The following is a 226,839-nucleotide window of genomic DNA, read 5'->3' as shown; positions in this document are numbered from 1 at the left end:
TTCGTGGCCCTCGACCTCGTCCCGGACACCGGCCGTGACGCCCGGCAGACGCTGATGGCGGTGCTGAGATTGTGGTCGGCCGATGCGGGCCGGCTCACCCAGGGCCGCCCAGCACTGGCCGACACCGAACCCGAACTGGCACAACGCCCGTCGCGGCTCACCGTGAGCGTCGGGCTCGGCCCCGGGCTGTTCGACCGGATCGGCCTGGCGCACCGGCGACCGCCGACCGCGATCGACATGCCGGCGTTCAAGACGGACCGGCTCGATCCCCGGTTCTGCGGAGGCGAGGTGCTGCTACAGATCTGCGCGGACGATCCGATGGTCGTCGCGCACACCAGCCGGGTGCTGCTGAAGAACGTGCGCACCATGACCCGGCAGCGGTGGCAGCAGCGTGGGTTCCGTAATGCGCACGGCGCCGACGGGTCCGGGCGCACCATGCGCAACCTGATGGGCCAGGTCGACGGCACCGCGAATCTGCGGGACGACACCGAGTTCGACCGGTACATCTGGGACACCGGCGCCGGGCAGCCATGGTTCGCCGGTGGCACCGTCCTGGTGCTGCGGCGGATCCGCTCCGAGATGGACACCTGGGACGAACTCGACCGCGCCAGTAAGGAATTCGCGGTGGGCCGCCGGCTGGACACCGGTGCACCGCTGACCGGGTCGCGGGAGGACGACGTGCCCGACCTGGATGCGCACGTCAACGGCATCCCGGTCATCCCGCCGAACTCGCACATCGCGTTGGCGCGCCACCACAACGACGGCGAGCGGTTCCTGCGGCGGCCCTACAACTACGACGATCCGCCACCGGCCGGGACGACCACCGACAGCGGCCTGATCTTCGCGAGTTATCTGCGGGACCCGGCGAGCCAGTTCATCCCGGTGCAACAACGCCTCGCCGACGCCGACGCGATGAACCAGTGGATCACCACCGTGGGGTCGGCGACGTTCGCGATGCTGCCCGGAGTGGCCGAGGGTGGGTGGCTGGGGCAGACGCTGCTGTCCTGACCACCCTTCAACACCTGGAAGTCAGGCAGGCCAGTGCGCGCGCCATTCGTCGGCGCCGATGGCCTCGGGGGGAGTGTCGCCGATCGGCGCGCCACCGCGGGCGGCCGCGACCGCCTTCTCCGCCGCGCGGATGGTGTCCATGAACTCCAACGTCGCCGTCCGCAGCGCATTCTCGGCATCGGAGTCCACCGCGATGCGTACCTCGCGCACGCTGTCCGGAACCAGATCGTCGGGTAGTCCGGCGGCGGCTGCACGTTCGAGCACCTTCTGGGCCAGCGCGAGCGCGGGCTGGCCGGTCGCCACATCGTCCATGCAGGACGCGCGCACCTTCTCCAGCGATTTGCGCTCCTCCCACTGGGCGAGCTGCTCCTCCAGCGAGATCGACTGGCCGGCAAGCACACCGGCCGCCCGGTTACCCAGTTTGCGTACCAGCGCGTCGGCGACATCGTCGATGTCGAACGGGTGCGCAGGCGCATCCTCGGCGATGCGGGCATGAAACAGCACCTGCAGCAGTACATCTCCGAGTTCCTCACGCAGCTCCGCGGCGTCACCGCCACGCACCGCGTCGAACAGCTCGTAGGTCTCCTCCAGCAGATACCGCCGCAGCGAGTCGTGGGTCTGCTCGCTCTCCCACGGGCCGTCGGTGCGCAGCTTATCCATGATCGCGACCGCGTCGACGAGTCGTTCACCGGGCTGCGGACCGGGTGCGGCGATCAGGGTCGCGCCGGCGGCCAGCCGGGCCCGGACCGCGGGGTGGTCGGCGTCCGAGGACAGCAGGACGGTGTCGTGGTCGTCGTCACCGGGCAAATACGGCCGGGCCGACGGCAGCGACCAGGGCACCTTGATCGGCATCTCCTCGGTGTACTGCACGTCGCCGGCGAGCAGGCCGATGGCCTCCACCGGGACCAGCGAGGGCCGGCGCGGGTCGACGAGAACGACTGTCATTGCGCGCCACCTCCGACTCCCAGGTCGGTTATATCAACGTCGTCGGCCGGACGACCGTCCAATGCCAGCAACAGACCCGCAACCGCTTGCAGGAGTTCGAGATCACGGATGCGTGGGGCGCCCACCCCGCTGCCGGCCCGCGGGATCGGGATCTGCACCGTGGACGTGGTGGCCCGGTACGCCGAACCCGGGTACACGCGCTTGAGCCGCAGCTGACCGGAGTCCAGCAGGGTCAGCGGCGCGATCTTCAGGGTGGCGTCGGAGACGGTGGACACCTCGGTGACCCCGTACTCACGGCACAGCAGACGCAGGCGCGCGACCGCGATCAGGCGTTGCGCCGGCTCGGGCAGCGGACCGTACCGGTCGACGAGTTCCTCGATGACGCGGTCCACACCGGCGCCGTCGGAAGCCGCGGCCAGCCGGCGGTAGGCCTCCAACCGCAGCCGGTCACTGCCGATGTAGTCCGGCGGGAGGTGCGCGTCCACCGGAAGGTCGATCCGCACATCCTTGGGTTCCTCCACGGCGGCAACGGTTTTGCCGTCGACGGCGGCGCGGTAGGCCTCCACGGCCTCGCCGACCAGCCGCACGTACAGGTCGAAGCCGACACCGGCGACGTGCCCGGACTGCTCGACGCCCAGCACGTTGCCCGCACCGCGGATCTCCAGGTCCTTCATGGCCACGGCCATACCCGCACCGAGTTCGTTGTTCTGCGCGATGGTGGCCAGCCGGTCGTGTGCCGTCTCGGTGAGCGGGTTCTCCGGCGGATACAGGAAGTAGGCGTACCCGCGCTCGCGGCTGCGCCCGACCCGGCCGCGCAGCTGATGCAGCTGCGACAGGCCGAAGGTGTCCGCGCGTTCCACGATCAGGGTGTTGGCGTTGGAGATGTCCAGCCCGGTCTCGACGATGGTGGTGCACACCAGGATGTCGAACTCGCGGTTCCAGAAGCCCTCGACGGTCTTCTCCAGGGTCTCCTCGTTCATCTGGCCGTGCGCCACCACGACCCGGGCCTCGGGCACCATGGCCTGCACCCGCGCGGCGGCCTGATCGATGGACTTGACCCGATTGTGGATGTAGAACGCCTGCCCGTCGCGCAGCAGCTCGCGGCGCAACGCCGCCGCGACCTGCTTGTCGTCGTGCGGGCCGACGTAGGTCAGCACCGGGAAGCGTTCCTCCGGCGGGGTGAGGATGGTCGACATCTCGCGGATGCCGGCCAGGCTCATCTCCAGGGTGCGCGGGATCGGCGTGGCGCTCATGGTCAGCACGTCGACGTGGGTGCGCAGGCTCTTGATGTGTTCCTTGTGCTCGACACCGAAGCGCTGCTCCTCGTCGACGATCACCAGGCCGAGGTCCTTCCAGCGGACCGCGGTCTGCAGCAACCGGTGGGTGCCGATGACGATGTCGACCGAGCCGTCGGCCATGCCGTCCAGGGTGGTCTTGGACTCGGCCGGATCGGTGAACCGGGACAGCCCCTTGACGGTGACCGGGAAGCCGGCGGTGCGCGCGGTGAAGGTCTGCAGATGCTGATCGGCCAGCAGCGTGGTGGGCACCAGCACCGCCACCTGCTTTCCGTCCTGCACCGCCTTGAACGCTGCGCGGACCGCGATCTCGGTCTTGCCGTAGCCGACGTCGCCGCAGATCACCCGGTCCATCGGGACCGGCTTCTCCATATCGGCCTTGACCTCGGCGATCGCGGTCATCTGGTCCATCGTTTCGGTGAAGCCGAAGGCGTCCTCCATCTCGGCCTGCCACGGGGTGTCCGGGCCGAACGCGTGCCCGGGCGCGGCCTGACGCTTGGCGTACAGCGACACCAGCTCGCCGGCGATCTCACGAACCGCCTTGCGTGCCTTGGTTTTCGTGTTCGTCCAGTCGCTGCCGCCGAGCCTGCTCAGGGTGGGCGCCTGGCCACCGACATAGCGGGACAGCTGGTCCAGGGAGTCCATCGGGACGTACAGCTTGTCGGTGCCGCCGCCACGTTTGGCCGATGCGTATTCCAGCACCAGATACTCGCGCCGGGCCCCGCCGATGACGCGTTCGGTCATCTCGACGAACTTGCCGATGCCATGCTGGTCGTGCACCACCAGGTCGCCGGCGGTCAGCGCCAGCGGGTCGACGACGTTACGACGTTTGGCGGCAAGACGTTTGCCGTCGGTGGCAGCCACCCGGTTACCGGTGAGATCGGTCTCGGTGATGATCACCAGGTTGGCGCCGGGGACCACCAGACCGTCGTGCAGCGGGCCTTTGACGACCCCGACCACACCCGCGGCCGGCTGCGCCCCGGGCTCCAGAATGGTTGCCGGGGTGTCGGATTCGCCGAGCTGCTCGACGACGCGGTGCGCGGTGCCGGTGCCCGGGGTGACCACCGCGGCGAACCCGCCGGTCAACACGTGGGCCCGCAGCATCGCGAAGATCTCCTCGACGGCGTGCTGGGTGCGTGCCGACGGGGCGGGACGGACGTCGAGTTCCACGGCGGACTCGTCGGTCAACTGGCTCAGCGTCCACCAGTGCTCGGCTGCGGCCCGGACCTCGTCGAGTTCGCGGAAACCCGAGCCGCCGAGCGCTTCGATGTCGACCGGGGCGGCACCGCCGATCGCGGCCACCGACCAGGACGCCTCCAGGAACTCCCGGCCGGTGCGGATCAGGTCGGCCGCCCGGGAGCGCACCTTCTCCGGGTCACAAACCAGCACCGGGGTGCCGGCGGGCAGATGGCTGGTCAGCAGCGTCAGCTCGTCGGGCTGCAGCACCGGCAGCAGCGCCTCCATACCGTCGGCCGGGATGCCCTCGGACAACTTGGCCAGCATGTCGCCGATGGACCCGGCGACGGTGTTGTCGGTCTGGGGCTGGGCGTCGACGAGTTGACGGGCGCGTTCCTGGACCGCCTCGGTGAGCAGGATTTCCCGGCACGGCACCGCGACGAGGTGGCTGACCTCGATCTCGGTGATGGACCGCTGGTCGGCGACGGAGAACATCCGCATCTCCGAGACCTCGTCGCCCCAGAACTCGACGCGCACCGGATGCTCGGCGGTCGGCGCGAAGACGTCCAGGATGCCGCCGCGGACGGCGAACTCACCACGTTTGGCCACCATGTCGACCCGGGTGTAGGCCAGCTCGACCAGCCGGGCGATGGCTTGGTCAAATGTCGCGCCCGGAGCCGCTCCGGCGGCGACATCAGGTTCCGCGCCCACGCTCAGCGTGACGGGTTCGAGGTCGCCGAGCGCCGGCGCCATCGGCTGCAGCAGCGAGCGGGTGGTGGTGACCACCACCTGCAGCGGCGGGCCGAGGTGTTCGTCTCCCGGGTGTGCGAGCCTGCGCAGCACCATCATCCGGGCGCCGACGGTCTCCACGCCGGGTGAGAGCCGCTCGTGCGGCAGCGTCTCCCAGGACGGGAACAACGCGACGGCCTCCCCGAAGACGGCCTTCAGCTCGGCGGTGAGGTCGTCGGCCTCCCGGCCGGTCGCCGTCACCACCAGCAGCGGGCCGGTACGTGCCAGCGCGGCCGCGGCGAACAGCCGGGCACTGGCCGGGCCGACCATCGAGAGCGTCTTCGGACGGGCCTGCGCGCGGTCGATCAGATCGGTGAACGTGGGCGAGCTCAGCGCCAGTTCGACGAGTCCCGCGATCGAATTTTGGACATGAGTGTGCCCGGGTGCGGTCATGATGTCCCCCATCTTAGGCGGCGGCCCGCGGTGACCCCGCTCGCGCCGGAACCGGCCGGAAAACCGGCGCACGAAACGGGGCTGCACCGGTGTTGGCGTGCCGGCAGGTCCGGGCCGCGCGCCCTGGATCAGTCCTCGAGTTCGGGGTTGGCTTCCAGGTGTGTCAGCCCGTTCCAGACCACGTTGACCACGTGGGCGGCCACCACTTCCTTGGGTGGTTCGCGCACGTCCAGCCACCACTGGGCCGTCATCGACACCGACCCGACCAGCGCCTGGGCGTACAGCGGGGCCAGCTCCGGGTCCAGTCCGCGCCGGGAGAAATCCCCGGCCAGGATGGAGGCCACCTGGTTGACGGCATCGTTGAGCAGCGACGCGTAGGTGCCCGAGGTGGTCCCGGCCGGTGAGTCGCGGATGAGAATGCGGAACCCGTCGGTGCGTTCCTCGACGTAGGTCAGCAGCGCCATCGCCACCCGCTCGATGCGCACCCGGGACCGGTTCTCGGTCAGCGAGGCGGTGATCCGGTCCAGCAGCATCGACATCTCCCGGTCGACGACGACCGCGTAGAGCCCCTCCTTGCCGCCGAAATGCTCATAGACCACCGGCTTGGAGACGTTCGCGCGTTGCGCGATCTCCTCGATGGAGGTGGCATCGAACCCGCGCTCGGCGAAAAGCGACTTGGCCACCTCGATGAGCTGCTGGCGGCGTTCACTGCCGGTCATACGGGCGCGCGGCGCACGAGTCTCTCTGTCGGGTGCTGCCACGGAGCCAGGATACGGGGGACGTCGACTAGAGTCTCGGATTGTTCGATCCGTCGTGGTGTAATCGGCAGCACCTCTGATTTTGGTTCAGATAGTTCAGGTTCGAGTCCTGGCGACGGAGCTCAACAGCTGCTCAACCGCGCGAGTGACCCCAAACTGACAGCGTCGACGGCGTGTCCTCGTACCGGCACTCCTCGCTCGCGGAGGAGGAGAATCGTGTCCACCACCGACATCGCCGTGATCGTGCTGGCCGCCGGGGCCGGCACCCGGATGCGATCGGCCACCCCCAAGGTGCTGCACGCCCTCGGCGGGCGCAGCATGCTGGCCCACGCCCTGCACACCGCCACCGCGCTGCAACCGAAGCATGTCGTGGTGGTTGTCGGGCACGGCCGCGACCTGGTCGGCGCCGAGGTGGCCCGGGTCGCCGAACGCGCCGGCGCCGCGATCGAGACCGTCGTCCAGGAGGAACAGCTCGGCACCGGGCATGCCGTGGGTGTCGGGCTGGCCGGCCTGCCGGACGACTTCGACGGCACCGTGCTGGTCACCTCCGGCGACGTCCCGCTACTGCGCACCGAGACGCTGACCGCCCTGGTGCGCACCCACGACCGGGCCGGCGCCACCATCCTGACCACCACGCTGGCCGACCCGACCGGGTACGGGCGCATCGTCCGGGACGCGGACGGGGCGGTGGCGGCCATCGTCGAACACGCCGACGCCGACGATGCGCAGCGCGCCATCGGCGAGATCAACTCCGGTGTCTACGCTTTCGACGCCGTGGCGCTGCGGTCCGCGCTGACCCGGCTGACCGACGACAACGCCCAGGGCGAGCTGTACCTCACCGACGCGGTGGCCATCCTGCGCGCCGACGGGCAGGCCGTGCGGGCCGCGCACGTCGAGGACACCGTCCAGGTCTCCGGCATCAACGACCGCGTCCAGCTCGCCGCGCTCGGTGCCGAGCTGAACCGGCGCACCATCGTCGCCCACCAGCGTGCCGGGGTGACGATCACCGACCCGGGCACCACCTGGATCGACGTCGACGTCGAGATCGGGCCGGACACCGTCATCGCGCCGGGCACCCAACTGCTCGGCGCGACGTCGATCGGCGCCGGCGCCACCATCGGACCGGACACCACGCTCACCGACGTCGAGGTCGGCGACGGTGCATCCGTGATCCGCACGCACGGGGAGTTGGCGGTCATCGGCGCGGGCGCCACCGTCGGACCGTTCACCTATCTGCGGCCGGGCACCGAGCTGGGGCCGGACGGCAAGCTGGGCGCCTTCGTGGAGACCAAGAACTCGGTGATCGGCGCGGGCACCAAGGTGCCGCATCTGACCTATGTCGGGGACGCCGACATCGGCGAGCACAGCAACATCGGCGCCTCCAGCGTGTTCGTCAACTACGACGGCGAAACCAAGCGGCGCACCACGATCGGTTCCCACGTCAGGACCGGTTCGGACACCATGTTCGTGGCGCCGGTCACCGTCGGGGACGGGGCCTACACCGGCGCCGGGACCGTGCTGCGCGAAGACGTTCCGCCCGGCGCGCTGGCGGTTTCGGACAACACCCAACGCACCATCGAGGGGTGGGTGCTACGCAAGCGCCCAGCAAGTTCGTCCGCGGATGCCGCCCGCAAGGCCGGCGCCCCCGAACCCGACGCCTGATGTTGGCAATCTGGTAACCCAGGGACGCGGACCGGTTACTGGCCCGTACGATTGCCCCGTATCGATCCCCGAACGGCGAAGGCACAAGAGATGGCCCACGACTGGACCGACAACCGCAAAAATCTGATGCTCTTCTCCGGCCGGGCGCACCCCGAGCTGGCCGAGCAGGTGGCCAAAGAACTCGATGTGCCGGTGACCGCGCAGACCGCGCGTGACTTCGCCAACGGCGAGATCTTCGTCCGCTTCGACGAGTCGGTTCGCGGTTGCGACGCGTTCGTGCTGCAGAGCCATCCCGCGCCGCTGAACCAGTGGCTGGTGGAGCAACTCATCATGATCGACGCGCTCAAGCGCGGCAGCGCCAAACGCATCACCGCGATCCTGCCGTTCTACCCGTATGCCCGGCAGGACAAGAAGCACCGCGGTCGCGAGCCCATCTCCGCGCGCCTGGTCGCCGACCTGTACAAGACCGCCGGCGCCGACCGCATCGTCACCGTGGATCTGCACACCGACCAGATCCAGGGCTTCTTCGACGGGCCGGTCGACCACATGCGCGCGCAGTCGCTGCTGTGCGGGTACATCGGCGACAAGTACCGCGATTCGGACATGGTCGTCGTCTCCCCTGACTCGGGCCGTGTCCGGGTCGCGGAGAAATGGGCCGACTCTCTCGGTGGCGTCCCACTGGCCTTCATCCACAAGACCCGCGACCCGCTGGTACCCAACCAGGTGGTGTCCAACCGCGTGGTCGGCGATGTGAAGGGCAAGACCTGCATCCTCACCGACGACATGATCGACACCGGCGGCACCATCGCCGGCGCGGTCAAGCTGCTCAAGCAGGACGGTGCCGGTGACGTCATCATCGCCGCCACCCACGGAGTGCTCTCCGACCCCGCCGCCCAGCGTCTCGCCGACTCGGGTGCACGCGAGGTGATCGTCACCAACACCCTGCCGATCACCGAGGACAAGAAGTTCCCGCAGCTGACGGTACTGTCCATCGCCCCGCTGCTGGCCAGCACGATCCGCGCGGTCTTCGACAACGGCTCTGTCACCGGACTGTTCGACGGATCCGCCTAGCGACGAGCGCCGGCGCGAGGAGTAATCAGACATGGCCGCCCGCATTTTCCACAACCCGAAGTGCTCGACCTCCCGCAAGACAGTGGATCTGTTGCGCGAGAACGGCGTCGAGCCAGAGATCGTGCTGTACCTGAAGACCCCGCCCACCCGGGATGAGTTGGTCACGATGATCGCCGACGCCGGCATCGATGTGCGCACCGCGGTGCGCAAACGCGAATCCCTGTACGGGGAACTGGGTTTGGCGGATGCTTCCGATGACGAACTGCTCGACGCGATGGCGGCGCACCCGATTCTGATCGAGCGGCCGTTCGTGGTCACCGACAAGGGCACCCGACTGGCCCGCCCGATCGAGAACGTCCGCGAAATCTTGTGAGCAGGGCGCTGCTGGCGGTCCCGCTGTTGACCGCGGCGCTCCTGTCCGGCTGCGGCGAGGCCACCCCGGACTATCAGTCGCTGCTGGCGACCACCCCGACCCACCCGACGGCGGCCTCGACGCAGGATTCCGTGCCGCTGTCGGCATATCTGGAGAGCGTAGGGGTGCAGGGCCGACCGGTGGCCCCCGAGAAACTCACCGATCTGGCGGTCACGGTGCCCCGGCCCAAGGGCTGGCGCGACTACACGAACCCCAACCTGGCGCCCGGCACCCGGGTGATCGCCGACGGCGAGACCTACCCGACGGCCATGCTCATGGTGTTCACCCTCGACGGTGACTTCGATGTCGCCGAGGCACTCAAGCACGCCGACGTCGACGCCGAGATGTCCCAGAACTTCAAGAAGCTCAACGGTTCTCGTGAGGACTTCAAGGGTTTCCCGTCCTCGATGATCGAGGGCACCTACGACCTGAACGGGCAGCGGATGCAGGCCTACAATCGCATCGTGTTCGCCACCGGCTCGAAGCCCGAGACGCCGGGCGGCACACCGCAGCGCTACCTGGTGCAGCTGACCGTGACCAGCTTCGCCGACGACGCCGAGTCCAAGGGCCCGGCCATCGAGGAGATCATCTCCGGGTTCGGCGTCGCCGCCAAGTAGCGCCCCGCGCAGCTACCCTGGCTGCCATGAGCTCATGGACCGCCGCGGATCTGCCCTCGTTCGACGGCCGTCGCGTCGTGGTCACCGGCGCCAACAGCGGCCTGGGCCTCTACACCGCCCGCGAGCTGGCCCGGGTCGGCGCCTCGGTGGTGCTCGCCGTCCGCAACCTCGACAAGGGGCACGACGCGGCCGCCACCATGACCGGCGATGTCGGGGTCCGCCGTCTCGACCTGCAGGACCTGGCCTCGGTACGCGCCTTCGCCGAGGACACCGACGCGGTGGACGTCCTGATCAACAATGCCGGCATCATGGCGGTGCCCTACGCCCAGACCGTCGACGGGTTCGAGAGCCAGATCGGCACCAACCACCTCGGACATTTCGCGCTGACCAACCTGCTGCTGCCCAAGATCACCGACCGGGTGGTGACGGTGTCCTCGATGATGCACCTGCTCGGCAAGATCAGCCTCAAGGACCTGAACTGGAAGGCCCGGCCCTACTCGGCGTGGCTGGCCTATGGCCAGTCCAAGCTGGCCAACCTGCTGTTCACCAGCGAACTGCAGCGCCGGCTCACCGCGGCCGGGTCGCCGGTGCTCGCGGTGGCCGCCCATCCCGGCTACTCGGCGACCAATCTGCAGGGGCAGACCGGCAACGCCACCGGCGACGTGTTCTGGAAGGCCGCGAACCGGGTCGCCACCGACGCCGCGTTCGGGGCGCGGCAGACCCTGTACGCGGCGGCCGCGGATCTGCCCGGGGACAGTTTCATCGGTCCCCGGTTCGGTCAGCTCGGCCCCACCGGCCCGAGTCCGCGCAGCCCACTGGCCCGCAATACCAAGACCGCGTCCCGGTTGTGGGAGCTGTCCGCCCAGCTCACCGGCACCGAATTTCGGATCTGACGCCGCCCTGGGTTAGCCTGTTGGGCATCACGGCGAGGGTGGCCCGACCACCGTTATCGACGGGAACCGCTTTGTTCTTCCCTGGCCGTGCGTTGTTCCCACACCGGCACAGGAGTAAAGACACATGGCCAAGAACCCGGCCCCCAACAAGCTGACCGCCACCGCGCGCACCCGCACCGGCAAGGGCGCCTCGCGCCAGGCCCGCCGTGACGGCAAGGTGCCCGCCGTGCTGTACGGCCACGGCACCGATCCCCAGCACCTGGAGCTCAACGCCCGCGACTTCGCCGCCGTGCTGCGCCACTCCGGCACCAACGCCATCCTGACCCTGGACATCGAGGGCAACGAGCAGCTCGCCCTGACCAAGGCCCTGGACATCCACCCGGTGCGCCGCACCATCCAGCACGTCGATCTGCTCGTCGTGCAGCGTGGCGAGAAGGTTCAGGTCGACGTCGCCGTCGTCGTCGAGGGTGAGGCCGCACCCGGCACCCTGGTCACCCAGGACGCCAACACCATCGCCATCGAGGCCGAGGCGCTGTCCATCCCCGAGCAGCTGACCGTGTCGGTCGAGGGGCTGACGGCCGGCACCCAGATCACCGCCGGCCAGATCGAGCTGCCCAAGGGCTCCAGCCTGGTCGTCGACGCCGAGACCCTGGTGGTCAACGTCGTCGCCGCGCCGACCGCCGAAGACCTGGAGAGCGAAGGCGCCGGCGAAGAGGCCGCCGCACCGGCCGAGGAAGCCACCGAGGCCGCGGCCGAGGGCGAAGCCGAAGCCGCCGAGTAACAGTTCACCGTGGCCGAACCGTTGTTGGTGGTCGGCCTGGGCAATCCCGGGCCGAACTACGCCAAGACCAGGCACAACCTCGGTTTCATGGTCGCCGACATCCTGGCCGAGCGCATCGGTTCGGGATTCAAGGTGCACAAGAAGTCCGGAGCAGAAGTCACCACGGGCCGACTGGGAGGTCGGTCCGTGGTGCTCGCCAAGCCCCGGGTCTACATGAACGAGTCGGGCCGCCAGGTCGGCCCGCTGGCGAAGTTCTATTCGGTGGCCCCCGCCGACGTCGTGATCCTGCACGACGAGCTCGACATCGAATTCGGCCGCATCCGGCTCAAGCTCGGCGGCGGCGAGGGCGGCCACAACGGGCTGCGTTCGGTGGCAGCCGCGTTGGGCACCAAGGATTTTCAGCGGGTCCGCATCGGTGTCGGGCGCCCGCCCGGGCGTAAGGACCCGGCCGCCTACGTGCTGGAGAACTTCTCGGCCGTCGAACGGCCGGAGGTGCCGACCATCTGCGAGCAGGCCGCCGATGCGACGGAGTTGCTCCTGCAACTCGGCGTCGAGGCCGCGCAGAACACCGTGCACGCCTGGTAGCACTCCCCCCTCTTCTCGCGAGCGTGCGTGTCCGTTGCCCGACACGCCGCCGCCGGACGGAGTCGACGCACGCTCGTCACCAGGTGAACGGCACACCCAGGTCCAGGGTTCGCCGCGCTTTGTCGTAGAAACCCTGCGGGGCGTACTGGTCGGTGTGCAGATAGCACCGCACATCGACCTCGGAGCTGCCCGGGGTGAACGTCAGCAACCGGCTGATCGGCAGTGTGGTGATCGGCATGTGATGCCGGCTCAGTGCCGCGACATTCATAAAAAATGTGCCACCCCAACGTCTCTCGATGTGCGACTTGCCTCCGTGGTGGTCATCGGGATGAGTGTGGGTGTGGCCGCCGATCCACAGCTTGACCGCCCCGGGATGCTCGGCGAGATAGCGTTCGAAGGCCCCGGAATCCGGCCGGCCGCCGACCCAGTACAGGTAGGACGCGCCCTGCGGCGTGCCCCGGAGAAAGGGGCGGTGGTAGTGCTCGTGCAGGGTGCCGTCGGCGTCGCGGCGCACGCCCTCCCACTCACCCGAGGCCACCGTGGTGTCCTTGAGGACGTAGTGGTGCACCGTGACGATGATCGAATCACGGTTGTTCTCAACCATGTTCACCCACCAGTCGAAGGTCGCCGCGCTGACCACACCACCCGGGTTGCCGCCGAGGGTGCCGCGCCCGACAGGCTGGGACGGCTCGTTGACATCGCTCATCATCAGGAACAGCAGGTTGCCCACCCGGAACGAATACCGCTGCCAACTGCCCGCCACCGGGTACCGCCGCGCGGCCGGGTCCACCCCGGAGTGCGCGGTGTGCTCCCCGAGCGGGTCGATCCATTTGCGCCACCACCAGGCCGGCGGCTCGTCGAGACCGTTGCGGTCGTGGTTGCCGCAGACCGAGTAGATGTCCTCGCGGCGATGCGTGCGCAGCGCCCCGAACTGCCGGCGGACCTCCCGACCCTCGACGTCGTCGGGCAGGCTGTGGTGCGCCCCGGACATGTCGCCGGCGTCGACGGCGATGTCCCAGGCAAAGTCCGATTCCGACTGTCGGATCGCCTCGGCGAGGCTTTCCCGCCCGAACTGTTTGTCGGTGCCGACATGTGCGTCACCGAAGGCCCACAGCCGGAAGTCGCCGTCCACAGCCCGATTCTCCGGCGCGGACGGCCCGGCGGCGGACCGTTGCGCTCAGCCCGATTCCAACCGGCGGCCGGTGAACTCCCCCCGGATCAACCACACCCCGAGCGCGATCACCGCGCCGACCTCGAAGGCGACGATGCCCCGCTCGACCAGGCCCAGCGGGATGATGCGCCACCAGGACAGGTCGGTCACCATGCTGACCGCGATGGCGCCGAACAACAACCCCAGCCAGCCCACCGAGCCGTAGGCCAACCAGACCGCGGGCCGGGCGGCGCGGTGCCTGCGCGCGATCGTCAGCACCGCCGCCGGCAGCGATACGAAGGCCAGCAGGGTGGCGATGCGGTGCACGGATCCGCTTGTGCTGGGCCCGATTTCCCAGTTGTGTTTGGGGAAGGCCGCCACCCCCACCAGGCCGATGACCCACAGCACCATCAGGACCGAGCCGACCGACAGCGGCTGCACCAGGCCGGCGCTGATCAGGCCGAGCAACAGCAGCATCGATCCCAGCGCGAGCGCCAGCACCCCGGTCAGGAAGGCCCACCCGCCGGCGGTGTAGATGTACTCGGAAATGGTGGCGCGGCGCAGAGTTCGGCCGGGCCGGTGTGATTCCCCGCCCAGGATCGCGTCCAAGGACAGGATGGCGACCACGGAGACGGCGGCACCGAGCACGCCGAGCCAGCCGAGCAGCACGTGAGAGGCGCGGTCCATCAAACCAGGGTACGGACCGCCGCGCCGCGGCGAGCGTGCGCGATCTCGGCCTCGCCCCGGCGTGTCCACCCGCAGACCCGCACGGTCGCGGGGAGTTAGCCGGTGACGAGCGCGACCGAATTGGCGCGGCGCAGCTTGCCCGACGGGGTCTTGGGGATGGTGCCCGGACCCAGCACGACCACGTTGCGCGGACGCACGTCCACCTCGGTCACCACCTCGTGCGCGACCTGATGCTCGATGCGGCGCACCGCGGCGGGATCCTGGTACTGATTGGATTCCACTGCGACGGCGAAGGTTTCGCGAGAATGTCCGGCATCCAGGCGCACCGCGACGGCGCAGCCGGGACGCACACCCTCGACGCGGCCGGCGGCCCGCTCGATGTCGGTCGGGTAGATGTTGCGGCCGGCCATGATGATGACGTCCTTGACGCGACCGCAGACGACGATGTTGCCCTCGTCGGTGATGTAGCCCAGATCGCCGGTGTCGTACCAGCCGTTCTCGTCCTGGGTCGGCAGGAAACCGGCCATCGTGATGTAGCCCGGGGTGACCGATTCACCGCGCAGCTGGATGACACCGACGCCGCGGGTCGGCAGCACCGCGCCGTCCTCGTCGACGATGCGCGCCTCCAGGTCGTTGAGCAGCGGGCCCAGCGAGGCCAGCCGGCGGGTGTTGCCCTTGCTGGACGGCACGGCCCGACGCAGCGCGGCGAGCAGGTCGGCGTCGACCTCGTCGACCACCAGACCGGCGTTACACGGAGAGAACGACACCGCCAGGCAGGTCTCGGCCATACCGTAGGCGGGCAGGATCGCCGAGGACGGCAGCCCGAACGGCTTACCGGCGTCGAGCAGGTCCTCCACGTCGGCCGGTTCGACCGGCTCGGCGCCCGACAGCGCGAAGCGCAGCGTGGACAGGTCGAACTCGCCCGGCTTGGCCTGGCGGCGCAGGCGCTTGGCGAACAGCGCGTAGGCGAAGTTCGGGGCCGCGGTCATGGTGCCCTTGTACTTGTCGATCAGACGGGCCCACAGCAGGGTGTCGCGCAGGAAGTCCATCGGCGTGACCTTGACCAGTTCGGCGCCGAAGTACATCGGGATGGTGAGGAACCCGACCATGCCCATGTCGTGGAAACAGGGCAGCCAGCTGACCATGACGTCCTTGTCGACGTCGTACTGGGCGCCGATGAACATGGCCTCGGCGTTCGAGTAGATGTTGCGGTGGGTGATCTGCACCGCCTTCGGAGATCCCGTCGAACCCGACGTCAGCTGCATGAGCGCCAGATCGTCCTCGCCGGTCTCCACCGGATCGATCGGCTCGGAGGCCAGCAGGTCGGCCACCGTGAGGACCTTGATGCCCTTTTCCTCCAGCACCGGGATGGCCACGATGAAGGGCTCGGAGACGATGACGGCCTTGAGTTCGATCATGCCGATGACGGTCATGGTGTCCTCGGCCCACACCGCGAGGTCGGTGCGCGGGGTCGGCTGGTGCAGCATCGTCAGGCTGCCGCCGCGCATCCACACGCCCTGCGCGGTCGGGGCGATCTCGACCGGGAAGCCGGCCAGCACGCCGACCGAGTCGCCGGGACCGATGCCGGCCGCGGCGAGTCCGCCGGCCACCCGACGGGCCCGCTCGTGCACCTCGAGCCAGGTGTGCCGGACAGGCTCGTAGGGTTCGCCGGTGACCATGCCCCGCGCGCTCTCATGGGCGCTGCGGTACATCTTGTCGGTGAATCGGCTCACGGCAACCTCCTGGGTGTCTGGGGCCGGGTCGGCTGCGACGCCGACCCCAGTTTCATTGCGCGTTTCCCTATATTCCGCCTGCTGGTGCACTCTTCAGGAGAGGCGCGCACACACAATTGGGAAGCAGTTGTGTCTCAAAACGGTGGTCATAGACCGGTTGGTCGGCCAGTTTCCACCGTCGACCATCTTAAGAGACCCTTAAGTAACTGCCAAACGCTTGGGCCGATTGAGGCATGTGTCACAACGCGGCGCCGGCCGGTTCAGCGCATCGGGCCGGGCACCACGCGGGCCCCCTGCACCGGGCCGCTGGCCACCCGCACCGTGCGGCATACACCGGCGCCGGTCAGCGCCGTCGCGACCTCGACGGCGTCGGCCGCCGACGCGCAGAGGAACGCGCAGGTGGGGCCCGACCCGGACACGATCCCGGCCAGCGCACCGGCCTCCTGCCCGGCGCGCAGGGTGCGGCGCAGATCGGACCGCAGGCTCAGGGCGGCGGGCTGCAGATCATTACCGAGCAGCGGCGCGAGTTCCTGCGGGTCGCCCGAGGCCAGCGCGGCCAGCACCGGTTCGACGTCCGACAGTCGCGGCGGTAGCCCGCGGTCCGGGCTGTCCCGCAGCCGGTCGATCTCACCGAACACCGCGGGCGTGGACAGGCCCTGATGGGCGAAGGCGAGCACCCAGTGGAAGGTACTGCGGGCGAGCACGGTCGCCAGCTCCTCACCGCGCCCGCTGCCGAGCGCGGTGCCGCCGTGCAACCCGAACGGCACGTCGCTGCCGAGCTTGGCCGCCAGGGCATGCAGATCACGACGCGGTACGCCCAACTCCCAGAGGTGGTTCATCGCGACCAGCACCGCCGCGGCGTCCCCGCTGCCGCCGGCCATGCCCCCGGCCACCGGGATGGACTTCGAGATCGAGATGGCCACGTCGGGCGCCCGGCCGACGTGATCGGCCAACAGTTCGGCGGCCCGCCAGGCCAGATTGCGCTCGTCGGTGGGCAGCGACTCGGACCCCTCGCCGGACATCTCCAGCGAGAGCACGTCGGCGGTGCGCACGGTGACGTCGTCGAACAGCGAGACGGCATGGAAGACGGTGCTCAGCTCGTGATAGCCGTCGGCGCGCAGGTCCCCTACCGCCAGGTACAGATTGACCTTGCCAGGGACGCGCACCGTCACCGAACCGGTGGGCTCCCACTCGGTCGCGGTATCACCGTCGGATGCAGACACCGGACGACACTACCGCCACGCCGTAGCCGTCGACCAGTTGAGCATCGACAAGTTGAGCGTTGAGATACCCCTCGTCAAATCCCGCCGCCGAGGATCACGCTAATGTTTGCCATGGCGATGTGTCAAGAATCACACCGATGTCAAACGGGCGGTTTTTCCAGCGGCGACATGCTCCGCCGTCGTATAGGGCCGGATGGCCCCGTTTGCCTGGTTCAGCTCAGCGCGGGGTTGCCGGCGCGCTCGGCCGGCGCCTCGACGACCTCGGGTTCCGGCTTGGGCGGCTGCGACGCGGTCAGCTCACCGGAACGCTGCAGCAGCCGGACGAAGTCGGCGATCCCGAGAGTCTCGCCACGGCGTGCGGGGTCGATGCTCGCCGACAGCAGACGTTCGGCCGACTCGTTACCGGAACCGGCCCACTCGGCGAAGGCGTTGCGCGACGTCTTACGGCGCTGCGCGAAACCGATGTCGATGAGCTCGAAGACCTGCTCGCGGAACTCCGCGTCGGTCGGCCACGGCGACGAGTCGTAGCGGTCGATCCGGACCAGACCGGAGTAGACCCGCGGAATCGGCCAGAACACCGTCGGCGACACCATGCCGTACCGGCGGACCTCGCCGTAGAAGCGCACCTTGGCGCTGGGGACGCCGTAATCCTTGCCACCGGGTTCGGCGGCCAGCCGCTCGGCGACCTCGGCCTGCACCATGACCATCACGGTCTTGATGGACGGGAACTCGGCCAGCAGGTGCAGCAGCGCGGGCACCGCGATGTTGTACGGGAGGTTCGCGACCAGCGCGGTCGGCATCTCGTCGAGATCCTCGGACTTCAAGGTGAGGATGTCGCGGTTCAGGACCGTCAGCCGGCCGATCTCGCTGTGCGAGTGGTTGGCGATCGTCTTGGGGAGCTGGCGGGCCAACACCGGGTCGATCTCCACGGCTGTCACGCGAGCGCCGCGGTCGAGGAGGCCCAGGGTCAACGAGCCGAGGCCGGGACCGACCTCGATCACCGAATCTTGTCGGTGGATACCCGATGCGGAAACGATGCGGCGCACGGTGTTGGCGTCGTGGACGAAGTTCTGTCCAAACGCCTTCCGCGGCCGGAAGTCGATCTCCCGGGCAAGATGCCGAATCTCGGTCCGCCCGAGCAGTCGGATCGTCACGATGACCCCAATCTCGCGCTACATGTTGGCCAGGCACCCCAGCCCTGGCGTGCCCTCGTCACTTCAGCAATCGCGATTTGTTCTTCGCGGGTCGCCAAATCTGCCCGCTGAGCATACCTCAGACCGCCCTGCCGCTCCCAGGTGTTTTGATCAAATTGAACACCACCGAAATATCCGTTGCCGGTATTGATGGCCCAATTACCACCCGATTCGCACCGGGCAAGGGCATCCCAGACGTGTCCTTGCGATACCGGCGGTACCTCGGTGCCCGGTTTCGTGCCCACTCTCAGCACAGCTTCGCGGGCCGGATTCAGAACGACATTGGCTACTGGCAATCTTCCGGTCTCGACGCCGTTCACCTCGGCGACAGCAAACGTCACATTCTGCAGTCCCGGTGTGCCGGGGTCCTCGACCACCTGGCGGCTCATGTTCAGTGCCGGATCCTCGATGCGGGTACTGGCCGGAGGCAGCGGCAGCTGCTCGGTGACCTTCTGGATCCGCACCCGGGTCACGGCGATGCGCATACCCTCGATGACCGGCGAGGATGCCGCCGGCACCACGGTGTCGCGCTGCTGCAGCGGCGCTCCGGCCGCCTCCAGCAGTGCGCCCACGTTCGGCGCGGCCAGCCGCACGGTGCTCACCTTGCCGCCGTCGTCGAGCTGCACGGTTTTGGCGCTGACCACGGGTAATGACATCCCGGCCAGCGGCACGCGACTACCCCGGGAGGCCGCCGCGGGGGCGGTGTCGGTCATCGCGAGCTGGGCCAGGGCCTCCTGCACCGTGCTCGCGGTCGTCCACACCTCGGTGCTGTTCTGGCCGTCCTTAGAGATCTGCAGCGGGCGGCTGCGCCGCAGCACGATGGAGTCCGCGTCGGCCACCGACGCGTCGGCAGCCGGGTAGAGATCGTCCCGTTCCCCGACGGTGAAACCGTTCTCTTCGATGACGTCGATGACCCGCGATTTCATGGTCGCTACCTGCACCTCGGTGCCGTCGACGGTCAGGCTGACGGTCTTGTGGGACGCCACCGCGACGCCACCGGCAAACACCAGCGTCAATAACAGCGCGCCCACAACCAGCCGCAGGGCCGGCGAGCGCGTCTCATGGATCTTGTTCAAAACATTCAAAGCTGTGGTTCCCAGAATTGTGAACGCGGCACCCCGTGCGGTCGGGTGACCGCCTCCAGTAATCCAGGTTCGATAACAGGACGGTAACGAATATCCGTTACGCGCGCCAATCGGACACGGTACCCAATCCGTAGGCGCGAACCGCATTCGTCCAGGTCAGCTCCGCGACCTCGGTGGCATCCCGGTTCAGGACGTCGGCCAGTGCGCGCACGGTGTACGGCAGGCAGTACGACTCGTTGACGGCGCCGCGGAACGGATGCGGGGTGAGGAAGGGCGCATCCGTCTCCACCAGCAGCAGCTCGTCGGGCACCACGGCGGCCGCCTCGCGCAGATCGTGCGCGTTCCGGAAACTGACCGTGCCGGACAGGCTGATCAGCCAACCGTTCCCTGCGCAAGTACGCGCCATCTCGGCGCCGGAGGAGAAACAGTGGAAGATCACCGTCTCCGGTGCCCCCTCGGCGGCCAGCACGTCGAGCACCTCGGCGTCGGCGTCCCGGTTGTGGATCATCAGCGGTTTCCCGGTGCGCTTGGCCAGGTCGATGTGCCAGGCGAAGGCCTCGCGCTGCTCGGCCGGATCGGCGCAGCCGTCCAGCTTGCCGGGCCAGTACATGTCCATCCCGGTCTCGCCGACCGCCACCACCCGCGGCTGCCCGGCCAGCTGCTCGAGCTCGGCCTTCGCGGCGTCATCCAAGGCGTTGGCCCGGGTGGGGTGCAGTGCGACGGCCGCGTACACCCGCCGATCCCAGCCGGCGGCCGCCGCGGCCCAACGGGCCGCGTCCAGATCGTCGGCGATGGTCACGACGGCCTGCACCCCGACGGCACCGGCCCGGTCCAGGATGGCCGCGACGTCCTCGGCGGTTTCGGCGCCGCAGGCGTCCAGATGGGTGTGCGCATCGATCAGCGGGGCCAGTGGCTCCGGGGCGGGCGGGGACTCCCGACGTTTTTTCGAGCTCACGGCAACACCATAAGGTGAGACCAAATGACTGAGTCTTCTGTGTCCGCCGCAGCGCGCACGTTCTACGTCACGACGGCCATCGCCTACCCCAACGGCGACCCGCACATCGGGCACGCCTACGAGTACATCGCCACCGACGCGATCGCCCGGTTCAAGCGGCTCGACGGCTACGACGTCCGCTACCTGACCGGCACCGACGTGCACGGCCTGAAGATGGCCGAGACGGCCGCCAAGCTCGGGATCACCGCCGCGGAGCTGGCCAAGCGCAACTCCGATGTGTTCGAGCGGATGCAGGAACGCCTCGGCGCCTCCTACGACCGGTTCATCCGCACCTCGGACGCCGACCACTTCGAGGCGTCCAAGGAGATCTGGCGGCGGATGAACGAGGCCGGTGACATCTACCTGGGCAGCTATCAGGGCTGGTACTCGGTGCGCGACGAGCGGTTCTTCACCGAGGACGAGACCGAAGTGGCGCCCGACGGGACGCGCACCGCGATCGAGACCGGCACCGAGGTGACCTGGACCGAGGAGCAGACCTACTTCTTCAAGTTGTCGGAGTACGCCGACCGGCTGCTGGCCCACTACGCGGCACACCCGGAGTTCATCGGCCCGGATGTGCGGCGCAACGAGGTGGTCAGCTTCGTCTCCGGCGGGCTGCGCGATCTGTCCATCTCGCGCACCACCTTCGACTGGGGCGTGCCGGTACCGGATCACCCCGACCACGTGATGTACGTGTGGGTCGACGCGCTGACGAATTACCTGACCGGCGTGGGTTTCCCGGACACCGCCTCGGAGTCGTTCGGCAAGTACTGGCCGGCCGATCTGCACATGATCGGCAAGGACATCATCCGATTCCACACGGTGTACTGGCCGGCGTTCCTGATGTCGGCCGGAATCCCTTTGCCCAAGCGGGTTTTCGCGCACGGGTTCATCAACGTCAAGGGCGAGAAGATGAGCAAGTCGCTGGGCAACGTGGTGGATCCACTGGTGCTCGTCGACACCTTCGGCGTGGACGCGGTGCGGTATTTCTTCCTGCGCGAAGTGCCCTTCGGCCAGGACGGCAGTTACAGCGAGGAAGCCATCATCGGGCGCGTCAACGCCGATCTGGCCAACGAGTTGGGAAATCTCGCGCAGCGGTCACTGTCGATGGTGGCCAAGAACCTCGACGGCGTGGTGCCGGAACCGGGACCCTTCACCGCCGAGGACGAGGCGCTGCTCGCCGCCGCCGACGCGCTGCCCGAACGGGTCCGCGCGTGCTTCGACGAGCAGGCCATGCATCTTGCGCTGGATGCCATCTGGTCGGTGCTGTCCGCCGCCAACAAGTACTTCTCCGCCCAGGAGCCGTGGGTGCTGCGCAAGACCGACCCGGCCCGGATGGCCACCGTGCTCTACACGACGCTGGAGACCGTCCGCATCGCCACGCTGCTGAGCCAGCCGGTGATGCCCACCTCCACCGCCAAACTGCTCGACCTGCTGGGCCAACCGGCGGATCGGCGAGACTTCACCGCCCTCGGCGCCCGCCTGGCCGCCGGAGCCGCTTTACCCACCCCGGAAGGGGTGTTCCCGCGGTATCAGGCCCCTGAGAAGAACACGGAGTGAGATGAGCGGCATGCACCAGAAATTGCACGACCTCTATGACGAAGTAGCCCAGCGCAATCCGGGCGAAACGGAGTTCCACCAGGCGGTCTACGAGGTCCTAACCAGCCTCGGCCCGGTCGTCATCAAGCATCCGGAGTACGCCGACAACGCGGTGATCCGCCGGCTGTGCGAACCCGAGCGGCAGATCATCTTCCGGGTGCCCTGGATCGACGATTCCGGCGCCGTGCAGATCAACCGGGGCTTCCGCGTCGAGTTCAACTCCGCGCTCGGACCGTTCAAGGGCGGCTTGCGTTTCCACCCCTCGGTGTACCTGGGCATCGTGAAGTTCCTGGGCTTCGAGCAGATCTTCAAGAACTCGCTGACCGGCCTGCCCATCGGCGGCGGCAAGGGCGGCTCGGACTTCGACCCGAAGGGCCGCTCGGACAACGAGATCATGCGGTTCTGCCAGTCCTTCATGACCGAGCTCTACCGCCACATCGGCGAGTACACCGACGTTCCGGCCGGCGACATCGGTGTCGGTTCCCGCGAGATCGGTTACCTGTTCGGCCAGTACAAGCGGATCACCAATCGCTGGGAGGCCGGCGTGCTGACCGGCAAGGGACTCACCTGGGGCGGCTCCCAGGTCCGCACCGAGGCCACCGGATACGGAACGGTGTTCTTCGTCGACGAGATCCTGCGGGCCAACTCCGATTCCTTCGACGGCAAGCGCGTCGTGGTCTCCGGCTCCGGCAACGTGGCCATCTACGCGATCGAGAAGGTGCAGGCGCTCGGCGGCACCGTGGTCGCCTGCTCGGACTCCAGCGGGTACATCGTGGACGACAAGGGCATCGACCTGCATCTGCTCAAGGAGATCAAGGAGGTGCGCCGCGGCCGGATCACCGAGTACTCCGACGCCCGCAGCCACGCGCACTTCGTGACCGGCCGCAGCGTGTGGCAGGTGCCCTGTGACATCGCGTTGCCGTGCGCCACCCAGAACGAGCTGTCCGGGACGGACGCGACCGCCCTGATCGAATCCGGATGCCGGATCGTGGCCGAGGGCGCCAACATGCCGTGTACCCCCGAGGCGGTGAAGTACTTCGGCGAGGCCGGGGTGACGTTCGCCCCCGGTAAGGCGGCCAATGCCGGCGGGGTGGCGACCAGCGCACTGGAGATGCAGCAGAACGCTTCCCGTGATTCCTGGACGTTCGCCGAGACCGAGGAGCGACTGGCCGAGATCATGGGCCGCATCCATGCCAACTGCCTGACCACCGCCGATGACTACGGCCAGCCCGGCAACTACGCGGCCGGCGCCAACATCGCCGGATTCATCCGGGTGGCCGACGCGATGGGGGCGCTGGGTCTGATCTAGTGATGTAGGCCACAATTGCCGCTGCGGTGTCACACCCCGGTCGGCGCCGGTGTCTTGAGGGCGTAACGATCTCAGACAGGAGAGCACCATGACCGACAAGACCCGCGTCATCGTCATCGGCGGCGGATACGCCGGCGTGCTGGCCGCCAACCACCTGCTGCAGCGGGCGGACATCGACGTCATCCTGGTCAACGCCCGACCAAAGTTCGTCGAACGCATCCGGCTGCACCAGCTCGCGGTCGGCAACGACGACGCCGTCGCCGACTACGGCGAACTGCTCGGTGAGCGGGTGCGGCTGGTGGTGGACACGGTGACCCGCATCGACTCCGCCGACCGCCGCCTCGAGCTGGCCTCCGGAACCGTCCTGGGCTACGACTACCTGATCTATGCGGTCGGCAGCAAAAGCGGTGCCGCACCCGAATTCGCTTACCGGCTCAGCGAATTGGAGGATGCTCAGCGGCTCGCCGCACGCCTGCAGGACGTCCCGGCGTCGGCACCGTTGGTGGTCGTCGGCGGCGGGCTGACCGGTATCGAAGCGGCTTCGGAGTTCGCCGGGTCCGGCGCCGTACGTCCGGTGACGCTGGTCGCCGGACCGGTCCTCGGACCGTCGCTGAGCGGGCCGGGCCGCAAGTCGGTCGCCAAGCAACTCGCCAAACTGGGCGTGACCGTCATCGAAGGTCCGACCGTGACCGAGGTCGACGCCCACCAGGTCACCCTGTCCGACGGACGCACGCTGGCCAGTGCGGCCACCGTGTGGACAGCCGGGTTCGGGGTGCCCGAACTGGCCGCCGAGAGCGGTTTGCGCACCGACGAGCTGGGCCGGCTGCTCACCGACGAGACACTGACCAGCATCGACGACGACCGGATGGTCGCCGCGGGCGATGCCGCCGCACCGTCGGGTCTGCCGCTGCGGATGAGCTGCCAGGCGGCCCTGCCGCTGGGCGCCCAGGCCGCCAATACGGTGCTGGCGCGTCTGGCCGGAACCGAGCCGGCCCCGGTCAACCAGGCCTTCACCGGGCAGTGCATCAGCATCGGCCGCGACGGCGGCACCATCCAGCTGGCCCGCACCGATGACACCGTGATCCGGCTCTACATCGGCGGCCGCACCGCGGCGCTGATCAAGGAACAGGTGTGCCGCGGCACGCTGTCGTTCCTGCGCAAGGAAGCCCGCAAGCCCGGCGCCTACTTCTGGCTCAAGGGCGGCAAGCGGGCACAGCGGCTGGCCGAAACCCAGGCCGTCCAGGCATGACCGAACACGCCGAGCGGTTCACCGCCCTGCGGCCGCTGCTGTTCACCATCGCCTACGAAATCCTGGGCTCGGCAACCGAATCCGATGACGTGCTGCAGGAGAGCTATTTGCGCTGGGCGGAGGTGGATCTGGATACGGTGCGCGACACCAAGTCGTATCTGGCCCAGCTGGTGACCAGGCAGGCCCTCAACGCGTTGCGCGCGGCGGCGCGGCGGCGTGAGGAGTACGTCGGCCCGTGGTTGCCCGAACCGCTGCTGGTGGACGCGCAGGATGCCGGCTCGGATGTGATTCTGGCCGAGTCGGTGTCGATGGCGATGATGGTCGTGCTGGAGACGCTGACCCCCGACGAACGCGCAGTGTTCGTGCTGCGGGAGGTGTTCGGGTTCGGACACGACGAAATCGCCGCTGCGGTCGGCAAGTCCACGGCCGCGGTGCGTCAGCTGGCGCACCGCGCCCGCGAGCACGTGCACGCCCGGCGCAAGCGATTCGAACCGGCGGACGCCACCGTCACCGAACAGCTCACCGCCCAGTTCTTCATGACCGCGGCCACCGGAGACGTCAACGCACTCATCGCGATGCTGGCCCCGGATGTGGTGTGGACGGCCGACAGCGACGGGCGGGTCAGTGCCGCGCGGCGCCCGGTGCACGGCGCGGACCGGGTGGCCCGGCTCATCCTCGGGCTGTTCCGGACTGCGGGCGACGAGGGACGCGTCGAACTGGCCAGCTACAACAATGCGCCGGCGCTCAAGCTCTACCTCGGCGAAAGTTTCGAGGGCATCATCACCGTCGAGATCACCGACGGCCGGATCTCGCACTTCTACGCGATGCGCAACCCGGAGAAACTGGTCACCGCGACCATCCCCCGCGCGATCAGCCGCTAGCTTCTGACACGCTAGGTCGGTGCGAATCGACCGACTCGGCCCACTCGGGGATGCCCCCGGGGTCCTGCGCTGGGTCGCCGACGCCGCCCGCCGTCGCGGTCTGCCCGGCCCGGCGGCGTTGATCGGTGAGTGGTTCGGGTCCAAGGCCGTCATCGCCCCGTCACTGGACGCGGTGCCGGCCACCGGCGTGTTCGACGCCCCACCCGGGGAGTCGACCGCTGTCGGCGGCGGCTGGTTCGGCTACCTGTCCTACCCGGACGGCCACGGCATTCCCCGCATCCCGGCGGCCGCGGGCGGTTGGTCCGACGCGGTGCTGCGCCAGGACGTCGACGGCCTGTGGTGGCATGAAAGCCTCTCCGGCGCAGCGCTTCCCGACTGGCTGTCCGGGATCGGCGAGTCCAGGCCCGGGCGCTACTCGATGGCGTGGACCGCGCCCGACCGCGACACCCACCTGGCCGGGGTGACGACCTGCCTGGAGGCCATCGCCGCCGGCGAGGTGTACCAGGCCTGCGTGTGCACGCAGTTCCGCGGCCGGATCACCGGCGACCCACTGGACTTCTTCGTCGACGCGGTGGCCCGGACCGCGCCGTCCCGGGCCGCCTACGTCGCCGGTGACTGGGGCGCGGTGGCCTCGCTGTCGCCGGAGCTGTACCTGCGCAGGCGCGGCGAGTCGGTCGCCTCCAGCCCGATCAAAGGCACACTGCCGCTGCATGAATCGCCGGCGCGGTTGCGCGCCTCGGTCAAGGACGTCGCCGAGAACATCATGATCGTGGACCTGGTGCGCAACGATCTGGGTCGCCTCGCGGTCACCGGGTCGGTCACCGTCCCGGAACTGCTGCGGGTGCACCCGGCGCCGGGCGTCTGGCACCTGGTGTCCACGGTCGCCGCGCGTATCCCGGCGCAGATATCGATGGCCGAGGTGCTCGACGCCACCTTCCCGCCGGCCTCGGTGACCGGCACCCCGAAGGGCCGGGCCCGGCAGCTGCTGCTGGACTGGGAGCCGGAACGGCGCGGAATCTACTGCGGTACAGTCGGTTTGGCGTCGCCCAGCGCCGGTACCGAACTGAACGTGGCGATCCGGACCGTCGAATTCGACGCGCACGGGACGGCAGTGCTGGGGGTGGGCGGCGGGATCACCGCCGACTCCGATCCGCTCGCCGAGTGGCAGGAATGCCTGCACAAGGCGGCGGCGATCGTCAATACCGCCGACAACGCTCGACCAGCAGCTCCGCCAGCCGCTCCGGTTCGCTGATCATCAGGTTGTGGCAGGTGTCGATCTCGATCAGGGTCTGCACCCCGCCCAGCGCCGCGATGCTCTTGCGCTGACACCTGGGCGACAACGCGCGATCGCGGGAGGTAAGGATCCAGGTGCGCGGGACCTCGCCCGGCATATCGGCGCGCGACACCGCCTCGTGGATGACTCCGGACGACTCGTCCACCAGCCGGTCCAGACTGAATGTTCGCTGGGAGCGCGTCATCCCGTTCGTATAGGCGTAGGTCGCCCACCACCGCGGAGTCGGACCGGGCGGCACATTCCGGCCGCGGCGCCGGACCAGCATCCCGCCCAGGCCGGAGAGGGTGTCGACCACCGCGCGCCCCTCCGGCGGGACGTGGGAGGCGGCGAACACCATCTCGCGCACTCGCTCCGCACCGAGGCGGGCCGCCACTCCCGGCGCCGTCAGCCCACCCAACGAGTGCGCCACCAGCACGACCTCGCCGAGGCCCGCGGTATCGATATCGCGCACCACAGATTCGGCCCAGTTCGCGATCGTCACCGTGTGCAGATCACCCGGCCGGGTGCGGCGGCCCGGCAGGTCGACGGCAAGCACTTCGATTTCGGGGGCCAGCAGGCCGATGGCGTCGACGGTGAGGTCCCAGCAATCCGCAGCGTGCCCGCCCCCGTGGATCAGAACGAGCCCGGGCGTCGTCGTCCGCATCAGCGCCCCCCGGCAGATTCATTCGCGTGACTTCAACACCGCATCGTAAAGCTCACGCCGTGACGGCGCCCCGGGATTGGCGGCGATCACCTGCGCGCAGGCGTCCTTGACCCGGGCGCCGTCGGAAGCCAGTTCCAGCACCTGCGCCACCAGGGTCGCCAGGTCCGCCTCCGGCACCGCACCGGCCAGCACCACGGTGATCTCGCCGAGCACCCCGTCGGCCGCCCAGTCGGCCAGCTCCCCGAGGGTGCCGCGTTTGATCTCCTCGTGGGTCTTGGTCAGCTCACGGCACACCACCACCGCGCGCTGCGGCCCGAGCGTCTCGACGGCGTCGCGCAGCGTGTCGGCCAGCCGGCGCGGGGACTCGAAGAAGACACAGGTGCGTTGTTCGCCGGCCAGCGCCGTCAGCCAGGTGCGCCGGGCGGACTGCTTGCGTGGCGCGAAGCCTTCGAAGCAGAACCGGTCGGTGGCCAGCCCGGACACGGCCAGCGCCGTCGTCACCGCCGACGGGCCGGGCAGGCAGCTCACCGTCAGACCCGCCTCCACGCACGCGGTCACCAGCCGGTAGCCCGGATCGTTGATCAGCGGCATGCCCGCATCGCTGATCAACAACGCGGTGGCGCCGGCGCGGATCTCGTCGAGCAGATACGGCACCCGGGTCGCCTCGTTCTGGTCGAACAGGCTCAGCACCCGGCCGGCGGGCGTGACATCGAGCGCGGCGGCCAGGCTGCGGGCCCGCCGGGTGTCCTCGGCGGCGACGATGTCCGCGGACGCCAACGCCTCGACCAACCGCTTCGAGGCGTCCCCGGGCTGGCCCAGCGGCGTGGCACCCAGGAGCAGTCGGCCTTCAGTCACCCCCGCAGCCTACGATCGTCGGTGATGACCGCTCCCGACACCGTGCTTCCGGAGCGCGCCGCACCCGTGATCAGCCCGGGCCCGCTCGTGCCGGTGCCGGATTTCGGGCCCGTCGACCGGCTGCAGGGCTGGATCATGACGGCCATCATCGGCGCGCTGGCCGCGCTGACCCGATTCCTGAACCTGGGATCGCCGACCGATGCCGGCACCCCGATCTTCGACGAGAAGCACTACGCGCCGCAGGCCTGGCAGATGCTGGGCAACAACGGGCTGGAGGACAACCCCGGATACGGGCTGGTGGTGCACCCGCCGCTGGCCAAGGGATTGATGGCCGTCGGCGAGGCGATCTTCGGCTACAACGGGCTGGGCTGGCGGTTCTCCGGTGCGGTGTGCGGGGTCGTCATCGTCATCCTCGTGGCCCGGATCGTGCGGCGGATCTCCCGTTCCACGCTGGTCGGGGCGATCGCCGGACTGCTCATCATCGCCGACGGGGTGAGCTTCGTCTCGGCGCGGACCGCGCTGCTGGACGTGTATCTGGTGGTGTTCGCCGTCGCCGCGTTCGGCGCGCTGATCGTGGACCGCGATCAGGTACGGGAACGGATGCACGTCGCGCTCATGGAGGGGCGCATCACCGAGACCCCGTGGGGTCCGCGGCTCGGGGTGCGCTGGTGGCGGTTCGGCGCGGGCGTGCTGCTGGGCCTGGCTTGCGCGACCAAATGGTCCGGCCTGTACTTCATCGCGTTCTTCGGCGTGATGACGCTGGCCTTCGACATCGCCGCGCGGCGCCAGTACCGGGTGCCGCGGCCGTGGCTGGGCGCGCTGCGCCGCGACGCCGGGCCGTCGGTGTACGCCCTGGTGCTCATCCCGTTCGGTGTGTACCTGGCCTCGTATGCGCGTTGGTTCGCCTCCGAGACCGGGGTGTACCGGCACGAGGTCGGCCGCAGTATCGGTGAGGGCGGATTGTTGCCCGACGCCATCCGGTCGCTCTGGTACTACACGTCTTCGGTGTACAAGTTCCATTCCGGGCTGACCAATGCCGCGGGCAACCACCACCCGTGGGAGTCCAAGCCGTGGACCTGGCCGATGTCGTTGCGGCCGGTGCTCTACGCCATCGATCAGCAGAACGTGCCGGGCTGCGGCGCGGAATCGTGCGTGAAGGCGGTGATGCTGGTCGGCACCCCGACCATGTGGTTCATCGCGGTGCCGGTGCTGGCGTGGGCGTGCTGGCGGACGTTCGTGCGCCGCGACTGGCGGTATGCCGCCGTGCTGGTGGGCTATTCGGCCGGATTCCTGCCGTGGTTCATCGACATCGACCGGCAGATGTACTTCTTCTACGCCACCGCGATGGCGCCGTTCCTGGTGATGCTGATCGCGCTGATCCTCGGTGACATCCTGTACCAGCCGAGGCAGAACGCCGAGCGACGGATGCTGGGCCTGATCGCGGTGAGCTGCTATGTGGCGCTGGTGATCACCAACTTCGCCTGGCTGTATCCGATCCTGACCGGGCTGCCGATCTCGCAGAGCACCTGGCAGATGCAGATCTGGCTGCCGTCCTGGCGGTAGTTGTTCCGCCGTTTTCTACGCCAGGGCTGCGATCGAGGGGGATTCGCGACCCTCCCGTAGAAAAACAGTGCGCGTGTTATCCACAGGCGGACGTGAACTCCCACGCTGAGGCTGCAGTCGTGTCGGAGGGGTGCGTGAGCGTTCGCCCATGGACATACCCTTCGTCGGCCCCGAGGCGCTCGGCGCCGGGCAACTCACCCGCGGTCAGTTGCGTTGGCGCTACAACCGGTCTCAGCCGCGGGTGTACCTCCGCACCGGCCAGGCGCGCACCCTGTCGTCCGATACCGTCGCCGCGTGGCTGTGGACGAGTCGGCGGGCGGTGATTGCCGGACGGGCGGCCGCAGCGCTGCACGGCGCGGTGTGGGTCGACGCCGCCACGCCGATCGAGTTGATCACCGCGCATGGCCGCAAACGGCCGGGCATCGTGGTGCGCGAGGAGAAGCTCGGCGAGGACGAGGTCTGCCGGATCGGGGATCTGCCGGTCACCACACCGGCCCGCACCGCGCTGGATCTGGCGCGGTTCCTGCCGCGCAACCAGGCCGTCGCGCATCTGGACGATCTGGCCGCGGCGACCGGTATCGACGCGGCCACCGTACTGGCGCTGGCCGCCAGATATCCCGGGCTGCGCGGCATCCGGAAGGCCCGCATCGCGCTGGACCTGATGGACGCGGGCGCGCAATCGCCGAAGGAGACCTGGCTTCGGTTGGTGCTCATCGACGCGGGCTTCGGCCGGCCGCGCACGCAGATCCCGGTGACCGACGGGTACAGCGAAGCATTCCTGGACATGGGATACGAGGACGGGCGGATCGGATTCGACTACGACGGCGCGATCCATCAGACCGACCGGCGACGATTCGTCCACGACATCGGCCGAGCGGAACTGATCGAGCGGCAGGGCTGGCTCGACATCCACGTGGTCGCCGAGCATTCGACCGGGTTCATCCTGCACCGGGCGCGGGAGGCTTTTGCCCGGCGCGGCCTTCCTGTCCCGCCGTTTTCTACGCGAGGGTCGTGAATCGCCCGCGCGCACGACCCTGGGGTAGAAAACAGCGCAGCAACGCTACACCGGGTCCCGGGCCGCCGGGCAGGTCATGCACCGCGGCCCGCCCCGGCCGGTGCCCGACCCCGCGACGGTCAGCACCTCGATCCCCGAGTCGGCCAGCCGCGCAGTGGTTTGCACGTTGCGCTCGTCGGCGACGACCACACCCGGCGACAAGGCCAGGATGTTGGTCCCGCCGTGCCCGGCCTCGATGACGCGCAGCCGGTCGACGCCCGTCGCCTCGGCGGCGGCCAGCACGAACGGCGCCTCGTCCTCGATCCGCACCCCGTCCGCGGACCGGCGGATGGTGAACGCCGACAACGCATCGACGAAGTCGGGCCGCATCACCACGGCGTCCACGTCGACCATGGTGCAGAGGGTGTCCAGATGCATCCGGCCGACCGGCACCGCCAGCACGGTCTGGGCCAGATCGTCGTCGAACAGGCTGCGCGCCAACGCCTCCGCGGCGGCCGGTGTGGTGCGCTCCCCCACCCCGATCGCGACCACCCCCGGCGCCGGCAGCAGCACATCGCCACCCTCCACCGGCGCCGACCGCGACTCGTAGGCCCGCCGCACCCCGAGGAACCGCGGATGGTGCGCGTAGATCAGATCCGTCAGCGAGGTCTCGCGCGCCCGGGACGGCAGGGACAGCGACGGGATCACCACCCGCGGGCCGACCCAGAACGAGGAGTCGCGGGTGTACATCAGCTGCGGCAGCGGATCGATGACGAAGTCGCCACCATGGTGCATCCGCCGCACCAGCGAGAGCTCATCGGCCGCGAGCGGCACCTCGGCGAACGTCATCCCCGCCATCAGCACATGGGCCAGATCGGCCGGCGTCAGCGTGCGTAGGTAGGCCGAAAGCTCCTGCGCCAGCGGCACTCCCAGCCGACGTGAATCGACGGCCGCGGAGATGCCGTGCATCCGCGCAGCCCCGGAGGCCAGGGCCTGCGCCAGCAGGTCCGCGAGCAGCAGCACCTCGACCCCACGCGAACGCAGGAGCGCGGCCAACCCATCGTGCTCCTGCTGTGCCGTGGCCGCCCGAACCTCATCGAGACCGTGCAGCTCGACCCCCGGCCGGTGCAGGATCACCACGCGCAGCGTGCCGACCTCGGAATCGGAGCCCAAAGCCACCATCCTCGAAACGGTAGCTCAACTATGGTTGAGGTGAATGGAGACGCACGAGCTGACACCGGGTGAGATGTCACTCCGTAGTGGGGTGGCGGTATCCGCGCTGCATTTTTACGAACGCGAAGGCCTGATCAGCTGCCGGCGGACTTCCGGGAACCAGCGCCGCTACCCGCGCGAGACGCTGCGCCGGGTGGCGTTCATCCGGATGTCGCAGCGCCTCGGCATCCCGCTGGCCCGGATCCGCGACGCGCTGGCGACGCTGCCGGAGGACCGGGTTCCCACCAGCAAGGACTGGGCCAGGCTGTCGGCGGGCTGGCGCCAGGATCTCGACGACCGGATCCTGCATCTGCAGCGACTCCGGGACAATCTCGCCGGCTGCATCGGCTGCGGCTGCCTCAGCCTGAAGGCCTGCCAGCTGGCCAATCCCAGTGACGTGCTCGCCGATCACGGACCCGGCGCGGCCAACCTGTAGAAATCGAACGCCTGTGCGATACCCTGGGATGGTGTCTCTGGCCGTTCAAGGGTCGCTCTTCGACCACGAAGAACGTCGTGACCTGGGCGCAGGCGCCTGGATCGACGTGCGCGCCGGCTGGCTCAACGGCTGGCTGGACGGGCAGGCGACGCTGTTCGACGAGCTCATGACCGCCATCCCGTGGCGCGCCGAGCGCCGACAGATGTACGAGCGGGTGCTCGACGTCCCCCGCCTGGTCAGCCATCACGACCTCACCGCGGGCCCGGCACCGCACCCGGCGATCGCCCGGCTGCGCCGGCGACTCAACGATATCTACGCCGGCGAACTCGGGGAACCGTTCACCAGCGCCGGACTGTGCCTGTACCGCGACGGCGCCGACAGCGTGGCCTGGCACGGTGACACCATCGGGCGCAGCAGCACCGAGGACACCATGGTCGCGATCGTCAGCCTCGGCGCGCGACGCACGTTCGCCATGCGCCCGCGCACCGGTGGACGTTCCCTGCGGCTACCGCAGGGGCACGGGGACCTGCTGGTGATGGGCGGATCCTGTCAGCGCACCTGGGAGCACGCCGTCCCGAAGACGGCACGCCCGACCGGTCCGCGGATCAGCATCCAGTTCCGGGTGCGCGACGTCCGTTAACCGCGCACGGCGGCGACCGCCGCGGTGAGCAGATCGCGTGCCTTCTGGGTGTCCACCGGGGCCACCGGGGTGTTCGGCACCACCAGCGGGTTGGCCGTCACGATCACCAGGTAGGAGTCGAAACTCGCGACGTAGTTGAACAATTCACCGCTGTGCGGCTTCCCGTCGACCATGGTCTGCACCACCCGATGGGTCCCCAGCGTGCGGACACCTTCGATCTGCGGAGATTCCACCACTTCGACCAGGCCGCGCACCCCGGGACCGCCGAAGCCGACCTTCTGGCAGTCCGGTCCGGGATCGTTGGGTGGGACCGGTTCCGAGGTCTCCACCGCGATCGCGATGAACCTGTTGCCCTTGCCCTCGGCGGTGGTGGCCGCCATGTTGCCCTGCGCTCCCTGCGGGATGGCAAGTCCGGCGGCGAATTTCGCGCAGGCCGCGGGCTCGACCTTGACCCCGGGCGGCACCGACTGCGGGGCAAGCAGTTTCGGGTCGATTCCGGTGGGTCCGGTGGTGGTCACCTGGAACTCGTCGCCGAAGGTCGACTTCACCTCGAAGACACCGGCAATCCCGGCGTCGGCGTCCGGTTCGGCTGCCGCGCATGCGGTCAGCGCGGCAGCGCAGGCGGTGAGGGCGAGCACCCGTGGGACAGACATCGCCGCCAATCTACCGGCCGGCCCCGCGAATCGCGGTGACCGTCTGCGTGAGAAGGCGCGCGGCGACCTCGGGACCCAGCGCCGGCAGCGCCGAGCCGGGATCGGTGACCACCGTCACCGACGCGACGTATCCCGACTCCAGATAGGCGCTCACGGTGTCGGCATGCGAACGGGTCTCGGTCCCGCCCTCCACGACGGTGGTGGCCACGGCGCTCATCGCGACCGTCGGCGTGTCGTGGATCTGCGGCGGCGCCACCGCGGTCACCGTGGCGGTGGTGCGCCCACCCGTCAGCGTCCACGCCGCGCAGCCGTCGGGCAGCGCGGCGGGTGTCCCGGGCCCGGACACCATGGCGTAGACGATGCCGCCCGGCCCCGAGGCCGACCAGCCGTGTACCGGGGTCCCGGGGGCCGGATCGGCCAGCACGCCGCACTGCGCCGGTGTCGCGGTCCAATCCGGTTTCATCCCCCAGAACGACGCCGGGGCAGCATGATCCGCGAGGTCTCCCACCTCGTAGCCGGGCGGCAGCTCGCTGCGTACCCGCGCCACGGCGGCCGGGTCGACGACGGCCGAGCCCGTCGCGACCGCGGTGCCGGACGTGACCGGCGGTGCGTCCGGTTCCCCGGCACATCCGGCGACGGTCAGGACCGCGCCCAGGACGATCACGTAGCCGCGCATAGCCTGTGGTACCACACGCGGGCCCGCAGAACCCCCGACAACCCGCCGGGCCCCGCGCCGACCGGTAACGTCGCGCACAAGATCGCCCACGACAGGAGACGTGATGAACAAGCAGACGACGGCGCGCGGTGTGGCCGCGGCGGCCGCGGCGCTCAGCCTCGCCCTGGCCGGTTGCGGCTCGGACACCAAGACCGAGACCGACGGCAGTGCCGAAGAGACCACCACCACGTCCGAGACTTCCGCAGCTGCCGAGGCAACCACCAGCGCCGCCGCCGCGCCGGCCGGTGAGAGCTACACGATCGCCGAGTACGTCAAGGACAACAAGATCACCGAGTCTCAGGTGAAGCGCGGCGACCCAGATGCCCCGACGGTGAATCTGCCGATGCCGCCGGGATGGGTCGACGCCGGCCCGGGGACCCCGGCATGGGCGTTCAGTCAGATCGTGTTCGCCGACCCGTCGATGCCGCCCCCGCCGCCGACCATCACCGCGATCATGTCCAAGCTCACCGGTGACGTCGACGGCGCCAAGATCCTGGAGTTCGCGCCCGGCGAGCTGAAGAACCTGCCGGAGTACAACGGCGGCAACGAGGGCCAGCCCGGCAAGCTCGGCGGCTTCGACGCCGTCCAGGTCGGCGGCACCTACGTCAAGGACGGCAAGAACCTGCTCGTCGCCCAGAAGACGACGGTCATCCCCACCGACGGCGGCGTGTTCGTGCTGCAGATCAACGCCGAGGGCACCGAGGAACAGATGGGCCCGCTGATGGACGCCACCGCCGCCATCGACGATCAGACGACGATCCTGCCGTAGGCGTCAGGCCCGCGATATCGCCGACGCGGCCGCGATCTGCTCGGCGGTCGGCCGGACACCGGTGTAGCGCTCGAACTGTTCGGCCGCCTGCAGGGCGATGACCTCGGCGCCGGTGATGACCTTGACCCCCGCCGCGCGGGCGGCGGTGATCACCGGGGTTTCCGAGGGCATCGCCACCACGTCGAACATCGCGTTCGCGGCACCGACCGCGTCGTCGTCGAAGGACTGCTCGCTCTCCTGCGGGGCACCGGCCATCCCGATCGGGGTGACGTTGACCAGGATCGGGGCGCGGCGTGCCCCGACCTCGGGGGCGTAGTCCCAGCCCACCCGGTCGGCCAGCGCGCGGCCGGTGCTGCCGTTGCGGGCCACGATGGTGCCGCCGCCGAAACCGGCGCCGGCGAAGGCCGCGGCCACCGCGTTGGCCATCCCGCCGCTGCCCCGGATGATGACGTGGTCGGCCGGGTCCAGCCCGTGCTGGGCGATGAGGGCTTGCACGGCAGAGTAATCGGTGTTCGACGCGGTCAGCCGGCCGTCGGCGTTGACGATGGTGTTGACCGATTCGATGACCCGCGCCGAGGGCTCGATCTCGTCGACGAGCGCCATCACGTCGGACTTGAACGGCATCGACACCGAGCACCCGCGGATGCCGAGCGCCCGCACCCCGCCGATGGCCGCGGCGATGTCGGTGGTGGTGAACGCCTTGTAGATGAAGTCGAGGCCGAGTTCGTCGTACAGGTAGTTGTGGAACCGGGTACCGATGTTGCTCGGCCGCGCCGCCAGCGAGATGCACAGCCGGGTGTCCTTGTTGATCGGCGGCCTGGCACCCGGCATCAACTCACCGTCCGCATCACGTGCCGCGCCATGTCGGCGATCTGTTGGTAGACGTCGGCACTCATCGTCAACGCGTCCCGCGCGGGCACGTCGACCTCGGTGATCACCACGTTGAGATCATCGCGCACCCAGTGCGCGCCGGCGCGGTCCATGATCGCGCGCATGCTGTAGTTGTCGCTGAGCACCCGCGCGGTGAAACGGGTGACGCCGCCGACGTGCGCGGCCACCGCGAGCGCCTCCATGAGGAAGGTGCCGATGCCCTTGCCCTGGTAGATGTCGGCGACGATGAACGCCACCTCCGCGGTGGTGACCCCGTGGCCCTCCCGCACGAAGCGCGCGTCGGCCACCACCGGCCCGTCCGCACCGGCGGTCATCACCCACACGAAGTGATCCACGTAGTCGACCTCGAACAGGTAGGCCATCAGCGCGGGCGCCGGTGCCCGGGTGCTCTGGAATCGGCGGTACAGGGTCTCGGCGGAGAATTCGATCGGCCCGCCCACGGTGCGCACGTTGTCCCCCGGCAGCACCGGCCGCAGATGCAGGACCAGATGGTCGCGCAGGGCGATCTCGATGGGCGTGATGTAGGTGGCCAGCCGCTGGCGCGCAGTGCGGACCAGCCGTTCCATCACCTTGGGCAGGTGCAGCATCTCGGTGAACGCATCCCGGTTGCCGACCCACCCGGTCAGCTCGCTGCCCGCCACCACGGTGGCGCTGCGCTCGGTGTGGCGCAGCAGGGCGATCTCCCCGACCACGTCACCGTCCCCGAGGTGCGCGACGGTCGCCTCACCGTCGTCGCCGAGGTGGGTGACCGTCACCTCACCGGAGTCGATGAGCAGGAAGGTCAGCGCCGCATCTCCCTGCCGCATCAGCACCTGTCCGGGCGACGCAGCCAACGGTTCGACCTGCGCGGCGAGCGGCAGCAGGGTGTCCGCGGGGCAACCGGCGAAGAACTCCAGAGCGGCCAGTTCGTCGGCACGGACAGCGGTCACACCGGACACCCCACGAGGCTACGGCGGCCAGGTCGGGGTCGGCAACAACCCCGTATCCGGCATTTGCTATGTATTCGCAAAAACAAGCACTTCGGGGGGTTTTCTACGCACGAGTCAGATAGGTGTGGCAAACTCCGCGTATGACACATTCGCTGCGCCGAACTCGCGGGCGCCCTCGAGCAGCTAACGGTGCTGAAACCCGTGAACGGATAATCTCTGCTGCCCGGCAGGTTTTCAGCGAACTTGGCTACGATGCGTCGACGTTTCAGGCGATCGCCGAACGCGCGAATCTCACCCGCCCGGCAATCAATCATTACTTCGCCAACAAGCGAGATCTCTACAGTCATGTGCTGGCAAGCACCAGCACCGTGATGTTCGAGGCCGGTGTAGCCGCCGCGGCGAACGAGACGACTCTGCTCGGCAAACTGTCTTCCTTCATGAACGGGATGCTCGCCGCGCACCGCGAATCCGATTCGGCGGCCGCCTTCCTGGTCACCTCCATGCTTGAGTCGTTCCGCCACCCCGAGCTGAAGAACGACGATTACGCGCCGCGCGAAGATGTGCGCCAGTTCCTGAGCACCGCCGTCAGCGACGCCGTCGAAAACGGCGAGCTCTCCGACGAAGCCGACGCCTCAGCACTGGTCGAGATGTTGCTGGTACTGATGTTCGGGATGGGTTTCTACGCCGGATTCGTGGGCACCGACACCGAGGTGGCCGCGGTACTGGATAAGTTGCAGAGGTTGTTGTCCAACGAACTGTGGCAACTGCAGGAGCCCGCCGCGAGCTGACGCCGCCGGGCCCGCCGACGCGAAGGGTGGACCCGGAATGGACCAGCAGACCTACGACAAGGGTCGCGAGATCCGCAGCGCGGTGCTCGGCGCCGAGTACGTCGAGCGCGCCGCGCAGACCGCCGACGAGTTCTCCCGCCCGTTGCAGGATCTGGTCACCGAGTACTGCTGGGGCGCGGTGTGGGGCCGCGACGGGCTGGAGCTCAAGACCCGCAGCATGCTCAATCTGGCGATGATCGCCACGCTGAACCGGCCGCAGGAGTTGCGCACCCACATCCGCGGCGCCCTGAACAACGGGGTCAGCCGCGAGGAGATGCGCGAGGTGTTCCTCCAGGTGGCCGTCTACGCCGGAGTCCCCGCCGCGGTGGACAGCTTCCGGATCGCCCGGGAGGTCCTCGCCGAGCTGGACGCGGCCGGCGCATGACCGTCGGCTTCATCGGCCTCGGCAACATGGGCTTCCCGATGGCGCGTCGGCTGCTGGACGCCGGCCACCATCTGACGGTGTTCGACACCCGGGCCGAGGTGCTCGACATCGCCGCCGGGCTGGGCGCGACGCCCGCCGCTTCCCCGACCGAGGTCGCCGACCGCGCCGATACCGTGCTGGCCAGTCTGCCCTCGGTGCAGGCCTCCGCCGACGTGGCCGCCGCGGTCGCCGACGGGTCCCGCGTCTCGCACTACATCGACCTGTCGACCGTGGGCGCCCAGCAGGCCGCCCACACCCATACCCGACTGGCCGGCGCCGGGATCGCCGCGCTGGACTGCCCGGTCAGCGGCGGAGTGCGCGGAGCCGAGAACGGCACGCTGGCGGTGATGGTGTCCGGCTCCCGGGAGGCGTTCGAGACGGTGCGCGCCCTGCTGGAGACGCTCGGCCGGCCCATCTTCATCGCCGAGTTGCCCGGGGCCGCGCAGACCATGAAGTTGGCCAACAACCTGCTGGCCGCCACCACCCTGGCCGCCACCGCCGAAGCGGTGGTGCTCGGTGTGAAGGCCGGGCTGGACCCGAGCGTGATGATCGAGGTGTTCAACGCCGGCTCGGGCGCCACCCACGCCAGCCGCGACAAGTTCCCCCGCGCCATCCTGCCGCGCACATTCGACTTCGGCTTCGCGACCGGTCTGATGGTCAAGGACCTCCGGTTGTGCCTGCGGGAGGCCGCCGAGCTTGGTCTGGACCTGCAGGTGTCCGAGGCCGTCGGGCAGCCTTGGGAGGCCGCCCTGGCCGACCAGGGCGCCGACTCGGATTTCACCACCATCATCCGGCCGATCGAGGACGCCGCAGGTGTCATCGTCGACGGCCGCCACGACGAGAGGAACGGCCGTTCATGACCCGCGTTGACCCGCTGCACACCAAGGACTGGCCACCGCAGATGCGCGACGCCCTGGCGGCGATGAACCCGCCGGTGCGCCGTCATCCCCGGCTGCCGACCGAGGGACGCCCCAAGGGCCTCAACGTGCTGGGCGCGATGGCCTATCACCCGGAACTCGCGCGGGCATTCTTCACCTTCAACGGGCACCTGCTGGGGGCCAGCACCCTGACTCCGCGCCAGCGCGAGCTGCTGGTGCTGCGCACCGCGACGCTGCGGCAATCCGAGTACGAGTGGGCTCAGCATGTGGTGATCGCCGGCGACGTCGGCATCTCGGGCGAGGAGGTCGCCGCGATCGAGGCCGGCCCCCAGTCACCGATCTGGTCGGAAATCGACGCCGCGCTGCTGCGCACCGCCGACGAACTCGTCGCCGACGGGGTCATCGGCGACGCCACCTGGGCCACGCTCACCGCGCATCTGGACACCCAGCAGATCCTGGACGCGATCTTCACCGTCGGCGCCTACGAGACGCTGGGGTGGATGCTGCGGTCGTTCGGCGTCGAACTCGACGAGGACGTGCGGACGTATCTGGCCGAGAACGGTCCGGGTCAGGCGATCAGCCCGAGCTGACGGAAGATCGCCTTGCGCACCTTGGGTGCCTGCGAATTGATCGGCAGGCCGCCGATCGGCCAGTCGTGGTACTGCCCGACGCCGACGACGGTGGAGACCGACGCGCCGGCCGCATTCGCCCGCTCGTGGAAGAGCAACGTGTCCGGTAGCACGAATTCCAGCGATCCGACATAGACGGTGGTGGGCGGAAGAGCTTGCAGCACTTCGTCTTCCAGGAACAGCGGACTGATCATCGGGTCCCGCGGATCCAGGCCGTCACCCCAGTGGTTCTCGTCGGCGTAGAACTCCAGATTGTCCAGGTCGAGGATCGGGTCGTCGATGGCGAAGGCATCGGGATTGGACAGCGACAGGTCCGGGGTGAACGACACGAGCACCATCGCCGACGGCAGCTCGTCACCGCGCAGCACCAGGTCGCGGATGGCGCCCAGGGCCAGGTTGGGCCCGGCCGAATCGGCGTAGATGCTCACGTTCTCGGCACCGTCGGTGGCGATCCGGGCGGCGATGAAGTCCGCCATGGCGGGCACGATGTTGACCGCGGCACCGCGCTCGGTGGTGGCCAGCGGATAGATGGGCACCACCACCGTGGCGCCGGTGCGCCGCGCCATATCCGCATAGTCGAGCCAGTGCAGGGCAATGGGTTCCAGGATGAACCCACCGCCGTGCACCGCGATGACGGTCTTGCCCGACGGCTCCGGCGGGACGAACTCCCAGACCTTCCACGACTCGCCGGGAGCAACCTCGAATTCGGTGCGCTTGACCTCGAGGCCGAACTTGGCGAAGAACGGCGGGTTGGAACTGGCCATCGCCTTGCCGAGTTGGCCGTACAGATTCACCCCGATGAACCGCGACACCTCCCGGATCACCCGCAGCGCGGCGACCGCGATCCGATCGAACAGCGTCGGGCCTGCGGTGTAGGTGACGGTGCCGGGCGCCACCGCGGGAACCGCCGATGACGTCTGCACCTGCGAGACCTCCGCGGTGGTCGAGGATCTCGGCTCCAGGTCGCGGCGGGCGAAGGCCGCCAGCGTCCACAGCTGCGGCCCCGCGCCCGGGAGGTGTTTGGACGGTCCCGCGTCGGGACCCAACGATGAACCGGCCGAGGCCTTCTCGACCCGAGCGGACGGTCCGGCGGTGGCGTCGACCTCGGGTTCGGCCGACCGAGGCTGGGGCGCCGCCGTGCCCGGGACGGGCACCGGATCCGGTTCGGGTTCCGCTGCCGCGGGGGTCTGCCCGGGCTTCGGTTGTGCGGGTTCGGGGTCCGTGGACTCCGCCTTCTCAGTGGGTACGGTGACCCGTTCATCGTCGGTGGCGCGCTGGTGGCCGCGGCGCGGCCGGTCCGCGCGCTTGACGGTGCGCCCCTTCGGCGGTTTTGCGGCCGGCTCATCTTCGGCGGCGTCCGGTTCGGAGGCGTCCGGGTTGGCGGTCTCGGCCGGCTTCTGCGGCGCCGGGGAGGTGTCGTCGGGCGCCGACGACTCCGCAGATTCCGCGGAACTCGGCGCCGAATCGGTGGCTGCGGGGCCACCCTCGTCGGCGTGGGCGACCCCCGCGCCCCATCCCGCGACCGCCGCGCCCACCCCCAGCGCGACCGCAAGTGCACCGACCCGACCCACGTATTTCTCGACCCCCATACCGATATCCCTACCGAAATCCCGCGGCATCCGTGACGGTTTCGACCGGTTTTCCTCCGTTTGCCGACAGAATCGTTTCCGCAGGCAACAACCTTTGCGTCAATTAGCGGGTTTCGTTCGATATGCGCACGCGCCGGGGCTGTGTGACGCGGCTCTCATGCCCAGGATGGGGCCGTCTCCTACCACGGTCGCAATTCAAGATCGCCCCCGGGCACGATGCTCCGGCCCCGCCGGGTTCGTAGCGTCGAATCATGACACAGGCACAACCCTTACGAGGGTCTCCGATCAGTTCGATACCGTTGCCACGCATCAATTCTCGGCGCTGGGTGGCACGGCTGGCGGCGTCCGTGCGCCAGTGGCAACGCAACGCCGATTACCGCGCCGTGAAGCGGGAGGCGTTCATGGAGGACGCCGCCATGGCCCGCGAGATGTACCGGCTCTAACCGCTGGCCGATTCAAGTATCCCGACGAACTCCCGCAGCGGATCCGGTGAGGTCGCCGCGTCACCGATGAACGGGTGCGCCAACTGCAGGATCAGGAACAGGTTGGTGGCCACCAGGACCCCGACTATCGCCACCATCGGATAGTGCAGCGACGGCCTCTCCACGCCGTAGACAATGGCGGTGCCCAGCACCAGCGCGCTGGTCAGGAAGATGACCGCCCACAGGGGCCAGGGCGCGCCGTCGTCGTCACGAGCCTGCAGCAACCGCACCGTCCGGGCCTGGCTGACCTTGTCGAGGTTGGTCAAAGACGTTGCCAGACGCGTCTTCTGCGTGTCCGTCGCCGGGACGACCTGTTCGTAGGCCCGGTAGAGGCCGGCCAGCGCGCGGTCCGCCTCCGCACTACGGTCGCCCGTACCGGGCCATTCCGCCAGCGCCGCCTTCCCGTAGGTCAGCAGCGCGGCGCGCAGATGCCCGGCCTCCTGGTCACCGAAAATGACGGTGTCTCTTGCCAGCTGCACCGCCGCTGCCCCCTCGGCGCGGACGTTGGCGTCAGCGGTGTTGATGTGGCCCCACATCGCCGAGACGACGAACCCGATGAAGAACGCGTAGACGAAGCCGATCACCCCGTAGGTGAACCGGGTGACGTCGTTGTGGTCCTCGCCCGTCAGGTGCGGGAACCGGCGGCGCACGACGCGCTGCAGCAGCACCGACCCGCCGGCCACCACGACGATCAGGATGACGAGCAGCCAGCCGGCCGGGATGTGGCTGACCAGCCATGCACTCATGGGCTGACTGTACGGCTACATCCGCGATATCACCGCGAGCAACGCCAACACATCATCTGGCTTCACCCGTCCGAACCGCGCGTCCGAGGACCGATAGCAACTGCAGTTTCTGATAGGAATCGCCGCCCGGAGCGGCGGTGTACACCAGCAGCGTATGGGATTCCTCGGGGTCCAACAGAATTTGGCAGTTCAGTTCCAGCGCACCGACTTCCGGATGGCAGTACCGCTTGACAGCACGCGGTTTGATACCGATTTCATGCCGGTCCCACAGTGTCCGGAACTCCTCGCTCTGCCCGCTCAGTAGCTCGGCCAACTGAGCACCCTTGGAGTCGGGACCGCGCAATCCAAGGATGCCGCGTAACCCGGAAACGTACATCCGCGAATAAAATTCGTGATCCTCAGGCGGGTAGATCGCGCGAGCTGCGGGATCGGTGAACCAGCGGTAGCCGATACTGCGCGCCGGACCGGTGTACCGGGTCAGATCGCCCATCAGCGCGATACCCAGCGGGGTCTGGCGCAGCGTCTCTCCCAGTTCGGTGACGATCTCGGCCGGGGTGTCGGTGAGCCGGTCGAAGATCCGCAACATGCCGGGACCGATGTGGTCGGTGCCGGCGCCCCGCGCCGGGGGTCGATGCCCGGCCAGCCGGAACAGATGGTCGCGTTCATCGCGGGACAGGTGCAGTCCCTGGGCGATCGAGGCGATCATCTGTTCCGAGGGCTGCGGTCCGCGTTCCTGCTCCAGCCGCGCGTAGTAGTCCGTCGACATGTGGCACAGCGCGGCGACCTCCTCACGGCGCAGTCCGCTGATGCGCCGACGCCGGCCACGCGGCAATCCGACATCCTCCGGTTGCAGGGCCCCGCGCCGATGCACCAGGAATGCGGCCAGTCCGGATCGATCGATCATGTCCGTCATTGTCGCTGGGCACCGCACGGTCAACCACGGATCATCAGTCCGTGGATACCGCGCCGTCATGCGGGCAGGGTCGTGACCATGGCACCTGAACTCCACGAACTGACCATTCCGGACCTGAGCGGCAAGCGCGCCGTGGTCACCGGAGCCAGCGACGGTATCGGTCTCGGCATCGCCACCCGGCTGGCCGCGGCCGGCGCGGAGGTCGTGATGCCGGTCCGCAACCCGCGCAAGGGTGCCGCCGCCATCGACGCCATCCGTGCCGAGCACCCCCAGGCGCGGTTGAGGCTGATGAACCTCGACCTGTCGGCGCTGGCCTCGGTGGCCGACCTCGGAGCCGAACTGCGCGCCGAGGGCTCCCCGATCCACCTGCTGATCAACAACGCCGGTGTGATGACCCCGCCCGGGCGGCAGACCACCGCCGACGGGTTCGAATTGCAGTTCGGAACCAACCATCTGGGGCATTTCGCGCTGACCGCACAGCTGCTACCGCTGTTGAGGGCCGGCGGCGCCCGGGTCACCACGCAGACAAGCGTCGCCGCCCGCAGCGGGAGGATCAACTGGGCCGATCTGAACTGGGAACGGTCCTATGACGGGATGGCCGCCTACCGTCAGTCCAAGATCGCGTGTGCGCTGTTCGGGCTGGAGCTCGCCCGACGCAGTGCCTCTGCGGGCTGGGGTATCACCAGCAACATTTCACATCCGGGCGTGGCACCGACCAACCTGCTTGCGGCCCGGCCGGAGGTCGGGCGCGCCGAGGACACCCTGGGCGTGCGGATGATCCGATTGCTCTCGGCGCGCGGCCTGCTGGTGGGCACCGTGCGCAGCGCCAAACTGCCGGCGCTGCTGGCCGCGACGGCCGCCGAGCCGGGCGTGTTCTTCGGGCCACAATGGCCGGGAAACGCCGGCGGCCCGCCGGGGGAACAGAAGCTATGGAAGCCGTTGCGCGCGAACGAGAGCGCCGTCCGGCTGTGGGACGAATCGGTGAAACTCAGTGGCGCGTTGTGGGCCTGATCAAACCCCGTCGCCAACTCATACCGACAGGTCGGCCGCTGAATCGTCGGTGGAAAACCAATTCGGCCATCGAGGGTTCGATGGCCGAATCTTTGGTGGAGCTAAGGGGAATCGAACCCCTGACCTTCTCGATGCGAACGAGACGCGCTACCAACTGCGCTATAGCCCCTTGACCGATAAGCAGGCTACCAGTACCACCCGCCCCGGCAGAAACCGGCCGCTACTGGCCCGCCGCGCGCGGCAGATCGTAGTCACGGGAGAAGCGCGCGTACGCCAGGTGCTCGAACGCCGGGTCCTCGTCGTCGATCTCCAGGACGGCCGCACCCGGGCGGCGCAGCCGTGAGGGCACCACGTCGAACTCGCCGTCACCGGTGTTCTCCACGCCGAGCCGGGACCGCATCACCCGCTGGGCACGGCGGCGCCGCAGCTGCTCCTCGATGCGGGTCTGGCGGCGCAGGTAGGCCAGGTACAGCACGGTCACCGCAACCACCGAACCGACCAGCCACCACAGGGTCGGCGACACCACGGCGGCCAGCACCGCGGAGATCACCATCACCACGGCCATCGACAGCAGCACCCGCTTGCGGAAGGTGTACTTGCGCGCGCTGACCGCCTGCGCGGTCTTGGACTCGTAGCGGTTCCGTCGGGCCGAGGCCATCGACTCGGCCAACGCCGGCTCGTCGTCGTCCTCCAGGCCGTCCTCGGCTTCCAGGCCGGACGTGTCGTCGACGTACTCGTAGTCGTCGGCCTCGTCCACCTCGTCAGCGGCGTCCTCGGTGACCACCTCTTCGGTGACCTCCTCGGCATCCTCGAGGCTCTCCTCGGTGGCCTCGGCCACCGGCTGCGGGGCGGTCTCCGGCTCCGCCGCGTCGAAGTCGAGGGTCAGTTCCTCGGGCTCTTCTTCGGCCTCGGCCTGCTTTTGGAAGGACTCCCCGATCGGCAGCGCGCCGGAGTCCTCGTCGACCACGTCCACGTCGAGGTAGGGCGATTCCTCCACCTCGGGCGCGGCGGCGGCCAGCACCACCGACCGCGGGCGGTCGTCGTCGTCGAAGTCGGCCTCGTACTCGTCCTCGGCAGGCCGCCAGTCCGGGTCGCTGTGATGACCGGCCGCGGCACGGGGTCGCCGGAGCCTGGCGTTGCGCCCGGAATTGAGCACCCGGGTCGCCAAGGCGACATCGCTGGTGCGCCGGACATTGTCGCGTTTGCTCACCAGCATCGGCACCAGCACGAAGAGCCACAGCACGACGAGGGAGATCCACAACAGAGATTGGGGGATGCTTGGCATGGCGCCTTTCCTTTCCCCTTCAGGCTAGGTCTGTGACCAGCGCATCCGTCCGCGGCGCGCCGAGGTCAATTACACACCTGTAATTCACCGGATACAAGCACCATCAGCCACATAAGTCACACGTGTAACAAAATCTCGTGCCGAATGCCGCCGTTTTCTACTCGAGGGTCGCGAATCATCCCCGAATACGACCCTGGTGCAGAAAACGGCGCGCGGAACTCAGGTCCAGCTGGCCCGGCCCGAGCGGACCAGCGCGGCGGCCACCGAACCCTGGACCTCCTCGACGGTGATCGCCACCAACAAGTGATCCCGCCACGCACCGTCCACATCGAGATATCGCTTGAGCAGGCCCTCTTCCCGGAAACCCGCCCTGGCCAGCACCGCGCGGCTCGGCGCGTTCTCCGGGCGGACCGTGGCCTCGACCCGGTGCAGCATCACCGGCCCGAAGGCGTGGTCGAGCCCGAGTGCCAGCGCCCCGGTGGCCACCCCACCCCCGGTGAACTGACGGGCCACCCAGTAGCCGATCCACGCCGAGCGCAGCGCGCCGTGCGTGATGTTGCCGATGGTGATCTGCCCGGCGAACTGCCCGTCCACCTCGATGACCAACGGCAGCATCCGCCCGCGGCGCGCTTCGCCGCGCAGCCCCGAACACACCGTCGGCCACGAGGAGAGCGCGTGCCGCATCTCCCAGGTCGCCTCCGAGCTGGGCTCCCACGGTTCCAGGTGGTCACGGTCGGCGAGGCGGAGCCGGCTCCATTGCGCCCCGTCGCGCAGCCGTACCGGCCGCAGCCCCACCATGCCGCCGGGCACCCGAATGGGCCCCACCGGGACCGGCCACCCGGGGTGCGCCGGACTGGTCCGCCAGCGGTTCACGCGGTTCAGCCGCGTTGAGCCAGGAAGGCGACGTCGACGACCTCGCCGGTGCGGATCTGTTCGGCCTCACTGGGCACGATGACCAGGCAGTTGGCCTCGGCCAGGGTGGCCAGCAGGTGCGACGAGGCTCCGGGTGCGCCGCCGAGCGCCTGCACCAGATACTCGCCGGAGTCCTGGTCGCGCATCAGCTGACCACGCAGGAAACCCTTGCGGCCGGCCACCGAGGTGATCGGGGCCAGCGTGCGGGCCTCGATGACCCGGCGCATCGGCTGACGCTTGCCCAGCGACATCCGGATCAGCGGCCGCACCATCACCTCGAACACCACGAGGGCGCTCACCGGGTTGGCGGGCAGCAGGAACACCGGCACCCCGTCCCGACCGAGCTGGCCGAAACCCTGCACCGACCCGGGGTGCATGGCGATGCGCACCACCTCCATCTCACCGAGCTCGGCGAGCACCCCACGCACCGCCTCGGCGGCGGCACCGCCGACCGCCCCGGCGATCACCACGACCTCCGAACGGCTGATCTGTCCCTCGACGACCTCGCGCAGCTTCGCCGGGTCGGTGTCGACGATGCCGACCCGGTTCACCTCCGCTCCGGCATCGCGGCCGGCCGCGGCCAGCGCATAGGAGTTGACGTCGTAGACCTGCCCGTTGCCGGGTGTGCGGGTGACGTCGACGAGCTCACCACCCACCGAGATGACCGTCATCCGCGGCCGCGGGTGGACCATCACCTTGTCCCGGCCCACCGCCGCCAGCAGGCCCACCTGGGCGGCGCCGATGATGGTGCCGGCGCGCACCGCGACGTCACCGGGCTGAACATCGTCACCGGTGCGCCGGACATACGCGCCCGAGCGCACCCCACGCAGCACCCGGACCCGGGACTGCCCGCCGTCGGTCCAGCGCAGCGGCAGCACCGCATCGGCCAGGGTCGGCATCGGCGCCCCGGTCTGCACACGTGCCGCCTGCCGCGGCTGCAGCCGACTGGGCGTGCGCGCACCGGCCTCGATCTCGCCCACGACCGGCAGGCTCACCTCACGATGCAGCCCGTCGTCATCGGTTCCGCCCACCGCGAGCACGTCGACACTGCGCACCGCGTAGCCGTCGATCGCCGCCTGGTCGAAGCCGGGCAGGGGACGCTCGGTGACCACCTCTTCGGCGCACATCAAGCCCTGGGATTCGGCGATCGCCACCCGTACCGGACGGGGAGCCACCGCAGCGGCCGCTACTCGAGCCTGCTGCTCCTCAACCGAACGCACCGCATGCCTTTCTCCTGTCCAAGACCCGCCGTGCTGTCGTTAATTCTCGGCCAGGCCCAATCGCTCGACCAACCATCGCCGCAATTCGGGCCCGTAGTCGTCGCGTTCCAGAGCAAAGTCAACCGCAGCCTTGAGGTAGCCGCCGGGATTTCCCAAGTCGTGTCGGGAGCCGCGGTGCACGACCACATGCACCGGGTGGCCCTCCTCGATCAGCAGCGCGATGGCATCGGTGAGCTGGATCTCGCCGCCGACACCCCGGTCGACCCGGCGCAACGCATCGAAAATGGCCCGGTCGAGCACGTACCGGCCGGCGGCCGCATACGGCGACGGGGCGTCCTCGGCCTTGGGCTTCTCCACCATGCCCTTGACCTTCAGAACATTGGGATTGGCCGCGTCGGGAACCACCTCGACGTCGAAGACGCCGTAGGCGCTGATCTCGTCGCCGGGCACCTCGATGGCGCACAACACCGACCCGCCGCGTTTGGCGCGCACCTTCGACATGGTCTCCAGGACGCCGGTCGGCAGCACCAGATCGTCGGGCAGCAGCACCGCGATGGCGTCCTCGTCGGGCAGGAGCTTCTCCTCGACGCAACCGACGGCGTGCCCCAGACCCAACGGCTCGGCCTGGACCACGGCCTCGACCTTGATCAGGGCGGGCGCGCGGCGCACCTTCTCCAGCATCACGTGCTTGCCGCGAGCCTCCAGGGTGCCTTCGAGAATGAGGTCCTCGACGAAGTGCGCGACGACGCCGTCCTTGCCTTCGGAGGTGACGATGATCAACCGCTCGCCGCCCGCCTCGGCGGCCTCGGCGGCCACCAACTCGATTCCGGGGGTGTCCACCACGGGCAGAAGTTCCTTCGGAACCGTCTTGGTCGCCGGAAGGAAACGGGTCCCCAGACCGGCCGCGGGGACCACGGCGGTCCTCGGAATCGGTACCTGTGCCTGTGTCATCGTTGACACACTAATGCCCATTCATGGTTGAGGCGAAGGGTGTCGGCGCAAAGGTGGTAATCCTGACGAAACCCGCGCTCAGAAAGAGGATTCTCGCGGCTCGGCGGGCGGTCCCGGCCGCCGAGCGGGCAGCCGAAACCCAGTCTCTGCAAACGCAAATAATCGAACTTACCGCCGATGTGGGCACCGTGTGCGGCTACATCCCGGTGGGGTCCGAACCGGGTGCCGCGCCGGGTGATTCGGTGCCGTTGTTGGAGGCTTTGACCGGGGTTCGGGTGCTCGTGCCGATCGCGCGTACCGGGTTGCCGATGCAGTGGGCCGAATACCGGTCCGGCGCGCTGGTGGTCGCACCGTTCGGACTGCGCGAACCCCCGCCGCCCTGGCTGCCGCCGGAATCCATCGCCGAGGCGTCGGTGATCCTGGTGCCCGCGCTGGCGGTGGACCACCGAGGCGCGCGGCTGGGCCGCGGCGCCGGTTTCTACGACCGGGCGCTACCGCTGGCCGCCCCGTCCGCTCGTCTGATCGCGGTCGTGCGGGACGAGGAACTGGTCGACGAACTCCCGGCCGAACCGCACGACGTACCGATGACCCATGCCCTCACCCCCGGACGTGGTCTGGTGGCGCTCGGATCGCGGGAATGATCTGACCCACGTAGCGGTTCTGGCACTTGAGCCGCTAGAGTGCTAGAAGGTTTGACAGTCTCGGAGGTTTTCGTGCCTACCTATTCCTACGCGTGTACCGAATGTGACAATCGGTTCGACGAGGTCCAGGCGTTCAGCGACGATGCGCTGACCACTTGCCCCAAGTGCAGTGGACGGCTGCGCAAGTTGTTCGGCTCGGTGGGAGTGGTGTTCAAGGGCAGCGGCTTCTACCGCAACGACAGCCGCGACTCCTCGTCGTCGAGCAGCCTGGCCGGCTCCTCGAAGACCAGTGAGAGCTCGTCCTCGGGCTCCTCGGACTCCTCGAGCAGCACCTCGACCGCATCGTCGTCGAACTCCTCGAGCTCCGCGTCGAGTTCCGCTCCGGCCGCCGCCGCGTCCAGCTAGCGGACTTATCCACAGGTGACCGATCGGCATCTGCCCTTGGCGCGCCGATCGGCCTAGGGTTGCCCCGGTGGGGGAATCGCTGAATCCGTCGCTGCTGTCGCGGTTGCGCCGCGCCGCGCGTCCGGACTGGTCACGCACGGTTGCTGCACGCCGCACCGCGGCCGGGCTGCTCGTCGTCCTGGCTGCCGTCGCGGCCCTGCGCCCCGACCCGGCCGGGCAACGCCACGACGTGGTCGTCGCGCTGCGTGACCTCTCCCCCGGCACCGCGCTCACCGAATCCGACGTCGGTCTCGAATCACGTTTGGCGGCAACGATTCCCGACGGCGCATCGCGCGACATCGAGGACACCCTCGGAGCCACCCTGGCCGGCCCGACGCGGCGCGGCGAGGTGATCACCGATGTGCGCCTGCTCGGGTCACGGCTGACGGTGGCCAGCGCGGGTCCGGACGCGCGCATCGTGCCGCTGCACCTGGCCGACGACGCGCTGGTCGACCTGGTCCGTCCCGGTGATGTCGTCGACGTCCTCGCCGCCGGCAGCACCCAGGCGGGCCTGGACTCCCCACCCGAGGTGATCGCGACCGAAGCGATCGTCGCGCTGGTCTCGGCCGCGTCCACCGGCCCGGCGGGAGCCTCCGAGCGGGTGGTGCTCGTGGCGCTGCCCCGCCATGCCGCGAACGCGGTGGCCGGCGCGGCACTGACCAGGCAGATCACAGTCACATTTCACTGACCGACCGCATCCGAGCACTCAGCTAGGGTATTTGCGTTTAATGGCTACCGAATGGTGGCCACCTGACTTGCTGGAAGGGTCCCCGCATGATCAAAGGTTTCAAAGAGTTCCTGTTGCGCGGCAACATCGTCGACCTGTCGGTCGCGGTGGTCATCGGTACCGCGTTCACCGCGCTCGTCACCAACTTCACCGACAGCATCATCCAACCGCTGATCGACCGCATCGGCGCCGGCGGCGAGTCCGACTACGGCATCCTGCGCATTCCGATCGGCGGGGATCAGACCATCGATCTGAACGTCCTGCTGTCGGCGACCATCAACTTCGTGCTCGTCGCCGCCGTCGTGTACTTCCTGGTCGTGCTCCCGTACAGCAAGTTCCGGAAGAAGGAAGAGGAGACCGTCGAGGCGGAGGTGGTGCTGCTCACCGAGATCCGCGACCTGCTGGCCTCGCGCCCGGGTCCGTCGGCCGAACAGCGCGTCGATCCGGACGCCTGAGCGGCATACTCACGAAGAACGCCCGGCTGGTGATCCAGCCGGGCGTTTTTCGTGAGATCTCAGATCACCAGTCGCCGATGGGCGGGCTGAAGACGAAGGCACCGTTGGAATCCAAGTTGAACGGCGCAGCCTTGGTGCCCGGCACGGCCTTGATCGTGTCGACATGCACACCCTCGCCCTGGGCGTGCACCACACCGGACTCCGCGTTGCGGGTGTCCAGGAATCCGCGCGCCTCGCCGTAGTCGGCGACCCGCAGCGCGTTGTCGTCGATCAGGATGGCCTGACGGCTGGTGACGTACGGCGTCGGGGCCGATTCTTCGACCTCGGCAGCAGCGGTGGCGCTACCCAGTCCGGCCAGCACGGTCGCTGCCGCGAAGGAGCCGAGGCCGAGAACTGCGAGCTTCGCGGTTGAAGCCATGTGCACCACCTTCACAAGTGACGTCCAGCGTGGACGTCTGGTGTCCCGATAGTAACGCGAGTATTGCCGCCGGGAAGCGATACCTCGTCGGAACAGCAAAACGCCCGGCCGGATCTCTCCGGCCGGGCGTTCGCGTGGAACGTCTACAGAACCTGGGTCACCAGTCGCCGATGGGCGGGCTGAAGACGAAGGCACCGTTGGATTCCAGGTTGAACGGCGCAGCCTTGGTACCCGGCACGGCCTTGATGGTGTCGACGTGCACACCCTCACCCTGGGCGTGCACCACACCGGCGTCCGCGCTGCGAGTGTCCAGGAATCCGCGAGCCTGGCCATAATCGGCGACGCGCAGCGCATTGTCATCGATCAGGATGGCCTGACGGCTGGTGACGTAGGGCGCCGGGGCCGATTCTTCGACCTCGGCAGCAGCGGTGGCGCTACCCAGACCAGCCAGCAGCGTGGCACCTGCGAACGATCCGAACCCGAGAACTGCGAGCTTCTTCGTTAGGGCCATTGCCCATTCCTTCCCTGCTAGTGGAGTCCCACCCGTCACCGTGCGGTCCGCCTGCCGGAGCGCGGACCACACGGTCACGTCGGGTTAGGAGCGAACGATCAGTTCATGTTCCAGGGCTCGCCGTAGGTGGTGACGCTGTCACCCTCTGCGGCGATCAGGCGGGCGTAGGGGCGCAGCAGCACGCCACCGGCCGCACCGGTCACGGTGCCGTGAGCGTTGGAGACCGCGACTGCACCTTCGGCGCCGGCCACGTCGGCCGAGAAGGTGGCGACTTCCTGGATGCCGGGGCCGTTGCCCAGGTCAGCGCTGATCGAGGCGCCGGGGAACAGCGGCGGGGTCACGATGGCGGGGATGACGTCGAAGTCGATGCCGCCGGGGCCCACGTAGCCGTAGTCCTGGCCGTCGAAGGCGATGTTGGGGGTCGTGTAGCTGAAGTTGATGCCGACACCCAGCGACCACGGGAAACCAACCTGGTAACCCAGCTCCAGCACACCTTCGAAGTCCTCAGCGCCCGGACCCGACACGATGTACTTGGCCTTGCCGGAGTGGAACCACTCGCGGGTCAGGCGGTTGCGGTCCAGCGGGAACACACCATTGAGGAAGGTGTCCCACTGCTGAATGGTCAGAGTCCGGTCCTTGCCGTCCACGAGGCTCAGCTCGTTGTCCAGACCCGCGTTCGAGGTGCCCGTGCTCACGAACAGCGACGCGATGGCCGCGATCATCGCGATTAGCACCCGACTGATTACCTTCATGATCTCCCTAGCTGTGCCGACGGTTGGTGTGCTGTCAACCGTGTTGTTGGTGATGCGGATCCCGGCCCTACCGAGACTTCACACCTCGCAAGATCCCCATGTGATGCGAATTAGAAACTCCACATGTTGCTCTTACGATTTGCTCATCGTTGACAGGAGGAACATAACGGTGGGGCACCAACCCGGCAACGCGAAGGGCCCGTCGCCCAGACATCCGTCGGGGCCCGCCAACCGTTTGCTGGACCGGCCATACGCAGGTATCGCAGCCGCCGTGAGCAGCGCGACAACTTAGCGGCACGTTCTTTGCCTCGCACGGCGGAGCAAACAAGAAGATCGGCTGGAATCACCGAGATTCCAGCCGATCAACGTGAAACTACTGCTCAGCCGTGGTGCGGCGGAACGTTCTCCCGAAGCCACTCCTCACGATCGAAACGTTCCCCGGGGGACTCCGGGTGGCGTTCGTCACGCGTGGTGCGGGGCAATTCCTCCCCGAAGATGGCGTTAACTGCATCCTTGGAGGCCCGCTCCGACCCCGTCACCCGACACCCCCTCGTGTGACCAAGGTCACAACAAACGTGGGATTACCGTTCACCTGCGCGTAACCTTCAGCGGCCGAAAAGGGTGCGTAGACCTGCATGATTGCCGTTCGAACGCGCATTTTTAAGAGCCTCAGATATCCAGGCTGGACAGCTGCCCGATCACCTGGGCGGCCAGCGGGTTGAGCGTGGCCATCCCGTCCCGGACCGCGGCGCGGGAGCCGGCGATGTTCACCACGAGTGTGCTGCCGGAGATGCCGGCCAGCCCGCGCGAGACCCCGGCGTCGACGATGCCGGCCGACAGCCCCGAGGCGCGCAGGGCCTCCGAGATGCCCAGCAGCTCACGGTCGAGCAGTTCGACGGTGGCCTCCGGCGTGACGTCGCGAGGGCTGACCCCCGTGCCGCCGACCGAGATCACCAGGTCGACGCCGCCGATCACGGCGGTGTTCAGCGCATTGCGGATCTCCACCTCGTCCGCGGCGACCACCACCACGCCGTCCACCACGAATCCGCTCTCCGTGAGCAGCTCGGTGACCAGCGGTCCGCTGTGGTCCTCTTCTCCGTGTGCCGTCCGGTCGTCCACGACCACCACGAGCGCCCGCCCGACCAGCTCCCCAGGTTGTTCCATGCCTGCCACCGTATATCCGGCCGATACCAACGACCCAGGCAAGGTCAGATCCAGTCCGCGGGTCATTGCTGGGCCTTGCCCAGGGTGACGTCCAGCGTCTCGGCGCCGCGGGATCCCTCGAAGGTCAGCGTCACCTTGGTGCCGGGCGCCTTGGAGCGCACCGCGGCCACCAGGGCGTCCGCACTGTTGATGACCCGGCCGTCGACCTTGGTCACCACCACACCGCTGGGCAGGCCGGCCGCGGCGGCCGCACCACCCTCGGTGACCTCGACGATCTTCGCGCCGTCCACCGAGGCGTCGTTGCCCACCTGCACCCCCAGCGAGGCGTGCGAGGCGCTGCCGTTCTGCACCAGTTCATCGGCGATCCGCTTGGCCTGGTCGACCGGGATGGCGAAGCCCAGGCCGATCGAGCCACTCTGGGAAGCCCCGGATTCCCCACCGAGGGTGGCGATGGCGGAGTTGATCCCGACCAGCTCACCGTTCATGTTCACCAGCGCGCCACCGGAGTTGCCGGGGTTGATCGCGGCATCGGTCTGGATGGCGTCCAGCACGGTGTTCTGGTTGCGGCTGTCGCCGCCCGCGGCGACCGGACGGTTCAGCGCGCTGACGATGCCGACGGTGACGGTGCCCTCCAACCCCAGCGGCGACCCGATGGCGACGACGTCCTGTCCGACGCGCAGGTCGGCCGACGAGCCGAGCGCGATGGGCGTCAGGTCCGACACTCCCTCGGCCTTGACGACCGCGATGTCGCTGCTGGGGTCGGTGCCGACCACCTTGAACGGCGCGGTCCGGCCGTCGGCGAAGGTCACCTTGGTCTGCGGGCGGCCGCCCGGGGCGCCTTCGGTGGCGATCACATGGTTGTTGGTGAGGATCAGGCCATCGCTGGACAGGATGACACCGGAGCCCTCCTCCGAGGCCCGGCCGAGGTTGGTTTCCAGCTTGACGACACTGGGCACCACCTTCGCCGCGACCTGCTCCACCGAACCGACCGGCAGGCTGGCGGCCGGCATGCCGGGGGTGGCGCCGCTGCTGCTGGAGAAGCTGGTGGACGGTTCATCGGGCTGCGCCAACACCGCGACCCCGCCGCCGATACCGGCCGACACGACCGCGATCGCCACCGCGCCGGCCACCAAAGCGCCTGTCCGCGAACGCTTCTGCGGCCTCGGCGAGGCCGTACCGGTCGGCCGGTACGGATCGTACTGGGGACGCGGCTGCTGGCCCTGCGGTTGCTGGGCGTAGCGCCAGTCGTAGGACTGCTGCTGGTAGGACTGCTGATAGGCGTCGCGAGGGGATGTGTAGCCCGTCCCCGAGTCGTAGGCCGTCCCATAGGTCGGCTCACTGCTGCGGTAGCCGGGCTGGGCCGGAGGCTGGGTGTACCTCGGGTCGTTGGTCATGTTGCTCGGCGCTCTTTCTTTCAGCGGTTTCAGTTATCTGTTCAACGCATCGGACAGTCATACAGTGCCGAGTCGGGCTGAGAATCCACTTAGAGAATAGGTGTATGGCCGCCCAGGATCTCCTGAGCTTTCCGCACGCCGTTCCCCCGGTGAGACGTTATCTATTGTCTGCGCCGGCCGACGTACCGTCCATCGATTTGTCGGCGCGTGTCGGGTAAACACCGGTGGACCCGGCGAACGGCGCCGTCACCGCGGCGCTCTCCGGCAGCATCCGCCGGCCCGGCAACACGATGCGCACCGAGGTGCCCGCCGGGTCACCGCCGGGCACGGCATCCTCGATCTGAAGCGTCCCACCGTGTTTGAGGACGACCTGTTTCACGATCGCCAGGCCCAACCCCGAACCGGGCATCGCCCGCGCCGACGTCGAACGGTAGAAACGCTCGAAGACGAGCTCGCGCTCATGCGGCGGGATGCCCGGGCCGTGATCGGAGATCACCAGTTCGGCGTGCAGCGCATCGCGTTGCCGCAGTCGCACCAGCACACTCGCCCCGGGCGGGCTCCACTTCGCGGCGTTGTCGAGCACGTTGAGCACCGCGCGCGAGAGTCCGGCCATATCGCCGTCGACCTGCCAGTCGATCAGCTCGGCATCGAAGTCGATATCGTTGCGGCGGCGGCGAACTCGCTCCAGTGCCCGATCCACCACGTCGGACAGGTCGACCTTCTCCCGGATCACCACTCCGGCGTCGTCGCGGGTCAGGTCCACCAGATCGCCCACCAACGTGGACAATTCCTCGATTTGAGCAATCACGTCGGCCTGCAACTCCGCCATCTCACCCTCGGGCAGCCGCTTGGCACCGGGAGCCATCGCGGCCATCAACAGCTCGACATTGGTGCGCAGCGAGGTGAGCGGGGTGCGCAGTTCGTGCCCGGCGTCGGTGACCAGCCGGGCCTGGCGTTCCCGGGACTCGGCCAGAGCGCGCAGCATCATGTTGAAGGCATCTGTGAGCCGCGCGAGCTCGTCGGTTCCTACCACCGGGATGGGGTGCAGATCGTCGGTGCGGGCCACGCGTTCGGCGGCCTGGGTCAGCCGGGCCACCGGACGCAACCCGGCGCGGGCGACCATACCGCCGGAGATCGCGGCCACCGCCATCCCGGAGGCGCCGACGATGGCCAGCACGGTGCCCAGCCGGTTCAACAGCGCCAGGGTGGGCGCCAGGCTCTTGGAGATGAGCAACGAGTTGCCGTCGGCCAGGTGCACGGCCAGCACCCGCTGGTTGTTGACGGTACGCAGCGACATCAGCAGTTCACCCTGCACGACGGCCTTCTCGGGCGTGCCTAGCGGCAGCGTCTGGCCCTGCTGGTTGGCGGTGTAGACGAAGCGGCCCGGGCTGACCAGCATCGCGTTGACATCGGAGTAGGCGGTGCCCTCGATGGCCTTGCCCGGGTCCGCGGACAGCGACCCGCTCTCGATGAGCAGCTGTGCCCGGCTGTGTAACTGGGTGTCGATGTCGTCGTACACCGATCGGGAGACGACGGCGTAGACGGCGACGGCCATCAGCACCACGACCATCGCGACCATCGACATCGCCAGCAGCATCACCCGCCAGCGCAGCGAGACCGCACTGACATTGCGGGTGTAGCGCCGGTGGCTATCGGACCGCAGCGACAGCTTCGCCGGACTCTTGAACAACTTCGCGAACAACGGCATCAGGGCGGTGTTTCACGCAGCACATACCCCACCCCGCGCACGGTGTGGATGAGCCGCGGCTCGCCCTCGGCCTCGGTCTTGCGGCGCAGGTAGCCGACGTAGACCTCCAGCGCATTACCCGAGGTCGGGAAGTCGAACCCCCATACCTCTTCCAGGATGCGACTCCGGGTGAGCACCCGGCGGGGGTTGGCGATGAGCATTTCCAGCAGCGAGAACTCGGTGCGGGTCAGGCTGATCTGCCGGTCCCCGCGCGACACCTCGCGCGTCACCGGGTCCAGGCTCAGGTCCGAGAACGTCAACGCCCGCGACTCGGCCGGCTCGTCGGGCGTGGCGCGCCGCCGCAGCAGCGCCCGCATCCGGGCCAACAGTTCTTCCAGCGCGAACGGCTTGGGCAGATAGTCATCGGCGCCCGCGTCCAGGCCGGCCACCCGCTCGGACACCGAGTCCCGTGCGGTGAGCACCAGGATCGGCAAATCGTCGCCGGTGCTGCGGAGGTGACGACACACTTCGAGGCCGTCGAGCCTCGGCATCATCACGTCCAGGACAAGCGCGTCCGGTCGATCAGCGGAGATGGCCTCGAGGGCCTCGACACCGTCTTGAGCGAGCTCGACGGAGTATCCATTGAATGAAAGCGACCGGCGCAGGGATTCGCGCACCGCGCGATCGTCGTCAACGACAAGAATGCGCACAGCCACAGTGTCATACCTCTATCTGAGACAGACCTGAGAGTCGGGCCGCACGGCCGACGGGGCGGCTACTTGCGGTCGAGGTCGACCAGGCCGAGGCGAGCGGCCTTGAGGAGGCGACGCGGCACCTTGCGCTGAGCACCTGCAACAGTGACGTTGACCAGGCCGGTGGCCTCGGCCTTCCACTGCGCGCGGCGGCTACGGGTGTTCGAGCGCGACATCCGGCGCTTGGGCACAGCCATGTTCGAGGTCTCCTCTTGAGTACTGCTGGTGGCATAGATGCGCACACCCGATTCGCGATGGGCGGCGGCAATTACCCAACAGAATAGCCCGACAGCTGCGTAGCCTCCAAAATGCGCCGTCGACCCTTGACTCGATACCGTCGGTACCGGCTAATCTACCTACCGGTTGGTCGCGGTGTGAGGGGAGTTCGGGTGACGGCGGTGGCAGTGCGGATCGGCAACTGCTCGGGGTTCTACGGTGACCGCATCAGCGCCATGCGCGAGATGCTCGACGGCGGCGAGCTCGACTACCTCACCGGCGACTACCTGGCCGAACTCACCATGCTCATCCTGGCACGCGACCGGGCCCGCAACCCCGACCTCGGCTACGCCAAGACCTTCCTGCGCCAGCTGGAGGATTGCCTGGGTACCGCCCTGGACAAGGGTGTGCGGATCGTCGCCAACGCCGGGGGCCTCAACCCCGCCGCGCTGGCGGCCGCCGTCCGCGCGCTCGCCGAACGGCTCGGGCTGGCGGTGAACGTCGCCCATGTCGAGGGCGACGATCTCATCGCACGGGCCGACGAACTCGGGCTCCCAACCGCTCTGCTCGCGGCCAATGCCTACCTGGGCGCCTGGGGCATCGTCGACTGCCTGGCCTCCGGCGCCGACGTCGTCGTCACCGGCCGGGTCACCGACGCCTCGGTGACCGTCGGGCCGGCCGCCGCGCACTTCGGCTGGACGCCGACCGACTTCGATGCGCTGGCCGGTGCCGTCGCGGCGGGCCACATCATCGAGTGCGGTGCCCAGGCCACCGGCGGCAACTTCTCGTTCTTCACCGAGATTCCCGACCTCGACCACGCCGGCTTCCCGATCGCCGAGATCGCGGCCGACGGGTCCTCGGTGATCACCAAGCACGCCGGCACCGGTGGATTGGTCAGCACCGACACCGTCACCGCCCAGTTGCTCTACGAGATCGCCGGCGTCCGCTACCCCAATCCAGATGTCACCCTGCGACTGGACTCGGTCTCGGTGTCCGCGGAGGGACCGGACCGGGTCGCGGTCCGCGGCGTCCGCGGTGAGGCGCCCCCGCCGACGCTGAAGGTCTCGCTCAACAGCATCGGCGGCTTCCGCAACGCAACGTCGTTCGTGCTGACCGGGTTGGACATCGAGGCCAAGGCCGCGTTGGTGCGCAGTCAGCTGGAATCACATCTGCCGGTGCGCCCGGCCGAACTGGTGTGGACGCTGGCGCGCACCGATCACGCCGACGCCGCTACCGAGGAGACCGCCAGCGCCCTGTTGCACTGCGTGGTCCGCGACCCGGACCCGGCCGTGGTCGGCCGGCAGTTCTCCTCGGCCGCGGTCGAGCTCGCGCTGGCCAGCTATCCCGGCTTCACCTCCACCGCACCGCCCGGTGAGGGACAGGTCTACGGGGTGTTCACGCCGGGATACGTCGACGCCGGCGACGTCGGCCACGTGGCGGTACACGCCGACGGCACCCGCGTGGACATCGCCTCGTGCCCCGAGACACTGGTCGTCGAGCCGGTCGAAGCAACACCGCCGGCCGCACCGGCTCAGGCCGGCGCAACCGTGCGGGTTCCGCTGGGCCGTATCGCCGGTGCCCGCAGCGGGGACAAGGGCGGATCGGCGAACGTCGGGGTGTGGGTCCGACGCGATGACCAGTACGCCTGGCTCGCACACACTTTGACGGTCGACAAGCTGCGCGAACTGCTGCCCGAGACCGCCGGGCTGCCGGTGACCCGTCATCTGCTGCCGAACCTGCGGGCCGTCAACTTCGTCATCGACGACATCCTCGGGCAGGGCGTGGCCTATCAGGCCCGGTTCGACCCGCAGGCCAAGGGGCTCGGCGAATGGCTGCGGTCCCGACAAATCGATATTCCGGAAAGGCTGTTGTGATGCGAAGGCGAACCCACATGAGGATCGCAGCGAGGCACGAGCGGGGGAGAGCCGAGCGATGAGGACGAGCCTCTGGCATGCCCCCGAACGTGACGACCTGCGAAAGACGGTGCGGGCGTTCGCCGAACGCGAGATCCTGCCCTACGCACAGGACTGGGAGCGGGCCGGCGAGATCCCGCGGGAGTTGCACGCCAAGGCCGGGGCCGCGGGTTTGCTGGGCGCCGCATACCCGGAGCCGGTCGGCGGGGGCGGCGGTGACGCCGCCGACGCGGTGATCATCTGCGAGGAACTGCATCAGGCCGGGGTGCCGGGCGGGACCTTCGCCTCGCTGTTCACCTGTGGCATCTCCGTCCCGCACATGATCGCCTCGGGTGACGAGCAACTGATCGAGCGCTATGTGCGGCCGACACTGCGCGGTGAACTGATCGGCGCGCTGGCCATCACCGAACCCGGCGGCGGCTCGGACGTCGGGCACCTCACCACCAGGGCGGTCCCCGACGGGGACGAGTTCATCGTCAACGGCGCGAAGACCTACATCACTTCCGGGGTGCGCGCCGATTACGTGGTGACCGCGGTACGCACCGGCGGGCCGGGGGCGGCCGGGGTCTCACTGCTGGTGGTGGACAAGAACTCCGCCGGCTTCCAGGTGAGCCGCAAACTGGACAAGATGGGTTGGCGCTCAAGCGATACCGCCGAACTGTCCTATACCGATGTCCGCGTCCCGGCCGCCAACCTGGTCGGCGCGCAGAACAGCGGCTTCGCCCAGATCGCCGGTGCGTTCGTCGCCGAACGGGTGGGCTTGGCGGCGCAGGCCTATGCCAGCGCCCAACGCTGCCTGGACCTCACCGTGCAGTGGTGCCGGGACCGGGAGACCTTCGGCCGCCCGTTGATCTCCCGGCAGGCCGTGCAGAACACCCTGGCCGAAATGGCCCGCCGCATCGATGTGGCCCGGGTGTACACGCACCGACTGGTGGAGCGCGAGATGGCCGGTGAGACGAACCTGATCGCCGAGGTCTGCTTCGCCAAGAACACCGCCGTCGAGGCCGGCGAATGGGTGGCCAACCAGGCCGTCCAATTGTTCGGCGGGATGGGCTATATGGCCGAATCCGAAGTGGAACGGCAGTACCGGGACATGCGCATCCTCGGCATCGGCGGTGGCACCACCGAGATCCTCACCTCGCTGGCCGCCAAGACGATGGGGTTCCAATGACCCACTTCTCACCGAGCGTGAATCCTGTGCGGGAATTCGGACGGAAGGTCGCAGAGGATTCACGCTCGCGAACGGAGACGGCCCGATGACACGCCTGCGTTCCACCCTGGACCCGGCCTCCGCAGGTTTCACCGAGGCCGCGGCGGCGATGGCCACCAAGCTCGACGAACTCGCCGCCGAGCACGCCAAGGCGCTGGCCGGCGGCGGCACCAAATACGTCCAGCGCCATCACGCCCGGGGCAAGCTGACGGCGCGGGAGCGCGTCGAGCTGTTGCTGGACCCGGACTCCCCGTTCCTGGAGCTGAGTCCGCTGGCCGCCTGGGGCAGCGATTTCACCGTGGGTGCCAGCGTGGTCACCGGCATCGGCGCGGTCGAGGGTGTCGAGTGCGTCATCGTCGCCAACGATCCCACCGTCAAGGGCGGCACCAGTAACCCGTGGACGCTGAAGAAGATCCTGCGGGCCAACCAGATCGCCTTCGAGAACCGCCTGCCGGTACTGTCGCTGGTCGAATCCGGTGGTGCCGACCTGCCCACCCAGAAGGAGATCTTCATCCCGGGCGGGCAGATGTTCCGCGACCTGACCCGGCTGTCGGCGGCCGGGATCCCCACCGTCGCACTGGTCTTCGGCAACTCCACCGCCGGCGGCGCCTATGTGCCCGGCATGTCCGATCACGTCGTGATGATCCGGGACCGCTCCAAGGTGTTCCTCGCCGGGCCTCCGCTGGTCAAGATGGCCACCGGCGAGGAGTCCGATGACGAATCCCTCGGTGGTGCCGAGATGCACGCCCGGACATCGGGATTGGGTGACTACCTGGCCGACGACGAACTCGACGCCATCCGGATCGGGCGGCGCATCGTCGCGCGGCTGAACTGGCGCAAGCAGGGGCCGGTCCCGGCGCCCGTCGACGAGCCTGCCTACGACGCGGAGGAACTGCTCGGCATCGTCGGCGCCGATCTGCGCATCCCGTTCGACCCGCGCGACGTCATCGCCCGGGTGGTGGACGGCTCGGACTTCGACGAGTTCAAACCGCTCTATGGTTCCTCCCTGGTCACCGGGTGGGCCACCCTGTACGGCTATCCGGTCGGCATCCTGGCCAATGCCCGGGGGGTGCTGTTCTCCGAGGAGGCCCAGAAGGCCACCCAGTTCATCCAGCTGGCCAACCGCGCGAACACCCCGTTGCTGTTCCTGCACAACACCACCGGTTACATGGTGGGCAAGGCGTACGAGGAGGGCGGCATGATCAAACACGGGTCGATGATGATCAACGCCGTCTCCAATTCGACGGTGCCGCACATCTCGCTGCTGATCGGCGCCTCCTACGGGGCCGGGCACTACGGGATGTGCGGGCGCGCCTATGATCCCCGGTTCCTGTTCGCCTGGCCCAGTTCGAAATCGGCGGTGATGGGCGGTACCCAACTCGCCGGCGTGCTCTCGATCGTCAGCCGGGCCGCCGCACAGGCGCGCGGCCAGCAGGTCGACGAGGCCGCGGATGCCGCGCTGCGCGCCGCGGTCGAGGCGCAGATCGAGGCCGAGTCGCTGCCGATGTTCCTGTCCGGCCGGCTCTACGACGACGGGGTCATCGACCCGCGGGACACCCGCACCGTGCTGGGAATGTGCCTGTCCGCCATCGCCAGTGGACCGATCGAGGGGACGTCGAACTTCGGCGTCTTCCGGATGTAGGGGTTGCGATGAGCGCCCGTGCGAAGAGCAGAGAGCACAGCGATGATTCATAAGATTCTGGTCGCCAACCGCGGCGAGATCGCCCGCCGGGTATTCGCCACCTGCCGGCGCCTCGGCATCGGCACCGTCGCGGTGTACACCGACCCCGACGCCGGGTCCCCGCATGTCGCCGAGGCCGATATCCGGGTCCGGCTGCGCGACCGGGGCGGCTACCTCGACGCGGGTCAACTCATCGACGCGGCCCGCAGCGCCGGTGCCGACGCCATCCACCCGGGATACGGATTCCTGTCCGAAAACGCCGATTTCGCGGCGGCGGTGGCCGAGGCGGGGCTGGTCTGGATCGGCCCACCGGTGCCCGCCGTGCAGTCGATGGGCTCCAAGATCGAGGCCAAGAAGCTGATGGCCGCCGCCGGTGTCCCGGTGCTGGCCGAACTGGACCCGGACGCGGTGACCGCCGAGGACCTGCCGGTGCTGATCAAGGCATCCGCCGGTGGGGGCGGACGCGGTATGCGGGTGGTGCGCGACCTGGCGGCACTGCCCGCCGAAGTGGCGGCGGCGCAACGGGAAGCACAGTCCGCCTTCGGCGACCCGACAGTGTTCTGCGAGCGCTATCTGGCCGGCGGCCACCACATCGAGGTACAGGTGATGGCCGATCGGCACGGCACGGTGTGGGCGGTCGGTGAACGCGAATGCTCCATCCAGCGCCGACATCAGAAGGTCATCGAGGAGGCCCCGTCCCCACTGGTGCAGCGCATCCCGGGGATGCGCGACAAGCTGTTCGAGGCGGCCCGGTTGGCCACCTCGGCGATCGGCTACACCGGCGCGGGCACGGTCGAGTTCATGGCCGACGCCGCACCGGACCGGGAAGGCGAGTTCTTCTTCCTAGAGATGAACACCAGACTGCAGGTCGAGCACCCGGTCACGGAGGAGACCACCGGACTCGACCTCGTCGCGCTGCAGATCGACATCGCCGAGGGCCTCCCGCTCGGGCCGCAACCACCTGCGGCCACCGGGCATTCCATCGAGGCCCGCCTCTACGCCGAGGACCCGGCCAGGGACTGGCAGCCGCAGGCCGGTGCCGTGCACCGGTTCCGCGTGCCGGGCGTGCGCGCCGAGTTCGGCACGCTCGGGCAGACCGGCATCCGGCTGGATTCGGGCATCGTCGACGGGTCGCAGATCTCGGTGTTCTACGACCCGATGCTGGCCAAGGTCATCTCCTTCGCGCCAACCCGGGAGCGGGCGGCGGCGGTGCTGGCCGACGCGCTGGCCCGCGCCCACATCCACGGTGTCGGCACCAACCGGCACCTGCTGGTCAACGTGCTGCGACACCCGGCGTTCCTGGCCGGGGACACCGACACCGCGTTCTTCGACACCCACGGGCTCGCCGAACTCGCTGCGGGCCCGCCGGACGCCACGGAGTTGTCGGCGCTGGCCGCCACCCTCGCCGACGCCGCGCACAACCACAGCACCGCAACCGCTTTCGGCCCCGCACCCAGCGGATGGCGCAACCTCCCCGCCGGATACCAGTCCCGCGGCTACCTGGACGCCTCCGGCGCCGAACTGACGGTTCGCTACCGGTTCGACCGGACCGGGGTGGAACTTCCCGATACCGGCAACGTCACCGTCCGGTCGGCCACCGCCACCCGGGTGGTGCTGTCAATCGACGGTACCGAGCAGACGTTCGAGGTGGCCCGCTACGCAGACGAGGTGTTCGTGGACTCCCCGCTCGGGCCGGTCCGGCTGACCTGCCGGCCGCGTTTCCCCGCCCCGGATTCGGCTCTGGCGCACGGTTCCCTGCTCGCCCCGATGCCGGGTGCGGTGGTGCGGGTCGGCGCCGCCGCCGGCGACACCGTCACCGCCGGGCAGCCGCTGATCTGGTTGGAGGCGATGAAGATGGAGCACACCATCTCCGCGCCGGGCGACGGTGTGCTCGCCGAACTCAACGTGCAGGCCGGCCAACAGGTCGAGGTCGGCACCATCCTGGCCCGAATCGACAGTACGCAAGGAGATCAATCATGACCGGCTTCATCGAGACCGAAGAGCAGCAGGCGCTGCGCAAGGCCGTCGCGGCCATGGCGGCCAATTACGGCCAAGACTACTACCTGGAGAAGGCCCGGGCCGGTGCCCACACCGACGAACTGTGGTCGGAGGCAGGAAAACTCGGCTTCATCGGGGTCAATCTTCCCGAGGAGTACGGCGGCGGCGGGGCGGGCATGTATGAGCTGTCGCTGGTCATGGAGGAGATGTCGGCGGGCGGTTGTCCGCTGCTGATGATGGTGGTCTCCCCCGCCATCAACGGCACCATCATCAGCAAGTTCGGCACCGACGAACAGAAGAAGCGTTGGGTCACCGGGATCGCCGACGGGTCGATCACCATGGCCTTCGCCATCACCGAACCCGACGCCGGCTCCAACTCCCACCGCATCACCACCACCGCGCGCCGGGACGGCAGCGACTGGATCATCAAGGGCCAGAAGACTTTCATCTCGGGCGTCGACCAGGCCCAGGCCGTGCTGGTGGTCGGCCGCACCGAGGACCACAAGACCGGCAACCTGAAGCCGGCGCTGTTCGTGCTGCCGACCGACACACCGGGTCTGAGCTGGACCAAGATCGACATGGAGATCCTCAGCCCGGAATCCCAGTTCCAGGTGTTCCTCGACGACGTCCGGGTACCCGCCGACGCCCTGGTCGGGTCCGAGGATGCGGCGATCGCGCAGCTGTTCGCCGGGCTCAACCCGGAGCGGATCATGGGCGCGGCCAGCGCGGTCGGCATGGGCCGGTTCGCCATCGACAAGGCGGTCGAGTACGTCAAGACCCGCCAGGTCTGGAAGGTCCCGATCGGGTCGCACCAAGGTCTGGCACATCCGTTGGCGCAGAACCACATCGAGATCGAGCTCGCAAAGCTGATGATGCAGAAGGCCGCCGCCCTCTACGACAGCGGGGACGACTTCGGGGCCGCCGAGGCGGCGAACATGGCCAAGTACGCCGCCGGGGAAGCCTCGGTGCGCGCGGTCGACCAGGCCGTCCAGTCCCTGGGCGGCAACGGCCTGACCTCCGAGTACGGCATCGCCGCCGCGGTGACGGCGTCCCGGTTGGCCCGCATCGCCCCGGTCAGCCGGGAGATGATCCTGAACTTCGTCGCGCAGACCTCGCTGGGCCTGCCCCGGTCGTACTGATGACCGCACTCGTCGGCTACCGGGTCGAGGGCCGGGTCGCCCGGCTGACACTGGATTCCCCGCACAACCACAATGCGCTGTCCACCGCCCTGGTCGAACAGCTGCACCGCGGTCTCGACGAGGCCGTCGCGGCCGGGGCGCGGGTCGTGGTGCTCGGGCACACCGGCCCGACGTTCTGCGCGGGAGCGGATCTGAGTGAGGCGGCCGGCCGGGAGCCCGGCGACATCGCGGTCGACCGGGCCCGGGAGATGACCCGGCTGTTGCGGGCGATCCTCACCGCGCCGATCCCCGTCATCGCCGCGGTCGACGGACACGTCCGGGCCGGCGGCATGGGGTTGATCGGGGCGTGCGATATCGCGGTGGCGGGGCGGGCGAGCACGTTCGCGCTCACCGAGGCCCGCATCGGCGTCGCCCCGTCGATCATCTCGCTGACGTTGTTGCCCAAGATGACGGCTCGCGCCGCGGGGCGCTACTTCCTCACCGGGGAGAAGTTCGGCGCCGAGCGGGCCGCCGAGATCGGGCTGGTGAGCATCGCCACCGAGGACGTCGAGGCCGCGGTGGAAGGGCTCACCGCCGATATCGCCAAGGCCTCCCCGCAGGGGCTGGCCGCGTCCAAGGCGCTGACCACCGCGTCGATCCTGGCCGGTTTCGATGCCCGCGCCGAGCAGCTGACCGCGCAGTCCGCCGAGCTGTTCGGGTCCGCCGAAGCCCGCGAGGGCATGCTGGCCTTCCTGCAGAAACGCCGTCCGGATTGGGCGTGAGTCCGCGCTGCGGGTTTGCCAGTTCGTGAGGCGAGCTTGCATATACCGGTGTGCGACGTAGGCTCGTCCCTGATGAGCGCCTGTTCGAAGAACCGAGGACGAAGATGAGCACTTCGTCCTCGCAGAACGACTCGACGCGTGCCGGCGACGCCGAGCGCATCCAGGTGGCCCAGCTGCTGACCGACGCTGCCGCCCAAGGCCGGCTCACCACCGACGAGTACGAGCAGCGCCTGGCCAAGGCCTACGCCGCCACCACCCACGGTGACCTGGCACGGCTGTCGGTCGATCTGCCGGATTTCGCCGCCACCACGAGTTCGGGGCCGCGCACACCGGCGCCGTCGACGGTGCTGCTGGCCATACTCAGCGGTTTCGAACGGCGCGGACGCTGGAACGTCCCGAAGCGGCTGACGGCCTTCGCGCTGTTCGGCGGCGGCGTGATCGATCTGCGGTACGCCGATTTCACCTCCCCGGAGGTGGACATCCGGTCCATCTCGATCTTCGGCGGCCAGACCATCCTGGTCCCGCCGGAGGTCAACGTGGCGATCCGGGGACACGGCGTGATGGGTTCGTTCGACCATGTCAGCGAGCAGGGCACGCCGGGGGCACCGTGCGTGACCGTCCGCGGGTTCTCGCTGTGGGGCAGCGTGGGCGTCAAGCGCAAGAAACGCAAGTCCAACTAATTATTTGCTGAAACCGGCTACCGGCGACGCGCTCGCAGGTAGTCGCCGACGACGGCCGCGCCCAGCCCGTCCAGATCCGGCACGACCACCCGGCCCCCCTCGCGGCGAGCGACCTGATCGATGAACCGGGCCAGTCCCGGGTCGCTGCCCAGCCGGAAGATGGTGAGCTGCGCGCCGAGCGCGGCCAGATCGTCGAACCCCTTCACCGTCAGCGCGATGGTGCGCGGATGCGGCGGATAGTAGAAGAACGCCTCGGCCCCGTCCCCGAAGTCCTCCAGGTGCGCGGTCGGTTCGCCGTCGGTGACGATCAACACGACCGGCTGCGCGTTGGGATGGCGGCGCAGATGCCGGGCCGCCAGTGCCAGCGCGTGGTGCAGGTTGGTCCCCTGATCGCGCACCCCCTCCAGCGCGGTCAGTTCGGCCGCGGTGACGGTCCGGGCGTGCCGGCCGAAGGCGATGATCTCCAGGTCGTCGGAACGGAAACGGGTGCTCACCAGATGGTTGAGCGCCAGCGCGGTCCGCTTCATCGGCAGCCAGCGGTTCTCCATCACCATGGAGAAGCTGGTGTCCACCAGGAGCGCGACGGCCGACTGGGTGCGGGTCTCGGTCTCGGAGATCTCCACATCCTCGACGCTGATGCGCAGCGGGCAATCGGACGGGGCACCGGCTTGCCGCAGCACAGCGTTCGTCAGCGTTCTGGTGACGTTCCACGGTTCGGTGTCGCCGAATGCCCAGGGCCGGGTGGCGCCGGTGAGTTCCCCGGCCGCGCCGGCCCGCCGCGTCTCCCGTTCACCGTGCCGCCCCGACAGTTGGCGCGCCACATCGCGCAGCGCGGTCTGGCCGAGCTGACGCATCGCCTTGGGTGAGAGTCGCCATTTGCCGTCCGAGCCACGGTCCAGGAAGCCCTGACTGGTCAGTGCGCGTTCCAGTTCGGCGAGGGTGCGGGCATTGACCGCGGCCTCCTCGCCGAGCTGGCGGGCCAGCATGTCCAGGTCGACGTCGTCCATGCTGGCGCCCGAATAGCTTTGCGAGAGCTGCTCGGCCAGCTGCTCCAGCTCGCTGATGTCGGCCAGTGCCTGGGTGCCCTGTCCCATTCCCAGCGGATCGTCACCGCTGAATTCCTCGGAGCCACCCCAGTCCTCACCGGGCCGAGCCGCCTGCAGGTTGGCGTCCAGCCGGTTCAGGGCGTTCATCAACGACGGGGACCCGAAGGCCTGTTGGGCCAACGAATCCAGCTCCGCGCGTTGCGATTCGGACAGGCTGTTGCGGAACCGCTGGGCCGCGGCGGCGCGTTTGGCCAGCGAGTCCATCAACTCGTCGACGTTGCGCGGGTTCTCCGGGAAGTACTGGCCGTGTTCGGCCATGAACTTTTCGAAGTCCTCGTCGGTGTCGGTCCCGTTGTTGTGCTTCTCCAACAGGTCGTTGAGGTCGTCGAGCATCTTGTTGATGGCTTGCCGGTCCTCGTCGGTGGCGTTCTGCAGCGCCTCCTTCATCCCGGCGAAGCGTTGGTCGAGCATTTCCCGGCCGAGCAGATCCTTGATCTGCTCGTACTTCTGCCGGGCTTCCGGTGAGCGCCAGTCATATTCGGCGAGTTCCTGTACCGCCTTGGCCGGGGAAGGCGAGAGCGCCTCCATCTGCATCTCGCCGAAGCGGGCGTCGTCGTCGAGCGCACGGGCCAGTTCCTTGCGCTCGGCCAGCACGGCCTCGTCGAGCAGCTTCTTCACCTCGGCCAAGGTGCCGTCGAGGTTGTTGCGCTGCAACAGTTCCCGGCGGCGGCGGTTGGCCTCGGCGGCGAGCCGGTCGGCGCCCGGCATGTTCTCGGTGCCGCGGCGCATCAACTCCTGCAGGGCCCGGCGCGGGGAGGCACCGGACATGACGTCCTCGCCGATCGCGTCCAGCGCCTCGCGCAGATCCACCGGCGGGGCCAGTGGGTCCGGCCCGCCGGTGTAGCGCGAGTACCTGGAGAGGTGTTTAGCCATAGACGGTTTCGCCCTCGTCGGATTGCTTGTCGATGCGTTTGGCCAGATACAGGCCCTCCAGGGCCAGCTCGACGGCCGCGGCCCGCTGCCCCTCGGTCTGTGCGCCGAGGCGTTCGGCGATCTCGTCGAGCACCGGCAGATCGGGCAGTGCGGCCAGCACGTCCTTGGCCGACACCCGCTCCCCCGTGGTGACCGGGGATCCGGATTCCACGGCGGCCACCAGCGGGCCGACGTCGACACCACCCAGCGCCCGGGACGCGGTCTCGGCGGTGGCCCGACGCAGCAGATGCTCCATGACGGCCTGTTCGCGACCTTCCTCACCGGATTCGAACTCCAGCTTGCCGCGCAGCACGTCGATCACGGTGCCGAGGTCGACCACCCGGGCCACCGGATCCTGCTCGCCGAGAACGGCACCGCGGTGCCGGGCCGAGGCGGCCACGGTCTCGGCGGCGGCGATGGCGAAGCGGGCCGAGACACCGGACCGCTGATCCACCGCGGTGGATTCGCGTAGACCGCGGGCGAACCGGGCGATGACGGCCAGCAGGTACTCGGGCACCTCGGCGGACAGGTGCGCCTCCTGCGCGATGACGCCGACCTCGGCATCGAGTTCGAGCGGGTAGTGGGTACGGATCTCGGCGCCGAACCGGTCCTTGAGCGGGGTGATGATGCGGCCGCGGTTGGTGTAGTCCTCGGGGTTGGCACTGGCCACCACGAGCACGTCCAGCGGCAGTCGCAGCGTGTAGCCACGCACCTGGATGTCGCGTTCCTCCATCACGTTGAGCATCGCGACCTGGATGCGCTCGGCGAGGTCGGGCAGTTCGTTGACGGCCACGATGCCGCGGTGCGAGCGCGGGATCAGTCCGTACGCGATGGTCTCCGGGTCCCCGAGGCTGCGCCCTTCGGCGACCTTGATGGGGTCGATGTCGCCGACCAGGTCGGCCACGCTGGTGTCCGGGGTGGCGAGCTTCTCGTTGTAGCGCTCGCTGCGGTGTATCCAGCCGATGGGCAGGTCGTCACCCGAGGTGGCGGCCCGGCGGATCGACTCCGGGGTGATCGGGCTGTAGGGGTGCTCGTGCAGTTCGGAGCCCTCGATGACCGGGGTCCACTCGTCGAGCAGCCCGATCAGCGACCGCAGCAGTCGGGTCTTGCCCTGGCCGCGCTCGCCGAGCAGCACGAAGTCGTGGCCCGCGATCAATGCGCGCTCCACCTGGGGCAGCACGGTGTCCTCGAAGCCGAACAGACCGGGCCAGATCTCGGTACCGTCCGCCTCCCCCGAAGCGAGCTTGTCGAGCAGGTTCTCCCGGATTTCCTGCTTGATGCTGCGCTCCTGATGGCCCGAGGAACGGAGCTCGCCGAGGGTGCGGGGCAGATCGTTGGGTGACGTCACGAGGTCCACGCTACGACGGCTGTCGAGTATGAGCTTGCCCACCTGACCGATGGGCCCGCGGATACCCGACCAATTACCCAGTACCCTGGGTATCGTGAATTTGCTCGAATGGCGAGATCGGCCCACAACGGTGCAGTTCGGCCCGGCGGCGTGGCAGACCCGGTTGCTGAACGTGTTCTCGGCGCTCTTCATCCGACCGGTGCTCGGCGTGCTCACCGTGCTCGGTCTGGTGATCAACCGGATCACGCCCGCGACGCTGCAGCGCGCCCGCCTGGATGTCATCGATGCGCCGATGCGGATACTGCGTCCGCTGCGTGGCACGGTCGTCACACCCACCCGGTTACCGGACTGCCCGGCCGAATGGGTCGTCGCCCCCGGTTGTCAGGACGCGGACCGGGTGATCATCTACTTCCACGGCTCGGCGCTGGTGACGCTCGGCCTGAACACCTACCGGCGGTTCGCCTCCAAGTTGTCCGCGGCGTCGGGTTCCCGGGTCTTCAACGTGGGCTATCGACTCGCCCCGCACGCCACCATCGAGGAGGCGGTGGCCGACGGCCTGGAGGCCTACCGGTTCGTGATGGCCAGCGGGGTGCCGCCCGAGCAGATCGTGTTCGCCGGGGATTCGGCGGGCGGACTGATCGCCGCCGACACCGCGATCGCCGCCCGCGACGCCGGGCTGCCGGTGCCGGCCGGCCAGGTGTTGTTGTCCGCGTTGACCTCTGCCGATATGGAGATCAAGTATCAGGCCATCAAGGAACATTTCGACGTGCTGTTCCCGGCCTCGACGGTGAAGTTCATCTACGACGTGTTCGCGACCGTGAACGGCACCCGGCCGGTGCCGGTGATGCCCGCCGAGACGAACATGACCGGACTGGGCCCGTTCCTGCTGCAGGTCGGTACCCACGAGATGCTGCGTAACGACACCTTCGTGCTGGCCGATCAGCTCTCAGCCGACGGCGTGCCGGTATGGGTTCAGGTGTGGGACAAGACGATGCACATGTTCCAGCTGTATTTCGACCTGAGCCCGGACGCGGCGCGGGCCGTCGCCGAGATCGGTTCGTTCGTCGAATACGTCACCGCGGCGGGCCGCACCGAGGCCAGCGCCTGACTGCCCTGTTGGCCGAACGGCCACTTGTGGCACGCTTTTTCACGAAACACGTGTCGCAAATGGCCACTCGACCAGGTGGATTTGTCCACAACGGCCGATCGATCCCCAAATAGGCGTGCCACTGAGGGCGGGAGGCCAGTTCCTCGTCCGAGCATGCGCACACCGTGTCGTCATGACTACACACCCCTTTCTCGGCACCGAGGCACTCGCAGCCGGCCGGGTCAGCCGCCGCGCACTTCGTCGATACCGGTCGATCCACCGGGATGTGTACCTGGCCCCGGATGGAGTCGTCACGCCGACAGTCCGCGCCCAGGCCGCGTGGCTCTGGTCGGGACGCGGCGCCATTGCGGGCGGCCTGTCCGCGTCAGCGCTGTACGGAACGAAGTGGATCGATCCGGTCGCACCCGCCGAACTGTTCCGCGTCAACGGCAAACCCGTCAACGGGATCCTGATCCATCGCGATGTACTCCAAGATGGCGAATACCAGCTCTTCCGTGGAATTCCTGTCACGACTCCGGCTCGAACAGCATTTGATCTCGGCCGTCGGAAAGGGCCGACCCTGGCCGTCGAGCGCATCGACGCACTGGCGAATCAAACCGGGGTGACCGCATCCGAGGTCTTCACCCTGATCGATAGGCACCCCGGTGTCCGCGGCCTCGTTCAGCTTCGCACGGTGATCTCGCAGATGGACGGCGGTGCCGAGTCCCCCCAGGAGTCCAGGACTCGTCTGGTGCTCGTCAATTCCGGATTACCCAGACCACGCACCCAGATAAGGGTCCACCCTTACCGCGTGGATATGGGTTATGACGAGTTCAAGGTGGGCGTCGAGTACGACGGCGAACAGCATTGGAAAGACCCGAGCCAGCATGCCCGGGATATCGACCGATTGGCTGATCTGGCATCCCTGGGGTGGCGGATCATTCGCGTCAGCGCCCAGATCCTGCGCTACCGGCCGCAGGTGATCGTGTCCCGAACATGCGAAGCCCTGCGCGACGGCGGCGCCGAGTGGCCAGTTATTTCACGCATTCTCGACGGTCGCGTGTCATAACTGGCCACTCGACGGCGGTGTTCAGTGGGCGAAATGCCTTGCGCCGGTGAGGTAGAGCGTGATGCCGGCGGCCGTGGCCGCCGCGGTCACCTCGTCGTCGCGGACCGATCCACCCGGGTGCACGATGGCCTTCACCCCGGCATCGGTCAGCGTCTGCAAGCCGTCGGGGAACGGGAAGAACGCGTCCGAGGCGGCGACCGCACCCAGTACCCGGTCCCCGCCGCGCTCGACGGCCAGCCGGGCCGCATCCACACGATTGACCTGTCCCATCCCGACGCCGACGGTGGCTCCGTTGGCCGCCACCACGATGGCATTGGATTTCACTGCGCGGCAGGCGCGCCAGGCGAAGACCAGATCAGCCAGTGTCCCCGGGTCGGCGGGTTCGCCGGTCGCCAGCGTCCAGTTATTCGGGTCATCCCCGTCGGCGTCGAGCGCATCGCGCTGCTGCACCAGTAGCCCGCCACTGATCTGGCGGTAATCGACTGCGGCACCTTCCGGTTCAGCGGCCACCAGGATGCGGATGTTCTTCTTCTTCGACAGCGCCTCCACCGCACCGGGCTCGTACGCGGGCGCCACGATCACCTCGGTGAAGATGTCGGCCACCGTCTCGGCCATCTCCACGCTGACCGTGCTGTTGGTGGCGATCACCCCGCCGAAGGCCGACAACGGATCACAGGCGTGCGCCTTGGCATGGGCATCGGCGACCGACACCGAGGACACCGCGATACCGCACGGGTTGGCGTGCTTGATGATCGCCACACACGTCTGCTCATGGTCGAACGCGGCCCGCCAGGCCGCGTCGGCGTCGGTGTAGTTGTTGTAGGACATCTCCTTGCCGTGCAGTTGCTCGGCGTGGGCCAGGCCCGGCCAGCCGGTGTCGTCGCGGTACAGCGCGGCCTTCTGGTGCGGGTTCTCGCCGTAGCGCAGCACGGCGGTCCGCCGGGACGCCGAGCCGACCCAGCGCGGCAGGCCGGTGTCCTGCTCCTCGGGTGAGAGCACCGAGACCATCCAGCCGGCGACCGCCACGTCGTACTCGGCGGTGTGCTGGAAGGCCAACGCGGCCAGCTTCTTGCGCTCGGCCAAGGTGAAGCCGCCGGCGCGCACCGCGGCCAGCACACCGTCGTAGCCGAGCGGGTCGACGACGACGGCCACGCTGGGATGGTTCTTCGCGGCCGCGCGCACCATGGACGGGCCGCCGATGTCGATCTGCTCGACGCACTCGTCGGGTCCGGCGCCGGAGGACACCGTCTCGCTGAACGGGTAGAGGTTCACCACCACCAACCCGAACGGCTCGATGCCGAGATCGGTCAGCGCGGCCTCGTGCTCGGGCTTGCGCAGATCGGCGAGCACGCCGGCGTGCACCTTGGGGTGCAGCGTCTTGACCCTGCCGTCGAGGACCTCCGGGAATCCGGTGACGTCCTCCACCGGGGTCACCGGGACACCGGCGGCAGCAATGGTTTTCGCGGTCGAGCCGGTCGAGACGATGCTCACGCCCGCCTCGTGCAGGCCGCGGGCGAGGTCCTCGAGCCCGGTCTTGTCGTACACACTGATCAACGCGCGCTTGATCGGCCGCTGGTCACTCATTGCTGTCTCTCCTCAACATCCGAACATCGCTTTTCGTCCGGTCCAGGTCACACCGCGCGTGGCCAGCGCGGCCAGCACGTCCACCAGCAGCCGTCGTTCGACGACCTTGATGCGTTCGTGCAATGTCTCTGCGGTGTCATCCTCGTGCACCGGCACCGCCTCCTGCGCCAGGATCGGCCCGGTGTCCACCCCGGCGTCGACTAGGTGCACGGTGCATCCGGTGACGCGCACGCCGTAGTCCAGGGCGTCGGGGACGGCCCGCGCGCCGGGGAATGCCGGCAGCAGCGCCGGGTGGGTGTTCACCACGCGGCCGTGGAACCGGCCCAGGAATTCCGGTCCGAGCAGTTTCATGAAGCCCGCGCTGACGATGAGGTCCGGCTCATGGGCGGCGACCGCCTCGGTGAGCGCGGTATCCCAGGCCGCGCGGTCCGGGTGGTCGGCCAGCCGCACCTGGAACGACGGGAGGCCCGCCGACGCGGCGATGTCCAGGGCCGGGCAGGCGCGGTCCGCGCCGACGGCCACGACCCGGGCCGGGTAGTCACCGGCAGCGGATTCCAGCACCGACGCCAGCAGCGATCCGGTGCCCGACGCCAGTACCACCAGTCGAGCCGGCACGGTCGCCGGCACTCGGACTGGTTGCTGCTGCACTCGCAGCAGCCTAGTCGCCCTGCTCGGGCCGCTTTTCGGCGGTCATGTCCCCGCCGTCGCCGTCGACCATGAAGTGGTCCTCCGGATCGAACTCGGGATCGAACGCGGCATCGTCGGGAAGGCTCACGGGTGCGGGCGGTTCGGGGCGGGCCCGGTCGTCGAAGGCGGGCTCGTCGAAGGCCGCGTCGTCGAATGCGGCGTCGTCGAATGCGCTGGGATCGCCCAGCACGATGGTGTCCGCGGGCGGTTCCAGGTCGACGACATCGGTGATGGCGTCCTCGTCGGCGTCGTCCGCGGGTACCGGCGCCGGCGCCGGCTTGGCCGGCTTCGGCCTGTGCGCCAGCCCGCCCGCCATGGCCACCGTCAGGCCGCCGACGGACAGGAACCACAGGAACACCGCCGGCCCGAAGGTGGTCTGGTCGACGCCCACGTCACCGAAGTTGCCCAGCCGCCCGCCTCCGGCATAACCCAGCAGCGCCATGGTCACCGCGGACACCGCCGCCGCGACGGTCAGCTTCGCCGCGGCGATCGGCAGCGGCTCGGCGCGGCGCGCACATTGCTGGCCCAATCCCACCGCGGAGACCGCGGCGACGATCAACAGCGCCACCCAGATCGGGCCCAGGGGCGGGGTGGGTGCCGCGGCGAGCACCGGTACGGCCGGGATGTCCCCGCCCAGCACGGTGAAGGAACTGAAGTTGGCCAGCCCGATGTGTGCGCTGGACCCGACCGCCACGGCGGCCGTCCCGACCAGGACGTTCGGGATGTAGAGCACCGACAGCAGAGCGAGGCTGAACTGGCCGAACATCGAGTCGGTGATGCCGAAGAGATCGTGCATGGTGCCCCAGTGCACGATGATCGAGCCGACGGCGACCACGCCGGACAGTCCGAGCAGCGCTAGCACCCCGGTCGCCGCCGCGCGCAGTGCTTCGGGCAACCAGCGTGGCATCCAGGGCAACGTCTGCAAGCGACCCGTCATCGCCACCCCGACCAGCGCGCCGATGGCGTGCACCGCCAGCACCCCGGCGAACGCCCGGGAAGCGTCCGGGGTCTGCAACTCGGTGATCACCGAGGACGCGTCGTGGATGACCGCCAGCGCGACGGCCGCTATCAGCAGCGGGCCGCCGAGCGCCGACGCCACCACCCAGCGGATGACGAACCAGGAGGAGCGGGCCGCGGCGGCCGCGGTGGTGCGCGCGGTCCCCCACACCATCAGCAGCACCGGCAGCAGCGGCATGACGCCGAGCTCGCGGCCCCCGATGGAGACCGGCACCTGGTGCACGCCCAGCCACATGCTGGCGATCGCCCCGAAGGCGCCGGTCATGTCGCTGTTGGCGATGAGCAACTGGATCAGCGTCACCGCCGCGATCACGCCCAGTGCGACAACCGACGGCCCGAATGCGACCCTGAGCAGGTCTCGGGCCTGACGGCTGCCGACTGACCGGTTGTCCACCACTAGCTGGGTCGCTCCTCGCGCGCGTCTGCGCATCCGACGTCCGGATGCGCGACGCCCAGACTACGACGAGGAAGTGCCGGACTGCGGCGAGGACTCAGGCGGTGTCGCCGAGGACGGCGGCTGGGCCGGAAGCCCGGTGGTCGGCGCCCCGGCACCCTGTGAAGAACCCTGGCCGTAGCCCGTCGCTTCGCCCGTCCTGGACGGCTGGCCGAAGGCCGGGAAGCCGGTGGGCGGGGTCGGCGGCCCACTGTGGCCCTCGTGGCCACTGTGGCCCTCGTGGCCACCATGGGCACTGTGGCCCTCGTGAGCGCCCTGGCCGCTCTGGGCTCCGTACCCGCCCTGGCCGGCGGACGGGAAGCCGCCGGTGTTCTGGCCGCCCTGGTAACCGCCGTACTGCGACGGGTACCCGGGACGCTGCTGCGACTGGTGCGTGGGCGCGCCGTACTGCTGGCCCGGCTGACCGTAGTACGGGGCCCCGTACTGCCCGTAGGGCTGTTCGTAGCGCGGCTTGGGTGCCGGCGCGGTGAGCACACCGGCATCGAACAGCAGCGCGGCGATGGCAACGCCGGCCTGCAGCACCGTGGTCGCGATGATCAGGTACAGCCCCCAGCCGATGGACAGCCCGGCCGGGGCGTTGATGACCTCGGCCAGCACCAGCAGGAAGGACAGTGTCGAGATGACGGCCACCACGGCGGTGGCCACCTTCTGCTTGGGCAGCAGGCCGACGACGGCCAGCAGTCCGGCAAGCACCGAGGCCGCGACCGCCAGGCCCAGGCCGGGGGTGCTGCCGCTGGCGCTGCCGAACTGCGGGAAGTCGGAATTGCTGATGGTCAGCATCGGGCCGAAGTTGAAGGCGTAGGTGGCCAGACCGAGTGCCGCGACGGTGCCGGTCAGGTACAGCGGGAGCTTGCTGGGTCCCGCCGACGAACCTGCCGAACCTTCGTGCGTGTCGCCGACCTTGCCGAACTGCTGCGTCGGCGCGTACTGGCTGCCCTGCTGGGCAGGCGGATATCCGGGGTTACCGGGCGGGTAAGTCATGACTCTCCTGTGTGAGCGATTTCAAAACCACGCTAGCGCAACCCGGACCCCCGTGGCTCAGGCCGATACCAGCACCGGAGCGTCGGCCGCGCTCTGGTCGGAGGCCTCGATTTCGCGGACCAACGGCTGGACCTTTTGCCCGAAGTACTCGATTTCTTCCTGGAAGTGGAGGAAGCCGCCCAGTATGAGGTCGACTCCGCGTTTGCGGTACGCCGCGATCCGCTCGGCGATCTGCTCGGGCGTCCCGATCAGCTGGGTACGGAATCCGTCGTTGTACTGGACGAGATCCTCGAAGGACGAATCCGCCCACATGCCCTTCTTCTCGCCGGTCGAGTTCCCGGCCTGCTGCACGGCGTCCCGGAACCCCTCGACGGCGGGCTTGTTGGCCTTGGCGACGATCTCGCGCAGCGTCTCTTTCGCCTCTTTCTCGGTGTCCCGGGCGATGATGAACCCGTTCAGCCCGACCTTGACCTCCCGGTTCACCGTGCGGGCGTGGTCACGCACCTCCACCAGCTGTTCGGTGATCCCATCGAAGTCCTTCCCGTTGGAGAAGTACCAGTCGGCGTACAGGCCGCCGTTGCGGCGCGCTGCGGTGGAGTTCCCGCCCTGGAACAGCTCCGGATTGGGGCGTTCGGGCGTGTTGACCGGTTTGGGCTTGAGGGTGAAGTCGTGGATGCGGTAGAAGTCGCCGCGGAAGTCCACGTCGTCCTCGGTCCAGATCTTGCGCAGCACCTGCAGGAACTCCGCGCTGCGCCGGTAGCGTTCGTCGTGCTCCAGCCACGGTTCGCCCAGATGGGTGAACTCGTCCTTGAACCAGCCCGAGACCACGTTGACCGCGAACCGTCCGCCTGACAGGTGATCGGCCGTGGCGCCCAGTTTCGCCAGCACGGCGGGCTGCCAGAGCCCGGGGTGCACGGCGGCGATCACCTTGAGGCGCTCGGTGGCCAGCAGCAGCGCCAGGCTGAAGCTCGTCGACTCGTGCTGGAACTCCGCACCGTAGCTGGCCTCGTACCGCACCTGGGACAGTGCGTACTCGAACCCGTTGTTCTCGGCGGTCTGGGCCAGCTTCTTGTTGTACTCGTAGTTCCAGTCGGTGCGCTGCTCGATATCGCTGGTGACCAGGCCACCGCTGACGTTCGGCACCCAGTAGGCGAACTTGATCTGGTCGGCGATGCGTTCGGTCGTCATGGCTGCCATCGCAACAAGTCGGGCGGTCGAAGTCACCAATAACGATCCGGCTGAACCGAACCGCTCGAGGGCGCGCCCTTGTGCGACGGACTAGAACACGTTCTAATTCTGATCATGGACTACGGGCTCGTACTTTTCACCAGTGACCGCGGTATCGCTCCGGCCCCGGCGGCCAAGCTGGCCGACGACCACGGCTTCACCACCTTCTATGTGCCCGAGCACACCCACATCCCGATCAAGCGGGAGGCCGCGCATCCGACCACCGGTGACGAGTCGCTGCCGGATGACCGCTACATGCGCACCCTGGATCCCTGGGTCAGCCTGGGCACCGCCTGTGCGGTCACCAGCCGGGTGCGGTTGTCGACCGCGGTGGCCCTGCCGGTGGAGCACGACCCGATCACCCTGGCCAAGTCCATCGCGACGCTGGACCATCTGTCCGGCGGGCGGGTCAGCCTCGGCGTCGGATTCGGCTGGAACACCGACGAATTGGCCGACCACAAGGTTCCGCCGGGCCGGCGGCGCACCATGCTGCGCGAGTACCTGGAGGCCATGCGCGCGCTGTGGACCGAGGAAGAGGCTGAGTACGACGGCGAATTCGTGAACTTCGGGCCGTCCTGGGCCTGGCCCAAGCCGGTGCAGGCGCACATCCCGGTGCTCGTCGGTGCGGCGGGCACCGAGAAGAACTTCAAGTGGATCGCGAAGTCCGCCGACGGCTGGATCACCACCCCGCGGGATTTCGACATCGACGAGCCGGTGAAGCTGCTGCAGGACACCTGGGCCGCGGCCGGGCGCGACGGGGCCCCGCAGATCGTGGCGCTGGACTTCAAGCCCGATCCCGAAAAGCTGGCCCGCTGGCGCGATCTCGGCGTCACCGAGGTGTTGTTCGGCCTGCCGGACAAGCCCGAGGCCGAGGTCGCCGCCTACGTGGAGCGACTGGCGGGCAAGCTGGCCCAGCTGGTCTGAATCTCATAGCTGGTTCTCATCCGCCCCCGGGGCGTGCAGGCCGTCGGCGAGGACGGTGCGGTCACCTTCGGCACCAGTTTCCCGACCACCTGTCCCGGCCGGTGGCCGCACTTTCATTTCGAGGTGTTCGGTGACGGCTGGACCGCGCAGCTGGTCTCGGCCGGTGGCACACCGGAGACGGGTATCGATCTCGCGATCAACGTCGGCGTCGAATCAGAGAACGTCGACAACAACCCGCCCCCGCCCGGCCTCAGGCCCGTCGGGCCCGGTTCTCCTTCTCCCCCGCCGTCACCGTGATCGCCGCACCGAGCGGGTCACCGTCGGTCATCAGGGCGAGCAGGTCCTCGTCGGTGGTCATCGCCATGAAGCGACTGCCGTCCGCGTCGAGACGTCCGATGATGACGCCGGTGACCTCCGGCCAGTCGTAGCGCACCGAGTACGTCTCGATGGTGCCCGGCCCGTGCGGGTGACGGGTGACCGCAATTCTCGGCCGCTCGTTGATCTGCGCCTGCACTTCACGGCTGTTGTCGGCCGCCCACTCGACGGGCCGCGTCGAGTACACGCCCACCGAATACTTGCTCATCACACCGCCATTGGCGCCGACGAGGCCGAACCCGCCCGGGTTGTCCCGCATGCTCAGGGCCGTCTCGGCGATGCCGTGCAGCGAGTAGCTGTTCCCGGGCCCGCCGAAGAACGGCAGCCCACCGGTCAACGTGAGACCGCGGGGATCATCGGTGGCCAGTCCGGTCGTGTCGCAGACGGTGAACACCGGGAACGGGAAACAGCTGTACAGGTCGAAGGTGGACACCTCGTCCAGCCCGATCCCGGCCACCCGAAGCGCCTCGGCCACAGCCAATTCCGCGGACAGACTGGTACCGAGCTCCTCGCGGTCGAGCAGCGGTTGCTCGACCAGGTCGGCGTGGCCGTGCAGGTACACCCATTTCTCCTCGGGCACCGACAGTCGGCGGGCCGCGGCCACCGACATGATCAGCACCGCCGCGCCCTGATTGACCTGATCACGGGCCACCATCAACCGCGGATACGGGTCGCAGATCATCCGGTTCTCCGCGGTGACGGTGACCAGCTCGTCGACCGAGCGTTCCACCGGCGAGGACGAGAACGGGTTCTTGGCAGCAACTTTGGAGAACGGCGCGAACAACTCCGCCATGGCGGTGCGGTAGTCGGCAACTGTGGCGCCCAACCGGGCGCGCCGGGCGTTGTCCAGCAGACCGTACTGCACCGGCGCTCCGGTCAGCCCGTGCGTGGCGGTGTACTCGTCCATGTACTGCTCGAACCCGAACCCGCGATCCTCGAGCTGCCCGCCGACCTGTTCGGAGTGATCGGGCTTGTCCTCCTGGCGAGCGAAATGGCGCAGCGTCGACCCGTTCTCGGAGCCGAACACCAGCACCACTTCGGCGTCCCCGGCGGCAATGGCCGCCGAGAACTCGGTCACCACCTTCTGAGACCCGTGCCCCCCGAGTGGTTCGAGCACCGCGCGCGCCGGGTCGGCGCCGATACGGGCCGCGACCGAACGCGGGTAGTTGTCCGAGCGTCCCAGGGGCGCCGGCGAGAACGGCGTGCTGATCTCGAACTGCCGGAGCGCGGCGAAGACCTCGATCGACTCGGCGACCGCGGCGACGTCGGCGCCGGTGTCGGCGAGCGCGGCCCGGGCCGCCTCGGTGGCCAGTTCCACCGACGACATACCGCGGTAACCCGGTAAGTCGATGCGCTCGGTGAACTGTCCGACCCCGACGATGACCGGCGTGCGCGGATCGACCATTACAGACCTCCTGACGGGCGTTAGTTCGCCAGGCTAACCGACGCTCCGGGCGGTCGCCCACCGCCCCATTACACACCACCTCCGGTGTACAACTAGCAATTTGTACAACTTGCTAGTCGTACAACAATGTAGGCGTATTATTTCCGCATGAGCTGGCCGATCCGCCCGATGTCCCTGGTCGTCGGCGGCATCGTGCAACCCGACGACGTCGTCGGGCGGATCCGGGACGCTCAGGCGGTCCTCGATTCACTGCCCGGCAGCGGGGCCGTCCTGGTGGGTGACCGCAGACACGGCAAGACCTCGTTGTCGCGGGTCGTCCAGCGCGACGCGCGCCGGCTCGGCGCCGTGGTGATCGCCGCGAGCGCCGAGCGCGAGACATATGCGGAGTTCGTCGCCGCGCTGGCCGCCGAACTGGCCGGTGCCGAACCCGCCTGGGCGCAGGAGCTGTCGAGACTGCGCGTCAGCCTGACGGCCGGACCGATCAGGGTGGAGCGGGACGGGCGCGCCGCCGCGGCGCTCGACCAGCTCCTGGAACGCACCGTCGATCGCGCGGGCAACCGACAGGTGGTGCTGTTCATCGACGAGGTGACCGTGCTCGCCCGCAATCTGGAGCGTCAGGAACGCGGCTCCGGCGACAGTTTCCTGCATACGCTGCGCCGGTTCCGCCAGGAGTACGGCGGCCGGGTGGCGACGGTGCTGTCCGGGTCGATCGGGTTCCACCACGTCTCGGCCGATGCGCCGAGCACCGTCAACGACATCCGCAAGATCACCGTCGGCCCCATCCGCGCCGACCACGCGACCTACCTTGCCGAATGTCTGCTCTTCGGTGGTGGGCTGGACGCCGAGACCGCTCACGAGCTGGCGCCCGCGGTGGCCGAGTCAGCGGAGAACGTGCCCTACTACATCCAGCATCTGGTGGCGGCCTCGCTGACGATGCAGCGCGGCGGTCGCGGGATACCCACGCCCGCACAGGTTCCCGACCTGGTGACCGCGGCCATCGAGGATCCCACCGACCCGTGGGACCTGCGGCACTACCGGGATCGGCTGGTGCACTATTACGGCGAGGATGCCCCCGTCATCGCCAAGCTGCTCGATATCTACGCCTACGCCTCCGCTCCGCTCGACATCGACGCGGCCTTCGCCCAGGCCCGCAGCACCGGGTTGGCGATCAGCGACCGGGATCAACTGGTGTCGTTCGTCGAGCGACTCGAACTCGACCACTATCTGATCCGAAATGCGGACCGGGATCGCTTCGCCTCGGCACTGGTTCAGCGCGCCTGGCGCACGATCCGGCGGTGACGACGTGACCCACCCGGTGTACTCCCCCGCCGCAGCCGATCCCGCCGAGCTCGAAGCATGCACCGTGGGCCGGGCGGATCTGCTCGAAACGCTGACCGGCCGGTTCCGCGGCGCGGCCCGCGACGGCGCCCGTCCGCACACCATGTTGATCGGACCGCGGGGCTCGGGCAAGACACACACGCTGCGGCTCGCCGTCCACCGCACCCTTGCCGATCCCGGCACCGCGAAACGCGTTCTCCCGGTTATCATCCCGGAGGACTCGCTGGCCATCGGGAGTTATCTGGATCTGTTGGTGGAGATCGCCCGGGCCATCGGCGGCGACACCGCCGACGCCGCCCGGACGATCCGACGTGATCGCGATGCCATCGGCATCGAGCAGGCGATCATGTCCGCCGCGGCCGGCCGCATGCTGCTGCTGGCAGTCGAGAATCTCGATCGCGTCTTCAACCGGTTGGGCCGCGACGGGCAGGGCAACCTGCGCGCCTGGGTCGAGACCTCCACCGCCATAACCATCTTCGCCACCGCACCCGCGCTCTTCGCGGGTGTGACCTCGCGCGAATATCCCTGGTACGGATCGTTCATGGTCGAGTCGCTGCCGGATCTGACCGTGCCGGAGGTCGCCCAGATCCTCGCCCACGAGAACACCGCCCTGGCCGCCTTCGCCGAGACGGCCGAAGGGGCAGCGCGAATCGCCGATATCCACGCGATCATCGGTGGATCACCGCGGGTGTGGCAGACGCTGGCCGACATCGCACAGGTCCCGATGCTGCAGGCCGTCACCCCCGCGGTCGAGGCGGTACTCGACCGGCTCGCCCCGCTGCATCAGCAGCGCCTGTGGGAGTTGCCGCCCAGCGAGCAACGGCTGATCGTCGAGTTGGCCCGTGCCGGCGAACCGCGCACGGTGACCGATCTGGCTGCTGCAGTGGGAGTTTCGAACCAGGCCGCAGCGGCCGTGCTCGGTCGCCTGAGCGAGTCGCACTGGGTCACGTCCAGCAAGGACCGCGCCGATCGACGGTCGTCCTGGTACGACCTGACCGATCCGCTGCTGCGTCAGGCGCTGCGCTTCCGGGACCGCTGATCGCGAAACGCCCCGCTTGACGACTTTGTCACTTAGTGACACGGTGGAGCTGTCACTAAGTGACACCGCCGACCGGAAGGACCTCGTGACCGTCACCTCGCAACGCCCGCCGATCATCTCCGTCGAAGACTTCTTCAATCCGCCGGAACGGGCCGGGGCCAGGATTTCCCCGGACGGCACCCGGATCGCCTATCTGGCGCCGTGGCGCGATCGCCTGAACATCTGGGTCCAGGACGTGGCCGGGGACACCGAACCCCGGTGCGTCACCGCCGACGAGACCCGCAGCGTCCACATCTTCAGCTGGACCCACGATTCACGCTGGCTGCTCTACATGCAGGACAACGGCGGCGACGAACACTGGCACGTGTACCGGGTGGATCCCGACGACCCGGACGGGTCCGCGGTGGACCTCACCCCGTTTCCCCGGGCCCGCGCCTCCTTCGAACTGCTCAAGAACCGGCCGGGCAAGGCCGTCGTGCAACACAATGCGCGCAACCCGGAACTGGTCGACGCCTATGAACTCGACATCGCCAGCGGGGAACTGACCCTGCTCGCCGAGAACCCCGGCACCGTCATCACCTGGATCAGCGGACCGGGCGGGGACCTGTTCACCAACACCCTGACCGCAGATGGTGATATCGAAATAGCGCAATGGGTTTCGGCCAACGGGGCCCTGCGCACCATCCGGGTGTACGAGGGCAGGGACTACCCGCTGGGCATCTACCCGCTCGCGGTGTCCCCAGACGGCGCCGGCATCTGGCTGGGCTCCTATCAGGGCAGCGACCGCCTGCGTCTGGCCCGCCTGGACGTGCGCACCGGCGCGGAGACCATCGTCGACAGCCACCCGGAGTACGACCTGGGCGCGCAGATCATGCTGCCGTCACCGTTCATCCTCAGCGAGCAGACCGGAGACCTGATCGGCGCCCGCTATTACGGTGAGCGCCAGGTGATTCACGCCCTCGACGAGGACTTCGCCTCGGTACTGACGGCGCTGGACGGGCTCTCCGACGGCGATCTGGCCGGTATCTCCTGCGATGACAGCGGGCGACGCTGGGTGGTCAGCTTCACCCATGACCGCGACCCGCACGCCACCTATCTCTACGACCGGGTGACCGGCGAGAGCCGGTTGCTGTTCCGGCCCTACCCGCACCTGGACCCCGCCGCGCTCGCTCCGATGACACCGATCACCGTCACCGCCCGCGACGGCCTGGACCTGCACGGGTACCTGACCGTGCCGGTCGGCCTCCCGCCGGAAAATCTGCCCTTGGTGCTGCTGGTGCACGGCGGCCCGTGGGCCCGCGACACCTGGACCTATCAACCGGACGTACAGCTGCTGGCCAACCGCGGATATGCGGTGCTGCAGATCAACTTTCGGGGTTCCACCGGCTACGGCAAGGCCTTCACCCAGGCCGCCATCGGTGAACTCGCCGGCAAGATGCACGACGATCTGATCGACTCGGTGGACTGGGCGGTCGCACAGGGCTACGCCGACCGGGACCGGGTGGCGATCTTCGGCGGCTCCTACGGCGGGTACGCCGCCCTGGTCGGGGTGACGTTCACCCCGGACGTGTTCGCCGCGGCCATCGACTACGTCGGGATCTCCAGCCTGCCCAACTTCATGCGCACGCTGCCCGACGTCGGCCGCCGGTTCCTGGCCAACAACTGGCACCTCTACGCCGGAGACCCGTCCGACCCCGAGCAGGAGGCCGACCTGTTGGCCCGCTCCCCGATCACCCGGGTCGACCAGATCCGCACCCCGCTGCTGGTGGTGCAGGGCGCCAACGACTCTCGCGTGGTGCAGGCCGAATCCGACAACATGGTCGCGGCGCTGCGCGCCCGCGGTATCGAGGTGGAGTACATGGTCAAGCAGGACGAGGGGCACGGATTCGTCAATCCGGAAAACAGCATCGACATGTACCGCGCCGTGGTGCGGTTCCTGGCGACCCACCTCTGATCTCGACCCGCCCAACGGAAAAGGCCCCCGCACACGGCGGGGGCCTTTCCTGTTGCAGCTGTTACAGACCTGCGAGCAGCTCGCGTGCCTTGGCGGCGGTCTCCGACGGGGTCTTGCCGACCTTCACGCCGGCGGCCTCCAGAGCCTCCTGCTTACCGGCCGCGGTACCCGCACCGTCGGACACGATGGCGCCGGCGTGGCCCATCGTCTTGCCTTCGGGAGCGGTGAAGCCCGCGACGTAGCCGACGACCGGCTTGGTGACGTTGGCCTGGATGTAGGCGGCAGCCTTCTCCTCGGCGTCGCCGCCGATCTCACCGATCATGACGATCAGCTTGGTCTCGGGATCCTTCTCGAACGCCTCGATGGCGTCGATGTGGGTGGTGCCGATGACCGGGTCGCCGCCGATGCCGATGGCGGTGGAGAAGCCGAGATCGCGCAGCTCGTACATCATCTGGTAGGTCAGGGTGCCGGACTTGGAGACCAGTCCGATCGGGCCCTTGCCGGTGATGTTGTTCGGCGTGATGCCGACCAGCGACTCACCGGGGGTGATGATTCCGGGGCAGTTGGGCCCGATGATGCGGGTCTTGTTGCCCTTCTCGACGTTGTAGGCCCACGCGTAGGCGCTGTCCTGCACCGGGATGCCCTCGGTGATGACGACCAGCAGCGGGATCTCGGCGTCGATGGCCTCGATGATGGCGTCCTTGGAGAACGCCGGCGGCACGAACGCGATCGACACGTCGGCGCCGGTCTCCTTGATGGCCTCGGCCACGCTGCCGAAGACGGGCAGCTCGATGGCGTTGCCGTCCTTGTCCTCATGGGACACGGTCGTGCCGGCCTTGCGGGCGTTGACGCCGCCGACGATCTGGGTGCCGGCCTTGAGCATCAGCTTGGTGTGCTTGGTGCCCTCGCCACCGGTGATGCCCTGGACGATGACCTTGGAGTCCTTGTTCAAGAAAATCGACATATCAAGTTCTCCTTTACTTGTTGGCCAGCTCGGCGGCCTTGTCGGCGCCGGAGTCCATGGTTTCGGCCTGGATCACCAGGGGATGGTTGGCCTCGGCCAGGATGCGGCGGCCCTCTTCGACGTTGTTGCCGTCCAGGCGCACGACGAGCGGCTTGTTGGCCTCGTCGCCCAGGATCTCCAGCGCCTTGACGATGCCGTTGGCAACCGCGTCACAGGCGGTGATGCCACCGAAGACGTTGACGAACACGCTCTTGACCTGGCTGTCGCCCAGGATGACGTCCAGACCGTTGGCCATCACCTCGGCCGAAGCGCCACCACCGATGTCCAGGAAGTTGGCGGGCTTGACGTTGCCGTGCCGCTCACCGGCGTAGGCGACGACGTCCAGCGTCGACATGACCAGGCCGGCACCGTTACCGATGATGCCCACCTCGCCGTCGAGCTTGACGTAGTTGAGGTCGTTCTCCTTGGCCTTGAGCTCCAGCGGATCCGTGGCGTCGCGATCCTCGAACTCGGCGTGGCCGGGCTGCCGGAAGTCGGCGTTGGCGTCCAGGGTGACCTTGCCGTCCAGGGCCAGGATCTGGTCGTCGGGGGTACGCACCAGCGGGTTGACCTCCACCAGGGTGGCGTCCTCGCCGATGAACACCTCCCACAGCTTCTGGATGGTCACGGCCGCGGCGTCGAGCACCTCGGCGGGCAGGTGGCCCTTCTCGGCGATCTCGCGGGCGAACGCCAGATCGACACCCTTGACGGCGTCGACCGGCACCTTGGCCAGGCGCTCCGGCTTGGTCGCGGCGACCTCTTCGATCTCCATGCCGCCTTCCACCGAGCACATGGCCAGGTAGGTGCGGTTGGAGCGGTCGAGCAGGAAGGAGATGTAGTACTCCTCGGCGATGTCACTGGCCTCGGCGACCAGCAGCTTCTTCACCACGTGGCCCTTGATGTCGAGGCCGAGGATGTTCTGCGAATGGGTGAACGCATCCTCGGGGGTCGCGGCGTACTTCACGCCACCGGCCTTACCGCGGCCGCCGACCTTGACCTGTGCCTTCACCATCACCGGCTTGCCGATTTCCTCGGCGATCGCCTTGGCATCCTCGGCGGAGTCGGTGACCCGGCCCGGGGTGGTGGGGACGTTGTGCTTGGCGAACAGCTCTTTCGCCTGATATTCGAACAGATCCATGAGTTTCCTAAATGGCGTGTCTGTCTACTGACTTCTGATGACGTTCCGAATTGACTTCAGAGTGTGCGCCGGACGGGCTCGGTGGGCCGCAACTGGCTCGGGTGGCACTGTATCCACCCCGGTGGCAGGCGCCCGCATCGCCCACCTCTCATGTGGTACATCTCACCGGGACCGCCGGGTGATACAAGTCACAATACGAGTGGGAATGGCCACTTAAGTTGCCACGCTCATTCGGATTTGGTTAACGTGCCTACTGGTCTTGATAACGGTCAGGTCACGGCACGAAGGATATTCCAGGTTGGCTGAGCACAGTTCGTCCCGATCCCGCAGGGGAGCAGCGACGACCGGGCACTCCGACCCGTCCCCAGCCGAAGTCACCGACATCATCCCGTTCAACGAGTTCGGCGATCTGCATGAGCTGGACTTCCGGGACAGCTCCGCATTCGACAAGGAGCAGCGCGTCATCGCCGCCCCCGAACTCGACGACCTGCACGACACCGACGATCTGGTGCCGCTGCGGCTGGTCATTCCGACCGAGTTCCAGGCCGGTGCCGAGTCCGAGGCGCACCGCGACTCCTCGCACGCCTACCGGGACAGCCACACCGACCTCAGTGACGGCACCGCCCTCACCGATGTGATCGACATGCGCGCGCACCGCACCGGCGGCGCGCACCGCAAGCAGACCGTCGGCGCGGTGAAGAGCCGGCTGATGATCGCGGCCATGGCCGCCGGCGCGACCGCCTCCGGCGCGTACTCCCTGACCCAGTCCGACACCACCCCGGCTGCGGACACCGTGCTGGCCGCCGATAACGCGCTCGTCAACGGCGCCGCGATCAGCGGTTCGGCCGAGGGCATGCAGATCGTCGCGGTGCAGCCGGTCGCCTCCTCGGCCGTGCACGCCGAAGAGATCACCAAGGCCGCCGCGTTCGCCCAGGAGCGGGCCGAGCGTGAGGCGCGTCTGGCGCGCCCGCTGTTCGCGATGCCGACCAAGGGTGTCTGGACCTCGGGGTTCGGTTACCGGTGGGGCGTGCTGCACGGTGGCATCGACATCGCCGGCCCGATCGGCACCCCGATCCTGGCCGCCAGCGACGGCGTCGTCGTCGAGGTGGGCCCGACCGCCGGTTACGGCGCACTGGTGAAGCTGCGGCACTCGGACGGCACCGTCACGCTCTACGGCCATATCAACACCTGGCTGGTCAGCAAGGGCCAGCGGGTGATGGCCGGCGACCAGATCGCCACCATGGGCAACCGCGGCAACTCGACCGGCCCGCACCTGCACTTCGAGGTGCTGATGAACGGCTCCAACCGGATCGACCCGGTGCCGTGGCTGGCTCAGCGCGGGCTGTCCCCGGGCAGCTACGTCGGTTAGCCCGACAGCGTCGGTCCGAGCACCGGCGTCGGTTCACTACCGTGGGTGATGTGCACCCGGATCCGTCACCCGATGCAACCCGCATCATCCGTCGGCACCCGACGGGTTCGTTCCCCGCGCTCGAGAGCGCTCCCCCCGACACGGCCGAACCCACCGCCTACATCCCGCGACCCACACCGGTCGCCGTGCCCGCACGACGGGCCGCCGGGCCGGGCACCGCGATCGCCGCCGCCACCCTGAGCATCCTGTCCGGCTGGGCCACCGCCGTCATCGCCACCGATCTGATCGCCGGCTGGTGGCGCACCGACCGACTGTTCTGTGTCGCCATCGGTTTCCTCACCGCCATCGCCGCAGCAGCCGGGATAGGCGGCCTGATCGCCCTGCTGCTGCAGCGGCAGTTCGGCCGCCTGCTCATCTGCGTGGGCGCCACCATCGGGTTGCTGATCTTCGGCAGCCTGTTCCTGGCCGGGGCGAAGCTACATCCGGTGGTCTACGCCATGCCGGCGCTGCCGGTCGCCGCGATAGTGCTGACGCTGCTGCCGCAGACCCGGGACTGGTCGCGGCGCTCGTGAACTGGCTAGAGCTTCTGTACCGGCGCGTGGTTGTGCATCAACTTGACCCGTCCCGCGCTGCCGAAGTCGATCAGCGACATCGCCGACTCGCCGACCCCGGACACTTCCTCGACGCGGCCGAGACCGTACTTGTCGTGGCTGACCCGGTCGCCGGGCTCCAGCGTGATGATCGCGCGGTTGCGGGCCTTCGTCGGCGCCGGCCGCACATTGTCGCTGAACCGCCCGGTGCTGACCGGGGCGCTCAGCGCCGACGACGGCGCCTCCACCCGACGCCAGTTGATCAGGTCCTCCGGGATCTCCCGCAGGAACCGTGATTCGGGGTTGAGCATCGGCTGACCCCAGGACGAGCGCACCTTGGCGCGGCTGAGGTACAGCCGTTGCCGGGCCCGGGTGATGCCCACGTAGGCCAGCCGCCGTTCCTCGGACAGTTCGGTCGGATCGCCCAGCGCCCGCATGTGCGGGAACATCCCGTCTTCCCAGCCGGTCACGAAGACCACGGGGAATTCCAGGCCCTTGGCGGTGTGCAGGGTCATCATGGTGACCACCCCCGACTCGTGCTCGGGGATCCCGTCGGCGTCGGCGACCAGCGACACCCGCTCCAGGAACTGAGCCAGCACCCCGGTGTCCGGGATGTCCTCGTCCTCGGGCGCGCCCTCCTCCTCCCGCAGCGCCTGGGCATTGGCCAGGTCGATGCTGAATTCGTGTGCGACGCTGACCAATTCGTTCAGGTTGTCCAGTCGGGCCAGGTCCTGGGGGTCGGTGGACGATTCCAGCTCCCGCCGGTATCCGCTGCGGTCCAGCACTGCTTCGACCAGGTCGCCGAGTTCTCCGTCGAGACCGCCGCGCAGGCCGTCGAGCAGCTGCATGAACGAGGCGATCGCCTTCTCCGAGCGGCTGTTCAGCATCGGCACCCGGCCCTCGGCGGCCGCCTGCAGGGCGTCGTTGAAACTGCCGCCGGTGTTCTCGGCGTACACCGCCACGCAGGCCTCGGCCCGGTCCCCGATGCCCCGGCGCGGGGTGTTCAGGATCCGCCGCATGCTCACCGCGTCCCCCGGATTGTCCAGCACCCGCAGGTAGGCGACGATGTCGCGAATCTCCTTGCGCTCGTAGAAGCGCACGCCGCCGACGACCTTGTAGGGGATGCCGGCGCGGATGAACACCTCTTCCAGCGCTCGGGACGAGTTGTTGGTGCGGTAGAAGACCGCCACGTCGGAGTAGTTGATCTCTCCCTTGTCGGCCAGGGAGTCGATCTCCTCGGCCACGAAGCGGGCCTCGTCGTGCTCGTTGTCGGCGACGTAGCCGACGATCAGCTCCCCTTCGCCGGAGTCGGTCCACAGCCGCTTCTCACGCCGGCCGGTGTTGCGGGAGATGACCGCGTTGGCGGCGTTCAGGATGGTTTGCGTGGAACGGTAATTCTGTTCCAGCAGAATGGTTGTGGCATCCGGGTAATCGCGCTCGAAGTCCTCGATGTTGCGGATGGTCGCGCCGCGGAACGCGTAGATCGACTGGTCGGCGTCGCCCACCACGCACAGCTCCGACGGCGGCACTGCGGCCGGATCTCCCGCATCGGCGTGTCCCACCAGCTCACGCACCAGCATGTACTGGGCGTGGTTGGTGTCCTGGTACTCGTCGACCAGGATGTGCCGGAAGCGCCGGCGGTAGTACTGGGCGATCTGCGGAAATGCTTGCAGCACAGCAACTGTCTCGCCGATGAGGTCGTCGAAGTCCAGCGCGTTGGCCGCCCGCAACCGGCGCTGGTACTCGCCGTACACCGCGGCCACCGTCTTGGACATGTCATCGGAGCTCTCGGTCAGATCCGACAATGCGCGGTCCGGGTCGATGAGCTCGTTCTTCAGGTTGGAGATGCCGTTGGCCAGCAACCGCGGCGAGTACCGCTTGGTGTCCAGCCCCATGTCCTTGCCGATCATCATCAGCAACCGCCGCGAATCGTCGGCGTCGTAGATGGAGAAGTTGGAGTTCAGTCCCGGCAGCAGCGAGGCCTGGTTGCGCAGGATCCGCACACAGGTGGAGTGGAACGTCGACACCCACATGTTGCGGGCCTTGGGGCCCACGATCTGGACCACCCTCTCCCGCATCTCGGCGGCGGCCTTGTTGGTGAAGGTGATGGCCAGCACCTGGCCGACGCCGACATCCCGGGCGGCCAGCAGGTAGGCGATCCGCCGGGTCAGCACCGCGGTCTTGCCGGACCCGGCGCCGGCCACGATGAGCAGCGGGGATCCTTCGTGCAGGACGGCCTGACGCTGCTGCGGGTTGAGCCCTTCCAGCAGGTCGTCGACGTCGGTGGTGCCCAGGTTCTGCTGAGCGGGCTGCGCGGGCTGGAAAAGAGATGTCATTTCGGTGTCGAATCTACCGCCGAACGGTGACATGCCCGTGACCCGGCTTTGCACCCGATCTGCGTCGGGTGGCACACTCGGATCGTGCTTGACGAGCCCGCCGCCAACATCGACGACCTCCGCCTGGAGATCGACGAGTTGGACGCTGCGATCCTGGCCGCCGTGAAGCGCCGCACCGAGGTGTCCCGGGTGATCGGCAAGGCCCGGATGGCCTCCGGCGGCACGAAACTGGTGCACAGCCGGGAGATGAAGGTCATCGAGCGCTACAGCGAACTCGGCCCGGAAGGCAAAGACCTGGCCATGCTGTTGTTGCGCCTGGGCCGGGGCCGGCTGGGCCACTAAGGCGTGAAGGCGATGTACTTGGTCTCCAGGTACTCCTCGATGCCTTCGGTGCCGCCCTCGCGACCGAACCCGGACTCCTTGATCCCGCCGAACGGCGCGGCCGCATCGGAGATCACCCCGCGGTTCACCCCGACCATTCCGGCCTCCACCGCCTCGGCGACCCGCAGCGCCCGGTCCAGCGACTGGGTGTAGATGTAGGAGGCCAGGCCGTAGGCGGTGTCGTTGGCCGCGGCGATGCCCTCCTCCTCGGTGTCGAAACCGGTGATCGGCGCAACCGGGCCGAACACCTCCTCCTTGAGGATGCGGGCATCGGCGGGCACATCGGCCAGCACGGTGGCCGGGTAGAAATGCCCGGGGCCACCGGGAGCCACCCCGCCGACGGCCACCTCAGCTCCCCGGGACACCGCGTCGGAGACCAGGTCGGCGACGATGCCGAGCTGCTTGGCCGAGATCAACGGACCCAGCGTCGAGGACTCCTCCAGCCCGTTGCCCAGCGTGTACTCGCTCATCCGCTTCACCAGCTTGTCGGTGAACTCCGCACGCACCGCGTTGGCGACGTGGAACCGGTTGGCCGCGGTGCACGCCTCGCCGCCGTTGCGCATCTTGGCCAGCAGCGCGCCCTCGACCGCAGCGTCGATGTCGGCGTCGTCGAACACCACGAAGGGGGCGTTGCCGCCGAGTTCCATCGAGGTGCGCAGCAGCTTGTCGCTGGACTGCTTGACCAGTGCCTTGCCCACCCCGGTGGACCCGGTGAAGGTCAGCTTGCGCAGCCGGCCGTCGTCGATCAACGCACCGGTCAGGTCGCCGGGCTTGGTGGTCGGTAGTACCGAGAGCACCCCCTTGGGCAGTCCGGCCTCGTCGATCAGCTTGGCCAGCAGCAGCATGGTCAGCGGGGTTTCCTGCGCCGGTTTGACCAGCATCGTGCAGCCGGCGGCCAGCGCCGGGCCGATCTTGCGGGTGCCCATCGCCAGCGGGAAGTTCCACGGGGTGATGGCGTAGCAGGGACCGACCGGCATCTTGGTCACCAGGATGCGGCCGGTGCCGGCCGGGCTGTGCGTGTAGCGGCCGTCGATGCGGGCGGCCTCCTCGGAGAACCAGCGGAAGAATTCCGCGCCGTACTTGACCTCGCCGCGGCTCTCGGCCAGCACCTTGCCCATCTCCAGGGTCATCAGGGTCGCGAGATCTTCGCTTCGGGCGGTGAGGGTTTCGAAGACCGACCGCAGGATCTCCCCGCGTTCCCGGGCCGGCGTGGCGGCCCAGTCGGCCTGGACGGCCTGCGCCGCGTCCAGGGCGGCGATGCCGTCCTCGGGGGTCGCGTCGGCCACCGAGGTGATCACCTCGTCGGTCGCGGGGTTGAGCACGTCGAACGTGGATGAACCGGCCCGTTCCGTACCGCCGATCCACAGGCCGGTGGGGACGGACGCAATCAAGTCTTTGTTGCTCATACATCCATCATGTACACCCTCGAAACGATGGCCGCACTAAGGTCAGCAGAATGAGTGCTGACATCACCGCGTCCCCCGCATGGCAGGCCTTGTCACGGCACCACGATGTGATCGCCGGGAGGACTCTGCGTGAGTTGTTCGCGCAGGATCCGGGTCGCGGGACCGAGCTGACGGTGACCGTGGGTGACCTCTACATCGATTACAGCAAGCACCGGGTGACGCGTGAAACCCTGGATCTGCTGGCCGATCTGGCGATCGCGGCGGATCTGGAGGGCCACCGTGCCGCGATGTTCGCCGGTGAGCACATCAACACCAGCGAGGACCGCGCGGTGCTGCACACCGCGCTGCGGCTGCCGCGGGATTCGGTGCTGACCGTGGATGGTCAGGACGTGGTCGCCGACGTGCACGAGGTGCTCGACGCGATGGGCGACTTCTGCGACCGGTTGCGCTCCGGGCAGTGGACCGGGGCCACCGGCCAGCGCATCACCTGCGTGGTCAACATCGGGATCGGCGGCTCGGATCTGGGCCCGGTGATGGTGTACGACGCGCTGCGCCATTACGCCGACGCCGGCATAACCGCCCGGTTCGTCTCCAACGTCGACCCGGCCGATCTGGTCGCGAAACTGCACGGACTGGATCCGGCGACAACGCTTTTCCTCATCGCATCCAAGACGTTCACCACGCTGGAGACACTGACCAACGCCACCGCGGCGCGACGCTGGCTGGTCGAGGCCCTCGGCGATGACGCGGTGTCCAAGCACTTCGTCGCGGTATCCACCAACAAGGAGCTGGTCACCGAGTTCGGTATCGACACCGACAACATGTTCGGGTTCTGGGACTGGGTGGGCGGGCGCTACTCGGTGGACAGTGCCATCGGTCTCTCGGTGATGGCGGTGATCGGACGGGAGCGCTTCGCCGAGTTCCTGGCAGGCTTCCACCTGGTCGATGAGCACTTCCGCACCGCCCCGCTGACGCAGAACGCGCCGGTGATGCTGGGGCTGATCGGGCTCTGGTACAACAACTTCTTCGGCGCGCAGTCCCGCGCGGTGCTGCCCTATGCCAACGATCTGTCCCGGTTCGCGGCGTATCTGCAGCAGCTGACCATGGAGTCCAACGGCAAATCGGTCAAATCCGACGGTACCCCGGTCAGCACCGACACCGGCGAAATCTATTGGGGCGAACCGGGAACCAACGGCCAGCACGCGTTCTACCAGTTGCTGCACCAGGGCACCCGGCTGATCCCGGCCGACTTCATCGGGTTCTCCCAGCCGACCGATGACCTGCCGACTGCCGACGGCACGGGCAGCATGCACGACCTGCTGATGAGCAATTTCTTCGCCCAGACCCAGGTGCTGGCCTTCGGCAAGACCGCCGAGGAGATCGCGGCCGAAGGCACCTCGTCCGAGGTGGTGGCGCACAAGGTGATGCCCGGCAACCGGCCGACGACCTCGATCCTGGCCACCAAACTGACCCCGTCGGTGGTCGGCCAGTTGATCGCGCTCTACGAGCACCAGGTGTTCACCGAGGGCGTCATCTGGGGCATCGACTCCTTCGACCAATGGGGAGTGGAACTGGGCAAGACCCAGGCCAAGGCGCTGCTGCCGGTGCTCACCGACGATGCGTCACCGGCCGCGCAGACCGACACCTCCACCGACGCCCTGGTGCGCCGCTACCGCACCGAGCGCGGCCGCCCCGCCTGAGGCGAAACGGCGAAACACGCGTACCCGCTGCGCCCTCGACGGGCCATGCAGCGGGTACGCGTGTTTCGCGGGGTTATCGGTTACGGGGCGGGAATCGTGGCGCACCCGACACCGGGGATACAACCACTGGCTCCGCCGGGGCCTGCGCTACCGCTCGGGCCACCCGGGATCGCGCCGCTGGCGCCGCCCGGGCCGGCAGTTCCGGCAGGCCCACCCGGAATTGCGCCGGTGGCGCCGCCCGGACCGGCCGAGCCACCCGGACCGCCCGGGATCACACCACTGGCACCGCCCGGACCGGCTTCACCGGCAGGCCCACCCGGGATGGCACCGCTGGCACCACCGGGACCCGCGGTTCCGGCAGGCCCACCCGGAATCGCGCCGGTGGCGCCGCCCGGGCCCGCGGTACCGGGGTACACGCACGGGGTGCCGTCGGCGTTGAAGCACGGCGGGGGCGGCGGCGGGGCGGGCAGGGTGCTGGTCGCGCCGGCGAGGGGCGAGAAGGCGATCGCCGCTCCCGCGGCACCGGCGAACAGTGCGGGCATCATCTTCGTCAGTTTCACCATCATGCGGTGAGAGTTACCACCGGCCCAACGGGGCTAAACATGCCCAGTTCGAGAAAATCAGGCGAATCGCTTGGTGTATTTGGGCGGCAGAAGGCGCATGATCTGCGTCAACGGCGCCCATGGCCAGTTCGGGACGACGGCGCGGCCTTTCTCCTTTTCGATGGCCGCGACCATGGCGCGCACGCCGGTCTCGTTGTCGACCATCAGCATCGTGGTCGCCGACTTCGCGGTCATCTCGGACTCGATGTAGCCGGGCTCGATGACGGTGATCCGGATGGGGCCCTTGTCGTACTCGGCGCGCAGCGACTCACCGAGCGAGGTCATGCCCGCCTTGCTGGCGCAGTAGGCGGCCTTGCCCCCGGGCACCCCGGTGTTGCCCAGCACCGACGAGATGAGCACCAGGTGCCCGCCGCCGGCCTTGTGGAACATCTCCAGCGCGGTCTCGATCTGCACCATGCCGGAGATCAGGTTGGTGTTGATGGTGGCCTTGTTCGCCCACGGCTTGCCCTGACCGAGCGGCCAGCCCTTGCCGATGCCGGCGTTCACGATCACCCGGTCGATGCCGCCCAGTTCCTCGGACAGTTCGTTGAAAACCCGCGGGATGGCCTCGTGGTCGTCGACGTCGAGCGCGGCGATGGCGATCTTGGCGTAGGGGTGCTTGTCCAGGATCTCGGCCTTGAGCTCTTCGAGACGCTCGACTCGGCGGGCACACAGGGCCAGGTCCCGGCCCTGAGCGGCGAAGGCGCGGGCCATGCCGGCACCCAGTCCCGAGCTCGCACCGGTGATGAGGATCTTCTGGCGGGTCATGCGCAGAAGAATAACCGAGTTAGACAGCTGGCAGAAACGCCGACGGCCGCGACCTACGTGAGCTACTTGAGCAACCGAGACATTCTGCGGTCGGCGAGCACTTTGCCGCCGGTCTGGCAGGTCGGGCAGTACTGGAACGACTTGTCCGCAAAGGAGACCTCGGCCACCGTGTCCCCGCAGACCGGGCACGGCAGTCCGGTGCGTGCATGCACCCGCAGCCCGGATCGCTTCTCCCCCTTCAGCGTCGCGGCCTGCTGCCCCACCGATCGGGACACCGCGTCGGTGAGCACCGAGGACATCGCGTCGTGCAGGTCGGCGAGCTGGGCGTCGGAGAGTTTGTTGGCGGTCGCGAACGGCGACAACCTGGCAACGTGCAGGATCTCGTCGCTGTAGGCGTTGCCGATACCGGCGATCACCTTCTGATCGGTGATCACCGTCTTGATCCGCCCGCCGTGTGCCTTGAGCACGTCCGCCAGCCCGGCCGGATCCAGCGCCAGCGCATCGGGTCCGAGCCCGGCGATCTGCGGTACGTCGAGCGGATCGCCGACCACCCAGACCGCCAGCCGTTTCTGGGTACCGGCCTCGGTCAGGTCGAAGCCCACCGTCTGCCCCGGCTCCGCGCCGGACAGGTGGACCCGCAGCGCGATCGGCCCCTTACCGGGTTTGAGCGGGGCCGGGGCCAGCTTGTCCGACCAGCGCAGCCACCCGGCCCGGGACAGATGGGTGATGAGGAAGGCGTCCTCCACCTGAAGACCCAGATACTTGCCCCACCGCGCGGCCCCGGTCACCTGACGCCCGTGCAGGGCGGTCACGGGCGGATCGAACGTTTTCAGCACGGACAACGCGGCGACGTCGACCCGTACGACGCTGCGGCCGACGGCATGCCGGCGCAGGTGGTCGGCGAGCGCCTCGACCTCGGGCAGTTCTGGCATACCCCAGTGTGACTCACCCGCCGCCCGCCCGGGCACCGATATCGTCACTGTGTGCCCTCGATCATCCGGCGCCACCTGGTGTTCAACCCCGCGCCCGGGCGGTGGAAGTTCGCGTTGCGGGCCGGGATCTGCATGTCGGTGCCGGTGCTGGTGGGCTGGTTGGCCGGCGATACCGGCGCCGGCCTGATCGCCGTCATCGGCGGGTTCACCTCGCTGTACGGCAGCGGCCGCCCCTACCGCAACCGGGCCGGGTACCTGGCCGGTGTCGCGGTGCTCCTGGCCGCCGGGGTGGCGTTGGGCGATTGGGCCGCGGCGATCCCGTGGCTGGGGCTGGTGACCATCACGGGGATCGCCATGCTGGCCGCCCTGGTGTGTGATGCGCTCACCGTGGGGCCGCCCGGCGCCTACATGTTCGTGCTGGGGTGTGCGGCCGGCACCGCGACGGCGAGTGCGCATCTGTCGCCGTGGCACACCGGGGCCCTGGTCCTGGCCGGTGCCGCGTTCTCCTGGCTGGTGCACATGGTCGGCGCGCTGTGGGGGCTGCGCCGACCGGAGAGCACGGCGGTCCAGGCGGCCCGCACCGCGGTGGACCGGTTCCTGCAGACCCGGGCCGACGCGGACCGGCATCAGGCGGCCCGGGCGCTGCACCAGGCATGGACGACGCTGGTCCTCTTCCAGCCGGCGCGGGTGCGACCGGACGGAGAGGTGGCCCGGTTGCGGATGGAGAATCTGCGCCTGCACCGGGCGTTCGCCGCGGCCGTACATTCGCCGGACAGTCCGGGCCTCACCGATTTCGCCGAACCGGCGGGTGATGTCCGGTTGCCGCTGGGCCGCCCCGGGACGGTCGCCCTGCTGCGCCGTGCGTTCACACCGGGGTCGCAGTCATGGCGGCTGGCCGGGCTGGTCGGGATCGCGGTGGCCCTGTCCGGGCTGGCGGCGCTGCTACTGGTGTCCGATCACACCTACTGGGCGATGGCCGCCGCGGTGCTGATGCTGCACCAGGGCCTGAACTGGACGCGCACCGTGGTACGCGGCACCGAACGTCTGGTGGGCACTCTGATCGGGCTCGGGCTGGCCGCGGTCATCCTGTCCTGGCAGCCGCAGGGGTGGTGGCTGGTCGCGTTGATCGCGGTGCTGCAGTTCACCATCGAGATGATGGTGGTACGCAATTACGCCGTCGCGGTCGTCTTCATCACCCCGCTGGCGCTCACCATCGCCGCGGGCGGGCGGCCGGTGCCTGATCTGGGCCACTATCTGCTGGCACGCGGCCTGGACACGCTGATCGGTTGTGCGGTGGCACTTCTGGTGTACTGGGTGGCGCTGCGCGGACGTAATCCCCGGTCCCTGGACGCGATGATCACGGCCACCGGCACCGCCATCGAGGCCACCGAGGTTCACCTGCGGGCGCGGGCGGTCACCAGCGCCCCGGCCCGGGCCGCCCGGCGGGATCTACAGGTGCAGGCCCTGGCGATGCTCGATACCTACCAGGCGGCGATCGGCGGGTCGCGCAATCAGCGCGCACAGGCCGAACAGCTGTGGCCCACAGTGGCCGCGACCGAGCAGCACGCCTTTGCCACGCTGGCGGCCTGCTGGCAGCTGGAGCACTCCTGATCCGCGGCGTGGCGACGGGATACCGGTGTTACCGCACAACCTTTTTCGCATCGCCGGCGACCAGCGACAGCAACCAGCTGACGATGGACAGCACGATCGCCGCCCAGATGGCGGTCCACCAGAAGTCGTCGATCTGCAGACCCCAGTGGGTGGTGTTCTCGGTGATCCAGGACGTGATCCAGAGCATCCACGCATTGATGACGATGTGGATCAATCCCAGAGTCAGGATGTACAGCGGGATCGAGATCAACTGCACGATGGGCTTGATCACCGCGTTGACGACCCCGAACACCAGCGCGACGATGAAGATGATGCCCACCCGCGCCACCGTTGAATCCCCTCCCACGATGCTGATGCCGGGCACGATGAGGGTCACCACCCACAACGCGACTCCGGTCAGTGCGGCCCGCAACAGAAAGTTCATGCGGTTGCCTCGCAGGCTCGGCCACCGCATGTCGTCCGTCGATTCGCTCCGCAAGCTGCGCTCATGCGGTCAGTCTGCCGTGCGCAGCAGGTAGATGTCCATGATCCAGCCATGCCGTTCCCTTGCCGCGGCGCGCATTTCGGCGATCTGCTCGCCCACGTCCGCCACGGTGCCGTGCACCAACAACTCGTCGGGCGTGCCGAGGTAGGCGCCCCACCAGATGCGGGTGTCCGGCGGGGTTGTGCGGAACGAACATTCGCCGTCGAGCATCACCACCGCGGCCCCGGACAGGCCCTCGTCGCGCAACCGGCGGCCGGTGGTGATGAGCACCGGCTCACCGATGTCGTTGAGCGGTATCCGGTGCCGCGCGGTGAGCGCCTGGATCGCGGTGATGCCCGGGATGACGTCGAACTCGAAGTCCACGTGTCCGGCGACCCGGTCCAGGATGCGCAGCGTGCTGTCGTACAGCGACGGATCCCCCCAGGCGAGAAAGGCACCGACCCCGTCGGGGCCGAGTTCGGTCTCGATGGCGTGCGCCCACAGTCGGGCGCGGGCGGCATGCCAGTCGGCCACCGCCTGCTCGTAGGGGACGTCGGTGGCGCGTTTGGGGTCGGGCAGTTCGACGAAGCGGTATCCGGGCCGCTCGATGAACCGCTCACAGATGTGCCTGCGCAGCGCGACCAGATCGTCCTTGGCGTCGCCCTTGTCCATCGCGAAGAAGACCTCGGTGTCGTTGAGCGCCGAGATGGCCTGCGCCGTTACGTAGTCCGGATCGCCCGCGCCGATACCGATGACGTGAATTGTGCGCATCCGCGAAAGGCTAGCGGTGCGCCCACCCCGCCCCATTATCCAGTACCGCCGGTATTGACTACCGTCGGTATCGGACGTAGCGTGCGGTCATGACAGCTTCGGTAAAGGGCCAGACCACCCGCGCGGAGTTCGCCGAGCGCCTGCTCAAGGGTTCGGTACGCAAGTCTTATGCGCCCGTGGTCGACATCGACTGGGATGCACCCCTGGAGCCGGACAAGTTCTTCCTGCCGCCGCAAATGGTGTCGCTGTACGGCACCCCGATGTGGAAGGCGATGAGCCGGGCCGAGCAGATCGAGCTGTCCCGCCAGGAGCTGGCCAACATCCTGTCCGCCGGTGTCTGGTTCGAGAACATCCTGAACCAGGCCCTCCTGCGCAAGATGATGCACGCCGATCCCACCGCCAGCACCACCCACTACGAACTCACCGAACTGGGTGACGAGACGCGGCACATGGTGATGTTCGGCAAGGCCATCACCAAGATCGGCGCGACGCCGGTGCGACCGCGGCTGTTCCAGCGCATCGCGATCAACGCGTTGCCGTTCCTGTTCCGGGGATCGGTGCTGTGGGGTGCTGCGCTGGTGGGCGAGGAGATCTTCGACGCCATGCAGCGGCAGATCCTCGACGATGCCGACATCCAGCCGGTGGTTCTGCGGCTCATGCGGATTCACGTCACCGAGGAGGCGCGGCACATCCAGTACGCGCGCGATGGGTTGCGCAAGCGCGTACCCGCGATGCCCTGGTGGAAACGGGCCTGGGTGGGCAACCTGCACGGTCTCGGCGGGCCGTTCTACCGCTATCTGTTCACCGTCGCTACGCCGTACAACCGGGTCGGCCTGGACGGTCGAGCGGCCCGCAAGATGGCGCGCCGCAATCCCTATCACCACGCCGCCAAGGTCCAGGGGTTCTCCTCGCTGGCGGCGTTCTTCGAAGACGTGGGCCTCATGGGCCGCGTCGGTCGACGGCTCTGGCGGCGCAGCGGATTCCTGCCCGGCGGGCCCGTCCAGCCGCTGCCCGCAGTTGCCGAGGAAGGCGAGTTCGTCGAGGACGTCTACGACGGTCCGGCGACCGTCGACGGGAAGGCCGTACGCGTCCGGCTGACCGGGCACCTCGATCCGATCGACGGCAAGTACCACTGGCAGGGAACGGTTTTCGACAAGCTGCCCGATGACGCCCGTAATCCGTTGTCGGTGACGATCGACAAGCAGAGCACCAGCGCCCGCTTCACCGAGCGCACCCAGCAGGGCGCCTACCTGGTCGCCGGCGTCGGTGCGCCGCCCTTCCCCCGGTAGCCCACCACCAGCATCGCGACCGCGAAGCCGGCGCCCAGCACACCCGAGACGAGCAGCGGCACCGTACCGTCGGCGCCCCAGGCGAGCCCGGCCCAGATGCCGGCGAACAGGATGGCGAAACCACTGGCGCCGCCGTAGATGCCCTGGGCGCTGGCCTGGAGATCGGGGCCGACCAGCGAGGAGATCCAGGCCTTGCTGACGCCGTCGGTGCAGGCGGTGAACAGTCCGTACACGCCGATCAGCAGCCACGCCGTGCCCCGATCGGTGGTCAGGCCGAGTCCGGTGTAACCGATCGCGAAGAACACCAACCCGATGCCGAACACCGGGATCCGGCCGATCCGGTCGGCCAGCAGTCCGGCCGGGAAGCTCGCCACCGCGTACACCAGGTTGTAGCCGACGTAGGCCAGGATCACGTCGACGACGGAGAAGCCGATCTCGGAGAGACGCAACAGCAGCAGCGCGTCGGGAAAGTTGATCAGGCCGAAGGCGACCAGCGCGCCACAGGTACGCCAGTACCGCCGGGGCAGATCCTTGACGCGGGCGAAGATGGGCTCACGGCTCGCGGTCGCCCGCTCCCGTCTGGGTTCGCGCACCAGGAACACCAGCGCCACACTGAGCACCGCAGGCACGGCCGCCACCCACAGCAGCGGTGCGATCTGGTGGTCGAGCAGTTCGTAGCCGGCCAGCCCGATCAAGGGGCCGACCACCGCGCCGGCGGTATCCATCGCCCGGTGGAACCCGAACACCCGGCCGCGGGCGGCATCGTCGATCCCGGCCACCAGCAACGCGTCTCGCGGTGCCCCGCGCAGCCCCTTGCCGAGCCGGTCCACCACCCGGCCGGCCAGCACTCCGTGCCAGGACGCGAAGGCCGCGACCATCACCTTGCCGAGCGCGGCCATGCCGTAGCCGGTGGCGATCAGTGGACGACGGGCGAACCGGTCGCCGAGCGGCCCGGAGGCCAGCTTGGTCATCGACGCCGCGCCCTCGGCGGCACCTTCGATCGCCCCGACGACGGCCGGCGGCGCGCCCAGCACGGTGGTCAGATAGATCGGCAGCAGCGGATAGAGCAGTTCGCTCGCGGCATCCTGCAGGAAGGACACGGCCGAGAGCAGCCGTACGTTTCGGGTCAGCCAGGCTCTTGGCACAGGGCACATCCTGCCTCGCCGTTCCGCACCGGGAAACTAGAACGTGTTCTAGTATCGGGTCCATGCGGTTCACCTATGCGGAAGCCATGACCGATCCGAAGTACTACATCCCGTTGGCGAAAGCCGCTGACGAGGCCGGATATCACGCGATGACGATCCCCGACAGCATCGCCTACCCCGAGGTGTCGGATTCGAAGTATCCCTACACCGAGGACGGGAACCGGGAGTTTCTCGACGGCAAGTCGTTCATCGAGTCGTTCGCCTTGATCGGCGCGCTGTCCGCGGTCACCACCAGGCTGCACTTCAACATCTTCGTGCTGAAGCTGCCGATCCGCCCGCCGGCACTGGTGGCCAAGCAGGCCGGCTCGCTGGCGGCCATGTTCGACAACCGCCTGGGCCTCGGGGTGGGCACCAGCCCGTGGCCGGAGGACTACGAGGTGATGGGCGTCCCGTTCGCCCGGCGCGGCAAGCGGATGGACGAGTGCATCGACGTCATCCGCGGACTGACCTCCGGGGACTACTTCGAGTACCACGGCGAGTTCTACGACATCCCCAGCACGAAGATGACACCCGCGCCGACGAAGCCGGTGCCGATCCTGGTTGGCGGGCACGCCGACGCCGCGCTGCGCCGGGCCGCCCGCAACGACGGCTGGATGCACGGCGGCGGCGACCCGGCCGAACTCGATCCGCTGCTGGCGAAGTTGGCGAAGTTCCGCGAGGAAGAGGACCGGATCGGGCAGGCCGGCGAGTTCCAGATCCACGTCATCTCGGTCGACGGGTTCAGTCTCGACGGCATCAAACGCCTGGAGGACAAGGGCGTCACCGACGTCATCGTCGGCTTCCGGATCCCCTACATCAAGGGTGAGGACACCGAGCCGCTGGATGCCAAGATCCGCAACCTGGAGTGGTTCGCCGAGAACGTCATCGCCAAGGCGAACGGATAGCCCGCTTCTGGGTACCCCGGTACCCATGACGGACGAAGTGACCGACACACTGCTGGCATTGGAACGCGGGGGCTGGGATTCGCTGTGTGACTCCACCGGCTCGCAGTTCTACGGGCGCATCATGCTGCCCACCGCGGTCATGGTTCTGGCCAACGGGATGGTGATGGACCGCGACACCGTCGTGGACGCGCTGTCCCAGTCGCCGCCATGGCACAGCTACCAGATCAGCGACGTCCGGTGTATCCGGATGGACGCGGACAACGCGGCGCTGGTGTACACCGGCACCGGGTTCCGGGACGGACCCGAACCCGCGTTCACCGGCGCCATGTCGAGCGTCTATCACCGCGACGACGGCCAGTGGCGGCTGGCGCTCTACCAGCAGACCGAACTCGGCTGACCGTCAGTTCAGCAGGGTGTCCACGGCCGCGGGGCTGAGCACCTGATCCAGCACCATCAGCGCCGTCCCGACCGTGGCCGAGCGGTCACCATGTGCCGCCGGGCGCACCCGGAGTTCGCCGGTGGCCTGCGCGGTCGCGTTGCCGTACAACGTCTCTCGCAGACCCGCCACGAAGATGTCGTGCACACCGGCCATGTCGCCGGCGATCACGATCAGCGCGGGGTTGAGCAGGTTCACCGCCGGCGCGATGCCCTCCCCCACATGACGACCGCTGTCGCGCACCATCCGGCGTGCCTCGGGGTCACCGTCGTGGGCCAGTTCGGCGACGTCGCGCAGATGCCGCACGGAGCGGCCCTGCTGTTGCAGTGCGCGCACCACGGCCCAGCCACCGGCCACCGCCTCCAGACAACCGGTATCCCCGCACCGGCACGGGATTCCTTGCGCCGCAAGGACCTTGTTGTGCCCGAACTCCCCCGCGGCCTGGTTGGCACCGCGCAGCAGTACACCGCCGGCGATGACGCCTGCCCCCAACCCACTGGAGGCCTTGAGCACCAGCACATCCGCGGTATCGCCGCGCTCGGCGAGCGCGATCGCATTGGCGTCGTTGCCGAGCACCACCGTCGACCCCGCCCGCGGCAGCCCGTCGAAGTACGGCCGCAGGTCCACACCGTCCCAGCCGCGCAGGATCGCCGAACCGAAACTGCAACCCCGGTCGGCATCCACCGCGCCCGGCAGACTCAGTCCCACTCCGTAGACGGTGACGTCGGGGAACTGTTCCAACAGCACGTCGAGACCCTTGATCACGTCGGGCATCAGATCGTCGGGGCCCAGCGCGACCTCTTGGTCGATGTCGGTCAGCGCCAGGACGGTGCCGGCCAGGTTGCACACCGCGAGCCGGGTGCGGCTGATCCCGACCGCCGCCGACAGCACCACCCCGGCGTCCGCGTTGAAGCTCAGTTGGGTCGCCGGCCGGCCGCCGGTCGAGGGTGCCGGTTCGCACTCGACGACCAGGCCGGAGTCCAGCAGCGCCGCCAGCCGGGCGCCCACCGCGGTGCGGGACAACCCGGTGTGGGACGCGATCTCGGCGCGGGTGATCTCCCCGCGCTCCCTGATCAGGGCGAATACCTCGCCGACGCCGGTCATACCTCCGATTGGACCATGCCAGGCGTAAGTTTCGCCACTTTCGCCAGAAAAAGGCAAAACCAATTTGATGGCGCGACGTAAGTCGCTCTACGCTTGACCGGTGACCTCGCGCCTCGACCGCCCCACCCGCCCGCAATCCGTCGTGGCACCCGACCCGACGGTGCGCTGGCTTGCGGTGTTCGCGCTGGCCATCGGCGGATTCGGGATCGGCACCACCGAGTTCGTCGCGATGGGGCTGCTGCCCGATATCGCCGCCGGCCTGCGCGTCACCGAGCCGGTCGCCGGCCACGTCATCTCGGCCTACGCGATGGGTGTCGTCATCGGTGCCCCGCTGATCGCCGCGCTGACGGCCCGGATGCCGCGCCGGACGCTGCTGCTGGCCCTGATGGTGGTGTTCACGGTGGCCAACCTGGCCAGCGTGTTCGCCCCGACCTACGGCACCCTGATGGCCGCACGCTTCCTCGCCGGCCTCCCGCACGGCGCGTACTTCGGGATCGCCGCCCTGGCGGCCGCGCATCTGATGGGCCCGAAGAACCGAGCCAAGGCCGTCTCGCACGTGCTGACCGGGCTGACGGTCGCCACCGTGCTCGGTGTGCCGGTGGCCTCCTGGCTCGGACAGCACTTCGGCTGGCGCAGCGCCTTCGGCCTCGTCGTGGCGATCGGCCTGGTGACCCTGGCTGCCCTGTGGTTCTGGTTGCCCGGCATGGACTCCATGCACGTGACGAGTCCGCTGACCGAACTCGGCGCGCTCAAGCGCCCGCAGGTCCTGCTGGCGCTGCTGGTCGGGATGATCGGCTTCGGCGGCATGTTCGCCGTGTACACCTACATCGCCACCACACTGACCGATGTCGCGGGCGTGTCACGCGGCATGATTCCGTTGGCGCTCATGATCTTCGGCGTCGGAATGGTGGTCGGGAATCTGGTCGGCGGGAAGATGGCCGACATCTCGGTCATCGGCTGGCTGTACGCCTCGATGATCGCGCTCGCCGTTGTTCTCGCGGCGTTCGTCGCCGCCGCCCACAATCCGTGGACCGCGCTGGTGGGCCTGTTCTGCATCGGCGCGGTGGGCTCCTCCATCGCCCCCGCACTGCAGTCGCGGCTGATGGACGTCGCCCACGATGCGCAGTCGCTGGCCGCCGCCCTGATGCACTCCGCGTTCAATTTCGCCAACGCCACCGGCGCCTGGGTCGGCGGGCTGGTGATCGCCGCCGGGTACGGCTACACCGCCCCGGCGGCGGCCGGGGCGATGCTGGCCGTGGGCGGGCTGCTGGTGCTCACGGTGTCGGTGCTGCTCGGGCGCCGGGCAGCTACTCCTCGATGACGTGCACGGCTGCCTCTTCGGCGGAGGCCGCCCCGCCGTCGATCCCGACGTCGCGGCCCAGCAGCGCGGGTTCGACATCCTCACCGAATCCGGCGTCGGGTGCGACCAGCCGGCCCGACCGGGTGGCACCGACCTCGTCCTCACCGAACTGCTCGTCGGGTTCGTCGCCGTCGTCGAGCCCCTGATCCGGCTGTTCGTCGGCCAACCGCTCGTCCAGGGTCTCGTGCTCACGCGGGTCCTGCCAGCGCTCGGGCGGCGAGTACCCCTCGTCCAGCAGATCGTCGACCCCGCGGTCCAGCAGGGTGTCTTCTTGTGACAGCTGGTCCTCTTCCTCGGGGCTGTACGCCCCTCCGGTCTCTTCCGGGAGTTCTGCAGTCATGGCTTCACGCTACTCACCACAGCGCTTGAGGACATTGGCAATTGAGTCCACCGGGTCACCACCGACGCCGTCGAGGTCCCGCCGGCGATCAGCACGACCACCACGACCAGCAGCAGGGCCGCGCCAACGGCGAGGAGGGGCCACCGAATACCGTTGCGGGCAAGGACTTCTGGGGGATCGTCACGGGACGCCCAGGTGCGTAGCGCGGATGGTGGGCGGGTACGGCAAACAACCACCCGACCACCGGCCGGACGCACACCGGCGATGATGCTTAGAACCCGCGAAAGCGGGTAACTACTGGCCCGATGGCATCCCGATCCGAGGTCGCGACCGAGCCCCCCGTCGTCGCCGGCCCCACGGCAGCAAGGTGGCTGGCCCCGCTGCGCCGGTCGGTGCTGGACGCGGTCACCGAATTCCTCGACGCGCACTGCCGTGAGGCGCTCTACGGAGCCCATGTCGACATCGCCGAACTGGTGCTGCGCGGCATGCTCGCGGAGGGCAAGTGTGTGCGGTCGACCTATCTGTACCTCGGCTGGCAGTGCGGTGCCCGTCCGGAAACCGCCGCACTGCGGGCCGCGGCCAGCCTCGAGTTGCTGCACGCCTTCGCGCTGCTGCAGGACGATGTGATGGACGAATCCTCGATGCGGCGGGGCCGGCCGAGTGCACACCGGGCCTTCGAACAGTGGCACCGGGAACGGGGTCTGCCCGGATCCTCGGCGCGGTTCGGGGAGTCCGCGGCCGTGCTGCTCGGCGACCTGTGCCTGGTGTGGGCCGAGCAGATGCTGCGCGAAAGCGGACTGGAGGAGGCCGCCCTGACTCGGGCCTGGCCGCGCTACGACGCGATGCGTACCGAACTGGCGATCGGACAGTTCGCCGACCTGGTCAACGACAGCGCGGGCTTCCCCGACTTCGACGATGTGCTGGACGTGGCGCGCCGCAAGTCCGGGAACTACACGGTGCGCCGGCCCCTCGAGATCGGCGCCGCGCTGGCCGGGTGCGACGAAGAGGTGATGGCGGTGCTGGGCCGCTACGGCGAGGCCATCGGCGAGGCCTTCCAGCTCCGCGACGACCTGCTCGGAGTGTTCGGCGCGCCCCAGACGACAGGCAAGCCGACCGGCACCGATCTGGTCGCGCGCAAGGCCACCACCGTGGTGGTGGCCGGGTACCAGCTGGCCGGCGGCGTGCAGCAGCGCCAGTTCAAAGAATTCATGACGGCGCAGCAGCTCAGCTCCGACGACGTCGCCAGGTGGCAATCCCTGATCTCGGAGGTGGGAACCGTGCAACGGATAGAGGACATGATCCACCGCCGATTCGCCACCGCCGTGCAGGCGTTGGACAGTCTGGACGCGGCCCGGCTCGACGCCGATGCCCGTTCGGCCCTGGTCGCCATGGCCTCGGCCTGCACCGAACGGGTCGCCTGATGCGCACCGTCGGTGGCCGCACCGACCATGTCGTGGTGGTGGGTGCGGGGCTGTCCGGGCTGTCCGCAGCATTGCATCTGGCCGGCCGCGGCCGCCGGGTCACCGTCCTCGAGCGCGGATCTCATCCCGGTGGGCGGGTCGGTCGCGCCGATCTGTCGGGCTACCGCATCGACACCGGCCCCACCGTGCTGACGATGCCCGACATCATCGACGAAACCTTCGCCGCCGTCGGTGAATCCACCGCCGACCGGCTGGACCTGCACCCGGTCGACCCCGCCTACCGGGCGTCGTTCGCCGACGGCAGCAGCCTGCACGTACACAGCGACGCGGCCGCGATGGCGGCCGAGATCGAACGATTCGCCGGCCGTGCCGAGGCCGACGGTTACCTGCGGCTGCGGAACTGGCTGGCCCGTCTCTACCAGCTGGAGTTCGACGGTTTCATCGCCGCGAACTTCGATTCGCCGCTGTCGCTGCTGACCCCGCAGCTGGCCAAGCTGGCCGCGATCGGCGGGTTCCGCCGCTGGGAACCGATGGTGCGGCGCTTCATCACCGACGAACGGTTGCTGCGGGTCTTCACGTTCCAGGCCCTCTACGTCGGGGTGCCGCCGAATCGGGCGCTGGCCGCCTATGCCGTGATCGCCTACATGGACACGGTGTCCGGCGTGTACTTCCCGCGCGGCGGGATGCGCGCACTGCCCGATGCACTGGCCGCCGCCGCAGCCGATGCCGGCGTCGAATTCCGTTACGACGCAACGGTCACCGAGCTCGAGCGCTCCGGTAGTCGGGTGACCGCGGTGCGCACCGGCACCGGTGAGCGTTTCCCGGCCGACGCGGTGGTGCTCACCACCGAGCTGCCGGACACCTACCGGCTACTGGGCCGCACCCCGCGCCGGCCCACCCGGTTGCGGCCGGCGCCGTCCGCCGTCGTCGCCCATATCGGTTGCCGCGCCGCCGATCCCGCAACGGATGCGACCCACCACACCATCCTTTTCGGCAACGAGTGGGACCGCACATTCGACCAGATCATCGACGAGGGTCGACCCATGGTGGACCCGTCGCTACTGGTCACCCGGCCGACCGTCGGCGATCCGACCCTCGCCCCGGACGGCCGCGACCTGCTGTACGTCCTGGCCCCGGCTCCCAATACGGCGGTGGGTGACAAGGATTGGGACACCGACCGGGATGCGTACACCGCACAGATGTTGGACACCGTGACCGTCCGGTTGCCGCATCTCGGCGCGGACCCCGAGGTACTGCACGTGGTGACGCCACGGGACTGGGCACGCCAGGGCATGATCGCGGGCACCCCGTTCGCCCTCTCGCACACCTTCGGCCAGACCGGACCGTTCCGGCCCGGTAATACGGTGCGCGGTATCGACAACGCGGTGCTGGCAGGGTCGTCCACCGTGCCCGGGGTCGGGATCCCGACCGCCATCGTGTCCGGTCGACTGGCCGCCGACCGGATCGCCAGCAACTCGATGATGGGGGCCCGCACATGATCCACTCCGAACTGGATGCGGCCGGCGTACAGGGTGAACAGCTGCGCGAGGCCTACCAACGCTGCCGCGCGCTCAACGCCGCGCACGGCAAGACCTTCTTCCTGGCCACCCGGTTGCTCTCGCCCCGGCAACGTCCCGCGGTGCACGCGCTGTACGGTTTCGCCCGGCGGGCCGATGACATGCTGGACAGCTTCGACGACCACACCACCGAGCAGCGGGCCGCCGAACTGCAGGGGCTGGCCGATGCGTTGTACGCCCGGCTCGTGCAGGACCGGTTGGCCGGTGACGATCCGGTGCTCGACGCCGTGGTCGACACCGCCCGCCACTATCAGTTGGACTGGCAGTTGTTCGACGACTTCCTGGCCTCCATGCGGATGGACCTGACGATCACCGACTATCCGGACCGGGCCGCGCTGGACCGCTACATGCACGGCTCGGCGGAGGTGATCGGCCTGCAGCTGCTGCCGGTGCTGGGCACCGTGGTTCCCCGCGAGGAGGCCGCGCCGCACGCCGCGGCGTTGGGGAAAGCGTTCCAGCTCACCAACTTCCTGCGCGATATCGACGAGGACCTCACTCGCGGCCGGGTATACCTGCCCGCCGACGAGCTGGCCGCCCACGGCGTGGACCGCGAGGTGCTGTCGTGGTGCCAGCGTCACCGGCGCACCGACCCGCGGCTGCGGGCGGCGCTGGTCGAGCAGCACGCACTGACCCGGCGCATCTACGCACACGCCGAACTCGGAATCCCGATGCTGCACCCGCATTCGCGGCCATGCATCCACGCCGCACTCACCCTGTACTCGGAGATCCTCGACTGCATCGAGGAGATGAACTACGAGGTGTTCAGCCGGCGCGCCACGGTGTCGAACGTCCGCCGGTTGCAGGTCGCCGGCCGTGGACTGGTCAATGCCTGGCGCGTACGCGCCCGCCGCGGGGAGGTTTGAGATCGACGCCTATCACTACCTGATCCTGATGGGCGCCTGCCTGGCACTCACCGCACCGCTGGAGGTGTTCGGGGACGGCGTCTACCGTCAGTTGCGCCGCACGGCCGCGGCGATCCTGCCGGTGGCGGCGGTGTTCGTGCTGTGGGACATGCTGGCGATCCTCGGCGATGTGTGGTCCTACAACCCGCAGTACGTCACGGGCTTTCACATCGGCGTGTTCCCGGTGGAGGAACTGCTGTTCTTCATCGTCATCCCGTTGTGCGGGCTGCTCACCTACTCGGCGGTGAGCAACATCCTGGCCTGGGTGGCCGGGCGCCGCTCCGGCCAGGAGGTGAAGCGGTGACCGGTCTCGGGTACACCCTGCCCGCGGTGGTCGCGGTGTTGGTGGTCATCGTCTGGGAATTGCGGGTGCTGCGCACGGGATTGTTCCGTCGGCCGGCGTACTGGCTGTCGATGGTGATCGTGCTCGGCTTCCAGATACTCGTCGACGGCTGGCTGACGAAGCTGAGCGCACCGATCGTGTTGTACAACGAACAACACTCCACCGGCATCCGGTTCCCGTGGGACATTCCCATCGAGGATTTCCTGTTCGGGTGGGCGATGATCACCGCGGTGCTGCTGCTGTGGGTCCGGTCGGGCAGCAGGCGGGACACCGCATGAGCACGACGCCGTACAACGTTCCCGAGGCCTTCGACGCGGGTGCCCATTCCTACGACGAACTGGTCGGCGCGAACCCCGGCTACCATGACCACCTCCGGTTGTCGGCTCGGCGGATGGAACTGCCCGACGGCGGCCGCGGTCTGCGACTGCTGGACATCGGCTGCGGCACAGGCGCTTCCACCGCCGCCCTGCTGACCGCTGCGCCGCATGCCGAGATCGTCGCCGTCGACGGGTCGGCAGGCATGCTGGCCCGGGCCCGGACCAAGGACTGGCCCGCAGGGGTGTCCTTCGTGCAGAGCCGGGCCGAGGATCTCCGCGAGTCCGGGGTGCACGGCCCGTTCGACGGCATCCTGGCCGCCTATCTGGTGCGCAACCTGCCCGAGCCGGACCCGGTGCTGCGCGAGCTGTGTGGCCTGCTCGCACCGGGCGGGGTCTTCGCCGCACACGAGTACTCGGTGCGCGACTCCCGGCGGGCCACCGCGATCTGGAATGCGGTCTGTTGGGCCGTCATCATCCCGGCCGGCCGGATCCGCACCGGCGACGCCGCGCTCTACCGCTACCTGCGTCGCAGCGTGAACGGGTTCGACGGCGCACGCCAGTTCCGGGACCGGCTGCAGCGCACCGGATTCAGCGATGTGAGCAGCGTCAGCATGCCTGGGTGGCAGAGCGGCATCGTGCACACCTTCCTCGGCAGGGCCGCCGCATGACAGATCCCCGTCGCGTGTTGCATCCCGCCACACCGGGGCTGCCGCACGCCGCATACCTTTCGGCCCGGCCGACGGTGGCTGTCGTCGGTGCCGGCATCGCCGGCCTGACCGCCGCGACCACGCTGGCCGAACGGGGCGTGCAGGTGCATCTTTACGAACGTGAACCGTATCTGGGTGGGCGCGTCGCCGGATGGACCGAGACGCTGCCCGACGGCACCCCCACCGCCATGAACCGCGGGTTCCACGCCTTCTTCCGCCAGTACTACAACCTGCGGAACATATTGCGCCGTATCGACTCCGATCTGGGCATGTTCACCCCGCTGAACGACTACCCACTGATCGACGCGGATGGGCACCGTGACACCTTCCGCGGGTTGCCCCGGACGCCGCCGTTCAACGCGATGGCGTTCGCGTTGCGCAGCCCGACCTTCCGGATGCGCGACATGATGCAGCTGGACGCGAAGGCCGCCGCGCCACTGGCGAAGGTGTCGGTGCCCCAGACCTACTGGCAGCTCGACGATCAGGACGCCGAGTCATTCCTGCAGGCCATCAATTTCCCGGTGGCCGCCCGGCACCTGGCGTTCGAAGTCTTCTCCCGCAGCTTCTTCACCCGCCCGGAAGCGTTGTCTGCCGCCGAGCTGGCCACCATGTTCCACATCTACTTCCTGGGTTCCAACGAGGGCCTCGTGTTCGATGTGGCGGCCTCGAATTTCGATGTGGCTCTGTGGCGTCCGCTGGAGCAGTACCTGCGCCGGTACGACGTACGGGTGCGGACCGGCACACCGGTGCGCAGGGTGACCCCGGACGGCGCCGGCTTCGTGGTCGCCGACGGGTCCGGCGGAACCCTGCGCGCGGACGGCGTGGTGATCGCGTCCGAGGTGGGCGCCCTGCAGCGCATCGTCGCGGACTCACCCGGACTCGGGGACACCGAATGGCGGTACCGGGTCGGCGAACTCGGTTCGGCGGCACCGTTCGTGGTGCGCCGGTTGTGGCTGGACCGCCCGGTGCTGGCCGACCGGCCGGCCTTCCTGGGCACCGGCGGGCTGCCGCCGCTGGACAACATCAGCGTGCTGAACCGCTACGAGTCCGAGGCGACAAATTGGGCGCAGCACACCGGCGGCGCGGTGGTGGAGTTACATGCGTACTCGGTCACCGAGGACAGCGCCCAGCTGCGGGCACAGCTCGATGCCCGGCTGCACGAGCTCTACCCCGAGACCGCCGGGGCCGGGGTGGTCCACGAAGTCACGCTGTGCCGCAGCGATTGTCCGCGGCTCGGCCCCGGTGATTTCGCCCGTCGACCGACCGTGCGGACGGTACAGCCGGGCTTGGTACTGGCCGGCGACGGCATCCGCATCGATCTTCCGGTGGCGCTGATGGAGCGCGCCGCCACCACCGGGTTGGCCGCGGCCAATGCGCTGCTCGACCGGTTCGGGGTACGCGGCCACGATATGTACACGGTGCCGGTGCGGGGCCGCTCGGCGGTATTGCGCCGGTTGGCCGGCCGGGCCGACCGTAGCGCCGGGCGGGTGCCGGCATGAAGGCCTGGCCGTTCCAGCTACTCCCCCGCATCCAGTGGAGCAGGCAGACTCCGACGCACCGCCAGGCCGCACCCTCGTTGATCGCCGCCGCGCTGGCCCGGTCCCAGCGCCGGCCGAGCGGGAATTGGTTTGTGCTGGGCGCGAGTTCGGATGTCGGCGGCAAGCCCTTCGGGGCGCGGGTGGCAGGGGCCGAGGTGGTGTGCTGGCGGGACGGCGACGGATCCCTGCACGCCGGTCCGGCACGGTGTCCGCACCTGGGCGCCGACCTGTGCACCGGGGTCGTGGACCGCGGGCAGCTGGTCTGCCCCTGGCACGGGTTGCGGTTCACCGGCCGGTCCCGCCCCGACTGGCCGGCATTGCCGACGTTCGACGACGGGGTGCTGGTGTGGGTTCGGCTGGATCGCATCGGGGGCGAGCCGCCCACCGCTACCCCGGTGCTGTCGGCCCGGCCCGGTAAGCCGTGGATCGCGGCGGTCGCCAGTCTCTCCGGCGTGTGCGAGCCGGCCGACATCGTGGCCAATCGGATGGATCCGTGGCACGGCGGGTGGTTTCACCCTTATTCGTTCACCCGGCTGGAGGTGTTGAGCGCGCCCGCCGAGGACCCCGACCTCCCCGAACAGGAGGACCGCTTCCTGGTGGCGGTGACGTTCCGGATGGGGCGTTTCGGCGTGCCGGTGATTGCCGAATTCACCAGCCCGGAGCCGCGAACCCTGACCATGCGGATCATCGACGGCGAGGGCAGCGGCAGCGTGGTGGAGACCCACGCCACCCCCAACGGCACCGGGCCCGACGGGCGGCCGCGCAGCACGGTGATCGAGGCGGTCATCGCCCACTCCGACCGGCCGGGTTTCGCCCGCGCCATGCCGGCGCAGTCGCTGATCAAACCGTTCATGCGGCACGCGGCGCACCGATTGTGGCGCGACGACCTGAGGTATGCGGAGCGGTTGCAGGAGGTGAGCCGTCAGGATGCCGACGGCATGACCGATCTGCTGCGGCCACCCGACGATGTCAGCGGAGCTGATCCTCGCAGTTCGAGGTGAGCCCGGAGTAGTGCACGGCGGGCATGCCGTCGACGAGCACGAAGTCCGTGCCCGGGTACCACTGTGTTCCGGGCTGGATCCACGGCGGCACGTTGTCCGGGTAGGCGATCGTCATGTCGGCGTAGAACCGGGCGTCGGTCGGGCACTTCGGGCTGCTGGACGGCTGCGGGTTCCAGGCGTGCACGACAACGGGATTGATCAGCAACGGGCCCTCGGCGCAGTTGGGTTGGCACTCGACGGAGATGTCGGTGCCCACGCCGTGCGCGCCGTGGGCGTCCCACGCCGACCAGTTCATGTGGTGCAGCACGCCGGTGCCATCGCAGTTGTAGTCGAAATACGCCGGGCGTTGCGGCAGCGGGTTCTCGGTGTCGTAACACATGCCGATGGCGAACCGTTCCGGCTCGGCGTTCGCTGCCGGTGCATGGGACAGTGCGGCGAGGACAACCATGGGCGCTGCGAGCGTGCGGATCACCCCGGGAGAGTAGCAATCACGCTGGCGACCGGCCGGTCTCATGATAACCGGTGCGCACGTCAATACCCGGAGGAGTGGCTGTGCCGGTTGCCGCCCGCACGCTTGGCCGCATACATCGCCTCGTCGGCGTCGGCCACCAGACCCTCGACATAGGAGCGAAGGTGCACCGACGGGCGGCGCAGGTTGCGCACCGGCGCCGACGCGGTGCCCACGCTGGCGGTGATCGACATCGGCAGTGCCGCGATTCCCTCACACACCCGCCGGGCCAGCGCCGCGGGATCGCCGGTCTCGAAGACGGCCGCGACCACGAACTCCTCGCCACCGATCCGCGCGATCACCGCCGGGGTGTCGGCCACCGCACGCCTGAGCGCCCGACCGACGGCGACCAGCGCGTCATCACCGGCCTGGTGACCATAGGTGTCGTTGAGTCGCTTGAACTTGTCGAGGTCGATCATCGCGACGACGAGGTGATCACCGGGCGCGACATTGCGGTCGTGCACCATCCGGGGCACGCGACGCTGGAACAACCGCCGGTTCAACAGCCCGGTCAGCGGGTCACGGCCGGCCCGTTCGAGGTCCACGCCCAGCGCGCGGACGAGCAGATGGATGGCGACGGGCATGACGATGTTGATCTGAGCGACCAGGAACAGGTCGACCGCCGCGAGCGCAAGGTGTCCGGCCTGGGCGACGCGGATCGCCGCGAGAACCGCCACCGAGGCTGCCACCATGAAGTTGAGAACGACCAGCGCGGTGGAGTGGAAGAACGCGATGTAGGCGGCCGTGGTCGCGAACGCGATGCAGCCGGTCAGCGCGCCCTGCGGATCCGGGTATGCCAGGCACGCCAACGCCACCGAACCCATTGCCAGCAGCGCGAAGACCACGGACTGACGCCGGGTGGGCCAGCGCAGCACCCACAGCGCGGCGCTCCCGATCCCGCCGCCGACGGCGATCCACATCATGATCAACGGCGCTCCGGCGGCCGGGCCGTCCACGCTGCGCAGCAGGACGACCAGACATATCGCGAACGAGCCGGCGACGCCGGCCATCAGCGCACGCACGGCGCCGGTTGCTCCGCGCTCGGACAGGTAGTCGGTGATCCACGCGTAATGATCGGTGCGAACCGACCACCCGGAAGCAGGAGTGGCCGCCACCGCATCGCCCCGTTCTGGACACCAGCAAATTCCCATCAGGCTACCTCCACCACAGATGCTCACGTCAGCGCACCAGGCCGCACCGGACGGGCATGATGTCAGCCATGGTTCTCGCCCTCGCCGAACTACAGATCGCCGATCCCGCGGATGCCTGGGCCGACGCCGGGTTCAGCGTCGCCGACGGTGCCGTCCGGGTCGGCGGCGTGACCCTCCGGCTGGTCGGGCGCGAGCGAGGCACCGGCATCGTCGGGTGGTCGCTGTCGGGGTTGCCGACCGACCATCCGATCGACGGCATTCCGACGACACCGGCTCAAGCGCCGGTCCCCGGTCCGGAACGGCACGCCAATGGGGTCACGTCGATCGACCACGTCGTGCTGTTCTCGCCGGACCTGGGACGCACCGTCGCGGCGCTGGCCGAGGTGGGCGCGCACCCGCGCCGGGAACGCGACGGCGAACTCGGCGGGCGGGTGATCCGGCAGATTTTCTTCCGGCTCGGCGAGGTGATCCTGGAGGTCGTCGGCGATCCGGACGCCACGCACGACGGCCCCTCGGCACTGTGGGGCGTCACATTCACCGTCACCGACATCGACGCGACGGCGGCGTTCTTCGGTGGCCGCACTTCGCCGGTCAAGGACGCCGTGCAGCCGGGCCGCCGGATCACCACGCTGGACAATCGGGCACTCGGGATGTCGGTGCGCACCGCAATGATCTCGTAACACCTCCCCGGGTTGCTTCGCTCCAGCCCGCCGTACGGCTTATCCTCTGAACCCATGAGCTCCACCGAGGACCCCGTCATCATCCACACCGACGGGGGTTGCCGCCCGAACCCCGGGCCCGGCGGCTGGGGCGCGGTGCTGCGCCACGGCGAACATGTCCGCGAGATGTGCGGCGGGGAACCCGGCGCGACGAGCAACAACCGGATGGAGCTGATGGCCCCGATCATGGCGCTGGAGGCACTCAAACGCCCGATGCTGGTGCACCTGCACACCGACAGCACCTACGTGCGCAACGGCATCACCAAGTGGGTGTTCGGGTGGGAGCGCAACGGTTGGCTGACCGCGGCCAAGCAACCGGTGAAGAACGTCGATCTCTGGCAGCGGTTGCAGGCGGCATGCGCTCAGCACCGGGTCGAATGGTTCTGGGTCAAGGGACATTCCGGCATCGCGGACAATGAGCTGGCCGATGTGCTGGCGACCCGTGGTCTGCAGGAGGCGCTTGCCCTCCCCTGATGCCGCACCGGCACCGGGCCGGCCGGCCAGTCGCGCCCTGGCTGCCACACCGAGTTGATGACTGTGCACCGGTTCCCGGAACCGCGCTTAGCGCAGCTGGACTCCGGAAAGAGGCACCACGCCGTAGGTGAGTCCAGCGTCGTTGAGACACAACACGACTCGCGCGCAGTGCCGCGTTGTGCGGACATCTACTGCCTGCGCTACCGGCCGGCCGCGCATCCCGAGAACGACGGCGCCACAACGTCTCCTATGCGGTTGTACCGCGTCACCCGGTCGGCCGGCAGACTCTGAATATCACGGCCGTTCAACTCGGCGAGGGCATGGTGTATTGCCAAACCAACCCGGGCGCAGAATGCTTCCGGCTCGTCCGCAGCATCCGGCAGTTCGGGGATGACCGTGTTGACGGCGCCGCTGGCGAGGAGATCCGCGGCTGTGATGCCCTGGGAATGAGCCACTTCCGCAGCGTCCCCGAACCTACGGTGAGCAATAAGCTCCGCGCCGCGCGGCGAGACGACCCGGTTCCCGGCCCGGCGACCGCGGTTACCTCTCGTAGGACTACGCAATGTTGCACTGCTGCACTCACTCCCACACCACCTCATCGGGTGTCTTGTCCGGGCGCAGCCCGCGCCAACTGGGCTGCCGCAACCGGCCGTCCGAGGTCCGCTCGCTGTAGCGCACCTCCCCCACCAACTCCGGGCGCACAAACGTCACACCCTTGGCGTCGGGGCCGGAAAGCCGTTTGGTGAACGGGGATTCGTCGGTCTCCAGCGGCTTCAACGTGGCGCGCAACTCCTGGAGCATCTTCTCGGTGAATCCGGTACCGACCCGACCGGCGAAGTCCAGGCCGTCCGGTCCCGGCACGCCCACCACCAGTGCGCCGATCCCGCTGGTGCGTCCGCCCTCGCCGGCCCGCCACCCGCCGATCACCACTTCCTGGGTGAGCCAGAGCTTGTCCTTGATCCAGGACTGCGAGCGCCGGCCGGGTTGATAGGTGGAGTCCCGTTTCTTGGCGACCACCCCCTCCCACCGGCGCTGCGCGGCGTACTCCAATGCCGAGGCGCCGTCGCCGGGCAATTGCGGTGGCACGGTCAGGTTCCCCGTGGTGGCCAGCATCTCCAGTATTCGCCGACGATCGGTGTACTTGGCGCGCAACAGCGATCGCCCGTCGAGATACAAAATGTCGAATGCCCAGAACTCGATGTTCCCGCCCGAGGCCCGGTTCTGCATCGCCCCGAAGCTGGGCACCCCCGCGTCATCGAGGGCGACCACCTCCCCGTCGAGGATGACGTGGTGCTCGGCCAGGTCGGCGGCCAGCGCCTTCAGTTGCGGATACTCCTGCGTCACGTCGCGTCCGCTGCGCGTATGCAGTTGCAATGCACCGTGATCCGCGTCGACCAGCAGCCGGTAGCCGTCCCACTTCCCCTCGAATGCCCACGTCACCGAGTTCAGCTTGGCCACCGAGCCGTGGGTGGCCAGCATCGGCGCGAGGTCCTTGCTGCTCGGCTGCGCCTGGTCCTTCATCCGGTGCGCCAGCCAGTTCTTCCCGCCGGTCTGGATCAGCGCGTAGCGTCCCTGCACCTTCGCGCCCTGCAGCGTGACGATCACCTCGCCACCCTTGTCCGGGCCGTCCGGCGGGTTGTCCCGGAACTTCTCGGCCTCATACGTTCCGGAATCCCAGATGTACACCTGGCCGCCGCCGTACTCACCCTTGGGGATCGCACCCTCGAACGTCGCGTACTCCAGCGGGTGGTCCTCGGTGTGCACGGCCAGATGGTTGACCGCCGTGGTCTCGGGCAGATTCTTCGGGATCGCCCAGGACACCAGCACCCCGTTGCGTTCCAACCGGAAGTCGTAGTGCAGCCGCCGCGCATGGTGTTCCTGGATGACGAACGTGTTGTCCTGGCCGACCGCGGGCGAGGCCTTCGGCACCGGTTCCGGGGTCTTGTTCGCGTCCCGCATGCTGCGGTAGGTCGTCAGCCGGTCGGATTCCGGGAGCGGATCGTCGAGACCCGCCAGCAGATCGCCGTCCCGCTCCACCCGTTCCAGCACCTCGTCGAAGCGCAGGTGCCGCAGATCGGGGTCGGCGATCTCCTCCCAGGTCCGGGGTACGGCCACGGTCGGCTCGTGGCGGCCTCGCATCGAGTACGGCGCGATGGTGGTCTTGGCGGCGCTGTTCTGACTCCAGTCCAGGAACACCTTGCCGGTCCGCAGGCTTTTGGTCATGGTGGCGGTGACCTGCTTGGGCATCGCCTTCTCCAGCGCCAGCGCGATCCGCTTGGCCAGCACCGAGGCGCCCTGCGAGCTGATCGGTTCGGCCAGCGGCACGTACAGGTGCAATCCCTTGCTGCCGCTGGTCAACGGGTACGCGATCAGGCCGATGTCCTCGACGTACCCCTTGACCTCATGGGCGACCTCGCAGAGCTGACGGAACGTGACGTCCTCGCCGGGGTCCAGATCGAACACGATGCGGGTGGCCGGGCCGGGCCCACCGAAGGTTCCACCCGACGAGTCGAACCGCCACTGCGGGACGTGCACTTCCAGCGAGGCCTGCTGGGCGATCCAGGCCAACCCTTCGGCGGTGTCGATGACGGGATAGGTGGTGGTGCCCGACCGGTGGGTCACCGACCCGCGGTCCAGCCACTCCGGCGCCGACGAGGCGAGCTGCTTTTCGAAGAACTCGGGTTGTTCGACGCCGTTGGGCCACCGTTTGCGGGTGACCGGACGTCCGGCGATGTGCGGCAGCATCGCATCCGCGACCGCCAGGTAGTAGTCGAACACCTCGGCCTTGGTGGTACCGACGGCCGGATAGAGCACCTTGTCCGGATTGGTCAGTTTGACCCGGCCGAAGCGCTCCACCCCCACAGGATATTTGCCGCCCGCCACCCCAGCCCAGTACCCGCTGTTACCGTTGCATATGCGGTCGATCTGGAAAGGCTCGGTCTCCTTCGGTCTGGTCAACGTGCCGGTCAAGGTTTACAGCGCGACCGAGGACCACGACATCAAGTTCCACCAGGTGCACGCGAAGGACAACGGGCGCATCCGCTACAAGCGGGTGTGCGAGGTGTGCGGCGAGGTGGTCGAGTACCGCGACATCGCGCGGGCCTATGACTCCGATGACGGGCAGACGGTCATCATCACCGACGAGGACATCGCCACCCTCCCCGAGGAACGCAGTCGAGAGATCGAGGTGGTCGAGTTCGTCCCGGCCGATCAGCTCGACCCGATGATGTACGACAAGAGCTACTTCCTGGAACCCGACTCGAAGTCCACCAAATCCTATGTGCTGCTGGCCAAGACCCTGGCCGAGACGGACCGGGTGGCGATCGTGCACTTCGCGTTGCGCAACAAGACCCGGCTGGCGGCGTTGCGGGTCAAGGACTTCAGCAAGCGCGACGTCATGGTGATCCACACCCTGCTGTGGCCCGATGAGATCCGCGACCCGGACTTCCCCTCGCTGGACAAGGAAGTCGACATCAAGGCGGCGGAGTTGAAGATGGCCGGCCAGGTCGTCGAATCTATGACCGACGACTTCAAACCCGACCAGTTCCGCGACGACTACCAGGAGCAGCTGCACGAACTGGTGCAGGCGAAACTCGAAGGCGGCGAAGCCTTTACCGTCGAAGAGCAGCCCACCGACCTGGACGAGACAGAGGACGTTTCCGATCTGCTTGCCAAGCTGGAGGCCAGTGTGAAGGCCCGCGAATCGAGCAAGTCGGACTCCGACAAGGCGCCCGCGAAAAAAGCCGCCGCCAAGAAGGCACCGGCGAAGAAGGCCGCAGCCAAGAAATCACCGGCCAAGAAGGCGCCCGCGAAAAAGGCCGCTGCGAAGAAGTAGCACGGCCCACCTGAGTTCAGGTTCGTTGCGCAGCCTCGATGAAACTGCAGTCAGGTACGAATTCGGGCAGTCAGAGCTACCTACCTTCAGCATCGCGGGGGCACCCCCGGCGAAACTGAGACACGCAGGGGGTGCCCGAAGCTGGCCGCCCAGTCAAATTAGAACGTGTTCCAGAAACCGCCCACCCGGGCCGGCAGACCTTGCTACCGTGGCGCCGACACAGAGATGAGGCGTGCATGATCCTGGACAGATTCCGACTCGACGATCAGGTGGCCGTGGTCACCGGGGCCGGCCGCGGACTGGGTGCCGCCATCGCCGTGGCGTTCGCCGAAGCCGGTGCGGACGTGGTGATCGCGGCCCGCACCCAGGCCCAACTCGAAGAGGTCGCCGAGCAGGTGGCCGCGGTCGGCCGGCGGGCCCACATCGTGGTGGCCGACCTGGCCCATCCGGAATCGACCGCCTCGCTCGCAGCGCAGGCGGTGGAGGCATTCGGGAAACTAGACATCGTCGTCAACAACGTCGGCGGCACCATGCCCGGGCCGCTGCTCAACACGTCCACCAAGGATCTCAAGGACGCCTTCACCTTCAACGTGGGCACCGCGCACGCACTGACCACCGCCGCGGTGCCGCTGATGCTGGAGCATTCCGGCGGCGGGTCCATCATCAACATCACCTCCACGATGGGCCGGCTGGCCGGGCGTGCCTTCGCCGCCTACGGCACCGCCAAGGCCGCGCTCGCGCACTACACCCGGTTGTCCGCGCTCGACCTGTGCCCGCGGATCCGGGTCAACGCGATCGCCCCCGGATCGATCCTCACCTCGGCGCTGGACGTGGTGGCCTCCAACGAGGCGTTGCGCGACCCGATGGAGAAGGCCACCCCGATGCGCCGCCTCGGCGACCCCGCCGACATCGCCGCGGCTGCCGTCTATCTGGCGTCGCCGGCGGCGAGCTATCTGACCGGCAAGACCCTCGAGGTCGACGGCGGGCTGACCTTCCCCAACCTCGACCTGCCGATCCCCGACCTGTAAGGAGACCCATGACCATTCGCGTCGCCGCGATCGGCACCGGAAACGTCGGCCGCCACGCCCTTGCCCAGCTGATCCACGACTCCCAACAGCAAGACCCGCAGTACGAACTGACCGGGGTCTGGGTCTCCTCCGCGGCCAAGGCCGGTAGGGACGCCGGCGAACTCGCCGGCCTGCAGGTCGCCACCGGTATCGCTGCCACCAACGATCTCGACGAGATCCTCGCCGCCAAACCGGACTGCGTGGTGTACACCGCGATGGCGGACAACCGGCTGCCCGACGCCCTGGAGGACTACCGGCGCATCCTGGCGGCCGGGGTCAACGTGGTGGGCAGCTCCGCGGTCTTCCTGCAGTACCCGTGGCAGGTGCTGCCCGCCGAACTCGTCACCCCGATCGAGGACGCCGCCGCCGCGGGCGGGTCGAGCATCTACGTCAACGGAATCGACCCCGGTTTCGCGAATGATCTGCTCCCCCTTGCCCTCGCCGGCACCTGCCAGAGCATCGAGCAGATCCGGTGCATGGAGATCGTGGATTACGCCACCTACGACAGCGCCACCGTCATGTTCGACGTGATGGGTTTCGGCAAGAGCACTGACGAGTTGCCGATGCTGTTGCAGCCCGGCGTGCTCAGCCTGGCCTGGGGCTCGGTGGTCCGACAGCTTGCGGCCGGGATCGGGATCGAACTCGACGAGGTCACCGAGACCCACCTGCGCGTCCCGGCGCCCGAAGATTTCGAGATCGCGGCCGGTTACATTCCGCAAGGTTCCACCGCGGCAATGCGTTTCGAGGTGCGCGGCATGGTCGGCGACCATCCCGCCGTGGTGCTCGAGCATGTCACCCGACTGCGCGCCGACCTGTGCCCCGACTGGCCGCAGCCGGCACAGGAGGGCGGCTCCTACCGCATCGAGGTCACCGGCGAACCCAGCTACGCACTCGACCTGTGCCTGAGCAGCCGCAAGGGCGATCACAACCACGCCGGCCTGGTCGCCACGGCGGCCCGGGCGGTCAATGCGATACCCGCGGTCGTCGCGGCCGAGCCCGGTATCCGGACCACTCTGGACCTGCCGCTCATCACCGGAAAAGGGTTGTACGCTGGACCTCAGCCCACCGCTTGAGGACAGGGGCCGCCTATGGCCGACACCGATCACTCCTTCACCCGCCGAAGGTGATTCGGCACCGTAACAATTCTGCGCGCATCCGCATTGCGCACCGTTCATCGCTACTCACGGCCACCGTCAGGAGGCCACCATGCGGATACTTCTCGCACCCGCACTTCTCGCCCTGGGTCTCACCTTCGCACCCGTCGCCGCGGCGGTTCCCGAGTGCGCCCAGGTCGGCGAGACCACAACCCTGTGCAGCAGGCCCGGCCACGCCCAACTGACCACCTACCCCGCCCCGATGAACTACGGGCCGTGGCAGTGGTGGTGGGGCAACGGAGGGTTCTTCTTCGGCTGGTGACGCCGACCGGCCTCGCCAGTTGACCAGACGCAGATTTCGGCTAACCTAACTTTTCTATTCGCCGGATAGAAAGGTTGCAGGTTGCTGCCGGAAACCACTGCTGCGTCGCGTACCCGGCCGGGCTGGTATCTGCTCGGGCCGGCCTTTGTCGCGGCCATCGCCTATGTCGACCCCGGCAACGTGGCCGCCAACGTCAGTGCCGGTGCGCAGTACGGGTTTCTGCTGGTCTGGGTCATCCTGGTGGCCAACGTGATGGCGGGCCTGGTGCAGTTCCTGTCCGCCAAGCTCGGGCTGGTGACGGGCCGCTCGCTACCCGAGGCCGTCGCCGACCACACCCGTACCCGGACCCGTGTCGCCTACTGGATCCAGGCCGAGCTGGTCGCGATGGCCACTGATCTGGCCGAGATCGTCGGTGGAGCCATCGCGCTGTACCTGCTGTTCGACCTGCCGCTGCTGATGGGCGGCATCATCACCGGCGCGGTCTCACTCGGGCTGCTGGCCGTGCAGAACCGCCGCGGTCAGCAGGTTTTCGAACGGGTGATCACCGGCCTGCTGCTGATCATCGCCATCGGCTTTCTCACCAGCCTGTTCGTCGCACCACCCGCAGCCTCCGATGTCGCCTCGGGCCTGCTCCCCCGCTTCGACGGAGCCGAGAGCGTGCTGTTGGCCACCGCCATGCTGGGCGCCACCGTGATGCCGCACGCGGTGTATCTGCACTCCGGGCTGGCCCGGGACCGACACGGACACCTCGAGCCGGGGCCGGCGCGTAAACGCCTGTTGCGCATCACCAAATACGATGTCGGCGCGGCCATGCTGGTCGCCGGCGCGGTGAACCTGGCCATGCTGTTGGTGGCGGCGACCAACCTGCAGGGCATGGAGAACACCGACTCGATCGAGGGCGCGCACGCCGCGGTCAGCAGCGAGCTGGGTACCACGGTGGCCCTGTTCTTCGCGATCGGCCTGCTGGCCTCCGGCCTGGCCTCCACCTCGGTCGGCGCCTACGCCGGCGCGATGATCATGTCCGGTCTGCTCAAGCGCAGCTACCCGCTGTTGCTGCGCCGACTGGTCACCCTGATCCCCGCGCTGATCATCCTGGCCATCGGAGTGGACCCCAGCCGGGCGCTGGTGCTCTCCCAGGTGGTGTTGTCCTTCGGGATCCCGTTCGCCCTGATTCCGTTGGTCCGGCTGACCAGTAACCGGACCCTGATGGGCGAGGACGCCAACCACCGGGTGACGACGGGCCTAGGCTGGCTGGTGGCCGGTGTCATCACCGTGCTGAACGTCGTATTGATCTACCTCACTGTCAGGGGCTGAGCGCAGCAACGCGGGGACCAACATTGCACCACCTGTATTTCGCGTACGGATCCAATCTGTGCGTCCAGCAGATGGCGCGACGCTGCCCCGATGCCGGCGACCCCCGGCCGGCCACCCTGGCCGATCACGACTGGCTGATCAACGAGCGCGGGGTGGCGACCGTCGAGCCGTCCGACGGCGCGGTCGTGCACGGTGTGCTGTGGCGCGTCAGCGATCACGACCTGACGGTGCTCGACAGTGCCGAGGGCGTCCCGGTCCGCTACCGCCGCGACCGGCTCGCGGTGCACACCGCCGCGGGCCCGGACCCCGCCTGGGTCTACATCGACCCGCGGGTCGAGCCCGGCCCGCCGCGGCCCGGGTATCTGGAACGGATCATCGACGGGGCGCGCCATCACGGCCTACCCGAACGGTGGCTCGAATTCCTGCACCGGTGGGATCCGGCGACCTGGCCGAGCCGGGACAAGCACCCTGATTCGGCTGCCCCGCAATCTCTTTCCGAGCTTCTCGACCATCCGGGCGTCGTGGAGGGGGCCAGCTTGGCTTCCCGGTTCGGGTTTCTGGCCATCCACGGGGGCGGGCTGGAGAAGATGACCGATGTCATCGCCGAACGCGCCGCCCGCGCCTGCGGCGCCTCGGTGTACACGGTGCGCCATCCCGACGGCTACCCCCACCACCTGCCGTCCCGGCTGTACCGGCCCGCCGAGTCCGACACGCTGGCCGCGTTCCTAGACCACGTCGACACCGTGGTCTCACTGCACGGCTACGGGCGCATCGGACGCAGCACCCAGCTGCTGGCGGGCGGCGGCAACCGGGAACTGGCGGCTCATCTGGCCCGCCACCTCAGCGTGCCCGGCCACCAGCTGATCACCGGGCTGGACACCATCCCCCGCGAACTGCGCGGACTGCACCCGGCCAACCCGGTCAATCTGCCCCGTCGCGGCGGCGTCCAGCTCGAACTGCCGCCCCGGGTACGCGGCATCAGTCCGCGCAGCGGGATGGCGAACGAGGACGGACTGACCCCCGCGACCGCCGCGCTCATCGAGGGCCTGGCCGCCGCCGGGGAAACCTGGTCACGCTGACTGTGCCCCGACCCATCCGGTACAGCACCGGCACCGAATACCGGTCGTGGAACGAAAAATCGCCGTCATCGGCAGCGGTGTCGCCGGGCTGACCGCGGCGTACGTGCTGGCGGCGAGCAACCGGGTGACGCTGTTCGAAGCCGACACCCGCCTCGGCGGCCACGCCCGCACCCAGCTGGTCGACGATGGCCGGGGCAATCCCGTCGCCGTCGATACTGCGTTCCTGGTGCACAACGACCGCACCTACCCGACGCTGTGCCGGCTGTTCGCCGAACTCGGCGTGCAGACGCACGAAACCGACATGTCGATGTCGGTGCGCGACGACAGCATCGGCCTGCAGTACGCGGGGGCGCGCGGGCTGGGCGGGCTGTTCCCGTCCTGGTCGAACCTCGCCCGTCCCAGCTATCTGCGGATGCTTGCCGAGGTCACCCGGTTCCACCGGGACGCGACGACCCTGCTGGAAACCACCGACAACGCCGCCGACACCCTCGGCGCATTCCTGGAGCGGCACGACTTCTCCGACTACTTCGTCGACCACTTCATGACGCCGCTGGTCGCCGCGGTCTGGTCCTGCGCCCCGGGCGAGGCGATGCACTACCCGGCGCGCTACCTGTTCATGTTCCTGCAGCACCACGGCATGCTGACGGTCTTCGGATCACTCACCTGGAAGACGGTGGTCGGCGGATCCGCCACCTACGTCGCGGCCATCGCCGAGCGGGTGCAGGAGGTCGTCACCGGGACACCCGCCGGGTCGGTGCGCCGCAACCGGCACGGTGTGGAGGTCACCGCCGGCGGCGGGCAGCAGCAGTTCGACGCCGTGGTGATCGCCACCCACCCCGATCAGGCGCTGCTCGCACTGGCCGAACCGACCCGCCGCGAACGCGACACCCTGGGCGCGATCAGCTACTCCGGCAATCACGCCCAATTGCACACCGACACATCGCTGTTGCCCACCCTCCCGCGGGCTCGCGCCTCGTGGAACTACCTGATCACCGCCGGTGACGGGCCGGTGTTGGTCACCTACGACATCAGCCGGTTGATGGGGTTGACCGGACCGCGCCGGTTTCTTCTCACCTTGGGCGGGCGGGATCGGGTGAACCCGGACACCGTCATCTCCGAGATGATCTACGACCATCCGCTCTACACGCCCGAATCGGTTGCCGCGCAGCGGCTTTTGCCGACTCTCGATGACGACAAGGTGGTGTTCGCCGGCGCCTACCATGGGTGGGGGTTACACGAGGACGGCGCGGCCGCCGGTCTGCGCGCGGCCCAACGCCTCGGCGCGCGCTGGCCGGCCGCCTGCGATCGGGAGTCGGTGTCGTTGTGAAGCCCTCGCTGTACCGCACCCAGATCGGATACGTCCGGCACTCCCCGCTGCGCAACGAGTTCCAGCATCGCAGCTACAGCTGGTATGTCGACATCGATGACCTGCCCCGGCTGCCGATCTGGTTGCGCCCCTTCGCCGTCTTCCGCGCGCAGGATCACTTCTCGACGACCGAGGACGGGCTCCCGACACTACGCGCACGCGTGGACGCCTTCCTGCACGACCACGGTATCGACATGGCCGGCGGGCGGGTCACTGCCCTGCTGAACGCGCGGGTACTGGGCCACGTGTTCAACCTGATCAGCGTGTTCTGGTGCCACGACGCCGGGGGCACGCTGCGCCACGTCATCGCCGAGGTGCACAACACCTACGGTGGCCGGCACGCCTATCTCCTGCCGCCCACCGAAACCGGGCCGACCGCAGTACCCAAGCAGTTCTACGTGTCCCCGTTCGACGAGGTCGACGGGTACTACCTGGTTGACGCACCCCGCCCGGGTGACACCGCCGAACTGGCCATCTCCTGGCACCGAAACCACAAGATGGTGTTCGCCGCGACGCTGCACGGCCGGCGGTTACCGGCGACGGCGATGGCCGTGGCGCGCATGCAGCTCGTCGCGCCGATGGCCCCGTTGACCGCGGCGGTCCAGATCCGGCTGCACGGCATCGCACTGCGGTTGCGCGGCCTTCCCGTCATCCCGAGGAACACCCCCACCCCGCAGATCAGGAAAGTCACCCATCGATGACGCTGGACCCCACCGAAGACTCTGCGGCACAGCTCACTTCGAATCGATGGTCGCAGATCGCGCGGGTGCCCGCGCGCCCGCTCGCCGCGGCGTGCGGTACGTCAACTGCCGGTCCGGCTGCAATACCCGGAGGGTGCGGAGGTGGAGGCGATCACCATGGCGCATGACCCAATGTTGGCCTCCCGCAGCACCTATACCTACCTCGATGTGCACGAGTGGACGTTCGCCCCGACCGGAGGCCCCCGATGACCCTCGCGGAAAACCCGGTGTTGCACACCGTGACGATGTCGGCGGCTAGGCTACCGGACGTGGCGGCAGACCTGGACGCATTGCTGCGCCGGGTGGCGCAGCGCGACGTCGATGCCTTCGCCGAGTTCTACGACCAGACCCGGGCCCGGGTCTACGGCCTGGTCACCCGGGTCCTGCGGGATCCGGGCTACAGCGAGGAAACCACCCAGGAGATCTACCTACAGGTGTGGCGCAACGCGGCGGACTACAACCCGTCGGCGGGCACCCCGCTGTCCTGGCTGATGACCGTCGCGCACCGCCGCGCGGTGGACCGGGTGCGCTCCGAGCAGGCCGCCACCGACCGGGAATCCCGTTACGGGGCGGCCACCGTCGAACTCCCCGTGGACCAGGTCGCCGAGGGTGTCCTGAGCCGGGAGGAACACCGCCAGGTCGCGGCGTGCCTGGACAGCCTGACCGACCGGCAGCGCGAATGCATCCAGCTGGCCTACTACGAGGGGCTGACCTACGTTCAGGTCTCCACCCGGTTGTCCGCCAACCTGGCCACCGTCAAATCCCGGATGCGCGATGCCATCCGCGGGCTGCGCAATTGCCTGGGGGCGGCATGACCACCCCGACCGACGGCCTGCTGACCCTCGCGACGGCCTACGCCCTCGACGCCGTCGACGACGCCGAACGCGCCGACATCGAACACCGGCTGCGCGCGGCCCCCGACGACATCTCCGGCGCGTTCGCCGTCGAGGTCCGCCAGGCGCGGGAGGCGATGGCACGAATTTCGGCCACCACCGCCGTCGAACCGCCCGAGCACCTGCGTGAGCGGGTGCTCTCATCGGTGGCCGAGGATTCGGTACGCCGCCTCGGCCCGTCCCGGCGGCGCTGGCCCGCCACCGTCGCGGCAGCCGCAGCGGCCATCGTCATCGGCGTCGGCATCTTCGGGGTCGGCTGGTATCTGCGGCCGGCGCCCGCGGCGACCACCGCCGAACAGATCTTCGCCGCACCCGATGTCCGCACCGTGTCCGGCGACATCCCGACCGGCGGGACCGCGACGGTGGTGTTCTCGCGGGAACGCAACGCCGGTGTCCTGGTGATGAACAATGTCGCCCCACCGGAATCCGGCACCGTCTATCAGATGTGGCTGATCGACGATGCCGGGTCACGTTCGGCCGGTGTGATGGACGCCGGCGCGGTGGCCCCGTCCACCACCGCGGTGTTGCCCGATCTCGGCGATTCCACGACGCTCGCGTTCACCGTCGAACCGGGCACCGGTTCGACACAGCCCAGCGGCACACCGTTTGCGGCGCTCCCGCTGAGCTGACCGCGCTACCGTCGGGTCATGCCCCGCGACTTCCGCTTCGGCCTCAGCCTGCGCGACACCTCATCGGCGGCGAAGGTCCGCGACGCCGCCCGACAGGCCGAGGACCTCGGTTTCGACGTCCTGCTGGTGCCGGATCACCTCGGCGCTCCCGCCCCGATACCGGTGCTGGCGACCGCCGCCGCGGCCTCGCAGACACTGCGGCTGGGCACCTTCGTGCTCAACGCGTGCTTCTACAAACCGGCCCTGCTGGCCCGCGACGTGGGGGCGCTGCACGATCTGTCCGGCGGACGCTTCGAGGTCGGGCTCGGCGCCGGTTATGTGCGCGAGGAATTCGAGGCCGCCGAGCTGCCGTTCCCGTCCGCCCGCCAACGCATCGAGTACCTCGAGCATGTGGTCGAGTACCTGACCGAACACGTGCCCGGCGCCCCGATCATGATCGCCGGCGGTGGTGACCGGCTGCTGACCGTGGCCGCCAGGTGGGCGTCCATTGTCGGGGTCACCGGCACCGCGCTGGCCGAACGGATCGCGTTCCTGCGCGAGGCGGCCGGTGCGCGGTTCGGTGAGATCGAACTGAACGTGGCGATCACCGCGGTGCCGACCGACGGCTCCGGGGTGCCCAATCTCGCGATGACCCGGCGCTATGCGCCCGACCTGACCGATGAGCAACTGCTCGCGCTGCCCGGCGTGCTGTCGGGATCGGTGACCGACATGGCCGCGAAGGTGCGTGGGCTCCGCGACACCTACGGCGCCAATTATCTGGTGGTGCAGGCCAACCACGCCGAGGCCTTCGGGAAGGTCATCGCCGCGCTTCGGTAGTTTCGCCGGCCGACGGCTGGGTACCTGACTGAGGCACCGGTTTCGACCGGGCCGCCAGCAGCCACGTCTTCGTTCGGAGAATCCCATGCCCACACCTCGCAAGCCCGATCAAGCAGCCCCCGCACAGGTAGGCCCGACCGGTCCCGACGGGAACGGACTGTTCGGTTCGGATCCGCGGGCTCAGTCGGGGACGTTTCTGACGACTGCACAGGGTGTGCGCATCCCCGATACCGATCACTCGCTCAAGGCCGGCCGCCGCGGCCCCACCCTGATGGAGGACTTCCACCTCCGGGAGAAGATCACCCACTTCGACCATGAGCGCATCCCGGAGCGCGTCGTGCATGCGCGCGGCGCGGCCGCGCACGGTGTGTTCGAGTCCTACGGCACCGCAGCCTCGGTCACCAAAGCCGGCTTCCTCGGCAAGAAGGGCACCAAAACCCCTGTCTTCACCCGTTTCTCGACTGTGCTGGGGTCGCGCGGATCCGCCGATACCGTGCGCGACACCCGAGGTTTCGCGGTCAAGTTCTACACCGAGGAAGGCACCTTCGACCTGGTCGGCAACAACATGCCGGTGTTCTTCATCCAGGACGGCATCAAGTTCCCGGACATCATCCACGCGGGTAAACCGCATCCGGATCGTGAGATCCCGCAGGCACAGTCCGCACACGACACCTTCTGGGATTTCGTGTCGCTGCACACCGAGGCCACCCACCACGTGTTCTGGAACATGAGTGACCGCGGCATCCCGCGGTCGTTCCGGACCATGGAAGGGTTCGGTGTGCACACCTTCCGGCTGGTCAACGTCAAGGGCGAGACGAGTCTGGTGAAGTTCCACTGGAAGCCGGTGGCCGGCGTGCACTCCCTGGTCTGGGAGGAGGCACAGATCGCCGCGGGCTGCGACCCCGATTTCCACCGCCGCGACATGGCCGACGGCATCGAGGCCGGCGCCCCGTTGGAGTACGAGTTGGGCATCCAGGTGATGCCCGACGACGGCACGGACACCTTCGAGGGCATCGACCTGCTGGATCCCACCAAGATCGTTCCCGAGGAACTAGTTCCGGTGCAGTTGATCGGCAAGCTGACGCTGGACCGTAATCCCACCAACTTCTTCGCCGAAACCGAGCAGGTCGCCTTCCACACCGGCAACCTGGTGCCCGGCATCGAGGTGACCAACGACCCGCTCATGCAGGCCCGGCTGTTCTCCTACCTGGACACCCAACTCACCCGCCTGGGTGGGCCGAACTTCACCCAGCTGCCCATCAACCGACCGCACTGCCCGGTCAATGACATGCTGCGCGATGGCATGCATCAGACCGCGGTGCACACCGGTCTGGCGCCGTACCACCCCAACAGCATCGACGGCGACGAGCCGCAGCCCGCCGACGAGAGGCAGGGCGGCTACGTGCAGGTGCCCCGTGCGGTCGAGGGTCCGGTGGAGCGGGCCCAGCCTGCATCGTTCGACGACCACTTCACCCAGGCCGCCATGTTCTACCGCAGCCTGTCCCCGATCGAACAGGCGCATGTCGCCGAGGCGTTCAGCTTCGAGCTGGGCAAGGTGTACGAGCAGAGCATCAAGGAACGGGAACTTCAGGTGCTCGCCAACGTGGACACCGAGCTGTGCGAAAAGGTCGCCGCCGCATTGGGTTTGCCCGCCCCGTCCGGCAATCCGCCGCAGGATGTCACGCTGTCCCCGGCGCTGTCACAGGTTGTCACCGAGCCCGGCCCGGTCAAGGGTCGTCAGATCGGCATCATCGCCGACGCCGGCTCGGATCTGGTCGGCGTCGCGAAACTCGCCAAATCCGCTGAGGCCCTGGGCATCATCCCGCTGGTGATCGCACCGGTCGGCGGCACCCTGAAGTCGGGCCGGCGCAGCGTCATCGTCAACCGCACCTTCGCGACGGCTCGGTCGATCGAATTCGACTCGCTGGTGATCGCCGGGGGAACCTCCCCCGATCCCAAGCTGGTGGTCCTGCTGCACGAGGCCTTCCGGCACTGTAAAGCGCTGGCCGCCTGGGGCGATGGCAGCGCGGTGCTGAAGGCAGTCAAGATCCCACTGAAGGGTCCGGGCATCGAACTCGCCGACGAGGTCGACAAGGACTTCACCGCGCGGCTCACTGCGGCGCTCGGTCTGCACCGCGCCTGGGACCGGGTGAAGATCGGTTCGGCGGCGGTCCCATCACCGGCCGGCTGATGGGCCATGAACGCGGCGCCGCACGGCGGTGGTGAATCACCGTCTGCCGGAGAAGGCCATGACGACATGGTCGCCCAGCCGCATACCGAGGACGAGGGCCCGGTAGCCGAAGCGGAACTGCAAGCGGCGGAGATGACTTCGCCCGAGCGGCCGCTCGGCGCGCCGGGGAAACGGTTCGACCGGCGTTCCCCGTTCTTCATCGGGCTGGCCGGTTCGGCAGGGGTTGCGGTCACCTACGGGGCGGTGCAGCTTACCTCGGCGATGTCCTCGGTCCTGGTGCTGATCGGCGTCGCATTCTTCCTGGCGCTCGGGCTGGAACCGGTGGTGTCCTGGTGCGTCAACCACGGCCTGCGCCGGTGGCTGTCCACGGCGCTGGTCTTCATCCTGTTCCTGGCCGGGATCGGGGCTTTCGCCGCCGCAGCCATCCCACCCCTGACCCAGCAGCTGGACAACCTGATCACCCATGCACCGCAGTATCTTCAGATGGCACAGGACAATTCCTCGTTCATCGGCCGGCTGAACGAACGATTCCATCTGCAGCAACGGATCTCGGATGCCGTCGGCGGTCTCGACGAATCGGCGATGCACCAGGTGCTCAGTGCCGGGACCGCCGTCCTCGGGGTGGTAGCCGACACGCTCATCACCATCGTCCTGACGCTCTACTTCCTGGCTGACCTGCCGCGGATCCGCGCCACGCTCTACCGCCTCGTCCCGCACACGCGCCGGCCCCGCGTCATCCTCATCGGCGACGAGATCTTCGCCAAGGTAGGCGCCTACGTGCTGGGCAATGTGCTGATCTCACTGCTGGCCGGTGCTGTGACCTTGATCTGGCTGACGGTGTTCGACGTTCCGTACGCGCTGCTGCTGTCGATCATGGTCGCCCTCCTCGATCTGGTGCCGGTCGTCGGATCGACCATCGCGGGCATCATCGTGGCCGCGGTGGCGCTGACCGTCTCGCTACCGATCTGCATCGCGACGATCGTCTTCTACGTGGTGTTCCGGCTCATCGAGGATTACGCGCTGATCCCCAAGATCATCGGCCGGGCCGTGCACGTGCCGGCGTTGACGACCGTCGTGGCCGTCCTGATCGGTGGCGCGCTGCTCGGGATCGTCGGGGCGCTGGTGGCCATCCCCATCGCCGCCGCCGTGCAGCTCATCGTCGAGGAGGTGCTCTACCCGCGATTGGACGCGGTATGAGGAGACCCGACCGCATACGGAGAATTCGCGCTGATCCACTAGAGTCTTGAGCGCCTGTGCAAACAGGTCCCCGCCCCCGTAGCTCAGGGGATAGAGCACGGCTCTCCTAAAGCCGGTGTCGCAGGTTCGAATCCTGCCGGGGGCACCCCTTGAACTGTATGACCTCGGTTGATGCGTGCCTTTTCTGTGTCGGTTGATGCCTGACAGTGTTTCGGCTGATGCTTGACAGTTGCTTCGGTTGATCCTTGACACTCCCCGCGACGCGGTCACGCTCGATCGGTGAGCACCTGGCTACCGGCGTACCGTCCGCACCTTCACCCGCAGCAGTTGCGCCTCGACTGTCGCCTCCCATTAGGGCCTCAGCACATACCCCGATCCGAGTAGTCCGTTACTCAAGGCGGCGTTGGCGAGGCGCCATAGATTCGGGCGGATAGGCCAAAAGATTAGGAGTAGACCGATGCCCGTAGAGGCTGCCGTCACGTGTGGCGGGGAGCGATACAAGCTCGAATCCGCTCAGAATGATCTGAAAGACCATCAGGCATTGATCGACACAGGCGATCCGATGTACACGACGACGGAGATGTTCGAGAAACGACGTGATCTCGAGCGAGCCGTGTGGAACGCCGAAAAGAAGCTGAACGACTGCATTGCCGCGCATGGTGCGAGCTCCCCGGCGGCGAGTGCCGAGAAAGCCTAGCCACAGCGCGGTCTAGCCTAAATCGATTCGGGCCATCGCCGTCGGCGAACCGGGTGGAGAGCAGGACTCATCACCGGTTTCACGGCCCCACCGGGTAGTGGCTGGCGATGGCGATCCGATTCCAGCCGTTCATCTCGACGGCGAGCCAGGTGACCGCCGCGATCTGCTGCTTGGACAACGCCGCCTCGACGTCGACGGTGGGCGCGGGCGAGGTGTGCTCGTCGGCGATGCGGGTGATCCGCTCGGCCACCGTCAGCGCGGCCTGCTCCTGCTCGTCGAAGTACTGCGACTCCCACCAGGCCGGCAGCACCGCGAGCCGGTCCGCGGTCTCGCCGGCGGCGAGGGCGTCACGGGTGTGCATCCGCAGGCAGAATGCGCACCCGTTGATCTGCGACACCCGGATCTTGACCAGCTCGACCAGCAGCGCGGACAGTCCGGCCGTCTCGGTCGCCTCCTTGACCCGGGCGTCGAAGGCTGCAAAGGCCTCGTACGGGCCGGAGAACTGTTTACTGATGTTGACCTTCGGGAGCATGCTTGTACCTCTTCTCAATGGGACGTCCAGATATCTGACGAGATGGCGCCCCCGAATGTGACTGCGCACGTCAACCGCACACTTTCGGCCAGCGCGCGACGGGAAACCTCATTCGGCTCAGACGACGCGCTCCCGTCTGGGTAAGGTCGTAGGCGTTGACTGTCACACCGAAATACAGCGCGACCGGGGCCAAAATCCCAGGGGGAGGACTTGATTTTCCCATGCGCGCACCACAGAACCCATTGCCTTCACCCGGCCCGAATGTTGCCACCGCCGCCGGCGGGCGAAAGCTGTCGCTGCTCCTGGTCGAAGACGATCGCGCCGACGCGTTGCTGGTGGAAGAGCTCATCGCGGATACCACCGGCGAGTTCGACTTCGTCTGGTCCCAGTCGATCGCGCACGCGGCTCGGACCCTGACCGCGCAGCGCCCCGACTGCATCCTGCTGGACCTGAACCTCCCCGATGCCAGCGGCATGGACGCCGTGCACCAGCTGGGCAAGCTGGACCCGACCGTCCCGATCATCGTGCTCACCGGGCTCACCGACGAACACTTCGGTGTGACCGCGGTGTCCTCGGGTGCCCAGGACTACCTGGTCAAGGGCCGTGTCGAGCCCGACACCCTGCGTCGTGCCGTGCTGTACGCCATCGAACGCAAGCGCGCCGAGCTGGCCACCGTCGATCTGCATTCCAGCAGGTTGCGCGCGATGGAGAACGCCCGACTGGAACGTGGTCTGCTGCCGTCGCCGGTGCTGGAGGAATCCCCCGGCGTGCAGATCGTCACCCGGTCCCGCCCCAGTCGGCAGGACGCCCTGGTCGGCGGGGACTTCTTCGATGTCGTGCAGACCGCCAACCGCACCGTGCACGTGATGATCGGCGACGTCGCCGGTCACGGCCCCGACGAAGCGGCCCTGGGGGTGGCGCTGCGCATCGGGTGGCGGGCGCTGACCTTCGCGGGTCTGCGCGGCAACGAGCGGATGCGCGAACTCGACCGGATCCTGACCACCGAACGCCCGAGCCGGGGAATCTTCGCCACCCTGTTGAGCGTGGCGCTGGAACCCGACAGCGGTCGCTTCACCGCGGTCCGGGCGGGCCACCCCGGCATGCTGCTGCAAGGCGGCGGGACGGTGGAATGGCTGGAGCCCAAGGCCGGGGCGGCACTGGGGCTCGGTGCCCGCGAGTGGCCGGTCGAGCACTACGAGCTGCCCGAGGGGTACGGCATGCTGCTGCTCACCGACGGGTTGTTCGAGGGCCACTCCGGCCGTGGTGACGAACGGCTCGGAGAGCAGGGCCTGCTGACGATGGCGCGTTCCCTCGCACAGCTGCCCGGCCGCGAGTTCGTGGAGGCCCTCATCGAGCACGCCGAAACCCGGGCACAACAGCACGGCGGGCTCACCGACGATATCGCCGTGATCCGGGTGGAGCGTTCGCCGTCATGAAACTGACTGTGCAGGGTTGGCAGAATCTGGTGCTTTCCGTCATCGGGCTGGTGGTGCTCGTCGGCGCGATCGGGGCCACCATCCTGGTGAGCCGGGCTGACAAGGTGTCCAACGAGATTCGCGACACCATCCAGCCGGCCCGTATCGCCGCCTACCAGATGCAGGCCGCGCTGCGGGATCAGGAAACCGCGGTCCGCGGCTACCTGCTCACCGCCGACCCGCGCTTCCTGGCCCCCTACAACGACGGGCGCACCGCCGAGTCGGCGGCTGCACAGGAGATCCGGGACAGCCTTGCCGCCTACCCTGACCTGCTCGCCGATCTGGATCGCATCGATGCTGCCGCCCAGACCTGGCGCATCGAGTACGCCGACCCGGCCGTCGCCGCGGTCACCCCGCTTCGCCCGACCGATGTCTCCGAGCAGAGCTCCGAAGAAGGCCGCGCCCTCTTCGACCGTCTTCGTGACCTCTTCACCGCCCAGAATGATCACCTCAGCGAGGCCCGGGTGGCCGGGCTGGCACACCTCGAGCAGATCCGCGGCTGGCGGGATGCGGTCATGCTGACGATGATCCTGGCCTTCCTCACGATGGCGGTGCTGTTGGCGGTGGTGATCCGCAAGGCGGTATCGGCACCGCTGGGGGCGCTGGCCGCGGCCTGCCGTCGGATCACCGAGGGCAATTTCGGCGAACGGATCATCCCGCGGGGGCCCCGCGACATTCGGGCCATCAGCGCCAGTGTCGAGGACATGCGCCAACGCATCGTCGATGAACTCGAGATCTCCCAGACCGCGAAGGCCGCGCTCGACGAGCAGGCCGACGAGCTGCGGCGCTCCAACGCCGAACTCGAGCAGTTCGCCTATGTCGCGTCCCATGATCTGCAGGAACCGCTACGCAAGGTCGCCTCCTTCTGTCAGCTGCTGGAGAAGCGCTACGGCGACAAGCTCGATGAGCGCGGCACCGAGTACATCGGTTTCGCCGTCGACGGTGCCAAACGGATGCAGGTGCTGATCAACGATCTGCTGACGTTCTCGCGGGTCGGGCGACTCAACGCGAAGACCACCGAGGTGGATCTCAACACCGTCGTCGACGCCGCGATGAACAATCTGACCACCGCGATCGACGAGTCGGGGGCGCAGGTCGTGCGCCCGGCCGAGCCGCTCCCCACCATCGACGGTGATCCGACGCTGCTGGTCATGGTGTGGCAGAACCTGATCGGCAACGCCGTCAAGTTCCGCCGCGAGGGTGTGCCGCCGCGCATCGAGATCGAGTGCCGCGAGGGCACCGGTGAACATGCCGACAAGTACCTGTTCACGGTGACCGACAACGGGATCGGCATCGGCGAGGAGTTCGCCGACAAAGTGTTCGTCATCTTTCAGCGGCTGCACGGCCGCGATGCCTACTCCGGCACCGGAATCGGGCTGGCGCTGTGCAAGAAGATCGTGGAATACCACGGCGGGACGATCTGGATCGACACGTCCTATCACGACGGGACACGGTTCCGGTTCACCCTGCCCCTCACCCCCACCACTGCGCCCAACAAGGCGCTGGAACCTCAGCTGGAAGGAACCCGATGAGCTACCCCGACGACACCCGCGCCATCGACATCCTGCTCGTCGAGGACGACCCGGGCGATGAACTGATCACCCGGGAAGCCTTCGAGCACAATAAGATCAAGAACAATCTGCACGTCGCCCACGACGGCGAGGAGGGGCTGGACTTCCTGTACCGGCGCGGTGCCTACGCCGACGCCCCCCGCCCCGATCTGATCCTGCTCGACCTCAACCTGCCCAAGTACGACGGCAGGCAGCTGCTGGAGCAGATCAAATCCGACGCCGATCTGTGCCACATCCCGATCGTGGTGCTGACGACCTCGTCGGCCGAGGAGGACATCCTGCGCAGCTACAAGCTGCATGCCAACGCCTACGTCACCAAACCCGTCGACCTCGACCAGTTCATGAGCGCGGTGCGCCAGATCGACGAGTTCTTCGTTCAGGTCGTGCGGCTGCCGCAGTTCTGAGCGATCCCGTCCCACTGCAGGGACACCTCGGTGCCCGCCGCGGAGGAGTCGATGACGGCGCGGTCGGACAGCGCGCGCATCAACGGGATGCCCCGGCCGCGCGCCGGGTTCTTGATGTTCTCGTCCTTGACCCGCCAGCGTCCCTCATCGGCGACCGTGACGGTCAGGACGGACGTGTCGGGATTGTGGGCGGCGTGCACATGCATGAGTCCGGGCTGCTCGGCACCCACGTAGGCGAATTCGGCCGCATTGGCCAGCGCCTCGTAGACCGCCAGCAGCACATCGCTGACCTTCTCGGCGTCTAGCACAAAATACTGGTGCAGCCAGTGGCCAAGCTCCTGCCGGATCTGGGCCGCGAGTTCGGGTCCGGCAATGACGCCGATCTTCGCGAATGCTGCTGCGGAATCGCCTTGCTCTGTCATGTCGACCTGCTGGCTACCCGTTCGCAGAGTTTTCTAACTCTGCAAGGCGGCCAAGGCCTCATCGAGCGTGGCGTAGAGGTCGACGACGTCGGCGATACCGACCAGTTTGAGTGGCCGGCTGGTTGCCGGGCCATCCGCCACGACAACGAGTTTCACGGCCGGAGCGAGGTCACCGTGGGTGGCGACCAGGACGCCCATCCCGGCCGAAGCGAGGAACTCGACGGCAGTGAAGTCCACCACAATCGCCGACGGCTCGCTCGTTGCGGCGGATCCGATCGCCGCTTCCAGCTTCGGCGCGGTGATCATGTCCACCGTCCCGCTCACCGCGACCACGCTGATATCGCCCACCCGGCGTTCCTGGATGTCCCCATTGGCCGATCCCGGCTGGTTACTCATCATTCCTCCGCTGTCTTCGGGCACCCGGAGTCTAGCTGCGCGTCGCCGACGCGCAGACCAGATCCTGGTCCCGGGCTATCTCATCGTAGCCACGCCGCCGCACGTGACTGACCTCGGACGCGATCACCGCGACCAGGATGGACACCGACGCGGCGGCCAGCAGTACCGGGAATCCGTGCGGCAGCGCCGCCGCGCCGACCAGCGGCGCGATCGAGATGCCGAGGTACATCGCCGTCGAGTACCACGCCAGCGCCACGTTTGCGAAGCGCGGATCGATGAGGGCCAGCCGGACCTGGACGGCCACCGAGGCAGCGAAACCGGACACGCCGGACAGCGCGAAGCACAGCGCGGTGGCCAGGTAGGAACCGTGTGCCGGGATGAGCGCGAGGAAGGCCACGGTCTGGCCGGCCAGCACGATCTCCAGGGTGCGCCGGGTGCCGAAACGATCGGCCAGCCGGCCGCCCACCACATTGCCCACCACGCCGGCCAGACCGTAGACCAGCAGCAGCACCGCGAGCCGGGTGGGGTCGCCGCCGGTGGCGTCGTGAGTGATCACCGCGCTGAAGATGTAGACCATGTTGAACGCCAGCGTCATCAACAGCGAGGCGACGATGGCGAAGACGACCCGCCGGTCCCCCAGCACGGCGGCGCGGGATCTGAGGTCCACGCCCACGCTGCGCGGCACGTCACGCACGACGAACAGCAGCGTGGGCGCCAGCACGGCAGCCATACCGGCCAGCACCGACAGCGGCAGGCGCCAACCGCCGATATCGGCCAGCGCGGTGCCGACCGGCGAACCGACCGCCATCGCCAGCGTGAACCCCAGACCGACGATTGAGATCGCCCGCCCCCGTTGCGCGGGCGCAACCAGCGCGGGGGCGGCGGCCAGTGCCGGGGGCACCAGCGCCGCACCGCCGAACGCCGCGACGACGCGGCCCGCGGTGAACATCGGGAAGCCGGTGGCGGCCGCGGCCAGGAAGGTGCCCGCCGCGATGAGCACCAGCCCGGTGGCCATCACCCGTTCGGGGGCGAACCGGCCGCAGGTGACCGACACCACGGGTGAGGCGACGGCGACCACGACGGCATAGATGGAGATGGAGTAGCCGACGGTGCCGGGACCGACGCCGAGGGTGTGCGCGATCTGCGGCAGCACCCCGGCGATGACGAAGGCATTGGTGCCGACCACGAACAGTCCGAGCGCCAGCAGGCTGAGCCGCAGCACGCTCGCTCTGGGCAGCCTCACCCGATCATCACCTCACGCCGACGTCACCCGCCGAATGGCGGTACCTCAGCGTACCAGGGGTTTTACCCCTCGATGACCGTGAGCTCAGGCCGCCTCCATCGCCAGCAGCGTGGCCTTGGCCGCGGTCCCGCCGGCGTACTGCCCGATCGAGCCGTCCGTGCGCACCACCCGATGACACGGGATGACCACCGGCAGTGGATTGCGGGCGCAGGCACTGCCCACCGCCCGCACGGCCCGGGGACTGCCGATCGACGCCGCGATGGCGGCGTAGCTCTCGCGGTGCCCGTACTCGATGCGCTGCAGCTGCTCGACGACCTTGCGCCGGAAGCCGTCGGTCAGTTGCAGGTCCAGGGCGAGATCGAACCGCGTGCGCGCGCCGCGCAGATACTCGTCGATCTCGGTCGCGGCGTCGTCGAGGCGAGCCGGCGCGTGCAGTATCCGCGGGCTGATCCGCTGCGCCAGCGAGCCCAGCTCGACGCTCTCCTCGATCTCACCGAGGAACGCGACGCGCACCAGGCCGACGGGAGTGCGCGCCAACAGCAGCCGGCCGATCATCGTGTCCAGGGTTCGGTACGCCACGTCGAGCAGCCCGGCATCGCCGGCATCGCGTTCCAGCCGTCGGTGCAGCCGGTCCAGCGCGGCCTCGTCGGCCTGCACCCCGTCGAAGATCTCGGTCATGCTCGCTCCTTCAGATAGGTGACGCGCAGCGTCTTGATGCCGTCGGCCGCGGCGCGGCGGGCGGCTTCGGTGGAGCCGCCGAGCAGGTCGGCGATGTCCGCGTAGGCCAGACCCGCCAGGTGGCGGTAGGCCAGGGTGCGGCGCTGTTTGTCCGGCAGCGCGGCCAGCGCCGCCCAGAGATCCGGGTCCGCCGTATCGGCGTGGGCGTCGGTGCGCCCGCTCTCGGGCACCTCGGCAACTGGGGCCGGCGCCCGCGAGATCGCGCGGCCCACGTCGATGGCCCGGCGCTGCGCGATGCGCACCAGCCACGCCTCGATGTTCGTGTCCGCGGCCAGGTCCGGATAAGCCCGCAGCGCCGAGAGGAAGGTCTCCGACCAGGCGTCCTCGGCCTCGATCGGGCCGACGATCGCCCGGCACACCCGCAGCACCATCGGGCCGTACTCGGTCACGATGTCCTCGAAGGGTCGGTCCACGGTCACATTGTGTAGACGTCCCGGCCCGGCCGAACGTGAGATACCGAGTTCAGCCCGACGGACTCTCTTGGTTGGACTGGCGCCCCGGGTGGGCAGCACCGGCGAGGACGACGGGTACCTGGTCCCCCTGCCACCGACATGAAGGCCGACGCCTCCTACTGCCTGGTGTTCGACGCGGCCCGGGCGGTGCTTCCGGCCATTCTCACCGCGTTGGCCTGGGCCCAGCGCTGGTACGTCACACCGGAGGGCCCGGCTGTCGAACTGACCGACACCTCCTGTGCCACAGCCTTTGTCGCGATCCTGTGCTGTAACCGATGCAACGCCGCACGGCGTGAAAATCAGGTAAATCAGGACTGGCACTCTCCGTCCTCGAGTGCTAACTTGGGTGTCGCACAGTGATTGGCTGCCCGCCAGGGTGGTGGGCTCTTGATCGACGAGGAGGTGGATTGCTGTGCTTCGCTTCGATCCCTTCAGTGACCTGGACACCATGACCCGCGATCTGCTCAGCGGTCAGACGGGTTCGTCACGGACGCCAAGGTTCATGCCGATGGACCTCTGCAAGATCGACGACCATTACGTACTGACCGCGGACCTGCCCGGCGTCGACCCGGGTTCGGTCGACATCAACGTCGACAACGGCACCCTCACCATCTCCGCGCACCGCACCGCCCGCTCCGACGAATCGGTGCAGTGGTTCGCCAACGAGCGCTTCTTCGGTAGTTACCGCCGACAGCTCTCGCTCGGCGAAGGCATTGACACCGGGGCGATTTCGGCCACCTACGAGAACGGGGTACTCACCCTGACGATACCGCTGGCCGAACGGGCGAAGCCGCGCAAGATCGAGGTGTCCCACAGCGGGCAGAAGTCCGTGGAGGCGCCCACAATCGACGCCGACTAGCCCGAGCCGGTGCGGTCCAACCGGTGGTTGAGGTTGGACCGCACCGCCGGCCACTCGATGTCCAGGATGGAATACACGACGGTGTCCCGGCGCGACCCGTCGGCCAGCAACTGGTGACTGCGCAGCACGCCGTCCTGCTTGGCCCCGAGCCGCTCGATGGCGGTTCGGCTGGCCGTGTTGAAGAAGTGTGTGCGGAACTCGACCGCCACACAGCCGAGTACCTCGAAGGCGTGCGTCAGCAGCAACAGCTTCGCCTCGGTGTTGACCCCGGTGCGTCGGGCCTGCGCCACGTACCAGGTGGCGCCGATCTCCAAGCGCCGATTGGGTCCGTCGATGTTCAGATAGCTCGTGGACCCGATGATCTCGCCGTCCAGACCCCGCACCACGAAGGTGAACCCGGACCGGTCCGCGAGCCGGGTCCGCACCCAGCCGGCCGCGGTGTCCGGCGTCGGAACGCTGGTGAACCATGGCGATCCGGCCCGCCCCGCCGCGGCCGCGATATCTCCGATGTGCCCATCCCGCAAGGGTTCCAGCGTCACCCAGCGCTGCCCCGTCAGCGTCACCGGCGCCACGAAGGTCATGCGCGCTGCCGCCAGGCGACCACCATGGTGGCCACCGAACCGACGATGGCCAGCACCGTCACCGCCGCGCCCAGATACATGCCGTACCCGACGGCCACCGGGGCGTGCACGTAGAGCCGGAAGTACCAGCCGATCAACGCCGCCACGATCACCGAGATCGCCAGCGCCGCAGACGATGCCAACTTCGCCGAGAGTTGCCGTGCGGCCATCGCCGCAGCCACGATCAGGGTGGCGGCCAGCAGCACGATGAGCTGGCCCACCCCGAAGCCCGGCGGCGGCACCGAGATGATGCCCACCTTGCCGCCGATCGCGTTGGCCCGGCCGTCGGCCGTGGTGAGCCAGGGGAACCAGGCACTCACGGCCAGCACCAGTGCGCACAACGCAACCAGCCAACCGGGACGCAATCGAGCCATGCGCCCCAGGTTATCCGGTGACGCTGCGTACCCTCGGTTCCCATGACCGAACTACCCGATTGGGCCCGGCAACTCGACCTGTCCCCGCACCCGGAGGGTGGTTGGTTCCGCGAGACCTGGCGCAGCGACCTGACGTTCCCGCAGTCGGCGCTGCCCTCGGACTACACCGGACCGCGGCAGGCCGGGACCGCGATCCTGTTCCTGCTGATGCCCGACCAGCAGTCGGCCTGGCACACGGTGCGCAGCGCCGAGTTGTGGCTGTGGCACCGGGGCAGCCCACTGCTGCTGGAGGTCGGTCGCGAGCAGGCCGGCGCCGACACCGTGCTGCTGGGACCCGACATCGGCGCCGGGCAGACACCGCAGTTCGTGGTGCCGCCCGGCCACTGGCAGCGGGCCCGGCCTGGTGACGACGAGCCGACGCTGGTCAGCTGCGTGGTGGTGCCGGGCTTCGACTTCGCGGACTTCGCGCTGAGCTCGGGCTGAGCTCGGGCCGCGGGTTGGGCCTAGGAGAACACCTTCTTGAACTGCTCCAGCGACTGCTTGATGTCGCTTTTGAGCGCGCCGGCGACGATCATGCCGATCGGCCCGAACAGGGCCGGCCCGCCGAGGTGGATGTCCAGTTGCACGGTCGCGCCCTCCGCGACGGGCTTCACCCGGGCGATCAGCTTGACCTTCACCCCGCCGACGCCGTCACCGTTGAGCGTCATCGTCTCCGGCGGCTTGTAGTTCACGATCGTCCAGTTGACCCGGTTGGCCATGCCCTTGACCTCGACGATGGACGAGATCTTGGTGCCCTTGTCCAGGGTTTCGGGCAGCGTGGACCGCCAGACCCGGTGGATGCTCAACCACTCGTCGAACCGGGACAGGTCCGAGGCAGCGTTCCAGGCCTGCTCCGGCGACAACGGAACGTCGACGGAGACCGACAGCTTGGCCATCTACGGTGCGGGTGGGGAGGCCGGCGGCTGGCCCGACTGCTGATTCGGCGGTACCTGCGGGGCCCCGGCCTGGTCGCGGGCGGCCTTCTTGGCGGCGTCCTGCACCTTGTCCACGTGCTGGGCGTACTTACCCTGCGTCTTCTTGTCGACCAGGTCGCCCGCCTTGTCGATGGCGGTATCGACCTTGTCGGCGTTCTTGGCCAACAGGCCCTTCACCTTGTCCAGGAAACTCATGCCCTCAACCCTAGCGCCACAACCGGCGCGGTTCCCCGGCCAATCTGCCCTCGACCCACCAGGCCGCCTCGATCAGTGCGGCGGCGCAGACCCCGATACCCAGCCCCATCGACGTCAACGCGAGATTGGACGGGTCGAGCAGGAAGGTCTCCCGGGCCAGCGGAGTGGAGAAGATCACCACGTAGGCCAGCCCGGACACCGCGACCAGGGCCACCCGCCACCACTCGTACGGGCGCGCGACCACGGCCAGCACCCACACCCCGGCGACCAGCAGGGTGATCAGCGCCGTGGTCGAGGCCTGGGTCTGCTCGACCTCGCTCGCGCCGCGACCCTGATAGGCCAGCAGGTAGGAGACGAAGGTGCTCGCCCCGACGATGACCCCGGCGGGCAGCGCGGAGGTCATCACCCGGCGCACGAAACCCGGTTGGGCCCGCTCGTTGTTGGGTGCCAGCGAAAGGATGAAAGCCGGGATACCGATGGTGAACCAGGCCGCGATGGTCACGTGGATCGGCTGGAACGGGTACAGCAGCGGGTCGGAGCCGAACAGCTTGGCCGATACCCCGCCGATGCCGACCAGCGCCGCCAGCAGCACCGAGTACACCGTTTTGGTGAGGAACAGGTTGGAGACCCGCTCGATGTTGCCGATCACCCGGCGGCCCTCGCCGACCACATAGGGCAACGTGGCGAACTTGTTGTCCAGCAACACGATCTGGGCCACCGCCCGCGACGCCGAACTGCCCGACCCCATCGCGACCCCGATATCGGCATCCTTGAGCGCCAGCACGTCGTTGACCCCGTCTCCGGTCATCGCGACGGTGTGCCCGCGGGACTGCAACGCATGCACCATGGCCCGCTTCTGGTCCGGGCGCACCCGGCCGAAGGTGGTGGACTGCTCGACCGCGGTGGCCAGGTCCTCGGACTGCTCGGGCAGCGCACGGGCGTCGAGGGTGTCGCCGTGCAGGCCGAGGGTGCCGGCCACCGCGCCCACCGACTTGGCGTTGTCACCGGAGATCACCTTCACTGTGACCTGTTGAGAGGCAAAGTATTCCAGCGTGTCGCGGGCGTCGGGGCGGACCCGCTGTTCCAGGACGACGAGGGCGGCCGGGGTGACGGTGCCGGGCGCATCCGGGGCGTCGACACTGCGGTCGCCGGACCCGAGCAGCAGCACCCGCAGCCCCTTGGCGCCGATCCGCTCGGCCTCCTCGGCCTCCGGGGAGGACGGGTCGAGCAGCACATCGGGCGCGCCGATCACCCAGTTGCCGTGCTCGCCGTAGGACGTGCCGCTCCACTTGGTGGCCGATTTGAACGGGGCCGACGCGGTGGCCGTCCAGCCCGGTGCGGTGCCGTACGCCTCCGCGATGGCCGCCATGCTGGCGTTGGGCCGGGGGTCGTCCGCAGCCAACTGCGCCAGCACGGTTGCCGCGTCCGTGTCGATCCCCCGGTCGCTCCGCTCCTGCCCGCCGGTGTCCCCGAAAACCTTGAGCTCACTGAGCCGCATCCCGTTCTCGGTCAGTGTGCCGGTCTTGTCGGCGCACACCACGTCGACCCGGGCCAGGCCCTCGATGGCGGGCAGTTCCTGCACCAGGCACTGGCGCTGCCCGAGCCGCACCACCCCGACCGCGAACGCGATGGAGGTCATCAGCACCAGGCCCTCGGGCACCATCGGCACCAGCGCACCGACCATCCGCAGCACCGACTCCTTCCAGCCGGCGTCGGTGGTGAACAGCTGGGTGTAGATGATCAGCGCGCCGGCCGGCCACAGCAGGTAGGTGATGAACTGCAGGATCTTGTTGATGCCGCTGCGCAGTTCGGATTTCACCAGGGTGAACTTGCTGGCCTCCTCGGCGAGGCGCGCCGCGTACGCCTCCCGGCCGACCTTGCTGGCCCGGTACGCGCCGGTGCCGGCGACCACGAAGCTGCCCGACATCACCGTGTCCCCGGCATCCTTGGCCATCGGGTCGGCCTCGCCGGTCAGCAGCGATTCGTCGACCTCGAGGTTGCTCTCCTCCAGCACTTCCCCGTCCACGACGATCTGATCGCCCGGTCCGACCTCGATGACATCGTCGAGGACGACGTCGCTGGGCGGCAGCGCCGCGGTGCCCGAGGCACGGCGCACCACCGGTTTTGCCTGCCCGACGATGGCCAGCTTGTCCAGGGTGTTCTTGGCGCGCAGTTCCTGGATGATGCCGATCGCGCTGTTGGCGACGATGAGCAGGCCGAACAGCCCGTTGATCAGCGATCCGGTGGCGACGACGATCGCGAACAACACCCCGAGGATGGCGTTGATGCGGGTGAACACGTTGGCGCGCACGATCTCCGAGACGCTGCGCGCCGCCCGGGTCGGTACGTCATTGGTCTTGCCCGCGGCGACCCGCTCGGCGACCTCGGCGTCGGTCAGGCCTGTGATCATGGCTGTCACTTCGTAAAGACCCCATCGTCGTAGTACTCCAGCGTGAGCTTCGGCCCGTCGAAGGTGGCCTTGGAGATCGTGCCGGGTGGTGCGTTCTCGGTGACCAGCGTGAAGGTGAAGACGTTGCCGTCCCAGTGCTTGAGTTCGACCGTCTCACCCTTCGGCCCGAGCGCGAGTTGCAGCGTGCCGTCACGCTCGGATACCACCGCCGACCCCCAGTAGTTGTTGCGGTAGGTACCCAGATAGCTCGGCAGCGGTTGGGCCCCAACCGGATTCGCCGGTGGCGGCACGCCCACCAGGGAGCCGACCGGGTCACTCATCGGGAGCATCGCCCCGGTGTAGAGCTGGTACCAGTCCTCGCGGATCTCGCCGAACTGCACCAGGTCGGCGAACTGCGCGGTCAACGCCTCAGGTACCCCCGACATCGTGGCGTTGGTCAGGGCGACGATGCCGACATCGGCCGAGGGCAGCATCAGCACGTTGGTGCCCGCCCCCAGTTCGAAGGCCCCGGAATGGCTGAGTTCGGTGCGTGCAGCCGAGGTGGTGCCCACGTTGAATCCGTAGCCGTAGAAACCCGTCCGCATGGCCGGTTCGGTCGCGCGACTGGACACGACCTGCGGGGTGAGGGCGGGCAGCAGCGCGGCCGGGTCGATCAACTGGGTGTCCTTGTACTTGCCGTCGGCCAGCACCATCGCCATCCAGTGCGTCAGATCGTTGACCGAGGAACTCACGCCGCCCGCGGGGGCCTGCGCATCGGCGTCGCGCACATACCGCGGTTGATAGCCTCCGTCGACGCGGATGTGGCCGACGGCCCGGTCGGGTCGCGCCTCGTAGTCGGCGAACCGGTAGCTCGTCGAGGTCATCCCCAACGGCTCGAACAGCGTCTCGGCGGCCAGGTCCTCCCACCGCTTGCCCGCCGCGGCGGCCACCGCCTCGGCACCCGCGGTCAGGCCGAAGTTGGTGTATGCGTACGAAATCCGGAACGGGTCCAGGGGCAGCTGGCGTAGCTTCTCCAGCACGGCACGGCGGTCGTATCCGAGATCTTCGAGCTGGTCCCCGGCATGGTCGGGCAGCCCGGACCGGTGCGAGAACAGGTCCCCGACGGTGACCATCCGGCTGACCGCAGGATCCGAGAGCGCAAACCAGGGCAGCTCGTCGATCACCGGGGTGTCCCAGCCGACGGTCTTCTCACCGACCTGCCGGGCCGCCACGGTGGCGCTCAGCGGTTTGGACAGCGAGGCCAGCTGGAACACGGTGTCCGGGTCCACCGCCTCGCCGGTGCGCGTGTCGCGCACACCGAACCCCTTGGCGTAGAGCGTCTTTCCCTGATGCACGACGGCCACCGCCAAACCCGGGACACCCGATTTCTGCATCAGGTCCTCGACCAGTTCGTCGAGCTCGCCGACCGCGTTCTCGACGGCGTTGTCCGGCAAGGGCATCGCGGGTACCAGCGGGGGCGGCACATCGGAGTCCACCGGCGTGGCCGCGTGCTGCGCCGGTCCCGACGCGCAGCCGGCCACCAGCGCCGCCGCCGCGACGCACAAGATCAGTTTCACGGCGTCAACGCTATCCGGTCAGCCCCGCCACCATGTTTGATTCCGGGCCGCGTCGCTCGCCGACCCGCTGACCTGCTGGCCCGGTTTCGGGGTGGCCACCGCGACGCCCTCCGCGGCGGCCGCGGTCAGCATCCGTTCCACCGGCTCCGACCAGGGGTGCGGGGCGAGCCGGAAGGTCGCCCAGTGGATCGGTACCAGCAGCCCGGTGTCGGTGACGTCACGGTGCGCCCGGACCGCCTCCTCCGGGTTCATGTGGATGTCCGGCCAGCCCGGGTGGTACGCCCCGATGGGCATCAGCGTGATGTCGAACGGTCCGTAGGCGTCGCCGATCCCGGTGAACCCGCTCGTGTAGCCGGTGTCCCCACCGAAGAACACCCGGTGCCGCGGCCCGATCAGCGCCCAGGACGACCACAACGTCACATTGCGGGTGAGGAAGCGGCCGGAGAAATGCCGCGCCGGGGTGCAGACCAGGCGCAGCGACCCGAGCTCGGCGCCCTCGTCCCAGTCCAGCTCCACGATCCGTTCCGGGGGCAGCCCCCAGGTGCGCAGGTGCGCCCCGATCCCCAGCGGCACGTAGAACTTGGCGCGCTGGCTACGGGCCAGCGCCGTGATGGTGTCGATGTCGAGGTGGTCGTAATGGTCGTGGCTGATGATCACCGCGTCGACGGCCGGCAGCGCGTCCAGATCGGCCGGCACCGGATGCAGCCGCTGCGGGCCGATGATCCGCGACGGTGAGCACCGCCGGCTCCACACCGGGTCGGCCAGCACCCGGTAGGCGTCCACCTCGATGAGCGCCGACGAGTGCCCGTACCAGGTGACGGCAAGATCAGCGGGTGGGACGTCCAGCGCGGGCGTCACGACCGGGATCTCCCGCGGCGGGTGCTGGGACTGACCGCCGGTCAGCACATCGCGCAGCAGCGCGAACTGGTCCGCTCTGGTCAGTTGCGCCGGGGAGGCCGGCTCCCGGTTGACGAACACGCCGTTGCGGTAGTTCGGCGAGCGTTTGGCGGCCGCACCGATGTCGGCGGCGCCCAGCGCGGTCGGGGCACCCTGCACGGCACGCAGTACCCAGCCACCCGCGACCACCGCCGCGGTCCCGCCGAGTACCCGCGCCGCCTGCCCGAACATCAGGCCCCGAGGAACTTGGGTGCGCGCTTCTCGATCCGGGCGACCTGTGCCTCGATGACGTCCGGGCTGGCCCACGCCTTGTCGAAACCCTCCTTGTGGGCCGGCCAGGGCTCCTCGTAGGCGCCGTCGTCGTTCAGGACGCGTTTGGAGTGCGCCACCGAAAGCGGTGCGTACCCGGCGATCTCGGCCGCCCAGGCCTGGGTGTCGGCGAGGTCGCCGACCCGGTTGACCATCCCGGTCTGCGTCGCGGTCTCCAGGTCGAGACGCTCGGCGGCGATCAGCATGGCGCGGGCCCGGCCGTGCCCGACCAGCGACACCAGCCGGCGGATCGACCAGTTGTCGAGCGCCAGGCCGTACTTGGCGATCGGGAACTGGAAGAAGGTGCCCGGGACGGCCACCCGCAGATCACAGATCATCGCCAGGATCACCCCGGCCCCGATCGCGGGACCGTTGAGTGCGGCGATGATCGGCACCGGACTGGCGTCGATGGCCAGGTTCAGGTCCTTGGCCTTCTCCGGAAGCTCCTTGGCCACCCCTTCCGCGTCGGAGAGATCAGCACCGGCGCTGAACACCGGGCCCTGCCCGGTCAGCACGATGGCCCGGACCCCGGTGGTCGCGGAATCCTGGCTGGCCTTCTCGATCTCTGCACGCAGACCGTCGACGAGCGCGGCGTTGAGCGCGTTGCGGCGCTCGGGGCGCTGCATCTCCAGGGTGAGGACGTTGCCTTCGCGGGTCACTCCAATCATGAACCCCAGCCTATTAGCCTTTAGCTGTGAGCAGTGCGCTGGCATTACGTGATGCCGTTCTGGACGAAGGTTCATTCCGTAGTTGGGACAGCGCTCCGCTGCAGGTCGCCGAGTCCGAGTCCTACCGCTCCGAGCTGGCCGCCGCCGCCGAGAAATCGGGGTTGGACGAGTCGGTGCTGACCGGGGAGGGCACCGTCTTCGGGCGGCGGGTGGCCGTGCTGGCCTGCGAGTTCGACTTCCTGGCCGGGTCCATCGGGGTGGCCGCCGCCGAGCGGATCACCGCGGCCATCACCCGCGCGACCGCCGAGCGGCTCCCGCTGCTGGCCTCGCCGGCCTCCGGCGGTACCCGCATGCAGGAGGGCACGGTCGCCTTCCTGCAGATGGTGAAGATCGCCGCCGCCGTCGAGCTGCACAAACGCGAGCACCTGCCCTACATCGTGTATCTGCGCCATCCCACGACCGGCGGGGTCTTCGCGTCCTGGGGCTCCCTCGGGCACGTCACCGCCGCCGAGCCCGGCGCGCTGATCGGTTTCCTGGGCCCCCGCGTGTACGAGCACCTCTACGGCGAGAAGTTCCCGCCCGGGATCCAGACCGCGGAGAACCTGTACCGGCACGGCGTCATCGACGGGGTGGTGGCACTGGATGCGCTGCGCGCGGTGCTCGACCGCACGCTGGGGGTGTTGTGCGACCCACCGGGCGCGGCTCCGGAGGCACCAGCGCCCGAAGCGATCCGCGATATCGAAGCATGGGAGTCGGTGGTGCTCTCCCGACGACCGGACCGGCCCGGCTCGGAGTATGTGCTGCGGCACGGCACCACCGATCCGGTACAGCTCTCGGGCGGGTCGACCCAGATGTTGTTGGCGCTGGCTCGCTTCGGCGGTCAGCCCGCGGTGGTGCTCGGGCAGCGTCGGCTCGGCATGCTCGGACCGGAGGCCCTGCGCGAGGCCAGGCGCGGAATGGCGCTGGCCGCGGGGCTGCGGCTGCCGCTGGTGTCGATCATCGACACCGCAGGACCGGCGCTGTCGGCCGAGGCCGAGCAGGACGGTCTGGCCGGCGAGATCGCCCGCTGCCTGGCGCAATTGGTGACGCTGGAGGTCCCGACGGTCTCGGTGCTGCTCGGGCAGGGCAGCGGCGGCCCCGCGCTGGCCATGGTGCCCGCGGACCGGGTGCTGGCCGCCCAGCACGGGTGGCTGGCACCGCTACCGCCGGAGGGGGCCAGCGCGATCGTCTTCCGCGACACCGAGCATGCTCCGGAACTGTCTGCGGCGCAGGGGATTCGGTCCTCGGATCTGCTGCACAACGGAATCGTCGACGCCATCGTGGCCGAGCACCCGGACGCCGCCGACGAGCCACGCGCCTTCACCGATCGACTCTCGGCCAGCATCGCCGTCGAGCTACACCGGCTGCGGGCGATGTCGGATCTGGAACGGGTCGGCACCCGGCTGCACCGCTACCGGCGGATCGGACTGTAAGCCGGCGCGAAAGGTAGCCACCACTTTCCGGTACGCGCGTGCCAACATCTCACGCATGTCCGCTTCCACGACCGATACCGGTGCGCGATTTCAAGACCCGTTGACGTCCAGGGTTCCGATCGCACTCGGCGTGTTCCGCATCCTCGTGGGCCTGATGTACGCCATGCACGGCACCGTCAAGCTGTTCGGGTTTCCCAGCGGATCGACGGTGGCGTTCGGCGCCTGGCCGAGTTGGTGGGCCGCGGTGCTGGAAGTGGTGTTCGGACTGCTCATCGCGGCCGGGTACGCCACCAGGGTGTCCGCCTTCATCTCCTCCGGCGTGATGGCGGTCGCGTACTTCTGGAAGCATTTCCCGGACGGCTTCTGGCCGATCGACAACGGCGGCGAAACGGCTGCGCTGTACAGCTTCATCTTCCTGCTGCTGGTGTTCACCGGCCCCGGGGCGCTCGCCGTCACACGCCGGTAGTACAGCGGGAACGACATCGTCCCGCGAATCCGCGGGCTCCTCGTCGGCGGCCGAATCCTCGCCCCCAGGTCCTCGTCCTCTGATGCATCGAGGTGCTCGGTTGGGGTACGACAGGCAGACGGACGCAGCAAATGTCGACGCAGCAAATTAAAAATTCAGAACAGCGCAGCTAGGCGTTTCACACCTCGATCGGCGGGTTCAGCCTTTCCATCGTGTACTGCCGGTCCCGGCGCGCCGCCCAGGAACTCGCGGCCAGCGCCGCCACCAGCAGTCCGCCCAGCACCGCGATCGCGATCCACAGCCGGGAGTCCACCCCGCCGGCGATGGTCTGCCGTAACCCGTTGACGGCGTAGGTCATCGGGTCGAACGGGTGCAGGATCTGGAACGGTTTGGCGGTCGTCTCGACCGGGTAGATGCCGCCGGCCGACACCAGCTGCAGCATTAGGAAGGCCAGCGTCACCACCCGGCCCACCGACACCCCGAACAACGCGTTGAACGCCTGGATGATGGCCAGGAACGTCGCCGCGATCAACAGCAGGAACGCCACCGTGGCCACCGGGTACTTGGCCTGCAATCCGACCCCGAAGTGCACCACCAGGTACATCACCGCCACCTGGCACACCACGATCAGCAGCGCCGGCCAGTACGAGGCCAGCACCACCCGCAGCGCGCCGAGGCCGTGCACGATCGGCCGGGACTGCACGGGCTTGAGCAACATCCAGATGATGAGCGCGCCGATGAACAACGCCAGCGGCAGGAAGAACGGGGCGAAGCCGGTGCCGAAGGTGGCCGCCGGGTTGTCGGTCTGCATGTTCAGCGCGACGGGAGCGGCCAGCGTGCGCGCCACTTCGGTGCGCTGCTGCGGGGTCCAGCTCGGCACCTGCGCCGAACCCTCCTTCAGCTTGGTCGCCAGCTCCTGGCTGCCGTCGGCGAGCTTTTGGGTGCCGTCGGCGAGCTGCGTTGCGCCACTGGACAACTGGCCTCCACCGGCGGCCAGCTGCACCAGGCCCTTGTTGAGTGCGTGCGCCCCGGTGTCGAGCCGGTCCACCCCGTCCCGCAGTGCGGCGACGTCGTTGCGCAGGCCGCCGTCCAGCGCGCGGGTGATGAAGGTCCGCAGCTTGCTGTTCGGATCGCCGAGTTCGTTCTCCAGCTCGGCGGCGCTGTCGCGCAACCGGATCAGGCCGGCGTCGGTGGCCGGGTCGATGCCGTTGGCGCGCAGCAGCCGTTGCGCCCCGGCAAGCACGTCACCGGCGTGCCGCACCGCCGGGTCCGGGTTGGTCTGCAACAGGGCGAGCGCCTGGTCCACGATCGCCGCGGCGTGCACCTGGTCGATGTTGAGCGCCGCGATCCGGTCGGTGGTCGACCGCACCGCACCGCTGAGCCGCTGCGCGACGTGCCCGACCTCGTCCGGGTTGAGCTGCAGACCGGACACCCGGTCCAGCATCTCCAGCACCGGGCCGGTGGCGGTGTCGACCTTGTCCGCGAGTTGCCGGGTCCCGGCCATCAGCTGCGCCGAACCATCGCGCGCGGTCCTCAGCCCGGCGGTCAACTCCCCCGCGCCGGCGGCCAGCCGTTGCGCGCCGTCGTCGGCCGCGGCGTTGCCGGCCGCCAGCTGCTCGGCCCCGTCGGCAGCCTGGACCAGGCCGTCACCGGCGTCGTTCAGACCGGTCAGCACCGTCTCCAGCGTGCGCTCCCCGATGCTGGCGTTCACCTGGTTGATCACCTCGCGGGCAGCGTTCTGCCCGATGATCGAGCCGAGGTAGTTGTTGGCGTCGTTGAACTTGAAGTCGATGCGGGCCTGCTGCGGCGCATCGCTGTTCGGTGAGGCGACGGCGGCGCTGAAGTCCTCCGGCAGCGTCACCGTGAAGTAGTACTTTCCGCTGGCCAGCCCGTCGGCGGCATCGGCCGCCGAGACCCGATGCAGTTGCAGCTGACCGGAATCGACCAACGCATCGGACACCTGGGCACCGGCGTCGAGCTTCGCGCCGTCCACCACGGTGCCCTTGTCCTCGTTGACCAGCGCCACCGGCACCTTGTTGACGGCGTCGAACGGATTCCAGAACGCCCACAGGTACATGGCGCCGTACAGCAGCGGCATCAACACCACGACCAGCAGCGCGATCCGGGGCAGTGCCCCGCGGGAGAAACGTTTCAGGTCGGTACCCAGCGACATCCCGGCAAGCATGGCTACTCACTCTCCACTTTGATCTCGGCGCGGGCCCCCGGAACCGGGTTGGCCGACGCGGTGATCACCGTCTGGTATTCGCCGAGTGCGGTCAACCGGTCCAGCACGATCGCGCGATTGCCGTCGTCTGTGATCCGGTCCAGGTCGCCCACCACCAGCAGGGGTGGTGTCCCGGTGTTGGCCAGCGAGATTCGCAGCAACACCTGCGCCAGCTCGCCGATCTCGTCGAAGTACGCTGTCAGCTCCGGCCGAGCCACCTCACCGAATGTCGTCGCGCAGATCTTCTCCAGGTCGGCCTGCCCGGCCCTGCCGATGAAGCGGTACCACGGTGCGTCCCAGCGCATCTGTTCGGTGATCAGGTCGCGGACGGTGACCGATTCGGCGATCTTGTCCAGCGCATCGATGTTGGCCAGGGCCGAGGCCGCGAAGATCTTCCGGGCGTCGGACCGGCCGAAGACCGTCAAGCTGCCTTGCACCGGACGCATCCGCCCGGCCAGGGTCATGAGCAGCGCGGTGCGCCCGGTCCCGGCCGGATAGATCAGCGCGGACACCCCGCCGGCCTCGACGTCCAGATCGATGGGGCCGTAGACCGGCCCCCAGGGACCGCGCATTCGGATACCGCGGGCGGTGACCGCCGGTTCAGGATCAGGCACCACCCAATCTCAACACAGCTCAGCGCAGGTTCAGGTATCCACCGAACATGTCCAGCAACTCGGCCGACCGCCACCAGATGAGCGCGGCGAACAACACCAGCAGCCCGCCCGCCACCGCGCTCTGGACCAGGGTGCGCTGGGCCCGCGGGGCGTAGACGAACCCGGCCGCCACCAGGGCACCGGTGACCAGGCCGCCGAGGTGGCCCTGCCAGCTGATCGCGCCGGCGCCCAGCAGCGGCGCGGCGAAGGTGATGACCACGTTCAGCACGATCAGGCCGACCACCCAGCGGACATCGAGCTTGAGCCGGCGCGCCACCACGAACGTGGCACCGAACAAGCCGAACACCGCGCCCGATGCGCCGGCCGTGGCGCTGTTCAGCGGCGAGATGAGGAACACCAGCACCGACCCGCCGAGTGCGCTGAGCCCGTAGAGCGCGCCGAACCGCAGCCGGCCCAGCAGGTGCTCCAGCGGCGGGCCGACGACGTAGAGCGCCCACATGTTGAACAGGATGTGGGTGATCCCGTAGTGCATGAAGGCCGAGGTGACCAGGCGGTAGTACTCGCCGTCGGCCACCGCCGGTGGCCACAGCGCCAGTCGGCTCTCCAACTGGCCCGAGGCCATCTGCAGCACGAACATCGCGACGTTGAGCGCGATCAGCGTGTAGGTGATGACCGGGGTCTCACCGGCGACGACCTTGCCGCCGAAGCGCCCCTCCGCGTGCCGGATGGTGGCCGAACCGGCGGCCACGCACTCCGGGCACTGATGGCCCACCGCGGCGGAGTTCATGCAGTCCCCGCAGATGTAGCGCCCGCACCGGGTGCACTGCACATAGGACTGGCGACCGGGATGGCGGTAGCAGACCGGGGCCTGCGGGGGCACCTGCGGCGGGTAGCTCATGCGGCTGCCTCGCAAGCTCGGCTACCGCATGGTCGGCTGATGATTCGCTCGCAAGCGTCGCTCATGCCCCCATCTTTCCCGATCGGCGCTAGGCGATGCCGACCAGCGTTGCGGTGTGGGCGCGCCGACGCCAGGTGAGCACGCACAACACCAGTGCGGCCACTACCGCCTCCCCCAGCGCCACACCGGTGGCCAGCGTCATCAACGGTGCCGTCGCCGGTGCCGGGCCGGCCGGCCCCACCGCCCCGTGTTGGTGGCCGGGTCCGCTCATGTGCAGGCCCACCATCGCGAGGTTCATCACCGCGACCAGGCACCACACCTTCTGCGAACCTTCCCGCCACAGCTCGTAGGCGCAGAACAGGCAGGCCGTCGCCATTGCGGCGACGAACAGCGCCGCCATCGGGTTGCCGGCGTGCCCGAGCATCATCGTGTGCAGGATCGCCGACCCGGCGGCCACCACCGCGCACGTCCGCCGCCCGAGAACGGCGGACGTGCTGACGACGGGGAACATGTGTCTAACTCTCGCAGCAATGCGACTTCGGCGCAGCCGGAACGTTCAGCGCGGGATTGCGGTCGAAGAACGACACCGGCTTGAGCTTGAACCCGGCGTAGTCCACCGGCATCACCGGCCAGTCCTCCGGGCGCGGGAAGTGCGTCAACCCGAAGGTGTGCCACACCACGATGTCCTCGCCGTCGATGTCGCGGTCCTGCGCGGCATAGCTGGGCAGGCCGGCGTTGCCGGGGTTCTGGTTGACGAAATCGCCCGCGGGATACCGTTCGGCGGGGTCGTACTTGGTGACCCACAGGTGCTTGGTGGCGAAGGCCGCCCGCTTGGCGATCGAGCTGGACGGGTCGGCCAGCAGGGCCGGCTGGCCCTCGGGATGCAGCGCATAGCCGACCGTCTGTCCCAGCCGGTTGGTCTTCTCCGGGTTCGTGATGTGCCAGACCCGGGCCTTCAGGTTGTCGGCGGTGCGCATCGCCTCGGACTCCCGGGCGAGCTTGGTGCGCTGCGGGCGGAACGCGTTGCCCCACGGGTTGTCCGGGCCCATCGGGACGGCGACGGCGTCGACCTCCTCGACGGCGTTGACGTTGCCGTCGACTTCCATGTCCAGGCGTGCCGAGAACAGGTGCTGGTGGAACGGCGCCCCGAGGCCGGGGGCCATCTCGGTGGAGAATCCGTCCGGGCCGCGGTGCGCGGAGGCGAACACGATGCCGGTGGCCTTGGCCTCCAGCTCGATGGTGCCGTCGAGGTACAGGTACCAGTAGAACCCGTAGTCGTAGTTGCCGATGGTCAGGAAGAAGGAGATGACCAGCCGGCGGGACCGCCGCACCTCGGACATGCCGTTGAACATGTCGGTGTGCTTCCACAGCACGCCGTAGTCCTCCTCGTGCAGGCAGATGGCGTTCTTCATCGGCCTCGGGTTGCCGTCCTCGTCGGCGATGGTGACGTCGAAGTACTGAATCTCGCCAAGGCAGTCACAGCCCAGCTCAAGGGAATTGGTGTACCGGCCGAAGAGGTACTCGCCCTGGTCGAAGTAGTTCTGCCAGTACCGCACCGGGGACGGGTCGGCGTAGGGCACCACCATCTCGGCGACCGAGGCCCGGTAGACCACGGGGCGCCCGGCGATGGACAGCTGGTGCAGGGTCAGGCCCTCGCGCACGTCGAAGCCGAACCGGAACTTCCAGTCCGCCCAGCTGATCTCGTTGCCCTCGACGGTGAAGCTGGCCCCTTCGGGCTGGGTGATCTCGATGGGCTTGAGATCGGTGCGGGCCGGCGCCGCGTGCGGTTCGGCGTCCCACTGGCCACGCTCGGCGGGCACCGGCAGCTCGATCTCGTCGATGACCTTGGTGACCCGGCGCTCGGTGAGATCGACGTAGGCGACCACACCGTCGATGGGGTGCGCCCACGGCAGGTCGGCCTGGTCGTACTGGTAGAACGCCAGCACCCGCACGATCCGCCGGCCCACCTCGTCCTCATGACCGAATACCCCGGCGGACAACGGAACCGCGCGCACGTCGGTAGGGTTGAGGTCGCGCTTGCGCATGGCGTCGACCCAATCGGGGCAGTCCAGCAGGAAGGATTCGATGTCCTCGAACTCCTGATCCAGGATCGGCACGTGGCCGGCGGTGGCCGCGTCGACCTCGGTCCGGGAGATGACGGTGTCCTCGGTCAGCGAGACCACCAGGTTGCTGCCCTGGCCGGAGGACCGGTCCAGCAGCAGCACCCGGGCGCGACGGTCGATCGGGTCGCCGGGCGCGAAGGCCTGCACCACGGACTTGTGCGGCTCCTCCAGTGCCACGAACACGAAGCGGACGTGTTCGCCGAGCAGCCCGTGTGCCTCCACGATGCGCCGCACCGCGCGGATCTCATCGGCGGTCAGCGGGGTGAGCGGATGATCGCAATCTCCTGTGGTGGTGACGTTTTCGAGGAATGCGGTACTCATCGTGCGTTCTCCTTGTCGTTGTTTTCCGGGGTTGTTGGTTCTTGGTGGCCGGCGTGTGGGCGCAGGACCGCGATCGCGGTACCGCCGAGGAAGGCGCCCGCGAGCAGTACCGCGATGACACCGGCCAGCGTCGCGGAGCCGCCGACCAGCAGCGGCAGGTTGACGGCGGTCATCACAGACAGCACGGCCAGCCCGATGAACCCGAGCCCCGGCGCAATCATGGTGTGCCACAGTCGGTTGTCGAATCGGGTGCGGCGGAAGTACACGACCACGGCGGCCGAGGTCAGCGTCATCAGCACGACGATGCCCACCGAGGCCGCACCGACGAACCAGGTGAACACCTCGGTGACCGGGTCGAGGCCGGTGACCACCGCGACGATCACCAACACCAGCGCGGACACCGTCTGCAGCACCGAGGCGATGTACGGCGACTCGTGGCGCAGGTGCGAGTGTCCGCAGCGCGCAGGCAGGGCACGGGTGTTGCCGAGCGAGAAGATGTAGCGTGCCAGCACATTGTGGAAGGACAGCAGCGCCGCGAACAGGCTGGTGATGAGGAAGACCTGAACCAGGTCCGAGACCACCGAGCCGAGGTAGTGGGTGGCCGTGTCGATCAGCATGGTGGCCGGGCTGTCTGTCGCCGCGGCGACCGCGCCCTGATCACCCCAGGCGCTGACCATGACCCAACTGGACAGCGCATAGAAGCCGCCGATGAGCAGTAGCGCCACGTAGGTGGCCCGCGGGATGGTGCGTTCCGGATCGCGGGCCTCGTCCCGGAAGACCGCGGTCGCCTCGAATCCGATGTAACCGGCCAGCGCGAAGATCAACGCGATTCCCGGTGCGCCGGTGAAGAAGTTGCCCGGATGCAGTACCGCCGTGGACATCCCCTCGGCACCACCGCGGCCGATGACGGCGGCGTTGATGACCAGCACGATGCCGACCTCGCAGACCAGCAGGACGCCGAGCACCTTGCCGGACAGTTCGATGTGCCGGTAGCCGAGCGTGCCGACGATGGCCATCATCACCAGCGCGTACAGGTACCAGGGCACCGACGGTCCGCCGTGGCTGGTGACGATCTCATCGAAGGCCGCACCGATGTAGCCGTACACGCCGCCCTGCACCGCGGTGTAGGACAGCAGCGCCAGGAAGGCCGCACCCAGACCGATGTGCCGGCCGAACCCGTGCGCGATGTAGGTGTAGAACGCACCGGCACCGCGGATGCGCCGCGCCATGGTGGTGAACCCGACGGCGAACAGCAGCAGCACCGCGGTGCAGATGACGTAGGACGCCGGGAACGCGGCACCGTTGCCCGCCGCGATGCCGACCGGGAACGTGCCGGCCACCACGGTCAGCGGGGCCGCGGCGGCCACCACCATGAACACGATGGCGGTCGGGCCGAGCTTGCCTTTGAGTCGGCGCACCTGCCCGTCGGCCGCGCGACCGGGGTCCAGCACTGCGTCAGTTGTCATGGGTCTACCTTCGGTGGAATTGAGGGTGGGTGATTTCAAATGAGAATGGCTCGACCGCCTTTTTCTCATTTGAAGTTCCGTTTATCTAGAGCGCGATATTGACGGCCTTGGTCTGGGTGTATTCGGCGATCGCGCCTTCACCCAACTCGCGGCCCCAGCCGGATTGTTTGTAGCCACCGAATGGCAGCGCCGTGTCGAAGGCGTTGTGGCAGTTCACCCACACCGTGCCGGCCTTGATCTGGGCGGTCACCTGATGCGCGGTGGACACGTCGCGGGTCCAGACGCTGGCGGCCAGTCCGTACGGGGTGTCGTTGGCCATGTCCTTGAGTGCCTGCGGCCCCTGGGCCCGGCTGAACGGCACGGCGACGGCGACCGGGCCGAAGATCTCCTCCCGGTAGACGCTGAAGTCGTCGCGCACGTCGACCAGCAGGGTGGGCTGGACGTAGAAGCCGGTGTCGCCGTGCCGGCCGCCGCCGGTCAGCGCGCGGGCGCCCTGGGCGACGCCGGCGTCCAGGTAGCCGGTGACCTTGGTCAACTGCTCGCGCGACACCAGCGGACCGATGTCGTTGGTGGGGTCCAGGCCGGGACCGATGCGCAGGTTGGCGGCATGCTCGGCGACCCCGGCGGTGAACTCGTTGAAGATGGCGTCCTCGACCAGCAGCCGGGTGCCCGCGGTGCAGGTCTGGCCGTGGTTGAACAGGAAGCCGCTGGCCACGCCGGGGATCGCGGCAGCCAGGTCGGCGTCGGCGAACACCACCTGCGGGCTCTTGCCGCCGAGTTCGAGTGACACCTTCTTCAGGTTGCCCTCGGCGGCGTGCACGATCTTGCGGCCGACCTCGGTGGAGCCGGTGAAGGCAACCTTGTCGACGTCCGGGTGCGCGGACAGCGCGGCGCCGGTGTCGCCGAACCCGGTGAGCAGGTTGAACACCCCGTCGGGCACGCCGGCCTCGGCGATCACCTCGGCCAGCAGCACCGCGGTCAGCGGGGTCTGCTCGGCGGGCTTGAGGATGACGGTGTTGCCACAGGCGAGCGCGGGGGCGACCTTGAAGGCGGCCATCACCAGCGGGAAGTTCCACGGCACGATCTGGGCGCAGACGCCGACGGGCTCGCGCAGGGTGAAGGCGTGGAACCGGTTGTCCGGGGCCCACGGCACCGAGACCGGGATGGTGCGGCCCTCGATCTTGGTGGCCCATCCGGCGTAGTAGTAGAAGATCTCCGCGGCCCAGGTGACGTCCACGGCCTTGGCGACGGCCACCGACTTGCCGTTGTCGATGCTCTCCAGTTCGGCGAACTGGTCGGCGCGGGCGGTGATGCCCTCGGCGATGCGCCAGACGAGGCGCTGCCGTTCGGCCGGGGTCATCGACGGCCAGGGGCCGCTCTCGAAGGCGCGCCGCGCCGCGGTGACGGCCCTGTCGACGTCCTCGGGACCGCTGTGCGGGACGGTGGTGATGACGCGCTCGGTGGCGGGGTCGACGGTGTCGAACCGCCGTCCCGAGAGCGCCTCCACCCACTGCCCGTCGATGTACATCTGCCGGGGCGTGGCCGTGAAGGCGGCGGTGCGCGGATCGAGTTCTGAACTCAGCACGGATGTCATGTAGGTCATGATTACGCCGAGAAGTGGCCTGCGTCACCACTAATTTCGAATGGGTATTTTGCGGTGCGCCATTCTCATTTGAGCCACATCGGAGATTCTCATTCGGGCGCCAGGAATTCGCAGTTGACGGAGACGGTGGATGTTTTCGCCCGGATGACCCGCACGGCATTCTCATTTGAACTTTTTCGTCATTTCTCCGGCAAGCCTGTACCGCGGACCGGGCCATCGGCTACGTTGCGGAAATGAACGGCATCAGGGGGGTGCGGCGGAGCTCGCCGGTCTCCGGCCTGCGGCGCGCGCAGCTGTCGTTCGCCCAGGTTCTCGGCCAGTCGGTGTCCGCGGTCGCACCGTCGGCGGTGATGGTGACGCTGCCCGCGCTCGTGCTTCCGGCCGCCGGGCGTCTGACGCTGCCGGTGTTCGTGTTCACCGCCCTGCTGATGGCCGCGGTCGGCTACTGCGTCACCCAGTTCTCCACTCGCATGGTGGCGGTCAGCGGCGTGTACAGCTACACGGTCAAAGGCCTCGGCCCCGTGCCCGGGATCGGCGCCGGCTGGTCGGTGGTCATCGGTTACGCCGGGGCGGCAATGGCCAGCACACTCGGCGCGGCAAGCTATCTCACCGCACTGCTTGGCCGCCTCGGCGTTCCCGACAACCATGTCACGACAACCCTGTTGGCGGTCCTCGTCGGTGTCGTCGCGCTCACCCTGATGGTGCGCGGTGTCCGGCTGTCCGCGCGAACCATGCTGACCGTCGAGGTGTTCGCGATCGTCGCCGCCTCGGCGGTGCTGATCGTCGCGTTCACCGGATCGTTGACCGGGGGGCACGATCCCCCCGAACCCGATGCCGCCGGTACACATTCGGCTCTGGGCTTCGCGCTGCTGCTGGCCATCACCTCCTATGTCGGCTTCGAGAGCGCGGGCACCGTCGCGCGCGAGGCACAGCGGCCGTTCGTCACCGTCACGCGGGCCATCCGTTGGGCACCACTGGCACTCGGTGTGTTGTACACGTTCGCCGCGGCCATGCAGTCCGCCGGCGGAATCCAGGCCGGCATCGGATCGATCCCGATCGTGCTCATGCCCGAATCAGCCGGTGCCGCGTCCACGGCGCTGTCCATCGTGATGGAACTCGGCATCACCGCGTCCTGGTTCGCGTGCGTGATCGGCTCGACCACCGCTCTGTCACGAACCCTGTTCGCCATGGGCCGGGAAGGTGTCGTGCCGCAGCGGATCGGGCTCGCGCACCCGGTTTTCCGGACCCCGCACATCGCCCTGTACGCCACCGTCCCGGTGATCATCGCGGTGCCCGTCGGCTATCTGCTGATCGCCGGATCCACCCGCGAGGCGCTCGTCGGCCTGCTCGCTGTCTCCGCACACGGCTATATCGGTGCCTACCTGCTGGTGTGCCTGGCCACGCCGGCGTTCCTGCGCCGCATCGGTGAACTCACGGCGGCCCCGCTGGTGGTCGGCCTGACCGCGGCCGCCATGATGATCGCGATCATCGGATGGGCCGCACTCACCGTCGAATCGCCGGTCTGGATCGCCACTGCCGTCTACGCTGGCCTATTGGCAACGGGTTTCGCCGTTTTCGCCATCCGCCGTCGCACGATTCCCGACCTTGCCCGGCGCGTCGGCGTGTTCGACGAGACCGTCGCCGGTGACGTGTTCGCCGATTACAACCCGTGGGAGGTGCGCCGATGAGCCCGGCGGACGGCGCGCTCTCGGGGCGTCAGCCCAAGGCGGTGCAGAGCGCTCTCCAGGTGCTCGAAGCCGTCGCGCAGGCGGGGGTGGGCGTGACCGCCAAGGAGATCGCGGAGCGGCTGTCGATGCCGTCGGCGACCACCTACCGGCTACTGAATCTGCTTGTCGCCGACGGCTATGTGGTGCGGCTGCCGGATCTGTCCGGATTCTCGCTCGGCCCGCGGATGGGGGTGCTGATCGACGCCGCGGTCACCCCGAATGTCTGCACCGCGGCCCGGGAGCAACTCGCCGAACTGCGGTTGTCGGTGCGGTTCGGGGTGCACCTGTTCTACTTCACCAATACCTCGGTGCGCCTTGCCGATTCGGACAGTGAGTACCCGCCGCCGGCCGACGAATCGGTGCTCAATCACCACCTGCACGCCTGCGCCGTCGGGAAACTGCTGCTGGCCGAGAAACGCGATGTCGATACGCTGCTCACCTCCCCACTGCGCGGGCTGACCGGCCGCACCGTGACGTCGAGAGCTCTTCTGCTGCAACAGCTCGACGAGGTCCGTAGCCAGCAGGTGGCAAGCCAGACCGAGGAGTTGCGCGAGGGCACGGCGTGTGTGGCGGTACCGGTGCGGTCACCGGCCGGTGCGCTGGTGGCCGCGGTGGCGATGTCCGCGCGTGCCGACCAGGACCAGCTGCTGGCCAAACAGATTCCGGCGCTGCACGACTGCGCGGCGGGGCTGAGCCCGCTACTGGCCTAGGGCTACAGCCCGAGGATGCGGACGCTCTCCTCGCGCATCTGCACCTTGCGGATCTTTCCGGTGACGGTCATCGGGAACTCGTCGACCAGGTGCACGTACCGCGGAATCTTGTAGTGCGCCAACCGGCCCGTCGCAAACTCACGGATGGCGTCTGCGTCCAGTGGCTGCGCGCCGGGCTTCATCTTGATCCAGACGCAGATCTCTTCGCCGTATCTGGCGTCCGGCACCCCGATGACCTGAGCGTCCTCGATACCCGGGTGCGCGTAGAGGAACTCCTCGATCTCGCGGGGGTAGACGTTCTCCCCGCCGCGGATCACCATGTCCTTGATCCGGCCGACGATGGTGCAGTAGCCGTCCTCGCGCATCACCGCCAGATCCCCGGTGTGCATCCAGCCGTCTTCGTCGATCGCCTCGGCGGTCTTCTCCGGGTCCTGCCAGTAACCGAGCATCACCGAATACCCACGCGTGCAGAACTCTCCGGGTTGCCCGCGCTCCACGACGGCACCGGTCTCCGGGTCGATGACCTTGATCTCGACGTGCGGGTGCGCCCGGCCGATGGTGGCGGTGCGGCGCTCCAGGTCGTCGTCGTGCAGGGTCTGACACGACACCGGCGAGGTTTCGGTCATGCCGTAGGCGATGGCCACCTCGGCCATGTTCATGTCGTTGATGCAGCGCTTCATCACCTCGATCGGGCACACCGCGCCGGCCATCACACCGGTCCGCAGACTCGACAGGTCACGGTCGGCGAAGCTCGGGTGGTTCTGCATGGCGATGAACATGGTCGGCACCCCGTACACCCCGGTGCAGCGTTCCGCCTCGATGGTTTCCAGCGTGATGCCGGGTTCGAAGCCGGGGGCGGGGATCACCATCGTGACGCCGTGGGTGGTGCAGCCCAGGTTGCCCATCACCATGCCGAAGCAGTGGTAGAAGGGCACCGGGATGCACAGCCGGTCACCGGGTTTCAGGTTGATGCCCTCGGTGACGAAGAACCCGTTGTTCAGGATGTTGCGGTGCGACAGGGTCGCGCCCTTCGGGAATCCCGTTGTGCCCGAGGTGTACTGGATGTTGATCGGGTCGGTGTTGGACAGGCTGTCCATCCGCTCCCGCAGTTGCTGCTCCGGGGCGGCAGCGGCACGCAGCGCCGCCCAGTCCTCGGTCCCGAGGAAGATGACCTCGCGCAGCGTCGGCGCCTCGGCGCGTACCTGCCCGACCATCGCGACGTAGTCGGAGGTCTTGAAGGCCGTCGCCGAGATGAGCATCCGCACTCCCGACTGGTTGAGCACGTAGCTCAGTTCGTGGGTGCGGTAGGCCGGGTTGATGTTGACCAGGATGGCGCCGATCTTGGCGGTCGCGTACTGCACGATGGTCCATTCGGCGCAGTTCGGCGACCAGATGCCGACCCGGTCCCCCTTGGCGATCCCACGGCCCAGCAATCCCCTTGCCACCAGGTCGATTTCGTCGTTGAGTTCGCGGTAGGTCCAGCGCAGGCCCTGCGCGACGTCGACCAGAGCTTCGACGTCGGGATGCGCGGCCGCGGTGCGTTCGAAGTTCGCACCGATGGTGTCCTCGATCAGGGGTGCGGTATCTGCACCGCTCGGTCCGGCGTCGTAGCTCTGCATCACATCACCAGATCCTCGTATCGGTATTCGGTTTCGATCGGGCTGCCCGCGGCATGTGCCTCATCTTCGCGCTTGCGCAGTTCGACGCGCCGGATCTTGCCGGAAATCGTCTTGGGCAGTTCGAAGAACTCGATCCGGCGGACCTTCAGATACGGGGCCAGATGATCGCGGGAGTACTCCAGGATCGACTTCGCGGTGTCGGCGTCGGCGTCCCAGCCAGACGCCAGCGCCACATAGGCCTTCGGCACCGCCAGTCGGGTGTCGTCGGGCTGCGGCACCACCGCGGCCTCGATGACCGCCGGGTGCTCGATGAGCACGCTCTCCAACTCGAACGGCGACACCTTGTAGTCCGAGGACTTGAACACGTCGTCGGTGCGCCCGATGTAGGTGATGTAGCCGTCCTCGTCGCGGCTGGCGACGTCGCCGGTGTGGTAGTAGCCGTTGGCCATCACCGCGTCGTTGCGTTTCGGGTCGCCGAGGTATCCGGTCATCAGGTTCAACGGCCGATTCGCCAGATCCAGGCAGATCTCGCCCTCGTCGGCGACATCGCCGGTCAGCGGATCGACCAGCACCACCGGCACCCCGGGCATCGGCCGGCCCATCGAACCCGCCTTGACCGGTTGGCCGGGGGTGTTGCCGATCTGCAGGGTGGTCTCGGTCTGCCCGAAGCCGTCCCGGATGGTCAGGCCCCAGGCCCGTTCGACGGCGCCGATGACCTCCGGGTTGAGCGGTTCGCCGGCGCCGAGGATCTCGCGCAGCCCCGCGGGCTTGGCGCCGAGGTCGGCCTGGATGAGCATCCGCCACACCGTCGGCGGGGCGCAGAAGGTGTTCACCTCGGCCCGGCGGAGCTGGTCGAGCAGCGCGGCGGCGTCGAACCGGTCGTAGTTGTAGACGAAGATTGTCGCCTCGGCGATCCACGGGGTGAAGAAGCAGCTCCAGGCGTGCTTGGCCCAGCCCGGGGAGCTGATGGCCAGGTGCACGTCGCCGGGGGTGACACCGATCCAGGCCATCGTGGACAGGTGCCCGACCGGGTAGGACACCTGGGAGTGCTCCACGAGTTTGGGCTTGCTGGTGGTGCCGGAGGTGAAATAGACCAGCAGGGGGTCACCGACCTCGGTGCAGGTTTCGAAGGGGCCGGCGGAGCTGACGTCGTCGGCGTCGGCGTAGCGGTGCCAGCCGTCCACTTCACCGATGGCGATGCGGGTGAACTCGGCGTCGATGCCCTCGAACTTGGGCGCATCGGCGGCGTTGGCGATGACGAAGCGCGCACCGCCGCGCTCGATCCGGTCGGCCAGATCGGCGGTGCCCAGCGCGCCGGTGGTCGGCATGACGACCGCGCCGAGCTTGGCCACGGCCAGCATGGTCTCCCACAGTTCGACCTGGTTGCCGAGCATCAGGATGACGCGGTCGCCCTTGCCGACGCCGAGGCTGCGCAGCCAGGTGGCGACCAGGTCGGAGCGCCGTGCCATCTCGGCGAAGCTGAGTTTGGTCTCGCTGCCGTCCTGCTCGACGATCCACAGGGCGGGACGGTCGTTGTCCTTGGCGATGACGTCGAACCAGTCGATAGCCCAGTTGAAGGAGCCGGTGATGTCGGGCCAGCAGAAGGTGGCCACGGCCTTGTCGTAATCGCTGATGACGTCCACGAGCTGATCCCGGGCGGCGCGATAGAGATCTGTGTTGCTGCTCATGCCGACTAGGATCTAGGTCACAGTCACCCGTCCGCTACCCCCGAAAGAGGGGAACACCGTGCCATCCCTGCTGAGGCCCCGCGATACCGACGCGGTGCGCGCCGAGCTGCGCTGGGTATCGGCCGAGGCGGGGGTGCCGGTGCTGTTCGGTGGCGAGGTGGACGGCGACGCGCTGCTGCTGAGCGAGTTCGTCGGCACCCGGACCGGGATGCTGCGCGGGCTGGTGGTGCGGGCCAGTTCCGGGTTGGGCGGGGCCAGCATGGTGTCCGGCCGGCCGCTGTCGGTGGCCGACTACCGCAACGCCTCGACCATCACGCACGACTACGACACCCCGGTGTTGAGCGAGGGCATCCGCTCGGTGCTCGCGGTCCCGGTGATCGTGGACGGACTGCCGCGGGCGGTGCTCTACGGCGCGTACCGGAACGGGGCGCCGTTCTCCGGGCGGACCGCGGACCTGATGGTCGGCTCCGCGCACCGGCTCGCCGAGGAGATGCGCATCCGCGACGAGGTGGACCGCCGGCTGCGATTGCGCGAGGCGCAGCAGACCGGGGCGGCCAATCCGGAGACGGTCAGGGAGGTGTACGCCGGGCTGCGCACACTGGCGTCGCGGGTGGATGGCGACACCAGCGCCGAGCTGAACCGGCTGGCCGACCTGCTGTCCGCCCCAGTGGACGAGGATCTGGGTTTGACACCCCGCGAGCTCGACGTGCTGTCGCAGATCGCGCTGGGCTGCAGCAATGCCGAAGCGGCGCAGCGGCTTTCGCTCAAACCCGAGACGGTGAAGAGTTATCTGCGCAGTGCGGCGTCGAAGCTGGGTACGCACAGCCGACATGAGGCGGTGTCGAAGGCGCGCCGGGCGCGGTTGATTCCCTGACGCAGGAGCTCAGGCCAACGACTCCACCCACGCCCGGTGCAACGCCGCGAACTGCCCGTCCCCGCCGATCAACTCATCCGGCGGACCGTCCTCCACGACCTCGCCGTGCTCGAGCACCAGTACCCGGTCGGCGATCTGCACCGTGGAGAGTCGGTGCGCGATCACCACGGCGGTGCGATCGGCCAGCACGGTGGCCAAGGCGTGCTGCACCATTCGCTCGCTCGGGATGTCCAACGATGAGGTCGCCTCGTCCAGGATCAGCACCGCCGGATCGGCCAAGAACGCCCGCGCGAAAGCAATCAATTGACGCTGCCCCGCGGACAACCGACCACCGCGCTTGGCGACATCGGTCAGATACCCCTCGGGCAGGCCGTCGATGAACCGGTCCGCGCCGACGGCCACGGCCGCCTCCCGGATTTCGGCATCAGAAGCAGAGGGCCGGCCGAACCGGATGTTGTCGGCGATGGTGCCCTCGAACATGAAGTTCTCCTGGGTCACCATCACCACCTGAGAGCGCAGATCTGCCTGCGCGACATCACGCAGATCGATGCCGTCCAGCGTGACCGCCCCCGAGACCGGGTCGTAGAACCGGGCCAGCAGTTTGGCGATGGTGGTCTTACCGGCACCGGTGGTGCCCACCAACGCGACCGTCTGCCCGGCCGGGATGTCCAGCGTCAACGACGGCAGCACCGGCCGGTCCGGCACATAGGAGAAGTGCACGTCCTGGAAGGCAATGTGGCCCAACACATTCGACAGCTTCACCGGATGCGCGGGATCTTCGATGCCCGGATCCTCGGCCAGCACCCCGGCGATCTTCTCCAGCGCTGCCGACGCGGACTGGAAGGTGTTGAAGAACTGCGAGATCTCCTGCATCGGCTCGAAGAAGATCCGCAGATACAGCAGGAACGCGGTCAGGGTGCCCAGCGTCATCTGGTCCTCCAGCACCAGATAACCGCCGTAGAGCAGCACCGCGCCCGTGGTGAGGTTGCCGGTCAGCCGGACCGCCGGCATGAAGATCGCCAGCAGCTTGAAGGCCCGCTCGTTGATCGTCTTGTACTGATCGGCGACGTCCTCGAAGATCTCCTGGTTGCGCGGTTCGCGGCGGTAGGCCTGCACGGCCTTGATGCCCGTCATGGTCTCGACGAACTGCACGATCACCAGGGCCGCGGCCTCGCGCACCTTCAGATAGGTGCGCGAGGATTCGTTGCGGAACCACCACGTCAGCAGCACCAGCACGGGAAACGCGCACAGGCAGGCCAACCCGAGCCGCCAGTCCAACACCACCAGCAGCACCGCGGTACCGAACATGGTGAGCACCGCGGTGATCAGACCGTCGAATCCGGTGGCCAGCATGTCCTGGATGGCGTCCACGTCATTGGTGGACCGGGCCACCACCCGGCCGGAGGTATAGCGGTCGTGAAACGCCACGTCGAGCCGCTGGAAGTGCCGGAACAGCCTGCGCCGCAGTTCGATCAGCACTTCCTGACCGATCCGCCCCGACCGGCGCAGGAAGTACATCCGGCTGGTCGCCTGCGTCACCACCACCGCGCACAACGCCGCGAGGATCAGCAGCAGCTCACGCGAATCACCGGAAGCCACGATCGGCGGGATGCCGTGGTCGATACCGCGCTGCACCAGCAGCGGCACCGACAGCCGGGCCGCATTCTCCACCACCACGACGACGGCGAGCACCGCGAGCACCCGCCAGTACGGCTTCAGCAGCGAACCCAGTAGCGAACGCGCCTCGCGGCGCCGGGAGATCGACTCGTCGATGGGCAGGTTCTCGTCGTCGGCGGAGACCGCCTGACCCCGCCAGTCCGTCACGCTCACTGCCCAGCCTCCGCCAACTCCTCGTCGGCGGCCAGCAGATACCGGTACTCCGGCGCCTCGGCCAGCAGGTCATGGTGCGTGCCGACCCGGGTCACGGTCCCGTTCTCCAGCAACGCCACCCGGTCGGCCAACAGCACCGTCGACGCGCGGTGCGCCACCACGATGCCGGTGACATCGCGCAGCACCCTGCCCAGTGCCTCGGTCACCTCGGCCTCGGTGTGCACGTCCAGCGCGGACAGGGTGTCGTCGAGCACCAGGATGCGCGGATCGGCGATGATCGCGCGGGCGAGCGAAAGACGTTGCCGCTGACCACCGGACAGGCTCATGCCCTGCTCACCGATGCGGGTGTCCAGACCGAACGGCAGGTCATACACGAACCCGGCCGACGCCACGTCGATCCCGCGGGCCAGATCCTCGTCGGTGGCGTCCGGGTTACCCAGGCGCAGGTTCTCCGCGACCGACATGGAGAACAGCGTCGGGTCCTCGAAGGCGGTGGCCACCGCGCGCCGCAACGCGGGCAGTGACATCTCGCGGATGTCGACGCCGTCGACCAGGATGGCGCCCTCGCTGACGTCGTGCAGCCGGGACAGCAGCGCGGCCAGCACCGACTTGCCCGACCCGGTCGCCCCGACCAGGGCGATCGTCTCCCCCGACTCCACGGTCAGATTGACGTGCCGCAGCGCCCAGCCATCGCTGTCCGGGAACCGGAACCCGACATCGACGAGCTCCAGCCGCCCGCCGTGGGTGGCCGCGGTGTGCGGTCCGTCGGTGATCTCGCGCGGGGCGTCGAAGATCTCGGCGACCCGGTTGGCGGCCGTCATCGACTCCTGGGTCATGGACAGCAGGAAGCCCAGCGAGGCGATCGGCCACACCAGCGACAGCATCATGGTGATGAAAGCGACCAGCGTGCCCATGCTGATGTAGCCGTGACCGGTCGCGTAGGCGCCGACCCCGAGCACGATGATCAGCGTGATGTTGGGGATGACCTCCAGCAGCGTCCAGAACTTGGCCGACACCGCGACCTTGCGCACCTCGGTGTCGTACAGCCCGGTGACCCGCTGGTCGAAGCCGCGGTAGGCGTGCTCCTCACGGCCGAAGGACTTGATCACCCGCAGCCCGAGCGCCGATTCCTCGACGTGGGTGGCGACGTTGCCGGCCTGGTCCTGCGACTGCCGCGACAGCTTGGTGAACTGCCGCTGGAAGTGCAGCACCGTCCACGTGATCGGCACGATCGCCACCACCACGACCACCCCGAGCGGCCAGTACATGGCCAGCAGGATGCCCGTCACCACGATGATCTGCACGACGTTGAGCATCAGGAACAGCAGCCCGAAGGACAGGAACTGCCGGATCGAGCTCAGGTCGTTCATCACCCGGGAGAGCAGCTGACCGGACTGCCAGTTGCCGTGAAACGACATCGGCAGGATCTGCAGCCGCGCGTAAAGGTCCTTGCGGATGTCGGCCTCCACGCCCATGGTGGCCCGGGCCACCAGCCACCGCCGGATGAACCAGAGCACGGCCTCGGAGATCAGCAACGCGACAGCGGCCAGGCCCAGCGTCCACAGGCCCGCGGCGTCCTTCTCCCGGACCGGGCCGTCGATGACGGCCCTGGTGATCAGCGGCACGCTCACGGTCGCGCCGAGGCTGACGAAGGCCGCCACCACCATCGCGATCCAGCGCACCTTGTACGGCTTCAGGTACGGCAGCAGCCGCAGAATGTCAGAGGACGTCCTGATCCGCTGCGGTGGCGGCGCGATCGCCGGTTCCGAACGGAGTCCCTGCACGCACACCACCTCCCCTGCTCATCTTGTGTTCTACCGCACGGTGCCGACAACTTATTTCCGGCGTGCGGCCAACCTAAAACCTCAACAATGGATGAGGTCAAGAAACTCCCGCACCGCCGACCACCCGGGCGTCCCCCGGTTGGCGTGGTGTTTCAGGCAGTATTGGCTCCATGGAAAGTGGTACCTCGGCCTCTCCGCGGGTTCTCGTCGTCGACGACGACCCGGACGTCCTCGCCTCGCTGGAGCGCGGCCTGCGGTTGTCCGGCTTCGAGGTGTCCACCGCGGTGGACGGCGCCGAAGCGCTGCGCAGCGCCACCGAGACCCGCCCCGACGCGATCGTGCTGGACATCAACATGCCGGTGCTCGACGGCGTCAGCGTGGTCACCGCGCTGCGCGCCATGGACAACGACGTCCCCGTCTGCGTGCTGTCCGCCCGCACCAGCGTCGATGACCGGGTCGCCGGTCTGGAGGCCGGCGCCGACGACTACCTGGTCAAGCCGTTCGTGCTGCAGGAGCTGGTGGCCCGGGTCAAGGCGCTGCTGCGCCGGCGCGGATCCACCGCGACGTTCTCCTCGGAGACCATCTCGGTGGGCCCGCTGGAGGTCGACATCCCCGGCCGGCGCGCCCGGGTCAACGGCACCGATGTGGACCTGACCAAACGCGAGTTCGACCTGCTGGCCGTGCTGGCCGAGCACAAGACCGCGGTGTTGTCCCGCGCGCAGCTGCTCGAGCTGGTGTGGGGCTATGACTTCGCCGCCGACACCAACGTGGTCGACGTGTTCATCGGCTATCTGCGCCGCAAGCTGGAGGCCGGCGGCGCGCCGCGGCTTCTGCACACCGTGCGCGGTGTGGGCTTCGTGCTGCGCACCCAGTAGGTCAGACTGACCCTGTGGATTTGAACGACCGGCTCTACCGGATGCTCGGCCTGCCCAAACGCATCCTGTCGCTGCGCTCGATCGTGGTGGCCGCGGCGCTCGGGGTGGTCGCCACCGTCATCATCATCGGCACCTGGGTGTGGATCGGTATCACCAACGAGCAGTACAGCCAGCTGGACCGCCGGCTCGATTCGATCAGCAGTCTCGGCGACGTCAGCACCCTGCTGTCCAGCGCGATGAAGGCCGATACCGACGCACCGGTGGCCGATCCCGATCTCGTCCGCACCGCGCGGATCGGCGGTGCCACCGTGTCCATCCCCGGTGACATCGTGCTGCCGGAGTTCCCGGACGGTTTCGCCACCACCACGATCAACGGTGTGGAGTACCGGGTCCGGACCTTCACCGCCGGGCAGGCCTCGGTCGCGCTCGGCGCGACCCTGACCGACACCGAACGCCAGATCAACTCCCAGCACCGGCGGGTGCTGCTGATCAGCGGCGGCGTCATCGGCGGCACCCTGGTGGTCGGCTGGGTGATCTCGGCGGTCATGATCACCCCGTTCCGGCGGCTGGCCCAGCAGGCCCGCGCCATCAACGCCCAGTCCAACCCGGACGAGGTGCAGGTGCGCGGGGTCTGGGAGGCCACCGAGATTGGTGAGGCCGTCGAGGGCATGCTGGCCCGCATCGGCGACGAGCAGCAGCGCACCAAGGCCGCGCTGGAATCGGCCCGGGACTTCGCCGCGGTGGCGTCCCATGAACTGCGCACCCCGCTGACCGCGATGCGCACCAACCTGGAGGTGCTGGCCACCCTCGACATGCCCGACGAGCAACGCAAAGAGGTGCTCGGCGACGTCATCCGCACCCAGTCGCGGATCGAAGCCACGCTGTCCGCGTTGGAACGCCTCGCGCAGGGGCAGCTGTCCACCTCCGACGACCATGCCCCGGTCGACCTGACCGAGCTGCTCGACCGCGCCGCCCACGACGCGATGCGGGTGTATCCGGAACTCGACGTCTCGCTGGTGCCCGCGCCGACGGTGCTGATCCTCGGCCTGGCCGCCGGCCTGCGGCTGGCCGTCGACAACGCCATCGCCAACGCGGTCAAGCACGGCGACGCCAAGCGGGTTCAGCTCTCGGCGGTGAGCTCCCGCGAAGGGGTGGAGATCGCCATCGACGACGACGGCTGCGGCATCCCCGAAGAGGAACGCACCAAGGTGTTCGAGCGGTTCTCCCGCGGGTCCACCGCATCGCACTCCGGGTCCGGCCTTGGCCTGGCCCTGGTCGCCCAGCAGGCCGAATTGCACGGCGGCACAGCCTCGTTGGAGGAGAGCCCGCTCGGTGGCACCCGGCTGCTGCTGCGGCTGCCCGGCCCGACGAACTAGTCCCGGGGCGCCCGGCGCACGGTGAACGCCAGCGTCAGCACCACCCCGAGCAGGAACGACAGCACGAGCAATCCGAGGCTCATCAGCTCTCGTCCTCCCCACGGGGTTTGACCAACACCACGGTCGCGGCCCAGGCCAGGGCCGAGCCGGCGACGAACGCCAGCAGGTACCAGAACCACTCCAGCACGAATTCCACGCCGATCCCCCTCAGCTGACCGTGATCTCGATGCGCCGGTTCTGCGCCCGGTCCGCCTCGGTGTCGTTGCCCGCGACCGGTTCGGCCGAGCCGGCGCCGTCAGAGGTGATCCGGTCCGCAGATACCCCTTGCCGGATGAAGGCGTCGGCCACGGCTTTCGCCTGTCTGGTGCTCTGCGCGAGGCCGGCCGCATCGCCGACTGAGTCGTCGGTGTGCGCGATGATCGACACCCGGGCCTGCGGGCAGGCCTTCAACTTCTTGACGAGCTGGGCGATCAGCGGTGCCGAGCTTTCCGCGACCCGGGCACCGTCGGCCTCGTATTGGATCGGGGTACGCAGCAGACCCGAGATGTCCTGCTGCAGTTCGGCACACCCCCCGGTCAACCCCGGACCCACCGGCGCCTGGGGTGGCACGAATCCCGGTGTGATCACCGCGATGTCGTTGACCACCGCCAGATCGGGCCAGGCGGCCTGCACGGCATCCTCGACACGGGTGGTGACGTCCTCGGATTCGGCGGTGCCGGTGAGGATCACGTCGCCGCCGTTGATGCTGAACCCGAAGTCCGGCACCGGCGTCGCAGCGCCCAGCACACCGTCGATCCCGGACAGATCGGGTGCGGTGATACCACCGATGACGGTCAGCAGGTCGACGACGTTCGACCCCGGCAGCACCGTCCGCACCCGGTCCAGGGCAAAGGCCCGGGTGGGTTCGTCGGGCACCTGACCGCTGACAACCACGTCATCGTTGCTGTGCTGCAACGAAAATGGCGCCATCACCACGTCGGGACGGCCGTTGGCCTGGGTGAGGGTGGGCGCGGTACTGATCACCGGATTCGGTAGCGCCGAATCCGAGGCGTCGTCGGGGACCGCGGTCCCGATCAGTGCGAGGGCCAGCGGCACCACGATGAGCGCCGCCAGCCATCCCGCACCCGGCGGACGCCGGTAGAAGTCGGTCGAAGCCGGCACCGGCTAGCGCGCGGCCAGCAGGTCGATCACGAAGATCAAGGTCTTGCCGGACAGCTGGTGTCCCCCACCGGCCGGTCCGTACGCCAGCTCCGGCGGGATGGTCAGCTTGCGCCGTCCGCCCACGCGCATACCGGGGATGCCGTCCTGCCAGCCCTGGATCAGTCCGCGCAGCGGGAACGAGATGGCCTCCCCGCGGTTCCACGAACTGTCGAACTCCTCACCGGTGTCGTATTCCACGCCGACGTAGTGCACCTGCACGGTGCCGCCCGGCACCGCTTCGGCGCCGTCGCCGACCGTCACGTCTTCGATGACCAGTTCGGTGGGCGCCGGGCCATCGGGAAATTCAATCTCGGGTTTCGTTGCCATGGTTTCCTACCGTAGTCGGGCAGACTTGGCGTGTGGCCGAAGACCAAGACATCGTCATCGTCGGAGGTGGGCACAACGGCCTCGTCGCCGCCGCGTACCTGGCCCGTGCGGGTCGCCGGGTTACGCTGTTGGAGCGACTCGACCATGTCGGTGGCGCTGCCGTGTCGGCGCACGCGTTCGACGGCATCGACGCGCGGCTGTCCCGCTACTCGTATCTGGTGAGCCTGCTGCCCCGGCGCATCATCGAGGATCTCGGCGCACGGATCCGCTTGGCCCACCGGCGGGTGTCGTCCTACACTCCCGATCCGGCCACGCGGGGCGCCACCGGACTGCTGATCGGTACCCGAAACACCTTCGCGGCCATCGGCGCCGGTAGTGACGAGGCCCGGTTCAAAGAGTTCTACCGGCGCGCTCAGCTGGTGACCGGGGCGGTGTGGCCGACGCTGTTGTCCCCGCTGAACACCCGCTCGGCCATCCGGGACCGGGTGCTCGGTTCCGGGGATCCTGACGCGGCCGCCGGCTGGGAGACGTTGATCAACACCCCGATCGGCCGCACCATCACCGAGGCGGTGCACAACGACCTGGTGCGCGGGGTGATCGCCACCGACGCGCTGATCGGCACCTTCGCCGCCACCGACGACCCGTCGCTGATCCAGAACATCTGCTTCCTGTACCACCTGATCGGCGGTGGCACCGGCGACTGGGACGTGCCGGTCGGCGGGATGGGCGCGGTCACCGGTGCGCTCACCGCGGCCGCCTGCGGGTTCGGCGCCGAGATCATCACCGGGGCCGAGGTGTATGCCATCAGCCCGGACGGCGACGTGCAGTACCGCTCCCGGGACGGCGAGCACACCGTGCACGGCAGGCATGTGCTGGCCGGGGTGACCCCGGCGGTGCTGGCGCGCCTGCTCGGGGATCCGGAGCCCGAAACCGCTCCGGGATCGCAGATCAAGGTCAATCTGATGCTCAAACGGCTGCCCCGGTTGCGCGATCAGTGGGTGGGCCCGGAGCATGCCTTCGCGGGCACCTTCCACATCAACGAGACGATGCGGCAACTGGACACCGCTTACGCCGCCGCGGCCGGCGGCGCACTGCCCGATCCGCTGCCGTGCGAGGTGTACTGCCACTCGCTGACCGACCCGAGCATCCTGTCCGAACCGTTGCGCGGCAGCGGCGCGCACACCCTGACGGTGTTCGGTCTGCACACCCCGCACCATCTGCTCGGTGATCTGGATCCGGACACCAGGCGTATCAAACTTGCTGCCGCAGCACTACATTCGCTGAACTCCGTGCTGGCCGAGCCGATCCAGGATGTGGTGATGACCGACCAGGACGGCCGACCGTGTGTGGAGGCCAAGACCACCGGCGACCTGGAGGACGCGCTCGGCATGACCGCGGGCAACATCTTCCACGGCGCGCTGGGCTGGCCGTTCGCCGAGGACGACGAGGAACTGGACACCCCGGCCAAGCGCTGGGGCGTGGCCACCGGCCACGAAGCGATCCTGCTGTGCGGATCGGGTGCCCGGCGTGGCGGCGCGGTGTCGGGCATCGGCGGGCACAACGCGGCGATGGCGGTACTGGAAAGCTAGCTCAACTTCTTCAGAAGAGCCTGCAGTGCAACGAGATCCGCTTCGCTCAAGGCCGCCAGCACCGGGGGCGCCGGATCCTCGACGGAGTCGATCTCGGCGAGCAGTTCGCGCCCCCGCTCGGTGAGTGAGACCGTCTTGGACCGCCGGTCACCCGGGTCGGTCTGCCGGATCACCAGTCCACGCTCCTCCAGGTCGTTGACCGCGACGGTGGCCGCGGGCGCATCCATGGTGGCGGCCTCGGCCACGGCCTTGACCGTCATCGGCGCCGGGGCAAGCGTCTTGAGCACCCGGATGCGACTGAACGGCAGACCGGACCGCTCGACGACGGCCCGTTTCCAGCCGTCCCGATTCTGGTGGACCACCGCGGCCATCCGGCGCCACACGGCGTCGGCAAGTTCAGACATCGGCGGCCGCCTTGGGCGCGTCGATGAGCGGGGCCAGCCGGCGGGCCGAGTCCATGGCCCGCGCCGAGGTGGACACGAAGCCGAGGATCACGATCACCGCGCCGAGGGCCGCGCACACCAACCACAGCGGGCGAGCGGAGGCGGCGAAGTCACCGGCTACGGCCGAATTGGCCGGCCCGGCCGCGGCCAGGGCGGCGCCGGCGACCGAACCGCACAGCGCCACACCGATACTCACGCCGATCTGCCGGCTGGTGCTGGTCACCGCGGAGGCGGCACCGGCCCGGTCCAGTGGCATCCCGCTGACCGCGGTGTTGGTGATGGGCGCGTTGACCATGGAGAAGCCGATGCCGAACACCGCGAACACCACCATCAGCGACCACACCGGCGCCGATTCACCCAGCAGTGCCAGCACCGTGGAGGCCGTCATGATCATCACCCCGGACACCAGCAGCGACGGTCGCGCCCCGTAGCGACCCACCAGCCGACCCGACAGCGGCGAGAACACCAGCGCGCCGACCGCGATCGGCAGGTAGATCAACCCGGTCTGCATGGCCGAGAAGCCGCGCGCGCCCTGCAGGTAGAGCGACATCATGAACAGCAGCGCACCCCAGGATGCGAACGCACAGATGGCGATCACGGTCGCCGACGCGAACGGCACGCTGCGGAAGAAGCGCAGGTCGATGAACGGGTCCGTGCGGCGGGCCTCGTAACGCAGGAAGGACACGAAGGCCAGTACGGCGACGACGGCCGCGACGATGACGCGCGGGTGACCCCAGCCCAGCGCGGGCCCTTCGATGAGGGCGAACACGGTGCCGAACAGGAACGCCACGGCCAGCGCCTGCCCGATGGGATCGATGGTGCGCATGGTCGCCGACCGGGTCTCCGGGACGAAGACCGCCGTCAGCACGATGGCCGCCAGACAGATCGGCAGGTTGATCCAGAACACCGCGCGCCAACTGATCAGGTGGATCAGCAGCCCGCCCACCGTCGGGCCGAGCGCCATCGAGATGCCGACCACCCCACCCCAGACGCCGATGGCCCGGGCGCGTTCGACAGGCCCGGTGAACACCTGGGAGATGATGGACAACGCCACCGGGTTGAGCATGGAACCGCCGACGGCCTGCAGGAAGCGGGCCGCGATCAGGGCGTCGATACCCGGGGCGAGGCTGCACAGTAGCGAGCCGAGCGCGAAGATGACCAGTCCGGTCTGGAACACCCGGCGTCGCCCCAACCGGTCCCCCATGGCGCCGGACAGCATCAGCAGCGAGGCCAGCACCAGGGTGTAGATGTCGATGACCCATTGCAGCTGCGACGCGCTGGCACCCAGATCGGTCTGGATGGACGGGATGGCGACGTTGACGATGGTGGCGTCCATCGACACGATCAGCAGGCTCAGACAGCAGGACGCCAGGACGATCGCCTTACGCCGCGGCGTGAGCGTGCTGATAGTTTCATTCACACAACTATTGTGGAACTACAACTATTGCGAGTCAACGTCTCCGCGCCGAGATCGGCGCAATGGCGAAAACCACTCGACCTTCTCCGCCCGTTAGTTCGGTTGGGCGGAAGAGGGGTCAGCGACCGGACAGGTCCACGTAGTCGCGCTCGGTGTAGCCGGTGTAGATCTGGCGCGGGCGGCCGATCTTGCCCGGCTCCGAATGCATCTCCCGCCAGTGCGCGATCCAGCCGGGCAGCCGGCCCAGGGCGAACAACACGGTGAACATGCGGGTCGGGAAGCCCATCGCCCGGTAGATCACGCCGGTGTAGTAGTCGACGTTCGGGTAGAGCTTGCGCTCCACGAAGAAGTCGTCGGTCAGCGCGATCTCTTCGAGCTGCTTGGCGATATCGAGCAGCGGGTCGTCCACACCGAGCTTGCCCAGGATCTTGTCGGCCTGCTCCTTGACGATGCGGGCCCGCGGGTCGTAGTTCTTGTAGACCCGGTGCCCGAAGCCCATCAGCTTCACGCCGTCCTCGCGGTTCTTCACCTTGCGGACGAACTCCTTGACGTCGCCGCCGGAGTCCTGGATCTTGGTCAGCATCTCCAGCACGGCCTGGTTGGCGCCGCCGTGCAGCGGGCCCCACAGCGCATTGATGCCGCCGGAGATCGAGGTGAACAGGTTGGCCTGCGAGGAGCCGACCAGACGCACCGTCGAGGTGGAGCAGTTCTGCTCGTGGTCGGCGTGCAGGATCAAAAGCATGTCCAAGGCGCGGACAATTTCGGGATCTACCTCATACGGCTCGGCCGGGAAGCCGAACGTCATCCGCAGGAAGTTCTCCACCAGCGTCAGCGAGTTGTCCGGGTACAGGAACGGCTGCCCCTCGGACTTCTTGTACGCGTACGCGGCAATGGTCGGCAGCTTGGCCAGCAGCCGGATGGTGGACAGCTCGACCTGCTTCTTGTCCAGCGGGTCCAGCGAGTCCTGGTAGTAGGCGCTCAGCGCGTTCACCGCCGAGGACAGCACCGGCATCGGGTGCGCGTTGCGCGGGAATCCGTCGAAGAACCGCTTGAGATCCTCGTGCAGCAGGGTGTGCCGCTGGATCTGGTTGGTGAACGAGGCGAGCTCGTCGGTGGTCGGCAGTTCACCGTAAATCAGCAGGTAGCTGACCTCGATGAAGGTCGACTGCTCGGCCAGCTGCTCGATCGGGTAGCCCCGGTAGCGCAGGATGCCGGCATCCCCGTCGATGTAGGTGATCGCACTCTTGGTCGAGGAGGTGTTGACGAAACCACCGTCGAACGTGGTGTAACCGGTCTTGGCCAGCAGCGGACCCAGCGCGATGCCGTCGGAGCCCTCTGTGGCGTGCACGATCTCCAAGTCCAGGGAGCCACCCGGGTAGGACAGGGTGGCTTTCTCGTCAGGGCTGGAGTTGTCTGCCACTGGAACCCCTTCTCTGGGCGTCGGGAGGAGTGAGGCGGGCGGAGCCCGTCTCTTGATACTGGACGGTAGTCGCTAACAATCCGGCGCGCTTGCGGGGGGTTGCCGGTCGGGGCTTTCCGCCGTGTGCGGCCCCCTGGTCCACGGTCCCCACGTACGTTTGAACGTCTCGTACGCTGCGGTGATCCGGGCGCCGAGGATCTCCGGCTCGATCGGCGGGTTTCCGGGAGTCCCCAATCCCCTGGTCGCGGCGTTCATGATCGACGTCCAGACCTCCAGCACCAGGTGGACGCCGTCATGGTCGGTGGGCAGCCCCATCCGCTTGGCCATGGCGATGACCGTGGGGAAATGATCGGCCTGCTGGCGATACGGGATGTTGGTCACAGCCAGGCTGGCCGAGGAGTTGGAGATCCGGACCAGCGCCGCCATCCGGTGGAAGTCCGCCGTGGGCCGGCCGTCCGGCCCCGGCTTCAGCAGCTGCAGGTGCGCCCACAGCATCGCCTCGTACTCGGTGATGTCGGTGGGCAGGGTCTCGATCAGCGAGGCGACGACGGCCGCGGTCTCCTCCACGATGGCGAAGAACACCGCCTCCTTGGTCGGGAAGTACCGGGAGAAGGTGCGCGGGGACACGTCGGCGACGGCTGCGATCTGTTCGACCGTGGTGTTGTCGAACCCCTGCTTCTCGCACAACTCCGCAGCGGTCTGGATCAGGGTGATCCTGGTTCTGAGTTTCTTGCGTTCGCGCAGGCCGCTGGCCGGTCGTTCAGGCATTGGTCACAACGTCCATTTCATTCGGTCCGGTGCTGAACAGCTCCGCGGCGAACCCGCCCACCTGCTGACACGCCTCGTTGAGCCGCTCGATCATCAGTGCCGGCCCCAGCGGAGCACCTTCGGCATCGGCGACCAGATCCGCACAGGCGGTGACGATGAGCACGGAGAACACCGAGAGGCCCAGTTGTAGCTTACGGTCCCCGGTCTCGACGCCCATCAGCTTCGCGAGGGCGTCGGCCACCACGGACGACCGGTACTGAAATGCACTCTGCTGCAATGAATTCGCGTTGTTGAAGATCCGCAGAATGAGCGCCACCCGATCGCTGGTGACGGTACCGCCGCGGCGTTCGAGGACCCTCGTCAGCACCGCGGTGTGCGCCGCCCGCAACGCTTCCATCGGGCCGGTGCCGTGCGGCAATCGCCCGACCTCGACGGCGACCTGCTCGGAGATCTCGTCCAGGAGCGTGAGGAAAACGGCTTCTTTGGTGGCGAAGTAGCGGCTGTAGGTACGCGGGGATACCTCAGCCGCCGCGGCGATCTGGTCGACGGTGGTGTGCTCGTAACCCTGTTCGAGGCAAAGCCGTAGCGCCGCATCGATCAGGATCGCTCGAGTGCGTTGCTTCTTCTTCTCCCGCAAACCGAGATCGGTTCCTCTGTTCGCGCCGGACACGACGGTCATCGTAGCCTGCGAGCCTGAGAGTCCACACTCGGTTCGCAGGTGAACGTTCAGCGATGCGAAAAGCTCACGGTTGCAGTCTCTGCACCCGCCCGTCGGCGGGAGTGACCCGAATCCTGTTATGTACGCGGTTTTCCCGGCCCTGCCAGAACTCGACAACCTCGGGCGCGATCAGGTATCCGCCCCAATGTGGCGGTACCGGAACCTTTTCGACGTCGGCGAAGCGCGCACTGACATCGGCGAGCCGCTCGAGCAATGCCGCCCGGGATTCGATCGGCGCCGACTGCTGCGATGCCCAGGCACCCAACTGCGAACCACGGGGACGCTTGGACCAGTAGTCCGCCGTCTCCTGCGCGGACACCCGGATCACCGGTCCGCGCACATGGATCTGGCGCCCGAGGGCGTACCACGGGAAGGTCGCCGAGGCATACGGCTGTATTGCCAACTGCTCCCCCTTGGCCGAGTCGTAATTGGTGAAGAAGCTGATCCCGGATTCGTCGGCGCTCTTGCACAGCACCGTGCGGGTGACCGGGCGGCCCTGCGCGTCGACGGTGCCGACCACCATCGCGTTGGGTTCGGACAGTCCGGCCGCCTGCGCGTCGGCCAGCCATCGGTGGAACAACACCAGCCAGCCCCCCGCCACCCAGTCGACGTCCAGATCCGGGCTGCCGTCCTTCTCCACCGATCCGTATTCCGCGCGCATCCGCGCCAACTGTTCGGGTCCCATGCGCGAAACGGTACGCCCACCTCGAACGCGGCCGATCGATGCGAGAATCGGCGTATGTCAGAGCAGTCACCGGTTCCCGACGATTTCATCCCGGGACTCGAAGGAGTCGTGGCGTTCACCACCGAGATCGCCGAGCCGGACAAGGACGGTGGCGCGCTGCGCTACCGCGGGGTCGACATCGAGGACCTGGTGACCGGCCGGGTCACCTTCGGCGACGTCTGGGGCCTGCTGGTCGACGGCGATTTCGAGAACCCGTTGCCGCCGGCCGAACCGTTCCCGCTGCCCATCCGCTCCGGCGATGTCCGGGTCGACGTGCAGGCTGGCCTGGCCATGCTGGCCCCCATCTGGGGGTATGCGCCGATGCTCGACATCGACGACGACACCGCGCGGGATCAACTCGCCCGGGCCTCCGCGATGGCCCTGTCCTACGTCGCGCAGTCCGCCCGCGGCATGCACAAGCCCGCGGTACCGCAGCGATCCATCGACGAATGTTCCACTGTCACCGGACGTTTCATGACCCGCTGGCAGGGCGAGCCGGACCCGCGGCACGTCGATGCCATCGATGCCTACTGGGTGACCGCCGCCGAGCACGGCATGAACGCCTCCACCTTCACCGCCCGGGTGATCGCCTCCACCGGCGCCGACGTGGCGGCCGCGCTGTCCGGGGCGGTCGGCGCGATGAGCGGCCCGCTGCACGGCGGCGCACCCGCGCGGGTGCTGCCGATGCTCGAGGACGCCGAGCGCGCCGGCAATGCCCGCGCGGTGGTGAAGGCCATCCTGGACCGCAAGGACAAGTTGATGGGCTTCGGGCACCGGGTCTACCGGGCCGAGGATCCGCGCGCCCGGGTGCTGCGGGCCACGGCGCAGCGCCTGGAAGTACCCCGGTTCGAGGTGGCGGCCGCATTCGAGCAGGCGGCGCTCGCCGAACTGCGGGAACGCCGTCCCGACCGGGCCATCGAGACCAATGTCGAATTCTGGGCCGCGGTCATCCTGGACTTCGCCGGCGTACCGCCCCAGACGATGCCGGCGATGTTCACCTGCGGGCGCAGCGCCGGTTGGTGCGCGCACATCCTGGAGCAGAAGCGGCTGGGCAAGCTGGTGCGCCCGTCGGCCGTCTACGTCGGGCCCGGGCCTCGCCCGGCCTCGTCGGTCGCCGGCTGGGAACGCGTCGGACGACCATGACGACTTCGGTGTTCGCCTCGGCGGTAACGGCTTTCACGCAGTTGGTGAGCGATCTTCCCGAGACGTGCTGGGACGGGCCCGGACTGGGCGAGTGGGACATGCGGGCGCTGGTCGGGCACACCTCGCGCTCGCTGATCACCGTGAGCGAATACCTGCGGACGCCCGCCGAACGCGAAGACGTCACCGATGCCGTCGCCTACTACGTGTGGGTCCGCGAGTACACCGGCGCTGCCGGGGCCGAGGCCGTCGCCGAACGGGGGCGCGCGGCCGGCCGTGCCCTCGGCTCTGATCCGGTCGCCACCATCGACGGGCTCGCGGCCCGGGCACTGGCCGATGTGCAGGCGGCCGGGGACCCGTTGATCAGCGTCATCGGCGGGATGGGCATCAGGCTGTCGAACTATCTGCAGACCCGGGTCTTCGAGTTGGCGGTGCACGGCCTGGACATCGCCCGCGCAGCCGGGTGCGACTTCGTCCTGCCGCCCGATGTGCTGGAGCAGGCCACCGTGTTGGCGGCCCGGGTGGCCGTCAGGTCGGGTCAGGGCGAGACGGTACTGACGGCGCTGACCGGCAGGTCCGCGTTGCCTCCGGCGTACTCGGTGGTCTGAGGCCGCCGCCAGCACACCGACGCCCAGATGGGCGACGCCGCCACCATGGTGAACGGCGTCGCCACCGGGAAATCATCTCTCTCCGAACGCAATTCGGCCCTGCGCACGATGGTCGCCAGGGCCAGCGTCGCCTCCAGCATGGCGAAGTGGTCGCCGATACACGATCGCGGGCCCGCGCCGAACGGTAGATATTGCCATCGGTTCAGGCGCTTGGCGGCCTCCGGGCGGAAACGCTCCGGGTCGAACACCAGTGGGTCCTCCCACAGCTGCGGGTCACGCTGCACCGCGTAGATCCCGAACAGCAGGACCGTGCCCGCCGCGACCCGGTGACCGTCGACGACGACGTCGCGCATCGCCACCCGGGCCGCCCCGGGGGCCGGTGGGCACAGCCGCAACGCCTCCCGCAGCACCTGCACGGTGTACCCCAGGTCGGCGACGTCGGCGCAGGTCAGTTCCCGGTCCCCCAGTTCGGCCACCTCGGCGCGCACCGCCTCCTGGATCTGCGGGTTGCGGCCCAGCTGCCACAGCGCGTACGTCAGCGTGGTGGCGGTGGTGTCGTGCCCGGCGGCGATGAACACGATGAGCTCGTCGCGGATCTCCTCATCGGTGAGCCCCCGGCCGGTCACCGGATCCTTCGCGGCCAGCAGCGCACGCACCAGCGGGGCGTCCAGGTCCGGGTTGGCGCGACAGGCGGCCAGCACGTCGGTGGCCAGCCCCCGCAGGGTCGCGGCGGCGGCGCGGGCCCGGCCGCGGGCCGGGGTCGGCAGCCAGCGCGGGGCCCGGATCGGGGAGGTCGCGCGGTCGGCGATGTAGGTGAGCACTTCCCGCAGGGGTTCGTCGATGGCGTCGGCGCGCTGGTCCAGGTCGATGCCGAGCACCGACCGCCCCAGGGCCCGCAGGGTCAGCCGCCGGCACTCGGAGTCGAGGTCGAGGCGCTGGCCCTCCTCCCAGGAATCCACCACTGCGTGCGCCGCCTGCGCCATGTGGCCGCCGAAGGCCTCCACGTGCTTCTTGGTGAACAGAGGCTGCAGCGGCCGGCGCCGCGGCAGCCACGCGTCGTGCATGAGGTCGAACAGATTGCCGCCGAGCACGTGGCGCATCTCCCGGTGCAGCGTGGTCTTGTCCACGAAGGTGTCCGGCCTGCCCAGCACGTCGCGACCGCCCTGCGGGGAGTTGGTCACCACCAACTCGGGCATCAACCATCGCGGGCCGAGCTTGACCCGGGTCACCGGGCCGCCGGAATCCCGGAACATCTCGAAACCGATGTTGAAGGACCGCAGTGCCTTCATCTGGTCGCGGTAGGACATCGGGTTGCGCGGGACCCAGGGCAGCTCGTCGTTTTGCCTCATGCCTGCAGCGTGTCCGCCGGGCACGGCCCGCCATAGCGTAGTCGGCTACCTGTTTTGCTTCTGTTTCGTCCGCGGCGATGAGATCTGCGCGCCCGTCCGGTCTAACAGTTCGTCAGTTGCTGGAGATCAGGAGATGTCATGTCCATCGAGATAACCCCCGCCGTCATGCCGCACCTCGTCGTCGACGACGGCGCCGCGGCCATCGACTTCTACGTCAAGGCGTTCGGAGCCACCGAACTGGGCCGACTGCCCGGACCGGACGGCCGGCTGGTGCACGGGGCGGTGCAGATCAACGGGTGCACCGTGATGCTGGCCGACGACTACCCCGAGTACTGCGACGGGCAGTCCGAGACACCCAAGGCGCTGGGCGGGACGCCGGTGACCATCCACCTCGTGGTCCCCGATGTCGATGCCGCGTTCGCCCGCGCCGTCGAGGCCGGCGCCGAGGTGGTGATGGGTGTGGAGGACATGTTCTGGGGCGACCGCTACGGCGTGCTGCGGGATCCGTTCGGTCACAAGTGGTCGATCGGCCAGCCCGTGCGCGAGGTGAGCGAGCAGGAACTGCAGTTGGCTATGCAGCAGTTCCCGTGACCCCGGGCAGGTAGAGCGCCAACAAGCTCGCCGGCAGCCCGTTGGCGCCGGTGATCTGGCTGATCGCGGCGATGCTGGCGGGCTTGGGGGTGCGCTCCAGTTCTGGAGTCGTGGGGTCCGAGCCGTACAGCCCGAACTGCAGGTGATAGCCGTCGGCCCACTCCAGGTTGTCGACGAAGGACCAGTAGGTGTAGCCGCGGATGTCGGTGCCATGGGCCACCAGGTCCTGCACCACCGCGATGTGGTTGACGATATAGCCCGGCCGCTTCGTATCATCGTCGTCGGCGACACCGTTCTCGGTGATCCACAGCGGTTTCCCGTAGGACGCAGCGACTTCCAGCACCTCGCGGAAGCCGCCCGGGTCGATGGGCTGGTTGAAGTCGCTGCACGTCGGCGACGAGGCCTGGCACCGGAACGGGATGCCCTGCAGGAAGTTGAATCCCGGCAGCGGGGCGAACCCGAACCCACCCATCGGCTGCGACCCGTAGTACTGCACACCGAGGAAGTCGACCTTGTCCTGGAAGGCCGGATGGATCTCGTCGGCGGTCTTCACCCCGTCGAAGTTCGCGTCGATCCAGCCGTCGATGACCGCGTTGGGGAACCACTGGTTGAACACCTTGTTCCAGGCGTCGGCGGCCGCGACGTCCTGCGGGTTGATCGGGTTGGCCGGCCGGGCCGGGACCATGTTGTTGGCGAACCCGACGAAGGCGGTGTCATCCCATCTGTGGATGGCGTCGTAGGCGGCGACGTGACCCTTGGCCTCGTTGATCACGAACCGGGCCGCCAGATCGGGGCGCAGTACCCCGGGCGGCCAACTCGGCACCAATCCGGGAATCGCCAGGAACTCCGTCATCACCGGCGGGAACGGCTCGTTCAGCGTCACCCAGTTGTCCACCTGGTCGCCGTAGGTCCAGGCCAAGAACGCCGCGTACTTCTCGAATTCGACCGGCGTCTGCGCCGAGAGCCAGCCGGCCTTCGGCGTGGGCAGTCCGAGCTGGATGAGCGGGCGCGCGGTGATCGGGTCATGTATCCACACCGGCAGGGTGAAGTGGTTGACGGTGACCAGAGGCTCCAGCCCGTGCGCGCGCAGCGCGTCGAACACCGCCCGGTAGTGCGCGACCTCGACCGGGTCGGCCAGCGCCTGCAGGGCCTGCAGGTCGGCCAGGCTCACGCCGCCGCCCTCGTCCGAGATATCGATCGACGCAGTCGAATTGGGGAAGATCCGGCTCCACTCGATGGACATCCGGAAGGTGTTCATCCCGAGTTCGTTCTTGGCCAGCGCGGCATCGGAGTCGTAGGAGACATAGGTGCCGGGCCCGTTCTCCGGAACCCCGTTGGTGAGCCCGAGCCACTGGTTCAGCGGGTGGTGCACCCACTTGTACCAGTCGGAGTTGGGATCGACCGGGGATCCGGGCCCGCCCTCGGCCTGGAAACCGGCGTGCGCGACGCCCCAGTGGAAGTCGTCGGGGAAGGACAGGTCCACGCCCTCGACCGGGTCGACGGTGACGGTGATGGCGCGGGCCACCGCATGCCCGCCGCCGGGGCGCAGCAGGTTGCCGATGATCGGGATGTGCTGCAGGAAACCGAGCGGGCCGTGCCAGTGCACCCCGGCCCGCTGGTCATCGGCGACCACCGTGAACGTGTCGGTGCCGCCGACAGCGGCCATCGCGTTGGTGGGCCGGTATACGAAATCGCCTGTGCTCTGGTTGATCTGGACGGTACCGCCGTTGCGCGGACGGCCGACGACCGAGAATGTCAGCGGGTCGCCGTCGGGATCGGAGATGCCCGCATTGCCGAGCACCAGTCCCGTGGTGGTCTGGGTGGTCTCGCCGACATCCTCGATCCGCGGGGAGGCGTTGAACAGTTCCCGGCGCACCCAGGCCAGCATCGCCCATGCCGACGGCGGCCCGGACGGACCGGCCGGCAGCCCCGCCGCGAATGGCGCCAGGACCGCGCCGACCAGGCTTCTGACGACATTGACCGCGTAGCGGATCGCGGTCGCCGGGTTGGGCAGGGTGGACGTCCATTTCACCGGCGCCTTGGCCGTCGAGACCAGCGCGGTGGTGGCGGTCGGGATGGCGACAGCCGTCTGGCGGGCGGTCACGGTCGCGGGCGAGCTGGTGAAGTCACGTGTGTCGGTGTCGTCATCCGGGACGACTTCGGCCCGGGCTTCGGTCCGGGTCTGCGCCCTGGTCTCTGCCCGGAGTGACCGGCGCTGCTGGGCGGACGTGCGGGCGCTCTTGCGCTCCTGGTGTGTTTCGGGTTCCTGGTGTGTTTCGGGTTCCGCCTCGGCTTCGGAAGTCTCCTCGGCTTCGGCTTCGGCTTCCTTCGCTTCGGGTTCGGGCTCGCTCACCGGTTCGGGGTCCGACGGCGCCGTCTTCGAGTCCGGTGTCGAGTCCGATGATGCCGGCGCGGCCGAGTCCGTCGTTGAACTTTCCGTCTCGGTGTCCGCCCATGCGGGCCCCGGGGATCCCAGGCCACCGGCCGTCCAGATGCCGATCACCACTGCAATACTCGCGACCCGACCGCTACGCATGCAATTTGCTTACACGCTGCGCCGCTGCGGCGGACCCGAATTCACATCTCACGTATCGGGGGCCGCCACCGTCTACCGACCATGACTGCATCGACCGAAACCGTGCTGCGCGGTATGTACGCCGCCGAGCGGGCCTATTTGGCCGCCGGCGGGCCGGGAACCGCGGACTTCGGCATCCTCGCGCCGTACTTCGCCCCCGACGTCGTGCTGTACCAGGCCGAGTCGCTGCCCAACGGCGGCATCTGGCGGGGCCACGACGGGATGGCCCGGTTCTTCACCGAGATGAGCCGCGCCTGGGCACAGTTCGAGATGGTGCGGCAGGACTTCCTGTCGACCGGCGAGACCGCGGTGGTGCTCACCCAGATCCGGGCCGGCGGGCGGGCCGGCGGACCTGAACTCACATTCCCGATCCTGCAGACCCTGCGCGTGGCGGACGGGCGGATCACCGAGGTGCGCCCGTTCTACTGGGACACCGCGGCGATCACCACCACAGCCAGTTAGCGGAGCAAGCCGGCCAGCAGGCGTTTGTGCACCGGCGGCCGGGGCGCGGTCGCTGCCGCGGCGAGCATGTCGGCGACCTCGGTGAACTTGTCCCGGGGACGCTGCCCGCCACCGCGGGCGATCTCCGCGGCGTCGATGGCACGCCAGCCCGCGGCGTCAACAACCGCGGGCTGGCGGCTTCGGACCAGCTTGTCCAGCGCCGCCGGCTTGTGGGCCGGGTCGCCGAGCCGTCCTCGGTTGTAGTCCTCCACCAGATTGCGCACCGTCTCGGCCGCACACGATTTGTTGGTCCCGATGAAGCCGGTCGGGCCACGTTTGATCCAGCCGGCCACGTAGGCGCCGGCGCTGCCGAGCACCCGGCCACCGTCGTTGGGCACCACCGCCGCGGCCTCGTCGAACGGCAGGCCGGCGATGGCCTTGCCGCGGTAGCCGATCGAGGTCAGCACCATACCGGCGTCCACAACCCGGGTCCGGTCTGTCCCGGTGAGGGTGAACTCGATTCCGGTGACCCGCTGCTCGCCCAGAACTCGTTGCGGAGTCATGTTGTAGGCGAACCGGATTCGGGGCCGGGTGATCGGCGATGCGGCATCCCCCAGCTTCGCCAGGATCTCCAGTTTGTTGCGGGTCAGCCGGTCCTGTTCGACGGCCAGGTCGGCGAGCACCAGTTCGTGGTCGGCGGCGTCGAGCACCACCTCGCAGTTGGACGTCAGCCCGATCAGCTCCGGGAGCGTGAACGCCGAGAACGCCGGTGATCGCCGGGCCGCGATCACCACCTCGGACAGCTTCGACGACCGCAGTGCCGCCAACGCGTGGTCGGCGATATCGGTGCGGGCCAAGGCATCCGGGTCCGCGGTGAGGATGCGCGCCACGTCGAGCGCGACGTTGCCGTTGCCGACGATGACGACCCGCTCGTGACCGAGGTCGACGGGCAGACCGGCCTGGTCGGGGTGCCCGTTGAACCAGGCCACCACCTCGGTGGCGGTCCCGGTGCCCGGCAACTCCATGCCCTCGATGTCCAGCCGTCGGTCGTTGGGTGCGCCGACGGCGTAGAGCACCGCATGATGATGTTCCAGCAGGTCGCCGTGGCTGAGCTGGTTGCCCACCTCGACGTTCAGGAACATCCGCAGGCCCGGTTCGGCGGCGATCCTGTCGAACAGCCGCGTCACCCGCTTGGTGCTCTGATGGTCCGGAGCCACCCCGGACCGCACCAATCCATAAGGTGTGGGCAGCTTTTCGAACATGTTCACCCGGACCCCTCGCTGGGTGAGCAGCTCGTCGGCGGCATACATCGCGGCCGGCCCGGTGCCGACGATCGCGACCGTCAGCGGGCCGGAGGGCCGCGGATCGATCTTTGGGGCCGCCAGCACCGGCGCCAACTTCGACGTCGGCGGCAGCTTGCCCTCACGCTTGGGATAGAACCCGGCGTTCAACTCGATGAACGGCAACTGGTTCTCGGTCAGCTTGCTGTCCGGCGAGATCGCCCCGACCGGGCACGCGCTGACGCACGCTCCGCAATCGACGCAGGCCTTCGGATCGATGAACAGCATCTCCGCGGTGGCGAAACCCGGCTCATCCGGTGAGGGATGGATGCAGTTGACCGGGCAGGCATAGACACAGGACCCGTCGCTGCAACACGACTGGGTGATGACATGTGGCATCGGCGGGCCTAGGCGACCGACACCAGGTGCTCGCGCTGCGGCTCACTGCGGTAACGGCTGGCGGGGCCGTCGATCTTGCAGATCTTCCACATCAGCTTCGCCAGCGGGTTCATCAGACCCGTGTCCTCGCACAGCATGCGAACATCGGAGAACATGTCGCGCAGCATCTTTCGCGATTCCGGCGCGCGGAAGAAGACGTCCTTGCGCACCGAACGCGGGATGTCGAATTCCTTCCAGAACGCCTTCGGCGGAACGATGATCGCCGAGCACAGGATGCGCATCGTCAGCGGGACGAACAACGACAGCCCGAAGCGCTGCCGACGTCGCAGCGTGGGCACCCGCTTGTGCAGGTACTGGTGGGCGAAGGAGATGTGGCGCGCCTCCTCGGCGACGTGGATCGCCATCACGCGCTCCATGATCGGATGCAGGTTGCGCCCCTCGCGCAGCACACTCTTCTGGGTGTGGTCGATGGGCTCCTCGCCGGCGAGCACCCCGAAGAAGAACGGGATCGGCGCCGGGCCGGCGGCCAGCGGGATGAGCGGTTGCAGCCACTTGAGCAGTCGCGGCATACCGGGCACGTCCATCCCGATGCGGTTGACCATCTCCTGGAACATCAGGGTGTGGTTGCACTCCTCGACCGCCTCGTGCAGGCAGTAGCGGTACTCCGGGGAACCGTTGGGCACCCAGAACGAGTACTCCATCAGCCCGCGGATCAGGATGTTCTCGAAGTGCAGGCCCACCTTGGCCACATTGGCCTGGCGCCACATACCGATCTCGATCTGGCGCTCCAGCGGCTGTGCCTGGTACCAGGGGTGCCCGCCCAGCGGATCGGTGTCCGTCAGGACCCAACGCGGGTCATTCGGGATGACGGCAAACTCCGGGGAGTCCCAGTCGATGTCCTGGTACGGGTTGAAGTTCCGCCGCACCGACCCCTCGGACAGCGTCTCCAGCATCTCGACGTACTCGGTGTCGTCCCGGACGTCCATGTTCTTGCGCCACCGCCGGATGACGCGAGTCCTGGCTTCCTTGACCGCCATGTCGAGGCCTCCTTGGGGTTTACATTCGATCACTCGATGTCTAAGGACAGTACCCGCGGTCCCAGGAAATAAACAGGGCTTAAGCCAGCTGTGCTGCAGCCCGGTTATCTGGGTCACATGTGACCGCTGTCACAACTGGAGTCCACCGGTGGCGCCCAGTTCGCCCGTTGCCGCGAGCTCGCACATTCATGCCAGCAGACGCTCCCGGGGAACTTGCCGCACGCGTGCACAGCTTCCGCACCGCTGCAGCCGCGAAAATCACTCCTGACCAGCTAAGCTTCGCCCGTCACTCGCAGGGGACGGGGAATCTCATTGAGTACGAAGAAGCGGCTCGACATCACCGGCACGGCAACGTCCGGCGGCGGCAAGAAAAGGAAGTTCATTCTGATCGCCGTCGCGGCGGTCTTCGTCGTCATCGGCGCGATCATCCTGTCCTCCTGCGCCACCCAGATCGGACCGGGCCAGACCGCGGTCAAGGTCGACGACTACCTACTGGTCCCGGCCGACCCCAAGGTCGATGGCTGCATCGAGCCCGAGACCTCGGCGTTCAACCCGCCGGGCGGTTTCAAGGCCTACCGCTATCCGTCTCGGCAGATCAGCTGGGACGCCACCGGAAGCCCCGATTCCGAGGCCGATCCGACGATCGTCGTCTCCAACGCGACCGCTCCGGCCGAACTCCGGGTGCCGGTCGTCATCACCTTCGACCTGACCAACGACTGCACCATGCTGATGGATTTCCACCGGGACTTCGGCACCAAGTACCAAGGGTGGCTGGACAACGACGGTCTGGTCACCACGGGCTGGGTCAACCTGCTGCGCTATGTCATCGGCCAGCCCGCCGAGCAGGTGCTGATCAGCGTGGCGCAGAAGTACACCTGGCGCGAAATCTGGAACGACGAGAAGGTCCGCATCGAGTTCCAGAACGCGCTGCGTGACGCGCTGCCCGGCGCGTCCCGCGCGCGCACCGACGGCCGGGAGTTCTTCACGAATTTCCAGGTGACGGTCATGAAGCCGGACCCGGTGGACGAGGGGCTCAAGGACGCCATCATCGCCGAGCAGAAGGCGATCGCCGATGCCCGCGCCGCCGAGGCCAAGGGCGTGGCCGACGCCAATGCGGCCCGGGCCAAGGCCGAGGCGGACAAGGCGGCCGCGCAGGCGCAGACCGAACTCGCCCGTCAGGTCGCGCTGCAGAAGCAGGCCGAGATCGCCGGCTACCCGGATGTCGAGGCCTACCTGAAGGCCAAGGCGATCGAGAGTGGACAGAATCCGTACCAGCCGACCTACGTGGTACCCCAGGCCGGCTGATTTCTGCTGGGTGCTCCCCGGCCGATAATCTGACCGCATGGCCGAACTGACGATCCCCGCCGAACTCAAGCCCAAAGACGGACGCTTCGGTTGCGGCCCCTCCAAGGTTCGGCCGGAACAGCTCGCGGCACTGGCTGCCGCAGGGGACCTGTTCGGCACCTCGCACCGGCAGGCCCCGGTGAAGAACCTGGTGGGCCGGGTCCGCGACGGTCTGCGTCAGCTGTTCTCGCTGCCCGACGGCTACGAGGTCATCCTGGGCAACGGTGGCTCCACCGCGTTCTGGGAGGCCGCCGCATTCGGCCTGGTCGACAAGCGTTCGCTGCACCTGACCTACGGCGAGTTCAGCTCGAAGTTCGCGTCCTGCGTGGCCAAGAACCCGTTCGTCGGCGACCCGATCATCGTCAAGGCCGACGCCGGCAGCGCGCCGGAGCCCACCTCGGACCCGTCGGTCGACGTGGTGGCCTGGGCGCACAACGAGACCTCCACCGGTGTGGCGCTGCCGGTGCAGCGGCCCGCCGGTGACGCACTGGTCCTGATCGACGCGACCTCGGCGGCCGGTGGCCTGCCGGTTGACATCACCGACACCGACGCCTACTACTTCGCGCCGCAGAAGAACTTCGCCGGTGACGGCGGCCTGTGGATCGCGGTGCTGTCCCCGGCCGCGCTGGCCCGCATCGAGGCCATCGCCGGGACCGGCCGGTGGGTGCCCGACTTCCTGTCACTGCCCATCGCGGTGGAGAACAGCCTCAAGAACCAGACCTACAACACCCCGGCGATCGGCACGCTGATCCTGCTGGCCGAGCAGCTCGACTGGCTCAACGGCAACGGCGGTCTGGACTGGGCCGTCGGCCGCACCGCCGACTCGTCGTCGCGGCTGTACACGTGGGCCGAGGCGGCGTCGTTCGCCACTCCGTTCGTCGCCGACCCGAAGCTGCGCTCACAGGTCGTGGGCACCATCGACTTCGACGACGCGGTCGACGCGGCGGCGGTGGCCAAGGTGCTGCGGGCCAACGGCATCGTGGATACCGAGCCGTACCGCAAGCTGGGCCGCAACCAGCTGCGGGTGGCGATGTTCCCGGCCGTCGACCCCGACGATGTCAGCGCCCTGACCCAGTGCGTGGATTGGGTCGTGGAAAGAATCTGAGGGCGGCTTCCCCCCTCGCCCTGCGTGTCTGCGCGGTAACGGGCCGATAACAAAGTAGGGTGCGCAGAGGAGGTCACTATGCGAGAACTCAAAGTCGTCGGGCTCGACGTGGACGGCAAGCGCATCATCTGCGAGGCCTCTGACTCCGGCGACAACTTCGCCATCCGTGTCGACAATCGTCTGCGGGCCGCGGTGCGCGGCGACAAGGCCACCTCCAACCAAACCGAGATCGAGGTCGAGGTGAGCCCAGGGTTGCGCCCCAAGGAGATTCAGTCGCGCATTCGCGCGGGCGCATCGGTGGAGCAGGTGGCCGCGCTGGCCGGTGAGGACATCGAACGGATCCAGCGGTTCGCCAACCCGGTGCTGTTGGAGCGTTCCCGCGCGGCCGAACTGGCGACCGCGGCGCACCCGGTGCTCGCCGACGGCCCGTCGGTGCTGACGCTGCTGGAGACGGTGACCAGCGCGCTGATCTCGCGTGGCCTGGATCCCAACGCGACCAACTGGGATGCCTGGCGCAACGAGGACGGCCGCTGGACCGTGCAGCTGGCCTGGAAGGCCGGTAAGTCGGATCTGCAGGCGCATTTCCGCTTCACACCCGGTTCGCACGGCGGCACGGTCACCGCGTTCGACGACAGCGCCTCGGAACTGATCGATCCCAGCTTCGCGCGCCCGCTGCGACCGGTGGCCGCGGTTGCCCAACTCGACTTCGACGTCACGCCGGTCCCGGTACAGCCTCCGGCTCAGGTGCCGGTGCACCCGTCCCAGGTGCAGATGCCGCCGCAGGCGCCCGCCCCGGCGCCGGTGGTGGCTCAGGTCCCGGCCCCGCCCACGCCCCCGGCCCCCGCCCCACAGGCTCCGGCCGCCCAGGCTCCCGCCCCGATGGCCCCCGACGCCGAGGACGAGGGCGAAACCGAGGTGGCCGAGGCACCGGCTCCGAAACCGCGCCGCGCCCGCAAGGCCAAGCCCACCATCCCGGGTTGGGAAGACGTTCTGCTGGGCGTGCGGTCCGGCACCCAGCGCTGAGCCCGACCACTCGCACCGAACAGCCGCGACCCATCCCCTGTCAGAAGGGTGGTGGGTCGTTGTTGTTGGTGATCCCGCCGGTGGCGGACGGATCGTCGTAGATCCTGCCAGTGGTCGCACGTCGGCCGACGTAGCTGCCATCGGTGGTGCCGTCCCTCGCCGCTGCCGCGAGGGCGAGTTCGGTTGCGTTGCGGGTGCGTTCGGCGTTGATGCGGTATTCGCGGTCTTGGGTGCGGGTGCGGGCCCGGGTGGGCATCATGGCGTCCCAGTGCTCGTCGTGGAGCAGGCTGATGTGTCGTGGTGGTGGGACGTCGGTGTGGATGTTCCAGTGCGGGAACAGGATCGCCGCGCCCGCGGTGGTGACATAGGTGTGCCCGGTCGGTGCGCGCCATTCGGTGCTGCCGTCGGGTCCGGCGGTGACGGTCCAGCCGTTGGGGCCGGTGCGAAATGTTTTGAGTAGATGATGTTCGCGGCAGAGCGGCCGTAGGTTGCCGGGGTGGGTGGGCCCGGCCGGCCACGGGGTGAGGTGATCGATGTCGCAGCGGTGCGCGGGTTTCGAGCAACCGGGGAAGCTGCAGGTTTGCGATTGCATGCGCACGAACGCGGCCAGTGCGGTGGAGGGCCGGTATTGGCGTTCGGCGGGTAGGTCGGCGACTTCGGCCAGGGGCCGGACCTTGGCGCCGGTGGCGATGAGTTCGGCCAGCATGGCGGCCGGGATGACGGCGCCGTCGAGGGTGATGCCGGCGCCGGCGCCGGGGTGGGTGGCGGCGGGCCGGGTGTCGGGCGCGTGTGGTTCAGGGGTCGGCACCGGCGTGGTCTCAGGCTCGGATTCCGGCGCGGCCGGATCGGCAGTGGGCTCGGGCTCCGGCCGATCAGGCCCCGCCGGGGCCGGGGTGGGCTGCGGCCCAGTCTCAGGCGCGGGCCGTGCACCGGACCCGGGCACCTGGTCGGTGAGCGCGTAGATGACGACCGCCGTGGACCGCGGATCCTTGCCGCTGCCTTCGCAGTCGGGGTCTCCGCATTGGCATGCCAACCGCAGTAGGGAGGGGCCGACGATGCCGAGGGTGCCCAGGGCGGCGGCGAGGCGTTCGCGCAGCGGCCGCGGATCATTCGGGCACACGGTGGCGGCCAGATCGTGCAGGCGCTGTTTGACCGCTTCCTTGTCGGTGGCCCGCAATCGCCCCCAGAACGAGCACACCCCGTTCGGGTCATTGCGGTCGTCGAATTCGACGTAGAGATCTTTGGCGGCGGTCTTGGAGCGGATCACCGCGAGGGGATCGAATTTCTGGACCCACAGATCGATTGCCCGGGTCAGTTTTATTTCTGACAGGGTGCCGTAGCGGGCGGCCTCGCACGAGATCGCGGCGTCGATCAACGCCAGGGCTTCCTCGTCGATGACCAGTCGGGTGCGCCAGGCGATCTCGGCGATCACCTTCGCCGATACCGCCCCGGTCGCGAACACCGCCGCGGTGCGGGGTAGCCGCTCCCGCAGTGCCCTACCGATGTGCATCTGGGTGGAGGCGGCGTGCTCGCCCAGATTGCACGCCGCACTCACCTGCGCTTTGGCGTAGGCCCAGCCATCGATCACCGCATGGGCGCTGCCGTCGTCCTCGTCATCACACTGGCGGGCTGTCACCTCGGCGATCAACGCCAACCGATCCGCGGCAGCCATGGCCTCGGCCCGGGTCGCGGCCGTCACCGCCGAGATGAGCGCCTCATCGCTCATCCCCGCCAATGCGACCTGTTCGAACATGTGTTCGATATTACAGAGAGGGTGTGACACGCCAGACGTCTCGGCGAACAAGTACTTGCAGTAGCAAAGTTTTCACACACACGTTAATTTTAAGAGTCGGCGACGTTCGGACCCTGTACAGCCAACATCCCGACCAACGTCCCCTCCGCCGAGATGTTGTTAGTACGCAGTTCACTGGCATATTCATCCAGTTTCTCTCACCACGCAGGGCTTTCAGCGAAGATCAAGATCAAAGAGGTGCGGGTTTGGTCTACGACCGCTATCTTCTTTCCAGCAATCTTTGGAGAGGGTGCAGATGGTCGAGCCGGGGCACGTGGTTCAGCAGTGGCGAGTGTGGCGGTGAGCACCACCGAACAGCGGGAACCCATCCGGCCACCGGACCTGGCCCCTCAGACCGCGGCAGCCAAGTCGTTTCGTCCGGACATCGAGGGCCTGCGCGCCGTCGCCGTGCTGGCTGTGGTGCTGTTCCACGCCGACGTACCCGGGCTGGGCGGCGGGTTCGTCGGCGTCGACGTCTTCTTCGTCATCTCCGGATTCCTTATCACCGGGTTGCTGTGGCGGGAGGCCAGTGCGTCCGGCTCCGTCCGGCTGCGCAAGTTCTTCGCGGCGCGGGCCCGCCGGCTGCTGCCGGCGTCGGCCTTGGTGGGCGTGGTCACCATGGTCGCCGCCGCACTGCTGCTGCCCCCGCTGCAGGTCCGCGCCGTAACGATCGACGGCATCACCAGTGCGCTGTACGTCAGCAACTACTGGTTCATCGGCTCGGGCGTGAAGTACTTCGGCCATCAGAGCGTGCTGTCGCCTTCGCCCTTCCAGCACTACTGGTCGCTGGGCGTCGAGGAGCAGTTCTACCTGGTGTGGCCGCTGCTCATCATCGGCACGGCGTGGATCATCCGGCGCCGGCGCAAGCACACCGACAAGACCGCGGCCACGGCCTCGGTGCGGCCGTACCTGGTACTGCTCGCGTCGGTCGCGATCGTGTCGTGGGCGCTGTCGGTCTTCTTCACCTACCTCATCCCTCCGCTGGCCTTCTTCTCGCTGCCCACCCGGGCCTGGCAGTTGGCCGTCGGCGGCCTGGTTGCGCTCACCGTCATCTACTGGCGCCGGATACCGACACCGGCGGCGGCCTTCCTCGGCTGGACCGGGCTGGTGCTGATCCTGGTCACCTGCGTCATGTTGACCGGCGAGACCCGCTACCCCGGATTCGCAGCGATGGTGCCCACCCTGGGCGCGGTGCTGGTGCTCGGCGCCGGCTGCGCGGCGCCGACACAGGGCTGCGGCCGTGTGCTCGGTCTGGCCACCATGGGGTGGATCGGCCGGGTGTCGTACTCGTGGTACCTGTGGCACTGGCCGGTGCTGGTGCTCACGCCACCCCTGCTGGGCCATCAGATCGGGCTGCCCACCAAGCTGGCCGCGGTCCTGGTCTCCCTGGGACTGGCGGTGCTCACCTTGCGTTTCGTGGAGAACCCGCTGCGGTTCGCCGACCGCATCCGCAACTCTCCGCGGGCCGGCCTGTCGCTGGGCGCGGCCTGCACCGCGGTCGCGGTGGCCGTCGGCGGGCTGCTGATGACGTGGACGCCGCACCCGGTCGGCCACGGCCCGGCGATCAAACCGGTGACGATCACCTCGACACCCGTCCCACCGGGCTCCGGCCCGGCCGCCTACGACGCCGAGGTCGCGAATGTGTTCGGCCAGGTCCAGGCGGCAGTCGCCAATTCTCTTGACGTCGAACAGGTTCCGTCAAACCTCGACCCGCCGCTGACCGATCAGGCCGCCCAGCAGATGGGCATCCTGACCAAGGGCTGCCTGCGCGTACTGCCGTTTGATTCCGGTCATCCGGAGTGCGTCGCGGGAGATACCTCCTCCGCGACCACAGTGGCGTTGATCGGCGACTCCCGCGCGGCAATGTTCAACCCGGCGTTCCTGCAGCTCGCCGATCAGCGACACTGGCGGCTGATCATGATGGCAAAGGCGGGGTGCCCGATAACGGACCTGCGGATCAACGCGCACTTCAACACGCTGGCCGAGCAGATGCAGCGGTGCGCGGCGTGGCGCGAGGGCATCCTGGCTCGACTGGCCGTCGAGAAACCGCAGCTCGTCGTGGTGAGCACGTCCCGTGCCTACGACGCCGACGGCGCCCACGTGCTGATCCCGGGATTGAAGCGCTACGACCAGGCCTGGCTCAACAGTCTCAACGGTCTGGTGCGGGAACTGCGCGGCATCGGCGCCAAGGTGTTGGTGCTCGGTACGACGGCGGATCCGCCGGGCCCGGTGCCGCTGTGCCTGTCCGGGCACCTCGACGACGCCACCGCGTGCACCGCACGACGCAATCCGGCACACGGACCCGGCATCGAGGCCGAGCGGGCGGCCACCGAGTCCGCCGGCGGCCAGTACGCCGACGTGACCGAGCTGTTCTGCAGCGCCGACCGCTGCCCGTCCATCGTCGGCAACACCATGGTGTACTTCGACGCCGGTCACCTGACCCGGCAATACGCCGAACTGCTGACGCCGGTGATGGGCGCCCTGGCAGATCGCACGCTGGCCCAGAACTGATACACGAAAGGGAAGGCGTTCGCCTTCCCACTCTCAACTTATAGCGCACCCCGGGGCTTGCGGCAAGACCCGGATCATGCCGCAAAATCGCTCCCCTGAAAGCACATTCACCGCTCAGGGGGTCGCGAATGCGGGTCATGCTCTACACATTCGGTTCGCGTGGGGACGTCCAGCCGCTGCTCGCGCTGGCGCTGCAATTGCAGAACCTCGGCGCCGAAGCACTCATCTGCGCGCCGCCGGATTTCACCGGTCTGCTCACCGACGCCGGAGTGCCGACGCTGCCGACGGGGCCGTCGGTCCGAGAACTCGTGCACGTCCGCAAGGCCACGCCGAAGGACGCGCCGACGCTCGCTGCCGAACTGGTGGCCGATCAATTCGCACTTCTCGACGCAGCCCGTGACTGTGACGCCATCGTCGCAACCGGGCTCATGCCGGCCGGCATGCGCTCGGTCGCCGAGCTGTCGAACATCCCGTACCGATGCGCGATCTTCACACCGCAGGTGCTGCCGTCACCGGACTACCGCCCGCTGCCCCGTCCGGGTAAGCCGTTCCCCGAGGGCGAGACCGACAACCGGGTGCTGTGGGATCTGGACGCCGAGAAGATCCGGGTGCTCTACGGCCCGCCGTTGAACGCGCACCGGGAGGCGGCCGGACTGCCGCCGGTGACCAACGTGCGTGATCACACCTTCACCCGCTCGCCGTTGCTTGCGGTCGACCCGGTGCTCAGTCCGTGGCAGCCGAGCCCCGAATTGAACGTCGAACAGACCGGCGCCTGGATCGTGCCCGACACCCGTCCACTGCCGCATGACCTGCGGGCATTCCTGGATGCGGGCGAGCCCCCGGTTTACGTCGGCTTCGGTAGCGTCACCGCACCCGAGGACGCGTCCCGGGTCGCCGTCGAGGCCATCCGCGTACTGGGGCTGCGCACGGTCCTGGGCGCGGGCTGGGCGGGGCTGACGACCGACGAACCGGACTGCATCGTCGTCGGTGAGGTCAACCACCAAGACCTATTCGGCCAAGTGGCGGCGGTGGTACATCACGGCGGAGCCGGCACCACGACCACCGCGGCCCGCAAGGGCGCGCCGCAGGTGGTGATCCCGCAGATCGTGGACCAACCGTACTGGGCCTCCCGGGTGGACGCGTTGGGCATCGGCGTCGCGCACCGGGACCCGACGCCGACAACCACCTCACTCGCGCGGGCGCTTAGGCTGGTACTGACTCCCGCGACCCGAAACCGAGCGATGGCCACGGCCGAACGCATCTGCACCGACGGGGCAACGACGGCCGCGACGAAACTACTGAACCTGTGAGCCACACCATACGAAACAACAAGGGGCACATGTCAACCCACGACTACCAAGCCGAACTCCAGGCCGAGCGCGACTATGTCGACGCGCTCTACGCCCGACTCGACGGCGACCGGGCGCGTGCCAAGGACCTCTACGCGGCGGCGTTGCGCGGTGACATCGATAAGCAGGATGGCTCGACCCTGGTGAACCGGGACGCCCACGTCCGCGCGCTGGGCAAAGAGGTCAGCAGGCTCGATGTGGCAGACAGCGGATTGTGCTTCGGGCAACTGGAGAGCATCGACGGTGAGCGGTCCTACATCGGCCGACTGGGACTGTTCGACAACGAGAACGACTACGAGCCGCTGCTGCTGGACTGGCGGGCCCCCGCCGCCCGGCCGTTCTACGTGGCCACCGCCGCCAGTCCGGAGGGCATGCGGCGGCGCCGTCAGTTCCACACCCGCGGACGTCAGGTGCTGGATTTCACCGACGAGGTCCTGGGCCGGCCCGGTCCCGATGAGCCGGACGGATCGAGCGATGCGGCGCTGCTGGCAGCGGTCAACGCACCGCGCACCGAGGGGATGAGCGACATCGTCGCCACCATCCAGGCCGAGCAGGACGAGATCATCCGGCTGGACCACCCGGGTGTGCTGATCATCGAGGGCGGTCCGGGTACCGGCAAGACGGTCGTGGCGCTGCACCGGGTGGCTTACCTGCTCTACACCCAGCGGGAGCGGATGGAACGCCATGGTGTGCTGGTGATCGGGCCCAGCCCGGCGTTCCTCAACCACGTCGGTCGGGTGCTGCCCTCGCTCGGCGAAACCAACGTGGTGTTCATGACCACCGGCGACCTGGTCCCCGGTCTGCACACCACCGGCGAGGACACACCCGAGGCTGCGCGCGCCAAGGGCTCGCTGAAGATGCTGGACGTGCTGGCCGCCGCCGTCGCCGATCGCCAGCGCACCCCCGAGGAACCGCTGCCGATCAAACTGGCCGATGTCACCGTGCAGATCGACGCCGGGATCGCCGGGTGGGCGATCCAGGAGGCGCGCGAAGCCGGGATGCCGCACAACGACGCCCGGGCGGTGTTCGTCGATGTGGTGACCTGGGCGCTGACCGAGCGGGCCATCGCCCGAATCGGGAAGGGCTGGTTGACCCGTGACGACAAACAGGCCTGGGAGCATCTGCGCGCCGAGCTGATCGACGAACTCGAAGACCACGACGGGTTCAAGGCCGCGCTGGACGAGCTGTGGCCCGAGCTCACCCCGGAAGCCCTGCTGGCAGACCTCTACGAATCCCCGGATCGGCTGCAGGCCGCGGGCGCCGACGAGTCGCTGCTGCGTGCCGACGGCCGGGCCTGGACCGTCTCGGACGTCCCGCTGCTCGACGAGCTGGTGGACTTGCTGGGCGGGATCAAACCCGATGCCGCGGCGGAGAAGGAGCGACAGGAGGAGGCCGCGTACGCGGCGGGCGTGCTGGACCTGATGGTGGCCCGCGAGGACCTGATGGACGATGAGGATCATCTGATCGCCGCCGACCTCATCGGAGCCGAGGAGCTGGCCGACCGGTTCATCGAGCAGGACAACCGTGAACTGGCCGAACGTGCTGCCGCGGACCGGGATTGGACCTACCGGCACGTGGTGGTCGACGAGGCCCAGGAGCTCTCCGAGATGGACTGGCGGGTATTGATGCGACGCTGCCCGGCCCGGTCGTTCACCATCGTCGGCGATCTGGCGCAACGCCGCTCCGAGGCCGGCGCCCGGAGCTGGGAGGCCATGATGTCCCCATACGTGAAGGACCGCTGGGCGTACCGGCCGTTGACCGTGAACTACCGCACCCCGGCCGAGATCATGGCCGTCGCCGGCGCGGTGCTCGCCGAGTTCGCCCCCGGCATCCAGCCGCCGGTATCGGTGCGTTCGTGCGGCGTCCAGCCGTGGTCGAAGAAGGTGACCGAGGACGAATTGGATTCTGCCATAGCAGAATTCGTCTCTGAAGAAGCGACGAGGGAAGGCACCAGTGTGGTCATCGGCCCGCCCGGGGTACCCGGGACGGTGTCCGCGGCATTGACCAAGGGTCTGGAATTCGATGCGGTGCTGGTGGTCGAACCGGACCGAATCCTGGCCGACGGGCCACGCGGGGCCGCCGAACTCTACGTCGCCCTCACCCGCGCCACCCAGCGCCTCGGCGTGCTGCACCATGGGGATCTGCCGGAGTCACTGTCGGGTCTTGACCTGAAGTGAAGTTCAGGTCCTAGCGTTGCGGGCATGAGTTCGATCGGACTGGCCAGCAGCCTGCCCTACACCGATGACGTCGCCGCAGTCGCCCGGGAGGCCCGGCGCGCAGAGGAACTCGGGTACGCCACCCTGTGGCGGTCCGGAGTCCTGCCGATGGTCGCGGAGGCGGTGCGCGCCACCACCACGATTCCGGTGGCCACCGGGATCATCCCGGTGTCGCGGGTGCCGGCGGCCGACGTCGTGGCGACACATGCCGAGCTGCCTCCGGGCCGGTTCATCGTGGGAATCGGTGGCGCACAAGGCTATCGGCCGCTGGAGACCGTGGGCGGCTACCTCGACGAACTGGACGCCGCGGGCGTGCGGGCCGGGGTCCTGGCCGCCCTCGGACCGAAGATGCTGACGCTGGCCCAGGAACGCTCCGGCGGCGCCTATCCGTACCTCGTCACACCGCAGTACGTGACGATTGCCAGACAGCTGCTCGGGCCGGACCGGACACTGGCGGTGTTACTCATGGTGATACCACTGACCGACCGCGAGGACGCGCGCCGTGCCGCCGCCGGCCCCCTGGAGTTCCTGGCATCACAGGGCGGCTACCGTCGAAACCTGTTGCGCCAGGGCTTCACCGAGGCAGACATCGATCTGGTCAGCGACCGCCTGCTGAACGGCATCTCGGCGTGGGGCGGGCCCGAGCGGATCGCCGACCGGATCGCCGATCACCACGCCGCAGGCGCAGATCAGGTGGTGCTACGCATCGTCGGGGCCGACGACATCCCGGCGTGGCAGAAGAAATTCGCCGAGCTACTGCTGAATTAGGACAGCGCCAGCGCCAGCACCGTCACCCAGCCGACCGCGACACCGACGCCGGAACCCAGCACGAACCACCGCCACACCGGCAGCCGGCGCCAGCCCCACACCGTGGGGGCCAGTCCGCCGACGGCGACCAGATTCAGCCCCACCGCGAGCAGCGGGTGGATCCGGATCAGCCCGAGGCTGAGCACCACGATCGCGACCCCGACCACGCCCGCGACGAAAGCCGCGACCGTCAGGCCCGTCCCCCACGGCGTCTCGGTTCTGGTCACGGATTCAACCTAGCGCGCTCGTAGAAGGCCAGCGCGGCGGCGGTGGCGACGTTGAGCGAATCGGTGCCCCGGGACATCGGAATCCGCACCCGCACATCGGCGGACCGCATGGTGTGTTCCTTGAGTCCGGGCCCCTCGGCGCCGACCATCATCGCCACCCTGTCCTCCATCAGGTCGGCCATCGCTGCCGCCAGCGTCGGGGCAGACGGGTTCGGCGTCATCGCGAGAACCCGGAAGCCCTTGTCGCGCAACACCTGCAGATCGTCGGGCCAGGACTGCGCCCACGCGTAGGGCACCAGCAACGCGTGCCCCATCGACACCCGGACCGCGCGCCGGTACAGCGGGTCGGCGCAGCCGGTGCCGAACAGCACACCGTCGATCCCCAGCCCGGCGGCATTGCGGAAGATCGACCCCAGGTTCTCGTGGTCGTTGACGCCCTCGAGCACCGCGACGGTGCGGGAACCGGCGATGATCTCGTCGACGGACAGTTCCCCGGGCCGGGGCGCGGCGGCCAGCACGCCGCGGTTGAGGTGGAAACCCACCGCCGCGGCCATCACCTCAGCCGACGCCCGGTAGTACGGGACGTCCACGCCGTCGAGGTCGGCCGCCAACTCACCGAGGCGGCGATCGGTGCCCAGCAGGGCGCGCGGACGGAACCGGGAGGCCAGCATGCGCTGCACCACCAGCACACCCTCGGCGATCACCAGCCCCTTGCCGCTGGGCAGGTCGGGACGGCGGTCGACGCTGTTGAGGTCACGGAAGTCATCGAGGCGCGGATCGGCGGGATCCTCGATGTCGAATACGTCGGCCAGGTCAGGCGCCTTCGTCCACGATGGCGAGCATCAGATCGGCGGCAGCCAGCAAGGTGGCCCGCTCCTCGGCGGTGAGTTCGGCCAGGCGTTGGGCCAACCATTCCCGGCTGGCCCGGCGCTCGGCCTCGATCAGCTCGGTGCCACTGGCCGACACCGAGATCAGCACCTGCCGGCCGTCGTCGGGGTGGGCGCTGCGGTCGATGAAGCCCACATCCACCAGCGAGGCGATCACCCTGGTCATCGACGGCGGACGGACCCGCTCGCGGGCGGCCAGCGCGCCGGGGGTCATCGGGCCTTCCTTGGCCACGGTGGCCAGCGCCGACAACTGGGTCAGCGACACCGGCGAATCGGGTCGCCGGAAGCGGAGCTGACGGGCCAGACGCACCACAGCCAACGAGAGATCACTCGCCAGTCGAGGGTCGACGTCGTCTGCCACAGGTCCGAACAATACCCAGCGGCCATCGACTAGGTTGAATCCCGATGTCTGCGAACACGTCGCCGGAGCCGCCCCCGCTGCCCCCGCGACTGCTCGAGCCGGTGCCGGTGATCGGTGTGATCGCGGTGGGCTGGCTGATCGCGCTGGTGCTGGCGTTCACAGTCCCCGACCTGCACGACTGGCGGCCGATCACGGTGGCCGGCCTCGGTGTCGGTCTGCTCGGCACCTCCATCTTCCTGCTGCAACGACGCGCCGCACGCCGCGGCGATCGGGGTGCGCAGCAGGGACTGACCTGATTCGAGGAGCACATATGGGAGCCGACCTGCTGCAGGCGGAGATCCAGATCGACGCGCCGGTGGCCGAGGTCTGGGAGCTGGTCTCCGACCTGCGCCGGATGCCGGAGTGGAGCCCGCAATGCCGGGCCATGAAGATGTTCGGCCCGCTGCGGGCCGGTGCCCGGACCATCAACTGGAACCGCCGAGGCCTGCTGTTCTGGCCGACGACCTGCACCATCGTGGAGGTCGACCCGGAGCGCAAGCTCACCTTCCGGGTGGACGCCAACGGCACCGAATGGAGCTACGAACTCGAACCGGTCGGCGGCGGCACCCGGGTGGTGGAGAGCCGTCGTGCACCCAACGGGATCAAGAAGGTCTCGACGGTGCTGGTGAACGCCGCGATGGGCGGGGTGCCCAGCTTCGAGGTGGAGCTCGTCGACGGGATGAACGAGTCCCTGTCGCGGATCAAGGCCGCCGCCGAAGGCGCTTAGGGGCCGGCCGAAGGCGCCTAGGGCTCAGCCGAAGGCGCTCAGGTCGGGTCGATGACGCCGTCGTCGTAGGGCACGAAGGCGGGTGATCCCATACCGGCCGGCACCGGGGTGTCCGAGTGGGCACCGCAGCCGTATTCGCATTCGACCACGCGGCCGTCGGCGGACATCTCGTTGCAGCACACCCCGAACAGGGTGCCCAGCGATCCGGTCAGCGGTACGTAGAAGCCGCAGTCGCGGCACACCCGGCGGGTGGCGCGGGCCATCGCCGACGACGGACCGAACTCGCCTTCGTGCCAGCGTTCGGCGGCGTCCAGGCGGCCTTCCAGGCTGAGCACCCGACGCCGTCCCAGCCCCACCTCACCGGCGATCTCGTCGAGTTCGGGATCCCCGCTGGACATATGGCCGGGGACCAGCCGCGGGTCATCCGGCGGGGTGGCCAGCAGGTCGCCCGGGCTGAGGTCGCCGGGCTGCACGCGCTGGTCCCACGGCACCCACTGGGGTGCGAGCAGCGCCGTCGGGCCGGGCACCAGCACGACCTCACTGATGGTGACGTGATCGGTACCGGGATAGCCGGCCACCACCACGGCCCACTGCCAGCCCTGATACCCGGGCAGCACGGCGAGGAAGCGGTGCGTCGCCGCGGTGGGGTCCTCGAAGACCGCGCCGAGGTACTCGCCGACGGTGTCTTCGCCGCTGAACTCCTCGATCGCACTGCGGGCGGAGTCGACGGCACCCATGAGCAGTGCCTCCAGCGCCGGCGGCCGCTGTTGCGCCTGCGCGGTGTCCGGGGCCTGGTCGGTCGCTTCGGTCATGCTGTCCATCGGTGTCCATATTGCCTGACCATGTGCGTCAGAGCCACACCGGTGGCCTGCACACGGCCGCCCGGGCTTTAAGGGACAATCGGTGTCGTGTCTTCCCGGGATCCCCGCTACTACCCGCCGCGGCCTCCGTCCGGCGATGAGCATCCCGGCATGGCCAACTATCCGAGCGACGGGGAGATGCCCCGGCGCGGGGCGGGCAGGCAGCAGACTCCGAGCGCGAACCGCTGGTTGCCGCCGCTGGACGATGAGACCAGACAGCGCCGCACCGAGCCCCCGCCGCGCGCCGGTACTGCCGCGGGTGAGCGCATCACGGTGACCCGTGCGGCTGCGGCGCGCAGCCGGGAGATGGGCTCGAAGATGTACGGCCTGGTGCACCGGGCGGCGACCGCGGACGGTGCGGACAAGTCCGGGCTGACGGCGCTGACGTGGCCGGTGGTCGCCAACTTCGCGGTGGACGCCGCGATGGCCGTCGCCTTGGCCGATACGTTGTTCTTCGCGGCGGCTTCGGGCGAGAGCAAGAGCAAGGTCGCGCTCTATCTGCTCATCACCATCGCACCCTTCGCGGTGATCGCCCCGCTGATCGGTCCGGCGCTGGACCGTCTGCAGCATGGCCGCCGGGTCGCGCTGGCGGCGTCGTTCGCGCTGCGCACGGTGCTCGTGGTGGTACTGATCGCCAACTTCGACGGCACAGAAGGCAGCTTCCCGTCCTGGGTGCTCTATCCCTGTGCACTGGGAATGATGGTGTTGTCCAAGTCATTCAGCGTGTTACGCAGTGCCGTGACGCCGCGGGTGCTGCCCCCGAGCATCGATCTGGTCCGGGTGAACTCGCGGTTGACGACGTTCGGTCTGCTCGGCGGCACGGTGATCGGCGGCGGCATCGCGGCCGGCGCGCAGTATCTGCTCAAGCTCGCCGAACTGCCCGGGGCGCTCTACGTGCTGGTGGCCGCAACCATCGGTGGCGCCGTGCTGTCGATGCGCATCCCGAAGTGGGTGGAGGTCACCGCCGGTGAGGTGCCGGCCACCCTGAGCTATCACGGCGGCACCGATCAGTTGCGCCGCCATCCGCAACGCGAGGCGGCCCGACAGCCGCTGGGCCGCAACATCATCACCGCGCTGTGGGGCAACTGCACCATCAAGGTGATGGTGGGATTCCTGTTCCTCTACCCCGCGTTTGTGGCCAAGGCGCACGGGGACGGCGGCTGGGAGCAGCTGCGCATCCTCGGCCTGATCGGCGCCGCGGCAGCGATCGGCAACTTCGCCGGCAATTTCACCGCGGCCCGGCTCAAACTGGGACGCCCGGCGCTGCTGGTGGTGCGCGCCGCGATCGCGGTGACGCTGGTGGCGCTGGCCACCGCGCTCACGGCGAACCTGCTGGTGGCCGCCGTCGCGACCCTGATCACCTCGGGCGCCAGCGCCATCGCCAAGGCCTCCCTGGACGCGTCCCTGCAAGACGACCTGCCCGAGGAGTCCCGGGCGTCGGCGTTCGGGCGGTCGGAGTCGGTGCTGCAGCTGGCCTGGGTGATCGGCGGCGCGACCGGAGTCCTGATCTACACCGAATTGTGGGCCGGGTTCACCACCATCACCGCGATCCTGATCCTCGGGCTGGCCCAGACGTTGGTCAGCTACAACGGCGCATCGCTCATCCCCGGGTTCGGCGGCAACCGCCCCGTCCTGGCCGAAACCGAAGGCGGACACGTGAATTATCCCGGCAGCACGGCGGCGGGCACTCGATGAAGAAAGGCGTGGCGATCCTCGCGGTCCTTACCCTGCTCGCATCGGTCGGCACCGGCGTGCTGGTGTGGCAACTCAGCCGGGACAGCGGGCCGCACTACCCCGAGATCAGTGCCTACTCGCACGGGCACACCGTCCGGGTGGGCCCGTTCCTGTACTGCCCGGTCCTCGACCTGGACGACTGCGATTTCCCGGAAACCACCGCGGATCTGGCACTGAATACGCGGCACCCGGTGCAGCTGGCGGTCGACCCGGCGATCGCGCGGGGGCCCTGGTTGTTGGTGCGCACCTACGAGGATGCCGCGGCCCCGGTGGTGCAGGAATTCCGTCCGGGCGCCGCCAAGACGGTCAAGATCCCCAGCGTCGACGCCCGCTTCGGCAAGTTGACCGGGATCGTCGTGCAGCTGCCCACGCTGGTGCGCGACGAGGCGGGCAACGAATTCCCGGTGCCACACGCCGAGTGGTCGGTGCGCACCACGTGGGATACCGACGAGGAGTATTCGGAGTCGGTGACGGACTTTCAGCCCGCGGAGTGACCGGCCGGGACCTCTTCACCGGGCCTGGTCGGCCCGGGCGGGGTACCGTCACCGAAAGGCCTGCCGCCCAACGATTCCCGGCCGTGCGGGGTCAGCCAGTTGGCCAGCTCCGGCCCCTTCGGGACGATGCGGGTGGGATTGATGTCGGTGTGCACCATGTAGTAGTGCTGCTTGATCTGCACGAAATCGATGGTGTCGCCGAAGCCGGGGGTCTGGAACAGGTCGCGGGCGTAGGCCCACAGCACCGGTAGCTCGGTGAGCTTGGACCGGTTGCACTTGAAATGCCCGTGGTAGACGGGGTCGAAGCGGGCCAGCGTGGTGAACAGCCGGACATCGGCCTCGGTGATGGTGTCGCCCACGAGAAACCTTTGCCCGCTCAGCCTTTCGGTCAGCCAGTCCAGTGCGGTGAACAGCCGGTCATACGCGGCGTCGTAGGCGTCTTGGGAACCGGCGAACCCGCAGCGATACACGCCGTTGTTCACCTCGGTGTAGATGCGCTGGGCGACCTCGTCGATCTCGTCCCGCAGGGGCTCCGGGTAGAGCTGTGGGGCGCCCTCTCGGTGGTGGGCGGTCCACTCGGTGGAGAAGTCCAGGGTGATCTGCGCGAAGTCGTTGGTGACCACCGCGCCGGTGGGCACGTCGACGATCGCGGGCACCGTGACGCCCTTCGGGTAGTCCGGGATGCGCTTGTTGTAGGCGTCGCGCAGATAGTGGATACCCAGCACCGGGTCCACACCACCGGGGTCCAGATCGAACGTCCAACTGCGCTCATCGTGGGTGGGCCCACAAAAGCCGATGGAGAGAGCGTCTTCCAGGCCGAGCAGGCGCCGCACGATGATGGTCCGGTTGGCCCACGGGCAGGCCCGCGCGACCACCAGCCGGTACCGGCCGGGTTCGACCGGATAACCGTCGGCACCGTCGGCGGTGATCCGATCAGTTATGTAGTTGGTGTCCCGGTTGAAATCACCCTGGGGGTTCACGTAGGCCATACGGCCAGTGTGCCCCGCGGGCGGCGTGTCAGGCGTCGAGTTCGCGGGCGACGGCCTTGACCACCTCGGACACCCGCCGGGCCACCTTGCGGTCGGGGTACTTACCCTTGCGCAGCTCGGGCTGGATGGTGTTCTCCAGCAGGGTGATCAGGTCGCCGACCATGCCGTGCAGCTCGTCCGGAGTGTGCTTGTGCTCGACGGTCGCCGCCTCGCGCCGGGTCCGGGACAGGCTCGGCGGCGGATCGAGCAGCCGGACCTGCAGCGCCTGCGGGCCACGGCGCCCGGCAGCCAGGCCGAACTCGACCTTCTGGCCGGCCTTGAGTCCCTCGACACCCGACGGCAGCGCCGACGAACGCACGTATACGTCCTCGCCATCCTCCTGAGAAAGGAAGCCGAAGCCCTTCTCGGAGTCGTACCACTTCACCTTGCCGGTTGGCACTGCGCTCACCCGTCCGTCTTGATAGATCACATAAGTAATGCGTCCCGCCTGCGCAGGACGCAATGCGGAAGATCCTAACAAGTAGGCTAGTGCGACAGCCTGGAGGAGACCATGCGCCTAGTACTGAACGTCATCTGGTTGATCTTCGGTGGCCTCTGGCTGGCGCTGGGCTACTTCCTGGCCGGGATCATCTGCTTCATTCTCATCGTCACCATCCCGTTCGGATTCGCCGCGTTCCGCATCGGCGTCTACGCGCTGTGGCCGTTCGGTTACAAGGTGGTCGACAAGCCCGGCGTGCGACCGGGCGCCACCGTCGGCAACATCATCTGGCTGCTCGTCGCCGGTATCTGGTTGGCGATCGGCCATGTCATCTCCGCGATCGCGTATGCGATCACGATCATCGGTATCCCCCTTGCGATCGCGACGATCAAGTTGATCCCGGTGTCGCTGATGCCGCTTGGCAAGGAGATCGTGCCCACCGACGAGCCCTTTGCCGGGGTGTCGCGGTGAGCCTGACCGACCTCGGATTGCCCATGCCGGGACGCGCCCCCGCCCCGGGGATGCCCGCCGACGGCCCGCTGCTGGACACCTACGGCCGGATCGCCACCGATCTGCGGGTGTCCCTGACCGACCGCTGCAATCTGCGCTGTACCTATTGCATGCCGGCCGAGGGCCTGCAGTGGCTGCCCGACAGCCAGCTGCTGAGCGCCGACGAGCTGGCCCGGCTGTTGCGCATCGCGGTGACCCGGCTCGGCATCACCAGCATCCGGTTCACCGGGGGCGAGCCACTGGTGTCCCCGCATCTGGAGCAGACCATCACCGCCGCTGCCGCGCTGCGGCCACGCCCGGAGATCGCGGTCACCACCAACGGTCTCGGACTGGCACGCCGGGCCGCGCAGCTGAAGAAGGCCGGACTGAACCGGGTCAACGTCTCCCTGGACACCGTCAACGCCGAGCACTTCGCGCAGATAACCCGACGGGACCGGCTGGCCGATGTGCTGGCCGGTCTGGCCGCCGCCGCCGAAGCCGGCCTGGGTCCGGTCAAGGTCAACGCGGTGCTCGACCCGCGGACTGGCCTCGATGACGTGGTGCCACTGCTGTCCTTCTGTCTCGAGCACGGCTATCAGCTCCGGATCATCGAACAGATGCCGCTGGACGCCGGACACGAGTGGACGCGCGCGAAGACCATCGAGGCGGACACCGTGCTGAGCGCGCTGCGCCGGCACTTCGATCTGGCACCCGATCCCGGCCCGCGCGGGTCGGCGCCGGCACAGTTGTGGCGGGTCAACGGCGGCGAGGGCACCGTCGGCGTCATCGCCTCGGTCTCGGAGTCGTTCTGTGGTGCCTGCGATCGCACCCGGTTGACCGCCGACGGCCAGATCCGCAGCTGCCTGTTCTCCACCACCGAGACCGACCTGCGCGCACTGTTGCGCGGCGGCGCCGACGACGACGCGGTGGAGGCGGCGTGGCGGACGGCGATGTGGGCCAAACCGGCCGGGCATGGCATCAACGATCCGAGCTTCGTCCAGCCGGACCGGCCGATGAGCGCCATCGGCGGGTGAGCATGTCCGAAGTACAGATCACCGTCCGATATTTCGCGGCCGCGCGGGCCGCTGCGGGAATCGAGACCGAAACGTTGCGTTGTCCCACGGGCACCACCATTCACACGCTCGTCGACGGACTCGGCCGGCGCGGACCCGAATTGGCGAAAGTCCTCGCACGCTGCTCTTTCCTGCGCGACGGCGTCGCGGTGCGAGATAAAAACGTCGTGCTCCAAACAACCGAAACGGTCGATGTCTTACCCCCGTTCGCCGGCGGATAGACGTGATTTGTATCACATCACGAAATGATCACGAACTGGCTACCTGCGGTTTGAGTCACGAAAACACCTGCGGAAACGCCCGGATCGCCTGCGCCTTTAAAGTCCTCTCAGAGTTTGCAGCCACCCGAAACGCCGGAACCGCGCCGAGATGACGGTCGACGGGAGAACCGTTACCGTCGTGCCAAGCCGTTCGACCCAAATCGATTGGCCTGCCTCGTCTGATTGCGCCGAGCTCCATCCATCAGCCGAGGGCCAACACGAACCACTGGATGGAGGCGGGGGACCCACCGGTCCGCCGACAAGCAGACCAGGAACTGCAGTACCGGTTCCTTGGGGTGAAGCCAGAAGACGTCGCAAGACGCCGAAGGCCGGGCAACCTCTCCTGCCCGAACCCGACAGCTGACCTCGCGGGCGCTGACGAGAGGAACTTTGCGTTTCATGAGTGGACGGCACCGTAAGCCCACGACATCTTCCGTAAGCGTCGCCAAAATCGCCTTCACCGGTGCGGTCATCGGCGGCGGCAGCCTGGCCCTCGCCGGTCAGGCCGGCGCCGCGACTGACGGCGAATGGGACACCGTCGCCAGCTGCGAGTCCGGCGGTAACTGGGCCATCAACACCGGCAACGGCTACCACGGTGGGCTGCAGTTCTCCCCCAGCACCTGGTCCGGTCACGGCGGCGGCGAGTTCGCCCCGACCGCGTACCTGGCCACCAAGGAAGAGCAGATCGCCGTTGCCGAGCGCGTCCTGGCCAGCCAGGGCAAGGGCGCATGGCCCACGTGCGGACGCGGCCTGTCCGGTGCCACCCCGCGCAACGTGGTGAACGAGCCCGCCCCCCAGGCACTGGACAACCCGCTGATCAACGGCGAGCTCCCGCCGCCGCCTCCGCCGGCACCCGCACCGTTCGATGCTTTCGCCGCTCCGGCCCCGATGCCGCTGGACGCCCCGCTGCCCCCGGCACCGGCTCCCGAGCCCCTGCCGCCGGCCCCCGCCCCGCTCCCGCCGGCCCCCGAGGCCGCTCCGGTGGCGGTAGCCGCTCCGCTGGATGCCCCGCTGCCCGTCGAGGCACCGCTGCCCCCGGCCCCGCCCGCCGACGTCGCCCTGGCGGCCGCTCCGGCCCCGCTGCCCATCGACGCACCGCTGCCCCCGGCCCCGATGCCTCCGGTGGACGCCCCGCTGCCCCCGGCCCCGGCCGCGCCCGTCGTGTTCGACGCGCCGCTGACGCCCGAGCAGCTGGCCTCGCTGCCGATCATCCAGGTCGCCGACTGGGATGTCGCGGCCGACTCGGCCCCGGCCGACCAGCCTCAGCTGTGGGCCCTGCACGACGCCCCGCTTCCGCAGGAGCCCGTGTTGCCGGCACCGGCCCCGACTCCGGCACCCGCCCCGGCCCCGATCGCCGCTCCGGCACCCGATCCGCTGGCCCCGCTCAACGGCGTCGCGGTGCCGCAGCCGGTGATGGATGTCGCCAACCAGGCGATCTCCGGCGAGCTGCCGATCCCGGCCGAGGGTGTCCCGCACCTGATCAGCCCGGAGAACCTGGCACCCGGCACCACCATGGATCCGAACGCGCTGCCCGACGAGAGTGCGAACGTCAGCTACCTGCGCCAGATCTGGAACGCCGTGCAGTCCCAGCAGATCTCCGGCCGCGACGCCCTGCTCGCGGTGGCCACCCAGCGCTCGCTGACCGGTACCGCTCCGGAACTGCCGCCCGGCGCGGTCATCGCGCCGCCGGCTGCTCCCCCGGCTCCCGGTGCGCCGCTGCCGGCCCCCGCGCCGCTGCCGGCCCCGTAAGACGATCGATTCCGAAGCCGCGCTCCCACCGGGGGTGCGGCTTCGGTGTTTCTGGGCCGGATTTCCGGCCGGGCGCTAGGCCGAGTTGACCCATTCATCGGACCCGTCGGCGAAATGCTGGTGCTTCCACACCGGCAGCCGGTCCTTGACGACGTCGACCAGCAGCGCACAGGTCTGGAACGCCGCCCGCCGGTGATCGGCGGCCACCGCGACGACCAGCGCCGCGTCCCCGATGCGCAGATCGCCGATGCGATGGCTGACCGCGACCGCCCGCACACCCTCACACTCCGCGGCGACCTCGTGCACGACGTCGGTGAGGGTCTGCAGCGCCGACGGATGCGCCTCGTACTCCAGGCGGGTCACCGACCGCCCACCGTCGTGGTCGCGGACGACACCGGCGAATCCCACGACGGCGCCGGCAGCGGCGTGGGCCACCAGGTCCTCGTGTTCGGTCAGCGAGATCGGGTCGGCGGACAGGCCGACCCGCACAACGTCAGCGGACATGGTCTCCCCCGGCCAGTTGGTCCACGGCATGGTCGAGGACGTCGGCCAGCACTCCGAGCCCGTCCTTCACCCCGCCGGTCGAACCCGGCAGGTTGACGACCAGTGTGCGCCCGCGGACGCCGCAGACACCACGGGACAGCACCGAGGTCGGCACCTGCGGCAGCCCGGAGCGCCGGATCGCGTCGGCCAGTCCCGGGATCTGGAAGTCGACGAGCGCGGCGGTGGCCTCCGCGGTGCGATCGGTGGGTGAGATTCCGGTGCCGCCGGAGGTGATGATGACCTGGACCTGGGCGTCGAACGCGGCCTGCAGCGCCTCGCCGACCGCGCTGCCGTCGGCGACCACCACCGGGGCGGGCACGTCGTAGCCGCGGCTGGTCAGCCAGTCCACGATCACCGGCCCGGTGCGGTCGGAGTAGACGCCGGTGGCCGCGCGGGTGGAGGCGATGATCACCCGGGCGGTCCTCACGGCTGCCAGGTTCCGGTCTTACCGCCCTCTTTGCGCAGCACGTGGATGTCCTCGATGCGCGCGGCCGGGTCGACGGCCTTGATCATGTCGTACACGGTCAGGGCGGCCACGCTCACCGCGGTCAGCGCCTCCATCTCGACGCCGGTGCGGTCGGTGGTGCGCACGGTGGCGGTGATGGTGACGTCGGTCTTGTCGACGGCGAAGTCGACGTCGACGCCGGTCAGTGCCAGCTGATGGCAGAGCGGGATGAGATCGCTGGTCCGTTTGGCCGCCATGATCCCGGCGACGCGCGCCGTCGGCAGCGCGTCACCCTTGGGCAGGCCACCGCCCGCGATCAGGTCGATGACGTCGGCGCGGGTCCGCACCACACCCTGCGCAACGGCGGTGCGCTTGGTGGCGGTCTTGGCCGTGACGTCGACCATGTGTGCCGCGCCCGACTCGTCGAGGTGCGAGAGCCCGCTCACCGGTTACTTGTTGACGACGGTGACCGGATGCAGATAGGGCAGCTGATCTGCGGGCAACGGGAAGGTCACATCACCGAACGGGGACAACGACCCGGTGCGGTCACTCACGAGCTCGCTCACCGCATGATCACCATCGGCGACCTCGGGCCAGCCATTGTCGACGTACTGCTGCTTGTCTGCCACGCCTGACATTGTGGCAGGTACTACGAGCGGTGGCGAGAGCGGGACGCTGCTTTAGGCTGGTCAAGCAATGACCAATCCCGTCCAGACCGTGCCGCTGGGCGTCTGGCTGGCCGAACTGCCGGACGACAGCCTGGTCCGGCTGCTCGAATGCCGGCCCGACCTGACCCAGCCGCCGCCCGGCACCATCGCCGCACTCGCGGCGCGGGCCCAGGCCCGCCAGTCGGTCAAGGCCGCCACCGACGGGCTGAACTTCCTGCAACTCGCGGTGCTGGACGCGCTGCTGGTGCTGCACGCGAACACCGCACCGGTGCCCCGGGACATGCTGCTGGAGTTCATCGGTGACCGGGCCGACGAGGCCGAGCTGAAGGCCGCGCTCGCCGAACTGCAGGACCGCGCCCTGATCTGGGGTGAGGATGCGCTGCGGGTTGTGGCCGAGGTGGCCGCGGGCCTGCCCTGGTACCCGGGGCAGGCTGTCCCCGATCAGCCGGACCTGGCGGCCGAGGAGATCCCGGCGCTGCTCGACGGCCTCGACGAGCCGTCCCGCGAACTGCTCACCCGCCTCGTCGAGGGTTCCCCGGTCGGGCGCACCCGCGACGCCATCCCGGGCACCGACCCGGACCGGCCCGTCCAACGGCTGCTGGCCGACGGGCTGCTGCACCGCATCCCCAGCGAGGCCGCGGACACCGTGATCCTGCCCCGGGTCGTCGCGCAGGTGATGCGCGGTGACCTGCCGGGCCCGGTCGGGCTCACCACACCGGACCCCACCCGCCACACCACCACCCAGGCCGATGTCGACTCGGTCGCCGCGGGCGCCGCGATCGACCTGCTGCGCGAGGTCGACGTGCTCATCGAGGCGCTGTCGGCCGCGCCGGTGCCCGAGCTGAAGGCCGGCGGGCTCGGGGTCCGTGAGGTCAAGAAACTCACCAAGACCACCGGAATCGACGAGCAGCGGCTCGGGCTGATCCTGGAGGTGGCCGCCGCGGCCGGGCTGATCGCCCCGGGCACACCCGATCCGGAGCCCCCGGACGGCAACCCGCCGTACTGGGCGCCGACGATCGCGGCGGACCGGTTCGTCGAGATCTCCACCGCCGCGCGCTGGCATCTGATCGCCTGGACCTGGCTGAACCTGCCGGCCCGGCCCAGCCTGATCGGCAGCCGCGGGCCGGACGGCAAACCGTTCGGGGTGCTCTCGGATGCGCTGTACTCCACCGCCGCCCCGCTGGACCGGCGGCTGCTGCTGACGGTGCTCAACGGGTTGCCGCCCGGCGCGGGCGTGGAGCCCGAGTCGGCGGCGCAGGCCATGATGTGGCAGCGCCCCCGCTGGGCGGCGCGGCTGCAGTTGGAGCCGGTGACCAATCTGCTGCGCGAGGCGCACGCCGTCGGGCTGGTCGGCCGCGGGGCGATTGCGACGCCGGCCCGCATGCTGCTGGCCCAGCGCACCGAGGACGCCGCCGAAGAGGTCATCAACGCGATGGCCAAGGTGCTGCCGGCACCGCTGGATCATTTCCTGCTGCAGGCCGATCTGACCGTGGTGGTTCCCGGCCCGCTGATCCGCGAACTCGCCGAACAACTCGACGCGGTGGCCGCCGTCGAGTCGGCGGGGGCGGCGATGGTCTACCGGATCAGCGAACCGTCCATCCGGCGGGCGCTCGACGCCGGGCAGACCGCGGGCGGCCTGCACGCCTTCTTCGAGAAACACTCGAAAACACCTGTGCCGCAAGGTTTGACGTACCTGATCGACGATGTGGCGCGCCGGCACGGGCAGCTGCGGGTCGGCATGGCGGCGTCGTTCGTGCGATGTGAGGACCCCGCGCTGCTGGCGCAGGCGGTGGCGTCGTCGGCCGCCGAGCCGCTGGAGCTGCGGATCCTGGCACCGACCGTGGCGGTGTCGCAGGCCGCCATCGGCGATGTGCTGGCCGCGCTGCGGGCCGGTGGTTTCGTGCCCGCCGCCGAGGATTCCACCGGGGCCGTCGTCGATATCCGGGCCCGCGGCGCCCGGGTGCCCGCGCCAGGGCGCCGCCGGGTGTTCCGGCCGCTGACCGCGCCGCCGACCCAGACCCTGGGTGCGATCGTCGCGGTGATGCGCAGTGTGGCCGCGGCCCCGCGATCCGGCGAGCGACTGGACCCCGCGGTGCTGGTGGCGCTGTTGCAGCAGGCGGCGCTGGAGCAGACGTCGGTGGTGATGGGTTATGTCGACCCGGCCGGGGTGGCCACCCAGCGGGTGGTGTCGCCGATCAACATCCGCGGTGGCCAGCTGACCGCCTTCGATCCCGCCTCGGGCCGGGTCCGGGAGTTTGCCATCCACCGCGTGACATCCGTGGTGTCGGCCGACTCTGGATAATGGATGGGATGATCTCCCAACGTGAGGGTCGCTCGTGACCGAGGGCCCCTTGATCGTGCAGTCCGACAAGACGGTGCTGCTCGAAGTCGACCATGAACTCGCCGGTGCCGCGCGCGCGGCCATCGCCCCGTTCGCCGAGCTTGAACGCGCTCCCGAACACATCCACACCTACCGGATCACCCCGCTGGCGCTGTGGAATGCCCGCGCCGCCGGGCACGACGCCGAGCAGGTGGTCGATGCCCTGGTCAACTTCTCGCGCTACGCGGTACCGCAGCCGCTGCTGGTCGACATCGTCGACACCATGGCCCGCTACGGCCGGTTGCAGCTAATCAAGCATCCGGCGCACGGGTTGACGCTGGTCAGCCTGGATCGCGCGGTGCTCGAGGAGGTGCTGCGCAACAAGAAGATCGCCCCGATGTTGGGGGCGCGCATCGACGACGACACGGTGATCGTGCACGGCAGCGAGCGCGGCCGGGTCAAGCAGATGCTGCTCAAGATCGGCTGGCCGGCCGAGGACCTGGCCGGTTACGTCGACGGCGAGGCCCATCCGATCAACCTGGCCCAGGACGGCTGGGCGCTGCGCGACTACCAGGAGATGGCCGCCGAATCGTTCTGGGCCGGCGGGTCCGGCGTGGTGGTGCTGCCCTGCGGTGCGGGTAAAACGCTGGTCGGCGCTGCCGCGATGGCCAAGGCCGGGGCGACGACGCTGATCCTGGTCACCAACACCGTGGCGGGCCGGCAGTGGAAGCGTGAGCTGATCGCCCGGACCTCGCTGACCGAGGAGGAGATCGGCGAGTACTCCGGGGAGCGCAAGGAGATCCGCCCGGTCACCATTGCCACCTATCAGGTGATCACCCGGCGCACCAAGGGTGAGTACAAGCACCTGGAACTGTTCGACAGCCGCGACTGGGGCCTGATCATCTACGACGAGGTGCACCTGCTGCCGGCTCCGGTGTTCCGGATGACCGCCGATCTGCAGTCGCGCCGTCGGCTCGGCCTGACCGCGACCTTGATCCGCGAGGACGGCCGCGAGGGTGACGTGTTCTCCCTGATCGGGCCGAAGCGCTATGACGCGCCGTGGAAGGACATCGAGGCCCAGGGCTGGATCGCACCGGCCGAGTGCATCGAGGTGCGGGTCACGATGACCGACAACGAGCGGATGATCTACGCGACCGCCGAGCCCGAGGAGCGCTACAAGCTGTGTTCCACCGCGCACACGAAGATCGCGGTGGTGAAGTCGATCCTGGAGCGGCACAAGGACGAACCGACCCTGGTGATCGGCGCCTACCTCGACCAGCTCGACGAACTGGGCCAGGAACTGGACGCCCCGGTGATCCAGGGGTCGACCAAGAACGCCGAGCGCGAGGAGCTGTTCGACCAGTTCCGCCGCGGGGAGATCAAGACGCTGGTGGTGTCCAAGGTGGCGAACTTCTCCATCGACCTACCGGAAGCGTCTGTGGCCGTTCAGGTTTCGGGTACGTTCGGGTCCCGACAGGAAGAGGCCCAGCGATTGGGCCGGCTGCTGCGCCCCAAGCACGACGGCGGCGGTGCGGTGTTCTATTCGGTGGTCTCTCGCGACAGCCTGGACGCCGAGTACGCCGCGCACCGGCAGCGCTTCCTGGCCGAGCAGGGTTACGGCTACGTCATCAAAGACGCGGACGACCTGCTGGGCCCGGCGATCTAGTTCACGTCCAGCGCGCCGGCGGCCAGCGCGGCGGTGTTGATCCGGGTGAGCACCGAGTGCAGGTGCTCCAGTTCGGACAGTTCGACGCCGAGGCGGGCCACCACCGCGGGCGGAATATCCAGGGCGCGTTGACGTAACGCCGCCCCGTCTGCGGTGAGACTGACCAGGATGGTCCGTTCGTCGGCGGCGCTGCGGGTACGCGCCACCAGCCCGAGGGCCTCCAGCCGTTTGAGCATCGGCGAGGTCGTGGCCGGCTCCATCTGCAGCAGCGCAGCGATCTGTTTGACCGACAGTGCGTCGGCACCCGCCTTGGCGTTGTCCCACAGCGCCAGCATCACCAGATACTGCGGATGGGTGAGCCCGAGCGGTTCCAGCAGGGGGCGGTAGACGGCCAGCACGGCGCGGTTGGTGACCGCCAGCGCAAAGCACACCTGGCGCTCCAGGGCGAGTGGATCGACATCGCTACCGGCGGCAGGCAGAACAGTGGTCATCCCCACAGCGTACTACGTAGCCCACTAATAGTTAGGGTACGATGTAAATCATGGCCGCCACACAACCCACCCGAATTCAACGCCTCCTCTATGCCTACGGGAAGCGCCTGCCCGATTCGATGCGGGAATGGGTGGCCAACGATTTGGCCGGGCCCGGTGCGATCCGTCGGCACATGATTCGCTACGCGATCCCGCCGGCGCTGATCCTTGCGCCGCTCTGGCTGCTGCCGGCCTCGCTGTACGTGCACCTGGAGATGACGGTGCCGATTTACGTGTGGGCGCTGATCATGGGGTTCGTGCTCAACAAGGTGTGGCGCCGGCATCGCCTCGCCCAGCACGGCCTGAACCCCAACCTGGTCGACGAGATCAACCGCGAGAAGAACGCGCGCCTTCACGAGGACTACGCCCGCCGCTTCGGGGCACGTCCCGAAGAAGCCAAGTGGCAGTCCAACTCGAGCCCCTTCTAGATGTGCGGCCCGACCTGCTTGACGACGGTCAACACGATCACCGAGTCCTCGAGCGCGGCCAGCGCATGCCGAGTCCGCGGCACCACCAGATGATCACCGGCTGAACCTTCCCAGCCCGCCTCGTCGGTGGACAGCCGGATCCGGCCCTGCAGCACCTGCAGGGTCGCCTCGCCGGGGCTTTCGTGGTCGTCGAGTCCGTTGCCCGCGGTCAGCGCCAGCAGCGTCTGGCGGAGGCTGTGCTCGTGGCCGCCGTAGACGGTGTGCGCGCTGCGCCCGCTGCTGGCAGCGCGGGCTTTTTCCAGATGCTCACGCGCCAGCGCGGTGAGTGAGATCTTCTCCATGACCTCTACTATCGCACCTCTGACAAGGCCGCCTTGGCCCGTCGAGCCGAGTCGTCGGCCAGGATTTCGGCCGCCCCGGCGAGTACCCCGTCCACCGCCTGCCGGGCAACCACCGCGGGATCCGTCTTCTGTTCTGCCGGAACGTAACTGACCATATCGGTGTCCATGTAGCCGACATGCAATGCGGCCACGGTGATCCCGCGTGGGGCCAGCTCATCGCGGACCGCATCGGTGAGCGCCCAGGCTGCCGCCTTCGCAGACGCGTAGGCGCCCGAGGTGGCCGGGTGCATCCAGGACAGCACCGACAGCACGTTGAGGATCGCGCCGCCGCCGTTGCGTTCGATGACGGGCACGAACTCCCGGATGACGTTCAGGGTGCCGAAGTAGTGCGTCTCCATCTCGGCGCGCACATCCTCGATCTGCCCGGTCAGTAGACCGGCCCGAGTCGAGATACCGGCGTTGTTCACCAGAACGGTGACGTCGGAGGCGATCTCGGCGGCGTTGCGGACCGATTCGGGGTCGGTGATGTCCAGTTGTACCGGTATGACGCCCGCTGCATCGACAGTCTCCGGGCGCCGGGCGGCCGCGTACACCTTGGCACCACGCGCGACGAACTCCTCGGCGATCTTCCTCCCCAGCCCGCGGTTGGCGCCGGTGACCAGGACGGTGATGTTCTCGTTCATGACGTTCTCCCTTCTCTGGTCGGTCTCAACATGTTTGATCGCGGCACCCATCCCGGGTGTTGATAGGTTGCGGCTCACAGCTGGGAGGTCCGCGGTCAGGGCTGACCGTATGCGGTCTCAGTGGCTGGGTTGGTCTGCGCGGCGATACGGGTCATCGGCGGGAAGCCAGACACCGGCGTCGATACCGAGATCCCCGACATCGCGGGTGAAGGCCTCGACCACCGAGAGCACCGCGGTCCGGTCCTCATCCCGCCGCCACACCAGCGACCAGGTCCACACCGGCACGGGGTCGGTCACCGGGCGGCGGACCAGATCACTGGCCTCGGTGTCGTTCTGACCCTTGGGATTGTTGAGCACCGGCCGGCCCAACTTGCGCACGTGATCGAAGAATGTCGGGCCGGTGACGCCGCCGTCATCGGTGCGCATCAGACGAGCACCGGTGTCGTCGGCGAACTGCTCGGCGTAGCGGTTCCACGACGACCAGCTCGCGGTATCGGCATCAATCAACACGACGGTGTCTTTCGCCTGCACCGGCGAACCGTCGGCGCCGGGACACAGCGCGTAGAGCCGGTCCACCCCGACAAGACGGGCCGCCAGATCCAGCGACCGAAGGTCCTCGTTCTGCACCCAGCAGATCGCCAGGTCAAGGCTGCCGTCGGCGACGCGCGCGGCTTGCGCGTGCGAGGGCATCACCCAGGTGTCGACGCGCAAGGTCGCCACCCCGGCGGCCCGCTCGGACCAGTCGACCGGGCACCAGTTCACACATCCGATGCGAACCGGATCGTCGGTCGCCAGATTCGTTGCCCGCCTGCGTAACTCGTCGGCCTGTCGCACCAGGGAACGGGCATCGGGCAGCAGTGCGGTGCCGGCCGGGGTGAGCGCCACCGACCGGCGGTCCCGGTCGAACAGCTGCACCTTCAGATCGCGTTCCAGCGCCTTGATCTGCTGGGACAGCGACGGTCCCGCGATGCGCAGCCGCTCGGCGGCCCGGCCGAAGTTCAATTCCTCGGCGACGGTGACGAAGTACCGCAGCTGCCGCAGTTCCACCCGGTGAAGCCTAATAGGCCCGAGCTACCACCAGCGAGTTTTCCGGTCCTATCAACCAGGCATCGGCGCGGCCTTGAATGCGGTTGAGGCGAACAGATCACCCCTAGAAAGGCTCAGCTCATGAACGATTCCACCCGCGTCGCGATCATCACCGGCGCATCCCAGGGCATCGGCGCCGCACTGGTCGAGGGCTACCGCAAGCTCGGTTACGCCGTGGTCGCCAACTCCCGCCGCATCGGCGACAGTGCCGACCCGATGGTGCTGGCGGTGCCCGGCGATATCAGCGAGCCCGGTGTCGGCCAGCGCATCATCGACGCCGCACTGGAGCGGTTCGGGCGCGTCGACACCGTGGTCAACAACGCCGGCATCTTCATCGCCAAACCGTTCAGCGAGTACACCGACGCCGACTACGACGCCATCACCGGGGTGAACCTGCGCGGATTCTTCGAGGTATCCCGCGCCGCGGTCTCCGCGATGGCCGAACACGGTGGGCACCTGGTCAACATCTCGACCAGTCTCGTCGACCAGGCCACCACCGCCGCCCCGTCGGTGCTCGCCTCGCTGACCAAGGGCGGGCTGAACGCCGCCACCAAATCACTGGCGGTCGAGTATGCGGCCCGCGGCATCCGGGTCAACGCCGTGGCGCTCGGCATCATCCGCACGCCGATGCACTCCGATGACGAGTACGCGGCGCTGGCCGAACTGAACCCGCAGAAGCGGATCGGCGAACCGTCCGATGTGGTGGACGCGGTGCTCTACCTGGAGAACGCCGACTTCGTCACCGGCGACATCCTGCACGTCGACGGCGGCCAGGCAGCGGGGCACTGATCGTGAATGACGAGGAAATACTGCGCAGCGTCCTGGAGGTCTGGCAGGCGGGTATCGACGGCCACGAGCCGGACCGGGTGGCTCAGGTGTTCACCGAGGACGCCATCTTCCAGGGGCTGCGGCCCTATACCGTCGGGCGGGCCGGAGTACGGGACTACTACGCGTCGCAGCCGCGCGGGTTGACCGTGCGGTACCGGATTCTGCAGGTCCGCCGGCCCGCCGATCGGGTGGTCTTCGGCTACACACGGGCCGACTTCACCTTCGCCGACGGGTCCGGCATCGCGCTGAACCTGGGTGTGCTGGTCACCGAGACCGAGGACGGCTGGCGGATCGCGCACTACCAGGTCAGCCCGGTCCCTAACTGAGCGCCGGGATGACCTCACGCTCGAACAGTTCGATGCCGGACCGGTCGTAGGCAGCCTCCGGGAAATACAGGATGGCGTACTCGCAACCCAGGTCGCGCAGCCGCTGCAGCCGCGCCACGACCTGCTCGGGGGTGCCGGTCGCCGAATCCGGTGAGGCGACGTTGGCCAGCATGGCGTCGACCGCCGCTTCACCGGCCCGGCTGACCTGCCGGGCCCGGGTGCGCGCCAGCCGGTCCTTGACCTCGGATTCCGAGCTGCCGATGACGGCGTTGAAGTTGGCCGACCGGACGATCGCGTCGTAGTCGGTGCCGACATCGCGGCAGTGCTCGGCCAGGATCTGCGACTTGCGGGTGAACTCGTCCGGATTGGAGCTGAAGTTGGTGTACTGCGCGTACTTGGCGGCGATGCGCAGGGTGACCTTCTCACCGCCGCCGGCGATCCACAGCGGCAGGCCCCCGTCCTGCAGCGGCTTGGGGGCGACGATGGCGCCGTCGACCTGGTAGTACTTGCCGTCGAAGGTGACCCGGCCGTCCCGCCAGGCGTCCCGCATGATCTGCACGCCCTCGTCGAGACGGCCCAGCCGCTCACCGGCGGACGGGAATCCGTAGCCGTAGGCGCGCCACTCGTGCTCGTACCAGCCGCCGCCGATTCCCATCTGGGTCCGACCACCGGATATGACGTCCGTTGTGGCGGCCACCTTTGCCAGATACGCCGGATTCCGGTAGCTCATGGCCGTGCACATCTGCCCCAGCTCGACCCGCTCGGTGACCGCGGCGAAGGCCGCCATCAGGCTCCAGGCCTCGTGGGTGGCCTCATCGGTGGGCACCGGGACGGTGTGGAAGTGGTCGTACACCCACACCGAGTCCCACGTGCTGTTATCGGCGTAGGTGGCCAGGTTTCGCATCACTGACCAGTGCTTATCGGTGGGAATGTCGACGAGGTCGAGTCGCCAACCCTGCGGAATGAACAGTCCGAAGCGCATAGGGACAAACTCTATGCCCACCCGGCCCATTCTTAAATCGTCTACACTCTGTGGAAACATTCGCTGTACCAATGCTGAGGACTGGTCATGACCGCCTTCAAAC

General features: G+C 68.6%; 223 protein-coding genes, 3 tRNA genes, 2 pseudogenes and 1 riboswitch (2 of these 229 only partly in view). Of the genes and pseudogenes, 116 read left to right on the top strand and 112 right to left on the bottom strand.

Annotated elements, in window-relative coordinates; all coding sequences use genetic code 11:
• A protein-coding gene (locus V4U86_RS05050; RefSeq protein ID WP_395310188.1) for a Dyp-type peroxidase crosses the window boundary here: on the top strand, positions 1-1,008 show its 3' portion. The gene continues 216 nt to the left of window position 1, outside the view; 1,008 of the gene's 1,224 nt are visible here — the last part of the coding sequence; its start codon lies off the left edge, out of view; its stop codon occupies positions 1,006-1,008.
• A 21-nt stretch (positions 1,009-1,029) separates the two neighbouring features.
• Here V4U86_RS05050 and V4U86_RS05045 read toward each other — a convergent pair whose 3' ends face one another.
• The 3 genes from V4U86_RS05045 to V4U86_RS05035 all read right to left on the bottom strand — a co-directional run bounded on the left by V4U86_RS05045 (position 1,030) and on the right by V4U86_RS05035 (position 6,325).
• A complete protein-coding gene (locus V4U86_RS05045) occupies positions 1,030-1,953 on the bottom strand; it encodes a nucleoside triphosphate pyrophosphohydrolase (RefSeq protein ID WP_395310187.1) in 924 nt (307 codons plus the stop codon).
• On the bottom strand, positions 1,950-5,606 hold the full coding sequence (gene mfd / locus V4U86_RS05040) for a transcription-repair coupling factor (protein ID WP_395310186.1): 3,657 nt from the start codon (positions 5,604-5,606) through the stop codon (positions 1,950-1,952). Before mfd ends, V4U86_RS05045 begins: the two co-directional genes overlap by 4 nt.
• 128 nt (positions 5,607-5,734) lie before the next feature.
• Positions 5,735-6,325 carry a TetR/AcrR family transcriptional regulator gene (locus V4U86_RS05035; RefSeq protein ID WP_395311920.1) on the bottom strand — a complete coding sequence of 197 codons (591 nt, stop codon included), beginning with the start codon at positions 6,323-6,325 and terminating at the stop codon, positions 5,735-5,737.
• Between the two features lie 88 nt (positions 6,326-6,413).
• Between V4U86_RS05035 and V4U86_RS05030 the strand changes: the two genes are divergently transcribed.
• The 8 genes from V4U86_RS05030 to pth all read left to right on the top strand — a co-directional run bounded on the left by V4U86_RS05030 (position 6,414) and on the right by pth (position 12,385).
• Positions 6,414-6,485: transfer RNA gene (locus V4U86_RS05030), tRNA-Gln, on the top strand.
• 149 nt (positions 6,486-6,634) lie between these two features.
• Complete coding sequence (gene glmU / locus V4U86_RS05025) at positions 6,635-8,026, top strand: bifunctional UDP-N-acetylglucosamine diphosphorylase/glucosamine-1-phosphate N-acetyltransferase GlmU (RefSeq protein ID WP_395311919.1); 1,392 nt, start codon at positions 6,635-6,637, stop codon at positions 8,024-8,026.
• Between the two features lie 90 nt (positions 8,027-8,116).
• Positions 8,117-9,097, top strand: coding sequence for a ribose-phosphate diphosphokinase (locus tag V4U86_RS05020; protein WP_395310185.1), 981 nt, complete (start codon positions 8,117-8,119; stop codon positions 9,095-9,097).
• 31 nt (positions 9,098-9,128) lie between these two features.
• Positions 9,129-9,470, top strand: a complete 342-nt coding sequence (gene arsC / locus V4U86_RS05015) for an arsenate reductase (glutaredoxin) (protein ID WP_395310184.1) — start codon at positions 9,129-9,131, stop codon at positions 9,468-9,470.
• On the top strand, positions 9,467-10,126 hold the full coding sequence (locus tag V4U86_RS05010; protein WP_395310183.1) for an LpqN/LpqT family lipoprotein: 660 nt from the start codon (positions 9,467-9,469) through the stop codon (positions 10,124-10,126). The genes arsC and V4U86_RS05010 overlap by 4 nt, the downstream gene beginning before the upstream one ends.
• 26 nt (positions 10,127-10,152) lie before the next feature.
• On the top strand, positions 10,153-11,019 hold the full coding sequence (locus tag V4U86_RS05005; protein WP_395310182.1) for an oxidoreductase: 867 nt from the start codon (positions 10,153-10,155) through the stop codon (positions 11,017-11,019).
• Positions 11,020-11,143: 124 nt separating this feature from the next.
• The gene (locus V4U86_RS05000) at positions 11,144-11,800 is read left to right on the top strand and encodes a 50S ribosomal protein L25/general stress protein Ctc (RefSeq protein WP_395310181.1); all 657 of its coding nucleotides are present in this window, start codon (positions 11,144-11,146) and stop codon (positions 11,798-11,800) included.
• 9 nt (positions 11,801-11,809) lie between these two features.
• Positions 11,810-12,385: an aminoacyl-tRNA hydrolase gene (pth, locus tag V4U86_RS04995; RefSeq protein WP_395310180.1), complete on the top strand. Its 576-nt coding sequence runs from the start codon at positions 11,810-11,812 to the stop codon at positions 12,383-12,385.
• 76 nt (positions 12,386-12,461) lie between these two features.
• Here pth and V4U86_RS04990 read toward each other — a convergent pair whose 3' ends face one another.
• The 7 genes from V4U86_RS04990 to V4U86_RS04960 all read right to left on the bottom strand — a co-directional run bounded on the left by V4U86_RS04990 (position 12,462) and on the right by V4U86_RS04960 (position 20,411).
• Positions 12,462-13,517 carry a hypothetical protein gene (locus tag V4U86_RS04990; RefSeq protein ID WP_395310179.1) on the bottom strand — a complete coding sequence of 352 codons (1,056 nt, stop codon included), beginning with the start codon at positions 13,515-13,517 and terminating at the stop codon, positions 12,462-12,464.
• A 45-nt stretch (positions 13,518-13,562) separates the two neighbouring features.
• On the bottom strand, positions 13,563-14,222 hold the full coding sequence (locus tag V4U86_RS04985) for a DUF998 domain-containing protein (protein ID WP_395310178.1): 660 nt from the start codon (positions 14,220-14,222) through the stop codon (positions 13,563-13,565).
• 95 nt (positions 14,223-14,317) lie between these two features.
• Positions 14,318-15,955, bottom strand: a complete 1,638-nt coding sequence (locus tag V4U86_RS04980; protein ID WP_395310177.1) for a fatty acyl-AMP ligase — start codon at positions 15,953-15,955, stop codon at positions 14,318-14,320.
• Positions 15,956-16,215: 260 nt separating this feature from the next.
• Positions 16,216-17,178 carry a 4-(cytidine 5'-diphospho)-2-C-methyl-D-erythritol kinase gene (locus V4U86_RS04975; protein ID WP_395310176.1) on the bottom strand — a complete coding sequence of 321 codons (963 nt, stop codon included), beginning with the start codon at positions 17,176-17,178 and terminating at the stop codon, positions 16,216-16,218.
• Between the two features lie 212 nt (positions 17,179-17,390).
• Positions 17,391-18,332, bottom strand: coding sequence for a 16S rRNA (adenine(1518)-N(6)/adenine(1519)-N(6))-dimethyltransferase RsmA (gene rsmA, locus V4U86_RS04970; RefSeq protein WP_395310175.1), 942 nt, complete (start codon positions 18,330-18,332; stop codon positions 17,391-17,393).
• The gene (locus V4U86_RS04965; RefSeq protein ID WP_395311918.1) at positions 18,329-19,456 is read right to left on the bottom strand and encodes a transglycosylase family protein; all 1,128 of its coding nucleotides are present in this window, start codon (positions 19,454-19,456) and stop codon (positions 18,329-18,331) included. The genes rsmA and V4U86_RS04965 overlap by 4 nt, the downstream gene beginning before the upstream one ends.
• Positions 19,457-19,553: 97 nt before the next feature.
• The gene (locus tag V4U86_RS04960; protein WP_395310174.1) at positions 19,554-20,411 is read right to left on the bottom strand and encodes a TatD family hydrolase; all 858 of its coding nucleotides are present in this window, start codon (positions 20,409-20,411) and stop codon (positions 19,554-19,556) included.
• A gap of 24 nt (positions 20,412-20,435) precedes the next feature.
• On the opposite strand from V4U86_RS04960, the gene metG reads away from it, so the two are divergent.
• The 5 genes from metG (at position 20,436) to V4U86_RS04935 (ending at position 26,740) form a co-directional block, all read left to right on the top strand.
• The gene (gene metG / locus V4U86_RS04955; protein ID WP_395310173.1) at positions 20,436-22,010 is read left to right on the top strand and encodes a methionine--tRNA ligase; all 1,575 of its coding nucleotides are present in this window, start codon (positions 20,436-20,438) and stop codon (positions 22,008-22,010) included.
• Position 22,011: 1 nt separating this feature from the next.
• Positions 22,012-23,358, top strand: a complete 1,347-nt coding sequence (gdhA, locus tag V4U86_RS04950) for an NADP-specific glutamate dehydrogenase (protein ID WP_395310172.1) — start codon at positions 22,012-22,014, stop codon at positions 23,356-23,358.
• Positions 23,359-23,446: 88 nt separating this feature from the next.
• Positions 23,447-24,607: an NAD(P)/FAD-dependent oxidoreductase gene (locus V4U86_RS04945; protein WP_395310171.1), complete on the top strand. Its 1,161-nt coding sequence runs from the start codon at positions 23,447-23,449 to the stop codon at positions 24,605-24,607.
• The gene (locus V4U86_RS04940) at positions 24,604-25,488 is read left to right on the top strand and encodes an RNA polymerase sigma-70 factor (RefSeq protein ID WP_395310170.1); all 885 of its coding nucleotides are present in this window, start codon (positions 24,604-24,606) and stop codon (positions 25,486-25,488) included. The genes V4U86_RS04945 and V4U86_RS04940 overlap by 4 nt, the downstream gene beginning before the upstream one ends.
• A 19-nt stretch (positions 25,489-25,507) precedes the next feature.
• On the top strand, positions 25,508-26,740 hold the full coding sequence (locus V4U86_RS04935) for an aminodeoxychorismate synthase component I (RefSeq protein WP_395310169.1): 1,233 nt from the start codon (positions 25,508-25,510) through the stop codon (positions 26,738-26,740).
• Here V4U86_RS04935 and V4U86_RS04930 read toward each other — a convergent pair.
• Positions 26,685-27,425 (bottom strand): alpha/beta fold hydrolase, encoded by a 741-nt coding sequence (locus V4U86_RS04930; protein WP_395310168.1) that lies wholly within the window; start codon positions 27,423-27,425, stop codon positions 26,685-26,687. The two genes, V4U86_RS04935 and V4U86_RS04930, sit on opposite strands and share 56 nt — an antisense overlap.
• An 18-nt stretch (positions 27,426-27,443) precedes the next feature.
• Positions 27,444-28,280 carry a 16S rRNA (cytidine(1402)-2'-O)-methyltransferase gene (gene rsmI / locus V4U86_RS04925; RefSeq protein WP_395310167.1) on the bottom strand — a complete coding sequence of 279 codons (837 nt, stop codon included), beginning with the start codon at positions 28,278-28,280 and terminating at the stop codon, positions 27,444-27,446.
• 24 nt (positions 28,281-28,304) lie between these two features.
• Here rsmI and V4U86_RS04920 point away from each other — a divergent pair, with 24 nt between their 5' ends.
• A complete protein-coding gene (locus V4U86_RS04920; protein ID WP_395310166.1) occupies positions 28,305-29,843 on the top strand; it encodes a dolichyl-phosphate-mannose--protein mannosyltransferase in 1,539 nt (512 codons plus the stop codon).
• 148 nt (positions 29,844-29,991) lie between these two features.
• Positions 29,992-30,858, top strand: coding sequence for a hypothetical protein (locus V4U86_RS04915; protein WP_395310165.1), 867 nt, complete (start codon positions 29,992-29,994; stop codon positions 30,856-30,858).
• 45 nt (positions 30,859-30,903) lie between these two features.
• Here the strand turns inward: V4U86_RS04915 and V4U86_RS04910 are convergent, their stop codons facing one another.
• Positions 30,904-32,019 carry an arginine deiminase family protein gene (locus V4U86_RS04910; RefSeq protein ID WP_395310164.1) on the bottom strand — a complete coding sequence of 372 codons (1,116 nt, stop codon included), beginning with the start codon at positions 32,017-32,019 and terminating at the stop codon, positions 30,904-30,906.
• A 34-nt stretch (positions 32,020-32,053) separates the two neighbouring features.
• Between V4U86_RS04910 and soxR the strand changes: the two genes are divergently transcribed.
• Positions 32,054-32,485 carry a redox-sensitive transcriptional activator SoxR gene (soxR, locus tag V4U86_RS04905; protein WP_395310163.1) on the top strand — a complete coding sequence of 144 codons (432 nt, stop codon included), beginning with the start codon at positions 32,054-32,056 and terminating at the stop codon, positions 32,483-32,485.
• A 31-nt stretch (positions 32,486-32,516) separates the two neighbouring features.
• Positions 32,517-33,125, top strand: a complete 609-nt coding sequence (locus V4U86_RS04900) for an alpha-ketoglutarate-dependent dioxygenase AlkB (RefSeq protein WP_395310162.1) — start codon at positions 32,517-32,519, stop codon at positions 33,123-33,125.
• On the opposite strand, the gene V4U86_RS04895 is transcribed toward V4U86_RS04900, so the two are convergent.
• A complete protein-coding gene (locus tag V4U86_RS04895) occupies positions 33,122-33,778 on the bottom strand; it encodes a DUF5642 family protein (protein ID WP_395310161.1) in 657 nt (218 codons plus the stop codon). The two genes, V4U86_RS04900 and V4U86_RS04895, sit on opposite strands and share 4 nt — an antisense overlap.
• A gap of 10 nt (positions 33,779-33,788) precedes the next feature.
• Positions 33,789-34,454, bottom strand: coding sequence for a DUF5642 family protein (locus tag V4U86_RS04890; RefSeq protein ID WP_395310160.1), 666 nt, complete (start codon positions 34,452-34,454; stop codon positions 33,789-33,791).
• A gap of 103 nt (positions 34,455-34,557) precedes the next feature.
• On the opposite strand from V4U86_RS04890, the gene V4U86_RS04885 reads away from it, so the two are divergent.
• Entirely contained in the window at positions 34,558-35,262 is a 705-nt protein-coding gene (locus V4U86_RS04885) for an LpqN/LpqT family lipoprotein (RefSeq protein ID WP_395310159.1), read from the top strand.
• A gap of 3 nt (positions 35,263-35,265) precedes the next feature.
• On the opposite strand, the gene V4U86_RS04880 is transcribed toward V4U86_RS04885, so the two are convergent.
• Together V4U86_RS04880 and V4U86_RS04875 are read right to left on the bottom strand one after the other, a co-directional pair.
• Positions 35,266-36,093, bottom strand: coding sequence for a shikimate 5-dehydrogenase (locus V4U86_RS04880; protein WP_395310158.1), 828 nt, complete (start codon positions 36,091-36,093; stop codon positions 35,266-35,268).
• A complete protein-coding gene (locus tag V4U86_RS04875) occupies positions 36,093-37,091 on the bottom strand; it encodes a GNAT family N-acetyltransferase (protein WP_395310157.1) in 999 nt (332 codons plus the stop codon). The genes V4U86_RS04880 and V4U86_RS04875 overlap by 1 nt, the downstream gene beginning before the upstream one ends.
• 131 nt (positions 37,092-37,222) lie before the next feature.
• Here V4U86_RS04875 and V4U86_RS04870 point away from each other — a divergent pair, with 131 nt between their 5' ends.
• From V4U86_RS04870 to V4U86_RS04855, 4 genes are read left to right on the top strand one after another with little or no spacing between them, the layout of a single operon-like run.
• Positions 37,223-37,870 (top strand): TetR family transcriptional regulator, encoded by a 648-nt coding sequence (locus V4U86_RS04870; protein WP_395310156.1) that lies wholly within the window; start codon positions 37,223-37,225, stop codon positions 37,868-37,870.
• Between the two features lie 37 nt (positions 37,871-37,907).
• A complete protein-coding gene (locus tag V4U86_RS04865; RefSeq protein ID WP_395310155.1) occupies positions 37,908-38,294 on the top strand; it encodes a carboxymuconolactone decarboxylase family protein in 387 nt (128 codons plus the stop codon).
• Positions 38,291-39,193 (top strand): NAD(P)-dependent oxidoreductase, encoded by a 903-nt coding sequence (locus tag V4U86_RS04860; RefSeq protein WP_395310154.1) that lies wholly within the window; start codon positions 38,291-38,293, stop codon positions 39,191-39,193. Before V4U86_RS04865 ends, V4U86_RS04860 begins: the two co-directional genes overlap by 4 nt.
• The gene (locus tag V4U86_RS04855; protein WP_395310153.1) at positions 39,190-39,801 is read left to right on the top strand and encodes a carboxymuconolactone decarboxylase family protein; all 612 of its coding nucleotides are present in this window, start codon (positions 39,190-39,192) and stop codon (positions 39,799-39,801) included. Before V4U86_RS04860 ends, V4U86_RS04855 begins: the two co-directional genes overlap by 4 nt.
• Here V4U86_RS04855 and V4U86_RS04850 read toward each other — a convergent pair.
• On the bottom strand, positions 39,780-41,429 hold the full coding sequence (locus tag V4U86_RS04850; RefSeq protein ID WP_395310152.1) for an alpha/beta hydrolase fold domain-containing protein: 1,650 nt from the start codon (positions 41,427-41,429) through the stop codon (positions 39,780-39,782). The two genes, V4U86_RS04855 and V4U86_RS04850, sit on opposite strands and share 22 nt — an antisense overlap.
• 251 nt (positions 41,430-41,680) lie before the next feature.
• On the opposite strand from V4U86_RS04850, the gene V4U86_RS04845 reads away from it, so the two are divergent.
• Entirely contained in the window at positions 41,681-41,872 is a 192-nt protein-coding gene (locus V4U86_RS04845; protein WP_395310151.1) for a hypothetical protein, read from the top strand.
• Here V4U86_RS04845 and V4U86_RS04840 read toward each other — a convergent pair.
• The gene (locus V4U86_RS04840; RefSeq protein ID WP_395310150.1) at positions 41,869-42,657 is read right to left on the bottom strand and encodes a hypothetical protein; all 789 of its coding nucleotides are present in this window, start codon (positions 42,655-42,657) and stop codon (positions 41,869-41,871) included. The two genes, V4U86_RS04845 and V4U86_RS04840, sit on opposite strands and share 4 nt — an antisense overlap.
• Before the next feature lie 52 nt (positions 42,658-42,709).
• Positions 42,710-43,561 carry a helix-turn-helix transcriptional regulator gene (locus tag V4U86_RS04835; RefSeq protein WP_395310149.1) on the bottom strand — a complete coding sequence of 284 codons (852 nt, stop codon included), beginning with the start codon at positions 43,559-43,561 and terminating at the stop codon, positions 42,710-42,712.
• A gap of 87 nt (positions 43,562-43,648) precedes the next feature.
• Here V4U86_RS04835 and V4U86_RS04830 point away from each other — a divergent pair, with 87 nt between their 5' ends.
• Positions 43,649-44,581, top strand: coding sequence for an SDR family oxidoreductase (locus V4U86_RS04830; RefSeq protein WP_395310148.1), 933 nt, complete (start codon positions 43,649-43,651; stop codon positions 44,579-44,581).
• A gap of 93 nt (positions 44,582-44,674) precedes the next feature.
• On the opposite strand, the gene V4U86_RS04825 is transcribed toward V4U86_RS04830, so the two are convergent.
• The 5 genes from V4U86_RS04825 to V4U86_RS04805 all read right to left on the bottom strand — a co-directional run bounded on the left by V4U86_RS04825 (position 44,675) and on the right by V4U86_RS04805 (position 48,949).
• Positions 44,675-44,750, bottom strand: a tRNA-Ala gene (locus tag V4U86_RS04825).
• Positions 44,751-44,801: 51 nt separating this feature from the next.
• A complete protein-coding gene (gene sepX, locus V4U86_RS04820; protein WP_395310147.1) occupies positions 44,802-45,866 on the bottom strand; it encodes a divisome protein SepX/GlpR in 1,065 nt (354 codons plus the stop codon).
• Between the two features lie 219 nt (positions 45,867-46,085).
• On the bottom strand, positions 46,086-46,739 hold the full coding sequence (locus tag V4U86_RS04815; RefSeq protein WP_395310146.1) for a GNAT family N-acetyltransferase: 654 nt from the start codon (positions 46,737-46,739) through the stop codon (positions 46,086-46,088).
• A gap of 5 nt (positions 46,740-46,744) precedes the next feature.
• The gene (gene glp, locus V4U86_RS04810) at positions 46,745-47,998 is read right to left on the bottom strand and encodes a molybdotransferase-like divisome protein Glp (RefSeq protein WP_395310145.1); all 1,254 of its coding nucleotides are present in this window, start codon (positions 47,996-47,998) and stop codon (positions 46,745-46,747) included.
• A 39-nt stretch (positions 47,999-48,037) separates the two neighbouring features.
• Positions 48,038-48,949, bottom strand: coding sequence for a UTP--glucose-1-phosphate uridylyltransferase (locus V4U86_RS04805; RefSeq protein ID WP_395310144.1), 912 nt, complete (start codon positions 48,947-48,949; stop codon positions 48,038-48,040).
• A 23-nt stretch (positions 48,950-48,972) separates the two neighbouring features.
• On the opposite strand from V4U86_RS04805, the gene V4U86_RS04800 reads away from it, so the two are divergent.
• The 4 genes from V4U86_RS04800 (at position 48,973) to mscL (ending at position 51,216) form a co-directional block, all read left to right on the top strand.
• Positions 48,973-49,590 (top strand): 5-formyltetrahydrofolate cyclo-ligase, encoded by a 618-nt coding sequence (locus V4U86_RS04800; protein WP_395310143.1) that lies wholly within the window; start codon positions 48,973-48,975, stop codon positions 49,588-49,590.
• Positions 49,591-49,662: 72 nt separating this feature from the next.
• Entirely contained in the window at positions 49,663-49,995 is a 333-nt protein-coding gene (locus V4U86_RS04795; RefSeq protein WP_395310142.1) for an FmdB family zinc ribbon protein, read from the top strand.
• Positions 49,996-50,062: 67 nt separating this feature from the next.
• Positions 50,063-50,722, top strand: a complete 660-nt coding sequence (locus V4U86_RS04790) for an SAF domain-containing protein (protein ID WP_395310141.1) — start codon at positions 50,063-50,065, stop codon at positions 50,720-50,722.
• Positions 50,723-50,808: 86 nt separating this feature from the next.
• Positions 50,809-51,216: a large-conductance mechanosensitive channel protein MscL gene (gene mscL / locus V4U86_RS04785; protein ID WP_395310140.1), complete on the top strand. Its 408-nt coding sequence runs from the start codon at positions 50,809-50,811 to the stop codon at positions 51,214-51,216.
• 64 nt (positions 51,217-51,280) lie between these two features.
• Here mscL and V4U86_RS04780 read toward each other — a convergent pair whose 3' ends face one another.
• From V4U86_RS04780 to rpmF, 9 genes are all read right to left on the bottom strand, one after another.
• Positions 51,281-51,634, bottom strand: a complete 354-nt coding sequence (locus V4U86_RS04780) for a hypothetical protein (protein ID WP_395310139.1) — start codon at positions 51,632-51,634, stop codon at positions 51,281-51,283.
• A gap of 157 nt (positions 51,635-51,791) precedes the next feature.
• On the bottom strand, positions 51,792-52,145 hold the full coding sequence (locus V4U86_RS04775; RefSeq protein ID WP_395310138.1) for a hypothetical protein: 354 nt from the start codon (positions 52,143-52,145) through the stop codon (positions 51,792-51,794).
• Positions 52,146-52,243: 98 nt separating this feature from the next.
• Entirely contained in the window at positions 52,244-52,897 is a 654-nt protein-coding gene (locus V4U86_RS04770) for an MspA family porin (protein ID WP_395310137.1), read from the bottom strand.
• Between the two features lie 380 nt (positions 52,898-53,277).
• Positions 53,278-53,436 (bottom strand): hypothetical protein, encoded by a 159-nt coding sequence (locus tag V4U86_RS04765; RefSeq protein ID WP_395310136.1) that lies wholly within the window; start codon positions 53,434-53,436, stop codon positions 53,278-53,280.
• A gap of 130 nt (positions 53,437-53,566) precedes the next feature.
• Complete coding sequence (locus V4U86_RS04760) at positions 53,567-54,127, bottom strand: MogA/MoaB family molybdenum cofactor biosynthesis protein (protein ID WP_395310135.1); 561 nt, start codon at positions 54,125-54,127, stop codon at positions 53,567-53,569.
• On the bottom strand, positions 54,124-55,455 hold the full coding sequence (locus V4U86_RS04755; protein ID WP_395310134.1) for a S1C family serine protease: 1,332 nt from the start codon (positions 55,453-55,455) through the stop codon (positions 54,124-54,126). Before V4U86_RS04755 ends, V4U86_RS04760 begins: the two co-directional genes overlap by 4 nt.
• A gap of 157 nt (positions 55,456-55,612) precedes the next feature.
• Positions 55,613-57,052, bottom strand: a complete 1,440-nt coding sequence (locus V4U86_RS04750) for a HAMP domain-containing sensor histidine kinase (RefSeq protein ID WP_395311917.1) — start codon at positions 57,050-57,052, stop codon at positions 55,613-55,615.
• Between the two features lie 110 nt (positions 57,053-57,162).
• A complete protein-coding gene (locus V4U86_RS04745; protein WP_395310133.1) occupies positions 57,163-57,852 on the bottom strand; it encodes a response regulator transcription factor in 690 nt (229 codons plus the stop codon).
• Between the two features lie 65 nt (positions 57,853-57,917).
• Positions 57,918-58,091 carry a 50S ribosomal protein L32 gene (rpmF, locus tag V4U86_RS04740; protein WP_073858947.1) on the bottom strand — a complete coding sequence of 58 codons (174 nt, stop codon included), beginning with the start codon at positions 58,089-58,091 and terminating at the stop codon, positions 57,918-57,920.
• A gap of 207 nt (positions 58,092-58,298) precedes the next feature.
• Here rpmF and V4U86_RS04735 point away from each other — a divergent pair, with 207 nt between their 5' ends.
• From V4U86_RS04735 to V4U86_RS04705, 7 genes are all read left to right on the top strand, one after another.
• Positions 58,299-59,984, top strand: a complete 1,686-nt coding sequence (locus V4U86_RS04735) for an acyclic terpene utilization AtuA family protein (RefSeq protein ID WP_395311916.1) — start codon at positions 58,299-58,301, stop codon at positions 59,982-59,984.
• A 58-nt stretch (positions 59,985-60,042) separates the two neighbouring features.
• Positions 60,043-61,194, top strand: a complete 1,152-nt coding sequence (locus V4U86_RS04730; RefSeq protein ID WP_395310132.1) for an acyl-CoA dehydrogenase family protein — start codon at positions 60,043-60,045, stop codon at positions 61,192-61,194.
• Between the two features lie 85 nt (positions 61,195-61,279).
• Positions 61,280-62,875 (top strand): acyl-CoA carboxylase subunit beta, encoded by a 1,596-nt coding sequence (locus V4U86_RS04725; protein WP_395310131.1) that lies wholly within the window; start codon positions 61,280-61,282, stop codon positions 62,873-62,875.
• 42 nt (positions 62,876-62,917) lie between these two features.
• Positions 62,918-64,894, top strand: coding sequence for a biotin carboxylase N-terminal domain-containing protein (locus V4U86_RS04720; protein ID WP_395310130.1), 1,977 nt, complete (start codon positions 62,918-62,920; stop codon positions 64,892-64,894).
• On the top strand, positions 64,891-66,051 hold the full coding sequence (locus V4U86_RS04715) for an acyl-CoA dehydrogenase family protein (protein ID WP_395310129.1): 1,161 nt from the start codon (positions 64,891-64,893) through the stop codon (positions 66,049-66,051). The genes V4U86_RS04720 and V4U86_RS04715 overlap by 4 nt, the downstream gene beginning before the upstream one ends.
• Positions 66,051-66,812: an enoyl-CoA hydratase family protein gene (locus V4U86_RS04710; RefSeq protein WP_395310128.1), complete on the top strand. Its 762-nt coding sequence runs from the start codon at positions 66,051-66,053 to the stop codon at positions 66,810-66,812. The genes V4U86_RS04715 and V4U86_RS04710 overlap by 1 nt, the downstream gene beginning before the upstream one ends.
• A gap of 104 nt (positions 66,813-66,916) precedes the next feature.
• Positions 66,917-67,492 (top strand): DUF1707 SHOCT-like domain-containing protein, encoded by a 576-nt coding sequence (locus V4U86_RS04705; RefSeq protein WP_395310127.1) that lies wholly within the window; start codon positions 66,917-66,919, stop codon positions 67,490-67,492.
• A gap of 17 nt (positions 67,493-67,509) precedes the next feature.
• On the opposite strand, the gene V4U86_RS04700 is transcribed toward V4U86_RS04705, so the two are convergent.
• Together V4U86_RS04700 and V4U86_RS04695 are read right to left on the bottom strand one after the other, a co-directional pair.
• Positions 67,510-69,471 carry a VWA domain-containing protein gene (locus tag V4U86_RS04700; protein WP_395310126.1) on the bottom strand — a complete coding sequence of 654 codons (1,962 nt, stop codon included), beginning with the start codon at positions 69,469-69,471 and terminating at the stop codon, positions 67,510-67,512.
• Complete coding sequence (locus tag V4U86_RS04695) at positions 69,464-70,858, bottom strand: sigma 54-interacting transcriptional regulator (protein ID WP_395310125.1); 1,395 nt, start codon at positions 70,856-70,858, stop codon at positions 69,464-69,466. The genes V4U86_RS04700 and V4U86_RS04695 overlap by 8 nt, the downstream gene beginning before the upstream one ends.
• A 94-nt stretch (positions 70,859-70,952) precedes the next feature.
• Here V4U86_RS04695 and V4U86_RS04690 point away from each other — a divergent pair, with 94 nt between their 5' ends.
• Both V4U86_RS04690 and V4U86_RS04685 read left to right on the top strand, forming a co-directional pair.
• Positions 70,953-71,966: an alpha/beta hydrolase gene (locus V4U86_RS04690; RefSeq protein WP_395310124.1), complete on the top strand. Its 1,014-nt coding sequence runs from the start codon at positions 70,953-70,955 to the stop codon at positions 71,964-71,966.
• Between the two features lie 172 nt (positions 71,967-72,138).
• On the top strand, positions 72,139-73,014 hold the full coding sequence (locus tag V4U86_RS04685) for a DUF559 domain-containing protein (protein WP_395310123.1): 876 nt from the start codon (positions 72,139-72,141) through the stop codon (positions 73,012-73,014).
• A 21-nt stretch (positions 73,015-73,035) separates the two neighbouring features.
• On the opposite strand, the gene purH is transcribed toward V4U86_RS04685, so the two are convergent.
• The 5 genes from purH to sfnG form a co-directional block, all read right to left on the bottom strand.
• Entirely contained in the window at positions 73,036-74,598 is a 1,563-nt protein-coding gene (purH, locus tag V4U86_RS04680) for a bifunctional phosphoribosylaminoimidazolecarboxamide formyltransferase/IMP cyclohydrolase (RefSeq protein ID WP_395310122.1), read from the bottom strand.
• 12 nt (positions 74,599-74,610) lie between these two features.
• A complete protein-coding gene (purN, locus tag V4U86_RS04675; protein ID WP_395310121.1) occupies positions 74,611-75,246 on the bottom strand; it encodes a phosphoribosylglycinamide formyltransferase in 636 nt (211 codons plus the stop codon).
• Between the two features lie 10 nt (positions 75,247-75,256).
• Positions 75,257-76,696, bottom strand: coding sequence for a cell division protein PerM (locus tag V4U86_RS04670; RefSeq protein WP_395310120.1), 1,440 nt, complete (start codon positions 76,694-76,696; stop codon positions 75,257-75,259).
• A gap of 63 nt (positions 76,697-76,759) precedes the next feature.
• Entirely contained in the window at positions 76,760-77,737 is a 978-nt protein-coding gene (locus V4U86_RS04665) for a DUF5336 domain-containing protein (RefSeq protein WP_395310119.1), read from the bottom strand.
• 57 nt (positions 77,738-77,794) lie between these two features.
• Positions 77,795-78,925 carry a dimethylsulfone monooxygenase SfnG gene (gene sfnG, locus V4U86_RS04660; protein WP_395310118.1) on the bottom strand — a complete coding sequence of 377 codons (1,131 nt, stop codon included), beginning with the start codon at positions 78,923-78,925 and terminating at the stop codon, positions 77,795-77,797.
• Positions 78,926-79,039: 114 nt separating this feature from the next.
• Here sfnG and V4U86_RS04655 point away from each other — a divergent pair, with 114 nt between their 5' ends.
• Together V4U86_RS04655 and V4U86_RS04650 are read left to right on the top strand one after the other, a co-directional pair.
• Positions 79,040-79,888: an LLM class F420-dependent oxidoreductase gene (locus V4U86_RS04655; protein ID WP_395310117.1), complete on the top strand. Its 849-nt coding sequence runs from the start codon at positions 79,040-79,042 to the stop codon at positions 79,886-79,888.
• Positions 79,889-79,921: 33 nt separating this feature from the next.
• A complete protein-coding gene (locus V4U86_RS04650; RefSeq protein WP_395310116.1) occupies positions 79,922-80,185 on the top strand; it encodes a hypothetical protein in 264 nt (87 codons plus the stop codon).
• Here V4U86_RS04650 and V4U86_RS04645 read toward each other — a convergent pair.
• Entirely contained in the window at positions 80,139-81,668 is a 1,530-nt protein-coding gene (locus tag V4U86_RS04645; RefSeq protein ID WP_395310115.1) for an acetyl-CoA acetyltransferase, read from the bottom strand. The two genes, V4U86_RS04650 and V4U86_RS04645, sit on opposite strands and share 47 nt — an antisense overlap.
• 147 nt (positions 81,669-81,815) lie before the next feature.
• Here V4U86_RS04645 and V4U86_RS04640 point away from each other — a divergent pair, with 147 nt between their 5' ends.
• From V4U86_RS04640 to V4U86_RS04630, 3 genes are all read left to right on the top strand, one after another.
• Positions 81,816-82,967 (top strand): ATP-binding protein, encoded by a 1,152-nt coding sequence (locus V4U86_RS04640; RefSeq protein WP_395310114.1) that lies wholly within the window; start codon positions 81,816-81,818, stop codon positions 82,965-82,967.
• Positions 82,968-82,971: 4 nt separating this feature from the next.
• Positions 82,972-84,045 carry a MarR family transcriptional regulator gene (locus tag V4U86_RS04635; protein ID WP_395310113.1) on the top strand — a complete coding sequence of 358 codons (1,074 nt, stop codon included), beginning with the start codon at positions 82,972-82,974 and terminating at the stop codon, positions 84,043-84,045.
• Positions 84,046-84,130: 85 nt separating this feature from the next.
• On the top strand, positions 84,131-85,999 hold the full coding sequence (locus V4U86_RS04630; protein ID WP_395310112.1) for a S9 family peptidase: 1,869 nt from the start codon (positions 84,131-84,133) through the stop codon (positions 85,997-85,999).
• Positions 86,000-86,060: 61 nt separating this feature from the next.
• Here the strand turns inward: V4U86_RS04630 and sucD are convergent, their stop codons facing one another.
• Together sucD and sucC are read right to left on the bottom strand one after the other, a co-directional pair.
• On the bottom strand, positions 86,061-86,963 hold the full coding sequence (sucD, locus tag V4U86_RS04625; RefSeq protein WP_395310111.1) for a succinate--CoA ligase subunit alpha: 903 nt from the start codon (positions 86,961-86,963) through the stop codon (positions 86,061-86,063).
• Positions 86,964-86,976: 13 nt separating this feature from the next.
• Positions 86,977-88,140: an ADP-forming succinate--CoA ligase subunit beta gene (gene sucC / locus V4U86_RS04620; RefSeq protein ID WP_395310110.1), complete on the bottom strand. Its 1,164-nt coding sequence runs from the start codon at positions 88,138-88,140 to the stop codon at positions 86,977-86,979.
• A gap of 298 nt (positions 88,141-88,438) precedes the next feature.
• Between sucC and V4U86_RS04615 the strand changes: the two genes are divergently transcribed.
• Both V4U86_RS04615 and V4U86_RS04610 read left to right on the top strand, forming a co-directional pair.
• Complete coding sequence (locus V4U86_RS04615) at positions 88,439-89,509, top strand: M23 family metallopeptidase (RefSeq protein WP_395310109.1); 1,071 nt, start codon at positions 88,439-88,441, stop codon at positions 89,507-89,509.
• 50 nt (positions 89,510-89,559) lie between these two features.
• The gene (locus V4U86_RS04610; protein WP_395310108.1) at positions 89,560-90,081 is read left to right on the top strand and encodes a hypothetical protein; all 522 of its coding nucleotides are present in this window, start codon (positions 89,560-89,562) and stop codon (positions 90,079-90,081) included.
• A gap of 5 nt (positions 90,082-90,086) precedes the next feature.
• Here V4U86_RS04610 and pcrA read toward each other — a convergent pair whose 3' ends face one another.
• The gene (pcrA, locus tag V4U86_RS04605) at positions 90,087-92,435 is read right to left on the bottom strand and encodes a DNA helicase PcrA (RefSeq protein ID WP_395310107.1); all 2,349 of its coding nucleotides are present in this window, start codon (positions 92,433-92,435) and stop codon (positions 90,087-90,089) included.
• Between the two features lie 84 nt (positions 92,436-92,519).
• On the opposite strand from pcrA, the gene V4U86_RS04600 reads away from it, so the two are divergent.
• Positions 92,520-92,777, top strand: coding sequence for a chorismate mutase (locus tag V4U86_RS04600; RefSeq protein ID WP_395310106.1), 258 nt, complete (start codon positions 92,520-92,522; stop codon positions 92,775-92,777).
• Here the strand turns inward: V4U86_RS04600 and V4U86_RS04595 are convergent.
• Positions 92,774-94,222, bottom strand: a complete 1,449-nt coding sequence (locus V4U86_RS04595; protein WP_395310105.1) for an NAD-dependent succinate-semialdehyde dehydrogenase — start codon at positions 94,220-94,222, stop codon at positions 92,774-92,776. The two genes, V4U86_RS04600 and V4U86_RS04595, sit on opposite strands and share 4 nt — an antisense overlap.
• 50 nt (positions 94,223-94,272) lie before the next feature.
• Between V4U86_RS04595 and pgi the strand changes: the two genes are divergently transcribed.
• A complete protein-coding gene (pgi, locus tag V4U86_RS04590; RefSeq protein WP_395310104.1) occupies positions 94,273-95,922 on the top strand; it encodes a glucose-6-phosphate isomerase in 1,650 nt (549 codons plus the stop codon).
• Between the two features lie 80 nt (positions 95,923-96,002).
• On the opposite strand, the gene V4U86_RS04585 is transcribed toward pgi, so the two are convergent.
• From V4U86_RS04585 to V4U86_RS04570, 4 genes and pseudogenes are all read right to left on the bottom strand, one after another.
• A complete protein-coding gene (locus V4U86_RS04585) occupies positions 96,003-96,488 on the bottom strand; it encodes a hypothetical protein (protein WP_395310103.1) in 486 nt (161 codons plus the stop codon).
• 54 nt (positions 96,489-96,542) lie between these two features.
• On the bottom strand, positions 96,543-97,292 hold the full coding sequence (locus V4U86_RS04580) for an SDR family oxidoreductase (protein WP_395310102.1): 750 nt from the start codon (positions 97,290-97,292) through the stop codon (positions 96,543-96,545).
• Positions 97,293-97,354: 62 nt separating this feature from the next.
• Positions 97,355-97,843: a zinc finger domain-containing protein gene (locus tag V4U86_RS04575; RefSeq protein ID WP_395311915.1), complete on the bottom strand. Its 489-nt coding sequence runs from the start codon at positions 97,841-97,843 to the stop codon at positions 97,355-97,357.
• Positions 97,844-97,978: 135 nt separating this feature from the next.
• Positions 97,979-98,224, bottom strand: a pseudogene (locus V4U86_RS04570) (DNA-formamidopyrimidine glycosylase family protein); the annotation flags it as partial.
• Between the two features lie 51 nt (positions 98,225-98,275).
• Here V4U86_RS04570 and V4U86_RS04565 point away from each other — a divergent pair.
• Positions 98,276-99,835, top strand: a complete 1,560-nt coding sequence (locus V4U86_RS04565) for an FUSC family protein (protein ID WP_395310101.1) — start codon at positions 98,276-98,278, stop codon at positions 99,833-99,835.
• 28 nt (positions 99,836-99,863) lie between these two features.
• Here the strand turns inward: V4U86_RS04565 and V4U86_RS04560 are convergent, their stop codons facing one another.
• Together V4U86_RS04560 and cobF are read right to left on the bottom strand one after the other, a co-directional pair.
• Positions 99,864-100,259, bottom strand: a complete 396-nt coding sequence (locus V4U86_RS04560; RefSeq protein ID WP_395310100.1) for a phage holin family protein — start codon at positions 100,257-100,259, stop codon at positions 99,864-99,866.
• A gap of 69 nt (positions 100,260-100,328) precedes the next feature.
• Positions 100,329-101,069 carry a precorrin-6A synthase (deacetylating) gene (cobF, locus tag V4U86_RS04555; protein WP_395310099.1) on the bottom strand — a complete coding sequence of 247 codons (741 nt, stop codon included), beginning with the start codon at positions 101,067-101,069 and terminating at the stop codon, positions 100,329-100,331.
• A gap of 89 nt (positions 101,070-101,158) precedes the next feature.
• Here cobF and V4U86_RS04550 point away from each other — a divergent pair, with 89 nt between their 5' ends.
• Entirely contained in the window at positions 101,159-102,358 is a 1,200-nt protein-coding gene (locus tag V4U86_RS04550) for a diiron oxygenase (RefSeq protein WP_395310098.1), read from the top strand.
• On the opposite strand, the gene V4U86_RS04545 is transcribed toward V4U86_RS04550, so the two are convergent.
• Entirely contained in the window at positions 102,316-103,512 is a 1,197-nt protein-coding gene (locus V4U86_RS04545) for an MFS transporter (protein ID WP_395310097.1), read from the bottom strand. The genes V4U86_RS04550 and V4U86_RS04545 overlap by 43 nt on opposite strands.
• Before the next feature lie 53 nt (positions 103,513-103,565).
• On the opposite strand from V4U86_RS04545, the gene V4U86_RS04540 reads away from it, so the two are divergent.
• Both V4U86_RS04540 and V4U86_RS04535 read left to right on the top strand, forming a co-directional pair.
• The gene (locus tag V4U86_RS04540; protein ID WP_395310096.1) at positions 103,566-104,447 is read left to right on the top strand and encodes an LLM class flavin-dependent oxidoreductase; all 882 of its coding nucleotides are present in this window, start codon (positions 103,566-103,568) and stop codon (positions 104,445-104,447) included.
• A gap of 25 nt (positions 104,448-104,472) precedes the next feature.
• Positions 104,473-104,844, top strand: coding sequence for a nuclear transport factor 2 family protein (locus V4U86_RS04535; RefSeq protein WP_395310095.1), 372 nt, complete (start codon positions 104,473-104,475; stop codon positions 104,842-104,844).
• A gap of 3 nt (positions 104,845-104,847) precedes the next feature.
• Here the strand turns inward: V4U86_RS04535 and V4U86_RS04530 are convergent, their stop codons facing one another.
• The gene (locus tag V4U86_RS04530) at positions 104,848-105,987 is read right to left on the bottom strand and encodes an ROK family transcriptional regulator (protein ID WP_395310094.1); all 1,140 of its coding nucleotides are present in this window, start codon (positions 105,985-105,987) and stop codon (positions 104,848-104,850) included.
• Between the two features lie 100 nt (positions 105,988-106,087).
• Here V4U86_RS04530 and V4U86_RS04525 point away from each other — a divergent pair, with 100 nt between their 5' ends.
• Positions 106,088-107,308 (top strand): MFS transporter, encoded by a 1,221-nt coding sequence (locus V4U86_RS04525; RefSeq protein WP_395310093.1) that lies wholly within the window; start codon positions 106,088-106,090, stop codon positions 107,306-107,308.
• Here the strand turns inward: V4U86_RS04525 and V4U86_RS04520 are convergent.
• Positions 107,295-107,687 (bottom strand): DUF5709 domain-containing protein, encoded by a 393-nt coding sequence (locus V4U86_RS04520; RefSeq protein ID WP_395310092.1) that lies wholly within the window; start codon positions 107,685-107,687, stop codon positions 107,295-107,297. The two genes, V4U86_RS04525 and V4U86_RS04520, sit on opposite strands and share 14 nt — an antisense overlap.
• 305 nt (positions 107,688-107,992) lie before the next feature.
• Here V4U86_RS04520 and V4U86_RS04515 point away from each other — a divergent pair, with 305 nt between their 5' ends.
• From V4U86_RS04515 to V4U86_RS04480, 8 genes are read left to right on the top strand one after another with little or no spacing between them, the layout of a single operon-like run.
• On the top strand, positions 107,993-109,108 hold the full coding sequence (locus V4U86_RS04515; RefSeq protein ID WP_395310091.1) for a polyprenyl synthetase family protein: 1,116 nt from the start codon (positions 107,993-107,995) through the stop codon (positions 109,106-109,108).
• Positions 109,108-110,607, top strand: coding sequence for a phytoene desaturase family protein (crtI, locus tag V4U86_RS04510; RefSeq protein ID WP_395310090.1), 1,500 nt, complete (start codon positions 109,108-109,110; stop codon positions 110,605-110,607). Before V4U86_RS04515 ends, crtI begins: the two co-directional genes overlap by 1 nt.
• Positions 110,604-111,548 carry a phytoene/squalene synthase family protein gene (locus tag V4U86_RS04505; RefSeq protein ID WP_395310089.1) on the top strand — a complete coding sequence of 315 codons (945 nt, stop codon included), beginning with the start codon at positions 110,604-110,606 and terminating at the stop codon, positions 111,546-111,548. Before crtI ends, V4U86_RS04505 begins: the two co-directional genes overlap by 4 nt.
• 1 nt (position 111,549) lies before the next feature.
• Positions 111,550-111,891 carry a lycopene cyclase domain-containing protein gene (locus V4U86_RS04500; protein ID WP_395311914.1) on the top strand — a complete coding sequence of 114 codons (342 nt, stop codon included), beginning with the start codon at positions 111,550-111,552 and terminating at the stop codon, positions 111,889-111,891.
• Positions 111,888-112,208, top strand: a complete 321-nt coding sequence (locus V4U86_RS04495; protein ID WP_395310088.1) for a lycopene cyclase domain-containing protein — start codon at positions 111,888-111,890, stop codon at positions 112,206-112,208. Before V4U86_RS04500 ends, V4U86_RS04495 begins: the two co-directional genes overlap by 4 nt.
• The gene (locus V4U86_RS04490) at positions 112,205-112,915 is read left to right on the top strand and encodes a class I SAM-dependent methyltransferase (protein ID WP_395310087.1); all 711 of its coding nucleotides are present in this window, start codon (positions 112,205-112,207) and stop codon (positions 112,913-112,915) included. The genes V4U86_RS04495 and V4U86_RS04490 overlap by 4 nt, the downstream gene beginning before the upstream one ends.
• Complete coding sequence (locus V4U86_RS04485) at positions 112,912-114,453, top strand: FAD-dependent oxidoreductase (RefSeq protein ID WP_395310086.1); 1,542 nt, start codon at positions 112,912-112,914, stop codon at positions 114,451-114,453. Before V4U86_RS04490 ends, V4U86_RS04485 begins: the two co-directional genes overlap by 4 nt.
• Positions 114,450-115,493: a DUF5914 domain-containing protein gene (locus tag V4U86_RS04480; RefSeq protein WP_395310085.1), complete on the top strand. Its 1,044-nt coding sequence runs from the start codon at positions 114,450-114,452 to the stop codon at positions 115,491-115,493. Before V4U86_RS04485 ends, V4U86_RS04480 begins: the two co-directional genes overlap by 4 nt.
• Here the strand turns inward: V4U86_RS04480 and V4U86_RS04475 are convergent.
• A complete protein-coding gene (locus tag V4U86_RS04475; RefSeq protein WP_395310084.1) occupies positions 115,462-115,965 on the bottom strand; it encodes a hypothetical protein in 504 nt (167 codons plus the stop codon). The genes V4U86_RS04480 and V4U86_RS04475 overlap by 32 nt on opposite strands.
• A gap of 59 nt (positions 115,966-116,024) precedes the next feature.
• The gene (locus tag V4U86_RS04470) at positions 116,025-117,116 is read right to left on the bottom strand and encodes a GGDEF domain-containing protein (protein WP_395310083.1); all 1,092 of its coding nucleotides are present in this window, start codon (positions 117,114-117,116) and stop codon (positions 116,025-116,027) included.
• Positions 117,117-117,220: 104 nt separating this feature from the next.
• Between V4U86_RS04470 and V4U86_RS04465 the strand changes: the two genes are divergently transcribed.
• Both V4U86_RS04465 and rnhA read left to right on the top strand, forming a co-directional pair.
• On the top strand, positions 117,221-117,832 hold the full coding sequence (locus V4U86_RS04465) for a VOC family protein (RefSeq protein WP_395310082.1): 612 nt from the start codon (positions 117,221-117,223) through the stop codon (positions 117,830-117,832).
• Positions 117,833-117,886: 54 nt separating this feature from the next.
• Positions 117,887-118,345 (top strand): ribonuclease HI, encoded by a 459-nt coding sequence (gene rnhA, locus V4U86_RS04460; RefSeq protein WP_395310081.1) that lies wholly within the window; start codon positions 117,887-117,889, stop codon positions 118,343-118,345.
• Between the two features lie 200 nt (positions 118,346-118,545).
• Here the strand turns inward: rnhA and V4U86_RS04455 are convergent, their stop codons facing one another.
• Positions 118,546-118,944, bottom strand: a complete 399-nt coding sequence (locus V4U86_RS04455) for a hypothetical protein (RefSeq protein WP_395310080.1) — start codon at positions 118,942-118,944, stop codon at positions 118,546-118,548.
• Complete coding sequence (locus V4U86_RS04450; RefSeq protein WP_395310079.1) at positions 118,925-121,207, bottom strand: ATP-dependent DNA ligase; 2,283 nt, start codon at positions 121,205-121,207, stop codon at positions 118,925-118,927. The genes V4U86_RS04455 and V4U86_RS04450 overlap by 20 nt, the downstream gene beginning before the upstream one ends.
• Positions 121,208-121,259: 52 nt before the next feature.
• Between V4U86_RS04450 and V4U86_RS04445 the strand changes: the two genes are divergently transcribed.
• The 15 genes from V4U86_RS04445 to V4U86_RS04375 all read left to right on the top strand — a co-directional run bounded on the left by V4U86_RS04445 (position 121,260) and on the right by V4U86_RS04375 (position 135,585).
• Entirely contained in the window at positions 121,260-122,180 is a 921-nt protein-coding gene (locus tag V4U86_RS04445; RefSeq protein WP_395310078.1) for a Ku protein, read from the top strand.
• A gap of 236 nt (positions 122,181-122,416) precedes the next feature.
• Positions 122,417-123,208, top strand: coding sequence for an SDR family oxidoreductase (locus tag V4U86_RS04440; protein ID WP_395310077.1), 792 nt, complete (start codon positions 122,417-122,419; stop codon positions 123,206-123,208).
• 8 nt (positions 123,209-123,216) lie between these two features.
• Positions 123,217-124,320, top strand: a complete 1,104-nt coding sequence (locus tag V4U86_RS04435) for an NAD(P)H-dependent amine dehydrogenase family protein (protein ID WP_395310076.1) — start codon at positions 123,217-123,219, stop codon at positions 124,318-124,320.
• A 133-nt stretch (positions 124,321-124,453) separates the two neighbouring features.
• Positions 124,454-124,663, top strand: a complete 210-nt coding sequence (locus V4U86_RS04430) for a hypothetical protein (RefSeq protein WP_395310075.1) — start codon at positions 124,454-124,456, stop codon at positions 124,661-124,663.
• An 81-nt stretch (positions 124,664-124,744) separates the two neighbouring features.
• Positions 124,745-125,977 (top strand): Nramp family divalent metal transporter, encoded by a 1,233-nt coding sequence (locus tag V4U86_RS04425; protein ID WP_395310074.1) that lies wholly within the window; start codon positions 124,745-124,747, stop codon positions 125,975-125,977.
• 71 nt (positions 125,978-126,048) lie between these two features.
• On the top strand, positions 126,049-127,056 hold the full coding sequence (locus tag V4U86_RS04420; protein WP_395311913.1) for a poly-gamma-glutamate hydrolase family protein: 1,008 nt from the start codon (positions 126,049-126,051) through the stop codon (positions 127,054-127,056).
• A 37-nt stretch (positions 127,057-127,093) separates the two neighbouring features.
• Positions 127,094-128,383 (top strand): NAD(P)/FAD-dependent oxidoreductase, encoded by a 1,290-nt coding sequence (locus tag V4U86_RS04415; protein ID WP_395311912.1) that lies wholly within the window; start codon positions 127,094-127,096, stop codon positions 128,381-128,383.
• The gene (locus tag V4U86_RS04410; RefSeq protein WP_395310073.1) at positions 128,380-129,123 is read left to right on the top strand and encodes a DUF1365 domain-containing protein; all 744 of its coding nucleotides are present in this window, start codon (positions 128,380-128,382) and stop codon (positions 129,121-129,123) included. The genes V4U86_RS04415 and V4U86_RS04410 overlap by 4 nt, the downstream gene beginning before the upstream one ends.
• 245 nt (positions 129,124-129,368) lie before the next feature.
• The gene (locus V4U86_RS04405; RefSeq protein ID WP_395310072.1) at positions 129,369-129,977 is read left to right on the top strand and encodes a sigma-70 family RNA polymerase sigma factor; all 609 of its coding nucleotides are present in this window, start codon (positions 129,369-129,371) and stop codon (positions 129,975-129,977) included.
• Positions 129,974-130,684 carry an anti-sigma factor gene (locus V4U86_RS04400; RefSeq protein WP_395310071.1) on the top strand — a complete coding sequence of 237 codons (711 nt, stop codon included), beginning with the start codon at positions 129,974-129,976 and terminating at the stop codon, positions 130,682-130,684. The genes V4U86_RS04405 and V4U86_RS04400 overlap by 4 nt, the downstream gene beginning before the upstream one ends.
• Positions 130,685-130,702: 18 nt before the next feature.
• Positions 130,703-131,500, top strand: a complete 798-nt coding sequence (locus tag V4U86_RS04395) for a TIGR03621 family F420-dependent LLM class oxidoreductase (protein ID WP_395310070.1) — start codon at positions 130,703-130,705, stop codon at positions 131,498-131,500.
• An 85-nt stretch (positions 131,501-131,585) separates the two neighbouring features.
• Positions 131,586-133,691, top strand: a complete 2,106-nt coding sequence (locus V4U86_RS04390) for a catalase (protein ID WP_395310069.1) — start codon at positions 131,586-131,588, stop codon at positions 133,689-133,691.
• Between the two features lie 6 nt (positions 133,692-133,697).
• Positions 133,698-134,888, top strand: a complete 1,191-nt coding sequence (locus V4U86_RS04385) for an AI-2E family transporter (RefSeq protein WP_395310068.1) — start codon at positions 133,698-133,700, stop codon at positions 134,886-134,888.
• Positions 134,889-134,960: 72 nt separating this feature from the next.
• A tRNA-Arg gene (locus tag V4U86_RS04380) sits at positions 134,961-135,033 on the top strand.
• Between the two features lie 312 nt (positions 135,034-135,345).
• Positions 135,346-135,585 (top strand): hypothetical protein, encoded by a 240-nt coding sequence (locus V4U86_RS04375; RefSeq protein ID WP_395310067.1) that lies wholly within the window; start codon positions 135,346-135,348, stop codon positions 135,583-135,585.
• Positions 135,586-135,664: 79 nt separating this feature from the next.
• Here V4U86_RS04375 and V4U86_RS04370 read toward each other — a convergent pair whose 3' ends face one another.
• Entirely contained in the window at positions 135,665-136,117 is a 453-nt protein-coding gene (locus tag V4U86_RS04370; protein ID WP_395310066.1) for a carboxymuconolactone decarboxylase family protein, read from the bottom strand.
• Between the two features lie 221 nt (positions 136,118-136,338).
• Between V4U86_RS04370 and V4U86_RS04365 the strand changes: the two genes are divergently transcribed.
• From V4U86_RS04365 to V4U86_RS04355, 3 genes are read left to right on the top strand one after another with little or no spacing between them, the layout of a single operon-like run.
• On the top strand, positions 136,339-137,553 hold the full coding sequence (locus tag V4U86_RS04365; RefSeq protein WP_395310065.1) for a PP2C family protein-serine/threonine phosphatase: 1,215 nt from the start codon (positions 136,339-136,341) through the stop codon (positions 137,551-137,553).
• A complete protein-coding gene (locus V4U86_RS04360) occupies positions 137,550-139,124 on the top strand; it encodes a sensor histidine kinase (protein ID WP_395310064.1) in 1,575 nt (524 codons plus the stop codon). The genes V4U86_RS04365 and V4U86_RS04360 overlap by 4 nt, the downstream gene beginning before the upstream one ends.
• Positions 139,121-139,567, top strand: a complete 447-nt coding sequence (locus V4U86_RS04355) for a response regulator (RefSeq protein WP_073859454.1) — start codon at positions 139,121-139,123, stop codon at positions 139,565-139,567. The genes V4U86_RS04360 and V4U86_RS04355 overlap by 4 nt, the downstream gene beginning before the upstream one ends.
• Here the strand turns inward: V4U86_RS04355 and V4U86_RS04350 are convergent.
• From V4U86_RS04350 to V4U86_RS04330, 5 genes are all read right to left on the bottom strand, one after another.
• Positions 139,540-139,989 (bottom strand): ATP-binding protein, encoded by a 450-nt coding sequence (locus tag V4U86_RS04350; RefSeq protein ID WP_395310063.1) that lies wholly within the window; start codon positions 139,987-139,989, stop codon positions 139,540-139,542. The genes V4U86_RS04355 and V4U86_RS04350 overlap by 28 nt on opposite strands.
• Before the next feature lie 33 nt (positions 139,990-140,022).
• Positions 140,023-140,385: an STAS domain-containing protein gene (locus V4U86_RS04345; RefSeq protein ID WP_395310062.1), complete on the bottom strand. Its 363-nt coding sequence runs from the start codon at positions 140,383-140,385 to the stop codon at positions 140,023-140,025.
• A gap of 31 nt (positions 140,386-140,416) precedes the next feature.
• The gene (locus tag V4U86_RS04340) at positions 140,417-141,628 is read right to left on the bottom strand and encodes an MFS transporter (RefSeq protein WP_395310061.1); all 1,212 of its coding nucleotides are present in this window, start codon (positions 141,626-141,628) and stop codon (positions 140,417-140,419) included.
• An 84-nt stretch (positions 141,629-141,712) separates the two neighbouring features.
• Complete coding sequence (locus V4U86_RS04335; RefSeq protein WP_395310060.1) at positions 141,713-142,306, bottom strand: methylated-DNA--[protein]-cysteine S-methyltransferase; 594 nt, start codon at positions 142,304-142,306, stop codon at positions 141,713-141,715.
• Positions 142,303-142,737: an RNA polymerase sigma factor gene (locus V4U86_RS04330; protein ID WP_395311911.1), complete on the bottom strand. Its 435-nt coding sequence runs from the start codon at positions 142,735-142,737 to the stop codon at positions 142,303-142,305. Before V4U86_RS04330 ends, V4U86_RS04335 begins: the two co-directional genes overlap by 4 nt.
• Before the next feature lie 118 nt (positions 142,738-142,855).
• Between V4U86_RS04330 and V4U86_RS04325 the strand changes: the two are divergent.
• Both V4U86_RS04325 and V4U86_RS04320 read left to right on the top strand, forming a co-directional pair.
• Positions 142,856-142,962, top strand: a pseudogene (locus V4U86_RS04325) (hypothetical protein); the annotation flags it as partial.
• A gap of 268 nt (positions 142,963-143,230) precedes the next feature.
• Positions 143,231-143,677 carry an Hsp20/alpha crystallin family protein gene (locus tag V4U86_RS04320; protein ID WP_395310059.1) on the top strand — a complete coding sequence of 149 codons (447 nt, stop codon included), beginning with the start codon at positions 143,231-143,233 and terminating at the stop codon, positions 143,675-143,677.
• Here V4U86_RS04320 and V4U86_RS04315 read toward each other — a convergent pair.
• Entirely contained in the window at positions 143,674-144,258 is a 585-nt protein-coding gene (locus V4U86_RS04315; RefSeq protein WP_395310058.1) for a GNAT family N-acetyltransferase, read from the bottom strand. The two genes, V4U86_RS04320 and V4U86_RS04315, sit on opposite strands and share 4 nt — an antisense overlap.
• Complete coding sequence (locus tag V4U86_RS04310) at positions 144,255-144,671, bottom strand: hypothetical protein (protein ID WP_395310057.1); 417 nt, start codon at positions 144,669-144,671, stop codon at positions 144,255-144,257. Before V4U86_RS04310 ends, V4U86_RS04315 begins: the two co-directional genes overlap by 4 nt.
• Before the next feature lie 42 nt (positions 144,672-144,713).
• Between V4U86_RS04310 and V4U86_RS04305 the strand changes: the two genes are divergently transcribed.
• Complete coding sequence (locus V4U86_RS04305) at positions 144,714-145,154, top strand: cupin domain-containing protein (RefSeq protein WP_395310056.1); 441 nt, start codon at positions 144,714-144,716, stop codon at positions 145,152-145,154.
• Between the two features lie 20 nt (positions 145,155-145,174).
• Here V4U86_RS04305 and V4U86_RS04300 read toward each other — a convergent pair whose 3' ends face one another.
• From V4U86_RS04300 to V4U86_RS04275, 6 genes are read right to left on the bottom strand one after another with little or no spacing between them, the layout of a single operon-like run.
• Positions 145,175-145,606: a type II toxin-antitoxin system Rv0910 family toxin gene (locus V4U86_RS04300; RefSeq protein WP_395310055.1), complete on the bottom strand. Its 432-nt coding sequence runs from the start codon at positions 145,604-145,606 to the stop codon at positions 145,175-145,177.
• Entirely contained in the window at positions 145,607-145,840 is a 234-nt protein-coding gene (locus V4U86_RS04295) for an antitoxin (RefSeq protein WP_395310054.1), read from the bottom strand.
• 10 nt (positions 145,841-145,850) lie between these two features.
• On the bottom strand, positions 145,851-148,250 hold the full coding sequence (locus V4U86_RS04290; protein WP_395310053.1) for a cation-translocating P-type ATPase: 2,400 nt from the start codon (positions 148,248-148,250) through the stop codon (positions 145,851-145,853).
• Between the two features lie 5 nt (positions 148,251-148,255).
• Positions 148,256-149,806: a serine hydrolase gene (locus V4U86_RS04285; RefSeq protein ID WP_395310052.1), complete on the bottom strand. Its 1,551-nt coding sequence runs from the start codon at positions 149,804-149,806 to the stop codon at positions 148,256-148,258.
• 18 nt (positions 149,807-149,824) lie between these two features.
• Positions 149,825-150,934, bottom strand: coding sequence for an MBL fold metallo-hydrolase (locus V4U86_RS04280; protein WP_395310051.1), 1,110 nt, complete (start codon positions 150,932-150,934; stop codon positions 149,825-149,827).
• Positions 150,934-151,680 carry an enoyl-CoA hydratase gene (locus V4U86_RS04275; RefSeq protein ID WP_395310050.1) on the bottom strand — a complete coding sequence of 249 codons (747 nt, stop codon included), beginning with the start codon at positions 151,678-151,680 and terminating at the stop codon, positions 150,934-150,936. The genes V4U86_RS04280 and V4U86_RS04275 overlap by 1 nt, the downstream gene beginning before the upstream one ends.
• A 26-nt stretch (positions 151,681-151,706) precedes the next feature.
• Between V4U86_RS04275 and V4U86_RS04270 the strand changes: the two genes are divergently transcribed.
• Positions 151,707-153,152, top strand: a complete 1,446-nt coding sequence (locus V4U86_RS04270; RefSeq protein ID WP_395310049.1) for a carboxyl transferase domain-containing protein — start codon at positions 151,707-151,709, stop codon at positions 153,150-153,152.
• A 55-nt stretch (positions 153,153-153,207) separates the two neighbouring features.
• Complete coding sequence (locus tag V4U86_RS04265) at positions 153,208-153,618, top strand: DoxX family protein (protein WP_395310048.1); 411 nt, start codon at positions 153,208-153,210, stop codon at positions 153,616-153,618.
• A gap of 178 nt (positions 153,619-153,796) precedes the next feature.
• On the opposite strand, the gene V4U86_RS04260 is transcribed toward V4U86_RS04265, so the two are convergent.
• From V4U86_RS04260 to V4U86_RS04230, 7 genes are all read right to left on the bottom strand, one after another.
• Positions 153,797-155,791 carry a YhgE/Pip family protein gene (locus tag V4U86_RS04260; RefSeq protein ID WP_395310047.1) on the bottom strand — a complete coding sequence of 665 codons (1,995 nt, stop codon included), beginning with the start codon at positions 155,789-155,791 and terminating at the stop codon, positions 153,797-153,799.
• A 14-nt stretch (positions 155,792-155,805) separates the two neighbouring features.
• Positions 155,806-156,456 carry a hypothetical protein gene (locus V4U86_RS04255; protein ID WP_395310046.1) on the bottom strand — a complete coding sequence of 217 codons (651 nt, stop codon included), beginning with the start codon at positions 156,454-156,456 and terminating at the stop codon, positions 155,806-155,808.
• A 19-nt stretch (positions 156,457-156,475) separates the two neighbouring features.
• Positions 156,476-157,354, bottom strand: coding sequence for a rhomboid family intramembrane serine protease (locus V4U86_RS04250; RefSeq protein ID WP_395310045.1), 879 nt, complete (start codon positions 157,352-157,354; stop codon positions 156,476-156,478).
• Positions 157,355-157,442: 88 nt separating this feature from the next.
• Complete coding sequence (locus tag V4U86_RS04245; protein ID WP_395310044.1) at positions 157,443-157,865, bottom strand: hypothetical protein; 423 nt, start codon at positions 157,863-157,865, stop codon at positions 157,443-157,445.
• A 4-nt stretch (positions 157,866-157,869) separates the two neighbouring features.
• The gene (locus V4U86_RS04240) at positions 157,870-159,798 is read right to left on the bottom strand and encodes a primary-amine oxidase (protein WP_395310043.1); all 1,929 of its coding nucleotides are present in this window, start codon (positions 159,796-159,798) and stop codon (positions 157,870-157,872) included.
• A complete protein-coding gene (locus V4U86_RS04235) occupies positions 159,795-161,264 on the bottom strand; it encodes an APC family permease (RefSeq protein WP_395310042.1) in 1,470 nt (489 codons plus the stop codon). The genes V4U86_RS04240 and V4U86_RS04235 overlap by 4 nt, the downstream gene beginning before the upstream one ends.
• A gap of 85 nt (positions 161,265-161,349) precedes the next feature.
• Entirely contained in the window at positions 161,350-162,858 is a 1,509-nt protein-coding gene (locus V4U86_RS04230; RefSeq protein WP_395310041.1) for an aldehyde dehydrogenase family protein, read from the bottom strand.
• Between the two features lie 242 nt (positions 162,859-163,100).
• On the opposite strand from V4U86_RS04230, the gene V4U86_RS04225 reads away from it, so the two are divergent.
• On the top strand, positions 163,101-164,555 hold the full coding sequence (locus tag V4U86_RS04225) for an APC family permease (RefSeq protein ID WP_395310040.1): 1,455 nt from the start codon (positions 163,101-163,103) through the stop codon (positions 164,553-164,555).
• Positions 164,552-165,304: an IclR family transcriptional regulator gene (locus V4U86_RS04220; protein WP_395310039.1), complete on the top strand. Its 753-nt coding sequence runs from the start codon at positions 164,552-164,554 to the stop codon at positions 165,302-165,304. Before V4U86_RS04225 ends, V4U86_RS04220 begins: the two co-directional genes overlap by 4 nt.
• Before the next feature lie 2 nt (positions 165,305-165,306).
• Here the strand turns inward: V4U86_RS04220 and V4U86_RS04215 are convergent, their stop codons facing one another.
• Both V4U86_RS04215 and V4U86_RS04210 read right to left on the bottom strand, forming a co-directional pair.
• A complete protein-coding gene (locus V4U86_RS04215) occupies positions 165,307-166,923 on the bottom strand; it encodes an AMP-binding protein (RefSeq protein ID WP_395310038.1) in 1,617 nt (538 codons plus the stop codon).
• The gene (locus V4U86_RS04210) at positions 166,923-168,611 is read right to left on the bottom strand and encodes an AMP-binding protein (protein ID WP_395310037.1); all 1,689 of its coding nucleotides are present in this window, start codon (positions 168,609-168,611) and stop codon (positions 166,923-166,925) included. Before V4U86_RS04210 ends, V4U86_RS04215 begins: the two co-directional genes overlap by 1 nt.
• A 58-nt stretch (positions 168,612-168,669) precedes the next feature.
• Between V4U86_RS04210 and V4U86_RS04205 the strand changes: the two genes are divergently transcribed.
• Positions 168,670-169,485, top strand: a complete 816-nt coding sequence (locus tag V4U86_RS04205; protein WP_395310036.1) for a helix-turn-helix transcriptional regulator — start codon at positions 168,670-168,672, stop codon at positions 169,483-169,485.
• Positions 169,486-169,494: 9 nt separating this feature from the next.
• Here V4U86_RS04205 and V4U86_RS04200 read toward each other — a convergent pair whose 3' ends face one another.
• Together V4U86_RS04200 and V4U86_RS04195 are read right to left on the bottom strand one after the other, a co-directional pair.
• Positions 169,495-171,315 carry an ABC transporter ATP-binding protein gene (locus V4U86_RS04200; RefSeq protein ID WP_395310035.1) on the bottom strand — a complete coding sequence of 607 codons (1,821 nt, stop codon included), beginning with the start codon at positions 171,313-171,315 and terminating at the stop codon, positions 169,495-169,497.
• Positions 171,312-173,099, bottom strand: a complete 1,788-nt coding sequence (locus V4U86_RS04195; protein WP_395310034.1) for an ABC transporter ATP-binding protein — start codon at positions 173,097-173,099, stop codon at positions 171,312-171,314. Before V4U86_RS04195 ends, V4U86_RS04200 begins: the two co-directional genes overlap by 4 nt.
• 170 nt (positions 173,100-173,269) lie before the next feature.
• Here V4U86_RS04195 and V4U86_RS04190 point away from each other — a divergent pair, with 170 nt between their 5' ends.
• Positions 173,270-173,974, top strand: coding sequence for a response regulator transcription factor (locus V4U86_RS04190; protein ID WP_087027092.1), 705 nt, complete (start codon positions 173,270-173,272; stop codon positions 173,972-173,974).
• Positions 173,975-174,015: 41 nt separating this feature from the next.
• Positions 174,016-175,350, top strand: coding sequence for a sensor histidine kinase (locus V4U86_RS04185; protein ID WP_395311910.1), 1,335 nt, complete (start codon positions 174,016-174,018; stop codon positions 175,348-175,350).
• Between the two features lie 207 nt (positions 175,351-175,557).
• On the opposite strand, the gene V4U86_RS04180 is transcribed toward V4U86_RS04185, so the two are convergent.
• Together V4U86_RS04180 and V4U86_RS04175 are read right to left on the bottom strand one after the other, a co-directional pair.
• On the bottom strand, positions 175,558-176,511 hold the full coding sequence (locus tag V4U86_RS04180; RefSeq protein WP_395310033.1) for an OmpA family protein: 954 nt from the start codon (positions 176,509-176,511) through the stop codon (positions 175,558-175,560).
• 3 nt (positions 176,512-176,514) lie between these two features.
• A complete protein-coding gene (locus tag V4U86_RS04175; RefSeq protein ID WP_395310032.1) occupies positions 176,515-176,877 on the bottom strand; it encodes an FKBP-type peptidyl-prolyl cis-trans isomerase in 363 nt (120 codons plus the stop codon).
• Between the two features lie 32 nt (positions 176,878-176,909).
• On the opposite strand from V4U86_RS04175, the gene V4U86_RS04170 reads away from it, so the two are divergent.
• The gene (locus tag V4U86_RS04170) at positions 176,910-178,466 is read left to right on the top strand and encodes a phytoene desaturase family protein (RefSeq protein WP_395310031.1); all 1,557 of its coding nucleotides are present in this window, start codon (positions 176,910-176,912) and stop codon (positions 178,464-178,466) included.
• Here V4U86_RS04170 and V4U86_RS04165 read toward each other — a convergent pair.
• The 6 genes from V4U86_RS04165 to pdxH form a co-directional block, all read right to left on the bottom strand.
• Positions 178,463-178,870: a MarR family winged helix-turn-helix transcriptional regulator gene (locus V4U86_RS04165; protein WP_395310030.1), complete on the bottom strand. Its 408-nt coding sequence runs from the start codon at positions 178,868-178,870 to the stop codon at positions 178,463-178,465. The two genes, V4U86_RS04170 and V4U86_RS04165, sit on opposite strands and share 4 nt — an antisense overlap.
• Positions 178,863-180,329, bottom strand: a complete 1,467-nt coding sequence (locus tag V4U86_RS04160) for an MFS transporter (RefSeq protein ID WP_395310029.1) — start codon at positions 180,327-180,329, stop codon at positions 178,863-178,865. Before V4U86_RS04160 ends, V4U86_RS04165 begins: the two co-directional genes overlap by 8 nt.
• 115 nt (positions 180,330-180,444) lie before the next feature.
• A complete protein-coding gene (locus V4U86_RS04155) occupies positions 180,445-181,746 on the bottom strand; it encodes a citrate synthase (RefSeq protein WP_395310028.1) in 1,302 nt (433 codons plus the stop codon).
• Positions 181,747-181,818: 72 nt separating this feature from the next.
• A complete protein-coding gene (locus V4U86_RS04150; protein WP_395310027.1) occupies positions 181,819-182,514 on the bottom strand; it encodes a TetR family transcriptional regulator in 696 nt (231 codons plus the stop codon).
• Positions 182,507-183,184, bottom strand: a complete 678-nt coding sequence (locus V4U86_RS04145) for a TetR/AcrR family transcriptional regulator (protein WP_395310026.1) — start codon at positions 183,182-183,184, stop codon at positions 182,507-182,509. The genes V4U86_RS04150 and V4U86_RS04145 overlap by 8 nt, the downstream gene beginning before the upstream one ends.
• Positions 183,185-183,257: 73 nt before the next feature.
• Positions 183,258-183,917, bottom strand: a complete 660-nt coding sequence (pdxH, locus tag V4U86_RS04140; protein WP_395310025.1) for a pyridoxamine 5'-phosphate oxidase — start codon at positions 183,915-183,917, stop codon at positions 183,258-183,260.
• A 54-nt stretch (positions 183,918-183,971) separates the two neighbouring features.
• Here pdxH and V4U86_RS04135 point away from each other — a divergent pair, with 54 nt between their 5' ends.
• Positions 183,972-185,099: a citrate synthase 2 gene (locus tag V4U86_RS04135; protein WP_395310024.1), complete on the top strand. Its 1,128-nt coding sequence runs from the start codon at positions 183,972-183,974 to the stop codon at positions 185,097-185,099.
• Complete coding sequence (locus V4U86_RS04130; RefSeq protein WP_395310023.1) at positions 185,096-185,704, top strand: maleylpyruvate isomerase family mycothiol-dependent enzyme; 609 nt, start codon at positions 185,096-185,098, stop codon at positions 185,702-185,704. Before V4U86_RS04135 ends, V4U86_RS04130 begins: the two co-directional genes overlap by 4 nt.
• Here the strand turns inward: V4U86_RS04130 and V4U86_RS04125 are convergent.
• Positions 185,635-187,053, bottom strand: coding sequence for a cytochrome P450 (locus V4U86_RS04125; RefSeq protein WP_395310022.1), 1,419 nt, complete (start codon positions 187,051-187,053; stop codon positions 185,635-185,637). The genes V4U86_RS04130 and V4U86_RS04125 overlap by 70 nt on opposite strands.
• 138 nt (positions 187,054-187,191) lie before the next feature.
• Between V4U86_RS04125 and V4U86_RS04120 the strand changes: the two genes are divergently transcribed.
• Positions 187,192-187,644: a VOC family protein gene (locus V4U86_RS04120; RefSeq protein WP_395310021.1), complete on the top strand. Its 453-nt coding sequence runs from the start codon at positions 187,192-187,194 to the stop codon at positions 187,642-187,644.
• On the opposite strand, the gene V4U86_RS04115 is transcribed toward V4U86_RS04120, so the two are convergent.
• The gene (locus V4U86_RS04115; protein WP_395310020.1) at positions 187,625-189,997 is read right to left on the bottom strand and encodes a family 1 glycosylhydrolase; all 2,373 of its coding nucleotides are present in this window, start codon (positions 189,995-189,997) and stop codon (positions 187,625-187,627) included. The two genes, V4U86_RS04120 and V4U86_RS04115, sit on opposite strands and share 20 nt — an antisense overlap.
• A gap of 264 nt (positions 189,998-190,261) precedes the next feature.
• On the opposite strand from V4U86_RS04115, the gene V4U86_RS04110 reads away from it, so the two are divergent.
• A complete protein-coding gene (locus V4U86_RS04110; RefSeq protein ID WP_395310019.1) occupies positions 190,262-190,681 on the top strand; it encodes a nuclear transport factor 2 family protein in 420 nt (139 codons plus the stop codon).
• Here the strand turns inward: V4U86_RS04110 and V4U86_RS04105 are convergent.
• Positions 190,678-192,339 (bottom strand): FAD-dependent oxidoreductase, encoded by a 1,662-nt coding sequence (locus V4U86_RS04105; RefSeq protein ID WP_395310018.1) that lies wholly within the window; start codon positions 192,337-192,339, stop codon positions 190,678-190,680. The genes V4U86_RS04110 and V4U86_RS04105 overlap by 4 nt on opposite strands.
• Before the next feature lie 8 nt (positions 192,340-192,347).
• A complete protein-coding gene (locus V4U86_RS04100) occupies positions 192,348-193,376 on the bottom strand; it encodes an AurF N-oxygenase family protein (protein WP_395310017.1) in 1,029 nt (342 codons plus the stop codon).
• A gap of 312 nt (positions 193,377-193,688) precedes the next feature.
• On the opposite strand from V4U86_RS04100, the gene V4U86_RS04095 reads away from it, so the two are divergent.
• The 3 genes from V4U86_RS04095 to sepH all read left to right on the top strand — a co-directional run bounded on the left by V4U86_RS04095 (position 193,689) and on the right by sepH (position 196,848).
• On the top strand, positions 193,689-194,681 hold the full coding sequence (locus V4U86_RS04095; RefSeq protein ID WP_395310016.1) for a membrane protease subunit, stomatin/prohibitin: 993 nt from the start codon (positions 193,689-193,691) through the stop codon (positions 194,679-194,681).
• 37 nt (positions 194,682-194,718) lie between these two features.
• Positions 194,719-195,825, top strand: coding sequence for a phosphoserine transaminase (serC, locus tag V4U86_RS04090; protein ID WP_395310015.1), 1,107 nt, complete (start codon positions 194,719-194,721; stop codon positions 195,823-195,825).
• A gap of 78 nt (positions 195,826-195,903) precedes the next feature.
• A complete protein-coding gene (gene sepH / locus V4U86_RS04085) occupies positions 195,904-196,848 on the top strand; it encodes a septation protein SepH (protein ID WP_395310014.1) in 945 nt (314 codons plus the stop codon).
• A 40-nt stretch (positions 196,849-196,888) separates the two neighbouring features.
• Here sepH and V4U86_RS04080 read toward each other — a convergent pair whose 3' ends face one another.
• Positions 196,889-198,601 (bottom strand): DUF222 domain-containing protein, encoded by a 1,713-nt coding sequence (locus V4U86_RS04080; RefSeq protein ID WP_395310013.1) that lies wholly within the window; start codon positions 198,599-198,601, stop codon positions 196,889-196,891.
• 324 nt (positions 198,602-198,925) lie between these two features.
• Here V4U86_RS04080 and V4U86_RS04075 point away from each other — a divergent pair, with 324 nt between their 5' ends.
• The 4 genes from V4U86_RS04075 (at position 198,926) to V4U86_RS04060 (ending at position 205,484) form a co-directional block, all read left to right on the top strand.
• Complete coding sequence (locus V4U86_RS04075; protein ID WP_395310012.1) at positions 198,926-201,151, top strand: acyltransferase family protein; 2,226 nt, start codon at positions 198,926-198,928, stop codon at positions 201,149-201,151.
• Between the two features lie 128 nt (positions 201,152-201,279).
• Positions 201,280-202,461: a glycosyltransferase gene (locus V4U86_RS04070; RefSeq protein WP_395310011.1), complete on the top strand. Its 1,182-nt coding sequence runs from the start codon at positions 201,280-201,282 to the stop codon at positions 202,459-202,461.
• Between the two features lie 29 nt (positions 202,462-202,490).
• Positions 202,491-204,677 (top strand): RNA polymerase recycling motor ATPase HelR, encoded by a 2,187-nt coding sequence (gene helR / locus V4U86_RS04065; protein WP_395310010.1) that lies wholly within the window; start codon positions 202,491-202,493, stop codon positions 204,675-204,677.
• Positions 204,678-204,701: 24 nt separating this feature from the next.
• The gene (locus tag V4U86_RS04060) at positions 204,702-205,484 is read left to right on the top strand and encodes a TIGR03620 family F420-dependent LLM class oxidoreductase (protein ID WP_395310009.1); all 783 of its coding nucleotides are present in this window, start codon (positions 204,702-204,704) and stop codon (positions 205,482-205,484) included.
• Here the strand turns inward: V4U86_RS04060 and V4U86_RS04055 are convergent.
• The 3 genes from V4U86_RS04055 to V4U86_RS04045 all read right to left on the bottom strand — a co-directional run bounded on the left by V4U86_RS04055 (position 205,481) and on the right by V4U86_RS04045 (position 206,998).
• On the bottom strand, positions 205,481-205,750 hold the full coding sequence (locus V4U86_RS04055; protein ID WP_395310008.1) for a DUF2537 domain-containing protein: 270 nt from the start codon (positions 205,748-205,750) through the stop codon (positions 205,481-205,483). The genes V4U86_RS04060 and V4U86_RS04055 overlap by 4 nt on opposite strands.
• The gene (locus V4U86_RS04050; RefSeq protein ID WP_395310007.1) at positions 205,747-206,454 is read right to left on the bottom strand and encodes a TrmH family RNA methyltransferase; all 708 of its coding nucleotides are present in this window, start codon (positions 206,452-206,454) and stop codon (positions 205,747-205,749) included. The genes V4U86_RS04055 and V4U86_RS04050 overlap by 4 nt, the downstream gene beginning before the upstream one ends.
• A gap of 109 nt (positions 206,455-206,563) precedes the next feature.
• Positions 206,564-206,998: a MarR family transcriptional regulator gene (locus V4U86_RS04045; RefSeq protein ID WP_395310006.1), complete on the bottom strand. Its 435-nt coding sequence runs from the start codon at positions 206,996-206,998 to the stop codon at positions 206,564-206,566.
• Between the two features lie 44 nt (positions 206,999-207,042).
• Between V4U86_RS04045 and V4U86_RS04040 the strand changes: the two genes are divergently transcribed.
• Together V4U86_RS04040 and V4U86_RS04035 are read left to right on the top strand one after the other, a co-directional pair.
• Positions 207,043-207,294 (top strand): DUF2530 domain-containing protein, encoded by a 252-nt coding sequence (locus tag V4U86_RS04040; protein WP_395310005.1) that lies wholly within the window; start codon positions 207,043-207,045, stop codon positions 207,292-207,294.
• Between the two features lie 14 nt (positions 207,295-207,308).
• Entirely contained in the window at positions 207,309-207,764 is a 456-nt protein-coding gene (locus V4U86_RS04035) for an SRPBCC family protein (RefSeq protein WP_395310004.1), read from the top strand.
• A 38-nt stretch (positions 207,765-207,802) separates the two neighbouring features.
• Here V4U86_RS04035 and V4U86_RS04030 read toward each other — a convergent pair whose 3' ends face one another.
• Positions 207,803-208,576, bottom strand: a complete 774-nt coding sequence (locus V4U86_RS04030; protein ID WP_395310003.1) for a DUF3027 domain-containing protein — start codon at positions 208,574-208,576, stop codon at positions 207,803-207,805.
• 159 nt (positions 208,577-208,735) lie between these two features.
• On the opposite strand from V4U86_RS04030, the gene V4U86_RS04025 reads away from it, so the two are divergent.
• Both V4U86_RS04025 and V4U86_RS04020 read left to right on the top strand, forming a co-directional pair.
• On the top strand, positions 208,736-210,319 hold the full coding sequence (locus tag V4U86_RS04025; RefSeq protein ID WP_395311909.1) for an MFS transporter: 1,584 nt from the start codon (positions 208,736-208,738) through the stop codon (positions 210,317-210,319).
• Positions 210,316-210,852 (top strand): DUF2771 domain-containing protein, encoded by a 537-nt coding sequence (locus V4U86_RS04020; RefSeq protein ID WP_395310002.1) that lies wholly within the window; start codon positions 210,316-210,318, stop codon positions 210,850-210,852. Before V4U86_RS04025 ends, V4U86_RS04020 begins: the two co-directional genes overlap by 4 nt.
• On the opposite strand, the gene V4U86_RS04015 is transcribed toward V4U86_RS04020, so the two are convergent.
• Together V4U86_RS04015 and V4U86_RS04010 are read right to left on the bottom strand one after the other, a co-directional pair.
• A complete protein-coding gene (locus V4U86_RS04015; protein ID WP_395310001.1) occupies positions 210,837-211,841 on the bottom strand; it encodes a glutathione S-transferase family protein in 1,005 nt (334 codons plus the stop codon). The genes V4U86_RS04020 and V4U86_RS04015 overlap by 16 nt on opposite strands.
• Before the next feature lie 28 nt (positions 211,842-211,869).
• Positions 211,870-212,280, bottom strand: a complete 411-nt coding sequence (locus tag V4U86_RS04010; RefSeq protein WP_395311908.1) for a cold-shock protein — start codon at positions 212,278-212,280, stop codon at positions 211,870-211,872.
• Positions 212,281-212,391: 111 nt separating this feature from the next.
• Between V4U86_RS04010 and V4U86_RS04005 the strand changes: the two genes are divergently transcribed.
• The 4 genes from V4U86_RS04005 (at position 212,392) to V4U86_RS03990 (ending at position 215,890) form a co-directional block, all read left to right on the top strand.
• Positions 212,392-212,790, top strand: coding sequence for a YccF domain-containing protein (locus V4U86_RS04005; RefSeq protein WP_395310000.1), 399 nt, complete (start codon positions 212,392-212,394; stop codon positions 212,788-212,790).
• Positions 212,787-213,842 carry a GTP 3',8-cyclase MoaA gene (gene moaA / locus V4U86_RS04000; RefSeq protein WP_395309999.1) on the top strand — a complete coding sequence of 352 codons (1,056 nt, stop codon included), beginning with the start codon at positions 212,787-212,789 and terminating at the stop codon, positions 213,840-213,842. Before V4U86_RS04005 ends, moaA begins: the two co-directional genes overlap by 4 nt.
• Before the next feature lie 2 nt (positions 213,843-213,844).
• Positions 213,845-214,102, top strand: coding sequence for a MoaD/ThiS family protein (locus V4U86_RS03995; RefSeq protein ID WP_395309998.1), 258 nt, complete (start codon positions 213,845-213,847; stop codon positions 214,100-214,102).
• Between the two features lie 233 nt (positions 214,103-214,335).
• A riboswitch (cyclic di-AMP (ydaO/yuaA leader) is annotated at positions 214,336-214,531 on the top strand.
• 9 nt (positions 214,532-214,540) lie between these two features.
• The gene (locus V4U86_RS03990) at positions 214,541-215,890 is read left to right on the top strand and encodes a transglycosylase family protein (protein WP_395309997.1); all 1,350 of its coding nucleotides are present in this window, start codon (positions 214,541-214,543) and stop codon (positions 215,888-215,890) included.
• 75 nt (positions 215,891-215,965) lie between these two features.
• Here the strand turns inward: V4U86_RS03990 and V4U86_RS03985 are convergent, their stop codons facing one another.
• The 4 genes from V4U86_RS03985 to V4U86_RS03970 are packed head-to-tail and all read right to left on the bottom strand — an operon-like array spanning position 215,966 to position 217,516.
• Complete coding sequence (locus V4U86_RS03985) at positions 215,966-216,394, bottom strand: molybdenum cofactor biosynthesis protein MoaE (protein WP_395309996.1); 429 nt, start codon at positions 216,392-216,394, stop codon at positions 215,966-215,968.
• On the bottom strand, positions 216,384-216,860 hold the full coding sequence (locus V4U86_RS03980) for a MogA/MoaB family molybdenum cofactor biosynthesis protein (RefSeq protein ID WP_395309995.1): 477 nt from the start codon (positions 216,858-216,860) through the stop codon (positions 216,384-216,386). Before V4U86_RS03980 ends, V4U86_RS03985 begins: the two co-directional genes overlap by 11 nt.
• A complete protein-coding gene (gene moaC / locus V4U86_RS03975) occupies positions 216,857-217,324 on the bottom strand; it encodes a cyclic pyranopterin monophosphate synthase MoaC (protein ID WP_395309994.1) in 468 nt (155 codons plus the stop codon). Before moaC ends, V4U86_RS03980 begins: the two co-directional genes overlap by 4 nt.
• A gap of 3 nt (positions 217,325-217,327) precedes the next feature.
• Positions 217,328-217,516: a hypothetical protein gene (locus V4U86_RS03970; RefSeq protein WP_395309993.1), complete on the bottom strand. Its 189-nt coding sequence runs from the start codon at positions 217,514-217,516 to the stop codon at positions 217,328-217,330.
• A gap of 58 nt (positions 217,517-217,574) precedes the next feature.
• Here V4U86_RS03970 and V4U86_RS03965 point away from each other — a divergent pair, with 58 nt between their 5' ends.
• Together V4U86_RS03965 and V4U86_RS03960 are read left to right on the top strand one after the other, a co-directional pair.
• On the top strand, positions 217,575-219,848 hold the full coding sequence (locus V4U86_RS03965) for a helicase-associated domain-containing protein (protein WP_395309992.1): 2,274 nt from the start codon (positions 217,575-217,577) through the stop codon (positions 219,846-219,848).
• Between the two features lie 34 nt (positions 219,849-219,882).
• Complete coding sequence (locus V4U86_RS03960) at positions 219,883-221,532, top strand: DNA repair helicase XPB (RefSeq protein WP_395309991.1); 1,650 nt, start codon at positions 219,883-219,885, stop codon at positions 221,530-221,532.
• On the opposite strand, the gene V4U86_RS03955 is transcribed toward V4U86_RS03960, so the two are convergent.
• On the bottom strand, positions 221,529-222,023 hold the full coding sequence (locus tag V4U86_RS03955) for a MarR family winged helix-turn-helix transcriptional regulator (protein WP_395309990.1): 495 nt from the start codon (positions 222,021-222,023) through the stop codon (positions 221,529-221,531). The two genes, V4U86_RS03960 and V4U86_RS03955, sit on opposite strands and share 4 nt — an antisense overlap.
• A gap of 50 nt (positions 222,024-222,073) precedes the next feature.
• Between V4U86_RS03955 and V4U86_RS03950 the strand changes: the two genes are divergently transcribed.
• Entirely contained in the window at positions 222,074-222,490 is a 417-nt protein-coding gene (locus V4U86_RS03950) for a DUF5313 domain-containing protein (protein ID WP_395309989.1), read from the top strand.
• Here V4U86_RS03950 and V4U86_RS03945 read toward each other — a convergent pair.
• The 3 genes from V4U86_RS03945 to V4U86_RS03935 form a co-directional block, all read right to left on the bottom strand.
• A complete protein-coding gene (locus tag V4U86_RS03945) occupies positions 222,487-222,831 on the bottom strand; it encodes a cupin domain-containing protein (protein ID WP_395309988.1) in 345 nt (114 codons plus the stop codon). The two genes, V4U86_RS03950 and V4U86_RS03945, sit on opposite strands and share 4 nt — an antisense overlap.
• An 8-nt stretch (positions 222,832-222,839) precedes the next feature.
• The gene (locus V4U86_RS03940; RefSeq protein WP_395309987.1) at positions 222,840-223,514 is read right to left on the bottom strand and encodes an SDR family oxidoreductase; all 675 of its coding nucleotides are present in this window, start codon (positions 223,512-223,514) and stop codon (positions 222,840-222,842) included.
• Between the two features lie 117 nt (positions 223,515-223,631).
• Positions 223,632-224,561: a LysR family transcriptional regulator gene (locus tag V4U86_RS03935; protein ID WP_395309986.1), complete on the bottom strand. Its 930-nt coding sequence runs from the start codon at positions 224,559-224,561 to the stop codon at positions 223,632-223,634.
• 120 nt (positions 224,562-224,681) lie between these two features.
• Between V4U86_RS03935 and V4U86_RS03930 the strand changes: the two genes are divergently transcribed.
• Entirely contained in the window at positions 224,682-225,389 is a 708-nt protein-coding gene (locus V4U86_RS03930; RefSeq protein ID WP_395309985.1) for an SDR family NAD(P)-dependent oxidoreductase, read from the top strand.
• A gap of 2 nt (positions 225,390-225,391) precedes the next feature.
• Complete coding sequence (locus V4U86_RS03925; protein ID WP_395309984.1) at positions 225,392-225,754, top strand: SgcJ/EcaC family oxidoreductase; 363 nt, start codon at positions 225,392-225,394, stop codon at positions 225,752-225,754.
• On the opposite strand, the gene V4U86_RS03920 is transcribed toward V4U86_RS03925, so the two are convergent.
• Positions 225,747-226,736: an LLM class F420-dependent oxidoreductase gene (locus V4U86_RS03920; RefSeq protein WP_395309983.1), complete on the bottom strand. Its 990-nt coding sequence runs from the start codon at positions 226,734-226,736 to the stop codon at positions 225,747-225,749. The genes V4U86_RS03925 and V4U86_RS03920 overlap by 8 nt on opposite strands.
• A gap of 87 nt (positions 226,737-226,823) precedes the next feature.
• On the opposite strand from V4U86_RS03920, the gene V4U86_RS03915 reads away from it, so the two are divergent.
• A protein-coding gene (locus tag V4U86_RS03915; RefSeq protein WP_395309982.1) for a hypothetical protein crosses the window boundary here: on the top strand, positions 226,824-226,839 show its 5' end (the start). The gene runs 707 nt beyond the window's last position; 16 of the gene's 723 nt are visible here — the first part of the coding sequence; its start codon is at positions 226,824-226,826; the stop codon falls past the right edge of the window.

The sequence above is a fragment of the Mycobacterium sp. AMU20-3851 genome (assembly GCF_043974665.1).
Classification (GTDB): domain Bacteria; phylum Actinomycetota; class Actinomycetes; order Mycobacteriales; family Mycobacteriaceae; genus Mycobacterium.
Note: the sequence above shows the minus strand (reverse complement) of the source record. Positions and strands in the feature narration are given on the sequence as shown.

Excerpts from the sequence above, each read along its gene's own strand:
- V4U86_RS04430 (WP_395310075.1), top strand. The coding sequence starts at position 124,454 with ATGCGGATACTTCTCGCACCCGCACTTCTCGCCCTGGGTCTCACCTTC.
- V4U86_RS04030 (WP_395310003.1), bottom strand. The coding sequence starts at position 208,576 with ATGACCGAAGCGACCGACCAGGCCCCGGACACCGCGCAGGCGCAACAG.
- V4U86_RS04545 (WP_395310097.1), bottom strand. The coding sequence starts at position 103,512 with ATGTGCCCTGTGCCAAGAGCCTGGCTGACCCGAAACGTACGGCTGCTC.
- V4U86_RS03930 (WP_395309985.1), top strand. The coding sequence starts at position 224,682 with ATGAACGATTCCACCCGCGTCGCGATCATCACCGGCGCATCCCAGGGC.
- V4U86_RS04105 (WP_395310018.1), bottom strand. The coding sequence starts at position 192,339 with ATGCCACATGTCATCACCCAGTCGTGTTGCAGCGACGGGTCCTGTGTC.
- V4U86_RS04365 (WP_395310065.1), top strand. The coding sequence starts at position 136,339 with ATGCGCGCACCACAGAACCCATTGCCTTCACCCGGCCCGAATGTTGCC.
- V4U86_RS04275 (WP_395310050.1), bottom strand. The coding sequence starts at position 151,680 with ATGATTGGAGTGACCCGCGAAGGCAACGTCCTCACCCTGGAGATGCAG.
- V4U86_RS04485 (WP_395310086.1), top strand. The coding sequence starts at position 112,912 with ATGACAGATCCCCGTCGCGTGTTGCATCCCGCCACACCGGGGCTGCCG.
- V4U86_RS04190 (WP_087027092.1), top strand. The coding sequence starts at position 173,270 with ATGGAAAGTGGTACCTCGGCCTCTCCGCGGGTTCTCGTCGTCGACGAC.
- V4U86_RS04855 (WP_395310153.1), top strand. The coding sequence starts at position 39,190 with ATGACCCGCGTTGACCCGCTGCACACCAAGGACTGGCCACCGCAGATG.
- V4U86_RS04465 (WP_395310082.1), top strand. The coding sequence starts at position 117,221 with ATGGTTCTCGCCCTCGCCGAACTACAGATCGCCGATCCCGCGGATGCC.
- V4U86_RS04835 (WP_395310149.1), bottom strand. The coding sequence starts at position 43,561 with ATGATCGATCGATCCGGACTGGCCGCATTCCTGGTGCATCGGCGCGGG.
- V4U86_RS04710 (WP_395310128.1), top strand. The coding sequence starts at position 66,051 with ATGACCGCACTCGTCGGCTACCGGGTCGAGGGCCGGGTCGCCCGGCTG.
- V4U86_RS04885 (WP_395310159.1), top strand. The coding sequence starts at position 34,558 with ATGAACAAGCAGACGACGGCGCGCGGTGTGGCCGCGGCGGCCGCGGCG.
- V4U86_RS04390 (WP_395310069.1), top strand. The coding sequence starts at position 131,586 with ATGCCCACACCTCGCAAGCCCGATCAAGCAGCCCCCGCACAGGTAGGC.
- V4U86_RS04025 (WP_395311909.1), top strand. The coding sequence starts at position 208,736 with ATGGCCAACTATCCGAGCGACGGGGAGATGCCCCGGCGCGGGGCGGGC.
- V4U86_RS04455 (WP_395310080.1), bottom strand. The coding sequence starts at position 118,944 with ATGAGGTGGTGTGGGAGTGAGTGCAGCAGTGCAACATTGCGTAGTCCT.
- V4U86_RS04655 (WP_395310117.1), top strand. The coding sequence starts at position 79,040 with ATGGACTACGGGCTCGTACTTTTCACCAGTGACCGCGGTATCGCTCCG.
- V4U86_RS03940 (WP_395309987.1), bottom strand. The coding sequence starts at position 223,514 with ATGAACGAGAACATCACCGTCCTGGTCACCGGCGCCAACCGCGGGCTG.
- V4U86_RS04550 (WP_395310098.1), top strand. The coding sequence starts at position 101,159 with ATGACAGCTTCGGTAAAGGGCCAGACCACCCGCGCGGAGTTCGCCGAG.
- V4U86_RS04715 (WP_395310129.1), top strand. The coding sequence starts at position 64,891 with ATGACCGGCTTCATCGAGACCGAAGAGCAGCAGGCGCTGCGCAAGGCC.
- V4U86_RS04895 (WP_395310161.1), bottom strand. The coding sequence starts at position 33,778 with ATGTCTGTCCCACGGGTGCTCGCCCTCACCGCCTGCGCTGCCGCGCTG.
- V4U86_RS04640 (WP_395310114.1), top strand. The coding sequence starts at position 81,816 with ATGAGCTGGCCGATCCGCCCGATGTCCCTGGTCGTCGGCGGCATCGTG.
- V4U86_RS03950 (WP_395309989.1), top strand. The coding sequence starts at position 222,074 with ATGGCCGCCACACAACCCACCCGAATTCAACGCCTCCTCTATGCCTAC.
- V4U86_RS04335 (WP_395310060.1), bottom strand. The coding sequence starts at position 142,306 with ATGACCGAGATCTTCGACGGGGTGCAGGCCGACGAGGCCGCGCTGGAC.
- crtI (WP_395310090.1), top strand. The coding sequence starts at position 109,108 with ATGCGCACCGTCGGTGGCCGCACCGACCATGTCGTGGTGGTGGGTGCG.
- V4U86_RS04985 (WP_395310178.1), bottom strand. The coding sequence starts at position 14,222 with ATGGACCGCGCCTCTCACGTGCTGCTCGGCTGGCTCGGCGTGCTCGGT.
- V4U86_RS04355 (WP_073859454.1), top strand. The coding sequence starts at position 139,121 with ATGAGCTACCCCGACGACACCCGCGCCATCGACATCCTGCTCGTCGAG.
- purH (WP_395310122.1), bottom strand. The coding sequence starts at position 74,598 with ATGAGTGACCAGCGGCCGATCAAGCGCGCGTTGATCAGTGTGTACGAC.
- V4U86_RS04505 (WP_395310089.1), top strand. The coding sequence starts at position 110,604 with ATGATCCACTCCGAACTGGATGCGGCCGGCGTACAGGGTGAACAGCTG.
- V4U86_RS04750 (WP_395311917.1), bottom strand. The coding sequence starts at position 57,052 with ATGCTGCTGGCGATGTCGATGGTCGCGATGGTCGTGGTGCTGATGGCC.
- mscL (WP_395310140.1), top strand. The coding sequence starts at position 50,809 with ATGATCAAAGGTTTCAAAGAGTTCCTGTTGCGCGGCAACATCGTCGAC.
- V4U86_RS04860 (WP_395310154.1), top strand. The coding sequence starts at position 38,291 with ATGACCGTCGGCTTCATCGGCCTCGGCAACATGGGCTTCCCGATGGCG.
- V4U86_RS04395 (WP_395310070.1), top strand. The coding sequence starts at position 130,703 with ATGCCCCGCGACTTCCGCTTCGGCCTCAGCCTGCGCGACACCTCATCG.
- V4U86_RS03970 (WP_395309993.1), bottom strand. The coding sequence starts at position 217,516 with ATGTCAGGCGTGGCAGACAAGCAGCAGTACGTCGACAATGGCTGGCCC.
- pgi (WP_395310104.1), top strand. The coding sequence starts at position 94,273 with ATGAGTGCTGACATCACCGCGTCCCCCGCATGGCAGGCCTTGTCACGG.
- glmU (WP_395311919.1), top strand. The coding sequence starts at position 6,635 with ATGCGATCGGCCACCCCCAAGGTGCTGCACGCCCTCGGCGGGCGCAGC.
- V4U86_RS04235 (WP_395310042.1), bottom strand. The coding sequence starts at position 161,264 with ATGACAACTGACGCAGTGCTGGACCCCGGTCGCGCGGCCGACGGGCAG.
- V4U86_RS04800 (WP_395310143.1), top strand. The coding sequence starts at position 48,973 with ATGGTTGAGGCGAAGGGTGTCGGCGCAAAGGTGGTAATCCTGACGAAA.
- V4U86_RS04175 (WP_395310032.1), bottom strand. The coding sequence starts at position 176,877 with ATGGCAACGAAACCCGAGATTGAATTTCCCGATGGCCCGGCGCCCACC.
- sucC (WP_395310110.1), bottom strand. The coding sequence starts at position 88,140 with ATGGATCTGTTCGAATATCAGGCGAAAGAGCTGTTCGCCAAGCACAAC.
- V4U86_RS04385 (WP_395310068.1), top strand. The coding sequence starts at position 133,698 with ATGAACGCGGCGCCGCACGGCGGTGGTGAATCACCGTCTGCCGGAGAA.
- sucD (WP_395310111.1), bottom strand. The coding sequence starts at position 86,963 with ATGTCGATTTTCTTGAACAAGGACTCCAAGGTCATCGTCCAGGGCATC.
- V4U86_RS04135 (WP_395310024.1), top strand. The coding sequence starts at position 183,972 with ATGTCAGAGCAGTCACCGGTTCCCGACGATTTCATCCCGGGACTCGAA.
- V4U86_RS04725 (WP_395310131.1), top strand. The coding sequence starts at position 61,280 with ATGACACGCCTGCGTTCCACCCTGGACCCGGCCTCCGCAGGTTTCACC.
- V4U86_RS04230 (WP_395310041.1), bottom strand. The coding sequence starts at position 162,858 with ATGACATCCGTGCTGAGTTCAGAACTCGATCCGCGCACCGCCGCCTTC.
- sfnG (WP_395310118.1), bottom strand. The coding sequence starts at position 78,925 with ATGACGACCGAACGCATCGCCGACCAGATCAAGTTCGCCTACTGGGTG.
- V4U86_RS04225 (WP_395310040.1), top strand. The coding sequence starts at position 163,101 with ATGAACGGCATCAGGGGGGTGCGGCGGAGCTCGCCGGTCTCCGGCCTG.
- V4U86_RS04330 (WP_395311911.1), bottom strand. The coding sequence starts at position 142,737 with ATGGTGCTGCGGGTGTGCCGGGCGATCGTCGGCCCGATCGAGGCCGAG.
- V4U86_RS04150 (WP_395310027.1), bottom strand. The coding sequence starts at position 182,514 with ATGCCTGAACGACCGGCCAGCGGCCTGCGCGAACGCAAGAAACTCAGA.
- metG (WP_395310173.1), top strand. The coding sequence starts at position 20,436 with ATGACTGAGTCTTCTGTGTCCGCCGCAGCGCGCACGTTCTACGTCACG.
- sepH (WP_395310014.1), top strand. The coding sequence starts at position 195,904 with ATGCGAGAACTCAAAGTCGTCGGGCTCGACGTGGACGGCAAGCGCATC.
- V4U86_RS04310 (WP_395310057.1), bottom strand. The coding sequence starts at position 144,671 with ATGGCTCGATTGCGTCCCGGTTGGCTGGTTGCGTTGTGCGCACTGGTG.
- V4U86_RS04435 (WP_395310076.1), top strand. The coding sequence starts at position 123,217 with ATGACCATTCGCGTCGCCGCGATCGGCACCGGAAACGTCGGCCGCCAC.
- V4U86_RS04295 (WP_395310054.1), bottom strand. The coding sequence starts at position 145,840 with ATGAGTTTCCTGGACAAGGTGAAGGGCCTGTTGGCCAAGAACGCCGAC.
- V4U86_RS04910 (WP_395310164.1), bottom strand. The coding sequence starts at position 32,019 with ATGGTGGCTTTGGGCTCCGATTCCGAGGTCGGCACGCTGCGCGTGGTG.
- V4U86_RS04130 (WP_395310023.1), top strand. The coding sequence starts at position 185,096 with ATGACGACTTCGGTGTTCGCCTCGGCGGTAACGGCTTTCACGCAGTTG.
- V4U86_RS03985 (WP_395309996.1), bottom strand. The coding sequence starts at position 216,394 with ATGTCCGCTGACGTTGTGCGGGTCGGCCTGTCCGCCGACCCGATCTCG.
- V4U86_RS04110 (WP_395310019.1), top strand. The coding sequence starts at position 190,262 with ATGACTGCATCGACCGAAACCGTGCTGCGCGGTATGTACGCCGCCGAG.
- V4U86_RS04520 (WP_395310092.1), bottom strand. The coding sequence starts at position 107,687 with ATGACTGCAGAACTCCCGGAAGAGACCGGAGGGGCGTACAGCCCCGAG.
- V4U86_RS04585 (WP_395310103.1), bottom strand. The coding sequence starts at position 96,488 with ATGATGGTGAAACTGACGAAGATGATGCCCGCACTGTTCGCCGGTGCC.
- V4U86_RS05035 (WP_395311920.1), bottom strand. The coding sequence starts at position 6,325 with ATGACCGGCAGTGAACGCCGCCAGCAGCTCATCGAGGTGGCCAAGTCG.
- V4U86_RS04305 (WP_395310056.1), top strand. The coding sequence starts at position 144,714 with ATGACCGAACTACCCGATTGGGCCCGGCAACTCGACCTGTCCCCGCAC.
- V4U86_RS04805 (WP_395310144.1), bottom strand. The coding sequence starts at position 48,949 with ATGACACAGGCACAGGTACCGATTCCGAGGACCGCCGTGGTCCCCGCG.
- V4U86_RS04930 (WP_395310168.1), bottom strand. The coding sequence starts at position 27,425 with ATGCGGACGACGACGCCCGGGCTCGTTCTGATCCACGGGGGCGGGCAC.
- V4U86_RS04420 (WP_395311913.1), top strand. The coding sequence starts at position 126,049 with ATGGCGCGACGCTGCCCCGATGCCGGCGACCCCCGGCCGGCCACCCTG.
- V4U86_RS03955 (WP_395309990.1), bottom strand. The coding sequence starts at position 222,023 with ATGACCACTGTTCTGCCTGCCGCCGGTAGCGATGTCGATCCACTCGCC.
- V4U86_RS04730 (WP_395310132.1), top strand. The coding sequence starts at position 60,043 with ATGAGGACGAGCCTCTGGCATGCCCCCGAACGTGACGACCTGCGAAAG.
- V4U86_RS05020 (WP_395310185.1), top strand. The coding sequence starts at position 8,117 with ATGGCCCACGACTGGACCGACAACCGCAAAAATCTGATGCTCTTCTCC.
- rpmF (WP_073858947.1), bottom strand. The coding sequence starts at position 58,091 with ATGGCTGTGCCCAAGCGCCGGATGTCGCGCTCGAACACCCGTAGCCGC.
- V4U86_RS04120 (WP_395310021.1), top strand. The coding sequence starts at position 187,192 with ATGTCCATCGAGATAACCCCCGCCGTCATGCCGCACCTCGTCGTCGAC.
- V4U86_RS04100 (WP_395310017.1), bottom strand. The coding sequence starts at position 193,376 with ATGGCGGTCAAGGAAGCCAGGACTCGCGTCATCCGGCGGTGGCGCAAG.
- V4U86_RS04945 (WP_395310171.1), top strand. The coding sequence starts at position 23,447 with ATGACCGACAAGACCCGCGTCATCGTCATCGGCGGCGGATACGCCGGC.
- V4U86_RS05005 (WP_395310182.1), top strand. The coding sequence starts at position 10,153 with ATGAGCTCATGGACCGCCGCGGATCTGCCCTCGTTCGACGGCCGTCGC.
- V4U86_RS04185 (WP_395311910.1), top strand. The coding sequence starts at position 174,016 with ATGCTCGGCCTGCCCAAACGCATCCTGTCGCTGCGCTCGATCGTGGTG.
- V4U86_RS04405 (WP_395310072.1), top strand. The coding sequence starts at position 129,369 with ATGACCCTCGCGGAAAACCCGGTGTTGCACACCGTGACGATGTCGGCG.
- V4U86_RS04400 (WP_395310071.1), top strand. The coding sequence starts at position 129,974 with ATGACCACCCCGACCGACGGCCTGCTGACCCTCGCGACGGCCTACGCC.
- V4U86_RS04770 (WP_395310137.1), bottom strand. The coding sequence starts at position 52,897 with ATGAAGGTAATCAGTCGGGTGCTAATCGCGATGATCGCGGCCATCGCG.
- V4U86_RS04780 (WP_395310139.1), bottom strand. The coding sequence starts at position 51,634 with ATGGCTTCAACCGCGAAGCTCGCAGTTCTCGGCCTCGGCTCCTTCGCG.
- V4U86_RS04250 (WP_395310045.1), bottom strand. The coding sequence starts at position 157,354 with ATGAGCTACCCGCCGCAGGTGCCCCCGCAGGCCCCGGTCTGCTACCGC.
- pdxH (WP_395310025.1), bottom strand. The coding sequence starts at position 183,917 with ATGGGACCCGAACAGTTGGCGCGGATGCGCGCGGAATACGGATCGGTG.
- V4U86_RS04760 (WP_395310135.1), bottom strand. The coding sequence starts at position 54,127 with ATGACCCGCGGACTGGATCTGACCTTGCCTGGGTCGTTGGTATCGGCC.
- V4U86_RS04290 (WP_395310053.1), bottom strand. The coding sequence starts at position 148,250 with ATGATCACAGGCCTGACCGACGCCGAGGTCGCCGAGCGGGTCGCCGCG.
- V4U86_RS05045 (WP_395310187.1), bottom strand. The coding sequence starts at position 1,953 with ATGACAGTCGTTCTCGTCGACCCGCGCCGGCCCTCGCTGGTCCCGGTG.
- V4U86_RS04005 (WP_395310000.1), top strand. The coding sequence starts at position 212,392 with ATGCGCCTAGTACTGAACGTCATCTGGTTGATCTTCGGTGGCCTCTGG.
- V4U86_RS04865 (WP_395310155.1), top strand. The coding sequence starts at position 37,908 with ATGGACCAGCAGACCTACGACAAGGGTCGCGAGATCCGCAGCGCGGTG.
- serC (WP_395310015.1), top strand. The coding sequence starts at position 194,719 with ATGGCCGAACTGACGATCCCCGCCGAACTCAAGCCCAAAGACGGACGC.
- V4U86_RS04035 (WP_395310004.1), top strand. The coding sequence starts at position 207,309 with ATGGGAGCCGACCTGCTGCAGGCGGAGATCCAGATCGACGCGCCGGTG.
- V4U86_RS05000 (WP_395310181.1), top strand. The coding sequence starts at position 11,144 with ATGGCCAAGAACCCGGCCCCCAACAAGCTGACCGCCACCGCGCGCACC.
- V4U86_RS04490 (WP_395310087.1), top strand. The coding sequence starts at position 112,205 with ATGAGCACGACGCCGTACAACGTTCCCGAGGCCTTCGACGCGGGTGCC.
- V4U86_RS04480 (WP_395310085.1), top strand. The coding sequence starts at position 114,450 with ATGAAGGCCTGGCCGTTCCAGCTACTCCCCCGCATCCAGTGGAGCAGG.
- V4U86_RS04040 (WP_395310005.1), top strand. The coding sequence starts at position 207,043 with ATGTCTGCGAACACGTCGCCGGAGCCGCCCCCGCTGCCCCCGCGACTG.
- V4U86_RS03965 (WP_395309992.1), top strand. The coding sequence starts at position 217,575 with ATGACCAATCCCGTCCAGACCGTGCCGCTGGGCGTCTGGCTGGCCGAA.
- V4U86_RS04515 (WP_395310091.1), top strand. The coding sequence starts at position 107,993 with ATGGCATCCCGATCCGAGGTCGCGACCGAGCCCCCCGTCGTCGCCGGC.
- V4U86_RS04280 (WP_395310051.1), bottom strand. The coding sequence starts at position 150,934 with ATGTTCGGGCAGGCGGCGCGGGTACTCGGCGGGACCGCGGCGGTGGTC.
- V4U86_RS03990 (WP_395309997.1), top strand. The coding sequence starts at position 214,541 with ATGAGTGGACGGCACCGTAAGCCCACGACATCTTCCGTAAGCGTCGCC.
- V4U86_RS04220 (WP_395310039.1), top strand. The coding sequence starts at position 164,552 with ATGAGCCCGGCGGACGGCGCGCTCTCGGGGCGTCAGCCCAAGGCGGTG.
- V4U86_RS04580 (WP_395310102.1), bottom strand. The coding sequence starts at position 97,292 with ATGACCCGCCAGAAGATCCTCATCACCGGTGCGAGCTCGGGACTGGGT.
- V4U86_RS04265 (WP_395310048.1), top strand. The coding sequence starts at position 153,208 with ATGTCCGCTTCCACGACCGATACCGGTGCGCGATTTCAAGACCCGTTG.
- V4U86_RS04165 (WP_395310030.1), bottom strand. The coding sequence starts at position 178,870 with ATGTCTGAACTTGCCGACGCCGTGTGGCGCCGGATGGCCGCGGTGGTC.
- V4U86_RS04125 (WP_395310022.1), bottom strand. The coding sequence starts at position 187,053 with ATGAGGCAAAACGACGAGCTGCCCTGGGTCCCGCGCAACCCGATGTCC.
- V4U86_RS04445 (WP_395310078.1), top strand. The coding sequence starts at position 121,260 with ATGCGGTCGATCTGGAAAGGCTCGGTCTCCTTCGGTCTGGTCAACGTG.
- helR (WP_395310010.1), top strand. The coding sequence starts at position 202,491 with ATGTCAACCCACGACTACCAAGCCGAACTCCAGGCCGAGCGCGACTAT.
- V4U86_RS04080 (WP_395310013.1), bottom strand. The coding sequence starts at position 198,601 with ATGTTCGAACAGGTCGCATTGGCGGGGATGAGCGATGAGGCGCTCATC.
- V4U86_RS04535 (WP_395310095.1), top strand. The coding sequence starts at position 104,473 with ATGACGGACGAAGTGACCGACACACTGCTGGCATTGGAACGCGGGGGC.
- V4U86_RS04375 (WP_395310067.1), top strand. The coding sequence starts at position 135,346 with ATGCCCGTAGAGGCTGCCGTCACGTGTGGCGGGGAGCGATACAAGCTC.
- gdhA (WP_395310172.1), top strand. The coding sequence starts at position 22,012 with ATGAGCGGCATGCACCAGAAATTGCACGACCTCTATGACGAAGTAGCC.
- V4U86_RS04315 (WP_395310058.1), bottom strand. The coding sequence starts at position 144,258 with ATGACCTTCGTGGCGCCGGTGACGCTGACGGGGCAGCGCTGGGTGACG.
- V4U86_RS04245 (WP_395310044.1), bottom strand. The coding sequence starts at position 157,865 with ATGTTCCCCGTCGTCAGCACGTCCGCCGTTCTCGGGCGGCGGACGTGC.
- V4U86_RS04240 (WP_395310043.1), bottom strand. The coding sequence starts at position 159,798 with ATGAGTACCGCATTCCTCGAAAACGTCACCACCACAGGAGATTGCGAT.
- soxR (WP_395310163.1), top strand. The coding sequence starts at position 32,054 with ATGGAGACGCACGAGCTGACACCGGGTGAGATGTCACTCCGTAGTGGG.
- V4U86_RS04350 (WP_395310063.1), bottom strand. The coding sequence starts at position 139,989 with ATGACAGAGCAAGGCGATTCCGCAGCAGCATTCGCGAAGATCGGCGTC.
- V4U86_RS04070 (WP_395310011.1), top strand. The coding sequence starts at position 201,280 with ATGCGGGTCATGCTCTACACATTCGGTTCGCGTGGGGACGTCCAGCCG.
- V4U86_RS03995 (WP_395309998.1), top strand. The coding sequence starts at position 213,845 with ATGTCCGAAGTACAGATCACCGTCCGATATTTCGCGGCCGCGCGGGCC.
- V4U86_RS04850 (WP_395310152.1), bottom strand. The coding sequence starts at position 41,429 with ATGGGGGTCGAGAAATACGTGGGTCGGGTCGGTGCACTTGCGGTCGCG.
- V4U86_RS04215 (WP_395310038.1), bottom strand. The coding sequence starts at position 166,923 with ATGCAGAGCTACGACGCCGGACCGAGCGGTGCAGATACCGCACCCCTG.
- V4U86_RS04360 (WP_395310064.1), top strand. The coding sequence starts at position 137,550 with ATGAAACTGACTGTGCAGGGTTGGCAGAATCTGGTGCTTTCCGTCATC.
- V4U86_RS04920 (WP_395310166.1), top strand. The coding sequence starts at position 28,305 with ATGACCGCTCCCGACACCGTGCTTCCGGAGCGCGCCGCACCCGTGATC.
- V4U86_RS04685 (WP_395310123.1), top strand. The coding sequence starts at position 72,139 with ATGACTACACACCCCTTTCTCGGCACCGAGGCACTCGCAGCCGGCCGG.
- V4U86_RS04060 (WP_395310009.1), top strand. The coding sequence starts at position 204,702 with ATGAGTTCGATCGGACTGGCCAGCAGCCTGCCCTACACCGATGACGTC.
- rnhA (WP_395310081.1), top strand. The coding sequence starts at position 117,887 with ATGAGCTCCACCGAGGACCCCGTCATCATCCACACCGACGGGGGTTGC.
- V4U86_RS04370 (WP_395310066.1), bottom strand. The coding sequence starts at position 136,117 with ATGCTCCCGAAGGTCAACATCAGTAAACAGTTCTCCGGCCCGTACGAG.
- V4U86_RS04720 (WP_395310130.1), top strand. The coding sequence starts at position 62,918 with ATGATTCATAAGATTCTGGTCGCCAACCGCGGCGAGATCGCCCGCCGG.
- mfd (WP_395310186.1), bottom strand. The coding sequence starts at position 5,606 with ATGACCGCACCCGGGCACACTCATGTCCAAAATTCGATCGCGGGACTC.
- V4U86_RS04260 (WP_395310047.1), bottom strand. The coding sequence starts at position 155,791 with ATGTCGCTGGGTACCGACCTGAAACGTTTCTCCCGCGGGGCACTGCCC.
- V4U86_RS04020 (WP_395310002.1), top strand. The coding sequence starts at position 210,316 with ATGAAGAAAGGCGTGGCGATCCTCGCGGTCCTTACCCTGCTCGCATCG.
- V4U86_RS04890 (WP_395310160.1), bottom strand. The coding sequence starts at position 34,454 with ATGCGCGGCTACGTGATCGTCCTGGGCGCGGTCCTGACCGTCGCCGGA.
- pcrA (WP_395310107.1), bottom strand. The coding sequence starts at position 92,435 with ATGACATCTCTTTTCCAGCCCGCGCAGCCCGCTCAGCAGAACCTGGGC.
- V4U86_RS04755 (WP_395310134.1), bottom strand. The coding sequence starts at position 55,455 with ATGACCAACGACCCGAGGTACACCCAGCCTCCGGCCCAGCCCGGCTAC.
- V4U86_RS04880 (WP_395310158.1), bottom strand. The coding sequence starts at position 36,093 with ATGCCGGGTGCCAGGCCGCCGATCAACAAGGACACCCGGCTGTGCATC.
- V4U86_RS04540 (WP_395310096.1), top strand. The coding sequence starts at position 103,566 with ATGCGGTTCACCTATGCGGAAGCCATGACCGATCCGAAGTACTACATC.
- V4U86_RS04915 (WP_395310165.1), top strand. The coding sequence starts at position 29,992 with ATGGACATACCCTTCGTCGGCCCCGAGGCGCTCGGCGCCGGGCAACTC.
- V4U86_RS04345 (WP_395310062.1), bottom strand. The coding sequence starts at position 140,385 with ATGAGTAACCAGCCGGGATCGGCCAATGGGGACATCCAGGAACGCCGG.
- V4U86_RS04870 (WP_395310156.1), top strand. The coding sequence starts at position 37,223 with ATGACACATTCGCTGCGCCGAACTCGCGGGCGCCCTCGAGCAGCTAAC.
- V4U86_RS04840 (WP_395310150.1), bottom strand. The coding sequence starts at position 42,657 with ATGAGTGCATGGCTGGTCAGCCACATCCCGGCCGGCTGGCTGCTCGTC.
- V4U86_RS04775 (WP_395310138.1), bottom strand. The coding sequence starts at position 52,145 with ATGGCCCTAACGAAGAAGCTCGCAGTTCTCGGGTTCGGATCGTTCGCA.
- V4U86_RS04300 (WP_395310055.1), bottom strand. The coding sequence starts at position 145,606 with ATGGCCAAGCTGTCGGTCTCCGTCGACGTTCCGTTGTCGCCGGAGCAG.
- V4U86_RS04560 (WP_395310100.1), bottom strand. The coding sequence starts at position 100,259 with ATGAACTTTCTGTTGCGGGCCGCACTGACCGGAGTCGCGTTGTGGGTG.
- V4U86_RS03920 (WP_395309983.1), bottom strand. The coding sequence starts at position 226,736 with ATGCGCTTCGGACTGTTCATTCCGCAGGGTTGGCGACTCGACCTCGTC.
- V4U86_RS04015 (WP_395310001.1), bottom strand. The coding sequence starts at position 211,841 with ATGGCCTACGTGAACCCCCAGGGTGATTTCAACCGGGACACCAACTAC.
- sepX (WP_395310147.1), bottom strand. The coding sequence starts at position 45,866 with ATGCCAAGCATCCCCCAATCTCTGTTGTGGATCTCCCTCGTCGTGCTG.
- V4U86_RS03945 (WP_395309988.1), bottom strand. The coding sequence starts at position 222,831 with ATGGAGAAGATCTCACTCACCGCGCTGGCGCGTGAGCATCTGGAAAAA.
- V4U86_RS04830 (WP_395310148.1), top strand. The coding sequence starts at position 43,649 with ATGGCACCTGAACTCCACGAACTGACCATTCCGGACCTGAGCGGCAAG.
- V4U86_RS04530 (WP_395310094.1), bottom strand. The coding sequence starts at position 105,987 with ATGACCGGCGTCGGCGAGGTATTCGCCCTGATCAGGGAGCGCGGGGAG.
- V4U86_RS04845 (WP_395310151.1), top strand. The coding sequence starts at position 41,681 with ATGACACAGGCACAACCCTTACGAGGGTCTCCGATCAGTTCGATACCG.
- V4U86_RS04940 (WP_395310170.1), top strand. The coding sequence starts at position 24,604 with ATGACCGAACACGCCGAGCGGTTCACCGCCCTGCGGCCGCTGCTGTTC.
- V4U86_RS04700 (WP_395310126.1), bottom strand. The coding sequence starts at position 69,471 with ATGGCTAAACACCTCTCCAGGTACTCGCGCTACACCGGCGGGCCGGAC.
- cobF (WP_395310099.1), bottom strand. The coding sequence starts at position 101,069 with ATGCGCACAATTCACGTCATCGGTATCGGCGCGGGCGATCCGGACTAC.
- arsC (WP_395310184.1), top strand. The coding sequence starts at position 9,129 with ATGGCCGCCCGCATTTTCCACAACCCGAAGTGCTCGACCTCCCGCAAG.
- V4U86_RS04210 (WP_395310037.1), bottom strand. The coding sequence starts at position 168,611 with ATGAGCAGCAACACAGATCTCTATCGCGCCGCCCGGGATCAGCTCGTG.
- V4U86_RS04440 (WP_395310077.1), top strand. The coding sequence starts at position 122,417 with ATGATCCTGGACAGATTCCGACTCGACGATCAGGTGGCCGTGGTCACC.
- V4U86_RS04705 (WP_395310127.1), top strand. The coding sequence starts at position 66,917 with ATGAGCACTTCGTCCTCGCAGAACGACTCGACGCGTGCCGGCGACGCC.
- V4U86_RS04645 (WP_395310115.1), bottom strand. The coding sequence starts at position 81,668 with ATGGTCGATCCGCGCACGCCGGTCATCGTCGGGGTCGGACAGTTCACC.
- V4U86_RS04595 (WP_395310105.1), bottom strand. The coding sequence starts at position 94,222 with ATGAGCAACAAAGACTTGATTGCGTCCGTCCCCACCGGCCTGTGGATC.
- V4U86_RS04665 (WP_395310119.1), bottom strand. The coding sequence starts at position 77,737 with ATGACTTACCCGCCCGGTAACCCCGGATATCCGCCTGCCCAGCAGGGC.